Genomic DNA, 192,795 nt, shown 5'->3' on the forward strand with positions numbered 1-192,795 from the left:
GACTATATTTTTATTCAAAATTTTTTTTGCTAGTGTTAACGGCTTGGAGGTTTTTTTAAGGGTAAAGGGGGAAAAATTCCCCCGCCCCTTATTTACCCCCCCCCCCAAAACAAAAAAGCCCACAATTTTTTTTTCACCCCCACATTGGCCCCCCCCCTTGAATTTTTGATTTTTGGGCCCATTGGGGAACAATTTTTTTCCCCCCCCCCCCCCCCCCCCGAGATGGAGCGCGATGAGTTTTTGTCCAAAATTACTGAGTTTTAGGAATTTTTCTTTACTATCGCTAAAGGGGATCTTTGGAAAATCCATTTTAAGAAAATCCAAATACTTCTCTCTGTAATCCTTGTGAAACAATATCGCATAAATATAACCCAATATCACTTCAGGGGTAAAATTCTCTCCATATTTTTCATCTATAAAAGCGCGAAAATCAGAGGTAAAATTCTCTATCCTCTCCTTACCATCAAAAGGATCGGATTCAAAACAAACATCATCTTCAAACAGATGTTTTTTGTTATTATTTAAATTTGAAAAAGCTTTATTTTTATCTTGTAAAAAATGCTCCATAACCTCTTTTCTGGGTCTGCCAATTTTAGAAAAATCATAATAAATTTTTCTTATATCAAACGGTCTATAGGCAATATCTTTAACTAAATCAGAATCAAATTCTTTATAAGATCCTCTTACTTGGGCTTCTAGAGTCCGGCTATTCAAACCAATAAAAACGGAATCCTTACTTGTTACAATCCCAACGCTTGAAAGTCTAAAAATATCCTTAACACTCCAACCTTTATTGTATTCTTCTCTCAATTGATTATTCTGAGGGATAAAAAGATAAAAAGGATCTTGGGGAACAAGGCTTTGCCAATGTATCGATCTCAAATGATTAGTCAGAAGAAAATCATATTTGCTTTTGCGATCTCCAAATAAATCATAATGATAAACCTCACATTTTAAACCATCGGTTTCTTTTTTGTGAGTTTTGACAAAAATACTGATAGACACCCCTTGTTGGATATCAAATACATTTTGATCTTTGCTGCCATCGGGAGATTTTTCTTTTTTCTTAGTGTTGCCATGAAGATCTAATAAATACATTTTGTTAAAACTGCTTAAAAGATGTTTTCTCATTGCTCTAAAAGTGGGATTATCTAAAAAGCTATGATTGGTAATGATGCCAATTATCCCATTTTCTTGGTTTTCAATTTTGCTCTCAGCAAAGCGAATAAATTTTACATAATCATCTTGAAGTGGTTTTGAATTTTTTTCTTTAATAGGTTTGCCATTTTTATCTTTTCCAAAATCATAATAAACAGAAATTCCTTCGTATGTATTCTTACTTGATCCGTTATAAGGAGGATTGCCTGTAATAATCAAAATATCTTCATTTTTATTAGACTGGGCTAAAGATGATTCTTTGGCTAATTCATATTCTTTATATTGAAGCTTTTCCAATTCAGCTTTATCAAAATTTACAAGAGTATTGGTAAGGAATATTTTAAGTCTTTCGTAATCTTCTTTCTCTTCTTTGTCAATAATTTTATTTTTTCCCACTTCATATCCAAATTCTTCTTTGAGTGTTTGAGAAAGCTTAAGATGAGCTACAGTATAAGGAGCTACTAAAAATTCAAAACCCATAAATCTATCAATCAATCTGGAGATATTATTAAGATCGGTAGAGTTTTTATCTATGTCGTTGAGCGCTTTTCTAAATGCTTCAAGCAAAAATGTGCCCGTTCCTGTGGCAAAATCCAAAAGCGTAATAGCAGAATCTTTTTTCAACGCATCGCTCAACCCATCAAGTTTGTTAAAATCATTTTTCAAAACATCATCAATAGCATTGATAATAAAATCAACTACCGCAGCAGGAGTATAATAAACGCCTTTTAATTTTCTAAGATCAGGATCATATTGTTTTAAAAAAGTTTCATAAAAATGCAAATAAGGATCTTTATGCAAGAAATTCCCAAAAATATCTTTTTGACTAATTTTATTCAACTCTTTGATAATAGAAACTATGTCAATATGATTGACAATACCAATAATTTCACCAAGCGCCCAACGAATATCTGCCAAATCATCAAGATTATCTAAAAATCCACTCATAGAACGAATCAGAGGAAAAGAATAAGGTATAAATTTCTTTACATTATACAAATCCATATTTTGTGAATCTTTATTATTGAGTTTTGCTAAAAAAAGACTAAAAGTAAGGGTTTGGGCAAAGCTATCACAAAATTCTTCAAATTCTAATTCCTTATAAAGAGATTCTTTAAAAGCATTATAAATATTTGATATATTATTATTTTTTTCTTTTTCTTTTAGTTTATCTCTAACGATTCGCGTTCTAACAGTCAAATGATTTGCAAATTCTATAGCTCTCACAATGGGTTTCAGAGGATAAGAAAAAAATAATTTAAATAATTCTTGCACATTTTTTGCATTTTCTTCCAAGGTTGGCACTATCAAAGATTTTTCAAGATTTTTACCTATCAAAGCAAGTTGTTTCAAATCACAGAGTCCAGCTTCCCTAACAATAGATGCATTACCTCTTTCATCGGGGCGTATCAAACAAAATCGCAAATAATCTGTCAATAAAATGTTTTTACTCAATATGAAGTATTTAGCTATTTGCTTACCGGTTGCTACGCGATCTAAATCAGCGCCTACTCGTTTATTCTCCACATACCCTAAACTCAATGAATTTTGTAAAATCCAAAAATCAGGTGCACCTGCTTTTTCCTCGCTTTTATCACGATTTGGTTCATGTTTAACCTCAACGCCATTAGGAGCAAAAGCCCTAAGTAGATTCTCTAAAGCCCTTCGTTTTTCGTATTCGCCGGATTGGGGTGAAATATCCCTGATATCCTCCAAATATTCTTTGATAGACTCTATCATTGCTTTACTTCAAAAGAGACCGGGCTTTGGCAACTACATTTTGAGGATAAAATCCATATTTTTCAAACAGCTCCTCTCCCTTGCCTGAACTTCCAAAACTATCCATGCCTATGACCTCATGAGCAAATCTATACCATTCAATCCCTCTTGAAGCCTCAATAGCAAGGACTTTTGTCTCTGCAAACAAAGAATGAATATAATCTCTATCCTGATCTATAAGCAAATCATAGCAAGGCACGCTCACAACCCTAACACCAACCCCTTGATTTTCTAAAATTTTTGCGCTCATCAATGCCAAAGATACTTCACTCCCGCTTGCTAAAAGTGTTATGCGTGGCATTGGAGAGTCTTTCAAAATATATCCCCCTTTTGAAACTTTTTCAGCGCTTATGGGGGATAAAACAGGGAGATTTTGTCTTGAAAGCACAAATGCGCAAGGGGCATTCAAGTCTAGGGCGACCTGCCAACAAGCGATATTTTCATAGGCATCTGCAGGGCGAAAGACATACAAATTAGGCATAGCCCTAAAATGGCTAAGTTGCTCAATAGGTTGGTGTGTCGCCCCATCTTCACCCACACCGATACTATCATGTGTCCAAATATAAAATACTTTTGTTTTCATAATCGAAGCTACACGAACACTCGCACACATATAATCGCTAAAAACAAAAAAGGTGGCACAAAAAGGCAGGAACAAACCATAATTAGCGATGCCATTGCTAATAGCGCCCATTGCATGTTCGCGAATTCCAAAATGGATATTCTTCCCATTTGGAAAATCCCCTGAAGCTTCTAAAAATGTATTATTAGAAGGTCCAAGATCGGCACTCCCGCCCAAAAATCCCCCCAAACTCTTTGAGATTGCATTGAGAATCTTCCCGTTACTCACTCTTGTAGCAACACTTTGAGATTGGGTGAAATCCGGATAAATAATTTGTTTAAAATCAGGGTGCTGCATATCAAAGATAAATTTTTCTATTTCACTCCCTGCTATTTTGTCATTCCAAAGTTTTTCTTCTAATGCCCCTCTTTGGGCTACATTTCTAAATCGCAATCCAACATCTTCAGGGATAACAAAACTTTGTGTCTCATCAAAGCCCAAAGCCTTTTTAGAAGCCCTAATAACTTCTTCTCCCAGAGGACTTCCATGCGACTTATGACTCCCTTCAAGACCTAGAGCATTCTTGGCAATGATAGTCTTAGCAATAATCAAAGTAGGTTTAGTAGAATTTTGTGCATCTAAGAAAGCATTATTGATAGAAATAAAATCATGCCCATTGCATTTCAAAACTCTCCAATTTTGGGACTCAAATCTCAGGGCAATATCTTCACTCATGGCTATTTGCGTGTTTCCTTCAATTGTAATGGCATTGCTATCATAAATCACAATCAAATCACTTAGTTTATGATGCCCTGCAATAGAAGCTGCTTCATACCCGATGCCTTCTTGTAAGTCTCCATCTCCACACAAACAATAGACTTTGTGATTGATAGTTTGTTTTCCTAGCAAATTTTGCCCATATTTTGCTCCCATAGCAAACCCCACTGCATTAGCCAACCCCTGACCTAGCGGACCTGTTGTGATCTCTACGCCATCAGTATGGTTAAATTCAGGATGTCCGGGCGTTTTGGAATCAAGTTTTCTAAATGCCTTTAAATCTTCCAGACTCACATCAAATCCCCATAAATGAAGCAAACTATAAACCAAAGCACTTGCATGCCCACCGCTAAAAACCAATCGATCTCGATTGATCCATTTTGGATTAGCAGGGTTTATCTTCAGATATAAGCCTAGCACAACAGCAACATCAGCCAATCCCATGGGAGCTCCGGGATGACCGCTATTTGCAGCTTGCACCATATCTGCACAAAGGAAACCAAGAGTATGAGACATTTTTTCAAGCATAACAATATCAGCAGGTTGTATGGATTGGGGATACATTTTTTCCTCTATATAAAATGAATTTTATGAGTGTAATTTTGCCTTGTAAAGTTTTAGTCTTCTATTAAATTTTATATTTTTTAAAAAATTAAACGCTGTCCAAATACAAATGTTTATATCATTTTGGAGTAAAAAATCTATTTGGAGTAGAAGTAAAAAATCTAAATTAATATAACAATAATTATTTTTATTTTATTAAAAAGGTTTATTTATATCAAAAGTTCAAAAATTAATCTTACTGATGGTTCCATAAGCATAGTCAATGAAAAAAATTGTAAGATTTACAAATTCATGATGACCGGGATCTTTCTAAAATATTGCCCGGATTTATGCTCAAAACTACTTCAAGTGCAGCTTATAGTTCCGGGAGTATTCGAGGTATTAGCAGCGCAGATTTTTATAACCCTTCATTTGTTGTGTATGTTGATGGCATTCCCCAAGATCCTGCCTTTATCACCCAAGAACTTCTCAATGTCAAACAAGTAGAATTATTAAGGGGTCCGCAAGGGACTATCCGGGGACAAAATGCACAAGGTGGGATTGGGATTTTATTTAAACAAAAAATTCAATCATCAAAAAATTCTTAGAGTCTCCATTTTTATTGAAATATTAATGATTTTGGATTTTATTTATCAAAGTTCTTATAAAAGCAGCACAAACAGTTTGATTGCTATTTTTCTCATCAGTGTTTTTCAAATTCGTATCTCTACATTCCTTTGGTATGTCTTATGCCAAGGGAAGTCAAGTGGGGTAGATTTTTCTATTCTCCGGTCCGCTGATAGTGTTTTTGGGATTTTTTCCCCTTATTGGGGTATTTTTGATTTCTTATGGAGGGTATAGTGTCTTTTTTGGTATTTGTTTATTTTTCTCATTTTTAGGATTTTTGGCTTTTATATTTACAAAAAATCAGTGAATATCCTCAAGTATTTTTTGAGCACTTTGAATATCCAGACTGATTTGAGTTTTGAGTTTAGAAAGGGAATCAAAATGTTTATTATCCCTGATTTTTTGAATAAATTCAATGGAAATAACTTTTTTATCCAAAATAATTTCTTTATTTAAAATATGACTCTCAATAGCAAAACTCCTGTCTGTACTCAAACGATTCCCCACAAAACAAACTGAAGGAAAAACTTTTGATTCAATATACGTAAAACCGGCATAAACCCCATTTCCGGGTAATACAAATGCATGTGTTTTGATATTGATAGTTGGATAGAGTTCTGTAGAACCAAGATTTTGCCCAAGAACTACTCTGCCCTCAAGCCTATAATTTCTTCCCAATAAGGTATTTGCAAGTCTTATATCACCAAAACTAACAAGTTCTTTGATGATACTTGAATGCAAAGGAATATTTTGGATCTTAATTTCAGGTACAATCACCACATCCCCATTAAAGAGACTTTTCAAATCATCTGCCCCATAATTTTTATCTTTACCAAAACGAAAATCATAACCAACTACTATTTTTTTGAGATGGGGAAGTTTTTTGCATAAAAATGCTACGAATTCTTTGCCACTCCAATGATATATATCTTTAAGAGGAAGCAAATAAGAAGCATGAGGGATCAAAGTTTCACGAAATTTTAAGGGGGTGAGACATTCTTGAGTATTCTTATCAATCACAAGAACACAACTTTTTTTATCCAAGCATTCAAAAAGCTTTTGATGAGCCACATGTACCCCATCAAATTTACCAATAGCAACAGAAGTAATATTAGGATTTTGCGATATAGAAAAAAAATTCTTCATTCCCTTCTTTTCCTTTTAAGGTGGATTCTCTCATATCATAAATCGCAAGATTTTTGCTTTGGAGTTCATTGGCAAATTCTTTTATTTTTGTTTTTATGGCTTCTTTGTCTTGGATCACCCCTTTTTTATTCCGTTTTACCCTTCTGCCAACTTCAAATTGAGGTTTAAATAACAAAATAAATTTATCACCCAAACGACATAAATAATCCAAAATTTTACTTAATGAAATAAAACTCACATCACACACTATTAAATCAAATTTTTTATCTGAAACAAACTCTCGAATATCGCATTGTTCAAACAGGCAAATTCTAGGGTCTTTTTTTAAATCAATATCCATTTGATTGTACCCTACATCTACGCATGTTACCTCTAAGGCTCCCTTATGCAAAAGCACTTGTGCAAACCCTCCTGTACTTGATCCAACATCTAAAATACTTTTATTTTCGCAAGAAATTTTTGTCTCTAAAAGATAGTTTAAGAGTTTTTGTCCTGCACGACTTACAAACATATTTTTTGAATTTATTTCAATCATATTATCCAAAGACTCTAAAATCTCAAAAGAAGTCTTGGTAATAATATTGCCATTTATACTTACTTTCCCTGTTCTGATTAACTCTTTTGCTTTTTCTCTGCTTTTACAATAAGCGTTTTGTGCCAAATAACTATCTAATCTCATCAATCAAACTCTCTTTAAAGTTGCATTGGAATAGCTTGATAAGCAAAATCAAAGGTGATCTTGCCCAAATTATAAACTTCCATAACAAGCTTTGCGCTACGGGAAGAAAGTGGATCTAACTTCTCAAAGGCAATTAAAAAACTTTTACTCCATTTGTTGGAGGGATGAAGAATTGCATCAAATTCATCTTTTTTGATTTCTCTACTCCAAATAGGAGGTTTATTAAATAATCTAAAACTGATAACACCATTTAAAAATATCCCTTGTTCTTCGCTAAAAATCTCAACAAAAAAATATTCCCTTCCTCCATAAATAACGTCATCAACCTCATTAAGATGAGTAGCTACTGCCACTACAACAGGTTTTTGATTGACAATAATCTCGCCCTTACGGCTTGCTTGAATCTTTTTTTCTACAATAATATCGGGCTTATAAGTATCAGCATAATAACTACTACACCCTAAAAAGATAAATATACTTAAAAAAAATACTCTTATTTCATGCATTAATGATCCAAAATTATTTATATACAAGAGTGTTTTATGCTTACTTGCGATAAAATCATAGCAAATTATCACAAAGATTGGAGTGAGTGATGAAACACTTGATACAAACTACTGATTTGAATACTCAAGAAATCAATCAGATTTTAAATCATGCAAAAAAATATCTACATAATGAAGTCTCCCATACTCTAAAAGGAAAAATGGCTGTTACAATATTTTTTGAAAATTCTACAAGAACTCTTAGCAGCTTTGAAATTGCACTCAAGAGATTAGGGGCAAGTGTCGTGAGACTTGATGTAAGCAAAAGCTCTACTTCAAAAGGTGAGTCTATTTCAGATACAGCAGCAAATCTCAATGCCATGAAACCTCATGCCATTATTATTCGACATAAAAATGCCGGAGCAGGAGATCATCTTGCCAAATATGTTTCTTGCCCGATTATCAATGGTGGAGATGGTGCCCATGCCCACCCTACGCAGGCTTTGCTTGATCTCTTTACAATGCAAAATTATTTTAAAGATTCCCTGGAAGGCAAAAGAATTGCCATTGTTGGAGATATCAAAAACTCAAGAGTTGCCAATAGCAATATTGAACTCCTCAGGCGCTATGGAATGCAAATTACACTTGTTGCCCCACCGCATTTTTTGCCTCAAACTGATCTTGATAGCACTTCTAATCTATCCTCTATAATTGACTCTATTGATGTGTTGATGAGCCTAAGAACACAGACAGAAAGGCATGATACTCAAACATATGGATCTCTTAAAGACTATGCTTATAATTTTTGTATCACTAAAGAACTCATTAAAAATAAAAATATCATTATATTACACCCCGGTCCTGTAAATAGAAATATAGATATTGAAGATGAAGTATTAAAAGATCCCAGATGTAAAGTTTTAGAACAAGTTACAAATGGAGTAGCTGTTAGAATGGCTGTTATGGAGCATTTTATACTTAACCAATAAAACCAAAAATACAAAAAATATAATAATATGCGTGTAAAAAATTCACAAAATAAAAAAACTGATCCGCCCCTTTTATAGCAAAAAGAGAAATATTATGTTACAATGAACTAAGATTTAAAGTTTGCTAAACCTACAAAATCCATTGCAAGATGTAAGAGTTTACCTCTAAATCAAATCTACATTTTTTGGGAGAGTAATTGTGAAAAAATCATACTTCAGTTTTATAACATTAGCTTTGCTTGGCATTGCATCGCTTCATGCTTTTGACTACAAAGTAAGCGGAAAAGCCGAATCTTTTTCAAAATTCGGTTTTAATAATACGCCTATAAATTCAATAAAAGGTAAATATCCCACAGAAAGTTTTGTAACGATGGTAGGCGCTTTACAAATTGACATGAATTTATTGCCCCAATCATTAACATCTCAAACACTCAAAACAGGAATTGGTGGTCTGGTAGGTGGTCTTGCTTTTGATTCCGGAAGAAACCTTATTGACCATGCTACCGGTGCCCCTTTTGGTTCTCCAATCTTCAATTACTTTGGCTATTATGCACAATATGAGGGCAATGCCCCATGGCAAACACCCAATTACAACATCGGGATGTCAAAAAATTCAAGAGATTATGTTATTTATAATGCCTATTTGGATTATGATTATGCAGGCATATTTGGTATTAAGGGAGGCCGCTATGAATCAGGTGCAGATTTTTATAGTGGTTTTACTCAAGGATTTGAAGTTTATACGAAATTTTCTGAATTCAAACTTTGGTGGTTTAGTTCTTATGGAAGGGCATTTGCCTATGATGAATGGCTTTATGATTTTTACGCTCCCAAAACCTACACAACCCCTAAGGGAAAAACTATCAATCTGGGTATCCATGCCTTCAAAGCTACTTGGGCTCATCATGGGGTTACTATAGCTCCATTTATTTATTTCTCACCCAAAACCTATACAGCCCCTAGTATTGAAGTTGGTTATGATAGTAATCCTGAATTTGACGGAAAAGAAGGTTTTCGATCTCAAACCACGGTTATTGCACTCTTTGTCAGTCATGATAAACGTGTCAGAAATGTGAATCGATATGGAAATCCGGCAGGTACCGGAGGACAAACACTTCTTATCAAACAAAGATTTGATATTGACAATTACAACATAGGTGGGGGGATTTACAAAAACTTCGGAAATGCCAATGCTGAAGTTGGAACTTATGGAAACCCCATGGGAATAGATTTTTGGACAGCAAGCGTTTATGATATTGGCGCATCTGTTAGCGATATGATAGGCGAAGATGCTTTGAGCGGGTGGATATATGGAGGTGGAGTACATGGAGACTTCATGTGGGGAGTGCTGGGAAGACTCACAACAAGCAAACGTAGCAATGAACAAAGTATTGCGATCAATGTTGCTTATAACTTTCCCTTCAATATTTCTGCAGGTCTTAAACTTGAATATTTTAATGACATTACAAAAACCGGATATAAAGTTGGAGATACCGGAAGAGTCCCGGGTCAACCGCAAGATATTTCAGACAGAAGTCATATGATGGCTTTTATCCGACATAGCTTCTAAAAGCTTAAGGCTAGTTTTTACCAACTAGTCTCAAATCTTCATTTACAAAATACTCACTTTCTTATTATTTATTTAATTATTTTAAATACTAAATTTTATTTTATGATTTATAGTTAAAAATATTTTTATTATAATTATTATTAAATTATCAATAAATCATGAAGAAATTATGGATATTTACTTATTTTGGACTAAAATCTCAGCTTCAATCAAAAGTCAAGGAGATTCCAATGCTGCACAAAAATCTAAAATTTCTATTTATATCCACACTCATGATAAATGGCGCTTATAGTTTCGATTATAAAGTAAGCGGGAGCGCTATTAATTTTTCAAAATTTGGTTTCAATAATAGTAGAGTAGATGTCAATAAAGGAGAATACCCCACAGAGAGTTTTGTCAATCTTACAGGAACCCTTCAAGTAGATGCCAAACTAGGCTCAGGCTTTAGCGCCGGGCTAGGTGGAGCAATAGGGGGACAAGTTTATGATTCTACAAAATTTGTTAAAGACACCAATGGGAATCTTGTTACTCCATATGGTTTAGGTTATGAATATATGGGAGAATGGAACGGTTGGTTTCCAAATTATTATACAAATGCTACAAGTCGTAACGCAAAAAACTATGTTATTTATAATGCTTATATAGACTATCAATATGAAGATATTTTTCATATTATTGTTGGGCGTTACAAATCGGATATGGATTGGTTTTATCAATACACAGAGGGGGCAAAAGCAACTCTTAAATTGGGAGATTTTAAATTTTATGCTTTTACTTCTTGGGGAAGAGGCATTGCAGATGGACAATGGCTTTATAATTTTTATCGCGAAAAATACTATGGTGTGCATGCCTTAGGAGTAACCTATAATCATAATGGTATCAGTGCCGAACCTTTCGTGTGGTTTTCTCCTCAAACTTTTAGCGCTCCGGGTGTTAAGCTTATCTATGATACAAATCCAAATTTTCAAGGGAGTGGTTTTAGATCTAAAACCACTTTTATTGGAATGTATGTCTATCAAGCTCAAAACAATAAATATGGTCGGTATGCTCCGGCCAGATATAACACTTGGGATCCCTATTTAGATGGGGGAAAATGGCGAGGCTTGCAAGGACCGGGTGGAGCAACTATTCTCATCAAACAACAATTTGATATTAATAATTATAATGCAGGCGGGGGTGTATATATCAATATTGGTAACCCCAATCAAAATATCGGAACTTTTGGAAATCCCATCGGCATCGAACAATGGACAACAAGTATTTATAATATTGGTTTTGCCGGTATCAACAATATTACTGCAGCCAATGCTGTTACAGTGTTTTTAAAAGGCGGGGGAAATTATGGAAAATTTAGTTGGGATCTTGTCGGCAGAGTAACTACTGCTCCAAGAGCCAATGAGCAAAGTTTGGCCCTGTATCTGGATTATCAATTTACACCTCATATCCAAGCAGGTCTCAAGCTTGAAGGATTCCAAGAAACTACAAAAGCAGGTTACAATCCCGGCGCCGGTCTTCTTAATACAGACGGAAGTGTGGCAAATCCAAACTTTGGACTCTCCAAAGCCAGATCGCAAGATAGAAGCCATGTTATGACACACATTAGCTACAGCTTTTAATATTTTTTCGTAATATATTTAAAAATATATTACGAAAATAAACATTTTCTATTCTCAAAAATACTTATTCTTGATTCTAAGCTGCTTTTTAATTTTTTCTAGATTTAATGGCATTGAACTAAAAGTTTATTTAGTTTACATTTTTTCTAGGAGAGTAATTATGAAAAAATTGGTAAAAATTCTACTCATAAGTGCAATTTGCAGTTTTCCTTTGTGTGCCTTTGACTATAATGTCAATGGGTCAGTTTCAAATACTTCTAAATTTGGGTTTAATAATGGCAAAATAAACACAACAGAAGGTAAATATCCAACCGACTCATTTTCGGTTGTTCTAGCATCACTGGGGATCAATCTCGATCTTGGCGCAGGCTTTAGCGCCGGACTTGCCGGAGCAGTTGGGGGAATCGTTTTTGATAATACCAGATTCCAAAAAACAACAACAGGAGATCCTTATGTCTCAGCCGGATTAGCATGGAATTATTTTGGTTATTGGGCCGGACCTGATTATCGTTCTGAAGCCTCTGCACGCACAGTTAAAGATTATGTCATTTATAATGGATTCATAGCTTATAAATATGACAAATATATTGAAGCAAAAATCGGAAGATTTAGCATTCCCGGAGATTGGTTTAATGGAATCATACAAGGAGCACAACTCCAATCTTGGGCAATTCCTTACACAAGACTTTGGGCTGCAACAACCAATAAACGTGCTTCTTATGGAGGTAAATGGCTTAAAGATTTTAAATATATCAACCAAAATATAGCTGTTGATAATGGGAGAGGATTTTATGTATATGCAGGAGGAGCTGATATTAATTATAAAAATTTCAATATCCAACCTTATCTTTATGCGCAAGATTCCAGATTTATCGCTCCAGGCTTTCATCTGGGTTATGATAGCAACCCTGATTTTAAATCTGAGGGTTTTCGTTCAAAAACTGAAGTGATATTTTTATATATGCGTTATGTAGGTCCTGCTTTAACAAAAACCACTATTTATAATAATTTTGATCAACTCATCGAACCTGATCCCAAAAAACTTGTTCTTGGAAAACAAGGAGAAAGTTTGATGATCAGACAACGTTTTGATATTGACAATTACAACTTTGGGTTTATTATTTATAAAAACTTTGGCAACCCCAATGAATTCTTAACTCCTTATGGAGACCCCACAGGATTTGATAACTATGAAAACTCAGTCTATGATAGTGGGGCTTGGAATAATATGTTTCGTAGAGAAGCTATTTCAGGATTATTATTTGCCGGAGGCAATTATACTCGTTTGAGTTGGGGAATGCTCACTCGTTTTACTCATAGTCCAAGGGCAGATGAGCAAACTTTTTCTGTAAGTCTTAATTATAAATTTCCTCTTAATATTGCTGCCGGAATCACACTTGAATATTACAACAACACTACTTTCAAAGGATATAGTTTAGGTTATGGCAGCGCAGTATATGGTACAAGCGTAAAGATGTTGGAAAAAACCATTTCTCAAGATAGAAGTTTTGCATCTACTTATATTTCTTATAGCTTTTAATATTTAATTGATATTGCTATAATTGCGTCTTTTAAAAAGTGCAACAAGAGGTATTTTATGAATATTAAACAAGCGTTGTTTTTGACTTGTGTTTTCTCTGAAACAATGCTTGGTTTGAATTATAATTTTTCTTCTGATATTATCAGCTATTCTAAGTTTGGCTTCAACCACTCTCTTGTCAATGAAGCCAAAGGACAATACCCCACAGATAGTTTTTCGGTTTTATATTCTAACTCAGATTTTCATATGAAATTTAATAATCATTTGGATGTTGGGATTGGGTTTGCTTTTGGCGGGTTAGTCTATGATTCTACCAAATATGATAAAGATATTAATGGTAAATATATAAACTCAAATGGACTTGCTTATAAATATTTTGGTTATTATGTGGGTTATGATGGAAAACAAAAAGCTTCGCCAACCAATACAAAAGATTATTTTTTGTCTAATTTATATCTTGGATATGATAATGAATTCTTCAGTTTCAAAATCGGACGTTTTCTTTTTCAAAATACTGATTGGCTCACCGGCAATCAAGAGGGAGCAGAAATTCATTTCAAAACTCATCATACAGATGTCTGGGGGGTCGTAACAGAAAAAAAGGCTTCACTAGGGGGTAAATGGCTTAAAGATTTCAGATTTCTCAATAGTTCTCCAATGCCCACATTCGCGGCAGGAATTAAAATCAACACCCAACACATAAGTATCAATCCCTATATACAATCCCAACTCAAACTTTATGTCATGCCTGCTATTAATTTTAGGTATAAAGCTACCTTTAGCCTATGGGGTATTCCTATTGACTCCCAAACAGATCTTTTAGCGCTCTATATTTATCATACACTTGCAGCACAACACCGACTTTCTGTTTATGATAATGGAAATACAATTGTTTTTGGACCTGTAAATATCCCTACTCTAAATGGTTATCAAGGTCGATTCGTGGGGAAAGGGGGAGAGAGTTTCTTGCTTAAACAAATTTTTAGAATTTCACAAAACAATCTCAAACACCATTTTGGATTTCAATTTTATAAAAATTTTGGTAATTCCAATGAGTTTGTTGGCGGATGGGGAAATCCCTTGGGAATAGATTTGAATGATAGCACGGTTTATGATAGAGGGACAGCCAATAATGCAATTTTTGCTGCGAATGCTTTTAATAATATTATATTTTACGGGCTTAAATACCAAAAATTCAATATTAATATCGTTAATCGCTATACTATAAGCCCTCGCAGCGATGAAGAAAGTTTATCTGTAAATATGGATTATCTTCTTCCCAATAAAGTTAGTTTGGGTATTAATCTTACCTACTTTGAGGATACAACCGGAAAAAACTATCAAGTCTATCATACATTTTTAAATCACAATATCCATGAAGACAGGAGTTATCTTTCTACTTATATTAAACATAGTTTTTGAAAATTTAATTTATTAAAATTTAGGATACTTTATGAATAAACCTTTGAAATATGCTTATTTATTGCTTGTGTTTATTTCATCTCTTTTTAGTTTTGATTTTCATATTAGCGGGGAAGCGAGCACATTTTCAAAATTTGGATTTGATACTCGAAAATACAATCCAAATAAAGGCATTTACCCTACAGAAAGCTATACAACCATAATGGGAGAACTCAATGCGCAACTCAATCTGGCAGAAGGATTAGATGTTGCAATAGGAGGCATGCTCAATGCTCTTGTATATGATTCTACTATTTGGCAAGGTGATGGTCCATTGGGAACAAACTATATTGGATATTGGGCAGGGCATAGTGGGCAAACCCTACAATCTCCAAAATTTTACATGATCCATAATGCTTATATTCATTATGAATATAAAGATATATTTGGAATCAAAGCAGGAAGGTATGAAACCACAGGTCTTGATTGGTTTAGTGCTTTTAATCAAGGAGTAGAATTTTATGCTAAATATAATGGTATAAAAATTTGGGGAATTTTTTCAGATGCGCGCGCATCTGCTTATAATGATTGGTTTTGGTCTTATGGGAGATACTATACAGAGGGGAAACCTTTATTTGCGGGAGGAATTAACTACTCTAAAAATGGACTAAGCATATCTCCTTATTTATACTATATTCCTAAAAGTCTTCAAGCGCCCGGATTTAATATTGCTTATGATACAAATCCGGATTTTCAAGGAAATGGTTTTAGATCCAAAACTACAATCATCGCCCTATTCCCCATATATAAAAATACGAATGCCAACTCAAGAGATACAACCGTATTTAGCCAACTACTTGGAAAAAATGCTCAAAGTATCTTTATCAAACAACATTTTGATATAAATCAATATAACTTTGGAATTATCTTTTATAAAAATTTTGGAAATGCTAATGGGAGGATTGGCATTTATGGAGATCCTATTACATATAATATATGGACAGGAAGTGTTTATGATAGCGGACCTTCCCTCTCAAATATGATTGGAAAAGATGCCCTCAGCGGATTTTTGTATTTTGGTTCTAAAATACAAAATCTTAAGTGGAAAATACTCGGAAGACTTACTGATAGTCCAAGAAGTGATGAGCAAAGTTTGGCGCTCTATTTAGCTTATACCTTTAACCCTCACTTAAATGCAGGGATCAAGTTAGAATATTTTAGAGATACAACACACAAAGGCTATGAAATTGGAAATGCCCCTGCCCTTCAAAAAGACAACACTTCAGACAGAAGCCATGCAATGGCGCATATCACTTATATATTTTAGCAATAAAAATACTAAAAATAAGATAATTTTAAAAATAATAGTATAATATTGCAATCTAAGTTATTGCATCAAAAGAAAAATAACTATTACGAGGAAATAAAATGCAAAAACCAAATATATTATTATTGGGCGCGGGTTATGGATGTCTAAGCTTTTTAAAAAATCTTCATGCAGAAGCTTTAGGACAAGCTCATTTTACATTAATTAACAACAATGATTACCATTACCATACAATTTTGTTGCATGAAGTTGCATCAGGATCTAAAAATCAAAGTGTCCAATACAAACTACAAGAAATCCTACCCAAAGAAATAGACCTTATCATTGATGAAGTAGTCAAAATAGAAGGGAATGAAGTCTTAACAAAAAAAGGGTGTTACAATTATGATTATCTTATCATTGGACTAGGTTTTGAATCTGACTCATTTGGAATTAAAGGAATAGAAGAATATTCTTTAAATATCACCTCTTTTAAAAGCGCTCAAAATATCAAAAACCATATTGATGATAAACTCCATGCATATCTCAAAACTCAAGATATTAATGATTTAAAATTTATTGTTTGTGGAGGTGGCTTCACAGGGATTGAATTTAGCGGTTCTCTAGCACAAGAACTTCATAAAAAAGCCAAATCTTTAAATATTGATCCAAATAAAATTGAAATTTCTTGCATTGAAGCTATGGCTCATATTTTACCGATGTTTGATCAAACCATTAGCGCTCATGCACGTCAAAAACTTGAGTCTTTGGGGGTAAAAGTATGGGAAAATTCTAAGATTTTAGAATGTTTTGAAGATGGAGTGATGATACAAAATGGAGAAGAAACTAAAAAAATTATTGCCAATACTATTGTTTGGAGTGCCGGTGTAAAAGGTAATCAGGTAATTGCAAATTCAAATTATTTCCAAAGTGGGCGCAATAAAATTAAAATTGATGCTTTTTTGCATCCCATACAAGAATTACCCAATAGAGACAAAATATTTGTACTGGGAGATTGTGGGGCATTAGAAGATCCAATAACTAAACGTTTCTACCCGCCAACTGCACAAATAGCTACAAGAGAAGGGGTTTATTTAAGTCAAATATTTAATACAACAATTTTAAACACCCATGCAACCCAAAATAATCATGACAAAAAACCTTTTGTATTCCAGGCAGGAGATAGCATTTGCTCCATAGGTAAGGGTTATGCGCTTGGTGTTGTAAAAGGTAAAAGTATTTTTGGTTTCAAAGCTTATCTCCTTAAACGTATGATAGAAAATATATGGAATCTAAAAATCAAAGGGTTGTCTAGTCTTTTTAAACAAGACTAAGCCCAATTATATAAAATTTATATAAAAATTTATTAGAATATAAAATATTTTATATTCTAATAATAATTATAATTATGAAAATTTTAAAATTGTTTCAAAAAGAAAAGATATAAAATTTTAAACTATACATTTATTGACTTGCAGAGTCAAATGGTGCTAGTGTATTAAAAAGTAAAAATTTTCTATAAGGAGTTTCATAATGAAAGAAGTTGTAATAGTGGCAGCAAAAAGATCGGCTATCGGAAGTTTTGGAGGAGGATTGAAAGATGTTAATGCCATCAATCTGGCCTCACAAGTTCTCAAAGGCACCCTCAAAGACATTCAACTATCTCCTGATCAAGTAGATGAAGTAATTTTAGGACAAGTTCTTCAGGCCGGCAATGGTCAAAATACAGCCAGACAAGTAACTATTCAATCACAACTTAATATAACTACCCCTGCTTATACAATCAATAAAGTTTGTGGATCCGGTCTCAAAGCAGTAAGTCTTGCTTATGAATCTATTGTGTTAGGAAATAATGATTTAGTAATTGCCGGAGGAGTTGAAAACATGAGTCAATCTCCCTATCTCCTCAAAAAAGCAAGATTTGGTTACAAAATGGGAAATTCAGAGCTTATAGATTCGATGATTATTGATGGTCTTTGGTGTGCAATCAATAATTACCACATGGGACAAACAGCTGAAAATTTATGTACAAAATATCACATCAGCAGAGAAGAACAAGATCAATTTGCGCTCCAATCTCAAAAAAAAGCTTCAAAAGCAAGACAATCAGGAAGATTTAAAGATGAAATTATTCCTATTGAAATTCCTGATAAAAAGGGTATGAAAATTTTTGATAGTGATGAATTTATCAGAGAAGATAGCACATTGGAATCTCTACAAAAACTTAAGCCTGCCTTTATCAAAGACGGAAGCGTAACTGCCGGCAACTCTTCAGGAATTAATGATGGAGCTGCAATACTTATTTTATGCAGCAAAGAAAAAGCAAAAGAACTCAATTTGAAACCTTTAGTCAGTATAGAAAGTTTTGGAGTAAGTGGAGTTGATCCAAGTATAATGGGGATTGGACCTGTTGAAGCCACTAGAAAGGCGCTTCAAAAAGCTAAATTAAGTCTTGATCAAATGGATCTCATTGAGGCAAATGAAGCTTTTGGAGCTCAAAGCATTGCCGTAGATAGAGAATTAAAATTTAATCCCGACAAACTTAATGTCAATGGGGGGGCTATTGCATTAGGACATCCTATAGGCGCAAGTGGGGCTAGAATCTTAGTAACTCTTATCCACGAAATGCTTAAACGTAAATCCACTTATGGACTTGCCACTCTTTGTATCGGTGGAGGACAAGGTATTGCAAATATTGTCAAAGCCTGTTAAAACAGTGCAATTATAAGGATTAAAATGATTTCAAGAATCTCATCTTTCATGACTATGGTTGTCAATAGATTTTTGCCGGATCCTTTAATTTTTGCCATATTGCTTACAATTTTAGTATTTGGATTGGGAGTTTTTTTCACACCCAGCACCCCATTAGATATGATAAAGATGTGGGGAGATGGTTTTTGGAATTTATTGGCATTTGGTATGCAGATGGCTCTTGTTCTTGTAGCAGGTAGCGCATTAGCAAGCGCTCCTTTAATTAAAGGTTTTTTGAAATCCATATCTATGATTGCTAAAACACCCACACAAGGAGTGATGTTAGTAACTTTTGTAGCCTCTATTGCTTGCTCTATCAATTGGGGATTTGGATTGGTTGTAGGAGCAATGTTTGCCAAAGAAGTGGCAAAAAATGTCAAAGGATCTCATTATCCCCTTTTGATTGCAAGTGCTTATATAGGATTCCTCACATGGGGAGGAGGACTTTCCGGATCTATTCCATTAATGGCAGCTACCCCAGGAAACCCTATTGAAAATACTTTGGGGCTTATCTCACTAAAAGATACTATTTTTAGCCACTACAATATTTTTGTAATCACAGCTTTAATTATTATTATGCCTTTTGCAACCCGTCTCATGTCCCCCAAAAATCCAAAAGATGCCCATTGTATCAATCCCTCTCTCATCACAGAAGAATCAAACTTCCAAAAGGAAGTCTCCCCTAATGACCCTCCTGCCTTAAGACTGGAGGAAAGTAAAATCTTAAATTTTATCATTGTCATTATAGGTTTTATTTATCTTGTTTCTTATCTTTATTCTACTCATTTTAATATTACAATTAATACAGTAAATATGATTTTGATTTTGGCTGGTTTATTTCTTCACAAAACGCCTATGGCTTATATGCGTGCAATTTCATATGCAACAAAAAGTTGTGCAAGTATTTTAATTCAATTTCCGTTTTATGCTTCAATCCAACTAATGATAGAACATTCCGGACTTGGACTGATGATTACACAATTCTTTATTGAAGTATCAAACAAGCATACTTTTGCTATCATGACTTTTTTTAGCTCAGCTTTAGTGAATTTCGCTGTACCTTCAGGAGGAGGGCATTGGATTATTCAAGCTCCTTTTGTAATGCCTGCTGCCCAAACAATTGGAGCAGATTTAGGAAAAGCAGTGATGGCAATATCTTATGGGGAACAATGGATGAATATGGCACAACCATTTTGGGCATTACCGGCACTTGCTATTGCCGGGCTTGGTGTCAGAGATATTATGGGTTATTGCATTACCGCCCTACTGATTTCTTGTCCAATTTTTATCATTGGACTTATCTTATAAATTAAGGAGTAAAAATGAAACAAATTTATATCCAAAGGAATAAACAATGAGTAAAGTAGTTCATTCTCTAACAGATGCATTACAAACACTAAAAGATGGTGATACACTTTTAGTTGGTGGTTTTGGGCTATGTGGCATACCTGAGAAATGTATTGAAGAAATCAAACGTAAAAATGTCAAAAATCTTACAATTGTAAGTAATAATTGTGGGATTGATGATTGCGGATTAGGTATTTTATTAGCAAACAGACAAATTAAAAAGATTGTTGCTTCTTATGTGGGTGAAAATAAAACTTTTGAACAACAATTCCTTAATGGTGAAATTGAAGTCATACTCACCCCTCAAGGCACATTGGCTGAACAATTAAGAGCAGGTGGGGCCGGAATACCGGCATTTTATACCCCTGCCGGTGTAGGCACACTTGTAGCCCAAGGTAAAGAAACCAGAGAATTTAATGGCAAAAAATATCTACTTGAGCATGCAATTACAGGTGATTTTGGAATTATCAAAGCACAAAAAGCAGATACTTATGGCAATCTCATATTCAACAAAACAGCTAGAAATTTCAATCCCTTGTGTGCAGCTGCCGGAAAAATCACTATTGCTGAAGTTGAAGAAATTGTAGAAGTTGGAGAACTTCAACCCGATGAAATTCATTTACCCGGAATTTATGTGCAATACATTTATCAAGGGAAAAATTATGAAAAAAGAATTGAAAAAATCACCACAAGGGAGTCCTAAAAATGTCAAGTAGAGAACTTATTATTAACCGTGCTGCAAAAGAAGTTAAAAGCAATATGAATATCAATCTTGGGATAGGAATGCCAACTCTTGTGGCAAATAATTTGCCCAAAGGCGTGGAAAACGTTATGTTTCAATCAGAAAACGGTTTATTAGGTATTGGACCTTATCCGTTACAAAATCAAGTGGATCCTGATCTTATCAATGCCGGAAAAGAAACAGTTACTTTTCAAAAAGGCGCAAGTTTCTTTGATAGCGCCCAATCTTTTGCAATGATTCGTGGAGGACATATTGATCTAGCAATTTTAGGGGGTATGGAAGTCTCTCAAAGTGGAGATTTAGCAAATTGGATGATACCCAAAAAGCTTGTCAAAGGGATGGGTGGAGCTATGGATCTCGTTCATGGAGCCAAAAAAGTCATTGTTATTATGGATCATGCTAATAAAAATGGAGAAAGTAAGGTAAAATCTAAATGCGATCTCCCCTTAACAGGTGTGGGGGTCGTTAATCTTTTAATTACCGATCTTGGAGTTTTTGATTTTGTTGGAGGCAAAATGAGGTTGATTGAGCTTCAACCCGGAGTTACTCTGGAAGAGTTAAAGGCGAAAACTTTAGCTTCTTTTGAAATACATCTTTAAACAAAGGATTTAAAATGGTAAAAAATAAAATAACAATTATTACCGGAGCAGCAAGTGGTATTGGATTGCAAATTGCACAAGCTTATCTCAAAGAAGGGGCTAAAGTAGTCCTTTCTGATATCAATGAAGAAGGACTCAATCAAGCAGTGCAAAATGAAAAAAATAAAGGAGGAGATTGCATTGGAATTAAATGTGATGTTACAAAAGAAGAGGATATTAAAAATCTTATTTCTCAAGCTCATTCCCATTATGGAAGAATAGATATTCTGATTAACAATGCAGGTCTCCAACATGTGGCTAATATTGAAGATTTTCCTACAGATAAATTTGAATTTATGATCAAAGTAATGCTTACAGCAGCTTTTATTTCCACAAAATATGTATTCCCGATTATGAAAAAACAAAAATTTGGAAGAATTATCAATATGGCTTCTATTAATGGTATTATTGGTTTTGCAGGAAAATCTGCTTACAATAGTGCCAAACATGGACTTATCGGACTCACAAAAGTAACAGCCCTTGAAGGCGCACTACATGGGATTACTGTAAATGCAATTTGTCCCGGTTATGTTGATACCCCGCTTGTGCGTGGTCAAATGGAAGATTTAGGAAAAACAAGAGGCGTAAGTGGCCAAAAAGCTCTTGAAGAAGTTCTTTTCCCGCTTATTCCTCAAAAAACGCTTGTTGATATTCATGATATTGCTTATCTTGCCTTATTCTTAAGCTCTGAGCATGCCAAAAATATTACAGGTCAAAATATGGTTATTGATGGAGGCTATACAGTTCAATAAAAAATTATTTTAAAGGATAGGGAAATGTTAGGGATTCTTTTAGGACTTATTATTATTATGGGATTAGCATATTTGGGATGGTCTATTATTTGGGTTGCCCCAATTGCTGCAGGTGTTGTTGCCCTAACCGGTGGGCTTGATTTGCTCTCAAGTTATACAGGGCCATATATGAGTGGTTTTGTTGGATTTGCAAAAAGTTGGTTTCCGGTCTTTATGCTTGGAGCGATTTTTGGAAAATTAATGGAATCTACAAAAATGGCAAACTCTGTAGCCTTGATGATAAGCAAAATTGTAGGAAAAAAACAAGCTATATTGGGCATATGGCTTGCAGCTGCTATCCTCACTTATGGTGGAGTAAGTCTTTTTGTTGTTGTATTTACAATCTATCCATTAGCGCTATCTCTTTTTAGAGAAGCAAATATTCCCAGAAGGCTTATTCCGGGTTGTATTGCATTGGGCGCTTTTACTTTTACGATGGTAGCCCTTCCCGGAAGCCCACAAATTCAAAATCTTATTCCTATGAAGTATTTTCATACTACCCCAACAGCAGCCCCTGTAATGGGTATTATCGCTGCTATTATTATGGCAGTTGGAGGACATTTTTACTTAATTTATAGAGAAAAACGATTAAGAGCAAGGGGAGAAGTTTTTGATGAACCTCAAATCAAAGCAAAACTAACAAATGAAACAGAGGAAAAAGCACCTCATTTTGTTTTTTCTATCCTGCCCTTAATAGCTGTTGTTTTAGCACTTAATCTCGCTAAAATACCTATTGTTCCTTCATTGCTTTTGGGTATTATTTTAATTATGATTTTAAGCTTCAAAAATTTTAAACATTTTATTGGTTCTATCAATGATGGGGCTAACAGTTCTTTGATTGCTATTATCAATACAAGTGCGGCTGTTGGATTTGGAAGTGTAATCAAAATAGTGCCCGGCTTTGAAACACTCACTCATTTATTAATGGGCATCAAAGGAAGTCCATTAATATCAGAAGCAATTGCAATCAATATTCTGGCAGGAGCTACCGGATCGGCAAGTGGAGGGATGGGCATAGCCTTAGAAGCATTAGGAGATAAATACTATCAAATTGCAGAGCAACAGCATTTAAGTTTGGAACTTTTTCACAGAGTGGCCTCCATTTCTTCAGGAGGATTAGATGTTTTACCTCATAATGGAGCAGTTTTAACACTTTTGGCTGTTACAAGCATGACACATAAAAAAAGTTATTTAGATATTGCGGTAGTGGCTATTGTATTGCCTATTATTGCCCTAATAGTTGTGATATTTTTAAGCTCATTGGGCTTCCAATAAAATTTTAATAAAATCTCTCTTTTTGGAGAGATTTTTATTTTTACTCCAAGAGCTATTTAATTCCACAATATATTGAAATTTTATAAGTATAAATTTCTTTTAGTATTTTTTGATTTTATACCCCACGTAATTTTTTGATTGCCTTTTTCAAGCTATCTAAAAGATATTCAACATCTTCCAGAGAATGCGTATAATGCAGGCTAATACGTAACCATCCGGGTTTTAGCTTAAGCGCTTCAAAACTAGAATCTTCCATTCCAAGCAAATCATGTCCGTAAGGTCCCGCACAACTACACCCTGCACGAGTTTCTATATGATAAATATTGCTCAGGATATAGGCTAAATCATAAGGAGAAATACCCCCTACATTTAAGGAAACAATACCAATTCTATGGGCTTTAAGATTTCCATAAATTTTAAGCGCAGGGATTGAAGAAAGCCCATGCAGAAGACTCTGAGTTAAAATATTTTCTCTGCGTCTGATAGCTTCTAAAGAATATTCATCCCGTAGCATATAAGCCAAAGCACAACGATACATCTGCAATAATCCCGGAGTACCTGCTTCTTCGCGGATTTCTATGTCATCAAAATATTCTTGAGATTCTCTATTGGCATATTTGATAACACCCCCGCCTGCAAAGCTTGGAGAAATATCTGTTGGTATCCATTGTTTTCTCATAGCAAGTACACCATTAGTACCCACCCCACCTAATAATTTATGGGGAGAAAGAAAACAAGCATCATATAAATTCGAATCTATATTCGTATGGGCCGAAGAGCTTGCCATATCAAAAGCACAAAAAGCATTATATTTTTTTGATAAAGCTGAGATTTCTTCATAAGGAGAAAAGATTCCCGTAACATTTGAAGCCAGATTAAATGAATTGATTTTAAAATCTGTTTTCTTAAGAGACTTTAAAGAGTTTTCCAAAGATTTTAAATCAAACAATCCCTCTGAACTCAAAGGCAATCTAGTAACCTCACAAAGTCCCTCACGCCAGCTAATTTCATTAGAATGATGTTCATAAGGACCTATCAGTACTTTTGGAAAATTTAAATCTTTAAGTTTTTTGGTAAGGATATTTTTTGTCTTTGAAGGGATATATATCCCTAAAATTTCTTGAAATTTTTTAATCGCTCCAGTAGCGCCATAACCTGCGCATAAAAGCACAAAATCATCACTCAAACCCAAACTTTTTTTGAGTGCTTTTTTACTTCTTTCATAAACCCCACCCATTAATTGAGCATGACTGGAAGCATCCGAATGTGTATTTGCATAATAAGGCAAAAGTTTTTTGATACGTTTTTCTACAAGGGTATGCGCTAAGCCTGAAGCTGTCCAATCAAAATACCTTGTATCTTTTTTAAGAATAACCCCCTCTCTAACTTGGGCAAGTTTATCCTCATTTGGATCAAGCAATGGATCAAAAAGATTATCCAGAATTTTATTTTTATCTAACATACATAGCCTTTTTTATCATTCTAGATAAGACTATTCCATTTTAATTTCGCCCCTCCAAGAATATGAAAATGCAAATGCGGGACTTCTTGACCTCCATCACTACCAACATTGGTAATCAAACGATAGCCTTTGTCTTTAATGCCAAGTTCTTCAACTGCTTCTAAAATAAAATCACTCATTTCCGCCATGAGATCCGGGGTGATCTCATTAAAATCCTTGATATGTTTTTTGGGTATAGCAAGAACATGAATAGGAGCTTTTGGAGCAATATCATGAAAGGCTAAAAATTTGGAATTCTCTAAAACCTTTTTGCATGGTATCTCACCTGCAACAATTTTTTCAAATAGATTCAAATTATCTCCTTCTGAAAATTTTTAGAAATTATATCTCTTTATAAAGTTATTTTGATTAAAATCTCAATACTTCATCAGTTAAATAAAACTTTAGGATTGTATTTTGAACACATTATTACAAAAACTGCAAGATGCGCAAAATTCTCAAGAATTAGAGGCATTCCGTATAGAAGGATTAGGAAAAAAAGGTATCATTACGCAAAAATTTTCTGAACTCAAATCCCTTGAAGGTGAGGAGAAAAAAAATCTTGCTAAAGAGCTTAATGAAATCAAGCAAAAGTTTGAAGCCATTTATTGGGCTAAGAAATCTCAATTTCAGATCAATGAACTTAAGACTGCTTTGTTGGAAGAAAAAATTGATGTAAGCTTGTTTCAATCTATTTCACATCGCAGCATAGGTCACCCTATTAGCTATACCAAAGATAGAATTATTGATTATTTTATGCATCTTGATTATGAACTCTGTGTAGGACCTTTGGTTGAAGATGATTTTCATAATTTTTCTGCACTCAATCTCCCGGATTTCCACCCTGCCAGAGATATGCAAGATACATTTTATTTCAAAGATTCTATGCTTTTACGCACACATACCTCCCCTGTCCAAATTCGCACAATGGAAACCCAAACTCCTCCAATCAAAATGATTTGTCCCGGCGCAACTTTTAGACGAGATTATGATCTTACCCATACCCCTATGTTTCATCAAGTTGAAGGTCTTGTTGTTGATAAAGGCGACAAAGCTAGTTTTGCCAATCTAAAATACACACTGGAAGATTTTTTAAAATATATTTTTGGAAATGTTAAAATCAGATTTCGATCCAGTTTTTTTCCCTTCACAGAACCAAGTGCAGAAGTAGATATTAGCTGTGTTTTTTGTCAAGGGAATGGGTGTCGCATCTGCTCACATACAGGTTGGCTTGAAGTTTTAGGCTGTGGCGTGGTTGATGAATATGTATTTGAGGCTGTAGGTTACAAAAATGTGAGTGGCTATGCCTTTGGTATGGGTATTGAAAGGCTTGCTATGCTTACTTGTGGCGTTAATGATTTAAGAAGTTTTTTTGAAACAGATTTAAGAGTATTGGAGCAGTTTTAATGATAGTTACCAGCCATTTATTATCCAAATTTATCAACATATCTCAAATTGATATTCACCAACTTTGTGATAATCTCAATAATATCGGATTAGAAGTAGAATCTTGTTCTCAAATTCACTTACCCAATCAAGTTGTTGTAGGTAAAATAATTGAAAAATACCCTCACCCCAATGCAGACAAACTCAATATCTGTCAAGTAGATGTTGGATCTCAAGTGCTTCAAATTGTTTGTGGAGCAAAAAATGTCGCCAAAGATCAATATGTTCCTGTTGCTCTTATTGGATCTGTTTTGCCACATGGCAAAAATGGAGATTTGCATATTAGTCAAACGAAGCTTAGAGGGGTAGATAGTTGCGGGATGATTTGTTCAAGCACCGAACTTGGATTGCCAAAAATCAATGATGGCATCATGATATTAGATGAAAGCATAGGCAAACTGGAACCCGGGAAAGAGTTAAAATCCTACCCTATATTTAATACTTTTGTTATTGAGATTTCACTCACTCCCAATAGAGGAGATTGCCTTTGTGTGTTAGGAATAGCCAGAGAAATTAGTTGCATTTTTGATTTGCCAATTAGTGATTACAAAGAAATAGATTCCGGGGTTGCTTTAGGAGTGGGCAGAATATTGCAAATTTTTACCGAAGGAAAAATTCAATCCTCTTTACTCTATAAAGTTATTGAAATTAAACAAATAAATACTCCCTTAGAAATTCAGTTGTCTTTAGGACTAAATAATACTTTGCAAAAAAATCCTATTGAAGACATCATTGAATATAGCACTTATATGACTGGGGTGATTCTTAATGCCTATGGCATACAAAATCCCGAAATCATCTCTGTGAATAAAAATAATATAGAGGTTTCTTTATGTATCAAAAAAGATGAAAATGGCTTTGAGGCTGTTTTTTTAGATAAGAAACTTTCTATTATCGGGGTGGGCAATCAAATAGAACAAGATTTTAGTATCTCTCCAAAAATATTCATCATTGAAGCAAGTTATATTGATCCAATCACAATATCTAAACGCCTTCATCAATACAAAATCAAGGAAAACAAAGCTCTCACATACCGATCTACAAGAGGCAGTAACCCGCAACTAGAAACCGGCATTAATTGTTTGTGTAAAATGTTTTCAGATTTCACAAAATGTCTCATCTACTCAGGTACACAAGAAGTCAAACAAGATTATGAAGACACTATTATCAATACAACTTTTAACGCTATTTCCAATATTGTGGGAAAAAAGATTGAAAAAGAAGAAATTGCCAAAATTCTGAAAAGTCTTAATTTTACAATCAAAGCAACTTGCGATGATAATTTTTTCACCATTATTCCGCCAAGCTATCGTCATGACATCAAGACAAAACAAGACGCAGCCGAAGAATTTTTGCGTATTTATGGGATTGAGAATATCCCCCCTATTCCTCATAGTTGTTATGAAACATCCAAACAAAATCCGGGTTATATCCAATATAAAAACCAAAGAAATATAGCAAATCGTGCTTTGGGAATGGGTTTTATTGAGACTATTCATTATTTGTTTTATCAAAAAGATAGACTCATCAATCTGGGGTTTCCTACTTTAAAAGACGAGCTTGATTTGAAAAACCCTATTACCTCTGAACTCAATACTCTAAGAACTTCATTAATTCCTGCAATGCTTGATTCTATTGCAAGAAATAAAAATTTTGGTTACAAAAGCATGAAAATATTTGAAATTGGCAGTATTTATGATGCCAATAGACAAGAACATTCCAGCATTGCTTTTATGGTAAATGGCTTAAAACAAACAGAAATTTATCCTTATCCAAAGGGTGTTATTTGGGATTTTTATGATTTTGCACGAAGTATTTCTTCTATTATTGGTGCCTTTGAACTTAAATCTCTTGACAAAAACCAAATGAACCAAACAATCCACCCTTATCAAAGTGGGACGATCTTTATTGATAATCAACAAGTAGGCATTATCAGCAAACTTAATCCTATTCTTGCAAAAGAAATGGATATTTATGAAGGCTTTTTTTGTGAAATAAATCTGGATGCCCTTATTCAAAAACATATCCTTGCAAAGGAATTTTCAAAGTATCCCTCAAGTCAAAGAGATATGACTGTAATTATTGATGAAAAAATTTCTTTTGAAGAAATACGTGCAAGCATTCTAAATGCTAAAATTAAAAATCTTAAAAATATTTATCCTCTGGATATTTATAAAGATGCCGCTTTAAAATGTCAAATTGCGCTCAGCATTCGCCTTGTTATCCAAGCAATGGAAACAACACTCAAAGAAGAAGATTTAATACAAGTCTTTAAAGAAACATTAGAAATATTACAAGTGCAATTCAATGCCACACTCAAGGAATAATTGTGAGAACAACGCATATCTCTCCGGCTAAACCCTTTGAAATACAACTTGATCATATCGCTGCAGACAAATCCATTTCACATCGATGTGCTATTTTAAGTCTATTAAGCGACAAACCTTCTTATATCCAAAACTACCTTTTAGGGGAAGATACTCTTCACACCCTGGACATTGCTAAACAACTTGGTTTAGAAGTAGAAACTCTAGCCAACAATCAAATGAAATTCACCCCTCCAAAAAAAGGATTACAAGAACCTGATAATATCCTTGATTGTGGCAATTCCGGAACAGCAATCCGATTATATACAGGATTGCTTTCAGGTCAAAAAGGTTATTTTGTCTTAAGCGGAGATATTTATCTGAGATCACGTCCCATGCAGCGAGTTATCAATCCCCTGGAAGATATTGGAGCAAAAATCTATGCAAGAAAAGAAAATTCCCTAGCTCCCATTACAATCATAGGGAAAAAACTCAAACATTTTTCTTATAAAAGTCCCATTTCATCTGCCCAAGTCAAAAGTGCAATGATTTTGGCTGCATTAAATACCAATGAAATTTCAGATTATACAGAACCTGCCTTAAGTCGTGATCATACAGAAAATATGCTCAAGGGCATGGGAGCAAATATTATAAGCGCTGAAGAGAAAATTCAAATTTCTCCTCTTATACATCCGCTTACTCCCCTAAACCTTTGCATTCCGGCAGATCCTTCAAGCGCTTTTTTCTTTGCCTTAGCCGGGGCTATTATCCCAAATAGCAAAATATTATTAAAAAATGTCCTTCTTAACAAAACAAGAATTGAAGCTTTTGAGATACTCAAAAAAATGGGGACACACATTGAATACACTACAACTAACCAAGATTATGAGAGCATAGGAGATATTTATGTAGAACAAAGACCACTTCAAAGTATTGTGATAGAAAAAAATATCTCTTGGCTTATTGATGAACTCCCTGCTTTGAGTATTGCAATGGCAATGGCAAAAGGAAGAAGTGAAGTCAAAAATGCACAAGAACTTCGCGTAAAAGAATCAGACAGAATCAAAGCAGTCATTCACAACCTCATCCAAATGGGTATTGAATGTCAAGAATATGAAGATGGCTATACCATACAAGGAGGAGAACTTAAACCTGCTTTGATAGAAAGTTTTGGGGATCATCGTATTGCCATGAGTTTTGCAATTGCAGGGCTTATATGTGGAGCAAAAATCAAAGATTCCGGATGCATTGATGTTTCATTTCCGAATTTTCTAAAACTTCTCGAAAAACTTACAAAAATCCACAATACATGAAGGATGAGAACAAGTAAATGAAAATAAAATTAGCTAAAAATTATGGATTTTGTTTTGGAGTAAAACGCGCCATTCAAATTGCCGAAAAAACCAAAGATAGCATCACATTAGGTCCCCTCATCCACAACCCCAAAGAGATTTCCAGACTTGAATTAAAATTTGGTGTTAAGGTTGAAGAAAATACACAAGAAATTACCAATGGACAAAATGTAATTATCAGAACCCATGGCATACCCAAAGGCGATCTTGAGTATCTCAAAACCAAAGATATTCAAATTACAGATGCAACTTGCCCTTATGTAACTAAGCCTCAAAAAATTGTAGAATCCATGAGTAAAGAAGGTTATCAAATTATTATTTTTGGGGATAAAACCCATCCTGAAGTCAAAGGAGTGATGAGTTACTCTATCACGCAGCCTCTTGTAATCAGCTCATTAGAAGAACTCAAAGAGATAAAAATCAAAAAAAAAGTAGCCCTCGTATCTCAAACCACCAAGCAAGCAGACAATTTACTCCAAATTGCTTCTCACTTAATCACACATTGCTATGAAGCAAGAATATTTAATACTATTTGTAACGCGACTTTCGACAACCAAGAATCAGCCAGAGAACTTAGCAAAGAAGTCGATATAATGGTTATTGTTGGAGGAAAAAGCTCCTCAAACACAAAACAACTTTTAAACATTGCGCTTCAAAATTGCCCTGATAGCTATTTGGTCGAAGATGAAAATGACTTGCAGACACAATGGTTTGAAGGAAAAAATATCTGTGGGATTACTGCCGGAGCCTCTACACCGGATTGGATTATAGACAAGGTAAAAGAAAAAATTTTATCCTTATAAAAAATTTCAAATTCTCATCCTAAATTTATGCCTTTAAAAGGAAACAGAAGCTAAAATACAAAAAAATCAAAATTTTAAAGGCAGCAGATGAAAGTGGTTTTAGAAAATTTGGAAGACTTCGAAGAAGGCGAAGACTTTGCAAAACTTTTGGAAGAGAGTGAAAAATCCTATGATAGTGGCACAATCAAAGAAGGTGTAATTGTTTCTATAAATGATGAATATGCAATGATAGATGTAGGAGAAAAAATTGAAGGCAGGCTTAATATTTCTGAAATTAAAGATGCTAAAGACAATTTTTTATTTAACCAAGGGGATAAAATACTTATCCATGTATCACAAGGTAGAGGAGAAAGACCCAACATTTCCCATAAAAAAGCCATCCGAAATCAAAAAATAAAAGAAAAAATTCAAGAATTAGGCCAAGATTATAAAGATAAAGTTATTGAAGGAAAAATTATCAAAAAAAATAAAGGTGGTTATGTTGTAGAGTCAGAAGGAATTGAGTATTTTATGCCTAAATTCAACTCTTCTTTAAAAGATGATGCAAAAAACATTGATAAAAAAATCAAAGCTTGTATCGTTAATATTCGTCCTGAAGACGACTCTATTATCATATCTCGAAAAAGATTTTTTGAACTTGATGACAAAAATCAATCTGAAGGGGCAAAAAAACTTGTACAATCCAATCAAATCCACAATGGAATAGTAAAAAATATTACCGCATTTGGCATGTTTATTGAAATTGGGGGAGTCGAAGGATTGGTTCATTATACAGAAATCAGTCATAGAGGACCTATAAATCCTGCTAAATATTACAAAGAAGGCGATCATGTCCAAGTCAAGGCAATAGCTTATGATGAAGCAAAAAAACGACTTTCCTTATCCATCAAGGCTATTGGTGAAGATCCATGGAAAGAAATTCAAAAAGAATTAAAAACAGGTTATGCAATCAAAGTAGTTGTTAGCAATATAGAGCCCTATGGTGCATTTGTAGATATAGGCAATGACATAGAAGGTTTTTTACATATTTCTGAAATTTCATGGAACAAAGATATCAAACATCCGGGAGATTACCTCAAAATTGGTCAAGAAATTGATGTAGAAGTTATTGAGATTGATTCGCAAAATAGGCGTCTGCGTGTTTCTCTAAAAAAATTACTTCCAAAACCCTTCAATGATTTTGTCAAAAACTATCAACCCGGAGATCTCATCAATGGAAAAGTTGCAACACTAACTGACTTTGGCGCATTTATAAATTTTGGCGGGGTTGATGGTCTGCTCCATAACGAAGATGCTTTTTGGGACAAAACCAAAAGATGTAAAGATATTTATAAGATAGGTCAAGAAATTGAAGTAAGAATCATAAAAATTGACAAGCAAAATGAAAGAATTTCCTTAAATACAAAATCTTTTACACAATCACCTACAGATGAATTTGGAGAAAAATACGATATAGATGATATTGTAGAGGGAGAAGTTATTGATATTAAAGATTTTGGTGTGTTTATCAAAGTAGATAAAATGGATGCCCTCATCAAAAATGAAGATTTATTCCCTCTCAAAAAAGAAGATATTAAAATTGGAGATAAAATTCAAGGTGTTGTAAGTCTTATTGACAAAAACAACAACAAAGTGCGAGTTTCTGTTAAACGACTTGAAAGAAAAAAAGAAAAAGATAATCTCAAAGCCTTCAATTCTGATGATGATAAAATGACTTTAGGTGATTTAATTAAAAATAGGATTTAATTGATTTTGAAAAAAGCAAAATTACTATTGGGGATTTTATTAATAGCTATTTTTGCTTTATTATTTTATATACTTTTTTTGTATTATCGCTCTCTTCCAAAAAACACTTATCAAATTGCCCGCACAACCCATATCCCCCAAAAACAAAATATAAAAAAAGATCATTCTTGGCTAGAGTCTTTATTGAAAAAACCTCAATCATATTCCTATCCTGCCACAGAAATCAAAATAGGTGTCCATTTCAAATCACCTAATGAAAAAGCCAACTTAACAAGATTGATCGTCAATCATCTTGATGATTACAAATTTTTCTGTCTCAATGAAGTGCTTAAAGAAGAAAATATAGACTTTGCTTACTACCAATCAAATGACTCGATAAATATTGTGATTTTTCTACCTAATGATTCCAGAAAAAAACAAATCATGCAAGATCTTAAATATTATGAGATACAATATAAAGTCCAATAGCTTATAGGAGAACTTAAAATGTATAAAATAATCGTTTGTGATCATATCCATCAAAAAGGTCTTGATTTATTAGCTAATCAAAATGATATTGACATGCAAAATTTAGCAGACTTACCCAAAGATGAATTGCTTAAAAATCTCAAAGATGCTGATGTTGTTATCACAAGAAGCTCAACAAGCGTGGATGAGAAATTTTTAAGTTCCATTGGCAAATTAAAAGCAATTGTAAGGGCAGGAGTGGGAGTAGATAATATTGACATACAAAATTGTTCCCGAAAAGGCATTGTAGTGATGAATGTCCCTACAGCAAATACCATTGCTGCAGTAGAGCTTACAATAACCCATATTCTCAATGCCATCAGAAATTTTCCAAGCGCAGATTCTCAACTCAGAATACAACGAAAATGGAAACGTGAAGATTGGTATGGCACAGAGTTAAAAGGGAAGAAAATAGGCATTATTGGTTTTGGAAATATTGGTTCGCGAGTAGGCAGCAGACTCAAAGCATTTGAAATGGAAGTGCTTGCTTATGATCCTTATATCCTTCCATCAAAAGCTACAGATATGGGTGTTATTTATACGAAAAATTTTGAGGATATTTTACATTGTGATATTATCACAATCCATACACCTAAAAATGAAGAGACCAAAAATATCATCACTGCTACCCAAATTGCAAAAATGAAAGATGGTGTTATTCTTATTAATTGCGCAAGAGGGGGATTGTATAATGAAGAAGACCTTTGTAATGCCCTTAAAAATAAAAAAATCCGATGGGCAGGGATTGATGTTTTCAATAAAGAACCTGCGATAGATAACAAATTACTAGACTTAGATAATATCTATGTAACTCCCCATATTGGAGCTAATACGCTTGAATCTCAAGAAAAAATAGCCCAAGAAGCTGCTCAATCAGCGCTAGAAGCTGCCAGAGGGGCAAACTATCCCAATGCCCTCAATCTTCCCATCAAAGAAACAGAAATACCCAAAAATATTCGATGTTATTTAGAACTCACTCAAAAATTAGGATTTTTCTGCGCTCAATCCAATAAAGGCGCTATCACCTCTATTCATATTAGCGCTGAAGGCGAAATTAGCAAATACAGCAATTCTTTGATAACTTTTGCCTTAGTAGGAGCATTCAAATCCAGTTTGGAAGAGGGGATTAATTACGTCAATGCGCAATTTTTAGCCAAAGAAAGAGGAGTTGATGTTCGTGTCCATACAAAAGAAGTTTCTAATTCTTATAAAAACCTTGTTACGATTACTCTCACAACTGCCCAAGAATCTTTAAGCGCAAGCGGGACTGTTTTTGATGAAAATATCATCAAACTAACCAATATCAATGGCTTTACTGTTGATATTGAGCCAAAAGGAAAAATGATACTGTTTAAAAATACTGATGTCCCTGGAGTTATAGGAAGTGTAGGCAATATATTGGCAAAACACGATATCAATATCGCTGATTTTAGACTTGGTAGAAATACAAACAAAGAAGCTTTGGCTATTATACTCATTGATAATCAAATTCCCCAACAAGTCATTGAAGAACTCAAAAATATCCCGGCTTGCTTAAGCATTAGAAGTGTTACAATTTAAAAGAAGGGGATTATCTCCTTCGATATTCTACGCTCATGACACTATTTTTTACCCCGCTATAAGTAATATCAAAATGTTCCGGCAAAGCCTTAAAAATATCCCCCCAACTATCTCTTCCATAAGAAGAGGCAGATTTTAAATAATTACCCTTAATCCAAAGCCCTACCCTTGAGACCAATGATTTTCCGTTATCTCCGGAAGTTGATTCTACTGCTTCTTTAAGCAACCTGATTAGATATTTATCTTTTGAAAGTTGCGGATCTCCCGGCTGCCCTACTCCCAACTCCTCAAAATTTGTAAATGCCTTGCGAAAATCTTCTCTTGCCTTTTTCTCTCCAAATCCAATTGCAGGGATTCCTTTTTTCCTAATTTCTTGAGCTAAGGGTGCAAAATCGCTATCACTCGTAGCTAATGCAATACATTCCATAACCCCTGAATGAAGAGTATTGATAACATCAATAGTGATTTTAATATCTGAAGAATTTTTTCCACTTTTCCCACCATCACCATTTCGATTACCCGTAATAATGTGAATAGGCTCAATAGAATATTGAATCAAAGCCTCTTCCCAATTTTTTATCCCATTATTTCTCCAATCCGCATATGCTTTTTTAACACATACTTCTCCTACTTCAGCCAATCTCTCCATAATATCACCGATCAATTTATAACTTACATTTTCACAATCTATAAATAAAGCAACTTTCTTTCTTTCTTTTTCATTAATATTCATTTATTTCTCCATTTCTAATGCTTGATATTTGATAATATAGCCAGATAAAGTTGATTTTGTAATACAAAAATATCGTCAATTATCATACTAAATCTTTCTTCGGTTGCCAAAAATCTCCCATCTTTTTCTTCTTTAAAATAATATGGCATTCCATCTATAAGTTTTGTAAGCATTTCATATCTGGTAATAAGAAGTTTGATATCATTATCAAAAAGCTCTTGATGGGTATTGAGATATTCTTTAGGGAGATTTAAAAGATAATCATACAATTTATTAATGTTTTGATTTAAGGCATCAAGATATTTTATCGCCTTAAGGGCATTTTGAATGTCTTCTTGAGAATAGAACTTATTTTCTTTTCTTGCATCATTGATAGAGACATTTAACAAATTATATTGTTCAAAAAACTTATTTTCAATACTTAAAAATTGTCTTCTTTTAGCATCCAGATATCTTAAATCACCATAAATCATTCCTGCAAGCTTATCTAAAAGCAAAATACTATTTTTTATATTGGGCATAATATCATCGCTGCTATATTTTGGCCATATCAACCAAAAAGCCCCAAACACCACTCCAAATGCAATCAACACATCTAAAAGCCTATTAAAGATCAATTCCAGAAAATCCTCTTTAAGCATTGCAAACATCATTATAAATGCTATCATCATCATAGCAGACCATATTGAATAAGGATAAACCCTTAAATAAATAAACAAAAAAATTACAATTGCAAATAGAGGATAAAAGACTACCGTTTTTCCAAACAAAACAACAAACAATATCCCTGCAACAAACCCTAAAAATGTTCCCAAAAAATATTCTTTACTTGCATCTTTGATAGATCCCAAATTAGGCTTTACAATTGCCATTGCACCCATCGTAATCCATATACCATGATCGATATTTAAAAACCTTGCAATAAAAATCGTTGCCCCTAAAGCGATAGCATATTTAATCGAATATCTAAAAGTAGGATTTTTATATCTAAATGCCCTAAAAACTTCTTGAAAATTTTTATGCGTAATTGGCTGGGTAAGATAAGCTTCTTCTTCACCTCCTCTACGAAAAGACTCTATTTTATTATAAATAATTTTTATGGAGCTTACAAAAACCTGATTGGTATCTGAAGTGAGCACTTCTTCCAAAATATTTTTAGATAAATGGGGGCGATGCCCTTCAAACATCCTGCTTAATTCTTTAAGGTTATTAATAATTTCACCTTGTACACGATAAAACAATAAATCATTCTTCCCGGAACTAAAATAATGATGGATAGAATTAATTGAATGGCAAATTTCCTCAATGCGATAAAGATAAAATAAGGTTCTTTTAGTGTTTTTAATCAAATAGGGATCTTTAATTTTTCCGGCTTTTGAATTCAAAATATATTTAATTGTTTCAATTTGTGTAAGAGTTTGATTACGAATTTTGATATAATCAATAGAATTATCAATATTTTTAATCATTAATTCCAAATCAAATAATAAAGTTGGAAAATTTTTCTTGGTAAATTTGCCATATTTCCCAAAAGAGATAAAAAAATGCATAGAAATGCCAATCATTCCTCCAATAAAAATGGTCAAAATTTCATCTCTCAAACTAATAGGCATGTTAGAATTTATATAAATACAAGCCACCAGCCCATTAATCAAAACCATACTCAAGACTTTTTGCAAATCAGTATTATAAACACTTGACATCCCAACAACAAATGTCAAAACAACAACCGGTATAAAAAGCCAAAGTCCCAATCCGGCAAAAATACTAAAAATAAAAACTGCCAAGCAACTCAACAAAACAAATAAAATTAAATATTTTAGTTTTGTTTGTTTGTCTCCTATGAGAGTATTTAAAAAATAAATATAAATAGGCAACAAACCTGCCCAAATAATAATGGTAAAGCCAAATAAAAAATAATTGATTAAAATGCTTAAAAACACAGCAATCAGAGTCTTGATAGCATAGATCAGACTAAAATAACCCGGATCATAAATATAAATATATCTCAAAAAATAATTTTTTATCCATGTCTTTGAAAAAAATTTTATCATTTAATCTATCCTGAAATGAGCGCCCAAGCTTTCTTCTCTTCTGAGGGCTTGTTGAAAAATCTCTTGAGCGCTTAATAAATTAAGATAAAACATCCTTCCTATGTCTTTTTGGAGTATTGATTGGACATCTTTAAGCCCTTCAGACAAGCCGGCTTTATCTCGAATAATTCCGGCTTTATTCCACATTATATTTTGTAATTGTATTTTCAGTTTCTCATCGCAAGATTTTTGTAATATCATAGACATTTTAGAAAAAACCTTCTCGGGTGTATTAAAGGTATTTTTAAGGATATCTTGAGCAACAATTTTTCCAAATACCATTCCCTCCAGTAATGAATTGCTTGCCAAACGATTAGCCCCATGCACCCCTGTTTTTGCACACTCTCCAAGGGCATAAAGATTCTTCATCCCACTAACTTTCCCATCAAGCCCTACTTCAATGCCTCCCATTGCATAATGAAAAGCAGGAAAAATAGGAACTTTTTGATGAGGAATATCAAGCCCGCAATCTTTTAGCGAACGATAAATATTGGGGAATCTAGCCTCAAATTTCTTTTGAGTGAAATTTTTCAAATCAAGATAAATTTTTGAATGATTTTTACGAGCATGTTCAAAAATAGCTCGCGAAACAATATCTCTAGGGGCAAGCTCACCCCTTTGATCGTAATCAAATAAAAATCTCTCACCCCTGTCATTAACAATGATACCACCCTCCCCTCTAACAGCTTCAGAAATAAGAATTTTTTTATCTTCTTTTGGAGTCACATAAACACTTGGATGGAATTGTAACATTTCCATATCTGCTAATGTAAGGTTGTGTTCTAAAATAATTCCATGCAAATCTGCATCAATCCCTTTAGCATTAGTATGACGCGCATACAATCCCCCTAACCCTCCGCTGGCTATTACAACATTATGAGCATAGATTTCTAAAATCTCACTTCCATTCCCTGCCCTCACACCATAACATTGTCCCTCTTGTATTAAAAGATCCGCCACACTCATATTCCGAAAAAAACTAACATGGGAAAGATGCTTCAAACAATGCATATGAAGTTCCCTTCCTGTAGCATCTCCTCCGGAATGAATAATACGTGCTAAACTATGCCCGCCTTCTTGTGTATATAAGATATTGTTTTGTTCATCTTTATCAATTTTAAACCCATCCAAAATCAATTCTCGTAAAATTTCAAAAGCTTCATGAGTTAATAATTTTAAAGCTTCAAAATTATTATGCCCGCCCCCTGCATTTAAAGAGTCTTGAATGTGTGTGTGTTTATCTCCATCATCTTTTGGAAAAGAAATGCCTCCTTGGGCATAAAATGTATTACATTCCCAAATTTTTTCTTTGTGCAAAATCAATACATTTAAATTTTTTGGCAAATGTTTCGCGCAATAAAGCCCCCCAATGCCTGCACCAACAATAATAACATCATATTTCATAAATTTTTGCTGCAATCTCTAGCCCGGAAGTTTTGTAAAAAGGATTTGCTTTATAACCACAACCAAACAATATAAACAGCAAATATGTTAAAATTAAGACATGAAAAGTTCTCAAAATATCATCTCCATTATTAGAAATAAAACGCAATTCAAAAAACTTCAAACCTTTAATGAGCTTAACAAGCTTAAGCTTTTTTTACCCTTAGAAATGCGAAAGGCGGTAGCTTCCATTACTTGTAAGAACAATAAACTCTTGTTTGCTTTTACACAACCGGGGTTTGTTAATGAATTCAATCATTATAATTCTAAGGATATAAAAGAGAGTTTAAAAATATATCAAGATTTATTTCCATCCATAAAAGAAATCCATCAAATCCAAGCCTATGTCCCCAAGAATATTCTCAGTCTCTACACGCAGCCTATCTGCATAAATACTCAAGTTTATCATGAGCACTCCAGGGCTCATTTTAAAAATCTGGCCATGGATGATCGTCTGAAAGAACAATTTGAATCCATTCGAGAAATCATTCTCAAAAATTTAAACCAACCAAATCAAATAGATTAAAATGAACACAATACTTATTAACGAAATAAAAAATATCTCTGTAAAAAGTGGTGTCTATCAATATTATGATAAACAAAACAGACTTCTTTATATTGGAAAAGCAAAAAATCTAAAAAATCGCATTAGAAGCTACTTCAAAATTCAAGAAAATAAAATTCTCCCAAACCCTGCGAACTCTCAAAGAATCCAAATGATGGTTTCTCAAATTGATTCTATCCAAACTCTTTTGGCAAAAAGCGAACAAGATGCCTTAATCCTTGAAAATTCTCTTATCAAACAACTTAAACCTAAATATAATATTCTTTTACGAGATGATAAAACCTATCCTTATATTTATATTGATATGTCTGAAGATTTTCCAACACCTGAGATTACGAGAAAAATCATCAAAAAAAAATCTATCAAATATTTTGGACCCTATACGCGTGGCTCTAGAGAAATACTTGAAAGCCTTTATGAATTCCTTCCCCTGATCCGGAAAAAAAATTGTGTCAAAGGAAAAAAAGCTTGCCTTTTTTATCAAATCAAACGTTGCCTTGCACCTTGTGAAGGAAAAATAAACCAACAACAATACCAAGTCATTATTCATGAAGCTATCTATTTGATTCAAAACAAAAATAAACTTCTCTCCAAATTAGAATCTAAAATGATCTCTCTCTCAGAGGCGTTGAGATATGAAGAAGCCATGAAATATCGAGACAGAATTAAAACGCTCAAAGATATAGAAAGTTTTTCTAAAATTGATTTAACTAAATTTTATGATTTTGATATTTTTGCACTCTGTTCGGAAGGAAAAAATGCCATTCTTATCAAGCTTTTTATGCGTGAGGGCAAAATTGTATCCTCAAGCTTTGAACATCTTAAATCAGAATGTGGCTTTGATGAAAATTCTATCTATAAACAAGCCATTATTAATCACTACCAAGAAGAAGTGCCTCTCCCCCCCAGTCAAATCCTTCTCCCATCATTATCTACACAAGAAGATATAAAAGAATTAGAAATATTTTTACAACATCATTGCAATAAAAAAATTTCAATTAATATTCCCCAAAAAGGAGACAAAAAAGAATTAGTTACCTTGGCTTTTAAAAATGCCAGCGAGATTTTAAGACTCCAAAGCACCAGAAGCTATGATGAAGATAAGCTTCTTGGTGAATTAAAAGATTTGCTTCATCTCTCCGAGATTCCCTTTAGAATTGAAATTTTTGATACAAGCCATCATAGTGGCGATCATGCAGTTGGAGGTATGGTAGTTTATGATAATATGCAATTTGACAAAGATAACTATAGACACTATATTCTTAAGGGGAAAGATGAATATTCTCAAATGGAAGAAATGCTTACGCGTAGAGCAAATAACTTTTCTAGCACTCCCCCACCTAATCTTTGGGTTATTGATGGAGGAAAAGCTCAAATCAATCTTGCCAAAGATATTTTACAAAGCAGTGTAGCCAATGTTGATGTAATTGGTATTGCCAAAGAAAAAATTGATGCCAAAGCCCATAGAGCCAAAGGAAGTGCAAAAGATACACTTTATACACTCTTGAGTTCTATTTCCCTAAAACCCTCAGACAAAAGGCTTCAATTCCTTCAAAAACTTCGCGATGAAGCTCATCGCTATGCAATCACTTATCACAGACAAAAAAAACAAAAAGATATGCAAAAAATATCTCTTTTGGAACAAAAAGGCATAGGCAAAGCAAGTATTAAAAAATTATTGAATTTTTTTGGTAGCTTTGAAGCAATCCAAAATGCAACTCCTGAAGAAATCAAGCAAGTTTTAAATAAAAAAATTTCATAAAATCAACTCAAGAAACTTAAGATCAAAAATCTAAATAACGAATTTTTAATACTTCTTTAGATAATATCAAAGTTCATAAATTCATAAAAATACTAAATGAGGTTAGAATTTAAAATGAGAAATATCAATATTGGCATCATTGGCGTGGGAACAGTCGGACGTAGCGTTATTAAAATCCTTGAAGAAAATAAAGAAATCATCTCAGCCAGAGCCGGAGCGCATCTGGTTGTGAAAAAAGGAGTGGTTAAAAATCTATCCAAAATAAGAAATATAAGCATTCCCCTAAGCACAAATATTCAAGACATATTAGATGATGAAGAGATTGATATTGTTATAGAGTTAATCGGAGGGGTTAAAGAAGCTTATGAAATTGCTAAGTCTGCCTTGAAAAACAAAAAAGCCCTAGTCACTGCCAATAAAGCAATGCTTGCTTATCACCGCTATGATCTCCAGAAAATAGCTCATGATATTCCCATAGGATTTGAAGCAAGTGTATGCGGCGGTATCCCCATTATCAAAGCGCTTAAAGATGGCTTAAGCGCAAATCATATCCTTGCTTTAAGAGGAATTCTCAATGGAACAAGCAATTATATCCTCACTCAAATGATTCAAAATAATCAAGACTTTCAAACATCTCTTAAGCAAGCTCAAGAATTAGGTTATGCCGAAGCTGATCCGAGTTTGGATATTAATGGGGGAGATGCCGGTCATAAACTATTGATTTTAGCTTCATTGGCTTATGGAATTGATGCCAAACCAAAAGATATTATTATTGAAGGAATACAATCTATCAATGCTGATGATATTGAATTTGCCGATGAGTTTGGGTATGCTATCAAATTACTGGGGATTGCCAAAAAACAAAAAGATGAGATTGAGCTTCGTGTCCATCCTGCAATGATTGATAAAAATAAAATGATTAGCAAAGTTGAAGGAGTGATGAATGGAATTAGCGTTATTGGCGATCGGGTAGGCGAGACTCTTTATTATGGAGCAGGTGCAGGAGGAGATCCAACAGCAAGTGCTGTTATTAGCGATATTATAGAAATCATTAGAGGCAAAAGTTCTTTAATGCTTGGTTTTGAACAAACTTCTCAAATAAGCTTCAAACTAAAACCTAAAGAAAAAATACAAAGTCGCTATTACATCAGACTCAGCGTGGATGACAAATCAGGAGTATTAGCACAAATTGCATCCATACTTACTCAAAACAATATTTCTATTAGCACTTTCTTACAAAAAGAAGTCAAACAAAAAAATACTGCCAAAATGCTCTTAGCAACCCATATGACCACTGAACTTGCAATTAAAAATGCTATTGATGAACTTAAAAATCTGGAATCTATTCTTCAAGACCCCTATATTATAAGAATTGAAGATGAGTAGAAAAAAAGGGTTTGAAGCAGAAGAGTTTGCTTGCGCTTACTTAAAAAATACAGGTTTTGAAATTATTGAAAGGAATTTTTTTTCCAAATATGGAGAAATTGATATTATTGCACTCAAAAACAAAATTCTCCATTTTATTGAAGTTAAGAGTGGGCAAAATTTCGAACCCATTTATGCTATTACCCCTAAAAAAATACTCAAAATTACCAAAACAATCCGGTATTTTTTACTTCAATATGATCCACAAACAAGCTATTGTATTGATGCGCTCATTATCAAGGGAGACGAAATTGATTTGATAGAAAATATTACTTTATAAATTTTGGATAATCATTAATGATATTTATTATTACCTAAAGGTTTAGATTTTTTAGTGTATAATCAATGTATCTATATTTTAAAATTTTAGGAGAAACATTATGGGTAAATATATAGAATTAACTAAAGAAAATTTTGATTCTACAACAAAAAATGGAGTGGCTGTAGTTGATTTTTGGGCGCCTTGGTGCGGACCTTGTCGAATGTTAGCGCCTATTATTGATGAACTTGCAGAAGAATATGCGGGCAAAGTAGCTATTTGCAAAGTAAATACAGATGAGCAAGATGAGCTTTCAGCAAAATATGGAATCAGAAGTATCCCTACAATTATTTTTATGAAAAATGGTCAAGTTGTCGATCAGGTTATTGGCGCTACTTCCAAACAAGCTCTTAAAGATAAAATTGACTCTCTTTCTTAATTTCCGTGATCTCTATCACGGAGTAAATACTTATTATTTGCTATTACATACTATTATTTATCAAACGAAAAAAATTATTGGAGGACTATAATGATTGATTTAGCAATTATTGGTGGAGGACCGGCTGGATTATCCGCAGGACTTTATGCCACAAGAGGTGGGGTCAAAGATGTTGTTTTATTTGAAAAAGGAATGCCTGGAGGACAAATCACAGGAAGCAGTGAAATAGAAAATTATCCGGGAGTAAAAGAGATTCTAAGCGGTCTTGATTTTATGCAACCTTGGCAAGAGCAATGTTTTCGATTTGGTCTCAAACATGAAATGACTGAAGTTACCCAAATTACTAAAGAAAACAAAATTTTTAAAATCTATCAAAATGATGGCAAAATTACAGATGCAAGAAGTGTTATTATTTGCACCGGAGGACGTCCAAAAAAAACGGGTATTAAAGGCGAAAATGAATTTTGGGGAAGAGGTGTTAGCACTTGTGCAACTTGTGATGGATTTTTTTATAAAAATAAAGAGGTTGCAGTTCTTGGAGGAGGAGATACAGCCCTTGAAGAAGCAATATTTTTGACAAAAATGTGTAAAAAAGTCTATGTTATCCACAGAAGAGATGAATTCCGTGCTGCGCCAATCACTGTTGAACATGCTAAATCAAATGATAAAATTGAATTCCTTACTCCAAGTATTGTTGAAGAAATTAAGGGTGATAATCACGGAGTAACCTCTATTGTTATCAAAAATACTCAAAATGATCAAATCAGAGAGCTTGAATTACCCGGAATTTTCATTTTTGTAGGTTATGAAGTCAATAATAATGTTTTAAAACAAAATGACAATAATATGTTATGCGCATGCGATCAATATGGATCTGTCATTGTTGATCTTTCGATGAAGACAAATATAGAGGGCTTATTTGCAGCCGGAGATATCCGGATCAAAGCGCCAAAACAAGTAGTTTGTGCAGCTGGAGATGGAGCAAACGCTGCCCTGGAAGCGATTGCTTACTTAGATTCTCACCATAAGTAAAACCAAAATGTTAAAATTAGGTATATTTGGCGCCACAGGAAGAATAGGCAAACTTCTTTTAGAAGAAATTTCTATGGATAAAGAAACTTCACTTGGGAGTGTATTTATTCGAAAAGAACTTGATATTCACAATTTGGAGGGAGTTTTTGTTACTAACGATCTTGAAGCTTTCATACAAAATTGCGATCTTGTAATTGATTTTTCGCTCCCACAAGCCACACATGCCCTTCTGCAAACTCTTTGGCATATACCCAAACCCATAGTGTGTGGGACAACAGGTTTAGAACAAAAAACTCTGGATTTAATCCATAAACTTTCTGAATTGATGCCTATCTTATATGCAACTAATATGTCTAGAGGCATAGCAATGCTAAACAAAATAGTAACTCTCCTTTCTCAAAGTTTATCAGATGCTGATATTGAGATATGCGAAATTCATCACCGCCATAAAAAAGACGCCCCCAGTGGGACAGCGCTCACTCTTGGAGAAAGCTGTGCAAAAGCCAGAGGACTTGAACTTTCAAAAATTAAAGTATGCAATAGAGAGGGCAATATCGGTGAAAGAAAAAAAGATGAAATTGCTATTATGAGTCTTAGAGGGGGAGATGTAGCCGGAAGACATACAGTTGGGTTGTATATGGATGGAGAATATTTAGAACTAACCCATAATGCAACCTCACGATTAACTTTTGCAAAAGGCGCATTAAATGCAGCTAAATGGCTCATAAAACAACCTGCAGGTCTTTATAATATTGAAAATATATTTTAATAAAATTTATTTTGTCTCTTGTGATTTCTTATCCAAATCACTCAAAAGGTTCTCTCCTTTGGCAAAACTATCTCTATTGAATTCTGTAAAACTAACATAAACAGTTGCTCTTGGCTTTCCTGCTACTTTTTCCAATGATTTGGAAATATCTTGGGCAATCTCACGTTTTTGATTCGGGCTTAATTCACCCCCTAGTTTTATATCGACGTAAGGCATTTATTTTCCTCCCTTTTTATTTTACCAGCTAAATCCCCCGCCAAGTTTAATACTCAAATAACCGGGCATTTTAACATTATTTACTTGGCTTAATTTTGTGCTTGATTGAATAGCTAAATCCAAAAATCCTAAAATGTTAATACCCCCTGTTAGAATAATCCCTTCACCTTCAGCACTTCTAAGATCATACATAGAACCCAATCTAAAATCTACATATTTAAGATCAATCATCACCCCACCCCCAACCATTTGGTTTAATGGAGAAAGATAAGAGAGTGTATGGTTTGGTTTGAGATCGGCATCCAATGCAAGGGATATTATCTTCCATTCATAAGAAATACCCGCACGGTATTGAGAATTAAGAACAAGCTTTTGGTCATTATTCATTTCTATAGTTGGGCTATTGAGATTTTTGCCAACAACACCCAAATTAAATCCCTTATAATTATAAAGCAAGCCAAAATCTATTCCGAAAGTCTGCTCTTTTGGGGCATTTTTGAAATCCATCGTATTAAAACTATTACCAATAGATTTAAAAGAACCACTTTTATTTATCTCATAACCCATAGCAAAAATATACTTGGCTGTGAAACCAACACTGAAATTACCAATCAAAGTAGAAAAAGCTTGACCATAACCTATAGGAATTTCACTTAAGAAAACTGCATTTCCATGAACTTGATGATTGGCATCAGGACTAAACAATGAATGAGCTTCAAAACTTGCCTTATCAGAAGCATTTAAAGAAATAGAATTATCCCCTACATCTACTTTTGTATATTGATTACTACCTGCATCAATGATAATCTGATTGTGATTGGAATCAAATGTAGCACTTCCGGAGGCAAAAACATTTGCAAATAATCCAAATGCCACTGCCCCGACTCCATCAGCTCCATTCCCACCAACCTGAAAAACAAGTCCGTTTTGAGAATTTACATTAAAATTATTTTTACGAAGTGTCTTTTGAATAAGAAAAATATCTTGAATAAAAGTATTGATTTGGGCATCATTCCCCTTAGAAATACTCACTCCGCCTAGTGTCTTTAAGAGATCATCTAAGCCAATTGAAGAAGCAGAACTGTCTGTTTTTGCAAGCAAATCAGCAATACCACCTAATTGTTCGGGTTGGATATTCTCAATTACATTTTTCAATAATCCGCCCGCATTGCCTCCTGTTTTATCAACAGCACTCAAAAGACTGTTTTTTACTTCACCAAAAGCCTTGAAACCATCTGAATTTAATTTGCCATTAGAATCTGTCAAGGCAGTCTTAAAGGCACTAGCTGCTTGTGTAAGAGTTGTAGCACTTTCTACATTGGTCTTATCGGCGGAGGTGCTTTCAAGAATTTTTACCATGAAATTTTGCACATCAGTAGTATTATTGAGTCCGGATACACCACCAAAGCTAATATTTTTCAAAATATCACCAAAACTCCCTCCTAATTGAACTGTGCTTGAACTAACCGCGCCACTTACAATACCACCAACAGGCACCGATCCTTTAGCAATCCCTTGAACTTTATTGGGTATATTTTTTAATTCATTATAATCAATCCCTGCTAAAGATAAAAGATTTTTTTCTTTTACACTTATTCCAAAACTATAGGCAATTCTTGATTTTTTATCCATTCCAAGTAGCGCAGGGTTATAATATAATGCCCATTGAGAATTTCTCAAAGCCACTCCGGCGCCTCCCATACTTGCAGAAATATTTCCCATACTTCCAAATTCCAGAGCATCTACTCCACCCCCTAAAAGTGTGCCTGCAAAAATAATTTTAAAAATTTTATTCATCACTTACTCCCTATCTTTATTCAACTATAACCACTTCTTCTTCAAGCAAAATACCATATTCTTCAAAAACTCTTTTTTTGCCAATTTCAATCAAATCAAAAGCTTGTTCAAAGCTGCCCCCTCCCAGATTAATCAGAAAATTTGCATGTTCTTTAGAAAAACCAATGTTACCATTGCTATACCCCCTCAAACCTACAGATTCAAGCAATTTTCCGGCAAAATTTCCTTTAGGATTTTTAAAGCAACTCCCACAGCTAGGCTTTTTTGGATGCCAAAACCGCATTGTCTCAAATATTTCAAGCAGCTCATTCCTAAAACCTTTTATTTTCTTAAACCTTGCTGCAAAAATTATCCCATCTATTTTGGTGCTTCGATATTCCATGCCAAGATCATCGGCTTCTATCCATGCGCCATCTATACATGCGGAATCTAAAATATCTTTTATCTCATATTCTTTCATGCCCGCATTCATTTTTATCAAACCGCCTAAACTTCCGGGCAATGCACGTAAAAATTCCAGACCACAAAAATTAGATTCTTTAAAATAACGATAAATTTTGTGGCTACTTGTTGCCCCACCTACTTCAACATAATCTTTAGACTCCTGAATATAATCATAACAATTATCCAAAACAGCCAAAGATCTTGCATGAGGAGAAACCAGCAAGTTATTTGCATAACCGATAATCTTTAGCCCATCCTCTATATCCTCAAAATCTTTAATCACCTTGATGGGCAATTTTGCACCAACTTTGATAGAAGAATATTTTGAAAAATCAATATTTATTGTCATACTACAAACTTTGGAATTAGATTGATCAGTGTTCTTGTATAATCCAACAACATGTTCAACATCCAAGGCATTGTGAGAATAATCACAGCAATTACAGCTAAAATCTTTGGCACAAATGAGAGAGTCATTTCATTGATTTGAGTAGTAGCCTGAAAAATACTCACCAACAACCCCACAATCAAACCTGCTAAAAGGATAGGCAAAGAAATAATAAGAGTGATTTTATAAGTCTCTATAGCCAAACCCATAAGCTGTGATTCCACCTTGGCTCCTTAATTCTTTGTATCTTTATCAATTCGTTTCTATTATATCTCATTTTTATGTAAAAAAACTTTATATTTTAGCTTTTTATGTGTATCATTTGAAAAAAATAATTATCATATTAAAAATTTTTGACAAGGGATATTGGTTATGATAGAAGTTTTGGAAAAAATCGCCCAAAAAAGAAAACATAAAATTCAAGAATTTGGATTTGGATTTGGTCATCAAATCCCCTCTAAAAGGCAAGTTCCCCTATGTCCTCCTCAGTTTGATACAACTGCGCCATTGATGATTGCAGAGATCAAGCGTTCTTCTCCATCAGCCGGAATAATTGGATCAATCCCCAATCCGGTTTCATTAGCCGGCAAATACCTCAACAATGGGGCAAAAGTAATCAGTGTATTAACAGAAGAAGACCACTTCAATGGAAGTCTCAAAGATTTGATGCATGTTAAAAATACTTTTAAAAATGCAACGATTTTAAGAAAAGACTTTATCCAATATGCCCAAGAAATTAGCATATCCTATCAAGCAGGAGCGGATATGGTCCTCCTTATCATTGCAATGTTTATTGGGGATTCACAAAAACAAGCCCAACTTGAGGAAATTTTATCTGCTTGCAACCAATATTCTCTCACACCCCTTATTGAAATCCATACTCAGGAAGAATGCGAATTTGCTCTCAAACTCAATCCTAAAATTTTAGGTATCAATTCAAGAAACTTGCATACTTTTGAAATTGATAAAAATAAAGCTCTTTATCTCAAATCTCTTATCCCTCCTTATGTAAAAACTATTTTTGAATCAGGGATTGAATCTTCTTTTGATGGCTATTTGGCAGGAACTTGTGATTTTGATGGCATGCTTTGTGGGAGTTATTTGGTTAAAACTGAAGAAAAAAACCAAAACCTTCCCCATCTCATCAAAGCCTATACAAAAGCCAAAAAACAAAAAAATTCTTTTTATCCCTATATTTTCAAAACAATTGCAAATCAAACTGATCCGCTTATCAAAATTTGTGGTATTACCAACATAGATGATGCTATTGAAGCTGCGCAAGCAGGAGCAGATATGATTGGTTTTATTCTCACAAAACAGAGTCCTCGATATGTAGATGAGAGGTCTATCAAACAAATTTCTAAAGCCCTCAATAAACTCTATCCGCATGTATTTAAAATTGGGGTTATTACAGAAGATAAACAACTCTTCTCAAAAGGGAGAGAATTATTCAAAGAAGGCATCTTGGACTGCTTGCAACTTCATGGGATTAATCCTCTTTTACCCAATGAGTTTGCTTGCTTTGATCTTACTCAAGCAGATTTTAATTTTTATATTTGTGTTAATTTTGAAAATATTTTAGATTATCCCAAAAATTCAATATCTCCTTTTGTTCTTCTTGATTCCAAAACTAATCTTAAAGGTGGAAGCGGCAAAAGCATACCCCTTGAGCAACTTCAAAAACTAAAAAATATCCGAAAAAACTTATTTATTGCCGGGGGAATTGGAGTTGAAAATATTCAAGATATTTTATCCTTACAACCAAAAATGATTGACATTAACTCAAAAATTGAACTATCCCCGGGTAAAAAAGATAAAACAAAATTACAAGCAATCCTCAAAAAAATCAAATTAAACACGCAAACAGAAGGTTTTTAATGAAAAAAATACCCATCAAATCTTGCCATAAATTTTTTGGTAATTCCAATGAAGATCGTTTTGGAGGGCAATATATTCCTGAAATATTACGTCCTGCCCTTGTAGAACTCGAAAATGCTTATAAAAATATTTTTCCCTCCAAATCCTATCAACTTGAACTCAAAGATTTATTAAAACATTTTGTAGGTCGCCCTACACCCCTTATATATGCACAAAATGTTTCAAAAATCCTTCAAAATGAGATTTATTTAAAATTTGAAGGTTTAGCCAATACAGGAGCGCATAAAATTAATAATGCTATCGGACAAGTTTTGCTTGCGGCAAAAATGGGGAAAAAACACATTATAGCCGAAACCGGAGCGGGGCAACATGGATTAGCAACAGCTGCAGCATGCGCAAAGCTTGGTTTAGAATGTGAAATTTACATGGGCGAGATTGATATTGCAAGACAAAGACCTAATGTTTTCAACATGGAACTCTTTGGGGCAAAAGTAATCAGTGTCCATTCAGGGACAAAAACACTCAAAGATGCAGTCAATGAGACTCTAAGGGCATGGAGCAAAAGAAGTCAAGATACTTTTTATGTTTTAGGAAGTGCTTTAGGACCTTATCCTTATCCTGATCTCGTTAGAGATCTTCAAAGCATTATTGGCAAAGAAGTTAAAAAACAATGCAAAGATTATTTTGAAGGCTTGCCGGATATTATGATAGCTTGTGTAGGCGGTGGGAGCAACTCCATTGGTTTTTTTACAGAATTTTTAAATGAAAAAAGCGTTTCTCTTATTGGTGTAGAAGCTGGGGGAAAGGGTGAAAAAATCGGTCAAAATGCTGCAAGAATGGATAAAAATAGTATCGCAGCAGTAGGGATTGCGCAAGGTTACAAAAGTATTTTTCTCCAAAATCAACAAGGACAACTCTCCCCTACCCACTCTATTAGTGCAGGTCTTGATTATGCAGGCATTGGACCCCAGCTTGCTTATTTGGGAAAAATCCAAAGAGTCAAATTTGTATCTGCCGGAGATGAGGAAGCCTTAAGGGCTCTTGAATTTTTTGCTTCACATGAGGGCATTATTCCGGCTTTAGAATCTTCTCACGCCCTGGCAGGAGCAATAAAAATATGCAAAAAAGTAAAAAATAAAAAAATTATTATCAATATTTCCGGAAGAGGCGATAAGGATATATTCATCACAGCCAAAACTCTCAAACCTTTAGAATGGATAGAGTTTTTAGAAGAAGAAATCAAACGCATCAAAGGAATATCATGAAAAATATGCAATTAATGGGGCATATTGTCGCGGGTTATCCTGACAAAAAAACAAGCATTCAAGCAGGAATTGGGATTTCTCAAGGAGGGGCGAAATTTCTAGAGGTGCAATTTCCATTTTCTGATCCTAACGCGGATGGTCCTATTATTGAAAATGCTTGCAATACTGCATTGCAAAATGGATTTGTAACCGAAGATGGATTTAAAATTGCCAAAACACTCGCCCATGAAACCCTTAGCACTATTTTAATCATGACCTATGCTAATATTGTATTTGCCTATGGTATCCAAGCATTTCTCCAAAAAGCCAAAGAATGTGGTGTCAAAGCACTTATTATCCCTGATTTACCTTTTGAAAGTGATGAAAATTTAAGAAAAATTGCTAAAGTTTATGGGCTGGATATTGTTGAACTTATTGCTCCGGGAGTGAATAGCCAACGTATCCAAAAACTCTCTAAAACTCCAAGTGAATTTGTTTATGTTGTAGCTAGAAGTGGGATTACAGGTTCAAAAACTCAAATTCAAAAATCTTTATTTGACTGGATTAGTTTTGTTAAAAAAAATTGTAATAAAAAAATTGCATTAGGCTTTGGAATACGATCCAATCAACAAATTAAAGCATTGCAGGATGAAGTAAATATTATTGTTGCAGGGAGTTATTTTGTCGAAAAAATAAGCACTCTTAGACCATCAGAAAATCCAAGAGAATCCCTCAAAAAATATACACTGGAATTGCTATGTTAGCCCAAAATATTATGAATACTAAAAATATCAAGACTAAGCAAAAGATGAATTTATCATGAATAAAAATTTATTTATTTTTATCGCCCATAAAGTCGCTCTAAATACAAATCCAAAATGTATAATAAATTTTTCCGGATCCTAAATCATTACTTCAGACTTTATAAAATAATATCCAAAAGACAGAGATAAAAAGTTTAAAAATGGCTAAAATTACTGCAATATGGAATCATTTTTGCTTGCATTGAGTATATATTTTTCAAGGAAATTCTATGATAGAAAATATCCTCAATAACGTCAATGCAGCTCAAACTCAAGAAATGTCAAAAACTAAAAAAGAAACTAAAAAAACTTCAGAAACCTCACAAGATGGAGATAGCTTTACAAATCTCCTCCATAAAAATACTATGACCAAAATTGAGAAGGATAATAAAACGCCCTCTACCCAAAACCAAAAAAATGAGAAAAAAACCTTAGAAAATACCTCAAAAAATACCCCTACTCCCATGCAAAACACTTCAAGCAAAGAATCTCTTCCTCTTGAGATGCTTCACACAAAAGACATCAATGAAAAAAAACCTCTCTCACAACCTCTAAAAGATATGCTCTCTTCAAAATCTATGGACAAAGACTCAGATATAAAGACTCCAAAGAAAAATATTTCAGACATCAAAACACTTGCTGATGAGAAAAATACCCCTACTCCCATGCAAAACACTTCAAGCAAAGAATCTCTTCCTCTTGAGATGCTTCACACAAAAGACATCAATGAAAAAAAACCTCTCTCACAACCTCTAAAAAATATGCTCTCTTCAAAATCTATGGACAAAGACTCAGATATAAAGACTCCAAAGAAAAATATTTCAGACATCAAAACACTTGCTGATGAGAAAAATATTCAAATCAAAAATATAAAACTTTCCAATGCTTCTGATGTAATCGATAAATCTGATATGCCTGCATCCAAAAATGAAATCAATTCATCTTCCAAAGAAGCCCAAAATCTTACTAAACCCCTTACTCAAAATGTTTTAGACCAAAAACTCAAAACTCAAAACTCAAAATCTACCTCAACAAAACAAGATAAAACTTTATCTTCTGTGCTTGCAAAGATTGATGAAAAAGAACTCAAAGCGAGGAAAAAATTTAATCAAAATCATAAAATTAAGTATAAAACTGAAGATAAAACAGAGAAAATAGCTATTATTGAACGCGGGAGTCATTTGCCAAAAAATATTGTCGATCCTAAAATTTACCAAGAAAAAAGAGAAGCAAATCTGGAAAAACTTCAATCAAAAAATACTTCATTCCAAGAAGGCATTTCTCAAGACTTTATCAAAGATATCAAGCTTGCAAATCTTTTAAAAGATGAAGAAAAAACTACTGACACAAAAGATTCTACACAAAAAAAAACTAAAAAATCAGGGAATATTTTAAAACCTTCTAAACTCTCCGGTTCTATGATAGATTCTTCAAACACGCCTACAAAACTTCAAGATCAAAACAAGCAAATTGAAAATCAAATTGCCATGGAAAAAAATAATATACAAATTTCTTCATTAGAAAAAAAACAAAAAAAACAAAATGATAAAGAAGTCCAAGAGTTCAAAGAAAAACCTAAAGAAAATATTTCCCAAACAAAAGATATGCCCATAACTTCAGGAAATATTCCTAAAAATGATTTACTCTATAAAAGCGCTCAAGCCAAACAGACTATCAAAAACTTTGCTCAGAATTTCAATGAAGAAATCAAAAAATACAAACCTCCAATGAGTAAAATCTCACTTGAACTTCATCCGGAAAAACTTGGAAAATTGGAGCTTACCATCAAACAAATGGGAAATAATCTCCATGTTAGTGTCATCTCAAACAATCAAGCTATCGCTCTTTTTATTCAAAATCAAGCCGAACTTAGACAAAACTTAGCCATGATTGGATTTGGCGGGGTAGATTTAAATTTTTCTTCTCAAGAAAATTCTCAAAAAGATCAGCAAAATTTCAGTGATCAAAAAAGGAACAAAAATAGCTTGAAGCAATATAAAGAAATTAAAAATGTATCTGAAATTCCTTATGATACGATGGAAATCATCTTACCAAAATATGCTTAGGAGGTAAAATGCCAATTGATTTAGCAGAAATAACCGGCTCAAAAGCAGCAGCAGCTAAAAAAAGTGAACAACCCAAAATCGCCAATGGACTTGATAAAGATGCTTTTATGAAATTATTTTTAGAACAACTTAAAAATCAAGATCCCACTGCTCCTATGGAAACAGATAAAATTATTACGCAAACTGCTCAACTTACACAAGTAGAGATGCAAGAAGAAAATAAAAAAACCATGAAAGAAGTGGCTGAGGCGATGAAATCCACCAAAGAAACCAATGAGTCTCTCAAGGACTTTCAAACCTCACTAAAACAAACACTTGAAAATCTGGACAAAGGAATGAGTACTAGTGTAGATTCCAATTCTCATATGGCACAAATTACAGCACTCAACACCGTATCTATGATAGGCAAAATTGCTGAAACAGATATTAATGGGGTGAATATAAAAGGAGCAGGGGAAATCAAATTTTCTCTTTATTTTGATTCTCCTATTGATACTTCAAGAGGCAATCCCATGATTGAAATATTCAACAAAGATAAACAATTAATCGCTACTCTTCCTATCAAAGATAAAAATGGACAACAAGGTTATATTGATTTTACTTGGAACGGGCTCGATGATAAGGGTGTGCAAGTGCCCGATGGCAGTTATGAAATACGTGCCCAATATAATCTTGATTCCAGGACCAATCAATACCATCAAACACGTGTAGGCAGAGGCGAAGTCCAAAGTGTGCTTTTTAACAAAGGGGAACCGATGTTGCGCATGGGAGAAATGATTTTGCCTATTGATAGCGCTATAGAATTTTATGATAAGGAAAAAAATCTATGAATGATACGATTTTAAATTCTTATAGTGGCATCAAGACCCATCAATTCGGTCTGGATAGTATTTCAAATAATATTGCTAATGTCAATACTACAGGTTATAAAGAAAATATTCCTGAGTTTAAGAGTCTCTTTGCAACACATCTAGACTCACTCAATGCCTCCTCGGCCCTCAGCAACGATAGAAATTTTGGATCTACAGGCGCAAGTAATGCTATCTCTACAAAAAATGGCAACTATCATCAAAGTGATGGAGAATTTGATATGGCCTATCAAGGTAAAGGATGGTTTATCGTAGGTCCCAACAAAAAAGGCAATTTCACAATCAAAGAAGATGGCTATGAACAAGACCAAGCAAATTATTTTACCAGAGATGGAAGTTTTAGTCGTGACAGTGATGGATATTTGGTAAATTCTGAGGGATATTATGTCTATGGAGTTAATTTGGACAAGATTAAAAATGGGGTATTTACCTCAAGCAATAATCCCGATAATGATATAGAAAAATTAGCAAAAAATGATCTCACACCCATCAATATTCCTCAAGAATTAAAATTTCAACCTGTCCTCACATCAAAAGTGGATATTAGTATTAATTTAAATCCAAAAAATCATTTCAAAAATGCTCAAGAACTCTTTTTGGATGCTAAAGGGAATTTTATAGAAGACAAATTCAAGCATCAAGATATCAATGCTTTGGCAAACAACGATGAAGAACCCCTTGATGCTGCAATCTATAATAATATTACATTGGATATTACACAAAATAACCAAACCCAAACTTTTGAATTTAAATATGGCAACAAAGGAGAAGCAAACAACGAATTCCGAACAATTGAGGATTTGCAAAAGATCATCAAAGACAAAACCGGACTTGATCTGGATGTTGCTAGAGACAAAAATAAAAAACCCAAAATTCCTTTGTCCCTAAGTATTATCAATAATAAAAACGATATGAATATTTCTATTGGAGGTAAAATTGCTCAAAAATTAGGGCTTAATGTAGCAAATTTGGCATTCAAAAAAGGAGCTTCTCAAGACTCTGACCCCATAAAAATTCCATCATATAGCACCTCAACAGAAATTTTTGATAAAGATGGTAAAAAATTCTTACTCAAAAGTGATTATTTTATGACTGATAATGGAGATAGTAAAACTACCCCTCCTATCAATCAAAAATGGGAAGTCAAAACCGGAATTTATGATTTCAAAGCCCAAGTGCTTGTGAGCAAAAATCCTATTATTCAGACAATCCAATTTGATGAAAATGGAAAAATTATCGCTAAACCTGTAGATATTGATTTTAAAGAAAATAAAATCCACTATTCTCTTAGTGGCAGCAAAGATTATCAATCCACCAATCTCCCCTATGAAGAATCTAAGCTTACCCAAGTTACACAAGATGGCAAACCGGAGGGATCACTCAAACAGGTTCGGGTAGATGAGAATGGAATTATTTACCTTGCTTTTAGCAATGGAGTTACAGAATCTATGGGTAGAGTGGGGATTGCAGCTTTTATCAATGACCAAGGGCTTAGAAAAGTTGGAGGTAATTTATTTGAAATGGCTTCCGGCACACTCAATGGAGAGAATAAACTTCTTAGCGGTAATCCAATCTTGGGTTGGAATACAGATGGCATATTAAAATTTGGAAAAGTCATGTATAAATACCTTGAAACCAGCAATGTGGATGTTGGCAATGCACTCACAAATCTTATTTTGATGCAAAGAGGCTATTCAATGAATGCTAAAGCTTTTAGCACTGGGGATGACCTCATTAAAGAAGCAATTAATTTGAAAAAATAAAAAACTTTTATTTTATTTTTGATAGAATCAATTTCTCCCCAAGCAAAGCAAGAGTCATTATAGCTTATTAGAAAATCTAAGTCCTTTAGCTAAATCAAAAATTCAAATAGATTAGACTATAATTACCTGTCAAAATCATGTCGCTATCTATCAAGCACGCACATACCAAACATGTTGTTATTATCAATAAATCTATAGGACTAACACGCAAGAATAAATGGAAAACCTTAACGCCGAACAAAAATCTGCTGCTACTGCCCCAATGGGCTATAATCTGGTCATTGCATCTGCCGGAACCGGCAAAACTTCAACAATCGTAGGGAGGATTGCACACTTACTTCATTCCGGAATATCTCCAAAACAAATTCTCCTGCTCACCTTCACCAATAAAGCAAGCGCAGAAATGATTGAAAGAGTTGCTAAAATGTTTGGCGAAAAAATCGCCAAACAAATTGAAGCAGGCACATTTCATGCCGTTGCCTACCGTTATCTCAAAGAGCATTTTAAAATATCACTCAAACAACCTAGAGAATTAAAAATTCTTTTTAAAAGCATCGCTGAACGTAGAATTTATACAAATAAAAGTTCTACCCCTCCTTACTCTCCACAATATCTTTATGATACTTACTCACTTTATCTCAATGCCCAAAAAAACCAAACTTTTGAGCAATGGCTAACACAAAAATCTCCCGAACAAGCCATATATCTGCCAATTTATGAAGGGATTTTTGATGAGTTTATTGCCCTAAAACATTCCTATGGTTATGCTGATTATAATGATTTGCTTTTAATGTATAAAGAAGAAATGACAAAACAAGCAAGTCCTTATGTAGAAATTTTATGCGATGAATACCAAGATACAAACCCCCTGCAAGACTCTCTTATTAATGCCATCAATGCACCAAGCTTATTTTGTGTAGGGGACTATGATCAAAGTATTTATGCTTTCAATGGTGCTGATATTAGCATCATCAGTAATTTTACACAAAAATATTCACAAGCAAAGGTTTTTACACTCAAAAAAAATTATCGCTCTTCTTACCCCATCCTTGATCTTGCCAACAAAGTAATTCAAAAAAATGAACGCATCTACAACAAATCTTTAGAAGTCGTAAAAACAGGCAATTATCCCTTGCCAAAACTGCTGATTTATGATGAGTTATTCCTCCAATACCAAGAAATTGCAAAAAAAATTGCTACAAGCAATTATAACCCGGATGATATTGCTGTGATTTTTAGAAATAATTCCAGTGCAGATGGCTGTGAAGCATCACTACGCGAGATGGGCATCCCCTCAAAACGCAGAGGAGGGATTAGTTTTTTTGACACTAAAGAAGTTGCTTTAATGCTGGATATTTGCTCGCTTGTTTATAATCCAAAAGACATGATGGCACATATTCATACCCTTAGCTATGGCAATGGAATTGGCAATTCTATTGCAAAAGACATTTATGAAGCCCTTAATATTTTAGGTGAAAATAATGCTAAAAACGGACTCCTCAAACCCAACCATACAATCAAACCTTATACTTCAAGAAGTCAAAATACACAATTAGGACTTTTTGATGATTTTTTTTCTCTCCAATCAAGCGCAAGATTTGATGAATATCTTCCAAAAGATTTCACCTCTCATCCCATACTCTCTCATCCCAAACTCACCAAAGATGGAGCTATATTTTTAGGAAAATTTTATCAAATGTATTCTCAAATTCATCTTATCAATACTCCTATCAAGCTGCTATGGAGTATTTTTAAATCAGAATTTTTTACCTACATTGCTGAGATTTTATGCAAAGAGCGATCAAAAAATAAAGATGGCACAATCAACGAAACAAAAAGAGTAGAAGCAATGGAAAAAATTGAACGCAAAATAACTCTGCTTGATAACCTAGCCAAAAATTATGACAACATCGGTCGATTTTTGAATGCAATGATTTTGGGTTCCAATGAAGCTAGCCAAGGAAATGGTGTGAATCTTTTGAGTGTGCATGCAAGCAAAGGTTTAGAATTCCGAGATGTTTATATTGTTGATTTGATGGATGGCAGATTCCCTAATCGCAAACTTATCAGCAAGGGTGGGAGTCTTGAGGAAGAAAGAAGACTTTTTTATGTCGCCATTACACGGGCAAAAGAAAACCTCTATCTCTCTTATGCAAAAAAAGACGCTCTTAAAAATATAGACTACCAAGCTTCAATATTTCTTTATGAAGCAGAGATGATAAAAAATCAATGAATCCTGCATTCATAAATTGATAATCTTAAATAAATCTTTAACCGAGTCATTCAATAATATGACTTACAAATTTTGAATAATTATCCAAAATCAACCCACCCTTTCTAAACCCTAATCCACAAGCTTCATAAGCAAAAAATACATTGGGTTGATAATAAGATTGCCCTATATTATTAAGCTCAAAAAATTCTTGATAAACCGGCTTATGATTTTGATAAATCCCTTCATTACGCATGATAGTTTTCAAAGAAGCATCCAGAATCTCAACATTTGCTCCCTCCCTGCCAAAGGCTGTTTTTTTGACTTGTTTTTTATTTTTCAAAGGCTCATAGCTTGTCTCTAAAAGCAATGGGTGATGCGGGAACAAGTCCCACAAAATTTTCAAAAAACGTTTGCTTTGAAACATAATCGTATATGCAGGATTTAAAAAAATTGTATTTTTATTTTCCATCATTGATTGCATAATGAGGGCAAGCTCAGGTTCATCAATGGCGATATTTTCCCATGGAACTAACTTAAAAAGAAACTCGTATTGTTTTCCATTACTAAACACACCCTCTTGTGGCGAAAATTCAATTTCATCAAAAAAACAAAAATCTGTCCGGAACCCTGCACTCTTAGCAATACTTTGCAAAAATCTGGTTGTTCTCTCTTCTTCGATATTCCCTTTAATACTTGAAAATAAAATTTTCCAACCTTCATACATTTCTTCAAAATTATCAGTATTTTCGCCCAAAGTAATCATACGTTTAAAATTTTCACCAATAGCCTCATAAAGATTGTTGAATTGTAAAATATGATCATAGCCGTTATATTTAAGCATTGCCCACTGGACAACAGAAGTCTCATACAGCATTGTAGGGGTATCGGCATTAAATTCCAGAAGCTTAATAGGTTTCCCATCTATCCCGCCTGCCAAATCAAATCGACCATATAAATGCCAATGAATATCTTCTTCCCAACTCTGTCTAATTATAGGTATAAGGGTATTGGGAATATCCAATTCAAAAAATAAATCTTTTTCTATCACATATTGCCCTGCTTGGACATACATATCATAGAGTTCATTACTTGCCTGATAATAGGCATCTGCTTGGGCTTGAGTAATTTTTAACATTTCATTTTCTATATAAGAAGTGTTATCAGGGTCTGTATGCCAATCAAGCCCAATTTCTTCAAGCGTATCTGCATCAAGTGGTTTTAAAGACACAATATCCATCACATTCCTTTTAAAAAATTATGATCCAAATGAATTAGGGCTCTTCATGCCGGAATTGGAATTACCTCCAAAAAACCCACTTTTAGCGCCACTAGGGGATCGATTAGCAGAGGTCGGAGTATTTTTAAAACTATTCTTACTTCTTTCATAAGCTTGTGGAGATTTATAATTTCTTTGTTGATTTTGTTGGTAAGTGGGATTATTAAACAATTTATTCCCTATATAGCTTCCCAAAATTGCTCCTGCAGCACTTGCAAGTAATGCACCACCAAGCCCTAATCCACCACTTGAATTGGGATTTGTCAATTGACTTGTGCCATTGTCAATTTTGGTTTCTTCTTGTTTGATAAGTTTATCAATTTCTTCTTGAGTAAGCACTCGTTCATTGCCATTGATATCACGAACAATTACATGAGTTTTTGTGCTTGGATATTCTTCAGCAATTTTATAGCTTCCATTGTTTTGCTCTTCCAAAATAACAAATGCGCCTTTTTGAGAAGCCTGTGTTACTCCACTTGAGAGAGTATTTTTGTTGTTTGAAGAATCATTCCCACAAGCCCCAAGAGCAACAAGCACAACCGCACTCAGTCCCCCAACTATTGCATAATCAGATATTTTTCTAAAATGTTTCATTCCCATTCCTTGATGCTTCTAAGAATTATCAAATCCCTTAAATAAATATTATTTTTTGTATTCATAAATATAAGGGACATAATTGATAATCTCTGTATCAGATACTTTTTTTGTAATATTTTCTACCCTCTTCATATCTTTTTGACTCGCATCTTTTGCCTCATAAGCAGGTGAATAAACTTGTTTCAAAATTGTAATTTTTTCACCGGGTGTTTTAGCCGATTTTATTTTTTCCAAAATCAAAGCAGATTTGATAATTGAATTTTTGCCTAAAAATCCTACGACAACCATTTTAACATTAGCATCTTTGAGCCTTGAATCAATCTCTCTAAGTTCTTGTTGGCAATGCGGACACATCGGATCTGAAACAATATAAACAATTTTTTTATTTCCTTTTACACTTGAAGGCAGAGAAATAACATAATCATCAGGAATAGATTCAAACATACGATTTAATTTAGCGCTATTTTGTTGTTGTGTATTGAAATCTTGAGTTTTTTTATAGATTTCATTAACCAATGTGGCATCTTTTTGGTTATCACTAAAAAAGACATTGCTAAGCCCAATCACGATATTTCCATCCTTGCTTACAAACACAGGTATTTTATATTGGGTATCTAAATCTTGTATAATCGCGATTTTAAATTCAGGATTAGATTGAAGAGAATCAACTTTTAAAACAGAGATTTTTTTACCTGTTTGTTGTTGTATTATTTTAATGATATTTTGCTCAACATTAGCTTGCAAGCCACTTAGAACCAAAATGCTTGCAACAAAAAAGCCAAATAGTGTTTTTTTCATTTTTTCTCCTTGTTAAATAAAAATACATTTTATATAAAATTAGTCAATCAACAAATCATAGGAGTGTATAATTGAAACATGTCATTCTTTTTTTGGGAAATATTTTAGGGATATGTCCGGTCATTTATCTTGTTTGGAACATTCTCCATAATGTTTATGGAGCAGAACCCTCTAAGGCTATTTTGCACTTTATGGGAGATTGGAGTATTTATTTCCTTTTGAGTATATTATTAGCGCAATGGTGTTTCAAATCACTAAAAATTTCATGGAAATATTTGCCCTTAATAATAAAAATTTTTGGACTCTACGCATTTTTGTATGCGCTTGGGCATATTCTTTTTTATGGCATCATGGAGCAAGATAGCAATATAGAAACAATTTTGCGAGAAATTAGATTAAGGATATACCTTTTTATAGGCGCTTTTGGATTTTTGATTTTATTGATTTTAGCCATTTTTTCATTGTTTGCCCATCATATTTTTACTCGTATTTCTTCTTTGGTCTATTTGGCAGGACTTCTAAGCGCTATTCATTATTTATTAGGACAAAAAATCGCCATCCCTTCATCTTATATTATTTTTCTCTTATTTTTTATCTTGCTTTGTGCTAAGCTTTTATCAAAAAATAAGGATTCAAGATGATTATTATCCCTGCACGGTTAGAATCTACAAGATTTCCTCAAAAAATCTTGGCAGATATTTATGGTCTCCCTATGATTGTAGCTACCGCACGCAATGCTCAAAAAACAGATGAGGTAGTAGTAGCTTGTGATAGCCATAGCGTATTGGAAATATGTACAACTCATAAAATTAAAGCCGTTCTTACAAGTCCTCATCACACAAGTGGCACAGATAGATGTGCAGAAGCTTCCAGGATATTAGGACTAAAAAGTGATGAAATCATTATCAACGTTCAAGCTGATGAACCTTTTTTGGAAACCCAAGTTATTTTATCCTTGCAAGAAGCAATGAAAAATGCTCCGTTTATGGGAACCTGTGCCAAAATTATTGAGAAGAATCAAATTCATGATACCAATCTTGTAAAAGTAGTTTGCAATAAATTTCAAGAAGCTGTTTATTTCTCAAGATTGCCTATCCCCTATAGTCGCGAAGGACTAGAGAATCCCTTATTGCAAACATCTCCTTATTATGGACATTTGGGTATTTATGGATTTCATGCACAATCTTTGGAAGAATTCTGTCAATTACCTAAAACTTCTTTAGAAGACATAGAAAAACTTGAACAACTCCGCGCGATCTATCATAAAAAATCCATTTTTATACAAATTGTTACTAGCAAAAGTATCGGGATTGATACCCCCATTGATCTCCAAAAAGCCCTAAATTCTATTTCGCAAACTCAATGGCTCGCATCTCTCGAATCACACTGACTTTTATTTCTCCGGGATACTGCAAGGAAGCCTCAATTTCTTTGGCGATATCTCTTGCAAGCACAACACTTTGGGCATCATCAACCAAATCTGCACGTACAATTACCCTCACTTCTCTACCGGCATTGATTGCATAAGCTTGTTTAACCCCTACTTTTTCTACTGCAATACGTTCTAAATCCTGCATGCGATTCAAGAAACTCTCCAATACTTCTCTTCTAGCGCCCGGTCTCCCTGCAGAAAGAGCATCTGCAGTGCAAACAGCAGCTGCTTCAATACTTTGAATTTCTTCATCACCATGATGAGCCATAATGGCATTAATCACCACAGGATGTTCCTTATAGCGCTTGCAAATTTCACTTCCCAAACTCACATGATTTCCCCCTGATTCTTGTGTGAGAGCTTTACCTATATCATGCAATAACCCTGCCCTTCTGGCCAATTTTTCATCCCCACCCAATTCTCCTGCTATCACACCGGCAAGATTAGCAACCTCAATTGAATGCCCCAAGGCATTCTGACCAAAGCTTGCGCGGTATTTCATCTTGCCAATAAGTTTTTTAAGTTCAGGATGCATATAGCCTAGTCCCATATCCAAAACAATATTTTCACCATCTTGGAGAATTTGTTCTTCTATTTCAGCACTTACTTTGTGATAAACATCTTCAATTCTTGAGGGTTGTATCCTTCCATCTTCAACCAAAAGTTCGATTGTCTTGGTAGCAATAGCACGCCTATAAAGGTTGAAACTGCTTAAAATAATTGTTCCGGGAGTATCATCAATAATTACATCTACCCCGCTAATCATTTCAAGCGCCTTAATATTGCGACCTTCTTTGCCTATAATCCTACCCTTTAGCTCATCATTGGGTAGATTCACGACATTAATCAAACGTTCTGTAGCAAATTCTCCTGCAAATCTTGTGGTCGCTTGGGCAATAATATAATTAGCTCGTTTGTTTGCCTCTTCTCTAGCCTCATGCTCATACCGACGGATCATAATTGATTTTTGCATTGCAAGTTCGTCTTCCAGATAAGATAAAAGCATTGATTTTGCTTCTTCTTTTGTATAACTTGTATATTCTACAAGAGTATTGAGTGCTTTTTCTTTGGCTTCTTTATATTGTTTGATAAGCTTATTTTGAAAATTTTGTTCAAGCAAAAGCTTATTTTTAAGATCAGAAACTTTTTGTTTTTCTTCTTCAATAAATCCAATTTCACGCTCAAATTTTTGATTTAATTTGTTTTCTCTGCTTTGCAAATTAGAGAGTTTATCTTGATATTCTTTGATAATCCTTGAGGTATTTTCCTCATATTTTCTTTTTAATTCAAGTTCAAGCTCTTTAGCTTTAAGCTGTTCATTTTTTAATAAGGTTTGGGCTTCATATTCAATAGCTTGAGCTTTTGCCTTCGCTTGCTCAATTATAAAATTCACATCAGAGCAAAATATCTTTTTGCAAATAAAAAAAACACTACCCCCCACAATCAAACCAAATATTATAAACCCTATCAACAAGTATTCTATCATTAATTCCTCTTTTTATCACACAATCATTACTAATAAATTTATCAGCATTAATATCATAATCATCAGTAATAGCCTTTCTGGAAACAATAGCTTTTCTACTGACAAAAATAATTTTCGGACAATAAGGAAGGGTTTGAAAAAATCTATCATACATACCTTTTCCAAACCCTATTCGCTTAAATTGTTTATCAATTCCTAAAACAGGAACTATAGCTGTATCTATTTTTATTAAACTAAATAAAGATTTTTTGGACTCAAATATACCATATTGATTCTTATATAAAGGCATACGAAATGGTATCATTTTAAAACTAACTCCCTCTATATGAGGAATAAAAATCCTCATATTTTTTTGTTTTTTGATCCAATAAATCAGGGGATAAATATTCATTTCTATTCCTATAGGACAATACAGCAAAATATTTTTGCTTTTCAAGCAGAGTAACTCTTTTTTAAGGACACAAAGAGTTTTTTTATCTCCAAAATTAATTTTTTTACTCAAAACTTGCAAATTGCTTTTGCAAAAATTACGAAATTTTGTCTTTATCATTTCTCCTTTTAATTCTGCATTTATGTATAATATTAAATTCTAAATATTTAGAACTTCAAAAAAGGGATTTCATGAAATATTTTTATACTCTCTTGATAAGCTTAATATTCTTGGCAGGTTGTGAGACACAAAATCATCATAAAAATCAAATTACTTATCGTTTTAATGATCAAAATCAAAATTCCATCCGAATCCAAACGAACTTTGATACTCTTAATATCGACACAAAAGCCTCTAGAGAAAATCAAGATATGGATAAAATCACACTCATTATGTTTCTGGATCTCAATTCCCAAAATGCCAAAGATTACATCTTCAATATCAATCATTTAAGGCTTACCTTTCCTAAGGCTTATATTGTCGGTATTTTGACCAACCCTGTTCCACAAGAACAAGTCGATGAGTATATCCAAAAAAATCAAGTCAATTTCCCTATTCTCAATCCTGGCGATAATAAAAATTTATTTTTTGATTTTGCAAAAAAAATCAATACTATAGACAATCCCCCTCAAACCCAAGCTACAGATGCACAAATTCCCACATTAGAAATTCCTTACTTTGTCCTTTATGATAAACATGCAAACAAATATCAAACTTACAGCGGGTTTATTCCTGAGGAAATGTTTGCTTATGATATTGGTGTATTATCCAAAAAATATTAATTCTAAGGGTTATTTAAATGCTAAATATATTCAAAAAAACTGCTCAAAATATTTCCTCACTTTTAGGATCAAAAACCATCGCTATCCAAAAAGAACAACTTGAAAATATTCTTATAGAAGCAGATATTCAATATGATATTGTTGATTCTATTTTAGAACATCTTCCCCAAAGTATCCGTAAAAATCAACTTGAAATTGCGCTCCAAAGATTTTTCAGAGGGGAGAGTTATTATGATAAGGTCTCCCTGAAACCTATCACTACAAAACCCTTAGTAGAGCTTATTATTGGAGTAAATGGCGCAGGCAAAACCACAACTATCGCCAAACTTGCTAAATCCTATAAAAATCAAGGCAAAAAAGTTCTTTTAGGAGCCGGAGATACTTTTAGGGCTGCAGCAATAGAACAACTCAAACTATGGAGTGAAAAAATTGGTGTGGATATTATTAGCACACAAAATGGTAGCGATCCAAGCGCCCTGGCTTATGATACAATCCAAGCAGGTATTGCAAGAGGAGTAGATAATATCATTATTGATACGGCCGGAAGACTTCACAACCAAACCAATCTCAAAAATGAGCTGGCAAAAATTACACGAGTTTGTTCCAAAGCCCTCAACAATCAGGATTTTCGAAAAATTTTGATCCTGGATGGCACACAAGGGAGTTCTGCTATCACTCAAGCAAAAATATTTCATGAAATGCTGGCACTAGATGGCATTATCATTACCAAACTTGATGGCACCGGTAAGGGCGGGGCAATTTTAAGTATCGTTTATGAACTTAAACTCCCCATTATGTTTTTGGGTATAGGAGAAAAAGAAGACGATTTAATTGCCTTTGATGAAAAAGCTTATATTCAAAATATTCTTGAGTGGATTTTTGAATAAATTATGGCAAAAAAATCACTAAGCATTTTTGAATGCCAACATTGCGGATTCCAAAGTACCAAATGGATGGGCAAATGCAGTAACTGTGGTGCTTGGGAAAGTTTTATAGAATTATCAACTTCCCAAATTCAAGCGCTCAAGGAAACAAAAGTTCTGCTTTCAAATGCTTCTGCCATACCTATTACCTCCATAGAATATGAACACATAAGCAAATTTTCTTCCTCAGAAGAAGAGCTTGATATTGTGCTTGGAGGAGGCATTGTTCCGGGTGGACTTTATCTGGTTGGCGGGAGTCCGGGCGTAGGTAAATCAACTTTATTATTAAAAGTTGGCGGAGGGCTTGCCAAAACAGGAAAAAAAATTCTTTATGTCAGTGGCGAAGAAAGCGCCGGACAAATCAAGTTAAGGGCACAAAGACTTAAATGTATTCATGAAAATCTTTTTTTGCTCAATGAAATAGATTTGAATTCTATAAAATCCAACTTGATTACAAAACAATATTGCATATGCATTATTGATTCAATCCAAACAATTTACTCCCCTCAAGTTACCTCTACTCCGGGATCTATTAGCCAAGTCAGAGAAATCACATTTGAATTGATGCGCCTTGCCAAAGAATATAATATTGCAATTTTCATCATCGGGCATATCACCAAAGAAGGCTCTATTGCAGGACCTAGAGTTCTTGAACACATGGTTGATACGGTTTTATATTTTGAAGGGGATCCCAGCAGAGAGCTTCGTATGCTTCGAGGATTTAAGAATAGATTTGGCACAACAAGCGAAATAGGAATTTTTGAAATGCGTGATGATGGGCTTGTGAGTGCAAAAAATGCCTCTAAAATGTTTTTTTCTACAAAACAATCAATGCCTGGAAGTGCTATTACAGTGGTCTTAGAAGGATCTAGAGCATTGGTGCTTGAAATTCAAGCCCTTGTAAGTGAAAGTAGTTTTGGAGCACCCAAACGATCGGCTACAGGTTTTGACACCAATCGTTTAAGCATGCTTTTGGCTCTTTTAGAAAAAAAGCTTGAAATCCCACTCAACCATTATGATGTTTTTATCAACGTAACCGGAGGCATTAAGATTACAGAGACAAGCGCCGATCTCGCAGTGATTGCAAGTATTTTATCAAGTTTTAGAAATCGTCCATTAAGCAATACAACAGCCTTTATTGGAGAAGTAAGCTTAACAGGAGATATTAGAGAAATAGGCAATATTGATATGAGACTTAAAGAAATGGAAAATTATGGATTTACCAAAGCCATTATCCCTAAAAAACCAAATACTCATACAAAAATCAAATGTTTTGAAGTAACCGAAGTAACAAAGCTTCTGGATTGGATGTAAAATTTTAAAACCTAAAATTTAACTTGACTCCAAAAAAACTAAATCTTGAATCTAAAAATAAAATCTTTTTATTGCCAAATTTTATTTTTTTTTAGGAACAAATACCTTACAATTCCTCGTTTTTATTTCTTAAGTAAAATCTTTCAATCCTGATTGAATGCTTATAAATGGAGGATATAATGGGCTTTTTAGATAGATATTTTCAACTCACTCAAAATAATACAAATATAAAAACAGAAGCCCTGGCAGGTTTTACAATATTTTTAACAATGCTTTATATCATCCCGGTAGGCTCACAAATTCTCTCTGAAGCCGGTATGCCAAAAAACGAACTTATCACTGCAATCTCTTTGGTAACCGCATTGGCAACTCTTCTTACAGGTTTATGGGCAAATACCCCTGTTGCCATGAGTGTTGGAATGGGATTAAACGCGTATTTTACTTATGGGCTTGTTCAAGGGATGGGAATTACTTGGCAACAGGCATTAGGAGCAGTTTTTCTCTCAGGAGTGATATTTTTGGTTATTTCTTTTACAAAACTGAGAATTTGGATCATGCGAAGTATCCCCAAAGATTTGAGATTTGCTTTGTGCGCAGGGCTTGGGGCATTTATTGCAACCATTGGATTTAAGTCATTGGGTTTTGTGAGTATCAACTCTTCGGGTCTTTTGGTTTTGGGCCATATTTCCTCTCCTGAAGTACTTATAGGAATATTTGGTGTGGTGGTGATGCTTTTGCTCCATACACTTAAAATTCAAGGGGCTTTTATTATTGGTATGCTCTTATGCACAGGAGTTTCATGGATTTTTGGTCTTTCTGCAACTCCTTCAGGGATATTTTCAACCCCCTCTTCGATATCAGATATTGCAATGAAATTTGATATAACAAGTATTCTAAATATTGCCCTCCTCCCTGCTATTATTACGCTTCTTATAGCAGATTTATTTGATTCTTTAGGTACATTAGCCGGCATAGGGGCAAAAGCAAAAATGTTTCAAGATACTAGCGGCAAAGATAAAAAACTTGAAAAAACACTTCAAGCAGATGCTATTGCCACTACCGGAGGAGCTATATTTGGAGTATCAACAACTACGGCTTTTTTAGAGAGTTCAGCAGGGGTAGCATCCGGAGGAAGGACAGGGTTGAGTGCCATTTTTACAGCATTATTTTTTGGTCTTACTTTGTTTTTATTTCCTGTTTTTAACTCTATTCCGAGCTTCGCAATATATCCAACCTTGATTGTTGTAGGGGCATTAATGTTTGCTGAGATCAAAAATATTGATTTTAAGGATTTAGCCGGAGCTTTGGCAAGTTTTTTTACAATTATTCTTATGCCACTGACTTCTTCAATTACTACAGGCTTAGCTTGTGGCTTTATAATATATGTTCTTGTATGTGCATTTCAAAGAAAATGGCACAAAATTAATTTGGGGGTAATGATTTTATTCTTAATCAGCCTTATATCCTTTATATTTCAAGCATAGCTAGTTTTTTGTCGTATAAAATTCAAGATTAGCAACCTTTCTGATAAAAAGCTTGTTTTGCGCACAAAGCTTATTTATCAAATCCAAGGTAGCTTCATCAAAAATATTTTTAGACTCATGAAGGCTTACAGGTCTCCTGGCTATGAAATCTATAAGATTTTCTCTTGAATAATGCAAATTCATAGAAAAAGAATTTTCTTTTCTGGATGGCAAAGAGACATACATCCCCTCAAACTCTTTGGCTATTTGGGCAAGTTGTTCGAAGCTCAAAGCCTCAATATTGTAAGCAGGAGGTCTATCAACACTCCCTAAGTCAATTCTATCAACATGAATTGATTTAAGAAAATCTACAATTGAACGGATGTCTTGACTTCTATCATTAATACCTCCAACCAACAATACCTCAGCGACTAACTCCCCTTTGTAGATAGAAGAAAAACTCCTAATCCCCTCCAACAATTCACTCAATAAAATATTTTTATAAGGTCTGTCTATACGTTTAAAACTATCTTCATTAGCGCTATCAAGAGAAAATTTTACAATATCAAACAATAACAATGCCTTTTGAATATTTTCTTTGCCAAATAAGGACCCATTGCTTAAGATTAAAGTACAAACCCCCTTGGGAATAAAAGGTTTAATGGCAATCATAAATTCATACAAATAAGGATAAAGCGTGGGTTCGCCATTAGCAGTAATCGTTAAGACATCAATATTTGGATATTTTAAAAGTCCATAACGCACACTTTCAATCAACTTGTCTAAATCAAGCACTTCTTGCATTTGCATTTGAGCTTTTTTCCCTATTAATTCACAATACAAGCAATCAAAATTACACTGCTTACCGCCGGGAGACAAGTCAATCCCTAGAGAAATCCCAAATCTCCTTGAAATAATAGGTCCAAATACAATATCTTGCATCACTCTACTTCAACCCTATGTTTGCATTTAATACATTCATGAATATGTTTGCCCCTATAAGTGCGATCACTCATCATATAGCCACATTCGGGACATTTTTCATTAATGGGTTGGTGGTTGGAAATAAAATTACATTTAGGATAATTCCCACACCCGTAAAACATTCCTCGACGACTTCTTCTAAGCAATATTTCTCCTCCACACTCAGGACATTTGACCCCTTCTAGAATTTGGGGATGATTAGAAGCACTCTTTAAAGATTTGGTATTTTTACAATCAGGATACCCGCTACAAGCCAAAAATTCTCCATTTTTACCATGCTTTTTAACCATTGGTTTTCCACATTTTTCACAAATCTCAGATGTTTGCTCTGTATTTTCTTCTTTATTTTCTTGAGGCTGAATGTATTTACACTTAGGATACCCGCTACAAGCGACAAATTCCCCATACCTGCCATTTCTTCTTACAAGCTCCTTGCCACATTTTGGACATAACTCCCCTGTAGGGATAACAATTTTTTGTGAAGCAATATTTTGCTTACCCTCAGAAATCTTTTTCATAAAAGGATCATAAAAATCCCATAAAACCTTCTGCCAATCCTCTTTATTTTGTGCAATATTATCCAGCTTGTCTTCCATGCTTGCGCTAAACTTAGAATCTACAATCTCATTAAAATAAGCTTCTAACATTTCAACAACCTTAAAGGCGCTTTCTTGGGGAAGAATTTGCTTTTTTTCTATTACAATATATTCACGATTTTGCAAAAGCGAAACTGTTGGGGCATAAGTACTGGGTCTGCCAATACCCAATCCTTCAAGATTTTTGATCAATGATGCCTCTGAATATCTTGGTGGAGGCTCTGTTGTATGCTTATTGTTTTGAATAGATTTTAAAGCAATAGGAGAATGAGATTTTAAATCCGGCAATAATTTATCTTTGTCTTCAACGCCCAAAATTTTATAATACCCATCAAATACTAATTTTCTGCCATTGGCTTTAAATTCTCCTTTATCGCATACAAAAGTAATACTTTGACTCTCAAAAACCGCATCTTCAATTTGAGAGGCTAAAAAACGATTATAAATTAGGGTATAAACTTTATACTCATCGGGCTTTAAATAATTTTTAGCAATTTGAGGGGTAAAATCAATATTAGTAGGCCTGATAGCCTCATGAGCTTCTTGGGCGCTTTTATTTTTTGTTGCATAATTTTTAGGCTTGGGGGGGAGATAGTTTTTACCCAATTCTTTGAGAATCTTATCTCTAGCCATATCTTGGGCTTCTTTAGCAATATTTAAGCTATCAGTCCTCATATAAGTAATAACACCCATTACACCATTATTCGTGCCTACTCCTTCATAAAGTCTTTGGGCAATTCCCATTGTTTTTGTTGGAGAATATCCCAAGAAACCGGAAGAACTCTGCTGCAATGTAGAGGTCATAAAAGGTGGAGGGGAAGGTGATTTTTTAGACTTTTTGCTAATTTCTCCTACTTGATAAGAACATTCTTTTAAAACATGGAGCATTTCTTCTGCCATATATTTATCCGTAATGCCTTGTTTTTTAATTTTATTACCCTCATAAACACTCAATTCTGCCTGAATGTTTCCTTCAAATACCCCATCAATTGTATAATAATCAATAGGTATAAATGCTTTAATCTCCCTCTCTCTATCAATAATAATTTTGAGTGCAGCGCTTTGGACTCTACCGGCGCTCAAACCTCTACTGATTTTACTTGCAATCAACCCACTAAGCTTAAACCCTACAATTCTATCCAAAAGTCTCCTTGCTTGTTGGGCATTCACTTTGTCCATATCAATATTTTTGGGATATTTTAAAGCATGCTCAATAGCAGTCTTTGTAATCTCATGAAACACAATACGCGGGAAAGTTTCCACATCTTTTCCAATAGCTTGAGTGATATGAAATCCTATTGCTTCTCCCTCTCTATCTTCATCGGTTGCGATATATGTAGTCTTAGCTTTTTTTGCCAAAGTTTTAATTTTTTCTACTATCTCTTTGTGATCTTTATCAATCTTATAATCAGGAATAAAATTTCCCTCTTCAATTTTAATCCCAAAACTTGATTTTGGCAGATCTCTAATATGCCCTTTGGAGGCAATCACTTCAAAATCATTATCCAAAAAATTTTTAATTGTTTTTGCTTTAGCAGGAGATTCTACAATAATTAGATCTTTCATTTTTTTTCTTTATAGTTGAAATTTTTAGAAATTCTAACACATTTTTGTTTTTTTACTAGAAATATTTTTGGAACACCTATTGCTTATTAAACATCAAAAAACAAAATAGCAAAGGATGCGATTATGAGTTTTAGGATTAACACCAATATAGCAGCCCTTACAGCTCATGCTGTAGGCATACAAAACAACAGAGACCTTGCAAGCTCATTAGAAAAACTAAGTTCAGGACTTCGGATCAACAAAGCTGCCGATGATGCTTCCGGCATGGCAATTGCAGATAGTTTGAGAAGCCAGAGTGAGAGTTTAGGTCAAGCAGTCAAAAATGCCAATGATGCCATCGGTATGATACAAGTTGCAGATAAGGCTATGGATGAACAAATCAAGATTCTTGATACTATCAAAACCAAGGCTATCCAAGCCGCACAAGATGGACAAACACTTGAATCCAGAAAGGCACTTCAAAGCGATATTCAAAGACTACTTGAAGAGCTGGATAATATTGCCAATACAACAAGTTTCAATGGGCAACAAATGCTATCCGGAAGTTTCTCCAACAAAGAATTTCAAATCGGTGCTTATTCAAATACCACTGTAAAAGCTTCTATTGGTCCTACAAGCTCAGATAAAATTGGTCATATCAGAATGGAAACTGCCTCTTTTGATGGCACCGGCATGTTAGCTTCCGGGGCTGGAGAGAATCTCACAGAAGTAGCCCTCAACTTTAGACAAGTAGATGGAGTCAATGATTATCAAATTGAAACAGCCAAAATATCAACTTCAGCAGGCACAGGAATTGGCGCTTTGAGTGAAATTATTAATCGTTTTTCAAACAAATTAGGTATTCGCGCTTCTTATAACGTTATGGCTACAGGAGGGGTGCCTGTCCAATCAGGAACCATCAGAGGTCTTGTTATCAATAATGTTACCATTGGGACAATTAATGATATCCATAAAAACGACTCTGATGGCAGGCTTGTCAATGCAATCAATTCTGTCAAAGATCAAACAGGAGTAGAAGCATTTTTAGATATTACAGGAAGAATTAACTTAAATTCAAATGATGGTAGAGCTATCTCTGTGCATGCCAATAGCGCTAGTGGTAGAATATTTGGTGGGGGTAATTTTGCAGGGATATCAGGTTATAACCACGCTATTGTTGGAAGACTTACGCTTACAAGAACAGATGCCAGAGATATTATTGTAAGTGGGGTTAATTTTAGTCACATTGGCTTGCATTCTGCACAAGGTGTTTCTGAATATACAGTCAATCTACGATCGATTCGAGGGGTATTTGATGCCAATATTGCCTCCGCATCAGGGGCAAATGCCAATGTCGCTCAAGCTGATCTCAATTGGCAAGGATTGGGAGCCGGTGTAACAAGTCTTAAGGGAGCAATGGTCGTAATGGATATGGCTGATTCAGCCAGAACCCAACTGGACAAAGTGCGTGCGGATATAGGATCTGTGCAGATTCAATTAGTGGCTACCATCAACAATGTTTCTGTCACACAAGTCAATGTCAAAGCTGCTGAATCCCAAATCAGAGATGTCGATTTTGCTGCTGAATCTGCAAGTTTCTCTAAATACAATATCCTGGCTCAAAGTGGAAGTTTCGCAATGGCACAAGCCAATGCTATCCAACAAAACGTTCTCAGATTACTCCAATAACTTTCTGACCACATAGGGTTTCCTATGTTGGCATCTATAAAATGCTAAAAACTTTCAACAAAAAGTTATGGGGAAAATTGATTAGCACGTATCCATTTTAAAATCAAAGTATTTGATTAAAATATTATAAAAACCATAAAATTAAATTCCTAAAATATAAGGAAACTGATGCAAAATATTTATCAAAAAAATCTTCAAGCCTTAAAAATTAAAGATCCCCTTTTAGCAATCGCCCTTAGCCAGCTTAAGCCTAATACAAAATTTGAGGTTTTCATGGATAGCGATCCTGCTAATTTTAATATTATTGATAAAAGCTCTAATACTCCTTTATTTATAGGAAAACCCCTAGAAGAAACCATGCAAAAAATTACAGATTTTGCTCCTTATACTTATTACCCTTATCTTTATTTTTATGGTGGGGGCAATGGTGTATTTTATAGCCTACTTTTAGGAAACTCACAACATCATCGTATTGTTGTGATTGAACCTGAACTTGAAATTTTATTTATTATCTTTAATTTAATAGATTTTTCTGAAGCAATTTTAAGTGACAGAATCATCTTTTTGTATTCTAAATTCTGTTCTTATCATATGATTGGCTCACTTTTTGAGATGGACAAAAAAGCACGCATTTACTCTAAAATCTATGATTTGCATATTTTCAATAGCTATTATGAACGTTTTCAAGCTGAAATTATTCAGTTGAATCAATATTTTATTAAAGCTATTGAACATAGCGTTATTAGTATAGGTAATGATACTAAAGATGCTATTATTGGCATCAAACAGCATATTCAAAATTTACCCGATGTACTCCATTCTCCAACACTCATTAACCTTGTAGAAAATCTCAAAAATCGTGATACTGCCATAATAATATCCACAGGTCCCAGTCTCAATAAACAACTGGATTTACTCAAAGATATAGCTCCTTTTGCAACTTTATTTTGTATTGATGCTTCTTTTCCTATTTTATATAAACACAATATCAAACCCGATATTGTGTTTTCGCTTGAACGAGTTGAAGAAACCGCACGATTTTATTATGATACCCCAAAAGAAGCTCAAGAAGATGTAGTTTTTGCTATTACTTCTATCGTCCATCCAAAACTTAAATCCTCTATTACTAAAGGTATCAAACAATTTAGTTTTCGTCCTTTTGGTTATACCAATCTCTTTGGTTTCCATGAATATGGTTACCTGGGAATTGGGATGAGTGCAGCAAATATGGCTTATGAACTTGTTGTGCATTCGCGTTTCAAAAATTGCATTCTTATTGGTCAAGACCTTGCTTTTGGTGATGATGGCAGCAGTCATGCTAAAAATGCCCTTTATGGAAGCGATGAAATCAAACCTAAAACTCAAAATGAAAAGATTTTTATTGAAAAATATGGGGGAAAAGGAGATGTCCAAACCACTAAAGTATGGAAATTATTTTTAGAATTTTTTGAAAAAGATATCGCCCAAACACCCTATAATCTTAAAGTAATCAATGCTACAGAAGGAGGGGCCAGAATTCATGGAAGTATAGAAATGAGTTTTCAAGAAGCCATTAAGCTTATTGATACTTCTATTCTAAAAGATCCTATCAGACTTACTTATCCGGATACATCCCTAAGTAAGAATAATATTTTAATTGCCGGAAAAAAAGCTCAAGATATCATCCAATATGGGATGAATCAAAAAGCCCGCATTGAAAAATTATTTTTAAAAGTAGCCAAATATACAGAAGAACTTGAAGCACTTAACAATCAAAATAATCTTGAAAAAATTAATTTTAAAAAATTATCTAAGCTCACTGATGAAATTGATACAATTAAAAAATTATTTGAAGATAAAAAATTCAATGATTATTTTGTCGATGCTATCCAATCTTATATCTTTCATCAAGAACTTGATATCGCTAGAATCGTAGTCAAATATACCAAAGATGAACTTGATTCTCAAGTGAAACAAGTTGAATGGATCTATGCGCATAAATATTGGCTTTTCAGTCTTGCAGGAGGAATTAATTGTGTGATTGATGTTGTCAAAGAAGCCTTAGAAAATTGGGATAATGCTTAAATTTATTGACTAAAATAAATCCAAAAACCATCAAATAAATTTATAAAATTATTTTAAATTTTTGAATTCAATACCTTTTTTTCATGATTTAAAAGCCACTCTTTTAAAGCCAATCCCCCAGCATACCCCACAAGTTTTCCATTATTTCCAATCACCCGATGACAAGGCACAATAATGGGAATAGGATTTTTTGAATTTGCGCCCCCAACAGCACGAGAATAATTAATAGAACCTATCTCAATGGCTAAATGTTTATAACTCCATATTTCACCAAATTTAATTTCACATAATTTTTTCCAAACCTTTTTTTGAAAAGCACTTCCTTCCATATCCAAAGGCAAATCAAAAGAAAAAAGCAAGCCTTGAAAATATCTATTTAACGCGCCGGCACAAGCCAGAGCAATAGAATTAGGATTTTGTGACAACTTTGTATCTGCAAAAAATACGCCCCTTATCCCAAGATCGCTACAATGAATATGGATATATTTCACCCCAAATCCATCAGGGGCGTCTATAAAATAATGATACATTCTATGGCTCCATTCAATCATTTTTATTATAAATTTTTGTCATTGTATCATCTTTCTCGCTGACTAATACCATGATATATTTTATTTTGAATCAAAATCTTATTATTTATAAACCCTAAAATACAAAATTCTAAAATCCATATGGATTATCCATCTAACAATCAAGCCCCTTGTAAATTTTCATAAAAATAAAATTATCTTTAATAAAATTCTTTCATTATAAAATAATAGATATAAATATTTCTATAGACTATTTTTATATTTATATCTATTTTTGATATTAACTATTTTTGATATACTTTTTTGTACCTCTATGTCACAGAAACAACTCACAATACAAAAGGAACGATAATGCAATATTTTAAAAATGGCAAAATTTTCAAAGAAGAAGGCAAATTTTATGAGGCAATGGGTATTGAAGATGGCAAAATTTCATGGTTGGGAAAAAATGAAACAATAAAAGACAAGAATGCTATTGATTTGGAACACGCTATTGTCATCCCTACTTTTATTGATTCACATACACATCCTGATATGGTCGCTAAAAATATAGATAGTATCCCATGCCTACCTCCTGAAATCAACTCTATCGAAGAAATTATTGATGCGCTCAAACAATCCCCTTATCACAATGGAGACTCCAATCAATGGATTGATGGATTTGGCTGGGATGAAAATGTTCTCAAAGAAAAAAGAGCCCCTACTTGTTGCGATCTTGATAAGGTCTCAACGATCCAACCAATAATGATTTATCATTCTTCCTATCACATCATTGCTTGTAACACCAAAGCCTTGGAAATCGCTCATATCAACAAACAAACCAAAGATCCAAAAAAAGGTAAAATAGGAAGATTTGAAAATGGAGAACCCAATGGCATCTTTTATGAACCAGAAGCCCTTGATCTTATCAGAAATAAACGAAAACCTACAAGTTTTGAAGAAACTGTAGAACAAATATTAAAGCTTGGCAAAAAATATAATCAACTGGGAATCAGCGTAGTGAGTGATATGTTTAGTCTTTATGAACCTGTTGATAGAATTAAAATCTATGAAGAAGCAAAGAAGCGAGGATTTAGGCAAAAAGTAGCTCTTTATTACGAGTGGAACAGTGTCAAAAGAAATGGGAAAAAACCTATCACAAAAAAAACCGGTGATATTTATGTTGCAGGTATCAAATTATTTATTGATGGTAGTATCGCCGGAAGAACTGCTTTTATGAAAGAAAATTATCCCAATGACAATCAAAGGGGAATGAAATTAATGGACGAAGATGAGCTGATGGAGGCACTTGAGTATGCTAGAGATAACGAACTGCAAATTGCAATCCATGTTATGGGCGATGGAGCCATTAAATTTCTTGTAGATACACTCAAAGATATCCAACCATGGATAAAAAATGCTCCCACAATACGACTTGAGCATGCTTCAATTATGTCAGTTTCACAACTTGAAGATATAAAAAAGGCTAAAATGTCTTTTGCCCTAGCCCCACAACCAATATTTTTATTTGCTGAATATGAAGCTTATGAACATAACCTTACTCCTGATCTACTCAAAATTGCCTATAGCATGAAAACTGATGATGCTTATGTCCTTACTACATTATCTAGCGATGCCCCTGCAACCCTTTGGGCAAATCCTGAGAATTTATATGTCACTCTTCAAGCAAGCACCAATCGCATCAGCGCAAACCATAAAGACATGAACAAAACAGAAGCCCTTAATGTTTGCCAAGCTATTAGGATGCTCTCCATCAATGGAGCCAAAATCTTAGGACTTGAAAATATTGGAAAATTAGATATTGGCTATGAAGCAAGTTTTCAAATTCTAAATGATGATATTTTCACAATGCCTGCCAATCAATTAGCTAATGTCTTACCAAAAGAAGTTTATTTGCATGGAAATAAGATCTGAAATTAAAGAAATTAAAGGTTATTTAAAACTCTTTAAAAAGAGTTTTAAATTTCTGGCAGCTTGGCGGATTCGATTTTCGTTTTCTATCAATGCAATCCTTACATACCCTTCTCCATGTTCACCAAATCCAACACCGGGACTCAAAGCAATTTTGGCTTCTTTTAATAAACGTTTAGAGAATTCTAAGCTACCCAAATGCTCTACACAAGGAGGGATTTTTGCCCAAATAAACATGCTGGCTTTGGGCTTTTTCATTTCCCAACCTGCCTCTTTAAAACTCTTAATCAAAACCTCCATTCGTTTTTCATATTTTTCTTTAATATCTTCAACGCATTCTTGAGGTCCATCAAGAGCTATTGTTGCAGCAATTTGCATTGGAGTATAAATACCATAATCTATCCAACTTTTAATTTTTTGGAGAGCTTCTATCATCTTTTTATTGCCCAGGACAAAACCAATGCGCCAGCCTGCCATGTTATAACTTTTACTCAAAGTATAAGTCTCAACAGCAACATCTTTAGCACCTTCTACCTCCAAAATACTAGGGGTTTGATATCCGTCATAACACAAATCCGCATAAGCAATATCACTAATAATATAAAATCTTTCTTTTTTAGCCATAGCTACAAGTCTCTCATAAAAACTTTTATATACGATGACCGTAGTGGGGTTATGTGGAAAATTAACGACAACAAATTTAGGCTTAGGCATTGCTTCTTTCAAAACTCTTGAGAGATTCTGAAAAAAACTATCTTCATGAAGCTCCATTTGTTCATTCCAACTAATCCCAAATCTGGCAACGTTAGCACCATTCAAAATAAAAGCATAATAATGGATTGGATAAGCAGGTTCTGCAACTACCGCATTATCTCCGGGATTTGTGATTGCTTGGATGAGATGGACATACCCTTCTTTACTTCCCATACTTACACACACTTCTGTATTTGGATCAAGATCAACATTGTATTTACGTTTATACCAATTACAAATTCCTAATCGCAGTTTATAAATACCTTTGCTAGCTGAGTAGCCATGATTTTTAGGTTTGCAAGCTGCTTCACAAAGTTTATCAATAATATGCGAAGGCGTCTTACCATCAGGATTTCCCATGCTAAAATCAATCACATCTTCATTATGACGTCTCATGTCAAGTTTAATTTCATTAATAGCTGCAAAAACATATTTTGGTAATCGCTTGATTTTTTCAAATTCTATTTCATCAAACATGCAACAACCTTTAGTTATCAAAATTTTCAAATTTTATTTGGATACCGCTCTTTATTATAGCAGGATTCTGCAGGTCTGTTACCATCATAAAACTTATCCCATTCAAAAGACTAAAAGTAATTTTATTAGTTGTTGTTGCTTGAGAAATAAGATTAATAATCTGCAAGTTTTTATCATAAAGCACAATTCTGGGACGCCAATAAGGCGTTTTTGACGTGATTGTAATGTTTCCTTGCCCTTGTGTGCTAAACCAATATTCCCCACTTACTTCTGTAATATCTAAAATATCTGAAGGCGCAATATCTCTGGCATTAGCAAGCTTAGGTTCATTTAATTCAACATCATATTCCCAATTTGTGATAGAGTTTCTTTTAATATCCATAAAAAGATACCCGCGCTTACTTAATTCAGCAATAATAATTGAAGGATCTAGGGCATGTTCAGTAGAAAAGCTAAAAGTTATCTTCGCAATTCCATCAAGATATTCTGCTTGAGAGACAGCAAAATATGAATAACCCATGGAAGAAAGAGCGCTATTGATACTCCTAGCCAAAAAAATAGGGGTTGTTTGAGATACAAAGGTGATATTCAAATCACTTGGCTTATCAAATTTTAAAATCAACAATCCATTATCTTTAAGTGTGCTAACAAGCTTGTTGATATTGATTCTCCCATCAGAATAAAAACTATCCTTATCTTTAAAAATTCGTTTAATAAAATTTTCATTGATACTATAAGCTTGAGTGCCAATAAGATTGCGTACTTTATCATCTAAAGCATCGCCATATAAAAAACTTATCCACAAAACAAAACAAAAAAATATTTTTTTAATCATTGATTTCTTGACCTGTCAATTTTAAGTATTGAGAATATTTAATCTGCTTTATCCCGTCTTTTGAAGTATATAAAAATCTCATTGGATAGGAGTTGTGATATGCTGTTGTTTTATCATCAAGTTGCATCGAAAATTCTCCATGCCCAAAAGATATAACCAATTTATCACTTGTAATTTTAATGCCATAAGTGCCCTCAATAATTTTTTGATATTTTTGATTATTTTGTAGATCGATTACCTCAATCCAAAGACTTTTATCAGAACCAATAATAATCTCATCGCCCATAGAAGATTCTTGTGATTTCAAATCAGAAGCTTCAGGAGGTATAGAAATTTCTGAAGAGGGCACCTTTTGCGCTGATTTTTCCGATTCATGATCACTTGCTTGTTGGGTTTGCTCTGATTGTGCTTGTGTCAAAGCTTCTTCTTGCTGATTATTCTGAAGATTTGGAGGGCTTGAGGGAGTTATATTTGTAGTTTTTTGATGAATGCTTGTATTCCCGGGAGAATTTGAAAATATATTTTTATAAACAAAATACCCTCCCAGAATAATTACCACAATAATCAAAGAAATATAAAATCTTTTTTTAGAAATTAATTGTTTCTTTCTTTCTGCAATCAAATCATCTATTGGCTTTTGAGTATCCAAATCAAGATTATTAAGGGGGTGTTCAACAGGGTGTGGTATCCCAATATTTTGACGCTCTTCTAATTGAGTAAATACATTCTCATCATATTCTTTAAGCCACTCACTCAAATCTACTTTATATTCCCTCTCCAAAATCTTTAAAAATCCCACAACCCTAACTCGTTGGAGATTTGAAAATCTCTTTTGAAGTATATCTTCTAATTTGCTTGCAGAAATTTTTGTTGTTTTTTGAATTTCTTTAATGCCAATTTTTTTAAGTATTTCTATTGCTTCTTCCATATCAACACATCCTATTTATTAAAATACCCGCTGCAACACTTACATTTAGTGAATTAAAATCTGTTTTTATTTTAATAGATATTATTTTATCAAGTTTTGACAAAATTTTCTTACTCAATCCTTCTGCCTCACTTCCCAAAAATAATGCCCACCTCTGTTTTGTAGAAATATTTTTTACATCTTCACCATCTACACAAGCGCCATAGCAATAGATGCCTTCATTTTTGAACTCATGAACAATATCTAAAGTGTTTTTGTGAATACAAAAAGGCACATCCAACATTGCACCCACACTTGATCGTAAAATTCCCTCATAAGAAATATTTCCCAAAACGCTCAAAACAATGCCCTCTATTCCCAAACAATACGCGCTTCTAAAAATTGCTCCTATATTGCCTACATCACTAACTCCACAAAGCACCAAAAGTTTATTATATTTTTTTATATCTTTAAACAATATAGGTTCAGGAGGAGTGATTTTTGCCAAAAAACCTTGGTGATTCCCCCCTCTTGCCATTGCTTGAGCTTTTTTAAAATCAAGACGTAATATAGGATGTTTTTTAGCCAATAAAGAAAAAAGTTTGGAGTCAATTTCTTTAGGAAGATAAATTTCTTCAATCTTTTGAGGATGATGCTGTGCAAGATATAAAATTACTTGCTTGCCATAAACAATCATTAGAGATACTCTCCATGACAGATTTTTTCATAAATTGTTTTTGCATCTGTATTTTGCAATTTTGAAAGAAGTTTGGCTTTGATTTTAGGGGGCAAATCCATTTGCAAGATCTGATTTGAAGACAAAGTAGCCTCTTTTGTCTTCCCACCTTCCAAAACCAGTACCCATTCCCCATTGGTATTAGATTGCCTGATTTGAGATAACACCTCAGAACTTTTGCCAACAAAAAATTTTTGATGTATTTTTGTCATTTCTTTAATAGCAAAAAGCTTAATTTCAGGGGCAAGCAATACAATATCTTCCAGAGATTCCAGAATTCTATGGGGACTCTCATAGACGACAATAGAAATATTTTGCTCAAAACTCCCTATAGTCTGCAAAAAATTATCAATCCTTTGTTGCCTATCTTTTTGTTTGTGAGGCAAAAATCCTGCAAATAAAAATCCATCGCTCACAAACCCGCAAAAACAATAGGCATTTACACCTGCACTGCAACCGGGCAAAACATCATAATCTATGCCATTTTTTAAAGCATAAGCAACCAAAATCGCTCCAGGATCGCTCACACAAGGCATTCCGGCATCACTCATAAAAGCAATGTGGTGTTCATGAAAAAAATCTACCTCAATAGAATTTAAAAAATCTTCTTGATTGTGGGAATGAAAGGAAATAAATTGCTTCTGATTAAAAATACCATGAAAATATTGTTGTGCGATTGGATTTTTACCCAAAAGCTTAATGAGTTTCTTAGAAACCCTGACATCTTCACACATCACTACATCTGCATTAGCCAATACTTCCAAACTTCTCAGAGTTATATCGGCTAAATTACCAATAGGAGTGGGCAAAAAAGTCAGCACGGCATTATTTTAAATTATATTTTTGTTTAAATTTCTCAACTCTACCGGCTGCATCAGCTATCTTATCGCTACCGGTATAAAATGGATGACAAAAGCTTGATATATCAATTCTTAATTCACTCTTTGTACTCAAAACCTCAATTTCTTTCCCGCTTGTAACACAAGTAACCTTACAAGGGACATATTCCGGATGAATGCCTTTTTTCATAGTATTCCTTATATCTTAAGATGATAACCTATAATTATAGCCCCAATATACTTAGAATTTATTAAAAATCACAAATCGATCTTGCTTTTGCCTATTGCACACAATTTATCCTTGAATGCAACAACTCTTGGGTATAATGATTTTTAGGTTTCTTAAAAATAGCTTTTACATCTCCATACTCCACTGCCTTTCCTTCTTTTAATACCATTACCTTATCACACATTGCTTCAATAACATCCAAATCATGGCTGATAAATAGATAACTTAATCCAAATTCCTTCTGTAAATTTAAAAGCAGATCAATCACTATTTTTTGCATACTTTTATCTAACGCAGAAGTAGGTTCATCTAAAATAATTACTTTTGGTTTTAAAGCAATAGCCCTGGCAATAGCTACTCTTTGTCTTTGTCCGCCGCTGAGCTGATGGGGATAACTATAGATATATTCATACCCAAGCCCTACTGACTCTAAGATTTGTGTTATGATTTGAATATAGTTTTGATTTTTTTGATAATCCAATCTTAAAGCCTCAAAAATGATATCATAAGTCCTCATTCTGGGATTAAGCGAAGCATAGGGATCTTGAAAAACAATTTGTAAATTTTTTCTATACGTTCTTAAGGTTTTTTTATTCAAATTGTCAATACGCTTATTTAAGAGATATTCCTCGCCTCTACTTTTTATCAATCTCAAAATACCCATTGCCAAGCTGCTTTTGCCACTTCCTGACTCTCCTACTATCCCCAAAGTCTCTCTTTGATAAAGGCTAAAGTTAATATTTGAGAGGATTTGGTTTTGAGTTTGTTTGAAAAGAAACTTTTTTTGTGCGTAACTGATAGCAAAATTCCTAATCTCAAGCACTTTTTCATTTGTGGGTAAAATCAATTTTTTAGGTAATTTTAAAGCATCTAAAAGATTTTTTGTATAAGGATTTTTGGGATTAGAAAAAACTTCTTCCACACTCCCTTCTTCGCAAATCATTCCCTCTTTGGCTACATAAATTCTATCAACAAACCTTTTTATCACCCCCAAATCATGACTAATCAATAAAATTGCCATATTATTTTGAATACTCAATTGATATAAAAGTTCTAAAATTTGTTTTTGAATCCTAGCATCAAGGGCAGTTGTAGGCTCATCACAAATCAACAACTTAGGTTTATTAATCACACCCATTCCAATAGCTACTCTTTGTCTTTGTCCGCCGCTGAGTTCATAAGGATATCGATTTTTAAGTTCAGGATGAAGCCCTACTTGAAAAAATATATCATCAAGTTTTTTATACATTTCTTTTTTGCTCAAATACCGGCAATGTAAGATCAAGGATTCTAAGATTTGTTTCCCTACTTTTTGTAAAGGATTCAGACTGGATAAAGGCTCTTGGGCAACATAAGCGATTTCTTTACCTCTGATTTTTCTCATGGATTTTTCACTATAAGAAAATAGATTTTTTTGATTAAACTCGATGCTACCTTTTTGAGGAACTACTTGAGGATAAAGTCTTAAAATCATATTCGAAATCAAGCTTTTGCCACTCCCTGACTCTCCTACTAACCCCACTCTTTGTCCTTCATAAATTCTCAAACTAACCCCACTGAGTTTGAAGCCTCCTTCAAATCCACACTCAAGGTTTTTGATATGAAGCAAACATTCTTTATGCGTTGGATGAATCAAAGGCATCTCGCACTCCCTCTCCTATAAAAACAAGCACTGAAAGTAGCACAGCTATAGCTACAAATCCTACAATAGCCAAATGAGGAGAAGTAAGGTTGTTTTTCCCCTGACTTAAAAGCTCACCCAAAGAAGCACTCCCTACAGGCATTCCAAACCCTAAAAAATCAAGACTTACAAGCGTGGCAATGCTACCGGCCATGATAAAGGGAATATAAGTAATAGTCGCTACAAGCCCATTAGGCAAAATATGATAAAAAATAATTCTCCCATCACTCACCCCCAATGCCCTGGAAGCCTTTACATAATCCATGTTCCTTCCCCTCAAAAATTCTGCACGCACCACCCCCACTAGTCCCATCCAGCTAAATGCCAATGTCAAAGCCAAAATCCACCAAAAATTTGGCGCCAAAAAGCTTGAGATAATAATAATCAAGAAAAGCACAGGTATCCCACTCCAAATCTCTACAAATCTTTGTCCCAATAAATCCAATATCCCCCCATAATACCCTTGTAAAGCCCCTACACTTACACCAATAACCACACTAAAAATACTTAAAATAAGCCCAAATATAATCGAAATACGGTAGCCATAGATTAATCTTGCCCCTACATCTCTAGCTTGATCATCCGTGCCTAACCAATGTTTGCCGGAAGGGCTTGTTGGAGCAGGAGAACCTAAATCCATCACAATCGTATCATAGCTATAGGGGATAGGAGGATAGATTACAAAAGCATTTTTGAGAAGTATATTTTTTACATAAGGATCGTTATAATTTGCCTCTGTGTCAAAATCTCCTCCAAAAACCTTTTCCGGATAACTTAGAAATATCGGAAAATATGCTTTTGAATCTTTGTAAATAAACAAAGGTTTATCATTGGCAATAAATTCTGCACCCATTGAGACGACAAATAAAATAACAAAAATCCACAAAGAATAAAATGCTCTTTTGTTAGAACAAAACACCCTCCAGCGCAAAGACATTAATGAAGAATCTAAAGACAAAAAAGACATTCAATCCCTTCTTTTATCCCTAATTTGATTACCTTATGACTTTCAAATATCAAGGGAAGTTTTTCCTAAAATTCTACAAAAAAATAATAAATTCTACCTCCCTGTATGCTTTTTTGGAATTTCCCCTCCTTTTTGCAGACAAATTTCAGATCAAGGATTTAAAATCTCGTTGCCAACGTAATAAAATAACGTCTACCCTCAAATGTATTGCTATATAAATTAATGAGGGAATCTTTATCTTTCTTTGAAAAAGAACGGTAATCAACAAAATTTTGATTCAGCAAGTTTTGGATACCAAAGGCAATACGAAAGTTTTTATTGATGGCATAATTCACCCCCAGATTGAAGACATAATAGGGCTTATACCAATTAGCAATATAACTTCCCCAATACTTGGTAATACCTGCTTCATCGCTTCTGGGATTGCGGTATCGCTCGGATTTATATACCCCTTGCAAATATATGTCTGCTTTGCTCAATATATTATAACCCAATGTCAGATTGACCTGGTGGCTTGGAGTGTTAGTAACCGGTTTGCCTTTTTCTTTGCCGGTAAGTTGTTTGCTATCGGTGAAAGTATAATTTGCATTGAAGTGAAACCCATAAATAGGCTTGATTTCAAAAGTTACCTCTACCCCTTGTGTGTAAGCCTTATCAACATTAGTAAGCGTGCTACAAGTGGTTTTATCGCCTTTATCATGACCAACAACAAAGGGATTGACACAATTAAGTTCATTTAAATTAACTGATTCGCGATTGATTTTTTCTTTGTAATCATTTCTAAAATAAGTTCCTGAAAGCCCTATATAATCAAAATCAAATACCAATCCCCCCTCATAACCCCAAGAAGTCTCCGGCTTCAAATCAGGATTCCCGATAAAAGGTGCCCCACCTTGCGCGCCAAATCCATAAGCTGAATTGGTTATTTCACTCACATAAGGTTGTCTATAAGATCCCGAAATCCCCCCTCGAATTTGTAGCCAAGAGAGTGGGTTGATCATCAAATACCCCCTCGGAGAAAAATCTGATCCAAACTGACTGTCATAAGTATATCTTCCTCCAAAGGTTAGTGTTACCATATCTGCAAAGATCGCCTCATCTTCTGCATAAATAGCGACTTGATGTTTGAGTGTATTGATACCTTTTGGATTGTCGGCATAAATAATATGATTAGTATCCACAAGAGTAGTATCGGCTTTGTCTTTCTTTGAACCATCATGGCTCCAAGGATAAGGATTAGTTCCATAAGGGGCATCATGAAAGGTTTGTAGCCAATATTGCGCCCCAATAGTCAAAGTATCAGCAAACCAACTATTTGTATAAGCCGGGATAGAAGCTTGAGATTGCAAAATCATATCATTCCCTTTGATATCCCTATTTTGGTGATTTGGATTTGTAGGTGAAATGACATAAGGCACAACACGCCCTAAATTGGTCGTATTGTTGTATTGTAAGGTTGTTTTAGTTTTTCCCCAACTATAGCTTCCTAAGTGTGCAAGCACAGAATTAGTGCGCCAATTGATATAGAATTTTGGCGAAGAAGTAAAATCACCAAGTTGTTTCTTGCGATTATCATAATTCTGATAACCATTAGCAATATCAAGATAAAAATAATTTGCTTCATCCATCTCATAAGCTACCCTTAGTCCAATATTATAAATATTACCTTCTGTGGGATTGCCAATATACCCGGGCTCAGCTGTATGAACTTGGTTATCAATACCGGTGTATTTAAAATTTATTCTTGATGGAGTCCGATAAGTATAGTTCCCTCGAAGCGCAATGGCAAGCTTATTTTTTATGATAGGTCCTGAAGTATAAAAATTCACTCCATAATAATCACTAAATTCAGTGCGCTCATTCACAGTGCCTTGAAATTCCAAAGCACTCTCCCATTCACTCATGTTAGGTTTTTTTAAAATGACATTGACTACCCCTCCAATAGCATCACTCCCATAAAGCGTGCTCATAGGTCCTCGGATTACTTCAATGCGATCAATTGCAACCCTGGGAGCCATAAATACATTCAATGCTTGCGCCCACCCATAATTTTGTGTCCCTACATCTCCGGCAACATTTTGACGCAAGCCATCTTGCAAAATCAATGTATAAATTGCAGGCAAACCGCGTATAGAAATTTCATACCCTCCGGTTTTACCCCGTGTACTCCCAATATCTACACCGGGCATATTAAAAACTGCTTGGGCCAGATCATGATAATCTACTTCTTGAAGGCTTTTTTCATCAACTACCGATATAGAGGCAGGGGCTTCTTTAATATCTTGAGCAAAACCTGTAGCAGATACAACTGATCTCTCAAGCGTATAGCTTTTTTCTGAACTTTCTTCTTTTATATCATCACCCAACATGAGCAAAGGAGATAAAATTATAGAACTTAAACAAAATGCTTTCTTAATCATCTTATGCCTTTCATATATTTATTTTTAAAATGATATATTATGACAATCATTATTAATTTTTAATAAAATATTTTTTTAGCTATATTAATGATTATTTCTATAAGAAATATTTTTAATTTTTATTTAATGCTATAAAATTATTTTTTGATGAAAGCAATAGGGATTTATAGTAGGATTTATAGATTTATAAGAATGGGTTTTATTATTTTGTTTGAGATAAAGTCTAATTTACCAAATACCAAACAAAAGGCATATTCAAGGTTATAAATACGATTTAATGATTTTTATAAATTTTTATCATTCTCCTATTTTAGAACTTCAAAATCACTCAGACAACCTATTATCAGATAAAGCAACAAGGTAAAGCTAATATTGAAACTCTTACTCTTTTTGATGGTGTCAAACTTCTTTGTGCCCAATATCATGGTCAATATGAGGATAATCCTATTATAAAAATAAGTGATAATTTTCTTTATATTATTTTTTGCTGTGAGGGGATTCATGATATTTCATTGGCAAAAGATAAGATGCCCAAAACCTTTCATCAAAATTCTTTGGGAACTTTGGGAATAGCAAATTTAAATATGAAAATTCTAAACTCTCAAATGCCTTTGAGATTTCTTGAGAGTATTTCATTTTTAATTGAGCTTGATAGTGCCCATAAAGAAATCATCAAAATCCTCAAAAATATCAATCTTTATGCTTTGAACGAAAAATCTTGCAGAAAATTCTCCATATCTTCAGACCAAAAATCTTGTATAAAGATTTTTCAAGAAATACGCACTCAAAAATCTCCGGGAGTGGATTATTTGAGGATAAAATTTCTTGAGCTTATCTTGCAAATTGATCAATCTTCTTCAAACCTAACCCCATCTGATACAAAGCTGTCCGGAGTAATTAAGACAAAATCTTGTCTTAATTTTATGGCAATTTTATACAAAATGCTGTTTTTAGCCAAATTTTGCATGGAATCTAATTTTTATTCTACGTCGTATTTTGCAGATTAAATATTTTATACAATATAATTCAAAACTCACTAATAATCCAAGAATAAAATTTTTCAGCTTCATTACTTTATAATAAATTTTTTATTTATCAAATTTTACCCTTAAGGATTTTTATGTTGTTTGCACCATGGATTTTGTTAGCTATCTCATTAGTTTTTTTATCATTTAAAAATATTATTTCATTTATTTTTCTGATAGGTGCAATTATTATTGCATGGATACAAGGTATCCTCACGCCTCTATCGATTACATTTTTATGTATCATTTTTGGCATTACACTTGTGCATCAATATTATAAAACAAAAACTACCTTATTCATCATCACCGAAATTATTTTAGCAGGCTTTGGAGTTTTGTTATTTTTGCATGATATCCCCGGTTTTAACAACCCTAAAATACTGGATAAAATCCTAGTAGGACCCCATAGCGCTCCTTATTCAATGTATTTTAATTTTGATAAAGCCCTTTTGGTATTTGTTCTCTTAGGCGCGCTCCCCACTTTATTTTATGTACCCTCTTCTTCTAATCACACATGGAAAAGTTGGCTTATTTTAATATTTTGTATGCCTGTATTGTTGCTTATAGCTACAGCTTTAGGCGGGTTAAAAATTGAACCTCACCTTCCCCCATGGCTATGGCAATTTGCTTTGGCTAATTTATTTTTTGTTTCGCTTGCCGAAGAAGCGCTCTTTAGAGGCTATATCCAAAGACGCTTAAGTGGGTGGCTTGGAAAATCTTTAGGCTTATGGATTAGCGCGATTTTATTTGGCTTGGCTCATTACACAGGAGGGGCATTACTAATCATATTTGCTACTCTGGCAGGGTTCATTTATGGTATGGCATGGATGTGGAGCGGGAGATTATGGGTAAGCACTCTTTTTCATTTTAGTTTTAATCTGATTCATTTATTGTTTTTTACATATCCGATATATAAAGGATAATATTATTTTAATTTTTATATCTATTTTTAGATATAAAAATTTATAAATACTCATTCAAAACCATCTGTTTGGATTTTATCTTATTTTAATTTTTTAATATATATAATAATAACTATTTTTATAATTTAATTATATAATGAAAAGCATTTTAATTTTATCTATAAATAATGCTTTTTTATAAATTTTAGATAAATCTCTATTTATCATAATATAAAAATAATGATAAATAAAATGCAAAAATTAGTCCTCTAAAATGATATTTTTTAGCATTGCAAAAAGCTATTAGAATAAAAACTATATTTAGGAATAAATTATGAAAAAATTTTCTCATACCCTGCATTTGTTTTCAAGTATATTTTTCTTACCTTTAGCTTTTGTATATGCTTTTAGTGGGATTTTATTTTTGGTGGGTTATTATGGAAATATAGAAAGTAAAACTTATGAAATCCAACACGATGCCCTACTTGATCCTGAGGAAATGAAAGATTTTTTGCTTCATTTTCTGCAAACCAATCATCTCAAAATTCCTCATGACAAAAACCTCAAACCCACACGAGATAAACAAGGAGTTCAGATAGGGATTATGAGTTATATAGCCCAAATCAGACAAAAAGAAAATATTCTCACCATCAAAACCCTTCAAAGAGATCCTATCAGCAATCTTCTAGCCCTTCATTTTGCACAAGGAAGATGGTATTTTGACGTACTTGGTGTGGCATTTGGCAGCGCTTTGGTGATTTTTTATTTTACAGGAATCTTAATGATACGCCGCTCCAAGCACAAAAAAGCTCTTTGGATTACTTTTTTTGCAGGGCTATGTATCACTATTTTAACAGGTTATTTCAGTGGAAAATAATCCAATTTAAAAAAAATTCAAAAAACATCGTAAAAAAATATTTCCCCGGAAAAACAATAAACAAAGACTACGAATATTATCATCACGACCTCATTGCCAAATATTTTGTCCAATAATCAAGGCCGGGTTGATTTTATAAGACTTGCAAAATATCTCCTAAAATTCTTTGATATAGATAATTTTTCAATATTTTTATATCGAAATTAGAAGAGTTTTGGAAATTAAAAAAATCAGATACAATTTTAAAATATTATTAAAATATTCTCAAAACCTATCAATAAGGAGTTTATAAAGTGCGAATCAGAATTTACTACGAAGATACTGATTGCGGAGGTATTGTATATCATGCTAATTATATCAAATATTGCGAACGCGCAAGGAGTGAAAAATTTTTTTCACTAGGACTCAGTCCTACTCAAGCAACAAATGGTTTTGTCGTCAAGGCTTTAAATGCTAATTTTATTGGGAGCGCCATGCTGGGAGATGAGATTGAAGTCTTAACAAAAGTTATAAAAATCAAGCATGTCTCTGTATTGCTTAAACAAGAAATTTTTAAAATTTTTGAAAATACTGCTCAAAAAAATTGCAGAGACAAAATATTTGAAATGGAAATTAAAATTGGCTATATTGATTTTAAAACAACCACACCTGCTCTTATCCCCGAAAATTTTATAAAAATTTTAAATGAAAACTAAGAATTGTAAGTATCTTGTAATCAAAGCTTAATATTTATCACTTAAGTTAGGTTTATCCCTAAAATTCTATAACCAAGCTTTCTTTTTTCTCCTATGGAGCTTCAAAACTGGTAACACAAAAGAGAACTATCCTTATTGAATGTAGAAATAGCGGTAAATGAATACATGGTTTGATTATTTTAGGCAAAGTTAATGCAACTTTTTATAAATATCTAAATATTTTTAACTATTTTTTATCTATATATAAAAAAGTATTTTTTATTACCTTACTTCTATATTCCATAGCTATCTTTAATTCGCTTCTAAAGGTCATTTTACCCCATTTTACATGTATCTGACTTTTATACACAATGGAAATATAAACTGATTAATCAGAAATTCTTAAATAATTTAAAGGCTTAAGTTAAATAAATTCTTCTATTGTTGGAACGCAAAATGTGCTGTCAGACTTTTTAACAGTTTCTAATAATGTTCGTGCCTTTAATTTAAATTCTGATGCGGATAACGAAAGGATTAAATTGCCTTTTCCATCAACAATATTTATATTTACATCATCTTTTATATAATGTTTTTCCTATCCGTTTTCTTTTCGTAAAATTTCTATTAAAGGATAGTATAAATCTTCTTTTTTATTTAAATCTGCATCTGCGGCATACAGAATACCATCTCCTAATAATTTTAGAAAAACGTATAGCTCACTCCACTCACCCTTATTTTGTGTAATCATTTTACTCCTCTATAATTTTTTCAATCAGATTCTTGGCAGTTGCTTGTATTGCAGGAATGGCGACAGAGTTTCCAAATTGTTTATATGCACTGACATCAGCAACCTCTATTTTAAAAAAATCAGGAAAACCTTGTAAGCGTGCCCATTCTCTGGGGGTCATTCTACGAATACCTTTTCTATTCACTTCACCTTTTATATGCGTAACAGGTGTAAAATCTTTTAATCTTGAATCAATTATAAGATTTCTTTCTCTGCCCATGCCACCTGTAACAATTGTATTGGAGATTCCGTCTAAATCTTTAATTTCATAGCCGAAACCGTTGCCCCTTGCCTCATTTCTTTTTTTATGCTTTTGAAGACACTCAATATATTGAGTTGATAAATAATATTTTGCAGAGACAGGAACTTTCTCCATAATATCTCTAATTGTTTTTGTAGTATCAGTCGGTTCAGGATAAGAGAAGTCTTCTTCTTTTATTCCCAAATCACATCTGAAACCTACAATAAATATTCTTTCTCTATTTTGAGGAACTCCGAAATTTTTTGCATTCATTATTTTGGGTTCCGGAACAACATATCCAAGTCCATTCCTTAAAACATTCAATATTGTAGCCAGTGTCTTACCGCCTCTATGATTAATCAAACCTTTTACATTTTCTAAAAAAAATGCTTTTGGCTGTTTTGCTTTAATGATTCTTGCAACATCAAAGAAAAGGGTTCCTCTTGTATCATCAAACCCGCCTCGTTTGCCTGCAATCGAAAAAGCTTGGCAAGGAAATCCTCCAACCAAAATATCATGGTCAGGAATTTTATTCTCGTTTATTTTGGTAATATCTCCATCGGGGACTTCCCCAAAATTCAAAGTATAAGTTTTTTGAGTTTTTTCATCTATTTCGGAACTAAATACACATTTCCCACCTAAATTTTGGAATGCTATTCTCATCCCACCAATACCCGCAAATAAATCTATAAAAGTGAATTTAGAGTTTTTCGGAGCAGGAAAAGGAATATCTCCGGTTAATATCATCTTATCAATCAAATGGATTTGTCCTTTACTGAAGGTCTTTTTCACGCCATCTTCTTTAATTACGACATTTGCATTCATTGAATACCTATCTCTTTTTCAATTTTATTAATACATGCTTCTAAGTTTTTTTGAATATCTTTACCCCAAAATCTTATTACTTTCCATCCTTGTTCTTCCAGTATTCTATTAACATCTTCATCTCTTTTTATATTTCCTTCAATTTTTTTTATCCAGAAATCTTGATGAGATTTTATATCATTTTTTCTTGTTTTCCAATTATAGCCATGCCAAAATTCGCTGTCACAGAATATTGCTATTTTATACTTTGAAAGAACAATATCAGGTTTCCCTTCAATATTTGAACAATTCTTACGATACCTATATCCCCTATTCCACAAAGCTTTTCTGAGCAAAAGCTCAATTTTACTGTCCTTATTCTTGACAGCTTGCATGTTTTTTCTTCTTTGTTCTTTGGTAAGTCTATCCATGTATCAATTATATATTAAACATTGTATTTATATCCTATTTTGAAGTTTTGTTATAAATGGTATATGTAAAATTCTAAAATATGTCCAAATATAACTTATTTCTTGTATTTTTTGTCTTCTTTAACCGGTTATGTGATACATTCCTTGTGCGACATAAAAACAAGGAGGAATATTGATATGACTGAGATTAAGACATTTAAATCAGAACAAACTTTTAAAAATATTAATGACTTATGTAAAATTTTGATGCAAGACATTGAATTTGTTGGCAAATATTATGGGATTAGAATTGAAAAATAAACCGGAAAGAAAATTATTTTTCAAAAAAGAGATATTGCCGGAGAATATTGGAGAATTAGTTTTATTGGCAGTGGCTTCCGGAGCAGAGATTGTAGTGTTTTTGGTTAGCAAAATAAATATAACTTTATTAGAACCGATGAATTAGCTTCATAATACCTGTAATGACAATACTAAAATAATACTTGGCGAAGTCAGCTTTAAATACTGTTCATAAATATAAAAAAGTTAAGTCGGAAAAATGTTCAAAACGGACTTGCCCAAAATAATCGTACCATCTGTGACAATCAAATCACTCATTAAAATACAATAGCGCTATTTAAAATATTTGTATAAAAAATATCATGCATGGACGGACTGATGGGTATGAGTGAGATATAATATATAAGCGAAGATGAAATAGAATATCGTATATGGTTGCGGGAGGCGGATTTGAACCACCGACCTTTGGGTTATGAGCCCAACGAGCTACCGGACTGCTCTATCCCGCGACAAAAAATTAAAATCTTAAAAAAACAAAAATTTTAAGAAATTAAGAAAGAAGTGGCTGGGGTAAAAGGATTCGAACCTCTGAATGGCTGGACCAAAACCAGCTGCCTTACCACTTGGCGATACCCCAATTGAAATTCAATAAAAATTCTATTGAGGGCAGAATTATAGTAGTTTTATAAAATATTGTCAATAAAAACAATCTTAAGCTATAATTACATCTTCAAAACATAAGGAAACTTAAAAATGTATATTGATCGAGTAAAAGAAGCTATCAAAGCTATAAAAAATGGTGAGATGATTATTATCATGGATGATGAAGACAGAGAAAATGAAGGCGATTTGGTTATGGCAGGGATTTTTTCCACACCCGAAAAAATCAACTTTATGGCCCAAGAAGCAAGGGGATTAATTTGCGTCTCTGTGAGTAAAGAAATTGCTCAAAAACTTGATCTCCCCCCTATGGTAGGACATAATAGTTCCAATCATGAAACTGCATTTACCGTTTCTATTGATGCCAAAGAAGCAAAAACAGGTATTTCTGCTTTTGAGCGCGATCTCACTATCCAACTCATGTGCAATGATAATACTTCTCCCAAAGATTTTGTTCGTCCCGGGCATATATTTCCCCTTATTGCCAAAGATGGGGGAGTTTTGGTTAGGACCGGACATACAGAAGCAAGTATTGATATATGCAAACTCGCGGGTCTCAAGCCTATTGGTGTGATTTGTGAAATTATGAAAGAAGATGGTTCTATGGCAAGAAGAGGAGATAAATTTCTCCTTGATTTTTCTCAAAAGCATGATTTAAAAATCCTTTATGTCTCTGATCTCATCAGCTATCGACTTCAAAATGAAAATTTATTAACAATTATTTCAAGAAATAAAACAAATTTCTTAGAAACACAATGTGAAAAAATCACGCTTATTGACCATCTCCAAAGAGAACATTTTGCCTTCAAATTTCAAAATAACCCTATACCTATTGTCAGATTTCATACGATCAAAACTGATTATGAACTCCTCAATGATGCACAAAATTATGAATTTTTAATGAAATCTATTGCCAAAATCAAGCAAGATGGAGGGTATTTAGTATTTATTAATGACAATGCCAATAATGGCGATGTTATCAAAAGTTTTGGGATTGGAGCACAGATTTTAAAACTCTTAAATATTCAAGATTTTAAACTCATTACTTCAAATAATACTCGAGAATATAGCGCATTAAGCGGATTTGATTTGCGATTATTAGAATATATTGAAGTTTAGATTTTTCTTGCTATCAAGGTCGCGAAATTTACCCATTTAAAAAGGACTTCTACACTCTGAAATCCAACCTCTTTAAGCATCTTAAAATTTTCTTCTAACGTATAGGGTATCAAGACATTTTCTAATGCCTCTCGTTTTGTATTGATCTCATTTTGTGTGTATCCTTGTTCTTTTTTATAGAGATAATATCTATCAATCATTTGCCTATCTAAGACTTTATCTTGACTTGTCATTTTTTCACTCATAATCAAAATCCCGCCCTCACAAAGCCCTTCAAAAATTTTATGCGCTAATATATGCCTTTGCATAGGTCTTACAAACTGCATTGTATAGTTTGTTACCACCACGCAAGCATTGTGAATATCTATGTCCAGAAAATCCTTACAAATAAATTCAATTTCTTTCCCGTAAGTTTTTGCTTTGAGTTTGGCTCTTTCTATCATGGCTTTAGAGCTATCAACACCTATCAAATCTATTTGCATCCCTTTTATTTTTTGGGCAAGTTCAATCAAAAAACTTCCTGTTGAGCATCCCAAGTCATAAACAATTCCTTGCTCTCCCAAAGCATTCAAAGCAAAATCAACACTTAACTTCAAAGATTCACAATAATAAGGGATTGAACGGAGCGCCATATCATCAAATACACTTGCAACCCCTTCATCAAATTCAAATTGCTTAGAATAAATCTTAGTAAATATTTTATCTTTCATTAAAGCCTTGCCATTCCAAAAATAGGAGAACTTGGACTTGCATAAGACTTTTTTTCTATCCTGCCACTTAAAAAACTTTTTCTCCCTGCAATGACTGCATATTTCATCGCCTCTGCCATCATAACAGGATCTTTAGCCATTGCTATGGCAGTATTACTCAAAACCCCATCTGCACCCAGCTCCATTGCTATGGCAGCATCTGAAGCGCACCCCACACCCGCATCTACAATTACAGGTACGCTAATAGCTTCTTTGATAAACCCTATATTGTAAGGATTTTGGATACCCAAACCACTTCCAATAGGTGCAGCCAAAGGCATCACTGCGCTTGCTCCGGCATTTTCAAGTTTTTTAGCCATAATAGGATCATCGTTACTATAGGCAAGCACACAAAATCCTTCCTTTGCCAAAATTTCACATGCTTTAAGAGTTTCTAAAACATCAGGATAAAGTGTTTTTTGCGTATCACCAATAATTTCAAGCTTAATAAACTCAATACCTATGGCTTCTTTGATAAGTCTAAACAAAGTAATAGCCTCTTGCGCATTGGTACAACCCGCAGAATTTGGCAAAAATTCAATCTCTGTATCCTTAAAGTAATCTAATAAATTTTCTTCATTTTTATTTATAATATTCACCCTTCTGACCGCAACAGTTATCATCTGTGATCCTGAAGCCAGGGTAGCTTGTTTTGTAGTATCAAAATCCTTGTATTTTCCACTCCCTACTATTAATCTTGATCGAAAGGTTTTATTGCCTATTTTTAATAAATCTGTTGCCATAATTTTACCTTTTAAGTCTTTAAAATATTTTTGATTATAGCAAATCTTTATAGATGTTTTTTGGCAAATAAAAAAACTAAAGCAACCATATAAACAACCCCTCCAAAGATACAAAACATGCTATTGAGCCCAAAATATTCTACCACCGGCTGAGTGATAAAAGGAGAAATAAATTGCCCCATAAAAAGAGAGGCAGCCAAGAATCCATAAGCTTTGGCACGTTGATTATCCTTGGCTAATTTAAAAAGCCAAGAGCTATTATTGACCATCATAATTCCAAGCCCCGCCCCCATCAGCACAAAAGAAATCAAAACCGTTGTATAATTATGAAAAACTCCTACAATAGTAAATGATGTCCCTATCAAAAATAATGCTAAAAAATAGATTCTAAAAATATCCAAATAAGAACGCAAGCGGCTATAAAATAAAGAAAAAATCGCCATAGAAACAGAAGCTACTGCCATTGAAATCCCTACATAAGAGCTTTTTAATCCTAATGTATGAGAAATAAAAAATGGCAACTGAGTAGGCGCAATATAAAACATAGCCATACAAAAAATGCCCAGCAAATAAACAGGGATAAATTTCATAAAACAAAATTTTGTATTAGATGACGTATTATTACTATCAATATTGCGATGATTGGCAGGCTCAAATAACATAAAAAATGCAAAAATCAGAATTACAATTCCAAGTAAATAGGCTAAAAAAGGATATCTCCAATCTAAATTAGACAAATAGCCTCCCAAAATTAAAAATATCGCGCCCCCAAAAGCCATGAAAAACCCTTGCAAACTCAAAGCTTTTTCTCTTTTGATACCTGTATAATAATCACTCAAAAGTACACTAACACCTGTCATTAAAAATGCTGTAGCCACACCAAAAATAGCTCTTGAAACAAGCAATAAGTAAAGGTTATCCAAAAAGAACCCGCTTGTCCCTGAGATACTCCAAATTATCATCGAAGGATAAATAAGTTTCAATCTCCCAAACCTATCAAGCATAAACCCGCTAACAGGAGAAAAAATCATGATAAAAAGTGCCGGAAGTGTTAAAATAAGTTTAGATAAAAAAGCAATATTTTCAACATCTGAAAAATGTTCTTGGAGTGCGGGCAAAGAGGGGGCAATAATCGTGCTTCCCAAAACGGTGGTAGCAGCAATAGCGAAAAGAGCTGTTTTGAAAATAAAGCTATCTGTATTTTTGAGTTGTAATTCTTGTGTATTCATCCCTTAATCCTCTGTATGATAAAATAATGTTGCATATACAACTATTTGATAAAAGCATAAAAAAACCCGCAAAAAGCGGGTATTAAAGAAGAAATTTTTAAGATTTTTTGTGAATATCATTCATGTAAAATCTTACTGAATTTATCCCTTCTTTCTTCGCCCATTCATAAGCCTGTGAAACAAAGTTCCAATTAATATGATTGTAAAATTTTTCCAAATAAACAGCCCGGGCATTTTTGTGATCAATATAATAAGCATGTTCCCATACATCTACTACCAATACAGGAATCTTTCCTTCTGTTGGAGGAGTAGCTGCATTACTTGTTTGGATAATCTCAAGCTTTTGTGAAGTACTATCATAAACAAGCCAACACCAACCTGAGCCAAATAAACTTGTGGCAGATTTCAAATAAATATCCTTAAAGGCTTCTAAAGAACCAAAATCTTTATGAATCTGCTCTTGAAGCTCCAAACCCGCTTCTGAAGCAACAGGGGCAATACAATCCCAATAAAAATCGTGATTATAGACCTGGGCAGCATTATTAAACAAACCTCCTTTTGCTTTTGTTATTATATCAAATAACTCACTACCGGCAAATTCAGTATTTTCAATCAAACCGTTAAGATTTGTTACATAAGCCTGATGGTGTTTTCCATAGTGAAAATCAAATGTAACCGGGCTCAAAAAATCACCCATAGTATCTTTTCCATAAGGTAGTTTTCTTAATTCAAACATAATTGTCTCCTTAATAAATTAATCATTTAGTTGTGAATGCCTTTAATTATAGTCATTTTCATTCGATTTTTGATAAATGAGAAATAAAATCTATTGTTTATTTTTTAAGGTTTGAAGCCACTCTAAGTTCAACTCTATTTCTTTCCCACACTTGCTTAAAAGACTATCTCTAATAGAATTTAAAGAATGAATATCTAAAGATTTCATTAAAGCAGAATTCAAATTAGTTTGTTCTGTGGAATCTTCCAAACGATTAAGCAAAGATTGAATTTCTTCAATCAATCCATCTTTGGTTATTATCTCTCCATAAGCATTGATTGTGGATTCTTCATCGTGCATTTTCAAGCTCCTTTTTGATAGCATGAGTAAAGACCTCGCTATAACCTTGATTTTGTGGGATTTTATTGCAAAATTCATCTAAAATATTTAAATAATCTTCCAAATTTATCTCTCCCTTTAAAAGCTCATATTTTAAATATAGCCAATAAGTATTTAAAACATCACTTTGGCAATATTCATCAATTTTGGTAAGACTGTCTAATTTGTTTATTTTCTCATCATAATAAATTCTATATACTTCATCACCGCTCATATCGTATTTACCGGGCATACCTAACATCAAAGAAATATCATTAAGCTTCAAACTGCGCGCCATCCCAAAATGTCCCAAACTATCAAGCAAATCAGTATGGAATCGCTCGCTAAATCTTTGGCGATAATTTTCCCATTTGCTTTTATTAAATGCCGGGTTATCTTGCTCATAATAAGCATTCGCGCATAAATTATACCGCATAGCCCTTAGCATGATTACAGGCAAATCAAATCCCCTACCATTAAAACTTACGAGTTTTGGTTGGGATTTGTTGAAAAATTTTAAAAAATCTGCAATGAGATTTTTTTCTATCAAATCAACATCAAAACTTCCTTCATCAAAATTTATTTTGCCAAAATTTCCCACTTTGATAAAATGCCCATATTCATCAACAATAACACTAGCTATAGAAATAATTCTATGCAGATAAATAGGTAAAAAATTACTGCCACTTTTTTGTTTTTGATCTTCCATCGCCATCTCGCATATTTCAATAGGTCCGATAGTTTGAGTATCTGGAATTCCTTTTTTGATAAGTTCGATATCAGGAACAGTTTCAATATCAAATACACAAATCATTTGTTTTCCTTAATTGATAACATTATTTTATTTTTGTTTATCTTCATAGATAAAAACAGGGAGTCCTATTTTATAATAAATTGCCAAAAGTCTCAAAATAATCCCACAAACTAAAGTTATGATGCTTGCAATAAGAATTTCAATATTAAAATATTCAATCAAAACATAATACAAACTTGCTGTAATCATCGCTACACCCGCATAAAGTTCTTTTTGAAATATCAAAGGGATTTGATTGCAAAAAATATCTCTTAAGATACCACCAAACACCCCTGTAATGACTGCACTTGTAATAATAAGCACAAAACCATAGTCCATTTTTCTTGCTACTTCTGCCCCAATAATACTAAAAAGCACCAATCCCAAAGAATCCAACAATAAAAACAAAGACTCAAGCTTGCTTATTACCGAAGAAATCCGTGTTGTTAAAATAGCAGCTACACAAATGATGAGAATATAATAAGGATTGGCTACCCAAGTAAGAGGATAATGCCCAAAAAGCACATCTCTTATAGAACCCCCTCCAATAGCAGTTACAAGAGCAATAAACATCACGCCAAAAAGATCCATTCTATGTCTCCCTGCTGCTAGTGCCCCACTCATCCCCTCTGCAGTGATCCCGATTACATAAAGTATTGTCAATAACATTCTATCCTTGTCTCCTCAAAAATTCACCTTAATATATCGAAAATTTTAGTAAAATCCCATTGCAAATATTAGCAACAATCAAATAAAATCTTTAGGAGATTTCATGAGTGAAATAATAACAAGATTTGCCCCCTCCCCCACCGGTTATTTACATATTGGTGGTTTGCGAACAGCTTTATTTAATTATCTTTTTGCCAGATCAAACAAAGGTAAATTTTTTTTAAGAATTGAAGACACAGATTTGGCCAGAAACTCTAAAGAGGCTGCTGATGAAATTATTGATGCCTTCAAATGGGTAGGAATGGATTTTGATGGTGAAATTCTTTATCAATCTAAGCGTTTTGATCTTTATCAAACCTATATTAACAAACTTATTGCCCAAGACAAAGCCTATTATTGCTACATGAGTAAAGAAGAGCTGGATACTTTAAGAGAAAATCAAAGAATCAATGGACAAACACCAAGATACGACAATCGTTATCGAGATTTCAAAGGCACTCCTCCAACAGGCATATCCCCTGTAGTCAGGATCAAAGCCCCACTTAGCGGAGCAATAGAGTTTCATGATGGGGTAAAAGGCAATATCAAAGTAGAAGCCAAAGAAATTGATGATTTTATCATTGCCCGCAGTGATGGTGTCCCCACTTATAATTTTGTAGTCAGTATCGATGATGCCCTTAGTGGGATTACTGATGTTATTAGAGGTGATGATCACTTGTCCAATACGCCCAAACAAATTGTTATTTACAATGCCCTTGATTTTAAAATCCCCAGATTTTATCATGTACCTATGATACTTAATCCACAAGGACACAAGCTTAGCAAGCGTGATGGGGCTATGGGAGTTATGGAATACAAAAAAGAGGGTTATCTTCCTGAAGCGATTTTAAATTTTTTAGCTCGATTAGGTTGGAGTTATGGGGATAAAGAAATTTTTAGCCTTCAAGAAATGCTTGCTTATTTTAATCCCAACGATCTAAATTCCTCACCCAGTAGCTATAATCAAGAAAAATTTTTGTGGCTTAATGCCCACTACATCAAACAAACTCCCAATGAGATACTCCAAAAACTGCTTGAAGACTTTCAGTGTCCTACACCGGAATCTTCCAAAAGAGATGTTCTTTATGAGGCTATTAAAGAAAGAAGTCATACATTAAAAGAATTTTCTCAGATGATACAAGATATCCTTATATCTCCACTCTTTTATGATGAGAAATCACAAGAAAAAATCGATAAACAAGCCTATGATATGCTTAATCTTTTCAAAACTACGCTCAAAACTCTATCTTTGAATACCGAAGAAGAATTTCATAATTATGTGCATTCTTTTATACAAGATCACTCATTAAAAACAGGCAAATTTATGCAACCCTTACGGATTGCTCTTCTTGGGAAGCCCGGAGGAATAGGGTTAGTAGAAACAATGTATATCATTGGACAAGAAGAGAGCATCAAACGGATCGAAAAGTTCTGCCTTACTTAATCATTCCTTGACTTTTCTCCAGTAGAATAATTGAACAAATTTAAACTGTACAATAAGGAAACACAATGAAAAAATTCTTATCAATAGCTGCTATTATTGGTTTATCACTCACTCCAATGATGGCGAAAAATTTCAATATTGATATGGCGCATTCTTCGGTAGGATTTGAGGTTGAACACATGCTTATTAGCAAGGTAAATGGCGAATTTAATACCTTTAGTGGTGTTTTAGACATTGATCCTGCTACTAAAAAAATTAATAAACTTGAGGGAAAAATTAATGTTGCTTCAATTGACACTAAAAGTAAAAAAAGAGATGCTCACCTCAATGCAGATGATTTTTTTGATTCTCAAAAATTTCAAAATGCAACCTTTAAAATGACAAAACAAGAAGGTGATAAAATTTATGGAGATCTCACTTTGAAAGGCATTACTAAACCTGTAATATGGGAAGTAGAAGTCAATGGTCCTGTTAATAATCCAATGACAAAAAAACAATTAATGGCTCTGGATATTGAAGGTAAAATCAATAGAAATGATTTTAAAATTGGCGTAGGGACTCCAAATGCAATTGTAAGCGATGAGGTAAAAGTAAAAATTCAAATTGAAGCTTCAGAATAATCCAACATTAACTCTCCAAAATTTTAGGAGAGTTTTCTCAGCAATAATAAAATTATATTCTTATACAATGGCTCGAAAAATATAAAGGAAAAAAATGTTTCGAGGACTTTGTCTTCTGCTTGCTTTAATTGGATTTGGCTATACATATGAATGGAAATATGATTTAGGTTTTAATTTTTATCTTGATAATCTTGAGGATTCTGTGCCTTATTGGGATACGCGAACAATTTATGGTGTGAGGTTAGCTCCTGAAGTTGGAATTGCTTTTGATGAACATCAGTCTTTGATGTTTGGGGGCTATGTTATCCAAAACATGGGCGAACAACATTTTCCCACAAAAGCCAATGTATCCATATACTATAGCGCTATAGGAGAAAATTTACGGGGATATTTTGGTATTTTTCCACGCAAGCATTCTATCGCTCATTATCCCTTAAGTTTTTTTCGCAATGATTTTTATTTTTTTAATCCTAATATCAATGGCGTCATGTTCGAGTATAAGCCTGAAAAATCAAATGACGGCATCAATGGATATGCTGAATTTATATTTGATTGGTATGGAGGAAATCTATCTAAACGCCTGGATGAATTCATGGTATTAGCCTCAAGTCAATTCAATTTTTTCCAAGATTATCTCTTTGTAGGGGGAAATTTCTTGATGTATCATTTTAAAAATGATGAATATCTGGCAAAAGATGGCTCTAATGGAGATACTTATTTGCTTGATAGAATCTATTACAATCTCTATATGGGCACTTCTTTTAAAGCCCTTATGCCTTATATGCAAAAAGCTTCCATTCAATTTGGCACACTCTCGACTTTGGAGAGAAAACGCCATCTAAGCACAGGCATAGATCCTTTTTATAATGGACTTGGCTGGCAACTGGACTTAGAAGCTCAATACAAAGGATTTGGATTTAAAGATAGCTATTATTTTGGAAAACCACAAATGGAGTATTACACACAATATGGAGAAGATTTTTATAGTGGGCTACCTTTTTATAGAGGTACAAATTATAATCGAGCGGACTTTTATTATGAATACAAAAATGATATTTTAAAAGCACGTTTTAGTATTATTTTACACTTCATCAACCGGACTTTTGCCAATCAAGAAATGCTAACTATCTCACTGGACACACACAAACTATTTAAAAAACTAAAGCAAAAATTCTAAGCTTAAATCTAGCCTCGAAGTTGTTCTAATCTCTCTCTTTTGGTGCCAATATCTGTAATTTGGACGCCAAAATTTCCATCAACAATTACAACTTCTCCTTTGGCAATCACTTTATCATCTACAAGAATTTCTAAAGGATCGTTGGCTAATTGATTGAGTTCTACAACACTTCCAATATCCATTGAAATAACATCTTTTAACAACATTTTTTTTTGTCCAATCCTTACTTTTATATTCAATTTTACATCAAGAAGCATGCCAATATTTTTAACCTCATCTTGATTAAGTAGATGGCTTTGAATAACATCAGTGGGAGTATTTACCGGCAAAGCATCAATCTTGTCAAAAATTTTAGTAAATTGACCGGTAGTTAGAAATATAAAATTTGACTTAATTGTATTGAATGAAAATGAAAATGAATATCCCTTATCATACGCAGAAAGATCTATTGGATTGATGATAAATTCTATACTCTGACAAGAAAAATTAAGCTTAGGAAGATTTTTTTGCGATCCTAATGCTGTCGAAATAGCTCCAAATATATTTGAATTGATTTCTTTAACAGCGTCTAAATCATCGCTATTCATTTCCATTTTCTCTGTCCCTTCTCCTCCGATCATCAAATCAGCCAAAGAAGTTGCAAGCCCCACAGGGATAACCAAAGCTACATTCGTGCTCAAATCCCCTGAAACATTAATATAAGTAATAGCATAAGGAATAGGCAAGGAAACAGCACTAACAATATCCGTTTTGTTATTTACAATATCCGGGGAACTTCCTGTTAAACCTTCTATTGTTGCAATCGCCTCTTGGGTAAAAATCTTTATAAAATCATTCATGTTCTTCCTCTTCTATATCATTAGCTTTACTTTTTCTTTGAGCTTCTAACATTTCTAATATTTCTTTGACCTTATCTTTTTCAGTTTTTATCATTTCTTGAATTTTGATTGTTTTACGATACCTTTGAAGCCCTACACTTGCTAAATATTTTTCCCTGCCATCAATATTAACCACCACAGTATCATCTGCAGCTCGATCTAAACGAATAATATCTCCAACCATCAAATCTAAAACTTCTTTTAAAGTAATTTTCACTCCTCCTAAAAAAACCGAAACATTTACCCCTGCCCCTCCTACCAAAGCTTGAAGTTCCTTGTTGCGACTTTTCTTTGAGCTAGTCTCTGAGAGCATCAAATCTCTACCTCCAAGTCTGGATAATATTGTCTCAAGTAAAATGACAGGATAGCATAAATTCATCATTCCGCTGCTATGTCCTATGATAATTTCCATTACAACCATAATAACAATTTCATTTTGAGCAACGATTTGAACCACATTCGCGCTTGATTCTTTGGCATCTACTGTGGGAAATATTTCTATAATTGGCGACCATGCATCTTTTAAGGTTTGCATGATCTGCCTTAAAATTGTATCTAATAAATTTAATTCAATATCACTAAATTCTCTTGAACTATCATAAGGATCACCCTTGCCACCCAAAAGTCTATCAATCATAGAAAATGCTATACTTGGATTAATCTCTAAAACGCCCATACCATCCATAGGTTTCATAGAAAAAACATTGAAACTTGTAGGGCTGGGCAGACTCATCAAAAATTCACCATAAGTCATCTGATCGACACTATGGAGTTGGATTTCAACAATACTCCTCATGATCGCAGAAATCTGACTTGAAAGACTTCTGGCCATTTTATCATGGATACTTCTAAAGGCTCTCAATTGTTCTTTGCTAACACGATTGGGGCGTTTAAAATCATAAAGAGTAACCTGTTTTTGATGGATAATGTCGCGCTTTTGTAATGCCTCAGCATCATTGCCTTCATCAACAACCTCAAGGAGGGCATCAATTTCTTCTTGACTTAATATATCAGCCATTTCTTTCTCCTAAAGATTTTCTTATTTTTTTGATAACTTCTTTAGTGATTTGAGAAATTCTTGATTCTGTGATATTTAAAATATCTTTAATCTCACTCAAATTTAATTCTTCGAAAAAATACAACTGTATAATCAATTGCTCTCTCTCTGAAAGACCTTTTAAAATCCTTTGAATAATCTCCATAAGCTCTTCTTGTTCAAGCTTTTCTAAAATATTTTCTTGCTCAATAATATTATATTGTTCATCAATAGGCACAAGAGAATAAATATCAGAAGCAATCTTTGCTTCTCTAATTTTATCGACATCTTCTCCCAAAACTTTTGATAAATATTCATTTGTAGGTTCTTCTTGAAATTCATTAAAATATTTTGAAACTTCATAATCAATGGATTTTATTAATTTTCTAGATGCCCTTGAGACAATATCAAGCGAACGTAAATAATCAAGCATTGCCCCATTTACACGAGTTTTGGCATAACCCCAAAAAGAATCGTTGATTTTATGATCATATCTTCTGGCAAGTTTAATAAGCTCTTCTGTACCGATAGATATAAGATCATTAAGATCAACAGAACTTGGCACGCGTTCTTTAACGCGATATGCCATCGATCTGACTGCGGGTAAATATTGCATTGCAAGCTCATCTTGAGAATATCGAATCGTTTGATTGTAGCCATATAAATTTTTGGAATTCATCTAATCTGCCGATGCTAGAGATTTGCTGTCTAAAAAATCTGAGTTACTAATATACTGTCGGATATTAGCAACTTCTTTTTCTCGAATATCAAATTCATGATCAAAGTAATCTAATTTCTTCTCGAGATTATTTTTATTAAAAAGCGTTTTATCAAAATCAATAAACCATATATACGCCGAAGCAGAAAAAAGAATAATCAAATAAAATCCTGCTGTAGAAACAATGGTCCAAAATAAAATAATTTCAGGATCATCAAATTTGGCTATTCCAAAAGCTAAGCCTAAAAAAAACCCAAAAACAACAGAAAGATTAACATAATTTGTTGGCTTCATTTCCTTCCTTACAAATAGCCCAATATCCTTTTAAAAAAGCCTATAAAATTTTCTTTTGATGAATAAAGCACATTTTGTTCCATTTTTGCTGAAATTGCCTTAGCAATATGACGCATATCAGATGAAAAATTATTCAAAGGTTCAACTTTGCACAAAAGCTCTCTGTATTTTGTGGATTTTTTTACAGAATTGCTTCCATACAAACAACCCAAAAGTTCAAGATCCAGAGTAGGTAAGTTCTTCTGTGCAACATTTTTGATTTTGTTAAAAACTCCCATTGCTTCTTTTTGAGAATTAACCATATTGATAATCATAAAAAGCTCTTGTTTAATTTTTGAATTAATTTTGATGGTTGCATAGGCATCTGTGATGGCTGCAGGATCGGGAATCGTAACAACTACCACATAATCACTTGCGCTCAAAAAAGCTTGAGTTACATCTCCAATCCCAGCCCCTGTATCAATAATCATATAATCTAATTCATCAAGAATACCACTATCTTGGGCAAACTCATTTAAGATATCTTGATTGGCATATTTTAATATTTCATCCCCACTATCACCCGGAATTAAATACAGACCTTCTTCAATGGGATAGACCACTTCATCAAATCTAACTTCTCCTTTGAGCGCATGTAAGATATTTTTTCCCGTTCTAATTCCAAAAATTAAATCCAAATTAGCCAATCCAATATCTGCATCAAAAACTCCCACCTTATACCCCATTTTAAAAAGAGTATAAGAAAGATTTGCACTAATAGTTGATTTTCCTACGCCACCTTTTCCACTTGTAATAGCAATAAATTTTGTATTTCCTTTTTTGACCATTGGAAAGGGTTTCATCAAGGTATCTAAATTGCTGGCTTGATTCATTTAGACGCTCGATTAGAATTACTAAAACCATCTAACATACAATCTACAAGATAATCATTAGTTGCAACCACCAAATCCATTGGTACTTCTTGACCTACTGAGAGATAACTTACAGGTTTTTTGCTTTCATATACCAATGAAAATAAATTTCCCAATCCTCTACTTTCATCAAGTTTGCTAAAAATCAAAGTATCAATATCCAGCTCCCCAAAAGATTGATAAATATCTTTTAAATCCTCATATTTCGTAGTAGCTGAAAGTACCAGAGTAATATCAATTTTATAATCATTGTGAATAAATTTTTTAAGCATATTGATTTTTTGCTTATCATGTTGGGAATGCCCGGCAGTATCAACCAAAATATAATCACAATATCGCAAGGTGTCGATCTCTTTGAGAAAATCCTCAGGCTCAATAACGGTCTCGATGCTAATTTTCATTTTCCTGGCATACCAGGTTAATTGCTCAAGAGCTCCAATTCTGTAAGTATCTAATGTGATAATACCAACTTTGTATTTTTTATCCAACATTTTAGAGTAACGTGCTGCCAGCTTTGCTAATGTAGTTGTTTTTCCTACTCCTGTAGGACCTACAAGCATAATAATTTTTTTATTCCCCATATCCAAATGCTCACTGCGACAATAAATCATTTTTCGTAACACCTCACGAAAATACCGCTTAATAGTCAAAGAATTCTCTCTCATTTTTAGGGGCATTAATTCCAAGCTCAATTTCATAATTTCATCCAAATGCGCTCGGTTCATACCGCTATTTTTGGCAATACGATAAATTTCTGCAAATTCTTGGGGAATTTGTAGCCCCTCATTTTTAGGTCCTTTTTCATCCCAAAACATATTTTGAATAAGTTTGATTTTATCATTAATTTTATCAAGTTCGGTTTTAATATGTTTCAACTCTTTGGTATCATTTTGTTGGCTAAGGGCACGATCTTCTTGTTTTTGGAAAATTTTATTTTCTAATCTCAAATCTAGAGTTTTTGGAGTCTCCGGAATAATGACAGATTCTTTTTTGGGTGGAGATTTTGGACGCTCCATGCCTGCAATTTTACTAATCTCTCTTACAGCATCAGAAAGCTGGATAGTTACATCTTCATAAGGATTTTTAGAATCCTTTTTCTTTTTTTCCATGTTTTTTGCCAAAATATCATCTAAACGCTTTTGAACACTATTTTTAGGTTTTATTTCCTCTTCCGGTTGTAATTCAAAAGTGTTCCCTTCCAACTCATCTGTCTCAACCGCCACAACAATCTCATAGAGTCCCGGTTGAGTCATTGTTTTTTTTCGTATTTCTTTAGTCTTAACCACCAAAGCATCTTCTCCATGTTTGCTTTGAGCCGTTTTTAAGGCTTGTGCGGCTGTTTCGCCGCCATAAGTATAAAGTTTCATTTTCGTCCCTTTGGGATTAGATATTGCAAAAATAAAGGAATCAAAACAGATTCTCTTTGTGTCCATTTTGGATGAGGTATTTTAAGATAAGGATGCTTTAAAATCAAATCATTAAAAAAAATTATATCAATATCTAATGTTCTTGGAGAATTTTTAAACTCTCTTTTTTTAGCCCTTCCAAATCTACGCTCCAAATAAAAAATAAGACCAAATAATTCAACTACAGAAAAATTTGTAGAAATTGTAATTGTAGCATTACAAAAATCTTCTTGATTGAGATAGCCAAAAGGAGGATTAATATAAATTGGCGATGAAGAGATGATAATAAAATTTTTATTATTACCAAGCCATCTATAAAAATGCTCAAAACTCTTTATGGGATTTTTAATATTACCGCCCAATCCCAGAGTAACAGTATTAGGAAAAATCCTTGAAGGAGAAATTTTTCTAGGAAATAAACGGGAAAAAACCAGGGATCTCATTTTTGACCACAATGTGAATATCAAAGAATTTGTGCTTTGCCATTTTTTACCACCACCAAATCTTCAATACGCACTCCATAATGACCGGGAATATAAATACCCGGTTCTATAGAAAATACCATACCATCTTCAACAATCACCTCACTTCTTTTAGAAATAAAAGGCAATTCATGAATATCAAGTCCGATACCATGTCCTGTGCTATGAATAAAATATTCTCCATAACCGGATTCTTCTATAACCCCTCTTGCAATCCCATCAATCTCTTTGCCACTCATCCCACTTCTGAGAAGCTCTATTGTTTTTTCTTGAGCACTCAAAACCGTGTCATAAATCTTCTGTAGCTTTTTATCTTTAAATTTTTGATGTTTTTTAAAATCAATACCCTCTTTGGTGAAATAAGCTGTTCTTGTCCTGTCTGAGCAATACCGTTTATATTTAATACCTGCATCAAAAAGCAAAAGATCTCCATATTTGAGCCTATCTTTTGGACTAGGAAGAGCATGAGGTTTAGCCGCATTACCATTAATACCCAAAATTGGATAAAAACTAAGCTCATATTTACCTTGATAACTTAAAAAATTCTTAGCATGATAAAACATTATCTCTTCACTCATTAAATGCCCATATCCATACAAATATTTAGAAAAATGCTCATAAGCTTGTTCATTAAGCTTTTGTGATTTTTTAATCCACTTGATCTCTTCATCTGTTTTAATGATTCTTTTGAATTGATGGAAGTTAGCAACTCCCATAAGATTTATTGAAGATTTTAGCAAGCTTTTTAATTTCTCATAATGAGCGAAAGTCATCTGATTAGGATCAAATAAAATATTTTGTATTGAATTTTTATTAAAAATACCACAAGCACAAGCAAGCAAGTCATCAGCTTGTATGACTTGAGTATTCTTGGTGTTTTGTTGTGCTTCAAGCGTATAGCGAGAATCTGTGATAAAAAATTTATCCCCTTGTATATTTAAGACTACAGCATTATCACAACTATAGCCACATTCAAAATATTGGGCATTTTCATCTAAAGTAAGATAAGTTTCATTATTTATCTTTTTTTTCATGTTTAACTTCAGTTTTTGCTTCAGTTTTTATATCTTTTGTTTCAGCCTTTGCTTGCGTAGCCTGAGCTTCTCGGATAGAACGTATTTCAGACAAAATCTGCATCATTGCAATGATAGCCATATGATATCCAAATGCGCCAAAACCTGTAATCACACCTGCACAAACAGCGCCTGTATAGGTATGTTTTCTATAATCTTCTCGAGCATGAATATTGCTTAAATGTACTTCAATTACAGGAACACCCGCAGCCATAATTGCATCTGCAATAGCAATAGAAGTATGAGAATAAGCTCCCGAATTGATAATAATCCCTGCATAATCGCTACCTACGCACTCTTGAATTTTGTCAATAATTTCTCCCTCAAAATTGCTTTGAAAAAAATCAAGAAGAAGATTATTTTGTTGTGCAAATACTTTCATATTTTGATGAATTTGTTCCAAAGTCATATTTCCATAAATTCTAGGATCTCTATGACCAAGCATATTTAAATTGGGACCCTGTATGACTAAAACTTTCATTTTTTCTCCTTTTTAAGTAAAAAAATTTTTTTTATCAATATAGCATAAATATCATTAAGATACAATGGAAGGCTATATAGATGAGTTATTTTTATTTATATCTTGATCGTGAGTGATTTCTTTTTGTTCTTGATTTTTATTTTGTTGTGAGATCTGTTCGGGTATGCTTGATTCAAAAGGAGGTCCTTTTTTTAAAATCTCTGTAAGTTCTGCAGCTTTTTTAGGATCCATTTTTGACAAAATTTTTCCCATATCTTGAGCACTCAAAGCAAACAATATACTCGCAGCTTCATCTTGAGGAAGATTTTCTATAATAGGGGCTGCTTTAGAATCTTTCATTTTAGCATAAGTTAATGCTAATTTATTGTTCTTAGCTCCATTGATTGCTTTGAGTATTTCTTCATTTTTTGTAATAAGATTTTTTATTTTTGTTTCTTTTTCATCATTTATTTGTTTTGCTTTATTTTCTTGTTCTTGAATTTCTTTGAGTTTCAAACTCAATGCTTTTTCTCTTTCTTTGAGTTTGGCTTCACGTTGATTGAGTATATTTTGTGATGCATTTTGAAGAGCTTCGATAGCTTGTTTTTTTTCATCAAGCTGCCTTACTTGATCAATTATTTCATCTTTTCGTGATTCAAAAATCGCATTGCATTCCAAAAGTTGTTTTGAAGATTGTACTCCATCAGAAACAGAAGAAGAGTCTTCACTAATCCCTTCACCAACAATTAATCCCAATAAAAATAAACTCATCAAAAGATTTTTCTTCATACGTTTTCCTTATGAAATCCAAAAAGCACGACACCGGCTTCATCAAGATTTTTTTCTTCTATTTTTTTCAAAGAATAAAGCTGTTTTTTAATCTCATTTTCTTGTAAATATTTAATTTTTTCATATTCAATAGAAGCTATTTTATAAAATTCTTGTAATTTTTTACCCGTATTTTTAAGTTCAGATATTTCTGCTTGAATCAAATCAATTTGTCCCATAGCTAATTTTTTCATTTCATAGACTCTTTTGAACTTTACATAATCTCCATTTTGCGGTATGTTTATATTAGCAAGATCTTGGATTGTTTCATTGAGTTCATGGTATTTGGAAGCAATAAAAATATTGTTTTTAATAATATCGCTTTCTTTTTTGTCCAGATCCTGTTTTTTAACTCTAAGGAGCGCATCAAATTTTGTATTCATAAGATAATTGTATCTTCTCTTTCAGGACCTGTAGAAATAATAGATATTTTGGTATCAGTTAGCTTTTGCAAATCCAAAATATAATCTTTTGCCTCTTTGGGAAGTTCATCAAAATTTCTTATGCCGGCAGTTTTGTTCCAACCTTTATAGCTTTTGTAAATAGGCTCTAAATCTTTCATATTGCTTGGAACATATTCAATAATTTCATTTCCTCTGCGATAACCAACGCATACTTTTATTTCATCTAATCCATCCAAAACATCTAATTTCATCAAACTCAAACTATCGCAGCCATTAATTCTGCAAGCATATTTCACACTCAAAGCATCAAACCACCCGCATCGTCTTGGTCTGCCTGTAGTTGTGCCAAACTCACATCCTTTCTGACGTAAAAATTCTCCTACCTTTCCAAAATCTTCTGTTGGAAAAGGACCATTGCCTACTCGCGTGCAATATGCCTTTGAAATACCAATAATTTTTTGAAGTTCTTTAGGATTCAATCCACTACCACTACAAGCTCCTGAAGCAGTAGTAGTAGAGCTTGTTACAAAAGGATAAGTTCCATGATCGATATCAAGCATACTCCCTTGCGCACCTTCTAATAATATCTTTTTTTTTGCATCACCGGCATCCCAAAGCATTTGTGTCGTATCTGTTATAAAGGGGAGTATTTTTGAAGCATATTCTTGAATGTATTTCATAATTTCTTCATAAGAAGGCAATTTGATGGCATATAAATCTTGTATATAAGCGATTTGATCCAGATGAAAACGAACTTTTTCCTCTAATATTTTCATTTCCTTAAGCTCACCTATACGAAACCCGCTCCTTGCAATTTTATCCCCATAACTAGGCCCTATTCCCTTGCAAGTTGTGCCAATAGCATCTTTGAGTGATTTTTCTCGTGCTCTATCAATGATTTGATGGTAGGGCATAATAATATGGGCTTTATCACTAATAAAAAAACGATTATCAAGATTTGGAAATTGCTTCATTTCATCATAAAGGGCATCTAATGCGATCACAACACCATTACCGATAATATTCTTGCATTTTTCATACAATACGCCTGAGGGCATTAAATGCAAGGCATATTTTTTACCATTTACGACAATTGTATGCCCTGCATTATGTCCCCCTTGATACCTCACCACATAATCATAATTTTTAGCCAGCATATCTACAATCTTGCCCTTCCCTTCATCTCCCCATTGTATCCCCACTACCAAATCAGCCATCTCTTATCCTTCCTTCATTTTATTTGCATCAAATAATCTACAATATCATCTGTATAAATACCAAATCCACAAGATTGTGTATCTTCAATTTTATATTTTCCTCCCAGCAAAAATGTATGATTTCCCTCAAACATTCTAAAAACCAAATCGTTATAATACTCAATAGGCGCAAAATCAAGTGGTGAAAAAATTGTTTTTGCATCACTGCAATAACTGGCGCTTTCCAGAAGTGCTTCCAGTTCGGGTTTTAAGAAATCCGGGGCAATCTTAAGAAAATTTTTCAAATCCTCTTGGGTTTGGATTTTTAATAAATCTCCAAGATATCCTCCATGTTTTAGAATATCTTCAACTTGCATTTTTTGAAATACTCCTATATTTATCCCCAAATCTTTGGCACATAATTTTAAAATCTTGACATTAGAAACTTGCAAAATAGGGCTAATGCCTAATTTTTTCATAATTTCTACGCTCAAGCACAATATTTTTGGCATTTCTTCCACATCCAGACATTCAGCCCCTATCTGGTGTATCTCATTGGTAGGATAACTAAAAACAGGTTGGATATAAAACCATTTTTTTTGATTCGTACTCCTGCCTAAACGCTTTGTAATAATTCTAATAGCATCAATTGTTGTATCATACCTTAAAGATATTTGATGATTATTTTGAGAACTCAACCGAATAATATTGCGGTTAGAAAAATTTTTTTGATGTTCAAGGTACACAAATGATGGCGTCAAAATTTCTTCAAAGTTATTGTGATAAAAAATTTCACAAACCATATTTTCAATTTGACGTTTAAGTTTAGCCGAAGCACCAAAATGAAGTTTCGTTCCTTGAGGAATTTCGTGTTCTAAAATCATATTTTTCCTAAATAAAAAGTGAATTAACGCTTTCGTTGTGATAAATTCTTCTAATCACTTCTGCAAACAATGGAGCCACACTCAATACTGTAATTTTAGGGCATTGCTGTCTCAAGGGAATAGAATTACTCACCACTACTTCATCAAGAGAACTTTTTTGAATCCTCTCAATCGCAGGACCACTCAAAACCGGATGTGTCCCCAATGCCATCACAGAATTAGCTCCTTTGGCTTTCAAAACATCTGCAGCTTTACACATCGTACCGGCTGTATCAATCATATCATCTACAAGAATAACATCTTTGTCCTTAACATTTCCAATAATATTCATTACTTCACTGATATTCGCCTTTTCACGTTTTTTATCTACAATTACCAAATCCAATCCCAGTTGATCGGCAAAATATCTTGCTCTTGAAACACCCCCAATATCCGGACTGGCAATAATGGGATTTTTAAATTTTTTGGCACGAATATAATCCCTAAAAATAATCGAACCATATAAATTATCCACAGGAACATCAAAAAAACCTTGAATTTGTCCTGCATGTAAATCCATGGTAATCACACGATCAATCCCGGCGCTTTGCATCAAATTAGCAACAAGTTTAGCTGTTATGGGGACTCTTGGAGCAGCCTTACGATCTTGTCTTGCATAACCAAAATAAGGAATTACGGCATTAATTGAACTTGCAGAACTCCGTTTAAATGCATCAGTCATAATCAAAAGCTCCATAAGATTATCATTGGTCGGTGCACAAGTGGGTTGTACAATAAACACATCTTTGCCTCGCACTGATTCGCTAATTTGAACATTAATTTCTCCATCACTAAAACGATTGACCGTTGCTTTTGAAATTACTGCATCAAGATGTTTAGCCAGCTCTTTAGTAAAAATTGGGTGAGCACTCCCTGTAAAAATCTTAAATCCTCGCATATAAAACCAACCCTACAATATATTTTATAAAATTATACAAAGATAACACTTAAAGCCTTGCTTAGAGATTTGAAAAAATTTAATTAATAATTTTTATCGTTTATTTATTTTTATTGATTATACTTACTCTGTTTAACAACTACATTCTAACAAAAGGATACACAATGAAAAATGTTACACTGACAAATGCCACGGGGACACCAATTGGCAACAACCAAAATTCTCTTACTATGGGACCTAGAGGTCCTATGTTGTTACAAAATACTTGGTTTTTAGAAAAATTAGCTCACTTTGATCGTGAAAGAATTCCGGAAAGAGTTGTTCATGCTAAAGGCAGCGGTGCTTATGGAGTATTGAGGATAACTAATGATATTACCAAATACACGAAAGCAAAAATATTTAATAAAATAGGCAAAGAAACTCCTTGTTTTTTTAGATTCTCAACCGTTGCAGGAGAGCGTGGCGCAGCAGATGCAGAAAGAGATCCCAGAGGGTTTGCCATGAAATATTATACAGAAGAAGGAAATTGGGATTTGGTAGGAAATAATACACCTGTATTTTTTGTGCGCGATCCTCTTAAATTTCCTGATTTTATCCATACTCAAAAACGAGATCCCAAGACAAATCTAAGAAATGCCACTTATGCTTGGGATTTCTGGAGCCTGCATCCTGAATCTCTCCATCAAGTAACCATCACAATGAGCGACCGTGGTATCCCAAAAAGCTATCGTCATATGCACGGATTTGGAAGCCATACTTTTAGTTTTATCAATGATAAAAATGAAAGATTTTGGGTAAAATTTCATTTCAAAACTATGCAAGGGATTGAAAATCTTACCAATCAAGAAGCAGGGGCACTCATAGCTAATGATAGAGAATCTCATCAAAAAGATTTGTATGAAAGCATTCAAAAAGGTGATTTTCCAAAATGGAGAATGTGTGTGCAAATCATGAGTGAAGCAGAAGCAAAAACTTATCGATTCCATCCGTTTGATCTCACAAAAACCTGGAGTCAAAAAGATTATCCCCTCATTGAAGTAGGTATTGTAGAGCTTAATAAAAATCCTGAAAATTATTTTGCAGAAGTAGAACAAGCTGCTTTTAACCCTGCAAATATAGTCCCCGGAATTGGCTATAGTCCTGATAGAATGCTTCAAGGAAGATTATTTTCTTATGGAGATACCCAAAGATACCGATTGGGCATCAACCACACACAACTTCCTGTAAATGCCCCAAAATGTCCATTCCATACAACCTCTCGTGATGGATACATGCAAAATGGAAATCATGGCGATATGATTAATTACAATCCCGGCTCTCTTCCCGGTTATCAAGAAGATCCCAATGCAAGAGAACCAAAACTTGATCTAAGCAAACTGGAACAAGAAACAACTATTTATGACTACGATTACAGAGAAGAAGACGATGACTACTACACACAACCCGGAGATCTGTATCGTCTCATGAGTGCAGAAGAAAAAGAAAGGCTTTGCCAAAACATCAAAGCAGCCATGGAAGGAGTGCCCACAGAAATCAAAAAACGTCAAATTGAACATTTCAAAAAAGCTGACCCTGCCTATGGCAAAAGAATTGCAGAACTCGTCCTCTAATTTTTTACACTTTCAATAAAAATCCTCACAAAAATACTCTTAGAAATATTTTTTCTAAGAGTATCAAAAATTTTCTCTATATTTAAAATAAATTTTTTAATTTGATAATTTTTATTAATAAATTATTTATATTTTTATATTATATTTTTTAATAATTTTTATTAAAGGATAAATTAATGAAACGTAGAGATTTTATAAAAACCGGCATTCTGGGAACAGGTATTTTTATAAATGCAAATATAATACAGGCAAATGATTCCAAATCAAAAAAATTCTCTTTAAAATTTTCATATGAGGTCAATTTTGATTCTGCTAAAGAAATCAAACTTTATATTCCTATGCCGCTAACTACAGATTTTCAACAGCCAAGCAATATGAAAATATGGGGTAATTATGACTTTTATAAAACTTACCGCCAAAACAATGTTCCTATTATTTATGCCCAATATAGCTTCAAGCCAAAACCAAAAATTATTTCGATACAAACAGATATTTTACTTTCTCCAAGGGCATCCCAAGAGAATCTGGAGAATCCTGAAAAATTTCTTCAATCTAGTCGATATATTCGCACAGATGGCATAATCAAACAGCTTGCCTCAAAATTTCAAGACAAAAATGAAGAAAAAACAATCCACAATATCTATGGATACTTAAAGCATCACCTCCATTACCAACAAGCAAAAAATATTGAAGGTATCCGAAATATCCACACCAAAAATGCAGCCATCATTTTTCCGGGTGAAAATGTCAGCGCAACAACCCTGTTTGTTTCTTTGTGCAGAGCTTGTAAAATACCTGCCAGAGAAGCACTGGGGATTGAGTTAGGCAATCCTTCAGCCTCTATTGTCACCAAAGCAGAAGTTTTCTTCAAACAAAATGGTTGGATACCCTATGACATTATTGCCTCTATAAAAAACCCTCATTATGATGGCAGAGGGAAATGGGAAGAAAATTTTGTTCTTCTAAATTACCAAAAAGATATTCAAATTGAAAAGTATATTATTAGTTCTTTTGGAAGTGCTTTTGGACTTGTAGATGGAGATAACCTGAATTATTATGAGAATAAAAAATTTATTAAAAATATTTCTTTTAAACATTTAAGTTAATTTTTATATTTTTATTATTAACTATATGGGAGAAGGGGATGATAAAAAATAATTTATCAAACAATAACCCCCCCGCCCAAGACTCTATCATCTTGATACACGACCAAAGCCTGTCCTTTTGCTACTCCATAGACAGGTTCTTTAAGCTCTGCAATAATTTTATCTCCTATTATTAAGATTTTAGCCTCTGAAGGTGTGCTGCGATAACGAATCTTTACTTTATATTCACCCCCATTAAAACTCTCTAATAAAGATTTATTAATGGCTTCTACATAAGAAGTGGCAAGATCTTCTTTCTTGCCTACAATGATTTCGTTCTCTTTAGGATTGATTTTAACAACAAAATGGGGTTCATGAGCACCTTTAACGCTAAATCCTTTTCGTTTTCCAATGGTATATTGCATATAACCTTTATGCTTCCCTACGATATTTCCGCCAATATCTTTTACAATCCCTTCTTGATCTACTTGTGTGTGTTTTTTGAGAATATCAATATAATCTGTTTCTACAAAACAAATTTCTTGAGATTCCTTATAAGTTTCCAAACTTCCTAACCATGGCATCACTTCAAATGCTTTGGGCTTTATTTCTTCTTTTAGCATATCCCCTAATGGAAAAATCAATCGATTGATAGCTTCTTGAGATATTGCGTATAAAAAATAACTTTGATCTTTGCTCTTATCTCTTGCCTCTTGAATTCTTTTAATACCTTCTACTTCTTTTATTCTTGCATAATGACCTGTGGCAATTTTTTCACAACCTGATTGGAGAGCGAAATCTAAAGCCAACCCAAACTTCATTAATGGATTACACAAAGCACATGGATTTGGTGTCTCTCCACGTTTATAAGAAGCGATAAATTCATTATAAACTACATCTTTAAACTCTTCTTGAGCATCTATAACTCTAAATTCAAAACCAAGATTTTCAGAAACTCTATGACAATTTCTCAAAAACATCTCATGTTTGATTTCTTTATTATGAAGTTTTAAATAAATCCCCAAAATTTCATAACCTTGAGATTTTAATAAATAAGCCGAATAGGAACTATCGACACCACCACTCATCAAAAGTGCAACTTTCATAAAATATCCTCTAAAAATTTAAATTTAATTTGTTTTTAAAATTAGCTAATGTATGATTCTTACGCCTATTTTATCTATATTTATTTTAATAGGAGTTGAAAATGAAGAAAAATATTTTTTCAGCCTTTTTGTTGGGTTGCATTTCAAGCTTCTTAGTAGCTCAGACCCCTACTCTTCCGGAGAATGAGACAAATCCAAGTCCAACATCCAATCCATCTAAGGGCAACAACATTACCGGTGGATTATTCTTTGGAGCAGCATTTGGTTTTAACAAAATTTACAACGACTTTACAATGCCGGCCGGTTTCCAAACCTATGAATTCAAAGACAGCAAAACAAATAGCGAAAATTTAGTCAGTTCTGATGGTTTTGCCTTTGAAGCAAAAATAGGCTTGATGAAAACTTTCAAAAATGTAGGGATTCGAGTCTATGGCTATTATGGAAAAGCGTATAACGCTTATGCCACTTTGGGCAATTCTCCAAAGGCTTATAATAGCGATAATTATATCCATTATGGGTATATTGATTCAGACTATTACGGAGGAATGTTCGATTTGATGATTGGCTCTTTTCAGTCCGATGATTTTGCGCCTTATTTTATGTTAGGCGGAGGGTATCAATTTACTCATTACGGACTTGCCGGAAGTATCTCATTAGGAGATATGAATGGAAATGATATAGATATATATCATACCGGAAATTCTGCTGAGTTAAGGACAAAATCTCCAGTTATTCATGTTGGATTTGGCGCCATGTCAGGCAAACATCACATAATTGAAATGGATTTGCGTCTTTTGTTTGATGCTCCAAAAATAGATTCTACGAGCAGTATTGGTTATGATACCAGTTATGTGCCTTTTGCCTCAACAAATTCGCCACTTCGCCACAAAGATGGCGATCTTATAAATATCACAAATCAATTCCTAAATGCGGCTTTATTGATGTCTTATTCTTATCTTTTCTAAAAAATATCCTAGAGTTTCTAAATTTTTATCAAAAACTGAAACTCTCTAAAATTTTATATTTACGATTTTTATGTTATCCATCACACATATGAATTTCTCATTTTATTCTTAGAATACTCTTAGAATTTAATAAATTAATTTATATTTATTATAATAATTTTGATAATATTTGATTTGATTATAAAGATTTTAAAATGAAATATATTTTTTATATAATTATTGTATTTTCAATTTCATTCTTTGACCTAAAAGCACAGGCACTTCAAGTCTCTTGTAAGCAAGAAAATAATCCCAATAAATATATTTCCAAGCAAACTACTACAAATGCCCCTCCTTCAGATAAAGTATTTGGAGAAAAAACATTAGGAGAATTTTATACAGGCACTTTGATGAGGATTTATGTTCTCAATGAAAATAAATCTAATCTGCCTGATAATTTTAGAATTACCCAACCTTCATTTGAGGCTAGAGTTAATGGAAAAAATAGATCTAAAACTTATAATCTATATGAAAACTTTTCCCCTGATAATAAAACCGACAATAATATTTATCATAACATGGATATATCCAATACAAAGACTTACCAAAGTAAGCCCGCTGATTTAGGCGTAGGGTTTATATGGCCACCCAATGTCAATTATCTCAATTCAGTGCCTGTTATTCTGCTAAAGCCAATCCGAAATTTCTAATATTTTTTTTATCACAATTTGGCATTCAAAAATGCTATCCTCAAGTTTCCAAATCCTTACTTAGCAATCTTATTTTATTGATGACCAAAAACTCTTTGAAATATTTTATCTGTATTCTTTGTATAATAAGCATAATCAAAGCATTCTTTAATTGCTTGCTCGCCTAATGCTTCCAGCAATTCATTATCTTGAAGTAAATATTGCAAATATAAACTTTCCCCTTTTTGATTAAAAACGCTTTTTCCGCACGCAAGATCATCCCAAACTTTCATAGCATTTCTTTGGACAATCTTATAGCTATCTTCTCTGCTGATGCCTTTTTTAGGCAGTTCAAGTAAAATTCTTTGAGAAAAAACCAAACCGCCTGTAAGATTAAGATTTTTCATCATATTTTCAGGATACACCACGAGTTTTTCAATCACTTCTTTTAGACGATAAAGCATGAAATCTGTCGTGATAAACCCATCAGGCAAAATAAATCTCTCAACAGAACTATGGCTAATATCACGCTCATGCCAAAGCGCTACATTTTCCATTGCAGGCAAAGCAAAGCTCCTGATCATCCGGCAAAGTCCTGTGATATTTTCACTCAAAACAGGATTACGTTTATGGGGCATTGCTGAACTACCCTTTTGACCAACAGAAAAAAATTCTTCTGCTTCATAAACCTCTGTGCGCTGATAATGCCTGATTGCCACAGCTATTTTTTCACAACTGCTTGCCAATAAAGCCAAATCACTCATCAACCTGGCATGCCGATCTCTTTGAATAATCTGATTGCTTATGGGCGCAGGTTTGAGTCCCAGATCTGCACATACTAACTCCTCTAATTCCATCGGAGTATGCGCCATATTGCCCATAGCCCCACTAATAGATCCTATAGAAATAACTTGCATTGTGCTATTTAAAGCTTCCAGATGCCTATTCATCTCATCATACCAAATAGCCAAAACCAATCCAAAAGTAATAGGCTCTCCATGAATGCCATGACTACGCCCCACCATTAAGGTATCTTTGTGTTCAAAAGCCCTCTTTTTTATCACCTCTGTGAGTGCCTTTATGTCTTCTAAAATAATTTTTAAGCTATCCCTCATTTGCAAAGCTAAAGCTGTATCAATGCAATCACTTGATGTAATTCCATAATGTACAAAACGAGATTCTTCCCCCAAACTTTCTGCTACAGAGGTAGTAAAAGCTATCAAATCATGTTTAGTAACTGCTTCAATAGTATTAATGCGTTCCACGTCAAATTTTGCATTTTTGCAAATTTTTTCACAATCTTCATCGCCAATAAGCCCCAACTTATTCCAACCTTTTACGACTGCTTTTTCGACCTCAAGCCATGAGGAATATTTTGCTTGCATGCTCCAGATATTCTTCATACATTCACGCCCGTATCTTTCAACCATAACTAATTCCTCAAAATATTTTTATATATTATAGATAATGAAGTCAAAAAATAGAATAAAAAAAAAGCCTGTAGAAAATTTAAATAAAAGCAATGAAGTCAAAGATTAAACTTTGGCTTCTTCTCTTCTTTGGAGATACTCCCATCGATCATTGACATTTTTTTGAAACTGCTCAAGAATATATTCATTTTCAGGTTTGAAAAGATGTTTAAATCTGCCTTGTGCTCCAAGATAATCTCTAACCGGAATAATATTTTTAGGACGATAAGTGATCCTAACCTCCACTCCGTTAATAATCTCAAACAATGGAAATACAAGACTATCTACGGCTAAATCACTCACTTCTACAGTTTGATTAGAATCAAACTTCCATTCAGTTGTGCAAGCACTCATAGCATTAATAAAAGTAGGTCCTTCTGTTTCAATGGCTTGTTTAATTTTTTTATTCATATCTTTCCATTTATTAGGTGCAACTTGTGCTACATAAGGAGAACCATGCGCTGCCATTACAAATAAAATATCTTTTTTTCTTTCTTTCTTTCCATAGCTAACTTTACCTGCCGGGGTTGTTGATGTACTTGCACCAATGGGGGTAGAACTGCTTCTTTGTCCTCCGGTGTTGGCATATACCTCATTATCCAAGCAAATATATGTCATATCATGTCCTCTCTCAAAACAACCACTTATCCATTGAAAACCGATATCATAGGTAGATCCGTCGCCTCCAAAAGCAACAAATTTAGGTCTTTGCCCATTATATTTACCCTTTTTAGCCAAAGCTCTATACATAGCCTCTACACCTGCAACAGCAGTCGAACCATTTTCAAATCCAATATGGATCCAAGGCACATCCCATGAAGTATAAGGATATACGGCTGTAGAAACCTCTACACACCCGGTCGAATTTCCCAAAACCAATGGTCCATCTACTACATTTAAAACTTCTCGAATAATCATTCCATGGGCACAGCCCGGACACAGAAGATGTGCTCCTTCAAATTTCTCTGCTGATTTGCTAAATTGTTTTAGATTTTTGACTTCATTTACCATTATTTTCTCCTTAGCAAAAGCTTAGTTTAGGACCTCTAAGCCCTATAAATTGTTGAGTTGGATGCGTGAGTTTAGCTGCCTTTGCATTTGCATCAAGCTCTTGATAGATTTTGACCAAATCTACTTGAGTCAAATCCCTCTCTCCTAAACCATAAATATAATTAGAAAGAACAGGATGCTTTGAATCTTGAACCTGATAAAGCGAGGCAGCCACTTCATTAAACAATGCTCCCATCGCCCCTGCAGGCAAACTTTTATCCATAATAGCAACAGCTTTAAAATCTTTAAGAATTTCTCCAAGTTTTACATAGGGAAAAGGACGAAACACTCGAATCGTAACAACACCTGCTTTGATTCCTAATTCTCTAACATTCTTAGCTGCCACACGTGCAGATTCAACCGTTGTCCCCAATGCAAAAATAACTACTTCAGCATCTTTGGTATCATAGGTTTCTACAATGTTATATCTTCTAGCGGTAAGATCAAAAAATTCATCAAAAACCTTCTGTATTGCTATGTCTGAATGCATAAGAGTATTGTGAAGTTGCGCTTTATGCTCAAAATGCCAGTCTTCCTCAGCTTGCGCTCCATAAGTTGCAGGCTTATCAAAATCAAGCAATGGATTTTTGCTCTGATAATCACCAATAAAATTATAAGCCACTTCATCACTCAATGGACGGACATTTTGAGCAGTATGCGAACATAAAAAACCATCTTGATTTACAATTGTAGGAATCCTTACTGCCATATCTTCGGCAATCCTGAATGCCATCAAATTAAAATCATAAGCCTCTTGGGGATTGCAAGTATTCAGATTAATCCAGCCTGCGTCACGTCCTAAATACATATCTGAATGATCTCCGTGGATATTCAAAGGAGAAGCCAAGGCACGATTAACGAGATTAAGCACAATAGGAAGTCTCATCCCTGAAGCTTGATAAAGAACTTCTATCATCAAGGCAAAACCTTGAGAACTTGTTGCTGTAGCTACCCTTCCTCCTGCAGCTGCAGCTCCTACGCACCCACTCATTGCAGCATGTTCTGACTCAACCAAAACAAACTCACCATCTATATAACCATTACTCACAAAACTTCCATAATTTTGAACAATTGGCGTTGATGGGGTAATTGGATAGGCTGCTACCACATCAATTTGCGCTTGTCTAAGAGCATGAGATGCTGCCATATTTCCATCCCATACCTCTACCTCCTGCAATTCCATAACATTTGGCATAATATTCTCCTTTTTGATCTTTTTAGTTGTATTTAGTCTCGTTTTTTCTCTTCTTTTTTTGGCCAATTTTTTAAGGCAGTTTGATTATCTTCATGATCGCTAAACATTAACAATGATTTTGGATTGGTTGGGCAAACATCTACACACACACCACAACCCTTACAATGGACATAATCCACTCCCCTAAGTTTCTCATCTCTAGCAAGTATAGCCCCATCCGGGCAATAAACCCAACAATTAAAACAATTGATACAAACTTCACTATTATGAACAGGTTTATCTACTCTCCAATGAGCAACACTGCTATTAAATGAACTCTCTTGAGTATAATCTCGCTCATTATTGTGAGATGCTAGGGCTTCTTGTCCTTGATGTTTGAATGGAAATAACACCGCTCCAATTTCAAAATCATTCCAACCTTTCATGATGAACTCCTTATTTGACTTCATTATATGCACGCTCAATGGCAAGCATATTTGCGTCAATAATTTTTTGAGGAAGTTTTTTCCCCAAAACTTTTTTGAAAGCAGCCTTAAAAAATTCAATTTCAAGCATGCCTGAAACTTTTATCAATGCGCCCAACATTGGAGCATTTGGAATAGGCTTGCCTAGAGCTTCAATCGATATCTTGATACAATCCAGCGTATAAAGCTTCTTACCTTCCAGATCGGGTTTTTTCTTCAAAAGTTCCTCTTTACCTAAATGTGTTGTAATAATATATTGAGTGCCGGGTTTTTCATTAGCACAAATATTAGTAATAAATGTAAGACCCGGATCTATAACAAGAATATAATCAGGATTCATAAATTTTTCATGATTGAGAATAGGAGAAGAGTCAATACGATTATAAGCTGTCATAGCAGCACCTCTTTTTGCAGAACCATACAAAGCAAAAGCTTGGACTTCCTTTCCTGTTCCTGCCACCACATCAGCCAAACCTTTTGCACCCGTTATAGCTCCTTGTCCGGCTCTTGAATGCCATCTGATTTCTAGCATACTTCTTCCTTTTTCTAGTTAATGTTGTTAGTTGTCCTTAGAAATATGAATCATTTATATCTTGGTATGCAACATTCAAATTCAAATGATTAATTACCCTAAACGATACAATTCTAAACTTTTTATTTGTGAATTATACTAAATTTAACACAATATGTAAAATATAAGAAAGCCCATATTTAAAACTATCATTTACCTTGAGTAAAAACGTAGCAATCAAAAGGTTTTGATGAAATTGACAGCCTCAAGTGCGTCCTCAAAAACATTTTGGCATATTCTCAATAAATCCTCATTCTTACCATACCCGCTTTTGAGGGCTATTGGATTAACACCGGCATTAATGGCAGAATAAATATCTAAAGGCGTATCCCCTACCATAAAAATATTCTGCGAAGATATGCCCGCATTGAATTGTTCTATAGCTCTTAAAATAGGTTCTTGATGTGGTTTTGGAAATTTCACATCTTCAATACCAATCACCACATCAAAATAATTCAAAATTTCAAAATGCTCTAAAATCTCTTTTGAGTATTTTGCCGTTTTAGTTGTAACCACCCCTAATTTTGCAAATTTTTTAGCTATTTGGAGAGATTGTGTAGCATTTGGTAACAATTTTGTTTTTTGCAGACAAATAAGATGATAATATTTCCGATAAGAATCAACCAAAAAAGATATATTTTGTCTATCTGCTCCAAAACTCACAAACATATCCTCTAGCGGATAACCAATGGTTTCTCTAACGCTTTGAAAATCAGGAATTTTGAGTTTATTTTGCTCACAAGCTACACAACAACTCTCATAAATAGCTTGGGCAGAATCAATAAGTGTGCCATCCAAATCAAATAAGATTATTTTTTTCTTTGCCACAATAAATTTCCCCCTGCAATTTTTCCTGAGAAAATACCCAATCTCATCTCATACCAAACTATACCCATCACAACCAAAAATGCTAAAAATTGCGAAATAGGATAAGTAATCCACACACCATCCATTCCATATTTTTTACTCAAAATAGGCAATAAAATCACTAAAAAAACTAATGTATAACAAATTGTAATGATAAACGAACTTTTAGTTCGTTGCACAGATTGAAAAAAAATTGCGCAGACAATATTAACACCCAATAAAATATACCCAAGATAATAAACACTCATTGCTTTAATTGTGTCGCTTAAAAAATAAGGATCTCTACTGAAAACATCTTCTTTTAAAAATAATTGGACAAGGTATTTATCAAATCCATAAAATATACAATAAACAAAAATTCCTATCCCGAAAGAAATACTAATCCCAAAAATAAAAATGCTTTTTACACGCTTTAAATTTCCTGCTCCATAACTAAAACTTGCAATTGGTTGGATACCTTGTGCGATTGAAAGCAAAATGGTAAAAAATATAACCCCGCTGTACATGATAATTCCGTAGATTGACACTCCTCGTTCCCCGGCTATAGCAATAATAGTTGTATTAAACATTAACATCACAATAGCCGCACTCAATTCAGAAATAGATTGGGGAATCCCACTTTTTGCTGAAGAAAGCACAGCAGCGAAACTAAAACGCCTGATAAAAAATAGCTTACCTCTTTTGAATAAAAAATGCTGCAAAAGCACCAAAAATCCTATCCCATGCCCTATTACTGTCGCCAAAGCACTCCCATAAATCCCGGTCTCAAGAACAAACAAAAATAAATAATTCAAAACAATATTCATAGCCGAACCAATAATCATCGCAATCATTGCCAAAATAGGCTGTTTATCATTGATAGCAAAAACATCACTCAATGGATGAAGCACCATAATCACACTGCCACAAAAAATAATTCGTAAATATTCAACCACTAGAGGTTTCAATACCTCAGAACTCCCAAGCAATAAGGCAATTTGTTCAACAAACAAATATAAAATCACTCCAATAATAAGCATGCTAATAACAACAAAATAAAATACCGAACTAAAAATCAAGCGTGCACGATGGACTTCATTTTTTCCCAAAAAATAAGAAGTAATTGAAGCTGCTCCCAGTCCAAAAAGTAACTCAAAAGCAATCAATACCGGAAATACAGGCCAACAAATACTGACAGCTGCCAGGGCATCTTCGCCTAATTTTTTGCCTACAAAAATCCCATCAACAGTCGAATAAGTAGAGAGGGCAATCATTGCACACAAAGAAGGAATAAAATAATAAAAAAACAATTTTTTTACAGAATCATTCCTTAGGTCTATTGAAAACATAAAATCACCTAATAATTACAAATTTTATAATTATATTCAAACATTTATCAAACCTATATTAAGTTATCATATAATCATCTAATCATTAAAATTTAAGAGGAGCAATCATGCTAAAAAAAGCTTTTATTATTACATGTATTCTTTCACAAATTCTACTGGCAAAGGATATTTCTATGATAAATAATAGAGATGTTGTTATCAAACAAAGCGCACTAAGTTTTCAAGAAACACTATCAAATCTTAAAAATGTTTTGCATCAAAAAAATATTACTATTTTTGCAATTTTTGATCACACAAAAAATGCTCACGGAGTAAATCTGGAACTCAATCCCACCACTGTTGTAGTATTTGGAACTCCTGAAGTAGGGACTAAATTGATGCAAAAAAATCAAAAAATTGCTATAGAACTCCCCGTAAAAATTCTAATTTGGCAAGATGAAAAAGGTGTATTTGTAGAATTTCTAAATTTTGAAACAATCGCAAAGAATTATGGATTTAAAGATAATGTAACCATAAAAAATGTAGAAAAATTATTATCTGATATTACAGATACTATTACAAAGAAACATTAAAATCACTCATTCATTAGATTTTAGAAACTAAAATTCAAGATTGAGAATAAACAAAAAAGCATAAAGATTAACTTTATGCTTAAAAATATTATCTTTTTGAGAATTGTGGGCTTCTTCTTGCTTTTTTCTTACCGTATTTCTTTCTTTCAACAACTCTGGAATCTCTTGTTAATAAACCTTTTGGTTTCAAAATACTTCTAAATGTTAAATCATAAGCATTTAAAGCTTTGGATATGCCATGCCTCAAAGCCTCTGCTTGAGCAGAATAACCCCCTCCCAAAGTAACAGCTACAATATCTACAGATTTTTCTTGTTTGGTGAGAAGCAAAGGTTGCATGACTTTCATTTTAATTGCTTCATGCCCCCCTAACCATTCATTCAAATTCTGTTGATTGATAGTCATTTTGCCGGTTCCGGCGTTTAGCCAAACTTTTGCTATTGCTGTTTTTCTTTTTCCTGTTGCATAAACTTTCGCCATTTAAATTCCTTTATTTGCTTTTGTAATCTGAGCTGTATGAGGGTGCTCACTGCTTTTATACACTTTAAGTTTCTTGATCATCACTCTACCCAGTTTAGTTTTAGGTAACATGCCTCTTACTGCAAGATGATAAAGTTTTTCAGGAGTTTTTTCTAACATTTCTTTGAGAGTCTTGCTTTTTGTGCTTCCAAAATAACCTGAATGTGTAAAATATTCCTTATCTTCAAGCTTCATGCCGGAAAACTTCACCAATGTAGCATTAATAATCACTACAAAATCACCACAATCTACATTGGGTGTATAGCAAGGTTTATGCTTTCCTCTTAAAATAGTAGCTACTTCTGTAATCAAACGACCAAATGTCTTATCTTTCGCATCTAAAACAACCCAATCGCGTTTTATTTCAGCTTCTTTCGCAGTCTTAGTTATATTCATTATTATTGCCTTTTGGTTTTGGACTAAATTTAAAACCCGGATTTTATAGAAAAAAAGCTTTCAATTAACTTAAATTAAGCAAAATTTTATTTAAAAGCATGTTCTTGATATTCTAAAATACGTTTATTTTCCTTGCTAATAACATATTCTTCATCATATGCCTTTTGGACTACAGATCGAATAATATCCCTTTGAGTCTCATAGCTGCTATCCTTTAGCATATCAAGCACGATAGAATAGTATTGAATATCTTGGACAATAATTTCAAATGACTTATCTCTATCTTGCATATAAAGTTTTTCATCTTTGGCATATTCAGATACGCAAATAACAACCCTATCAAATACTTTAGCAGCTAAATTTGAGGGTTTGATATTTTTATTGATAATTATTTTGGCTTGTTTGAGTTGATTTTCTAAATGAGGCCTGCCCATATAAACAAGCACAGGAAGCATAATCATTAAAGTATCAACTTTTGAACCCAAAGAACGAGTTTGCCACTTAATAAGAAATTTTTGCAAATAAGTAAAATTGGTTTTATCCGGCATCATCATAGAACTATCTCTGTTCCAATTCCTGCGCTTGTAAAAAGCTCCAAAAGCAAGGAATGTTCAACTCTACCATCAATAATATGAACTTTTTGGACACCATTTTGGACACAACTAATACAAGCATCGATCTTTGGCAACATACCCCCTGTAATCACTCCATCTTTTTTTAGTTTTTCAATTTTTTCTATATTGAGTGTGGAGAATAATTGATTATTTTTATCCAGGACACCTTTTGTGTCGGTAAGAAAAATTACTTTAAAAGCATTCAAAGCTTTGGCAATTTCACAAGCTACGCTATCAGCGTTAATATTGTATCCGAGATGGTGTGCTTGAGAACTCCCTGCAATTGGAGCGATCACAGGGACAAAACCATTTTGCAACAACGTAGCTAATAAGGTAGTATCTACTTGGGTGATTTCTCCTGTGTAACCCAGCTTACCCCCATCTTTTTGTGCCGCTTCAAAACTCCCGGCATCTTTGCCGCTTATCCCCACTGCTTTCACGCCATGATAATTCAAAAAAGCGCTTAATTCTTTATTGATATTCCCACATAAAACCATCTCAATAATAGGCATACTTTCTGCTGAACTCACACGATGTCCATTAACAAATTCACTCTCCAAACCCAAATCATCAAGCATTTTAGAAATATTCCTACCTCCTCCATGCACGATAATAGGCTTAATACCTAACATATACATCATTACAATATCTTTAGCAAATTGCTCTTTGAGTTTGGGGTTTATTTGGGCAGCCCCACCATATTTAATAACGACTACCTTTTTTCTAAAAGCCCTAATAAAAGGCAATGAATCAAGCAAAATATCCGCAATTTTGATTTTTGTTTCCACGTAACCTCTCTATACAATATCAAATAAAGATGTATTATTATATAAAAAAAGATGTATTATTACATAAAATCCAACTCCCAAAAGGACATAATGATGAAAATAGTATTATTAGATGCCAAAACACTCGGTGTATGCGATTTAAGTCCAATAAAAAAATTTGGTGAATTTATCTCCTATCAAACTACTTCTCCTCAAGAAACGCTTCAAAAATGTCAAGATGCAAATATTGTTTTAACCAATAAGGTTGTTTTAGATACTCCTATACTCAATCAATTACCCCACCTCAAATTCATCGGCATTACTGCCACAGGAACCAATATTATTGATATGCAAAGAGCACAAGAGTTAGGTATTGTAGTCAAAAATGTCGCCGGATATTCCACAGATAGTGTGGCGCAACATACCTTAACCCTAGCTCTTAATCTGCTTTCACAATTAAACTATTATGATCATTATTGCAAAAGCGCTCAATGGTGTCAGAGTGATGTTTTTATGCATATTAATGGTGGGCTAAATGAACTTAGCGGAAAAGAATGGGGAATTATAGGTTTTGGCAATATTGGAAAAAAGGTAGCCAATCTGGCAAGCGCATTTGGCGCTAAAGTCAGCTATACATCTACTAGTGGCAAAAATTCCGATAATGCTTATCCTAAAAAATCTCTTAAAAATTTACTTCAAGAAAGTGATATTATCTCTATCCATGCCCCATTAAATGAACATACAAATAATCTCATTACACAAAATGAACTTTCGATTTTAAAACAAGGGGCTATTCTCATTAACGTAGGGCGTGGAGGTATTGTCAATGAAGAAGATATGGCAAAAGCATTACAGACAAAAAATATTTTCTTTGCCACGGATGTTTTGGCAAAAGAACCCATGTCAAACAATCACCCCTTTCTCAATCCCAAGATTCAAGATAAAATGATTCTAACCCCACATATTGCTTGGGCTTATGGCAATGCCAGAAAAACGCTTCTCAAAATGGTGATTCAAAATATACAAGATTTTATAGATCAAAAATAATTGATTGTGTTATCTCAATCACTAAAATGGATATCATCCCCAAACTCTATTCCTAAAAATGATGGAAACAGATATTGTGTTTAAGCGATTCTCATAACTATAAAATATGGCATATATTTCCCAAGAATCACTAAGTTTAAGATATTTTCCATAATCCGGATAATGGAAATTAAAAACCCCCTTATGATTGGAAAAATGATTTATTCTCATATAGGGTTTGGTTGTCTTTTATTCTAAATCCAATCAGCTAAATAAAATATATAGTTTATGATTTATCCACTAATTGAATTAGAATATTTTATTAAACTTAAAAAATATATCATTTGTGTGCAGCCAAAGCAAATACTCTCCTTAAAAACCAAAAACTCACTTGAAACTTTACCTCATCAAATTTTTGAGCTTTACTTAGATATAATATCGAATTATTTCTGCCTTCATACAAGGATGCTTATGGAAATTGGAAAAATACAAATCCTTCAAATCAAACGTTTTACCCAACACGGAGCTTATTTAAAAGATACCTCCTGTGATCAGGAAGTTTTATTGCCCAATAAGTTTATCTTAAAAGATTTTAAGGTTGAAGATTCCATCAAAGTATTTATCTATACAGATTCCCTGGATAGACCTGTTGCTACAACTCAAACCCCTTATGGGACACTTGAAGACATACTTTTTTTGAAAATTCTCTCTATACAAGCTAATGGTTGCTTTTTAGATTTAGGCATTGATAAAGATATTTTTATGCCCTCAAAAGCTCCTTATAGATTCCACATAGGGCAATCTGTTGGGGTAAGAATAACAAAAGATAAACAAAATAGATTGATTGCCGGGCTTGGGATTAAAGAACATTTAATTCCCTACCCGCACAAAACAAAATATATTCAAATAGAAATTCTTCCTTTTGAAAAAACCCCCTTAGGAATAGGTTGTGTAGTGAATAAAAAATACTATGGACTTCTGTATCAAAATCAAATTTTCTCTCCTGTTGCATTAGGCAAAAAAACACCGGCATATATCACAAATATACGATCTGATGGCAAGCTGGATTTATCTCTCAAACCTATCAATAACACAACTGAAGATAAATCGCGATTGCTGGAGCTTATTGCCAAAAATAAAATTTTAGAATTAGATTTTAATTCTTCTCCTGAAATAATCAAACAAACTTGCCAAATGAGCAAAAAAAGTTTCAAAACCCTTATCAATGCTTTGCTTAAGGAATCAAAAATCAAGATTCTTGAAAGCTCGAAGCACCCCGGTCAAAAATCAATTCATCTTATCTAAATCTCTTTTAAGCTTGCGCACAAATCATTGATTGCCTCACTCATTGAAGGGTGAGTAAAAATCATATCTTTAAGACTTTGGTATTTTAACTGCCCATTAAGTGCTAGTGAAAAAATATTAATGACCTCCGGAGAATCAACACAATATAGCGTAGCTCCTAATATCAAATCATTCTTGGCATCTACAACAAGCTTCAACATTCCTGTAGTATTTTCTAAAATCCTTGCCCTTGGAACCGCTGCACTTAGTAATTTGCCCACTTTAATGGTATAGCCTTGAGCTTGCGCTTCTTTTTCTCTTAAGCCAACATGAGAGAGGGGAGTATCCAAAAACAATACTTCAGGAATAACGGTTCTGTTGTTGCTGCTTCTTTTTTCTCCTCCATAAAGAGAATCAAAAACAATTCTAAAATCATCCAAAGAAACATAAGTAAAAAATTTCCCTCCTTTTACATCTCCTAAGGCATAAATATTATTAGCATGAGTGCGTAAAAATTCATCTGTAATAATTTCTCCTCTAGCATTGAGTTTAACTCCGGCTTTATCAAGATTCAATCCCCTGGTATAGGGTTTTCTTCCAATAGCTATCAAAACACTATCCCCAAAAATTTCAAAATCTTGATTGTCCTTTTTATAAAAAATACAAGCCTTTTCTTCTGTATCTTTGATAGCCTCTACTTGAGCGTTAAAAATAATTTCTATACCCATTTTTTTGAATGAATCTTGCACAAGTTTTGCTATGTCCCCATCTTCTTTAGGCATAAAAGAATTCTCACGTATTAAAATAGTTACTTTTGAACCAAAGTTTGCATACATGCCGGCAAATTCTAGCCCAATATACCCTGCTCCAATAATTATAAGTTCTTTAGGCAAAACCTCCATATCTAATATTGTTGTGCTTGTATAAACCCTCTGAGAATCAATATCTATATCAGGAATTACACTTTCAGAACCCGTGTTGATAAATATTTTTTCTCCCTTAATGGCTATGTTATTTTTTCCTGAAATTTCAATCGTTTGATTATCCAAGAAAGAAGCTTGTCCATCAAAAATAGTAATATTTTGATTTTGTGCTAAATTTTCATAATTTTTTTCTCTCAAAAATTCAATGAGTTCGTTTTTTTTCTGAATACTTTTTTGATAATTTTCTTGAGTAGATCTGCCACACTGACAGGTTAAATGGGATTGAAAAATCAATGATTTTGTTGGGATGCAACCAACATTAATACAAGTCCCACCATACATTTTTTTGGATCGTTCTATCAAAGCCACTTTTTTACCCATCAATGCGCTTTTAAGCGCCAATGTTTTGCCTGCCTTCCCAAATCCAATAACAACAATGTCGAATTTTTGCATTTTTATTCCTTAATTTTTTATATAATCATTACAATATATTGCAATCATACATTATTAATAATAATTTTCAAAGGATAACAAATGGTAGTTTTAATCAGTGGGGCTTCTGCAGGATTTGGAAAGGCCATTGCACAAAAGTTTATCAAAGAAGGTCATCAAGTTATTGCCTTAGCCAGAAGAGAACACGAACTCAAAGAGCTCCAAAACAAATTAGGAGAAAAATGTCAAATTATTGTATCTGACGTCAATGACACAGATTATATTGCACAAGCAATCCAAAATCTTCCTAAAAACTTTCAAAATATTGATGTGCTTGTCAATAATGCCGGATTAGCGCTTGGATTAGAACCTGCTAATAAAGCCAATATTAAAGACTGGGAAATGATGATTATGACTAATATTTATGCCCTTGCAAAACTTACCCATCTATTACTACCCCAAATGGTAGCACGCAAAAAAGGGCACATCATCAATCTGGGCTCTATTGCAGGGACTTATCCTTATCCGGGAGGGAATGTCTATGGAGCCACCAAAGCATTTGTAAAGCAATTTAGCCTCAATCTGCGTGCTGATCTTTATGATAAAAATATTCGTGTTAGCAATATTGAACCCGGACTTTGTGGAGGGAGTGAATTTTCGCTTGTTAGATTCAAAGGAGACAAAACAAAAGCGAATGAAGTCTATAAAAATACCCAACCTCTATTGCCTCAAGATATTGCCCAAGCAGTTTGGTGGGTTGTGAGTCTTCCTGAACATGTCAATATCAATCGTCTGGAAATAATGCCTACCACGCAAGCGCCTGCTGCACTCAATGTGGCGAAGACAAAAAAATAAATAATGATTAAGAGATAGTACTCATCCTCACTTCACCATGAATTGATAATTTGTGAAAATAAAATTATTACAATTACCAAAGGGGCTATGTAGCGGAGAATAAAAAACCATATTCCAAACATTTTTTTAGAAAGAAAGTGTTTGCTAAACTGATAAACTCGATTCTTGCCAATTACCCACCCTACAAACACCACAGACAATAACCCTCCTAAAGGCATTATGATTGATGAAGTAACAAAATCTATCCAATCAAAAATATTTCTCTGCCAAAAAGTCAGTATTGTTGCATAGTTTTTACTCAAAGAAAAAATAACTAAAAGACCTATCATATACACTGCTATTGTTACCAAACAAGTTGCCCCAACCCTTCCAAAATTAAAACGCTCAATCAAATAAAATACAAAAGGTTCTAACAAGGAAACCGTCGATGTAATTCCGGCAAATATTAAGGCTACCAAAAATAATATAGAAACTACATTCCCCACTAGCCCCATTTTGGCAAAAACCAGAGGCAAAGAAACAAATACAAGCCCTGCGCCTTCTTGTGGTTGTCCTCCATATTCAAACATAAATGTAAATATCATCAACCCTGCTACCAAAGAAATAAGTATGCCGGGGATAACCACCCATAATGCACTTTTTAAAAGATTTTCATTTTTCCTTGTAAAAGCTGCATATGTAACAATTGTTCCCACTCCAAGACTAAGCGAGAAAAATACCTGTCCTAATGATGCGACAATAATTTTCAAGGTAATTTTTTCAGGTTCAAAAGCAAACATAAAATTAAACGCCCTACCAAAAGAAGGCATACTCATTGCATAAATCAAAAGCCCAATGAAAATCACAAATAACAAAGGCATCAAAACCAAATTAAGTTTCTCAATCCCATTTTTAATACCAAAACAAATAATATAAGCGCTCAAAAACAAGCAAATGCTAAATCCGGAAATTTGCCACCCTATACTTTGACTTGAAAGTTCTAAAAATTGCCCTTGTGCTTCTTGAAGTGTACCGGGTAATTCAAAGCTCACCACTAACAAATAATACAATACCCATCCAAGCACTACAGCATAAAAAGATAAAATTAAAGGTCCTCCTATCAGGCAAATACCACTTATTCTCCAAGGTTTCTTTGGCGTAGGGTCCAGTTCTTCATAACAAGAAACCATGTCTTTTTTGCCTTGATTGCCAATCACCATATCTGCGACCAACATTGAAATCCCAATAGTTAATGTCAAAAACAAATAAAGCGCCACAAAAGCACTGCCTCCACTTGCCCCAACCATGTAAGGGAATCTCCAAATATGCCCCAACCCGATAGAACTCCCTAAAGTTGCTAATATAAAACCAAATTTTGAAAAATGACTCAAAATAAATCCTTATGAAAATGATTCTATAATCTTAGCAACCCAAATGACAATCACGACTAAAGGGGCGATGTAACGAATAATAAAAAACCATACCTCAAACATTTCCCTAGAGAGAAAATGTTTGCTAAACTCATAAACTCGATTCTTGCCAATTACCCACCCTACAAAAATAACTGATAAAAATCCGCCCAAAGGCATTACAATTGCAGAAGAAGAAAAATCTACCCAATCAAACAAACTTTTATGGAAAAAAGTTAAATCGCTTTGATAGTGCTTATTTGAAGACAAAATTAAAAGTAACCCAACCATATAAATTCCCAAAACAAGTAACCATGTTACATATGATCTTCTCAAGCGAAATCTATCAATGATATACATTACTGAAGGCTCTAGCAACGAAATTGTTGAAGTAATACCGGCAAATGCCAATGCTACCAAAAATAATATAGAAACTACATTCCCCACCAACCCCATTTTGGCAAAAACCAGAGGCAAAGAAACAAACACAAGCCCTGCGCCTTGGGCAACCTTGCCTTCATATTGAAAAACAAATGTAAATATCATCAACCCTGCTACCAAAGAAATAAGAACTCCGGGGATAACCACCCAAAATGCACTTTTTAAAAGATTTTGTTTTTTATGTGTTGAGGCTGAATAAGTAATAATAATCCCTACTCCCAAACTCAAAGAAAAAAACATCTGCCCTAAAGCTGCAATTAAAACATTTGTCGTAATATCTTCAAATCGAAAAGCAAACATAAAATTAAACGCCCTACCAAAAGAAGGCATACTCATTGCATAAATCAAAAGCCCAATGAAAATCACAAATAACAAAGGCATCAAAACCAAATTAAGTTTCTCAATCCCATTTTTAATACCTCTGGAAACTACCCATCCTGTAATCCCAAGCACAACGCTTAATCCTAATATTTGCCACCAAATAGAGTTCGCCAATAAATCATCAAATTCTGCCTCTGAAGTGCCAATATCTTGAGGGAGTCCGAAACTCACTACAAATAAATAATACAACACCCATCCAAGCACAATTGAATAAAATGTCAAAATAAAAGGACCCCCAATAAGTGTAATCCCGGCATAACCCCATCTTTTTTTAGGATTAGGATCAAGCTCTTTGAATGAATCAGTTGTGTTTTTTCCTGCAGTATGCCCAATCACCATCTCTGCAACCAACATTGAAATCCCAATAGTAAGTGAAAGAAACAAAAACAAAACAACAAACCCTCCACCTCCCATAACTCCAGCCATGTAAGGGAATCTCCAAATATGCCCTAATCCGATAGAACTCCCTAAAGTTGCTAATATAAAACCAAATTTTGAAAAATGACTCATTGGTATTGCCTCAAAAAATAAATTGAAATGATTAATATACTCAATTATAAATTAAAAATCATAGTGATTTTTCTAAAAACTAAAATTTTTAGAAAAATAATAAAGAATTTTGAGTATTAGGAATCAAAAATACAATACTAAAGTATTTAAAATATTCATAAAATCAGAATTTTATCTGAGTATCTTTTGAGGAGACAAAATTAACATTCAATATAGATTCTAATAAAATATAAAATCCCAAAATTCCTTACAAGCCTAGAAAAATCTCATATTTTTAACGTTTTTCAAAATCAATCCTTGGATCAACCAAAGTATAAGTAATATCACTAATAAGACTTACAATAAGCCCTAAAAGAGTAAAAATATAAAGTGTACCAAAAACAACAGGGTAATCTCGATTGACAATACTTTCATATCCCAAAAACCCTAATCCATCTAAACTAAATATAATCTCAATCAATAAACTTCCGCTAAAAAACATCCCCAAAAATGCTCCGGGAAAACTTGAGATTACAAGCAACATTCCATTACGAAAAATATGTCTATATAAAATTCTTTCTTCGCTAGCGCCTTTTGCCCTTGCAGTGGTTACATAAAGTTTATGAATTTCATCTAAAAACGAATTTTTTACAAGCAGTGTAAGTGTTGCAAACCCTCCTATAGATAAGCATATAACAGGCAAAGTGATATGCCATAAATAATCTTTTATTTTTCCCCAAAAGCTAAGCATGCCAAAATTATCACTCACCAATCCTCGAAGTGGAAATATATCCCAATAGCTTCCTCCTGCTAACAAAACAATAAGCAATATTGCAAATAAAAATGCAGGAACAGCATTACCAATCACAATAATAAGGCTACTTGCAACATCAATCCTCGATCCATTGTGACGAGCTTTGAAAATACCTAGAGGAATGGAAATAAGATAAATTAAAAGCGTGCTAAAAACACCTAAGGAAATAGAAACCGGAAGTTTTTCTTTAATAAGATCAATGACGCTAATTTGACGATAAAAACTTTCTCCAAAATCAAAACTCAAATAATGTTTTATCATCAAAAGATATCTCTCCCAAAGAGGTTTATCAAAACCATAAAGCTTTTCTAAAGAAACAAGCAAATCTTTATCCATACCTTCTGCCCCGCGATATGCTTTGTTTCCAATACTTCCCATACTGGATTCATTACTTGCATTAATATTTTGCATCTTTGCCATCATCTGCTCTACCGGTCCCCCAGGAGCCATTTGGATGATAAAAAAATTAATCGTAATAATCCCAAAAAGCGTAGGGATAATCAATAAAAAACGTTTGAGTATATAATGTAACATTCTTAGGGCTCTTTTTGAGAATTAGATTCAAGACTTTTATCCCACCATAAATATTGTGAAAAACCATATTTTGGATTTATCCTCGGCATGGCAATTTTATCCCAATAAGCAATACGAAAGTTAGGCAAGTAATAATGAGGGATCACATAAAATCCCCACAATAAAACTCTATCAAGTGCGCGTGTAATAGCAATTTGATCTTTTCTATCTTTTGATTTTATGAGTAAATTTATCAAATTATCCACCACCCCATCATGTATCCCTGCATAATTTCTACTTCCTTTGGTGAGCGCGCTTTGGCTTCCCCAAAAATATCTCTGTTCATTCCCGGGAAATAAAGACTGCCCAATTACAGCCACAATCATATCATAATCAAAATCACGCAAACGATTGATATACTGACTTAAATCCACACGTTGAATTTTCATCTCTATACCCAAAACCTTTAAATTTTGCGCATATGAAAGAGCTAAACGCTCAAAAGCAGGATTATCTAAAAGCAACGTAAAAGAAAAAGGCTTATGAGTTTTAGCATAAATCAATTGGTTGTTTTTTATGATCCAGCCTGCTTGTTTGAGAAGTTTCTGAGAAAATTTTAAATTCTCTCTTCTATTCTCACCTAAAACTCTTGCTCCATCTGTTCCGGGAATCATATAGGGCGAATCAAAAATTTGTGGAGCAGTTTTTTCTAACTGCTTTTTATAGCGCTCTAAAATATGCAATTCTTCTCCTTTGGGCAATCCTGAAGAAGCAAAAATAGAATTATCAAAATAACTCTTTGTGCGCTTATATTGAGAAAAAAACAAATTTTTATTACTCCATTCAAAATCAAAAGCATAAAATAATGCTTCTCTTACCCTAATATCCTTAAAAATATCCCTTCTTGTATTGAAAAAAAACCCTTGCATGCCACTAGGCAAATAATGTCTGATAGAAACTTTGTGGATTTCCCCGGAATCAATCCCCTTGCCTACATAACCCCTAGCCCAAACTTTTGCACTTGTTTCAATACGCCAATCATACTCTCCACTTAAAAATGCCCTTAATGCAACAGTATCATCTTTGTAATATTCATAAATAGAAGTGTCAAAATTAAACTGCCCTATTCTGGAAGGCAGATCTTTTGCCCAATAATTCTTATCCCTCTCATAAATAATTTTCTTTCCTACTTCATAAGATTTGACTTTATAAGGACCACTTCCTATAGGAATAAGCAAGGGATTTTTGCCAAAAGGATTTTTTTCATAATAATGCTTGGGTAGAATTTGAAGTTGTCCAAGTATCAAAGGGAGTTCGCGATTTTTGGTTGTTTTAAAAATAAATTTAATACGTTGTTTGTCTAAAACTTCTGCTTTTTGCACATCAGCATAATATTGTTTAAAAATTGGAGAACCTTTTTGCATCAATATATCAAAGCTAAACTTGACATCACTGGGGCTTACACTCACGCCATCACTAAATTTAGCATGTTTATTGATATGAAAAATTACATAAGAATTATCTTTAGCAACCTCAATATCATCAGCAATAAGAGCATATTGCGCATAAGGTTCATCCATGCTTTGTGCTAAAAGTGTATCATAAATCAAATCAAGCCCTTCAGCAGGAGTTCCTTTGATAACAAAAGGGTTGAGACTATCAAATGTGCCTAAAGAATAATTTCTAATACTTCCTCCTTTGGGCGCATGAGGATTAGCATAATCAAAATACTTCAGATGAGGATATTTTACCTTCTCACCAAGACTGATATAAGATTCCCCCTCCAAAGACAAAAATCCAAAAATAAAACAAAACCATATAATTCTTAACAATTTTACCTTCCCAAATCACACTAAGCCAACAAATTCTTTGGCTTTTTTATAAGTAGCCTTTGCTATAGGGCGAACTTTATTTGCTCCTTCATTTAATACTTCTTCAATATATCCCTTTTGAGATCTTAATTTTTCATATTTTTCTCTAATAGGTCTTAATGCTTCAATAACAACTTCTGCTACCATAGTCTTAAATACACCATAGCCCTTGCCTTCAAACTCATCTTCAATTTTTCTTCTATCTTTGTGTGTAAAAATTTCATAAATATTAAGCAAATTATATAAACCTGCACGCTTTTGATCAAACACAATAGAATTTTGAGAATCTGTAGTGGCTTTTTTAAATTTTCTCATAATTTCATCCGGAGTATCCAACAAAAATATCGCGTGATTAGCTCCATTAAAAGATTTGCTCATTTTATTCGCAGGTTCATCCAATCCCATTACTCTTGCGCCTATTTTTGGAATCATAGGCTCAGGAATTTTAAAACATTCTCCAAAATCACGATTAAATCTTTGTGCAATATTTCTGGCAAGCTCTAAATGTTGTTTTTGATCCTCGCCTACAGGCACACCATCTGCTTGATAAAGCAAAATATCAGCTGCCATCAAAACAGGATAATTAAAAAGTCCCACATTTACATTTTTAGGATTTTTAAGAGATTTGTCTTTAAACTGTGTCATGCGACTCATTTCGCCCATTGAAATATTACAATCAAATACCCAAGCAAGCGCCGGATGCTCATCAATTTCACTTTGTATAAAAAGATTGGATTTTTTCATATCTATCCCGCAAGCCAGAAGCATGCCTGCAAGTTCATAAGTTTTTTCTCTAAGTTCTTTGGGGTTTTGTGTAGTGGTAATAGCATGAGAATTCACAACACAAAATATATTTTCATACTCATCTTGAGAATCTACCCAATTTTTGACTGCACCCAAATAGTTCCCCAAATGAATTTGTCCTGTAGGTTGGATACCCGAAAATACTCTTTTTTTCTCCATTGCTAACCTCTTGCTAATTCAAATTTTAAAAGCATTTATTATACATAAATAATAGACTCGATTGAAATTAAAACTTTATAGTTTATACTTTATGTTATTTTAATCAATACTCCATTACAATAATAAGAATTTCATAAAATTAGAATGAAAATTTTAAAAAATTTGAAGAAAAAAGGAATTAGAGATGAAAAGAAGTTATCTAATTGGCGCGTTAATTGCTGTTGGTATTTTGGCAGGTTGCAGTTCAAAAGCCCGGCTTGGAAATGTGGATGCTTACGGATTGAAAAATGCTCCGCAATGGGTCCTTGGTGGGGATAAAAACCTCTTAAGTGCTACAGGAAGTGCAAAGATTAAAAACAATAACATTGGCTTTGCAACCACACAAGCGACTAATACCGCACGAGCAGAGATCGCAAGTCAAATTGCTACAAAAATAGAAAGCAAATACAAAGAACTCTCCAGCAGCACAGAAGATGATGTCTCTACTGAAGCTGTGCAAGCTATCAGAAATAGTGTTGATACAACTCTTGCAGGTTCTAAACGAGTTCAAACTTGGATTAGTGATGATGGCACATTGTGGGTACTTGTAAAAGTGGATCATCTTGATACAAAATTATTACAAGAAAATCTTGCCAAAAACAAAGCCCTTGATAAAGCTGCAGCAAAAGCATTGTCTCAAGCTGTTGATGATATTATCGATGGGGAAAAATCTACCCACTAATCAAACACATCAAAGAATAATGAAGTCTAAACTTTATATTAATTTTAAATCATTCAAAAACAGGTATTTTTGAATGATTTAAAGAATTTAGAATTAGAATATTTTCAATAAACTTCATTTCATAAACTATGATAAATGATACCATTACCTGACTGAAAGAACTTAAAAACTACCAAGACACCATAAAATAACCCATAATCAATAACAAATATTTGCTAAAATCAAATTATTATCAAAAGTAAAAAGTTATAAAAATTTAAAAAATATTTTAAATTTGATAACTTTGAATTCAATGTATATTCTTTCATGACCGCCTGCAATAAAGTTTTTTACAAAAACTTCTAAGATTCTAAGTTTGATTTAGTTAAGACTTCGGTAAAATGCTAAAATCACATTTATTAGATTAATTTAAAAATTGCAGCAAGAAAGGAAACAAATGGCAATAGATGAAAAAAAGCAAAAAGCAATTGATTTGGCACTCAAGCAGATTGACAAAGCATTTGGTAAAGGAGCGCTTGTCCGATTGGGAGACAAACAAATAGAAAAGATAGATTCTATCTCTACGGGTTCTCTAGGTCTAGATATGGCGCTAGGAATTGGAGGTATTCCTAAAGGCAGGATTGTGGAAATCTATGGTCCTGAATCTAGCGGTAAAACAACCTTGAGCTTGCAAATTATTGCAGAATGCCAAAAAAATGGAGGAATTTGCGCTTTTATTGATGCAGAACATGCCCTTGATGTCTATTATGCTAAAAAATTAGGCGTCGATACTGAAAACCTCCTTGTTTCCCAACCGGATAATGGAGAGCAGGCTTTGGAGATTTTAGAGACACTCACGCGAAGTGGCGCGATTGATCTTGTTGTTATTGATTCAGTCGCCGCCCTCACACCAAAAGCAGAAATAGAAGGAGATATGGGCGATCCCCATGTAGGACTTCAAGCAAGACTTATGAGTCAAGCTTTGCGAAAAATTACAGCTATCTTACATAAAATGAATACAACATTAATTTTCATTAATCAAATCCGCATGAAAATAGGACAAATGGGTTATGGTAGTCCGGAAACCACTACAGGAGGCAATGCTTTAAAATTCTATGCAAGTGTGCGGATTGATATTAGACGTATTGCAACTCTCAAACAAAACGAACAACAAATTGGTAATCGCGCCAAAGCAAAAGTTGTTAAAAACAAAGTTGCCCCACCTTTCAGAGAGGCTGAATTTGATATTATGTTTGGAGAGGGCATTAGTCGTGAAGGCGAAATCATTGATTATGGAATCAAACTTGATATTATTGACAAAAGTGGCGCATGGTTAAGTTATGGGGATAAAAAACTTGGTCAGGGACGAGAAAATGCAAAAATCCTTCTCAAAGAAGACAAAACTCTAGCGCAAGAACTTTCAAACAAAATCAAAGAACAAATCGGTGCAACAGAAGAAATTATGCCCCTACCTGATGAACCTCTTGATGAAATGACTGAAGTCAAATAGGAGAAATCATGATTTACATAGAAAATATTTATGCTCAAGAAGTCCTTGACAGCAGGGGAAATCCAACGATAAAAGCAACAGTGATTTTAAGTGATGGCACGATAGAATCTGCAATTGTTCCTAGTGGTGCAAGCACGGGCAAAAGAGAGGCGCTTGAACTTAGGGATGGGGATAAATCACGCTATTTGGGAAAGGGAGTTTTGAAGGCATGCGAAAATATTGATACAACAATCTCTCAAGCCCTCATTGGCGCAACACCATTTGATCAAAATCACATTGACTCACTACTCAAAAGCCTTGATGGCACAGATAATTATTCAAATCTTGGGGCAAACGCTGTATTGGGCGTCTCAATGGCAATAGCTCGTAGCGGGGCAAGCTCCTTGAATATCCCTCTTTATCGTTATATAGGTGGTGCAAATGCCCTCACTATCCCTGTTCCGATGCTCAATATCATCAATGGTGGATCTCATGCTGATAATACTGTTGATTTCCAAGAATATATGATTATGCCCTTAGGATTTGATACCTTCAAAGATGCCCTGCGAGCTAGCGCAGAAGTCTATCAACATCTCAAAAAAATTCTAAATGAATCCTCACACATCACCAGTATCGGAGATGAAGGAGGGTTCGCCCCTAATCTCAAAAATAATGTCGAACCCATTGAGCTTATTCTCAAAGCTATCCAAAAAGCCGGATATAAACCCGGCACTGATATTTCTTTGGCTTTAGATGTAGCTAGTAGTGAGTTTTCGGAAGAAAATGGTATATATCATCTTAAGGGAGAAAATAGAAAGCTTACATCTCATGAACTTGTATCCTATTATGAAGATATGGTGAGACAATATCCAATCGTCTCTATTGAAGATGGACTAAGTGAAGATGATTGGGAAGGCTGGAAATACCTCACAGAGAAATTAGGAAACAAAATCCAACTTGTAGGAGATGATTTGTTTGTAACCAATAAAACTATCCTTAAACATGGCATTGAACAAAATATCGCCAACGCAGTGCTTATCAAACCTAATCAAATTGGAACAGTAAGTGAAAGTATGCAAACTGTAAGCTTGGCTCAAAGAAATAATTATAAATGTGTGATGAGTCATCGAAGCGGTGAGAGCGAAGATTCTTTTATTGCTGATTTTGCTGTTGCCCTCAATACAGGGGAGATCAAAACCGGATCAACAGCCAGAAGCGAGAGAATTGCCAAATATAACCGATTACTTCAAATTGAAAGCGAAATAGCCCATACACAATATTTAGGTAGAGAGCTTTTTAAGAACAACTCATGAAAGAAAATTTATTTCCTCAAGGATATGCACGATTGTGGCGTAAAATTTATGTCAATCGTGTTTTGATTATTATTTTTCTTGTGCTTATGGCAACAGGAGCATATATGGGTTATTTGCTTTTTGGCACTAATTCTATTGAAGTGCTTATTTCAGTCAAAGATAAAAAAGCAGCACTTCAAGAAAGCGTCCAAAGACTCCAATATAATAATGCTAAATTACAAAAACAACTTTTTGAGCTAAAAGGATTAGAACCATGAAAAAAATTTTTATTTTCCTATGCTTGTTTCTGTATATATCAGTGGGTAGAGAAAATCCATTTGAACCCTTACTGACTCCAAAAGAAAGTTCTCATGACTCCTCTAAAAATAGTAAAAATTATTTTGAAAATTTTGACTTCAAACTCCCTACTACAGCTAGAATTTTAAAAAGTATCACCGTTACTTATGAAAATATTGATGGATCAATCAATCAAAAAACTTTAGACATTGATGAAAGCATTGATTGGCATTATCCTTTGAGATTGAGTCAAAAAAGTGCTATCGTTTCTGAAACAACCAGTTATTACACTATCTCACCTTTTGAATTTTTTATCAAAGGAAATAAACTTTATATCCATACTGCTGCCAAAATTCAAAGAAATTTTCTTCTTCCAAATCCTTATCGCATTGTTATTGATGTAGACAGAAAAGATCCTAGCATTAATAAGAATATTGAAATAAACAAAAAATATTTTACAAAAATATCTATAGGCACACACAATGCTTTTTATCGTATTGTTATCACACTTGATGGGCAATACCGGTATGAAGTAAATCGCGAAAATCAATATTATGTCCTAAGCGTGCAATAATGCAAAATAATATTGTTTTGATTGGGTTTATGGGATGTGGCAAAACAACTATAGGCACGCATTTAGCGAAACATACAGATAAATATCTGATAGATACAGATTCTCTTATTAATCTAAAAGTTTCTTGCAGTATTAAAGAAATTTTTGATTCCTATGGAGAAAAATATTTTCGCACTCTAGAAGCAGACTTTATCAAATGGGCACAAAAAAGTATTTGCAATGCTATCATCTCTACAGGTGGGGGTATGCCTATTTTCAATCCAGTCAATGCAATGGGAAAGGTATTTTATCTCAAGATTGATTTTGAAGCAATATGCAGGCGTTTAAATTCTTCAGAAATTGCTTCCAGGCCTCTTTTTTCGGATTTAAATAAAGCCTATGAACTCTATATCCAACGTGAGAGTATTTATGGAAAATCTGCTGATGTTATTATTGATGCAAAAGCACCCATCAATCAAATTCTTACCCAAATTCTTAAAAATACACTCTAATAAAATCCTATCTGATACACATATTACTTAGTTTTAGGCAGTTTTTAAATTCTTCTATGCTAAAATTTTGAAAATTAGTTACTAACCACCCAATCGTTTTAGGCAGTTTTTAAATTCTTCTATGCTAAAATATCGATATTGCCCTGAGTGATGAGAAAATTGTTTTAGGCAGTTTTTAAATTCTTCTATGCTAAAATCAAATGTTTCTATACTCTTTTGAATGTCTGTTTTAGGCAGTTTTTAAATTCTTCTATGCTAAAATAAACCCCACGTTAAAAGTAGAACTTTTTTGGGTTTTAGGCAGTTTTTAAATTCTTCTATGCTAAAATAATGTGATTATAAATAATGCCTCCAATGATGTTTTAGGCAGTTTTTAAATTCTTCTATGCTAAAATAATCAAAAAGCAATTTTATAATCAAGTGTGGTTTTAGGCAGTTTTTAAATTCTTCTATGCTAAAATGAAAAATTAAATCAATGCCTACAGAAGAGCGTTTTAGGCAGTTTTTAAATTCTTCTATGCTAAAATAGACCTTGTTTTTATTCCCTAAATTTGGGAGAAAAAAGGTCAAAAAGCATAGAAAATATGCTATAATACCAATCTTTAGAAGAAGAATTTAAAAACTGCCTAGAATAAATGGTTATAGGGTTCCATGTGGAGTTACAATCTCCGAAAAACCCTAAAATAATAAATATTTTTCATTATCTTCAAGCCTTTTAAAACAACTTTCAAAAATAAATCAATATTTTTAGCAAATTTTTCTCTAACAAATATCCGGTAAATATCCACATTTAGTCTAATAACCCACAATGCAAAAAATTAGGGCTATCAAAAACTAAAATTTGAATAAATAGTAGTTTTTATAAAAACATAAAAAAATTCCTAAGCCTAGCCAATCCAATTAAGCAATACATAGAGAGAAAGGAGGGGATCATGTCAAGAGTAAAAATATAAAAAATAACAATTACTTCTAAAAATTATGATAATAATGCCTTATTGATGATTGATAAAATCAAGTTTATTTTAGATAGATATGAAGAAAATAAAGAAAAATTAATCTTCAAAAAATTATAAAAATTATGTTATAAATTTATATATTTTGGTATATAAATTATGAAAATATTAAAAAATTATAGTATATTTTAAAAAATAAAAAATTTAATAGGGAATTTCAAATATTTTTAGAAAAAATTTTTCGTTGATTTAATGCATAAAGAGACAAATAAAACAATATTCATATTTTTCAAATTTCAATAAATTAAGACAACTCAAATAATTTTCTTCTTTTCACCCCTATTTCACCCCAAGATTAAAATAAAATTCTCATAAATTCACAAACTATAGGAGGAGATAATGGATTCAAACAACAGCAGACGAAGTTTCCTGACAACCATGTCTTTGGGACTTGTTGCTACAGGGATTGGGGCTGGTAATGCCCAAGCATTTACCCTTAAAAATCCCGGCAGAGATAAGCAAGATCCCAGATACATAGGGCAGAAGGGAAAACGTTTTGGAATGGTCATCGACTTACGTAAGTGTGTAGGATGTCAGGCATGCACAGCCTCATGCAAATGCGAAAACAATGTCCCTACAGGGCAATACCGCACTTATGTTTCTGAATATGAAATAGGCGTATTTCCAAATGTAAGAAAGGCTTTTTTACCCCAACTGTGCAATCATTGCGAAAATCCATCTTGCGTGAGCGTATGCCCAACAGGAGCAACCTTTAAGCGTGAGGATGGGATTGTAGTGGTTGATGATACAGTATGTTGGGGTTGTGGTTATTGCATCAATGCTTGCCCTTATGATAAAAGATTTTTCAATAAACTCACCAAAGTAGCCGATAAATGCACATTTTGTGCCCATCGAGTGGATAAGGGATTGCTACCTGCATGTGTGGAAACTTGTGTAGGGGGTGCAAGAGTATTTGGAGATCTCAATAATCCAAACTCTGAAATTTCAAAGCTTTTAAATATGTTCCCAACCAATGTAATGAAAAAAGACCAAGGTACAAATCCTAGAGTTTTTTATATAGGATTGAATGATGAAATTTCAGATATTCCTGTGAGTGAAGCAATCTTAGATGATTTGGCTAAAAAAATAGACAAAACTCCTTTAGCACAATGGAGTGTCGCTTATGAAGGAGGAAAATAACATGTATGATTTAGTTTTAAATACAATTGATACTATCACCCCTGCAAGACCTTGGGGGATTGATATACCTAATTATTTTTGGTTTACCGGGGTATCTGTGGCAGCTTTTATCATTTCAAGTTTTGGGAATGTTTTTGGCATGAAGTCATATAAACCTATTGCGGGATTTTCTTTATTAGTAGCTTTTGTACTTTTAGTAGCAGCGCCCTTAAATCTCATTGATGACCTCAAACAACCCGGAAGAATTTCGAATTTCTTTACCCATGGATGGGAAAATTTCCCTACATCGCCAATGAAATGGGGCGTATTGATATTGGTATCTTACTTTTTTTTATTACTTTTTAATGTTTTGATATTTTATCGAGAATATTTTGTTCATGCCTATCATTGCACAAATAACAAGTTTTTAAAGACAATTTTTAAAATTGCAAGTTTATGGAGAATAAAATTAGGAGAAGCACAAGAACAAAAAAATCATAAAATAGGCTTAATTTTAAGTGTGATAGGAATCTTTTTTGCATTAAGCGTAGAAGGATACACAGGCTATATTTTAGGTGCTACACATGGAGTGGCACTTTGGCATACCCCTTTGATGCCTATATTATTTTTGGCTTCAGCAATGGTGGGAGGAACGGGGCTTTTAGTTGTGATTTTATGTATTTTTCAAAGGTTTTTTGCCGATTTCAAAAAAATTGATTATGATATGGTTGATAGATTGATGAAACTTTTGGCATGGTTTATTGTGATTGATTTGACGATTCGATTTTTTTGGCTTACTTTTGCTATCCCCTTTAATGGCGAGGAAAAATATGCCTTAATGAGATTTTTTAAGGCTAATTTAACTGAGACTATCTTGATTGAATATATTTTGTGTTTGTTGATACCTATGGTGATTGGATTTGTTTCTAAACTTCGCAAGAATTTATTTATATCATTGTTTGGAGCAGCGATTTGTTCGATTGGAGTTTGGGATTTTCGTTGGAATATTGTTATTGGCGGACAGAGTATCGGCAGAACAACCCCGGGTCTCCTAAACTATATACCTGATTTTTGGGGACAAGATAGCATTATTTCAGCGCTTTCTAATTGGGGAATATTTATTGCGCTTTTGTGTTTAGTGATGGCAATATTCCCATGGGATAAAGAAATGAGTAAATATTATAAACAATGAATAAAAGGTAGAGATAATGGAAAAAAACAGAAGAAAATTTCTCATTGGCACTGGTATAGTTACCGGTGTAGCAGGTCTTGGCGGGTATCATGAAATGTTGGGTTCTGCAGTACTTCTAAAGGACAATGGTGAGCGAGCAAAAGATCCCATTTACGGATCTCCCGGTGGAGTAGAAGCAAAAGTTGATGATTTTGGAAAAATAACTTTTAACAAAAACTATAAAATTTCACCTTCTGTTTGCAATGGCTGTGTGACTTTTTGCGGTATTCGAGTCAAGATTAACAAAACAACCAATAAGGTTGAACGTGTGTTTGGAAATCCTTATAGCCTTTTGTCATCAGATCCATGGCTGGATTATCATACCCCTATTCAAGAGAGTATTTTATTAACCTCAGGCTTCAAAGATCAAGGTATGCAAAATCGATCCACAGTGTGCGCAAGAGGAAATATTGTATTTGACAAAATAGATAGCGAGTTTAGAATCACAAAACCCTTAAAACGAGTGGGTAAGCGAGGAGAAAACAAATGGATAGAAATTTCCCCGCAAGATTTGATTCGCGAAATTACTGAAGGCGGGAATCTTTTTGGAGAAGGTGAAATCAAGGGATTGAGAGCAGTTAGAGATTTACAAACCCCTATTGATCCAAACAACCCTGAATATGGGACAATGGTCAATAAACTTTGTGTATTAGGCACAACTGATGAGGGCAGACAAAAAGCGATGATCCAGCGATTTACCAAAAGCTTTGGCACGATCAATTTTATGGGACATACAGCCACTTGCGGATTATCAATGCGTTCAGGAGAAGCGGCTTATTTGGGAGATTTTAAGGGTTATCCTCATTTGAAACCTGATTTTGAAAATACAAAATTTTTACTCAATATTGCTGCTGCTCCTGCACAAGCAGGAAATCCTTTCAAAAGACAAGCCAAACTTTTAGTAAAAGCGCGCACAAAAGGAGAATGCAAATATGTTACGGTTACACCAATTTTAACTAATAGTGATAGCATTGCTGTAGGGGATAAATCCGGTTGGTTACCCATAAAACCCGGTGGAGATTTGGCATTTGTAATGGGTCTATTAAGGGTTATTATCGAAAACAAACTCTATAATCAAGCCTATCTCTGTATTCCAAGCGAAGAATCCAGAAAGGCTTTGGGGGATATGAGCTATACCAATGCCTCTCATTTGGTGATCACAAAAGGAGAAAAAGAAGGACACATCTTAGGCAATAAAGATGGTTTTTATGTGATTGATAAAAAAGATGGTAAACTCAAAAATGCAAAAAATGTGCCGGAAGCAGATATTGATTTTGCAGGCGAGGTTGTCTTTGAGGGATCAAAATTGCAGGTTAAGAGTGCTTTTAATATGCTAAAAGAAAGTGCTTTATCATATTCACTGCAACAATATAGCGATTTTAGCGGGATAGGAGTCCAAGATATAGAAAAAATTGCAAAAGAATGGACAAGTTATGGCAGGGAAGTAGCCCTGGATTGCCATGGGGGGACAATGCAAACTACAGGATTTTACAGCGCTTATGCGATTATGATGTTAGGAGCTATGGTAGGCAATCTCAATCACAAAGGCGGCATGAGCATGGGTGGGGGAAGATATGAGGATTTTGATGGAGTCAAATATAATCTTTTTGCCATCAAAGATAAACCCAAAGGGGGTGGTGTGCGAATTGATCGTGCAAAAATGAGATATGAAGATACAAGCGAATATAAAAACAAACTCAAAAATGCACAAAACCCCTATCCGGCAAAATATATGTGGTATCCCCTTACAAATGCTCTTGAAAATGAGATCATCACAAATAGCGCCTTAGGTTATCCTTATAAGCTTGATATACTCATTACTTGGGCATGCAATGTTGTTTATGAACAACCTGGCGCTCCTTTTATTGAAGAACTTCTAAAAGATCCAAAAAAATCCATCCCACTTTTTATAGCCATTGATCCTTTTATTAATGATACTAGCAAATATGCCGATTATATTGTGCCTGATAGCGTGATGTATGAGACTTGGGGAATCACCTCCCCATGGGCCGGTTTCCAAACCAAAGCCAATCATTTGCGTTTCCCTATTATTAAAAATAAAAATGCAACTTTTGAAAATGGAGAACCTATCTCTATGGATAGTTTCATTATTGAGCTTGGAAAGGCACTTTCTTTGCCGGGATTTGGCAAGGGAGCATTGATGGGAAAAGATGGGAATAGTTTTGATTTAGATAAACCTAGCGATTTGTATTTGCGTGCTTTTGAAAATCTCGCCTTAATTGATGAAGATACCCCTGAAGCTAGCGATGCAGATATGATAATTTGTGGTATTGATGCATTTGAAGATGAATTAAAAAGAGTGTGCGGAGAAAATTGGAAAAAAGTTGCTTATGTAATGTGTCGTGGAGGAAAATTTGCCTCAAAAAAAGATTCTTATCAAGGAGAACAGATAAAAAGATCTTATCAAAAACCTATTATGGTCTATAACGAACAAGTAGGTACTTCAAGGCATTCTATTACCGGAGAGAAGCTCAGTGGTGTCCCAAAATATTATCCACAACGTTTTAATAATGGCAAAGAACTTTATGATCAAGAAGAAATCAAAGTTTATCCACTTTTGGCTTTTGGTTATAAATCAAATGTCTTATCCCCTCTTAGTGGGGCAAGTGCAGCTATCAGAGACATTCGTTATAGCACTTATTTTGATATGAATTCCAAAACTGCTCAAGCATATGGACTTAAACACGGCGATAAAATACGTGTTAGCTCAAGAGATGGCGAGGCAATAGGGTTATGTAGAGTAAAAGAGGGTATTATTCCCTTTGGTATTGGTATTGAACATGGTGGAGGCAGGATGGGAGAAGGCGCTATGAGTATTATGATAGGAGACAAGAAGATTATAGGCAATCCTGCGATTAAAACAGGGATCAATATCAACCATCTTGGAATGGTCGATAAAGATCGGGGGGGAACATTGGGTGATTTTGTTATCGGGTCTTGTGCCAGGAATGCTTTGCCTGTAAAAATTGAAAAAATAGGTATATCTGAAGGGTAAATTGAGTGAATTCCAAACTCCAAATTTTTAAAACCAAAACTGTTTTGTATGCCGAAGATGAAAGAGGTGTGCAAAACAATATTGGAGAAATTTTGGGTTTATATTTTGAAAAAGTGCTTTTAGCTAGCGATGGAGAAGAAGCAATAAGGCTTTTTGACAACAATCATACAGATTTGTTAATGTTAGATATTTGTATGCCTAAAGTAGATGGTTTAGAAGTGCTTAGACGGATTCGAGAAGAAAATAAAAAAATCCCCGTAATTATCTTGACTGCTCATAATGAACAAGAATATCTTCAAAGGGCAGTTGAGCTTAATATTACACGTTATCTCTCTAAACCATTTTCTAAAAATTCCCTTCAAGATGCCCTGATCTCTTGTGTAGATTGGATGGCCTGTATGTTTGGGGGATTGGTTGTTAATATTCATCAAGGTTTATCTTATGATGTCCTGAGTAAAGCTTTGATTATCCAAGGAGAAAAAATTTATTTGAGTAAAAAAGAATACCAACTTTTAGAATTTTTTTTAATCAATCGTTCCAGAATGCTTGAGTTTGATAGCATTATCAATGAAGTATGGGAAGAAGATGTAGGCAAGGAAGCTTTGAAATCTATCATCAAGTCTTTGCGAAAAAAAGCCCCAAGTCTTGAAATTCAAAACGTATTTGGCAATGGGTATATTCTCCAATAAAACAAGTTTGGGCATATCTACCAAAACCAAAACAATGATTTTAGTTTTGGGACTTTTTATTTTTATTCTTCTGACTTTTAGTTATTTTCGCTATCAAGACATGAGTAAAGAAAATAAAAAAATCCAACTTTTTTATGGACAACAAATCCAAAATATATTTGAAATTTCTATTGAAAATATTACTTCTTTTTTCATTAATAGGGCATTTAGCAATATCCATTCTTATGGCGTTATAAAAGCTATCAAACAAAAAAACCCCTCTCTTCTTAAGAGTCTTTCAATCCAAAGATTTGAAGTTTTAAAACATGAAAGCAGTTATTTAAAAAATATGATTTTTTATGATAACCATCTCAATCATCTTGTTTCAATCGGAGATTATAAGTTTGTCAATCAAAAAATTAAAATGCTGGATTTTAGTAATCTCAAGCCAAAATATGGGTTTTTTACTCATGATAATCAAATGACTTATAATGTGCTCGTACCTATTTTTCAAGATAAATTTTTGGGAGTTTTGGAGTTTGTATTCTCTCCTGAGTTTTTTTCTAAAAAGATTATGCAATATGGTTATGGAAAAGGCTTCATTTTTATATCCAAAGATAAAATTTCACCCCAAAAAAATGGGATCAAAAATGGGCATTATTTTCTCTATTCTCAAGAAAAATTTAAACCCATAGAAAAAGTTTTTTTACAAACAGCCCCCTTAGATCAGGGAAAAAAGTATTTTTTTGATGGCAATATGTATATTTCACATGCTTTTGATTTGTATTCTTATCAAGATAAAGTAATTGGGAAATTTGTCTTATATCAAGATATAAATTCCTGGCAACAAAAATTCAAATATACACTTTATCAGACGTTGTTTTTTGCCCTTATTACATTTGTTTTATTGTTTTTTATTCTTAATTATGGTTTTGATGTACTCATCAAACGTCTTGAAGTGTCTAATTCTGATTTGAAATCCAAACAACAAGAACTTCAAGTCTTGAATGCAACATTAGAAACAAAAGTATCTCAAGAAATTAAACGTCGTATGCATAAAGAAGAAGAGGCAAAATTCAAAGAAAGGATTTTACTCCATCAAAGCAAAATGGCTTCTATGGGTGAAATGATAGGCAACATTGCCCACCAATGGCGACAGCCCCTATCTGAATTAGGAGCTATTTTTGCCAATATGGGTGTGCTGGAAGAGATGGGCAAACTTGATCCTGAAAAATTTAATCAAAAAATTTCTGAGGGAGAAAATCTCATTTTGCATATGAGCAATACAATTGATGACTTTAGGAGCTTTTTTAGCACTGATAAACAAAAGAGTGTTTATAGCATTAATAAAATGTGTTTGAATACTATTGCCCTGATTGACTCTGCCTTTAAAAACCATCATATTGTTTTGGAAACAAAAGAGTATGAAGAAGTTTTTGTTGATGGCTATCCGCGCGAATTTTCACAAGCGCTTTTGAATATATTAGGAAATGCTAAAGATGTTTTACTGGAAAGAAAAATAAAAAATCCAAAAATCACACTTAAAATTGCTACTTTGGGCAATAGGGTTGTTGTATCTATCAAAGACAATGGTGAGGGAATAAAACTAAATCCTATTGAAAAGATTTTTGAACCTTATGTATCCACCAAAGAAGGAATGAATGGGACAGGTATCGGGCTTTATATGAGCAAAATTATTATAGAAAAAAACACTAACGGGGAACTTCTTGCTTACAATGATACATCAGGGGCAATATTTGAAATATGGTTGGAAAGACTGATGGGGACTTAATTGCTAAATAGGTTTTTGGGCTAAAGACAGATCAATATGACAATACCCTTGAGGATTCTTTTTGAGATAGTTTTGATGATAATCTTCAGCCAAATAGTAGTTTTTAAGTTTATCAACCTGAGTAAGAATGGGTTTGTCATAACGAGATTGTATATTTTGAACAAATTGTTTTATATATTTTAATATTTTTGCATCTTGAGTATAAATCCCACTTTTATATTGGGATCCTATATCATTCCCTTGCCGATTGTATGAAGTTGGATCGATAATAGAAAAAAATCGAGTCAGAATTTCATCTAATTTAATTTTTTCTCCATCATAAATAAGCTCAAGAGTTTCAATAGCCCCACTTGTTTGACTACATACAACTTCATAGCTAGGATAGGGTATGTTTGAATTGCTATAACCTACACTTGTTTTGACAACGCCCTTAAGAAGATCAAAATAACCTTGCATACCCCAAAAACAACCTCCGGCAAGATAAATGGTGTGAAGCATTTTATTTCCTTATTTTTTGCTTATTTTTATTGTATCTGTTTTGATATAGAAATTGGATAAAACTTAAGATTATCTGCATTATAATTAGTTTTTAACTTTAAGGAGACACCATGATTAAAGTAGCCCATAGCCCTGATGCTGATGATTTATTTATGTATTATGCCATCGTATTTGGTTGGGTAGATAGTCCTTTGGGGCAAAAATTTAGTCATACAGCTTTAGATATACAAACACTCAATGAAGCTACGATAAAGGGTATTTATGATGTAAGTGCTATTTCATTTGGAGCTTATCCTTTTGTGAAAGAAGATTTTGCACTTTTAAAAACGGGAGTAAGTTTCGGGCAAGGTTATGGCCCTAAACTCATCAAAAAAAAATCAACCCATCTTAAGAAAAACTTCAAAGTTGCTTTAAGTGGAGCACATACTACCAATGCTATTATTTTTAGATTGGCTTACCCTGAAGCAAAGATTATTTATAAGAATTTTCTTGATATTGAAGAAAGCGTTTTAAGTGGAGAAGTAGATGGTGGCGTATTAATACATGAATCAATTTTGAATTTTGATTCTTCTCTTGAAGTAGAGAGAGAAATTTGGGATATATGGTGCGAACAAACAAAAGAAGAATTGCCCTTGCCCCTTGGAGGAATGGCCCTAAGACGTTCTATCCCCTTAAACAAAGCTATTGATATAGAGTCCGTGCTTACTGGGGCTGTAGAAGTAGCACTTAAAAATAAAAAAACTCTTTCTAAAATGCTCATGGAACGTAACATTATCCGCGTGAATGAAAAAGAATTAGATACTTATTTAAATCTCTATGCCAATGATAATTCTGTGAGTTTAAATGAGATTCAAAAACAAGGTATTGATAAATTATTTGAGTTAGGTTTTCAAGCAGGGATTTATGACAGGCTGATAAAATGTGAGGATTATTTTATCCCCACACTTTATCAAAATCTAAGACATACTTAATCTATTTTTCAAGCAAGGCTTTTTTATAAGATTCAATGGCTTGAGTAAGTAATTCATCTGTCATTCCCATTGTATTATAAGTGCAGTGTATAGGAGCAACTTTCATTCCCAGATATTTTGCGCAAAGGCTAAAAGGAAGCAAAATCTCTTCTAAGGTTTTCTGATTCCTACCATCAGATTGATATTTTTCTATAGGACTTCCTGTAGAAGTGATTACTTGGAATATTTTATTTGCAAGCATTTTAGGATTAGGACCAAAAGAAACTCCACTTAAAGCGCAATCTTCCCATTCTTTCAGAAGGCTTGGGCAACTAAACCAATAAAGCGGGAATTGGAAGATAACTTTATCATGAGACCCTAGAAGCGCTACTTCTTTATCTCTATCAATTTTACCTTGGGGGTAAATTTTATAAATATCACGCACAGTAATATCTGCATCTATAATGCTTTGGGTTAAGGCTTTATTGACAACAGATTCTTCCAGATTTGGATGAGCCAAAATAATGAGTGTTTTCATTGAATTTCCTTTAAATTTAAGATTTCATATAATATCATAATTATCTTAAAAGTAACTTACTTTATTAAAAGTAAGTTACTTTATTTTTACTGAGTCTCTAAAATGTGTTATAATAAACACATGAAACAAAATAAAAAATATGCAATTGATAATCTCTGTCCGGTATCATATTTTGGAAAGATTTTTAACGATCGCTGGAAGCTTTATATTGCTTATAAGCTTTTAGATGGAAAAAAACGATTCAAAGATCTCAGGGATTTTTTCGAACCTTACATGACCCAAAAAACTCTTTGCATAAAATTAAAAGAACTTGAAGAAGAACAAATTATTCAACGAGAAGTATTTAGTGAAATTCCCCCACGCGTAGAATATCATTTAACAAATAAGGGCAAAGAGTTAGCTAGCGTTTTAGAATGTATTTATCAATGGGGAGATTCTTATGTTTGCCTAAAAAACTAAATTATGTGGCAAAAAATATCTTATAGAACCAAAACCTCTTAAATGAAAAGATTTTATAGCATTGATTTGTTCTTCAGTAATGATCCCTCCTAATGCAAATAAATGAGGTTTGATATGAGAGTTAAGATGGCTGCAGTAGTCTATCCCCAAAGGTTTTGGCTTATTGGGGGTTGGAAATATTGGGCTAATAGTAACAAAATGAGCTCCCAAATCTAGAGCTTGCAGAATTTCATTGCTTTGATGAGCGCTATAAAAAATACTTTTTTTTTCACTGATAGCTATTTTAATAGTGTGAAGTTGGTTACTTTTGATATGTATGCCATCTATATTGCATTGATTGGCAATTTTCAAACTCAAAGAAGTGTTTGATAAATTCAAAAAACTTTTGATATGATGAGATTGACACCATTGCGCAAATACTTTGATTAAATCTATAGGAATTATGTTTACATTATCTCTAAAACAGGCTTTGTCAATACTATGATGTAAAGAAATATTCCGGAGATGATGATAAAAAATTTCAACAGAATTTTGAGGATAAAGAAGAGGCGAAGTGATAAAATAGCTTTCAAACATGTTTGGATTCATCGGCTTTGAGAAGGATACTTAAAGCCTTGGCTACAATACCAAAAAAACTAAAAATAGCAAAAAAAATCAGAGATAATACAAGAGCGATAAGAGGACTAAAATCTTTGAATGCCAAAAAACAAGCAATACTTCCAAACACACTCATCCCGGAGAACAAACCCACAAAAAACTCTAAAAGTTTGACAATGGTAATTTTTTTCATTTTGTTTAGAGTTGATCTTGATCTTGTACTACCACAGCTCCGGCAAGATATACATAAGTAAGTATCATAAAAACAAAAGCTTGTAATGCTCCCATAAAAACAAGTATTCCAAAAGGCGCAATAGGAATAATCCAAGGCACAAGCATCAGCATTACCAACAAAAACATATCATCACCTTTAATATTACCAAAGAGACGAAAAGAAAGCGAAATAATACGCGAAAAATGTGAAATGATTTCAATAGGAAACATTAAAGGTGAAAGCCATTTAACGGGTCCCATAAAATGGGCAATATAATGAAAAAACCCATGCGCTTTTAATCCTTCATAATGATAATAAAAGAAGACTATCAAAGCCAACACAAGAGTAAAACTCCAATTTGCAGTAGGAGCTTCAAACCCCGGAATAATACCAAGCATATTGCAGAAAAAAACTAATATTCCAATTGTTCCGGCAAGAGGAAAATATTTCCTGGCTAATTTTTCTCCAATAATATCTTTTGCCATAAACAACATGCCACTCAAAGCACTTTCATAGATATTTTGGATTCCTGAGGGAATAACTTGCATTTTATTTGTTGCAATTTTTGCCGTAATTACAGCAACTAATGCACATATAACAGTATAAAAACCGATAATAAAATCATGATCCGGATTGATTAAACTTGCAAAAGTAAAAAGTCTATGTTCCATGAAAAACCTTTTTCCAGTCGTTGTATATTTAGGATTTTAGCTAAAAAATTTTTAAGTATCTATTAAAGCGTTGGAAACACAGAAAAATTGGATTTAAGATTTTGTCTTTGATATTTTTTGGACAAGAGTCGTATTGCAAATAATATCATGAAGGCATTTTTTATCTTTGCGAAAAAATGGTGTAATAAGTCCTAGAAGTATGGCTACCCCGAATATCCATATAAAAAACCTTATGAGCGCTTTGAAAAATCCTATTTTTTTACCATTTGGCGCGCTAATAGCTAATTCCATATATCGCAATCCCGGTGTTTGAGAGGAAATAGCAATAAAAATGGCAGAGATAATGCCATAAAGCAACAAACAAATAAAAATACTTACTTGATCATGGCGAAATTTTTCAGCACTTCCCAAAATAAGATAAGTAACAACATAAAGAATAGGGGTATAAATCATAAATAAATCTGTGATAAAAGCTTTGATTCTTCTAAAGGCATAAATTTCTTGCAATGTCTGCATGATGGTAGATTTTTTAGGGGTTGGGATAGAGTGGGGATTTTTTGGTTTTTTGGTATTTCTCCATCTGTGTTTGGGTTGATTTTTCAAATAAAATCCTAATTCCCTCTACTGCCGGGCTTAATGGCTTTATCTTTACCTGCTTTACAAAGAGGACAATCTTTAGGATCATACATATTAAAAATAAAATCTTCAAGAGCAAACAATGGCACCTCATCAGGAAGTCTGCATTCAGGTTTTTTTTCTAATACAGATCCCATTCTTTGGCAAAATCCACGATTAGCAAGCCCGGCATAAGCAACAACCTTCCCCCCTTGGAATTCTACACATCTTGCAGCCTCAAGCGCAGATCCTCCGGTTGTGATAATATCCTCACAAATCAGGACTTTTTCATTTGTTTTGATACTAAAACCTCTTCTTAAACTCATCTGCCCTTCTACACGTTCAGTAAAAATAAACCTCACACCTAATGCCCTGGCAAGTTCATACCCTGCCAAAATCCCTCCAAGTGCCGGAGAACAAACACAATCAACACTTATTTTTGCTTCTTGAATTTGTCGGGCTAATGCTTGAGCTAAAATTTCTGCAGTTTTTGGATTTTCCAAAACTTTAGCAGACTGGAGGTAATAATCAGAATGATTGCCGCTACTTAACAAAAAATGTCCCTCTAGCAAAGCATTGGCTTGTATATAATATTTTTTAATATCTAATCCCATGTTTTCCTTCTTTTTTGTTAAGGTTTTAAAATCAAGAGTTTTAAAACCCTAGACTTTCATAGTTTCTTCTTCTTTGCTTCTAGTCATTTCTTCAATTTTTTTTACATACTCATCTGTGTATTTTTGGATTTCTTCTAATCCCTTTTTGCTTTCATCTTCAGTGATTTCTTTATCTTTCTCAAGTTTTTTGACCTGATTATTAGAATCCTGTCTAATGTTGCGGATAGCTATTTTTGCTTTTTCTCCCATACCTTTAGCCTCTTTGGCAATTTCTTTTCTTTGTTCTTGAGTCATTGGGGGAAAAAATAATTTAATACAATCACTGTCAGAATTTGGATTGACACCAATATTAGCTTCTTGGATGGCACGTTCAATATCTTTGAGAAGATTTTTTTCCCATGGGGTGATGACAATAGTTGTTGCATCTTGAGCAATGACAGAACCAACCTGATTTAAAGGTGTAGGCGTATCATAATAATGAATACGGATATTATCCAGTATGCTAATGGAGACTTTACCGCTTCTAAGAGTGCTAAAATCCCTACGCAGAGATTCCAATGTTTTATCCATATGATTTTTAGTGTAGCTATAAATTTCTCCCAGCATTATTTTTCCTTTTTGGTTTCCTGATTTTGAGGGGCAAGTGGCGCTAATGGCTTGACAGGTTCAAGTGTATTTTGCAATGGTGCAGCAGGAACAAGTACTTTTTTGGAGGTTTCAGAGGTATTATCAAGGAGACTTTTATTGTGCTCTTTGTTGTAAATAAAACCCAAAGAAATTGTATTGACTAAAAATAAAAAGCCTAATAACATTGTTAGTTTTGCCATAAATCCTGCCGGACCTTTTGCGCCAAAAACAGATTCATTACTCCCACTATAGACACCAAGACCAATGCTTGAGCTTTTTTGTAGCAAAACTACAATGACGATTAAAATTGCTAAAATGATTTGAATCACAAGGAGTGTATTGATCATTATTCTCTCCATAAAATATTTAAGATAAGATTTTACCAAAACTTTATTGATCAGAAGATAAAATTCACAAATGCAAACTATTAAAAATAATCAAAATTCATTTGCAAGACAAGCTCATGTTTATCAGAAATCTGCCTTGATTCAAACTCGTATTGCTCACCTATTGTTAAATAAACTGCAATATAAATATTTTTATCATGTCCTTGATATAGGGTGTGGGAGTGGGAGCGTGGCAATAGAGATAGAAAAATTAAAAATAAAAGTAAAAAATTTTATCGGGATTGATATAGCCAAAGAAATGCTTTTCTATCACCCCAAGCAATTAAATCATATTCAAAATATTAACCTTATATGTGAGGATTTTGAAAAAATCTCTCTTCCTAAAAGCGATTTGATTATAGCTGCATCTTCTTTGCAATGGGCAAAGAATCTCGAATATATATTGTCTAAAATTGCACAAAATTGCTCAGAAGTTGCATTTGGAATTTACACAAACAAAAGTTTAAAAAGTGTGCATAATTTTTTAAACACCTCTTCCCCGCTGCGATCTAAAGAAGCCCTCAAAGATATGCTTGGGAAATATTTTAGAGGCAAAAGTTATATAGCGCATTTTGAAGAATCCTTTCAAAATCGGCAAGATTTCCTCCGGCATCTAAAAAATTCAGGACTATTAGGAGGAGGCAATTTAAGCTATCAAGAAGCAAAATATTTTAGAAATCATATCCCTTACGAAAAAGCAGAATACGAAGTTTTGATATTTATAGGAACCCCCAAGCAAATTACTTCATAGCCTAAGAATGCATCACAATATTAAGTTTAAAAATTTTGATGCAATCACTAAGGATACAAATAAAACACAATCTCTTTATCTCCATACTTATAGAAAATTTTATAATATTTAACCGGCTTATTTAAGGGCATATTTTGCTGATTAAAATTCTGATCATAATTCTCTTAAGCAACATTTATCAAAACATATTTTTATTTGAACAATCATCTATCCATGCCATTCATGAGTTTGATAGGCACTCATTCCCCGCACTACTTCGCCAATACATTCAAGGTTTAATCGACATTTTTGAGCCAAAATTTTTGTTTTTATATAATCTTTTGGAGCAATGCAAAAAAGCATTTCATACTCTTCCCCGCTTTGATAAATTCGTTTTCTTGGGCAATAAAGTTTAAAGTGAAGCTTGTTGATTTTGGAGAGACGATTAAGTTCAGTGGCTATTCCATCAGAAATATCTATTCCCAAATGTGCAAAACCTGCTATTTTTTTGATAAATTCCCCACGCAACAAGGGATAAAAAAAACGTGATTTTTTATTTCCCCTCCCTCCTCTCAAGAGTTTTATAAGCTCTTGATAACTTTCTCCAATTTTTCCGGTATGGACGATTAAGTCCCCTATTTGTGCCTTTTTTCTAAAAAGTATTTTGGGGCATCCTTCTCCTATCATACTAATAGCAAACCCCAATTGACTCCCCCCAATGGTATCTCCTCCAATAATTTTAATTTTAAATTTTTTGCAAATTTTTTGTATTCCCAATACCAATTCATCTATAAAGAAATTTGAAATATCTTTTGGTAAAGATATGCCTAAAATAACATATTTAGGAACTGCATTCATAGCTAAAATATCTGAAATATTAACTAAAAATGCCTTTTGTGCAACCTCACTTGGAGAAAACCATCCCCTCTTAAAATGCACCCCCTCCCAAAACATATCCATTGCATAAACAGGCATAGAAATATCATTAAAAAGACAAAATTCCTCGGATGGAAATAAAATAGATTTTTTGTTACAAAAAACGACTCCATCATCTCCGATCCCCTTGGTGATATTACTTTGAATCAATCTCCGAATAAAATAAGATTCTTTGTCCAACTTACACCATTTTCATACTCATATCAATCCATACGCTTTGATGGATCAGCGCCCCAATACTGATAGCATCTACACCACTTTTGGCATATTCAAGCATAGTTTCTTTTGAGATTTTTCCACTACCCTCAAGCAAGACAGAAGGACAATAAAGATTTCTAAAAGCTACGACTTCTTTGATAGCCTCAGGCTTCATATTATCGCACATTACAATATCAGCTCCGGATTCCATAGCAATTTTGGCAAATTCTAATCCCTCGCATTCTACTTCAATTTTTGCCGTCCATGGAATATGTTTCCTAGCCTCATGTATTAAAGATTTTAAATCACCTTCTTTGATATGCTTAAGATGTGTATCTTTGAGCATTAACGTATCATCTAATCCCATCCGATGATTTTTTGCACCTCCATTGCGCACTGAGTATTTTTCAAAATCTCTCAAAAGGGGTCGCGTCTTTCTTGTATCTAAAATCGCTATATCAATCCCTCTAAGACCTGCAACATAACCGGCTGTATTGGTTGCAATACCACTAGAATGTTGGAGAATATTCAAAAGTGTGCGTTCGATCTTTAGCAATAGCGTATAAGAAGCCTCTAATTCAAGCAAAATATCTCCGGAAGAAAAACTCTCTTTATCTCCGACTCTCCATTCACAAGCTATATTACAAAGACCAAAAAGCTCACAAGCATATGCCTGTCCTGAAAAAATCCCATCATCTTTGGCGACAACCCTAGCTTTTGTTAAAAAATCATTTTTTACCAAACGTTCAAACAAATCTCCGCGTCCCAAATCCTCACTCAATGCACTCTCAACAAAGCGTCTTTTACTTTCTATCATTAAGATAACTCCATCATCCTATCCAAAGCTTGCTTGGCAAGTTTAGATATTTTTGAATCAATCACAATTTCATTATAAATCTGCCTTTTTTTGTATGCTTGCAATACCTCCACAATATCATTTAAAGTTGTCTCATTCATGGTCGGGCATTCAGGTATTGTCCCGGAAAGGACAAAAGTATTGTTGCTACCTTCATAAGGAGGTCGCAAGCGATTGACAAGATTAAATTCAGTGCCTACAACAACTTTTTGAAAAGGAGGGAGAGCATGCACATATTTGATAATCTGGCTTGTAGAGCCAACAAAATCAGCCATTTCTACGACATCAGGACGACATTCAGGATGCACGACGACCAAAATATCAGGATATTTTTCTCTAAAAAATTCTACATCAGAGGGCATAAACAATTGGTGTACCGAACAAAAACCGTTATAACAAACTACATCTGCCTTTAGTACTTTTTCTTTAGAATCTACGCCCAAAATAGCAGATTCCAACCCATCTGCCCTTGCAAGATTTTCACCCAAACATTTATCAGGTAAAAAGAATATTTTTTTATTTTTAGCTTTGGCAAAATCAAAAATTTTTTTAGCATTGCTACTTGTGCAAACAAGTCCTTCCATTTCACCCACTTTTGCTTTGACTTCAGCATTAGAATTAATATAAGTAATGGGCAAAATTCTATCTTTAATGATCCCATACTCTTCAAAAAGCGCTATACTTTCATCAAAGTAATCGCTACTGACCATCCTTGCCATAGAACAACAAGCGATTTTTGGCATAATCACACTTTTTTGAGGAGCCAAAATTTTGACACTTTGACCCATAAACCCTACCCCACAAAATACAATTAAATTTTTTTCACTCCGAGAAGCCTTTTTAGCCAATTCCAAACTATCACCCGTTAAATCTGCGATTTCTACAATATCATCTTTTTGATAAAAATGAGCTACCAATAAGCCATCTAACTCTATCAAAAGCTCTCTAATTTGTTTTTTAATTTCTTGCATATACTTCCTTTAGGACTTTCTTATATCCTTTCTCTAAACAAATATCCCTATTGTATCGCCAAATTTTACACTATTTTCTTTTAAAGCAGTTATTTTTATATCTTTCATAAATAAAACAATCGTGGAACCCATTTTAAATAATCCCAACTCCTCGCCCTTTGAAATTAAAATAGGATTGGAATAAACATAAACTATATTTTGATTGGCTATTTTATTTGTCTGTATTTTTGGTTCAAAATGCAACACCATCTGCCCTACATTTAAAGCTCCTACAGCCACATAATACATCATTTCTCCTTTTTTGTCTCGCCCAACCACTACAACGCGTTCATTTTGTATAAACAAATCAGTGTTTTTTTTCAAAGAAGGTTGATTGACACTAAGAAGTTTCCCGGCAAAATAACGCACTTCAAGAATTTCCATATCACAAGGAGCATGATAGTGATGATAATCTTTTGGGGAAAGATAAAAATTTAAATAACTATACCCCTCTTGTAAATCCTGTTTCAACCCCAACAATGCCGCAACACTATAAGCCATACCCTTAATTTGAAGCGCCCTATTCTCTTGAACTTGGGCATATTGCGTGATCAAACAATCACAAGGAGAAATCAGACATTCTTCAGAAGTATCAAACTTCCTGGAAACCTTTAAAGATCTGGTAAAAAGCGCATTCAAACTTTTATAAGACTGCAATGAATCAAACTCATTCAAATCAATATCAAAAATTTTGACATAAATACTATTGATCACTTTTTGAATCGCCCGAGGAAATTCATAATTAGCAAATCTCCCAAAATATCTCGAAACACTATTTGTAATGCCCATTATTCTTCCTTTTGATAAATTTGCCAAAAAGGCACATCAAACAAATCCGGTGCATTCAAAAGCATTTCAAAAGGCTTGAAACGCTCTTTATAACCCATACAATAATGATTTTTAATCCAATATCCCGGATAAAAATATTTGAATCTTTTTTCTTTGGCAACCCTTATTTGAGATAGAATATTAAAAGTACCAAGACTCAGATGACTCTCATGATGATCATAAAAAAAATAAATTGCAGACATGCTATCTAAAAACATATCTACAAGCCCTACACCCACAAGTTTATCATCTAAATAATATGCAAATTCATAACCAAAATCCATAAATCCTGCAACAAACATATCCTGATAACTCATTGCATCAATTCCCTTATACTCCCAACCCTTTTTTGTAACCATATGTCGGTGGTATTTATCATACAGAATAAGACGTTCATTATCGACAATGGGTTTTGAAATCACAAGTTTGATAAATTTATTTTTATTCAAAACACGTTTATGATTTTTGCTATATTCAAAAACATCTACTAATTGACGAATCGAAATGCAATCATTGCAATAGGGGCATACAGGGACAAAAAAATATCTTCCAAATCGCCTCCAACCCCGTTCAAGCAAACCTCTATAAAAATAAGGACGACATTCTTCAATATACAAATAATAAAATTGGCTTATTTTTGTTTTGATATAACTGCAAGTTTTTTGTTCTGAATAAAATTCAACAATTCGCATTCTATAAAAAACTTTTATTTAATATCTGCAAGTTTCAAAGTAAATTCTACTTCACCTCGTCCAACCCTAAGCTCTTTGGCGATAGAATCAATGCTCCAACCATCTTGAAACATTGCAACAATACGTTTCTCATCCACATCATTCCCGCTTGAAGAAAAATGCCCAAATTCTCTCACCTTACCCTCAAGTGAAATAATCTTTTCTTCAAAATAGTCCCTATCTTTATCTAGTGTTTGTTGCATATTTTGTATATGAGAATACAAGTTTGATAAACTTGAATTTAAATTGCTTTTTACTTCGTCTTTAATATTATTTCCCAATGTAGAATTTGCAAACTCTGCTTGCATCTCATTTTCTTGAATCCACTTTCTTGTTTTGTAAATTTCCTTACTCAATGCCTCAATTGCCTTCTCAAGTCGTTGCGTTTTTTTGAGTGATTCTCTATCTTTGATATAATTATACAAAACCAAAAATACCAATACTAATAAAACTAACCCCGATATGGCTAATAATAACTCATCAGAACTAAACTCCATTTATATATCCTTTCTTTTATGTTGAATTCTCAGATTTTCTATTTCTTTATTTGCAATATAAGTATCAAAATCTTGAATATCTCTTTGGTGCATTTGAGTAATTTTGAGTATTTCCTTATCAAATGCCTCTACGAATATGCCTATATAACGTTGTGGAAATACCGGAAGCTCAAACCTCATATAATACTTTTGCCCTCTTTTGAAATCTGCATTTTCTAAACAAACCACCCCATGCCCTAAAGCACAAATAATCCCCTCTTGTTTTAGGGGAAGGAAAGTTTCTTCGTGATGTTGGATTAGATTTTCTAAATGAACAAGTTTTTGATAAATCCTTGTCAAAATTTCTATGACTATTCCATCTCCATCTTGAATTTTATTTTTTAGTTTCAAATGCTCCAAATAATGATTGAAACCATCATTTCCCATATCAGCTAACTTTAAATATTCCTGCTCACATGACTTTGATACCTCATCATACCAAACATTCAAGCAACAAGAAACAATACGGGTATAAATGCCATTTTCTTTACAAATCTTTCCATAATCACATCCCATGAGTTTTGCCTATGCCATCAATTAAAATAAAAATAAAAAATACAAAACCCAAATAGCCATTTGTTACAAAAAAAGCCTTAGGAATATTTTTAAAATCCAAACTTACTAAATACTGCTCATACACAAGCATTATTATTGAAGCCAAAAGTCCTATATAAGCAAAAATCCAACCTTGAGAAAATCCTATAAATAATGCCCAAAAAATAACAGCCAAAACATGAAACACTCTGGAAATAATGAGTGTTTTTCGCTCTCCAAAAATAGCAGGGATAGAATATAACCCTTCTTTTTTATCAAATTCAATATCTTGAATCGAATACAGTAAATCAAACCCTCCCACCCAAAACACCACCCCCATAGCTAAAAACACACTCCATAGAGTTATCTCTCCTGTAACTGCAATAACCCCTGCAATAGGAGCTAATCCCAAAGAAATACCCAAAACCAAATGTGCTAAATAACTAAATCTTTTTGTGTAAGAATATCCCCCCAGAATAATCAAAAAAGGGATAGACAAATAAAAAGCCAATTCATTGATATAATAACTCACCCCTATAAAAATCATTGCATTAAAAATACAAAATAACAAAACTGAAAATGGAGATATTCTACCATCTACACTAGGTCTTTTGTCTGTTCTGGAATTTTTTATATCAATATCACGATCGCAATAACGATTAAAACCCATTGCAAAATTTCTCGCACTTACCAAAGCCAAAATACACAAAAACAAAATTCTAAAACCAAACCATATGCTATTGTTTATCTCTACAGAAGCCACAATCATCGCAATCAAAATAAATGCACCCGAAAAAATTGTATGCTCAAAAGCAACTAACTCGCTAAATTCTTTAAACTTTTTAAACACTCTTTATTCCCCTATAATCACTTAATACCCAATGAGACAACTTTTTTTAGACCCTCAGAAACACTCATATCTGATCTTTGTAATTGATCATTTTTTACTCGAAGCAAAATACCTGATGTAGGGTTGGGAGTTGTAGGGACAAAAACCCAATAATACCCTTCTTCTTCTTTTGTGATGAAACCTATCACACTATTTCCGGCCAAATCAACATAAGCCACACCCAAATAATTGTCCCCACCTTTTCCTGAAAACATTTTAATCACATCTTTTAGAACTGCATAAATCGTAGCTACTCCGGGAATCTTGCTAATAATAAATTCAGAAACTTTAATTAATAAAAATTCTTTATTTTTTTCAAACAAAAACCCTGCATAAATAAGCAAGAGCACCATAACAATCAAAATACTAATTGTCGCGCTTATGCTATTAGCAGTAGTATTAAAAATAATTTCAACAAAGCCTTTAATAAAACCAAAAATAAAAGATAAAAACCAAAGCAGGATAATAATAGGCAATAAAACCAAAATTCCCTTGCCTATAAGCCTAAAAATTGTATTCATTGCTTTCCTTAATATTTTGATATATTTTACAATTTTTTGACTATAAAAAACTATAAATATTTTAAAAGCAAGAAAATAAAAAATCCTACACTCAAAGCATTTAAAAACCAATAGGCAATTTTTGATTTGAATGCATACAAAGAAATACCCACATAAAAAATTACCCACCAAATAGAAGTATAGTATTCAATAACAGGGGGTTTTACCAACAAAGCTTTTAATAAAAAATAATCCAAAAAATCTCCCAATCTCAAAAAATGTGATACTAAACTTAATGGGAAAAAAATAATAAATAAAATACTCACCGGAATCGAAATAAACTGATAAGGAGAAAAATAAGGGAAAAAATAATGCACAATAGAAGTAATATTTAGAAAAATGGCTATATCAAAACAAATCCAATAAGGAATTTTGGAAATTTTAGGAAAATGCTTTATAAATAAAAATATATAAAATACTCCCGCAACAGACAAAATAAACCCTGCATTCAAAACCAATGCCGGAAAAAAAGCGATACAAAATAAGCATACAAAAAACAATAAAGAAAAACTGAAAATTCTAATCCCGCTAAAATAAACAAAAAATCCAACTATTGCCATTATAAAAGATCGAAAAAAGGAAGGTTGATAATCCAGAAGCAACAAATATCCAAACATAAAAATCAAAACCAATCCCCCCAAATCATAAGCTTCATTTCGATAAGAAAAATAACGCCTTTGAAAATAACGATAAAATGGACGGAATAAAACATATAAAAAAGTGCTCAAAATCCCCAAATGAAATCCGCTAATGGCAATAATATGGGCTAAACCCAAAGCATTTGATATTTCTCTCCAAGATTTATCCAAAGGATCAGCAATAAATAAGGCGCGATAAAGATTCCCTATGAGATTGTGTGCATTTCCATCGTTTTGATGTTGTGTATCAATATAGGAGCGTATCTTGTCCCTAAAGTCCCGCTTGTGAAGCAGCGAAATACTATAGGCATTAATATAACAACTCTTTAAAAATTGCATAAAACTACATTCCCTAATTTGTCCATACACTCGCACATAACGATTAGCAATCATTTTAATATCTTCTTTGGAAATTGTATAAAAAATATTTCTTTCTAAATCCATGAGTTTCAATACAAAATAATGATCTGTTGCATTTTGATTGTATTTTGAAGTTTTTTTCTTAAATTTTTCATATTGTAATAAAACTTGTGCATGAATCTCTTGAGGAGAGGAAAAATCGATTTTTGAGAATTCATAATATTTATGCCCCAAACTATAAACAAACACAACAACTAAAATTCCAATCACCCAAGACCACTCCCTTAGACCACTGATTAACTCAATATTATAAGGAGAGGCGCTAAATTTATTCACTACTTAAATATTAACAGCATAAACAGAAGAATCATTGTCTATTTTGGTAGGAGTATAAGCAATTTCACTCTCATGCGCAATATCTTCAAAACGAGTAAAGGCTTTATTAAATTGAATTTTAATTGTGTTTGTTTCTCCATTCCTGTTCTTTGCCACAATAATTTCAGCAGGCTCAATTCCCCCACCCCTATATTCATCTCTAGCTTTTTTAAGTTCATCCTCATAAGCTTTGAGTGCCTTATCATTGCCTTCTTTTTTCAGTTTGGCCAGTTTTTCTTTTTCGCTTCGTTTTTTATAGACTTCATCGCGATACAAAAATAAAATAATATCGGCATCTTGCTCAATCGCTCCAGACTCCCTCAGATCTGACAAAATAGGACGTTTATCCTCTCTACTTTCTAAAGATCGATTCAGTTGGGAGAGAGCAACAATAGGGATTGCTAACTCTCTTGCTAAGGTTTTAAGCCCTCGACTGATTTCACTAATTTCCTCTTGTCTTGCCATGTCCCCTCTTCTGCTACTTCCATTACCCATTAATTGCAAATAATCAACAATAGCAACTTCAATATCCGGATTTTTACTTTTAAGCTTGCGGAGTTTGGATCGCAGTTGATTAATACTCAAAATACTCCCATCATCAATAAATAAATTTTTTGAACTCATCACTTCTGAACACCTGGAAAGTTCCTGCCATTGCATATCATCAAGATTACCAACTTTTAATTCTTGCAAAGGAATAGAACTCATAGACGAAAGCATTCTAAGCATCAAGTGTTCTGCAGGCATTTCCAGACTAAAAACAGCTACTCCCTTATTTTGATTAAGAATCGCTTGAGCCATATTCAAAAATAAGGTCGTCTTTCCCATTGAGGGTCTTGCGCCAATGATAATCAACTCTCCCTTATTGAATCCTGTTGTAATCTTATTGAGTTCTTTAAATCCGGTATTTAAGCCTGTAAGGACACTATTGCCTCTTGCTTTCATCTCTTTTATAAACTCAACCGTGCTATAAACAACCTCCTTGCTTGCTTTAAAATCGCTCTGAATACTCTTGATAGAAATATTATAAATCAACCTCTCAATATCATCTAGTATTTCCTCGCTATTTTCCCCTGTATCAAGAGATTTTTCCCGAAGGACATTGGCTAAAGTATGAAGCTCTCTTTTAATAGAGATATTTTTAAGCTCTCTAATATAAGCCTCAATATTGGCAATTGGATTAGTAGAGATAATAAACAAGAACTCTTCATCGCTAATTTTTCTATTTTCGGGAATTTTGGAACGTATAAATTCTTCATCCAGGGGCAAATCTTGTCTAAAAAGTTCCAAGCAAACTTCAAAAATACTTCTATGGGGAATATGAGAAAAATCTTTGGGCTCTAATAAATCTGCAATTTCATCAAACTTACTTGGATCAAAAATAATTGAAGAAATAACGACACGTTCAATATTAATAGAATGGCTATTTGGAATTTCAGGCATTTCTTACTGCTTTATTTCTAAGATTTTAAATTCTATCATTTTCATTCATTTTCACTGCTTAATTTTTGGACTTTCTTTTAATAAAAAATCCTAGCGCACAAGCATAAATCACAAGAGCAAAAATTAAAAATAAATTTAAAAGCCCTACTTCATTAACAATGGGCTGGGTAATAAAAGGAGAGGCAAATTGTCCAAAAAAGATAGCGCTTGCCAAAAATCCCAATGCCCTTGCACGTTGAGATTCAGGAGCTATAGACATCAAATAAGAACTGTTATTGACAATAATCATCCCCCCTCCGGCTCCTAAAAACATCAAAGAGATAATGACAATAATATAATTATGAAAAATAAACAAAAGTAAAAAACAACTCCCCATTAAGAATAAACACAAAGCATAAACTTTGTTAATACTCAAAATATTTCTCAAACGATTATAAAATAAAGAAAATACTCCATAGGCAATAGCTGATGCTGACATAGAAATCCCGACAATATCGCTGCTTTTATGGAGATAATGCACAATAAAAAAAGGAATTTGAGTAGGAGAAATATAATAAACTACAAGACAAAAAAAAGCCAATAAATACACAGGAAGAAATCTGAAAAAATTGAATTTTTGCGTCTCTTCAATGACAATGTTTTCTATATGAAATTTTAATTTCCTAGGTTCAAAAAGCTTCATAGAAGCAAAAATAACAATCACAATACCCAAAAGATATACCAAAAATGGATACCGCCAATCAATACTGGAAAGATAACCTCCAAGACTAATAAAAATAGCACTCCCTACCGAAGTTGCAAAACCTTGCAAGCCAAGTGCCTTTTGTCTATCAATCCCACTATAATAATCCCCCACCAAAGCGCTAGCGCTTGTCATTACAAAAGCTGTGGCGATGCCAAAAATTGCCCTGGATACTAAAATCAAATAAATATTATCCAGAAAAAATCCACTCCCACCTGCAACACTCCAAAGTATCATCGCAGGAAATAAAAATTTCAATCTCCCAAATCTATCCAACAATGCCCCACTTAATGGAGAAAAAAACATAACAAAAAGGGCCGGCAGGGTCAAAATAAGTTTGGACAAAAAATCAATACCGGAAATCATTTTAAAATGATCTTCAAGAGCAGGCAAAGAAGGTGCAATTACCACACTACCTAATACCGTCATTGAGGTAGTCGAAAAAAGGGCTATTTTAAAAAATGGTTTTTGGACAATCATTTTAAGTTTATTTTCAAATTTAGTAGGTATTTTTGTCCAATCACCTTGATCTTTTATGCCACTTTGCATCTATTCTCTCTTTGTATTTTATGTAGATAATCCTTTGAAATTTTATCTCATAAAAACAAATTTTACAAATAATTAAATTATATTTTTAATATTTTCTATTAATTTTAATGGAGTAAGCCCATAAGTTGATTTTTCTAATCTCGCAGCAAATGAATGTGCTAAAGAAGCGCTGATAGCTGCCTCCGGCAAATCATAACCTTGAGCTACCAAAGCCCCAATCATTCCTGCAAGCACATCTCCACTCCCACCCTTAGATAAATTAGGAGTTCCAAAAGTATTGATATAAATTTTATTATTTTGTGCAATCAAAGTATTTGCACCTTTTAGCAAACAAACAATATGGGGATATTTTGCACTAAATTCTCTAAGAATTTCTATTTTGTTTTTAAGAAGTTCTTCCACACTCATTTCTCCAAATTTACATATTTTCAAAAGTGAAACAAATTCTTTAGGGTGTGGGGTAAGTATCAAACGCTCATAATGATCTAAAATCTTAGCCATATCTTGGAGATAAAACACATCAGCATCTAAAACGCAAGGAGATGTTTCTAACATTTGATACAAAATTTCCCCCACCTCCCCCATACCCATCCCAATCACACATGCACTCGTATTTTCGGGAAGTATTTGAGTATGCATCAACTCAAGGGGGGCGATAAAATCTTTACCCATGACACTCACAAGCCCCGCTCCAAAATACAATCCCGCCATTGCACTTAAAAGACCTGCCCCACTTTTTTGACCGACATAAACACAAAGATGTCCAAAATTTCCTTTATGCACATTCAATACTTTACGATCCGGCAATTTCATGTCTGTTTTTTCAAGCATTTGAGTATTAGAGCTAATTTCATATAACTTTTTGCTCACTCCCAAATCCCCAACTACCACATTTCCAACATAATCTTTAGCCGCATCACTAAAAAGAGAACTTTTCAAGGCTCCCATACTCACAGTCCAATCAGCCCTAAAAGCGACATTGCTTATATTGCCATCTAAATCAATCCCACTAGGGACATCACAAGCAATTTTTATCCTTCCCACCTTATTCATATCCGAAATGAGCTTGCACATATCGGGTAAAAGTTCTCCGGCCAAACCACTTCCAAACAAACAATCTACAACCACATCACAAAATAATATTTTTTTTATCTTCTCAACACCTGCCTCCATAGCACGATCATATTGAAGTTGGCACATTTTTGTCTTGGGTTCTTTGGCTACAAAAACTCTCACACAATAATCTCCCATCAAACGTCTTGCAAGCCCATAGCCATCTCCTCCATTGTTCCCCCCTCCACAAACAATATTCACTACACTCCCTTGATGAGTAAGTTTTGAGATTAATTGATGGATGGAATTTGCTGCATTTTCCATCAAAATATCTTCATTTAAAAGATATTTATCTACCGCACGTTTGTCCAAAACCTCTAAGCTTCTATAAATATTTTGCATCTTATATCTTTAATCTTTTTTAGAAATTTGGGGAATAAATTCAAGAGACAATGAATTCACACAATGCCTTATATTTTTATCTGTATAACCCTCACCCACGAATACATGCCCTAAATGCCCCTCACATCGAGCGCAAATAATTTCCACTCTCCTGCCATCCTCATCAATTTGGTATTTGATCGCCCCTGCTATCTCATCATCAAAACTAGCCCACCCACAATTTGACTTGAATTTAGTCTCTGAGGTATAAAGCTTTAAGCCACATTGTTTGCACGCATAAATACCCTCTTGAAAAAAGTCATTATATTTACCGCTAAAAGGGGGTTCTGTTGCTTTTTGAATTATAATTGCATATTCTTGGGGATTTAATGGATTCATCAGAATTCCTTGCTTTATTTATAAGAATAAATATACCATAAAAGCAAGAATAAAATATATTTTTATAGATACAATAAAAAAAGATAAAGATATTTTAAAAGTATCCTAAGCAATTCAGGAAAAAATCCTGAATCAAACAAATTCTATAGTAGCCATCAAAGAAGCATCGCCTCTTCTTAGACGTGTTCTTTGAATCCTTGTATAGCCACCTTTTCTATCAGCATAGCCGGGAGCAATTTCTGCAATCAACTTCTTCGTAGCTGATTTATCCTGCAAATAGCTAAAAATAAATCGATGGGAATTAAAATCGCCCACTCTTGCTATGGTTACTAATTTTTCAATATAAGACTGAAGTTCTTTTGCTTTAAAAACCCCTGTTTCAATTTTTTTATGTTCAATCAGAGCAATAGCCAAATTCTTCAACAAAGCTTTTCTATGGGAAGAAGTTCTGCCAAGTTTTCTATATCCGTGATTATGCCTCATAATTTCTCCTTAGCTTTTCATTTTAACAATTTTCTTATTCAAAGACAACACCAACTCATCAGACAATTCATAACCTACAGGATAGCCCAATTCTTGAAGCTTCTCAGCAATTTCATCATAAGATTTTTTACCCATATTTTTGATGTTTTTCAAATCATTTTCACTCATTAAAACTAATTCTCCAATATATCGAATGCCTGTCCTATCCAAACAATTAAAACATCTGGCGCTGAGATTTAATGTATCAATTTTTACCATCAAATCTTTCAATTCAGCTACGTCTTCTGAGGAATTTTTTGCCATCAAAGGAGCTGCACTCATATCAGCATCAAAAATACTCATTTGTGAATGCATAATTGCAATGGCTTCTTTAAAAGCATCATGAGGGTTGATTTGTCCATCTGTTTCAATATCAAAAACAATCTTTTCATAAGTTGGATTATCTTCTACCAATACATTTTCTATTTCATAAACTGCTTTTTTTACAGGGGTAAAATAAGCATCAAGAGGGATATAATCCTCAGGAATGATACCTCTTATATTTTCGCTTGGAACATAACCAATGCCTTTTTGAACAATGATAGAAAAATTAAGAACTGCATCTTCATTAATAGTAGCTAAATAAGTATTTTTATTCACAACGTCCAAAACATCATTAATCAAATCCGCACCGGATAAACTCATAGGTCCTTTAAAAGAATAATTCACTGTTATAGGACCATTATCCTCTTGAGTTTTATGAACAAATCGGATATTTTTCAAATTTACGATAAAAGGTGAAACATCTTCAGTAATACCACGAACAGAATCAAATTCGTGAGCAACCCCTTCAATTTTCAATCCTATAGGCGCATAACCTACAGAGCTTGAAAGCAATAATCTTCTGATAGGATGAGCCAAAGTAATAGCATAGCCGGACTCAAAAGGATATACAGATATTTTAATTCTATTCGTATTTATCTCTTCTATATTGATATCTGTAGGAATATAGGGAGCTGTTTTAATAGTTTTCATTTTTTCACCGCCTAATTATTTGGAATACAACTCGACAATGAGCCTTTCCTCTACCGGGATTACGACTTCTTCTCTCTGAGGATATCTTGTAAAAATACCAAACTTTTTATCTTTATCAACATCTACCCAAGGAGATATGCCGGTTTGAGAAGTTAATTCAATAGCTCTAGTTACTTGAGGATTATTTTTTGTTTTCTCTGTAAGTTCAATTTTTTGTCCGGGATAAACAAAATAAGAAGGAATATCAATCTTTTTGCCATCTACCAAAATATGCCCATGAGTTACTAATTGACGAGCAAATCTTCTTGTAGTAGCAAACCCCATTCTATAAACGACATTATCAAGTCTTCTTTCAATCAAGCCAATAAGATTTTCACCTGTATTTCCATCCAGTCGGTTTGCTTCTACGAAAATCGATCTAAATTGTTTTTCCGAAATTCCATACATGGCTTTGGCTTTTTGTTTTTCACGCAATTGCAAGCCATATTCAGAAATCTTACCTCTTCTTTGTCCATGTTGCCCCGGTCCATAAGGTCTTTTATCCAAAGCACTTTTACCTGCCAATCTTCTCTCGCCCTTTAAAGCCAAAGACACTCCAAATCGTCTCTCTAATTTTTCAACCGGTCCTCTATATCTTGCCATTATATAACTCCCTTATACTCTTCTTCTTTTAGGTGGTCTGCAACCATTATGGGGCAATGGGGTTACATCTTTTATCCAAAGAACTTTAATTCCCTCTATTGTGCCGACACTTTTTACTGCAGTCTCTCTGCCGCTACCCGGTCCTTGAACTTTGATACCTACTTCTTTGATACCATGTTCTTTTGCTTTTGTCATCGCACTCTCTACTGCTTGTTGGGCTGCATAAGGAGTTGATTTTTTTGATCCCTTAAAGCCAAGCCCACCGGCTGTAGCCCAACAAATAACATTACCCATTTCATCAGTAATGGTTACATTTGTATTGTTAAATGAAGCAGATATACAAACAATTCCTTTGGCAATATTTTTCTTAATAACTCTTTTTTTAGTTGCCGTATTTCTTTTAGCCATGACTTAGTCTCCTTATTTGCTACCTACTGTTTTTTTCTTGCCTTTTCTTGTGCGTGCATTATTTTTGGTTGTTTGACCTCGCACAGGCAAGCCTTTTCTATGCCGAAGACCACGATAATTTCCTAAATCCATCAATGATTTAATATCCATTTGTGTCTTTTTTCTCAAATCACCCTCGACCATGTAGCCTTCTTGAATTTTTTTAGCAATTGCAGAGACTTCATCTTCGCTGAGATCATGAACTCGCTTATCAAAAGATATATTTATAGCATTCAAAATATCTCTTGAGCTTTTAAGCCCAATACCATAAATATAAGTAAGAGCATACTCGACTCTTTTCTTTTTTGGCAAATCTACACCAGCTATTCTAGCCATATTTTATCCTTGTCTTTGTTTATGTTTTGGAGTTGAGCAAATCACTCGAACTACACCTTTTCTCTTGATAACTTTACATTTATCACACATCTTTTTAACCGAAGGTCGAACTTTCATTTTGTTTCTCCTTGTTTTATGCCAAAGCATAAAATATTTTTAAACCCATTGTATTTTTTAAAGACTAAAAAGCTATTATTATAGCTAAGAAAAGTTTAAAAGCTTCTTAGTTGCTTCAGGCTTTACTATTTATATCTAAATGTAATGCGTCCCTTATCTAAGCTATAAGGCGTAAGTTCAAGCTTTACTTTGTCTCCGGGAAGTATCTTAATATAATGCATTCTCATTTTTCCTGCAATATGACACAATACAACATGCTTGTTTTCTAATTCCACCTTAAACGTGGCATTAGGCAATGCCTCAATCACTTTACCATCAATTTCTATCACATCATCTTTTGCCATTTATATCTCCGTGAGTATCTTAGCTTTGCCTTCAATAATTGCAATCGTATGTTCATAATGACTGCCATTTAACCCATCTGCTGAAGTTACCCCCCAATTATCAGATAAAATTTTTGGCTCACCACTATTTTGGCAAATCATTGGTTCCAGACAAAAAACCATTCCTTCTTTGATTTTGGGTCCTGAATGGGTTGTAGGGCTTTCTAAATAATTAGGGATCTCAGGTTCTTCATGAGGTTTTCTCCCAATACCATGCCCGCAAAAACCTCTCAAAGGTACAAAACCTTTTTCTAAAATACAATCCTCAATCATCTTAGTTAATTCTTTAAAACGAAGTCCGACTTTAATCTTATCAATAGCTTCATACAAAGTATCTTTTGCACAAGCTATGAGTTGTTTATCTTTTGGAGATATTTCCCCTATTCCAATTGTAACTGCCCCATCTCCATACCAACCATCAAACGCAACCCCTACATCAAAACCTACAATATCTCCGGACTTTAATGGAGTTTTATCAGGTATGCCATGTATAATAACAGAATTTACCGAAATACACACCGCATTAGGAAAACCATACAACCCCTTAAACGCAGGTATCCCTCCATTTGATAAGATAAAATCCTCTGCAATTTTATCAAGTTCTAAAGTAGTCATACCCTCTTGAGCATGTTTAGATAAAAGATCCAGAGTCTGAGCAACTATTTTATTAGGCTTTTTTAAAAATTCTATTTCTTTTTTATTTCTAATATTAATAGACACTAAAAACCTACTGCGCTTAATGTTTTATATTTATTCATATAAATTTGAGCCTCAATTTTCCTCATCGTATCAATGGCAACCTGCACAACAATAAGCACTGCTGTCCCGCCAAAATAAAAAGGAACTCCCATGCCCTTTACAAGAATCCAAGGCAATGTAGAAATCACTGCCAAATATAAAGATCCCCAAAATGTCAAATTACCGGCAACTGCATTTAAAAACGATGACGTCCCCTCTCCGGGTCTCATTCCGGGTATATAGCCACCCTGTCGTTTCAGATTATCAGCTATATCTTTAGAATTAAACACTATTGAAGAATAAAAATAAGCAAAAAATATAACTAATACAAACATCAAAACATTATAAGCATAACCATTAGGACTTAAAAAATCTGCTATAGCCTGGATAGTTGTATTTGATGATGCTTGCAAAATCGTAGAAGGAAAAACCAACAAAGCAGAAGCAAAAATTGGAGGAATAACGCCACTAAGATTTAGCTTGATAGGGATATAATTCATGATACGCTTATTTTGATTTTGCATGATGACTTTTCGTGCATAAGAAACAGGCACTCTACGCTCTGCTAACTCTACATAAATAATAACAAACACTGTCGCTAAAATAATGACAAAAATACCAATCAAAACCAAGAAATTAATTTCACCCGTATTGGCAAGATTAAATGTTCCTGCAATCGCAGATGGTATGCCCGAAACAATACCCGCAAAAATAATCAAACTAATCCCATTCCCAACTCCTCTTTGGGTAATCTGTTCCCCTATCCACATTAAAAGCATTGTGCCTGTCAGCATAGAAAATACAGAAATAATCAAAAAGGTTTGCATATCAATCATAATAGCACCATTAACACCATCTCCAATGCTTCTCAATCCAAAAGATACACTCACTGCTTGTATAACGGTGATAAAGATAGTTGCATAACGGACAATTTGCATATATTTTTGCATCCCATCACGTTCTTTTTTCATTTTTGCCAGATTAGGAAAAGTCGCAGCAAGTAACTCCATGACGATAGAAGCCGTAATATAAGGCATGATACCAAGAGAAATAATACTCAACCTGGAAACAGCATTCCCACTAAACATATTAAAAAGCCCTAATGCATTGCCGGAATTATGATCAAAAAATGCTTTAATCGCGGCTAAATCTACTCCCGGAATTGGCACGTAAGCCAAAATTCTATACAAAAATAAAAAACCAAGAGTGATTAAAATCTTGCCAATGATTGCTTTATTCATTATTTTTGCCTACTGGTTCTAATGCGTTCATCTTTGATTTTACAGAGTAATTCATGTGCATTTATCCCAATTATTTTAACTTTTTCGATATAAGTTGGAAATTTATGAATACTCCTGATTGTTTCAAAGGTAATTTCAGATAAGGCAGCGATATTTTTAAATTTATCAATATTAATTACATAAGGTTTTTGGATTTTTGTTCTAAAGCCAACTTTTGGCAATCTTCTTTGAAGAGGTTGTTGCCCACCTTCAAAACCACGTTTAGCCTTGTAGCCACTTCTGGCAGTTTGCCCTTTTCCACCTCTTGTAGAAGTTTTGCCCATACCACTACCTTGACCTCTACCTACCCTTTTAATATCTTTGATACTTCCATGAGCGGGTTTTATTTTTTCTAATGCCATAAAAACTCCTTATGCCTTAATTCTAGCAAGTGCATTTACAGTTGCTCTCACAACATTATAAGGGTTATTTGACCCTAAAGATTTGGTTAAAATATCTTTAATACCTGCCAGTTCAATTACAGGTCTTGCCGATCCGCCTGCAATAACACCGGTTCCTTCACTTGCAGGTTTGAGCAAAATCTTACTTGCATTATATTTATGTTCAATATCATGAGCAATCGTAGTGCCTTTAATTTTAACTTCAATAATATTTTTAAAAGCATCATCAACGGCTTTTTTGATCGCATCGGGAACTTCTTTTGCTTTACCCAAACCAAAACCAACAAGCCCATTTTTATTGCCCACAACAACAAGGGCATTAAACCGAAATCTTCTACCCCCCTTCACAACCTTTGTAACCCTTCCGATATTCACAACTACTTCATTAAATTCTTCTCTATTGATTTCCATATTTTTCCTTTAAAGCACGATGCCATTTTCTCTCAAAGACTCTGCAAAAGCAGCAACTACACCATGATATAAATAACCATTTCTATCATAAATGACCTCATGAATGCCTAATCCTTTAAGATTTTGTGCAAATGCTTTTGCTATGTTTTTAGCATCTTCTTTATTATTGCCCAAAGCCAATTTTTTTCCATCAACACAAGCAAGCGTTTTATGATTGACATCATCAATAGCTTGTGCATATAAATACTTATTCGATCTAAAAATACTTACTCTTGGTTTTGCATCTGTCCCAAACAAAGAACCTTTAACTCTTAATTTTCGCTTGAGTCTTAATCTTTTTTTTCTTTCTAATGTTGTGCTTGTCATATTCCACCCTTAATTATTTCTTAGCAGTTTTACCGGCTTTGCGAATGATGATCTCATCGCTATATTTAATACCTTTGCCCTTATAGGGTTCAGGAGGTCTAAACTCTCTAATTTCTGCAGCAATTTGTCCAATTTGCTGCTTATCGCTCCCCTTGATGGTGATTGTATTTTTATCAACGACTATTTCAACACCTTCCGGTATAGGGTATTTAACAGGATGACTAAAACCCAGTGCTAATTCCAAATTTTTGCCTGCAACAGCTGCTTTGTAACCAACTCCATTGATTTCTAATACTTTGTTAAAACCTGTGGTCATGCCTACGACAATATTACTTGCCAGGGCTCTATAAGTTCCCCAATATGCACGAGATTGTGGCTCATTATCTACAGATTTAAATGCTAATTCATTTGCATTGAGTTCAATATGAACTCTACGGTATGTTTCTAACTCTTTTGTTATTTTACCACTTTTAAACACAATTTTGCTCCCTTCAACAGTTACTTGCACTGTATTTGGAATGCTAATAGGTCTTTTTCCAACTCTTGACATAATTTTCTCCTACCATATACTACAAAGTGCTTCGCCACCTACATTTTCTTTGTAAGCATCTTCATTGGCAACAACACCTTTACTGGTGCTTACCACGATCGTTCCATAACCATTTTTGAATTTTTTAAGTTCATTTCTTCCTTTATAAACTCTTCTTCCGGGCTTACTAATTCTTTTGACCTCATTAATAAGGGGAAACCCTCTTTCATCATAGGCGAGTTGAACCGAAATAGACTGTTTGCCTTCTTTATTATTTACATTATAATCTTTTACGAAACCTTTGGACTTAAATACTTCAAGAATAGATACAACAATCTTAGCATAATAAAGTGTTGTAACCTCTAATCTTCTCATAGAAGCATTTCTAAGTCGTGTCAATGAATCTGCAATTATATCATTTACCATATTTTTTCCTTACCAACTAGCTTTACGAAGTCCGGGAATTAACCCTTCATTACCCATTTTTCTCAAGCATACCCTACAAAGTCCAAAATCTCTATAAACTGAATGAGGTCTGCCGCATACTTGACACCTGCTATATTTTCTAGCGCTAAATTTAGCTTTTCTTTTTGCTTTTGCTATCATAGATTTTTTTGCCATTTTATTTTCCTTTTGCAAATGGCATGCCAAGCAATTCCAGCAACTTGAATGCCTCTTTATCTTTGTGTGTAGATGTAACAATAGTAATATTCATGCCATGGGTTACCATAATATCATCATAAATAACTTCAGGGAACATTAATTGTTCATTCAAGCCAAAACTATAATTTCCCCTTCCATCAAATCCATTTCGAGATACACCTCTGAAGTCTTTCACCCTAGGCAACGAAATAACAATGAGTTTTTCTAAAAAATTATACATTTGATTGCCTCTTAAAGTAACTTTTACCCCCATAGGCATTCCTTCTCGCATTTTAAACCCGGCAACAGATTTTTTTGCCAAAGTAATAATAGCTTTTTGCCCTGCTATTAGCGAAATAGTATCTGCAATATTTTGCATAATTTTTGAATCTTTTGCATGATCACCCGCACCTACGCTAATCACAATTTTTTCGAGTTTTGGCAAAAGCATAGGATTTTTGATCCCAAGCTCGCTGGCCAATTTTGTTTTCACTTCTTCTTGATAGATTTTTTTCAAACCAAACATATTATTTCTCCTGCGCTTTCTTCACATTAGAAATACTCATAGGCATTTCTTTATTAACAAATCCGCCCTTAGGTTCATTATCTGTTGGCTTGATTGATTTCTTGACAATTTTACAGCCCTCTATGATAACCTCTGCACTTTTGGGTAAAACAGCTATAACTTTGCCTACTTTGCCCTTATCATCACCGGCAATAATTTTAACCATATCGCCTTTTTTTATTTTAAACTTTGCCACTACAATACCTCCGGAGCTAACGATACTATTTTCATAAAATTCGCATACCGCACTTCTCTACTAACAGGACCAAAAATTCTTGTTCCCATAGGTTCTTTTTTTGCATCTAAAATAACAGCTGCATTGTCATCAAATCGAATCAAAGAACCATTTTCTCTATGAATTTCTTTTTTAGTGCGCACAATAACAGCCTTGATGACTTGTCCTTTTTTGACTTTTCCATTTGGAATGGCTTTTTTCACAGAAGCAACGATCACATCACCCACTGTTGCATATCTCCTATGACTGCCACCCAATACTTTTATACACATAATTTCTTTTGCACCGCTGTTATCAGCAACATTTAATCTACTAAAACTTTGTATCATATTACACCCCCACCAAAACAATATCTTTTAAGTTAAATGCTTTGGTTTTAGAAATTGGCTTACATTCAATAGCACTCACCACATCACCGACTTTAACGGAATTATTTTCATCATGAATGGTATATTTTTTGAATCTTTTTACAATTTTTCTATATTTGGGATGTACGACTTTTCTTTCGACCAAAATAACGACACTTTTATCTCCTGCCTTGCTGACTACCTTACCCTGGATGACTCTTTTATGGGGTTGTTTTTCACTCATTTTGAATCCTTCTTAGCAGATATTGCAGTATTTAAGCGTGCAATATCTTTTCTTACTGCCACAATTTGACTGGAGTTGGTCAATTGCATTGTTTTGAGTTTGAGTCTTAACTCAAAAAGTTCAGACTTTTTCTCTACTAACATTTTTTTCAATTCGCTTATTTCTTTATCTTTTAGTTCAATAAATTTCATTTTCACTCTCGCTAGTTATGATTTTTGTCTTAAATGGCAATTTACTTTGGGCTAAAGCCAAAGCCTCTCGAGCAGTAACTTCATCTATTCCTGTCATTTCATAAATAATTCTACCGGGTTTGATATTCATCACCCACTTTTCTACACTTCCCTTACCTTTACCCATTCTTGTTTCTAACGGTTTAGCTGTCAAGGGTTTGTCAGGAAATACTCGAATCCAAACTTTACCCGCTCTTTTGATATGTCGCGTCATGGCAATCCTTGCTGATTCGATTTGTCTGGAATCAATCCTGCCATGCTCAAGCGCCTTAATGGCAATATCACCATAAGCCAAAGAAGCTCCTCTAAAAGATTTACCTCTATTTCTGCCCTTCATTTGCTTTCTGTATTTTGTTCTTTTTGGCATTAACATAGTTGTTATCTCCCTCTTCTTTTGGTTCTGGTTTCTCTATTTTCTCTAGTGTCCTCTTTCTTTTCAGGTTGGATACCTTTTTGCAAAACTTCACCTTTAAAAATCCAAACTTTAATCCCAATGATTCCATAAGTTGTCATTGCTTCTGCAAACCCATAATCAATTTTTGCTCTGAGTGTATGGAGTGGCACTCTCCCTTCCATATACCATTCAGTCCTTGCCATCTCCGCACCTGCTAATCTGCCGGATACTTTGACTTTAATCCCTTTTGCGCCTGATTTAATCGCTGTTTGCATAACTTTTTTCATAGCTCTTCTAAAAGCAACTCTTTTTTCCAACTGAGTAGCTACATTTTCAGCTGCCAATTGAGCATTAGCTTGGGGTCTTTTAACTTCTTTAATATTGATGGAAACCTCTCTTTGAACAACATTTTTCAAAGACTGCTTTACTTTTTCAATATCTGCACCTTTTTTACCAATAATTAAGCCCGGTCTTGCTGCTACCACAGTAACACGAATTTTTTTGGCAGCTCTTTCAATAATAATCTCACTCACCCCCGCATAATAAAGCTCTTTTTTCAAAAATTTTCTAATTTTGTAATCTTCTGCGATATTTAATGGCGTACTTTGAGTGCTTGGAAACCATCTTGAAGCCCAATTTCTGTTAATGCCTAATCTTAAACCTATTGGATTAACTTTTTGTCCCATAATTATTTATCCTCACCTTTTATTTTTTTGCTTGTTGGGGGAGTCTTTTTCAAAGTTGTTTGTTTAACTTCTTTGAGCTCTTTTTTTGATGTTTGCTTTGGCGTTGTTTTTTCTGAAACAGAAGCACTTTTTGGGGCGCTTTTTTTATTTTTGGAATTCTCCAACCCCACTTCAACCAAAATATGAGAAGTTGGTTTTCTAATAGGTGTAGCCCGACCTTTTGCACGTGGCATAAATCTTCTCAACACAGGACCTGCATCCACTCTACAAGAAGTTATACAAACATTTTGTGCTTCATAACTTCCATTTGCAACCGCTGAAGCAATGACTTTAGAAATCACTCTGGCAGCTTTATTAGGTGTAAATTCCAAACTTGCAATTGCCAATTCAGCATTCATACCCTGAATTTCTCCGGCAATTAATCTGGCCTTGGTTGGAGAAAGTCTTATATATTTTAATAATGATGTGCTCATCTCTTCTCCTTATTTGCCTATTTTTTTCTGGACACTGCCTTTGTGTCCCTTAAAAGTTCTGGTAGGAGCAAATTCACCCAACTTATAACCTACATGATTTTCTGTAATATACACAGGAATGAAAATCCTACCGTTATGGACATTGTAAGTTATCCCTATCATTTCAGGAGAAATAGTGCTTCTTCTGGACCAAGTCTTAATAGGTTTATTGTCTTTAGCTTCTTTGGCTTTTATTGTTTTTTTCATCAAATGATCATCAATAAAAGGACCTTTTTTAATTGATCTTGCCATTTTTATATCCTTATTTTTTCTTTTTAGAAATAATCAAACGATCGCTAGCTTTTTTGCGTCTGGTTTTATAACCCTTAGCCGGAGTTCCCCAAGGCGATACAGGATGACCGCTTGATCCGGTTTTTCCTTCTCCACCTCCATGGGGGTGATCAACGGGATTCATAGCGCTACCTCTTGTTTGTGGTCGGATACCTCGATGACGATTTCTACCTGCTTTCCCGATTGAAATATTGATAAAATCCTCATTACCTACCACACCAATAGTTGCCATACATTCTTCAAGAATATATCGCATTTCTCCACTTGGCATTCTGATAATTGTATATTTCCCTTCTCTACCCATAATCTGAGCGCTTGTGCCGGCACTTCTGGCGAGTTGTCCCCCTGCGCCGGGGTGCATTTCAATATTGTGGATAATTGTCCCTACCGGGATACTCTTTAATTTCATTGCAAAGCCCGTTTTAATATCCAACCCTGCCTCTGCTGCAATCACTACATCTCCTACATGCAAACCATTTGGATGCAAAATATATCGTTTATCTCCATCAGGATAAGAAACCAAAGCAATCCTGCAGTTTCTATAAGGATCATATTCAATTCCAAGCACCTTGCCTTCAATATTATATTTATTTCGTTTGAAATCAATAATTCTATAAAGTTTTTTAGCCCCGCCTTCTTTGTGCCTGCTGGTAATTCTTCCGTTATTATTTCTACCTGCACTGACAGGAAGTTTGATTAATAATTTTCTCACACTTGGTTTAGAAGTAATGTCTGCTGAACTCAAACCGGACATAAATCTTCTACCGGGTGTATAGGGTTTATAAGTTTTTATTGCCATTTTCTACTCTCCTTATACAGCAAGCGAATCAATCTTCGCACCTTCCGGGACTTTTACATAAAACTTTTTAAAAGCATTTCTCTGTCCCAATCTCCCCTTAAAACGCTTGATTTTGCCATCTTGTTTCAAAGAATTCACACGCAAAGGAGTGAAACCAAAATAATCCTTGAAAACTTGTTTTAGCTGATTTTTGGTAACTTTGCTTGAAGTCTGAACAACCATAATACCACTCTCTTGAAGAGATAAAGACTTCTCTGTATAGAGCATTGCTTTAATATCAGTTATATCTGCCATTGTAACCTCCCTTATTTCGCGGACTGAATGATTTCATCAAAAACAGCCTTTTCTATCACTACAGAATTAAAAGCTGCAACCAAATAAGCATTCATTTCATTGGCATCTGCCAAATAACATTTTTTCAAATTTCTAAAAGCCAAAAAAGTAGCTTCATCACTCATTTGAGAGACAAATAATGTATTCCTCTCATTGATTGTCTTAAACATATGATAAGCATCTTTTGTTTTACCGCTGCCAATGGCTATAGAATCAATCACATACAACCTGCCTGTTTCTGCTTTTTGTTTGAGTGCATATTCAAGCGCAAGCTTTTTTTGTTTTTTGTTGATTTTGAGATCATAATTTCTATTGTTGCTAGGACCATGGGAAACACCACCCCCTACAAATATAGGAGAAGTGATACTCCCTGCTCTGGCTCTACCCCCACCTTTTTGGCTCCAAGGTTTTTTGCCCCCGCCACTTACTTCGCCGCGTTTTTTTGCATGAGCACTATTAGCACGGATAGAAGCAAGATAAGACTTTACATAAAGATACAAATTATGTTCATTGATTTGTTCATAGCTCTGTGGCAATTCAATTTCGCCGGATTTTTTCAGTTGGTTATCTAATACTACTGCCTTACTCATTTTTGACCCTTGTTTATTTCGTAATTAATATCTTGCCATAAGCACCGGAAAAACCTGCTACAGAACCTTTAACGACCAAAATCCCGCTTTCTTTATCAAAAGATACAATTTCATTTTGTCCTGTAACTTTTTCATTTCCATAATGCCCTGCCATTTTTTTGCCCGGTTGGACTCTTCCCGGCCACTCTCTATTACCAATAGAACCTAATCTTCTGTGAAATCTGCTCCCATGGGCAGCCGGACCACCTTGAAAATTCCATCTCTTCATAGCGCCTGTAAAACCGCGTCCTTTAGTGCTAAAGGTAGCTTTTAGTTTTTTAGCGTTCTCTAACCCATTCATATCCAGATCGCCAACTTCTTTATTAGCCACCATAAGAGTAGCAAAATGATTAAATTCCTTGCTAAGACTATATTTTTTTTGCTGTCCCTCAATAGCTTTGTTGAATTGCTTGCCTCTGGGATATGCAATCAAAGCTTTGCCATTCCCATATACTTGGCATACTTTGGCATTCACAACTTTTAGCAAAGTTACAGGCACACTTGGAGCTCCAACTGTTCTACTCATACCAATTTTTTCTACTAGAAATTCCATTTACTCTATCCTTTGCTTTATTTATTTTCCATTGAAGTTACTTCAACATCTACTTCAGGAGCTAAATCAAGCTTCATAAGACTATCCACAGTTTCCGGAGTTGCTGACATGATGTCAATCACCCTACTATGCACCCTAATTTCAAACTGCTCTCTGGAATCTTTATTGATATGTGGAGAACGCAAAACTGTATATCTTCTATTTTTTGTAGGGAGTGGGATGGGTCCTTTGATCTCTGAACCTGTTCTTTTTACTGCTTCTACAATAGAGGCAACTGATCTGTCCAAAACTCTGTGATCATAAGCTTTAAGCTTAAGTCTAATCTTTTCCATTTATTCATTTCCTTTGCAAAGAACTCATCAAAATCTTATAATGTATGATTGATGTAATTACCAAAATTTGGAAATGAGATTATAGAAAAAAACCATTCAAATAGCAAGCCTTTATCGTTTTTTTCGTAATTTTATGGTCAAATTATTTCCTTTTATAAAGGAAATAATTAAGCTATAATAACGATAAAAAAGAAAAACCATGCAAGATTTAGAAGAAAATTTTTTAGAAAAAACCCAAAATTTCAGTATCCTGCCTCGCAGATTCGGGCTCAAAAGAGGCAAAATCCACCTCTATGGCGCTCCAAAATGTGGCAAAACATCTATTGCGCTTGATTTTGCCAAACATTTTAAAAAGCCTATATATATTGATTGTAAAGATCCAAGAGTGGATATAGATTTGACAAAATCTTTATTGCTAAAGATTTATCTGGAAAAAAACATAGATATTCTCATTCTGGATAACTATATCTGCGATTTTCCTCTCCCGAATCTGGAAAATATTATCCTCATCACACCTTCCAAAAATACAAACAACATAACTCTCCCTCATGATTTTATTTCCAAGCAAATCCACCCCCTAAACTTCGAAGAATATGTAAGTTTTGACAAAAAAAATCTTTCTATCACGACACTTTTTAATCATTTTCTCAAAGATGGCAATCTCCCTGAAATCCAATATCTCTATGAATATCAAAAAATACCTCGAAAACAAGAAATCAATTCTTTAGCCTTTGAGCATAAAAAGTATCTTTTTGGCAATCTCCTTTCTTACCAAGCTCGCCAAGTTACTACCAATCAAATCTATACCCAACTCAAAAAGCAAATAAAAATTTCAAAAGACAAAATATACCAATATATACACGAATTCCAACAAGATCAAGTCATTTATTTTCTACCTCATATCCAAGATCCCTCCAAACCCAAAAAAATTTATTTTTACGACTTTTCACTTCCATATGCCTTTAGCGCCACCAAATCCTTTCAAAGTATTTTCGAAAATATGATTTTTTTAGAACTCTTATGTAAAAACAAAACTCTCTATTATGACCAAGGATGCGAATTTATCACTCAAGATAACCATGCTTACCTTGCTTTTGCCTTTCCCACCCCGCAGACTATCGAAGAAAAAATAAAGAAAATCCAAACTAAGTATTCAAAAATTACTCTCATCACTATCAACTATCAATCCGGTGGAAAAACGCCCTATTCCCAATGGCAAGCCATTAGTTTTATCAACTTTGCCCTAGATGCCTGAGTCCAACATAGTTCTACTTTTACCGGGAATTACACACAAAGTTACGGCAAAACAACATTGAAATTCAATAATGCAACTATGAACGGGACTATTAAATCCGGGGGTGCTAATCTCCTTAGCAATGATAACTCAACTATTTTGCATGTTATTGGAGATCAATTTAAATTTAACGGGAAATTGGATCTTTCAGCCAGTGCCTATAATAACACTCCAAACTACTCTACAGTAATATTTGACTTGAGCAATCAATCCGTCCTTACTCTTACTTCCGGACTCAACCAAGTTTATGGGACTACGATTTTGAATTTTAGCAAGGATTCTCAGTTGATAGGGGATACCAGTATCACCACGAGTTCTTACCGGTATAGTTCTTTAGAACAGACCTTTAATTTTAAAGATTCTTCTTGGACAGGGAATATCAATGCAACTGCTTGGGGGTTTAACCGCTATAGGAGTGCGACTTATAATTTCTCCGGGAATAGTGCTACAACAGGTTATGCTTATAAAGGGAATGTTACTTACCCTCAAAATCACCTCAATATCAATCTCTCCGATGGGGCGATTATGCAAGGGAGTGTTACGCAAGTATGGAGCGGTTATTCTCAAGTCCAATCTCCTGTGATCAATATCAGTGCTAAAAGCGGGGCAGATATTCAAAGTGCGATTACAATACAAGAACCGGTATTTCCCTATAATCAATACCAAC

At 33.8% G+C, this 192,795-nt stretch carries 201 protein-coding genes, 2 tRNA genes, 2 pseudogenes and 1 CRISPR repeat array; of the genes and pseudogenes, 78 read left to right on the plus strand and 127 right to left on the minus strand.

Going from position 1 to position 192,795, the window contains the following annotated elements:
- Both BKH45_RS03245 and tkt read right to left on the minus strand, forming a co-directional pair.
- The coding region (locus BKH45_RS03245) for a type ISP restriction/modification enzyme (protein ID WP_095274046.1) at positions 1-2,898 on the minus strand (2,898 nt) is incomplete at its 3' end.
- Between the two features lie 4 nt (positions 2,899-2,902).
- Complete coding sequence (gene tkt, locus BKH45_RS03250) at positions 2,903-4,840, minus strand: transketolase (protein WP_095274047.1); 1,938 nt, start codon at positions 4,838-4,840, stop codon at positions 2,903-2,905.
- Between the two features lie 317 nt (positions 4,841-5,157).
- Between tkt and BKH45_RS03255 the strand changes: the two genes are divergently transcribed.
- The gene (locus BKH45_RS03255) at positions 5,158-5,427 is read left to right on the plus strand and encodes a TonB-dependent receptor plug domain-containing protein (RefSeq protein ID WP_143428373.1); all 270 of its coding nucleotides are present in this window, start codon (positions 5,158-5,160) and stop codon (positions 5,425-5,427) included.
- Entirely contained in the window at positions 5,381-5,680 is a 300-nt protein-coding gene (locus tag BKH45_RS03260; protein WP_095274049.1) for a hypothetical protein, read from the plus strand. The genes BKH45_RS03255 and BKH45_RS03260 overlap by 47 nt, the downstream gene beginning before the upstream one ends.
- 66 nt (positions 5,681-5,746) lie before the next feature.
- Here the strand turns inward: BKH45_RS03260 and BKH45_RS03265 are convergent, their stop codons facing one another.
- The 3 genes from BKH45_RS03265 to BKH45_RS03275 are packed head-to-tail and all read right to left on the minus strand — an operon-like array spanning position 5,747 to position 7,777.
- On the minus strand, positions 5,747-6,592 hold the full coding sequence (locus BKH45_RS03265) for a bifunctional riboflavin kinase/FAD synthetase (RefSeq protein ID WP_095274050.1): 846 nt from the start codon (positions 6,590-6,592) through the stop codon (positions 5,747-5,749).
- A complete protein-coding gene (locus BKH45_RS03270; RefSeq protein ID WP_095274051.1) occupies positions 6,558-7,271 on the minus strand; it encodes a TlyA family RNA methyltransferase in 714 nt (237 codons plus the stop codon). Before BKH45_RS03270 ends, BKH45_RS03265 begins: the two co-directional genes overlap by 35 nt.
- 14 nt (positions 7,272-7,285) lie before the next feature.
- Positions 7,286-7,777 carry a hypothetical protein gene (locus tag BKH45_RS03275; RefSeq protein ID WP_095274052.1) on the minus strand — a complete coding sequence of 164 codons (492 nt, stop codon included), beginning with the start codon at positions 7,775-7,777 and terminating at the stop codon, positions 7,286-7,288.
- Positions 7,778-7,866: 89 nt separating this feature from the next.
- Between BKH45_RS03275 and BKH45_RS03280 the strand changes: the two genes are divergently transcribed.
- From BKH45_RS03280 to BKH45_RS03340, 13 genes are all read left to right on the plus strand, one after another.
- Positions 7,867-8,745: an aspartate carbamoyltransferase catalytic subunit gene (locus tag BKH45_RS03280; RefSeq protein ID WP_095274053.1), complete on the plus strand. Its 879-nt coding sequence runs from the start codon at positions 7,867-7,869 to the stop codon at positions 8,743-8,745.
- A 199-nt stretch (positions 8,746-8,944) separates the two neighbouring features.
- Entirely contained in the window at positions 8,945-10,315 is a 1,371-nt protein-coding gene (locus BKH45_RS03285; RefSeq protein WP_180675608.1) for an outer membrane family protein, read from the plus strand.
- A 230-nt stretch (positions 10,316-10,545) separates the two neighbouring features.
- Entirely contained in the window at positions 10,546-11,931 is a 1,386-nt protein-coding gene (locus BKH45_RS03290; protein WP_257874490.1) for an outer membrane family protein, read from the plus strand.
- Between the two features lie 160 nt (positions 11,932-12,091).
- A complete protein-coding gene (locus BKH45_RS03295) occupies positions 12,092-13,471 on the plus strand; it encodes an outer membrane family protein (protein ID WP_095274055.1) in 1,380 nt (459 codons plus the stop codon).
- A gap of 57 nt (positions 13,472-13,528) precedes the next feature.
- Positions 13,529-14,893: an outer membrane family protein gene (locus BKH45_RS03300; protein WP_095274056.1), complete on the plus strand. Its 1,365-nt coding sequence runs from the start codon at positions 13,529-13,531 to the stop codon at positions 14,891-14,893.
- 31 nt (positions 14,894-14,924) lie between these two features.
- A complete protein-coding gene (locus BKH45_RS03305) occupies positions 14,925-16,199 on the plus strand; it encodes an outer membrane family protein (protein ID WP_095274057.1) in 1,275 nt (424 codons plus the stop codon).
- A gap of 101 nt (positions 16,200-16,300) precedes the next feature.
- Positions 16,301-17,512 carry an NAD(P)/FAD-dependent oxidoreductase gene (locus tag BKH45_RS03310; protein ID WP_095274058.1) on the plus strand — a complete coding sequence of 404 codons (1,212 nt, stop codon included), beginning with the start codon at positions 16,301-16,303 and terminating at the stop codon, positions 17,510-17,512.
- 199 nt (positions 17,513-17,711) lie between these two features.
- Entirely contained in the window at positions 17,712-18,890 is a 1,179-nt protein-coding gene (locus BKH45_RS03315; RefSeq protein WP_095274059.1) for an acetyl-CoA C-acetyltransferase, read from the plus strand.
- A 24-nt stretch (positions 18,891-18,914) separates the two neighbouring features.
- Positions 18,915-20,237 carry a TIGR00366 family protein gene (locus BKH45_RS03320; RefSeq protein WP_095274060.1) on the plus strand — a complete coding sequence of 441 codons (1,323 nt, stop codon included), beginning with the start codon at positions 18,915-18,917 and terminating at the stop codon, positions 20,235-20,237.
- Between the two features lie 46 nt (positions 20,238-20,283).
- Positions 20,284-20,979 (plus strand): CoA transferase subunit A, encoded by a 696-nt coding sequence (locus BKH45_RS03325; RefSeq protein ID WP_095274061.1) that lies wholly within the window; start codon positions 20,284-20,286, stop codon positions 20,977-20,979.
- Between the two features lie 2 nt (positions 20,980-20,981).
- Positions 20,982-21,617 carry a 3-oxoacid CoA-transferase subunit B gene (locus tag BKH45_RS03330; RefSeq protein ID WP_095274062.1) on the plus strand — a complete coding sequence of 212 codons (636 nt, stop codon included), beginning with the start codon at positions 20,982-20,984 and terminating at the stop codon, positions 21,615-21,617.
- 14 nt (positions 21,618-21,631) lie between these two features.
- Positions 21,632-22,408, plus strand: a complete 777-nt coding sequence (locus BKH45_RS03335) for a 3-hydroxybutyrate dehydrogenase (protein ID WP_095274063.1) — start codon at positions 21,632-21,634, stop codon at positions 22,406-22,408.
- 24 nt (positions 22,409-22,432) lie between these two features.
- Positions 22,433-23,722, plus strand: a complete 1,290-nt coding sequence (locus tag BKH45_RS03340) for a GntP family permease (RefSeq protein WP_095274064.1) — start codon at positions 22,433-22,435, stop codon at positions 23,720-23,722.
- A 115-nt stretch (positions 23,723-23,837) separates the two neighbouring features.
- On the opposite strand, the gene BKH45_RS03345 is transcribed toward BKH45_RS03340, so the two are convergent.
- Together BKH45_RS03345 and BKH45_RS03350 are read right to left on the minus strand one after the other, a co-directional pair.
- Positions 23,838-25,184, minus strand: coding sequence for an aminotransferase class V-fold PLP-dependent enzyme (locus BKH45_RS03345; RefSeq protein WP_095274065.1), 1,347 nt, complete (start codon positions 25,182-25,184; stop codon positions 23,838-23,840).
- A 20-nt stretch (positions 25,185-25,204) separates the two neighbouring features.
- The gene (locus BKH45_RS03350) at positions 25,205-25,537 is read right to left on the minus strand and encodes a histidine triad nucleotide-binding protein (RefSeq protein ID WP_095274066.1); all 333 of its coding nucleotides are present in this window, start codon (positions 25,535-25,537) and stop codon (positions 25,205-25,207) included.
- 103 nt (positions 25,538-25,640) lie between these two features.
- Here BKH45_RS03350 and pheS point away from each other — a divergent pair, with 103 nt between their 5' ends.
- The 7 genes from pheS (at position 25,641) to serA (ending at position 34,943) form a co-directional block, all read left to right on the plus strand.
- Complete coding sequence (gene pheS / locus BKH45_RS03355) at positions 25,641-26,630, plus strand: phenylalanine--tRNA ligase subunit alpha (RefSeq protein WP_095274067.1); 990 nt, start codon at positions 25,641-25,643, stop codon at positions 26,628-26,630.
- The gene (gene pheT, locus BKH45_RS03360; RefSeq protein ID WP_095274068.1) at positions 26,630-28,996 is read left to right on the plus strand and encodes a phenylalanine--tRNA ligase subunit beta; all 2,367 of its coding nucleotides are present in this window, start codon (positions 26,630-26,632) and stop codon (positions 28,994-28,996) included. Before pheS ends, pheT begins: the two co-directional genes overlap by 1 nt.
- A gap of 2 nt (positions 28,997-28,998) precedes the next feature.
- On the plus strand, positions 28,999-30,288 hold the full coding sequence (aroA, locus tag BKH45_RS03365) for a 3-phosphoshikimate 1-carboxyvinyltransferase (protein ID WP_095274069.1): 1,290 nt from the start codon (positions 28,999-29,001) through the stop codon (positions 30,286-30,288).
- A 17-nt stretch (positions 30,289-30,305) separates the two neighbouring features.
- Positions 30,306-31,130, plus strand: coding sequence for a 4-hydroxy-3-methylbut-2-enyl diphosphate reductase (locus BKH45_RS03370; RefSeq protein ID WP_095274070.1), 825 nt, complete (start codon positions 30,306-30,308; stop codon positions 31,128-31,130).
- Between the two features lie 87 nt (positions 31,131-31,217).
- On the plus strand, positions 31,218-32,876 hold the full coding sequence (locus tag BKH45_RS03375; protein WP_095274071.1) for a 30S ribosomal protein S1: 1,659 nt from the start codon (positions 31,218-31,220) through the stop codon (positions 32,874-32,876).
- On the plus strand, positions 32,877-33,344 hold the full coding sequence (locus BKH45_RS03380) for a hypothetical protein (protein ID WP_095274072.1): 468 nt from the start codon (positions 32,877-32,879) through the stop codon (positions 33,342-33,344).
- 18 nt (positions 33,345-33,362) lie between these two features.
- Complete coding sequence (serA, locus tag BKH45_RS03385; protein ID WP_095274073.1) at positions 33,363-34,943, plus strand: phosphoglycerate dehydrogenase; 1,581 nt, start codon at positions 33,363-33,365, stop codon at positions 34,941-34,943.
- A gap of 10 nt (positions 34,944-34,953) precedes the next feature.
- On the opposite strand, the gene BKH45_RS03390 is transcribed toward serA, so the two are convergent.
- The 3 genes from BKH45_RS03390 to BKH45_RS03400 are packed head-to-tail and all read right to left on the minus strand — an operon-like array spanning position 34,954 to position 39,188.
- Positions 34,954-35,676 carry an NYN domain-containing protein gene (locus BKH45_RS03390; protein WP_095274074.1) on the minus strand — a complete coding sequence of 241 codons (723 nt, stop codon included), beginning with the start codon at positions 35,674-35,676 and terminating at the stop codon, positions 34,954-34,956.
- Positions 35,677-35,690: 14 nt separating this feature from the next.
- Entirely contained in the window at positions 35,691-37,730 is a 2,040-nt protein-coding gene (locus tag BKH45_RS03395; RefSeq protein ID WP_095274075.1) for an FUSC family protein, read from the minus strand.
- Positions 37,731-39,188 (minus strand): FAD-binding protein, encoded by a 1,458-nt coding sequence (locus BKH45_RS03400; protein ID WP_343286791.1) that lies wholly within the window; start codon positions 39,186-39,188, stop codon positions 37,731-37,733. It abuts the gene before it with no gap.
- Positions 39,189-39,273: 85 nt separating this feature from the next.
- Between BKH45_RS03400 and BKH45_RS03405 the strand changes: the two genes are divergently transcribed.
- From BKH45_RS03405 to dapB, 7 genes are all read left to right on the plus strand, one after another.
- Positions 39,274-39,738, plus strand: coding sequence for a hypothetical protein (locus tag BKH45_RS03405; RefSeq protein ID WP_095274077.1), 465 nt, complete (start codon positions 39,274-39,276; stop codon positions 39,736-39,738).
- Position 39,739: 1 nt separating this feature from the next.
- Positions 39,740-41,539, plus strand: a complete 1,800-nt coding sequence (uvrC, locus tag BKH45_RS03410) for an excinuclease ABC subunit UvrC (RefSeq protein ID WP_095274078.1) — start codon at positions 39,740-39,742, stop codon at positions 41,537-41,539.
- Between the two features lie 114 nt (positions 41,540-41,653).
- Entirely contained in the window at positions 41,654-42,925 is a 1,272-nt protein-coding gene (locus BKH45_RS03415) for a homoserine dehydrogenase (RefSeq protein ID WP_095274079.1), read from the plus strand.
- Positions 42,918-43,244 carry a YraN family protein gene (locus BKH45_RS03420; RefSeq protein ID WP_095274080.1) on the plus strand — a complete coding sequence of 109 codons (327 nt, stop codon included), beginning with the start codon at positions 42,918-42,920 and terminating at the stop codon, positions 43,242-43,244. The genes BKH45_RS03415 and BKH45_RS03420 overlap by 8 nt, the downstream gene beginning before the upstream one ends.
- 100 nt (positions 43,245-43,344) lie before the next feature.
- Positions 43,345-43,662 (plus strand): thioredoxin, encoded by a 318-nt coding sequence (gene trxA, locus BKH45_RS03425; protein WP_095274081.1) that lies wholly within the window; start codon positions 43,345-43,347, stop codon positions 43,660-43,662.
- A gap of 90 nt (positions 43,663-43,752) precedes the next feature.
- The gene (gene trxB / locus BKH45_RS03430; RefSeq protein WP_095274082.1) at positions 43,753-44,694 is read left to right on the plus strand and encodes a thioredoxin-disulfide reductase; all 942 of its coding nucleotides are present in this window, start codon (positions 43,753-43,755) and stop codon (positions 44,692-44,694) included.
- Positions 44,695-44,701: 7 nt separating this feature from the next.
- On the plus strand, positions 44,702-45,463 hold the full coding sequence (dapB, locus tag BKH45_RS03435; protein WP_095274083.1) for a 4-hydroxy-tetrahydrodipicolinate reductase: 762 nt from the start codon (positions 44,702-44,704) through the stop codon (positions 45,461-45,463).
- 6 nt (positions 45,464-45,469) lie between these two features.
- Here the strand turns inward: dapB and BKH45_RS03440 are convergent, their stop codons facing one another.
- Genes BKH45_RS03440 through fliQ form a run of 4 tightly spaced genes read right to left on the minus strand, consistent with a single transcriptional unit; the run spans position 45,470 to position 48,532 of the window.
- The gene (locus tag BKH45_RS03440; RefSeq protein WP_095274084.1) at positions 45,470-45,679 is read right to left on the minus strand and encodes a tautomerase family protein; all 210 of its coding nucleotides are present in this window, start codon (positions 45,677-45,679) and stop codon (positions 45,470-45,472) included.
- 21 nt (positions 45,680-45,700) lie between these two features.
- Positions 45,701-47,476 carry a conjugal transfer protein TraF gene (gene traF, locus BKH45_RS03445; protein WP_095274085.1) on the minus strand — a complete coding sequence of 592 codons (1,776 nt, stop codon included), beginning with the start codon at positions 47,474-47,476 and terminating at the stop codon, positions 45,701-45,703.
- A gap of 16 nt (positions 47,477-47,492) precedes the next feature.
- Positions 47,493-48,269 carry a UDP-N-acetylmuramate dehydrogenase gene (locus tag BKH45_RS03450; protein WP_095274086.1) on the minus strand — a complete coding sequence of 259 codons (777 nt, stop codon included), beginning with the start codon at positions 48,267-48,269 and terminating at the stop codon, positions 47,493-47,495.
- On the minus strand, positions 48,266-48,532 hold the full coding sequence (gene fliQ / locus BKH45_RS03455; RefSeq protein WP_095274087.1) for a flagellar biosynthesis protein FliQ: 267 nt from the start codon (positions 48,530-48,532) through the stop codon (positions 48,266-48,268). The genes BKH45_RS03450 and fliQ overlap by 4 nt, the downstream gene beginning before the upstream one ends.
- Before the next feature lie 148 nt (positions 48,533-48,680).
- On the opposite strand from fliQ, the gene BKH45_RS03460 reads away from it, so the two are divergent.
- The 7 genes and pseudogenes from BKH45_RS03460 to BKH45_RS03490 all read left to right on the plus strand — a co-directional run bounded on the left by BKH45_RS03460 (position 48,681) and on the right by BKH45_RS03490 (position 59,164).
- On the plus strand, positions 48,681-50,186 hold the full coding sequence (locus BKH45_RS03460; RefSeq protein ID WP_095274088.1) for a bifunctional indole-3-glycerol phosphate synthase/phosphoribosylanthranilate isomerase: 1,506 nt from the start codon (positions 48,681-48,683) through the stop codon (positions 50,184-50,186).
- On the plus strand, positions 50,186-51,451 hold the full coding sequence (gene trpB / locus BKH45_RS03465; RefSeq protein WP_095274089.1) for a tryptophan synthase subunit beta: 1,266 nt from the start codon (positions 50,186-50,188) through the stop codon (positions 51,449-51,451). The genes BKH45_RS03460 and trpB overlap by 1 nt, the downstream gene beginning before the upstream one ends.
- Entirely contained in the window at positions 51,448-52,194 is a 747-nt protein-coding gene (gene trpA, locus BKH45_RS03470) for a tryptophan synthase subunit alpha (protein ID WP_095274090.1), read from the plus strand. The genes trpB and trpA overlap by 4 nt, the downstream gene beginning before the upstream one ends.
- Positions 52,195-52,463: 269 nt before the next feature.
- Positions 52,464-54,299: a flagellar hook-length control protein FliK gene (locus BKH45_RS03475; protein ID WP_095274091.1), complete on the plus strand. Its 1,836-nt coding sequence runs from the start codon at positions 52,464-52,466 to the stop codon at positions 54,297-54,299.
- A gap of 8 nt (positions 54,300-54,307) precedes the next feature.
- A pseudogene (flgD, locus tag BKH45_RS03480) lies at positions 54,308-55,108 on the plus strand (flagellar hook assembly protein FlgD); the annotation flags it as partial.
- A 17-nt stretch (positions 55,109-55,125) separates the two neighbouring features.
- On the plus strand, positions 55,126-56,931 hold the full coding sequence (locus BKH45_RS03485; protein WP_095274093.1) for a flagellar hook-basal body complex protein: 1,806 nt from the start codon (positions 55,126-55,128) through the stop codon (positions 56,929-56,931).
- Between the two features lie 217 nt (positions 56,932-57,148).
- Positions 57,149-59,164, plus strand: coding sequence for an ATP-dependent helicase (locus BKH45_RS03490; protein WP_095274094.1), 2,016 nt, complete (start codon positions 57,149-57,151; stop codon positions 59,162-59,164).
- A gap of 46 nt (positions 59,165-59,210) precedes the next feature.
- Here the strand turns inward: BKH45_RS03490 and BKH45_RS03495 are convergent, their stop codons facing one another.
- Genes BKH45_RS03495 through BKH45_RS03505 form a run of 3 tightly spaced genes read right to left on the minus strand, consistent with a single transcriptional unit; the run spans position 59,211 to position 61,817 of the window.
- Positions 59,211-60,383, minus strand: coding sequence for a glutathionylspermidine synthase family protein (locus BKH45_RS03495; RefSeq protein ID WP_095274095.1), 1,173 nt, complete (start codon positions 60,381-60,383; stop codon positions 59,211-59,213).
- Positions 60,384-60,401: 18 nt separating this feature from the next.
- Complete coding sequence (locus BKH45_RS03500; protein WP_095274096.1) at positions 60,402-61,016, minus strand: UPF0323 family lipoprotein; 615 nt, start codon at positions 61,014-61,016, stop codon at positions 60,402-60,404.
- Positions 61,017-61,064: 48 nt separating this feature from the next.
- Positions 61,065-61,817 (minus strand): disulfide isomerase, encoded by a 753-nt coding sequence (locus tag BKH45_RS03505; protein WP_095274097.1) that lies wholly within the window; start codon positions 61,815-61,817, stop codon positions 61,065-61,067.
- 71 nt (positions 61,818-61,888) lie between these two features.
- On the opposite strand from BKH45_RS03505, the gene BKH45_RS03510 reads away from it, so the two are divergent.
- Positions 61,889-62,458, plus strand: a complete 570-nt coding sequence (locus BKH45_RS03510) for a hypothetical protein (RefSeq protein ID WP_095274098.1) — start codon at positions 61,889-61,891, stop codon at positions 62,456-62,458.
- Positions 62,455-63,207 (plus strand): 3-deoxy-manno-octulosonate cytidylyltransferase, encoded by a 753-nt coding sequence (gene kdsB / locus BKH45_RS03515; protein WP_095274099.1) that lies wholly within the window; start codon positions 62,455-62,457, stop codon positions 63,205-63,207. Before BKH45_RS03510 ends, kdsB begins: the two co-directional genes overlap by 4 nt.
- Here kdsB and rny read toward each other — a convergent pair.
- Positions 63,164-64,735, minus strand: a complete 1,572-nt coding sequence (rny, locus tag BKH45_RS03520) for a ribonuclease Y (RefSeq protein WP_095274100.1) — start codon at positions 64,733-64,735, stop codon at positions 63,164-63,166. The genes kdsB and rny overlap by 44 nt on opposite strands.
- A complete protein-coding gene (locus tag BKH45_RS03525; RefSeq protein ID WP_095274101.1) occupies positions 64,680-65,285 on the minus strand; it encodes a 5-formyltetrahydrofolate cyclo-ligase in 606 nt (201 codons plus the stop codon). Before BKH45_RS03525 ends, rny begins: the two co-directional genes overlap by 56 nt.
- 71 nt (positions 65,286-65,356) lie before the next feature.
- On the opposite strand from BKH45_RS03525, the gene BKH45_RS03530 reads away from it, so the two are divergent.
- From BKH45_RS03530 to BKH45_RS03545, 4 genes are all read left to right on the plus strand, one after another.
- The gene (locus BKH45_RS03530; RefSeq protein WP_095274102.1) at positions 65,357-65,947 is read left to right on the plus strand and encodes a hypothetical protein; all 591 of its coding nucleotides are present in this window, start codon (positions 65,357-65,359) and stop codon (positions 65,945-65,947) included.
- 17 nt (positions 65,948-65,964) lie between these two features.
- Complete coding sequence (gene ftsY, locus BKH45_RS03535; protein ID WP_095274103.1) at positions 65,965-66,834, plus strand: signal recognition particle-docking protein FtsY; 870 nt, start codon at positions 65,965-65,967, stop codon at positions 66,832-66,834.
- Between the two features lie 3 nt (positions 66,835-66,837).
- Positions 66,838-68,184 carry a DNA repair protein RadA gene (gene radA / locus BKH45_RS03540; RefSeq protein ID WP_095274104.1) on the plus strand — a complete coding sequence of 449 codons (1,347 nt, stop codon included), beginning with the start codon at positions 66,838-66,840 and terminating at the stop codon, positions 68,182-68,184.
- Positions 68,185-68,363: 179 nt separating this feature from the next.
- Entirely contained in the window at positions 68,364-69,668 is a 1,305-nt protein-coding gene (locus BKH45_RS03545) for an NCS2 family permease (RefSeq protein WP_095274105.1), read from the plus strand.
- On the opposite strand, the gene BKH45_RS03550 is transcribed toward BKH45_RS03545, so the two are convergent.
- Together BKH45_RS03550 and topA are read right to left on the minus strand one after the other, a co-directional pair.
- A complete protein-coding gene (locus tag BKH45_RS03550; protein ID WP_095274106.1) occupies positions 69,669-70,589 on the minus strand; it encodes a radical SAM protein in 921 nt (306 codons plus the stop codon).
- Positions 70,589-72,793 (minus strand): type I DNA topoisomerase, encoded by a 2,205-nt coding sequence (topA, locus tag BKH45_RS03555; protein WP_095274107.1) that lies wholly within the window; start codon positions 72,791-72,793, stop codon positions 70,589-70,591. The genes BKH45_RS03550 and topA overlap by 1 nt, the downstream gene beginning before the upstream one ends.
- 123 nt (positions 72,794-72,916) lie before the next feature.
- Here topA and BKH45_RS03560 point away from each other — a divergent pair, with 123 nt between their 5' ends.
- Positions 72,917-74,461 carry a flagellin B gene (locus BKH45_RS03560; protein WP_095274108.1) on the plus strand — a complete coding sequence of 515 codons (1,545 nt, stop codon included), beginning with the start codon at positions 72,917-72,919 and terminating at the stop codon, positions 74,459-74,461.
- A gap of 168 nt (positions 74,462-74,629) precedes the next feature.
- A complete protein-coding gene (locus BKH45_RS03565) occupies positions 74,630-76,525 on the plus strand; it encodes a motility associated factor glycosyltransferase family protein (RefSeq protein WP_095274109.1) in 1,896 nt (631 codons plus the stop codon).
- 53 nt (positions 76,526-76,578) lie between these two features.
- Here the strand turns inward: BKH45_RS03565 and BKH45_RS03570 are convergent, their stop codons facing one another.
- Positions 76,579-77,055: a methylated-DNA--[protein]-cysteine S-methyltransferase gene (locus BKH45_RS03570; protein ID WP_095274110.1), complete on the minus strand. Its 477-nt coding sequence runs from the start codon at positions 77,053-77,055 to the stop codon at positions 76,579-76,581.
- A 351-nt stretch (positions 77,056-77,406) separates the two neighbouring features.
- Between BKH45_RS03570 and BKH45_RS03575 the strand changes: the two genes are divergently transcribed.
- Complete coding sequence (locus tag BKH45_RS03575) at positions 77,407-78,969, plus strand: amidohydrolase (RefSeq protein ID WP_095274111.1); 1,563 nt, start codon at positions 77,407-77,409, stop codon at positions 78,967-78,969.
- An 18-nt stretch (positions 78,970-78,987) separates the two neighbouring features.
- Here the strand turns inward: BKH45_RS03575 and BKH45_RS03580 are convergent, their stop codons facing one another.
- The 9 genes from BKH45_RS03580 to BKH45_RS03620 all read right to left on the minus strand — a co-directional run bounded on the left by BKH45_RS03580 (position 78,988) and on the right by BKH45_RS03620 (position 88,810).
- Positions 78,988-80,196 (minus strand): LL-diaminopimelate aminotransferase, encoded by a 1,209-nt coding sequence (locus tag BKH45_RS03580; RefSeq protein ID WP_095274112.1) that lies wholly within the window; start codon positions 80,194-80,196, stop codon positions 78,988-78,990.
- Positions 80,197-80,206: 10 nt separating this feature from the next.
- Positions 80,207-81,031, minus strand: coding sequence for a hypothetical protein (locus tag BKH45_RS03585; RefSeq protein ID WP_095274113.1), 825 nt, complete (start codon positions 81,029-81,031; stop codon positions 80,207-80,209).
- A complete protein-coding gene (locus BKH45_RS03590) occupies positions 81,024-81,959 on the minus strand; it encodes a hypothetical protein (protein WP_095274114.1) in 936 nt (311 codons plus the stop codon). The genes BKH45_RS03585 and BKH45_RS03590 overlap by 8 nt, the downstream gene beginning before the upstream one ends.
- A 1-nt stretch (position 81,960) precedes the next feature.
- Positions 81,961-82,635: a 23S rRNA (guanosine(2251)-2'-O)-methyltransferase RlmB gene (gene rlmB, locus BKH45_RS03595; RefSeq protein ID WP_095274115.1), complete on the minus strand. Its 675-nt coding sequence runs from the start codon at positions 82,633-82,635 to the stop codon at positions 81,961-81,963.
- Positions 82,635-83,495 carry a 16S rRNA (cytidine(1402)-2'-O)-methyltransferase gene (rsmI, locus tag BKH45_RS03600; protein WP_095274116.1) on the minus strand — a complete coding sequence of 287 codons (861 nt, stop codon included), beginning with the start codon at positions 83,493-83,495 and terminating at the stop codon, positions 82,635-82,637. The genes rlmB and rsmI overlap by 1 nt, the downstream gene beginning before the upstream one ends.
- A 4-nt stretch (positions 83,496-83,499) precedes the next feature.
- Positions 83,500-83,703 carry a 50S ribosomal protein L31 gene (gene rpmE, locus BKH45_RS03605; protein ID WP_095274117.1) on the minus strand — a complete coding sequence of 68 codons (204 nt, stop codon included), beginning with the start codon at positions 83,701-83,703 and terminating at the stop codon, positions 83,500-83,502.
- Between the two features lie 91 nt (positions 83,704-83,794).
- Positions 83,795-85,384: an ABC transporter ATP-binding protein gene (locus BKH45_RS03610; RefSeq protein ID WP_095274118.1), complete on the minus strand. Its 1,590-nt coding sequence runs from the start codon at positions 85,382-85,384 to the stop codon at positions 83,795-83,797.
- On the minus strand, positions 85,359-86,381 hold the full coding sequence (locus BKH45_RS03615; protein ID WP_180675624.1) for an ABC transporter permease: 1,023 nt from the start codon (positions 86,379-86,381) through the stop codon (positions 85,359-85,361). The genes BKH45_RS03610 and BKH45_RS03615 overlap by 26 nt, the downstream gene beginning before the upstream one ends.
- A 167-nt stretch (positions 86,382-86,548) precedes the next feature.
- Positions 86,549-88,810 (minus strand): TonB-dependent receptor, encoded by a 2,262-nt coding sequence (locus tag BKH45_RS03620; protein WP_095274120.1) that lies wholly within the window; start codon positions 88,808-88,810, stop codon positions 86,549-86,551.
- A gap of 512 nt (positions 88,811-89,322) precedes the next feature.
- Here BKH45_RS03620 and BKH45_RS03630 point away from each other — a divergent pair.
- The 4 genes from BKH45_RS03630 (at position 89,323) to BKH45_RS03645 (ending at position 92,309) form a co-directional block, all read left to right on the plus strand.
- The gene (locus BKH45_RS03630) at positions 89,323-89,817 is read left to right on the plus strand and encodes a hypothetical protein (RefSeq protein WP_095274122.1); all 495 of its coding nucleotides are present in this window, start codon (positions 89,323-89,325) and stop codon (positions 89,815-89,817) included.
- A 113-nt stretch (positions 89,818-89,930) separates the two neighbouring features.
- Complete coding sequence (locus tag BKH45_RS03635) at positions 89,931-90,758, plus strand: CPBP family intramembrane glutamic endopeptidase (RefSeq protein ID WP_095274123.1); 828 nt, start codon at positions 89,931-89,933, stop codon at positions 90,756-90,758.
- A gap of 313 nt (positions 90,759-91,071) precedes the next feature.
- Positions 91,072-91,614, plus strand: a complete 543-nt coding sequence (locus tag BKH45_RS03640) for a hypothetical protein (protein WP_095274124.1) — start codon at positions 91,072-91,074, stop codon at positions 91,612-91,614.
- Positions 91,615-91,907: 293 nt separating this feature from the next.
- Positions 91,908-92,309, plus strand: a complete 402-nt coding sequence (locus BKH45_RS03645; protein ID WP_095274125.1) for a YbgC/FadM family acyl-CoA thioesterase — start codon at positions 91,908-91,910, stop codon at positions 92,307-92,309.
- A gap of 574 nt (positions 92,310-92,883) precedes the next feature.
- Here BKH45_RS03645 and BKH45_RS03650 read toward each other — a convergent pair.
- Genes BKH45_RS03650 through BKH45_RS03660 form a run of 3 tightly spaced genes read right to left on the minus strand, consistent with a single transcriptional unit; the run spans position 92,884 to position 94,551 of the window.
- Positions 92,884-93,036, minus strand: coding sequence for an HpaII family restriction endonuclease (locus tag BKH45_RS03650; RefSeq protein ID WP_095274126.1), 153 nt, complete (start codon positions 93,034-93,036; stop codon positions 92,884-92,886).
- 1 nt (position 93,037) lies between these two features.
- On the minus strand, positions 93,038-94,141 hold the full coding sequence (locus BKH45_RS03655; RefSeq protein WP_095274127.1) for a DNA cytosine methyltransferase: 1,104 nt from the start codon (positions 94,139-94,141) through the stop codon (positions 93,038-93,040).
- Positions 94,138-94,551: a very short patch repair endonuclease gene (locus BKH45_RS03660; RefSeq protein ID WP_095274128.1), complete on the minus strand. Its 414-nt coding sequence runs from the start codon at positions 94,549-94,551 to the stop codon at positions 94,138-94,140. Before BKH45_RS03660 ends, BKH45_RS03655 begins: the two co-directional genes overlap by 4 nt.
- Positions 94,552-94,728: 177 nt before the next feature.
- On the opposite strand from BKH45_RS03660, the gene BKH45_RS09050 reads away from it, so the two are divergent.
- Together BKH45_RS09050 and BKH45_RS08810 are read left to right on the plus strand one after the other, a co-directional pair.
- Positions 94,729-94,851, plus strand: a complete 123-nt coding sequence (locus tag BKH45_RS09050) for a hypothetical protein (RefSeq protein ID WP_257874491.1) — start codon at positions 94,729-94,731, stop codon at positions 94,849-94,851.
- On the plus strand, positions 94,841-94,996 hold the full coding sequence (locus BKH45_RS08810) for a hypothetical protein (protein ID WP_180675610.1): 156 nt from the start codon (positions 94,841-94,843) through the stop codon (positions 94,994-94,996). Before BKH45_RS09050 ends, BKH45_RS08810 begins: the two co-directional genes overlap by 11 nt.
- Positions 94,997-95,262: 266 nt before the next feature.
- Here the strand turns inward: BKH45_RS08810 and BKH45_RS03665 are convergent.
- Positions 95,263-95,339 (minus strand) — tRNA-Met (locus BKH45_RS03665).
- A gap of 53 nt (positions 95,340-95,392) precedes the next feature.
- A tRNA-Gln gene (locus tag BKH45_RS03670) sits at positions 95,393-95,467 on the minus strand.
- Between the two features lie 116 nt (positions 95,468-95,583).
- Between BKH45_RS03670 and BKH45_RS03675 the strand changes: the two genes are divergently transcribed.
- Positions 95,584-96,609: a bifunctional 3,4-dihydroxy-2-butanone 4-phosphate synthase/GTP cyclohydrolase II gene (locus BKH45_RS03675; protein WP_095274129.1), complete on the plus strand. Its 1,026-nt coding sequence runs from the start codon at positions 95,584-95,586 to the stop codon at positions 96,607-96,609.
- On the opposite strand, the gene cmoA is transcribed toward BKH45_RS03675, so the two are convergent.
- The 7 genes from cmoA to BKH45_RS03710 form a co-directional block, all read right to left on the minus strand.
- Positions 96,606-97,319 carry a carboxy-S-adenosyl-L-methionine synthase CmoA gene (gene cmoA, locus BKH45_RS03680; protein ID WP_095274130.1) on the minus strand — a complete coding sequence of 238 codons (714 nt, stop codon included), beginning with the start codon at positions 97,317-97,319 and terminating at the stop codon, positions 96,606-96,608. The genes BKH45_RS03675 and cmoA overlap by 4 nt on opposite strands.
- Entirely contained in the window at positions 97,319-98,101 is a 783-nt protein-coding gene (locus tag BKH45_RS03685; protein ID WP_095274131.1) for a thiazole synthase, read from the minus strand. The genes cmoA and BKH45_RS03685 overlap by 1 nt, the downstream gene beginning before the upstream one ends.
- 47 nt (positions 98,102-98,148) lie before the next feature.
- Positions 98,149-99,330 carry an MFS transporter gene (locus BKH45_RS03690; RefSeq protein WP_095274132.1) on the minus strand — a complete coding sequence of 394 codons (1,182 nt, stop codon included), beginning with the start codon at positions 99,328-99,330 and terminating at the stop codon, positions 98,149-98,151.
- Positions 99,331-99,427: 97 nt separating this feature from the next.
- On the minus strand, positions 99,428-100,066 hold the full coding sequence (locus BKH45_RS03695; protein WP_095274133.1) for a superoxide dismutase: 639 nt from the start codon (positions 100,064-100,066) through the stop codon (positions 99,428-99,430).
- Positions 100,067-100,156: 90 nt separating this feature from the next.
- Entirely contained in the window at positions 100,157-100,405 is a 249-nt protein-coding gene (locus BKH45_RS03700; protein ID WP_095274134.1) for a hypothetical protein, read from the minus strand.
- Positions 100,395-101,237, minus strand: a complete 843-nt coding sequence (locus BKH45_RS03705) for a 3'-5' exonuclease (RefSeq protein WP_095274135.1) — start codon at positions 101,235-101,237, stop codon at positions 100,395-100,397. The genes BKH45_RS03700 and BKH45_RS03705 overlap by 11 nt, the downstream gene beginning before the upstream one ends.
- Before the next feature lie 27 nt (positions 101,238-101,264).
- Positions 101,265-101,885 (minus strand): trimeric intracellular cation channel family protein, encoded by a 621-nt coding sequence (locus BKH45_RS03710; protein WP_095274136.1) that lies wholly within the window; start codon positions 101,883-101,885, stop codon positions 101,265-101,267.
- Between the two features lie 103 nt (positions 101,886-101,988).
- On the opposite strand from BKH45_RS03710, the gene gltX reads away from it, so the two are divergent.
- From gltX to BKH45_RS03725, 3 genes are all read left to right on the plus strand, one after another.
- The gene (gene gltX, locus BKH45_RS03715; RefSeq protein WP_095274137.1) at positions 101,989-103,368 is read left to right on the plus strand and encodes a glutamate--tRNA ligase; all 1,380 of its coding nucleotides are present in this window, start codon (positions 101,989-101,991) and stop codon (positions 103,366-103,368) included.
- 65 nt (positions 103,369-103,433) lie between these two features.
- Positions 103,434-103,988 (plus strand): YceI family protein, encoded by a 555-nt coding sequence (locus tag BKH45_RS03720; RefSeq protein WP_095274138.1) that lies wholly within the window; start codon positions 103,434-103,436, stop codon positions 103,986-103,988.
- Between the two features lie 94 nt (positions 103,989-104,082).
- Complete coding sequence (locus BKH45_RS03725) at positions 104,083-105,165, plus strand: hypothetical protein (protein ID WP_095274139.1); 1,083 nt, start codon at positions 104,083-104,085, stop codon at positions 105,163-105,165.
- Positions 105,166-105,173: 8 nt separating this feature from the next.
- Here BKH45_RS03725 and fliY read toward each other — a convergent pair whose 3' ends face one another.
- The 14 genes from fliY to BKH45_RS03795 form a co-directional block, all read right to left on the minus strand.
- Entirely contained in the window at positions 105,174-106,004 is an 831-nt protein-coding gene (gene fliY, locus BKH45_RS03730) for a flagellar motor switch protein FliY (RefSeq protein WP_095274140.1), read from the minus strand.
- Positions 105,997-107,061: a flagellar motor switch protein FliM gene (gene fliM, locus BKH45_RS03735; RefSeq protein WP_095274141.1), complete on the minus strand. Its 1,065-nt coding sequence runs from the start codon at positions 107,059-107,061 to the stop codon at positions 105,997-105,999. Before fliM ends, fliY begins: the two co-directional genes overlap by 8 nt.
- Entirely contained in the window at positions 107,054-107,758 is a 705-nt protein-coding gene (locus BKH45_RS03740; RefSeq protein ID WP_095274142.1) for an RNA polymerase sigma factor FliA, read from the minus strand. Before BKH45_RS03740 ends, fliM begins: the two co-directional genes overlap by 8 nt.
- Positions 107,759-108,091, minus strand: a complete 333-nt coding sequence (locus BKH45_RS03745; RefSeq protein WP_095274143.1) for a hypothetical protein — start codon at positions 108,089-108,091, stop codon at positions 107,759-107,761.
- Between the two features lie 8 nt (positions 108,092-108,099).
- A complete protein-coding gene (locus tag BKH45_RS03750; RefSeq protein WP_095274144.1) occupies positions 108,100-108,963 on the minus strand; it encodes a MinD/ParA family protein in 864 nt (287 codons plus the stop codon).
- Positions 108,960-110,369, minus strand: coding sequence for a flagellar biosynthesis protein FlhF (gene flhF / locus BKH45_RS03755; RefSeq protein WP_095274145.1), 1,410 nt, complete (start codon positions 110,367-110,369; stop codon positions 108,960-108,962). The genes BKH45_RS03750 and flhF overlap by 4 nt, the downstream gene beginning before the upstream one ends.
- Positions 110,366-110,851 carry a 2-amino-4-hydroxy-6-hydroxymethyldihydropteridine diphosphokinase gene (gene folK, locus BKH45_RS03760; protein ID WP_095274146.1) on the minus strand — a complete coding sequence of 162 codons (486 nt, stop codon included), beginning with the start codon at positions 110,849-110,851 and terminating at the stop codon, positions 110,366-110,368. Before folK ends, flhF begins: the two co-directional genes overlap by 4 nt.
- A 20-nt stretch (positions 110,852-110,871) precedes the next feature.
- On the minus strand, positions 110,872-111,924 hold the full coding sequence (locus BKH45_RS03765; RefSeq protein ID WP_095274147.1) for a M24 family metallopeptidase: 1,053 nt from the start codon (positions 111,922-111,924) through the stop codon (positions 110,872-110,874).
- Positions 111,905-112,444, minus strand: coding sequence for a type II 3-dehydroquinate dehydratase (gene aroQ / locus BKH45_RS03770; protein WP_095274148.1), 540 nt, complete (start codon positions 112,442-112,444; stop codon positions 111,905-111,907). Before aroQ ends, BKH45_RS03765 begins: the two co-directional genes overlap by 20 nt.
- 72 nt (positions 112,445-112,516) lie before the next feature.
- Positions 112,517-113,212 carry a MotE family protein gene (locus BKH45_RS03775; RefSeq protein ID WP_257874492.1) on the minus strand — a complete coding sequence of 232 codons (696 nt, stop codon included), beginning with the start codon at positions 113,210-113,212 and terminating at the stop codon, positions 112,517-112,519.
- Complete coding sequence (locus BKH45_RS03780; RefSeq protein WP_095274149.1) at positions 113,209-113,634, minus strand: flagellar export protein FliJ; 426 nt, start codon at positions 113,632-113,634, stop codon at positions 113,209-113,211. Before BKH45_RS03780 ends, BKH45_RS03775 begins: the two co-directional genes overlap by 4 nt.
- Positions 113,631-114,872 (minus strand): adenylosuccinate synthase, encoded by a 1,242-nt coding sequence (locus tag BKH45_RS03785; RefSeq protein WP_095274150.1) that lies wholly within the window; start codon positions 114,870-114,872, stop codon positions 113,631-113,633. Before BKH45_RS03785 ends, BKH45_RS03780 begins: the two co-directional genes overlap by 4 nt.
- A 14-nt stretch (positions 114,873-114,886) precedes the next feature.
- Positions 114,887-115,735 (minus strand): ATP phosphoribosyltransferase regulatory subunit, encoded by an 849-nt coding sequence (locus tag BKH45_RS03790; RefSeq protein WP_095274151.1) that lies wholly within the window; start codon positions 115,733-115,735, stop codon positions 114,887-114,889.
- A 7-nt stretch (positions 115,736-115,742) separates the two neighbouring features.
- Complete coding sequence (locus BKH45_RS03795; RefSeq protein WP_095274152.1) at positions 115,743-116,672, minus strand: ribose-phosphate pyrophosphokinase; 930 nt, start codon at positions 116,670-116,672, stop codon at positions 115,743-115,745.
- Between the two features lie 164 nt (positions 116,673-116,836).
- Between BKH45_RS03795 and BKH45_RS03800 the strand changes: the two genes are divergently transcribed.
- A complete protein-coding gene (locus tag BKH45_RS03800; protein ID WP_095274153.1) occupies positions 116,837-118,282 on the plus strand; it encodes a catalase in 1,446 nt (481 codons plus the stop codon).
- Positions 118,283-118,458: 176 nt separating this feature from the next.
- Entirely contained in the window at positions 118,459-119,388 is a 930-nt protein-coding gene (locus tag BKH45_RS03805; RefSeq protein WP_095274154.1) for a transglutaminase-like domain-containing protein, read from the plus strand.
- Between the two features lie 56 nt (positions 119,389-119,444).
- On the opposite strand, the gene mnmA is transcribed toward BKH45_RS03805, so the two are convergent.
- Positions 119,445-120,473 (minus strand): tRNA 2-thiouridine(34) synthase MnmA, encoded by a 1,029-nt coding sequence (gene mnmA, locus BKH45_RS03810; RefSeq protein ID WP_095274155.1) that lies wholly within the window; start codon positions 120,471-120,473, stop codon positions 119,445-119,447.
- Positions 120,474-120,574: 101 nt separating this feature from the next.
- Between mnmA and BKH45_RS03815 the strand changes: the two genes are divergently transcribed.
- Together BKH45_RS03815 and BKH45_RS03820 are read left to right on the plus strand one after the other, a co-directional pair.
- Positions 120,575-121,438: a hypothetical protein gene (locus BKH45_RS03815; RefSeq protein ID WP_095274156.1), complete on the plus strand. Its 864-nt coding sequence runs from the start codon at positions 120,575-120,577 to the stop codon at positions 121,436-121,438.
- 194 nt (positions 121,439-121,632) lie between these two features.
- On the plus strand, positions 121,633-122,127 hold the full coding sequence (locus BKH45_RS03820; protein ID WP_095274157.1) for a hypothetical protein: 495 nt from the start codon (positions 121,633-121,635) through the stop codon (positions 122,125-122,127).
- 74 nt (positions 122,128-122,201) lie between these two features.
- Here BKH45_RS03820 and purB read toward each other — a convergent pair whose 3' ends face one another.
- The 7 genes from purB to BKH45_RS03855 all read right to left on the minus strand — a co-directional run bounded on the left by purB (position 122,202) and on the right by BKH45_RS03855 (position 129,050).
- Entirely contained in the window at positions 122,202-123,536 is a 1,335-nt protein-coding gene (gene purB, locus BKH45_RS03825) for an adenylosuccinate lyase (protein ID WP_095274158.1), read from the minus strand.
- Between the two features lie 105 nt (positions 123,537-123,641).
- Positions 123,642-124,586, minus strand: a complete 945-nt coding sequence (locus BKH45_RS03830) for a thiamine pyrophosphate-dependent enzyme (RefSeq protein WP_095274159.1) — start codon at positions 124,584-124,586, stop codon at positions 123,642-123,644.
- A 10-nt stretch (positions 124,587-124,596) separates the two neighbouring features.
- A complete protein-coding gene (locus tag BKH45_RS03835; RefSeq protein ID WP_095274160.1) occupies positions 124,597-125,820 on the minus strand; it encodes a 2-oxoacid:ferredoxin oxidoreductase subunit alpha in 1,224 nt (407 codons plus the stop codon).
- A 32-nt stretch (positions 125,821-125,852) separates the two neighbouring features.
- On the minus strand, positions 125,853-126,245 hold the full coding sequence (locus BKH45_RS03840) for a 4Fe-4S dicluster-binding protein (protein ID WP_095274161.1): 393 nt from the start codon (positions 126,243-126,245) through the stop codon (positions 125,853-125,855).
- A gap of 10 nt (positions 126,246-126,255) precedes the next feature.
- Positions 126,256-126,816, minus strand: coding sequence for a pyruvate flavodoxin oxidoreductase subunit gamma (locus BKH45_RS03845; protein ID WP_095274162.1), 561 nt, complete (start codon positions 126,814-126,816; stop codon positions 126,256-126,258).
- A gap of 216 nt (positions 126,817-127,032) precedes the next feature.
- A complete protein-coding gene (locus BKH45_RS03850) occupies positions 127,033-127,683 on the minus strand; it encodes an HAD family hydrolase (RefSeq protein ID WP_180675612.1) in 651 nt (216 codons plus the stop codon).
- Positions 127,665-129,050 carry an MATE family efflux transporter gene (locus BKH45_RS03855; protein ID WP_095274164.1) on the minus strand — a complete coding sequence of 462 codons (1,386 nt, stop codon included), beginning with the start codon at positions 129,048-129,050 and terminating at the stop codon, positions 127,665-127,667. Before BKH45_RS03855 ends, BKH45_RS03850 begins: the two co-directional genes overlap by 19 nt.
- A gap of 107 nt (positions 129,051-129,157) precedes the next feature.
- Between BKH45_RS03855 and BKH45_RS03860 the strand changes: the two genes are divergently transcribed.
- Entirely contained in the window at positions 129,158-129,622 is a 465-nt protein-coding gene (locus BKH45_RS03860; RefSeq protein ID WP_095274165.1) for a DUF302 domain-containing protein, read from the plus strand.
- An 88-nt stretch (positions 129,623-129,710) separates the two neighbouring features.
- Here the strand turns inward: BKH45_RS03860 and rpsI are convergent, their stop codons facing one another.
- From rpsI to argB, 4 genes are all read right to left on the minus strand, one after another.
- Entirely contained in the window at positions 129,711-130,100 is a 390-nt protein-coding gene (rpsI, locus tag BKH45_RS03865) for a 30S ribosomal protein S9 (protein WP_095274166.1), read from the minus strand.
- A complete protein-coding gene (gene rplM / locus BKH45_RS03870; protein WP_095274167.1) occupies positions 130,101-130,535 on the minus strand; it encodes a 50S ribosomal protein L13 in 435 nt (144 codons plus the stop codon).
- An 86-nt stretch (positions 130,536-130,621) separates the two neighbouring features.
- Entirely contained in the window at positions 130,622-131,089 is a 468-nt protein-coding gene (locus BKH45_RS03875; protein WP_095274168.1) for a hypothetical protein, read from the minus strand.
- Complete coding sequence (argB, locus tag BKH45_RS03880; protein ID WP_095274169.1) at positions 131,086-131,937, minus strand: acetylglutamate kinase; 852 nt, start codon at positions 131,935-131,937, stop codon at positions 131,086-131,088. Before argB ends, BKH45_RS03875 begins: the two co-directional genes overlap by 4 nt.
- Before the next feature lie 93 nt (positions 131,938-132,030).
- Here argB and BKH45_RS03885 point away from each other — a divergent pair, with 93 nt between their 5' ends.
- Together BKH45_RS03885 and BKH45_RS03890 are read left to right on the plus strand one after the other, a co-directional pair.
- Entirely contained in the window at positions 132,031-132,963 is a 933-nt protein-coding gene (locus BKH45_RS03885; protein ID WP_095274170.1) for a D-2-hydroxyacid dehydrogenase, read from the plus strand.
- 450 nt (positions 132,964-133,413) lie between these two features.
- Complete coding sequence (locus tag BKH45_RS03890) at positions 133,414-134,247, plus strand: S1-like domain-containing RNA-binding protein (RefSeq protein WP_180675614.1); 834 nt, start codon at positions 133,414-133,416, stop codon at positions 134,245-134,247.
- Here BKH45_RS03890 and BKH45_RS03895 read toward each other — a convergent pair.
- Positions 134,244-135,602: an FAD-dependent oxidoreductase gene (locus tag BKH45_RS03895; protein ID WP_095274172.1), complete on the minus strand. Its 1,359-nt coding sequence runs from the start codon at positions 135,600-135,602 to the stop codon at positions 134,244-134,246. The genes BKH45_RS03890 and BKH45_RS03895 overlap by 4 nt on opposite strands.
- A gap of 81 nt (positions 135,603-135,683) precedes the next feature.
- On the opposite strand from BKH45_RS03895, the gene BKH45_RS03900 reads away from it, so the two are divergent.
- A complete protein-coding gene (locus BKH45_RS03900) occupies positions 135,684-136,436 on the plus strand; it encodes an SDR family NAD(P)-dependent oxidoreductase (RefSeq protein ID WP_095274173.1) in 753 nt (250 codons plus the stop codon).
- Positions 136,437-136,468: 32 nt separating this feature from the next.
- Here the strand turns inward: BKH45_RS03900 and BKH45_RS03905 are convergent, their stop codons facing one another.
- From BKH45_RS03905 to trpS, 5 genes are all read right to left on the minus strand, one after another.
- The gene (locus BKH45_RS03905; protein ID WP_095274174.1) at positions 136,469-137,806 is read right to left on the minus strand and encodes a sodium-dependent transporter; all 1,338 of its coding nucleotides are present in this window, start codon (positions 137,804-137,806) and stop codon (positions 136,469-136,471) included.
- Positions 137,807-137,815: 9 nt separating this feature from the next.
- Positions 137,816-139,156 carry a sodium-dependent transporter gene (locus BKH45_RS03910; protein WP_095274175.1) on the minus strand — a complete coding sequence of 447 codons (1,341 nt, stop codon included), beginning with the start codon at positions 139,154-139,156 and terminating at the stop codon, positions 137,816-137,818.
- 274 nt (positions 139,157-139,430) lie between these two features.
- A complete protein-coding gene (gene yejB / locus BKH45_RS03915) occupies positions 139,431-140,483 on the minus strand; it encodes a microcin C ABC transporter permease YejB (protein WP_095274176.1) in 1,053 nt (350 codons plus the stop codon).
- Positions 140,484-140,485: 2 nt separating this feature from the next.
- The gene (locus BKH45_RS03920) at positions 140,486-142,294 is read right to left on the minus strand and encodes an extracellular solute-binding protein (protein ID WP_180675616.1); all 1,809 of its coding nucleotides are present in this window, start codon (positions 142,292-142,294) and stop codon (positions 140,486-140,488) included.
- A 15-nt stretch (positions 142,295-142,309) separates the two neighbouring features.
- On the minus strand, positions 142,310-143,296 hold the full coding sequence (trpS, locus tag BKH45_RS03925) for a tryptophan--tRNA ligase (RefSeq protein ID WP_095274177.1): 987 nt from the start codon (positions 143,294-143,296) through the stop codon (positions 142,310-142,312).
- 184 nt (positions 143,297-143,480) lie between these two features.
- On the opposite strand from trpS, the gene BKH45_RS03930 reads away from it, so the two are divergent.
- From BKH45_RS03930 to BKH45_RS03980, 10 genes are all read left to right on the plus strand, one after another.
- Positions 143,481-144,017, plus strand: a complete 537-nt coding sequence (locus tag BKH45_RS03930) for an LPP20 family lipoprotein (protein ID WP_095274178.1) — start codon at positions 143,481-143,483, stop codon at positions 144,015-144,017.
- 436 nt (positions 144,018-144,453) lie between these two features.
- A complete protein-coding gene (gene recA, locus BKH45_RS03935; protein ID WP_095274179.1) occupies positions 144,454-145,506 on the plus strand; it encodes a recombinase RecA in 1,053 nt (350 codons plus the stop codon).
- Between the two features lie 8 nt (positions 145,507-145,514).
- The gene (gene eno, locus BKH45_RS03940; protein ID WP_095274180.1) at positions 145,515-146,798 is read left to right on the plus strand and encodes a phosphopyruvate hydratase; all 1,284 of its coding nucleotides are present in this window, start codon (positions 145,515-145,517) and stop codon (positions 146,796-146,798) included.
- Positions 146,795-147,055 (plus strand): hypothetical protein, encoded by a 261-nt coding sequence (locus BKH45_RS03945; RefSeq protein ID WP_095274181.1) that lies wholly within the window; start codon positions 146,795-146,797, stop codon positions 147,053-147,055. Before eno ends, BKH45_RS03945 begins: the two co-directional genes overlap by 4 nt.
- Positions 147,052-147,648, plus strand: a complete 597-nt coding sequence (locus BKH45_RS03950; protein WP_095274182.1) for an AMIN domain-containing protein — start codon at positions 147,052-147,054, stop codon at positions 147,646-147,648. Before BKH45_RS03945 ends, BKH45_RS03950 begins: the two co-directional genes overlap by 4 nt.
- A 452-nt stretch (positions 147,649-148,100) precedes the next feature.
- A CRISPR array of direct repeats spans positions 148,101-148,666; the repeat unit is 36 nt; unit sequence GTTTTAGGCAGTTTTTAAATTCTTCTATGCTAAAAT.
- Positions 148,667-149,491: 825 nt separating this feature from the next.
- A complete protein-coding gene (gene dsrO / locus BKH45_RS03960; protein ID WP_095274183.1) occupies positions 149,492-150,292 on the plus strand; it encodes a sulfate reduction electron transfer complex DsrMKJOP subunit DsrO in 801 nt (266 codons plus the stop codon).
- Position 150,293: 1 nt separating this feature from the next.
- Positions 150,294-151,463 carry an NrfD/PsrC family molybdoenzyme membrane anchor subunit gene (gene nrfD / locus BKH45_RS03965; RefSeq protein WP_095274184.1) on the plus strand — a complete coding sequence of 390 codons (1,170 nt, stop codon included), beginning with the start codon at positions 150,294-150,296 and terminating at the stop codon, positions 151,461-151,463.
- 16 nt (positions 151,464-151,479) lie between these two features.
- The gene (locus BKH45_RS03970) at positions 151,480-154,518 is read left to right on the plus strand and encodes a molybdopterin-dependent oxidoreductase (protein WP_095274185.1); all 3,039 of its coding nucleotides are present in this window, start codon (positions 151,480-151,482) and stop codon (positions 154,516-154,518) included.
- 5 nt (positions 154,519-154,523) lie between these two features.
- Positions 154,524-155,207: a response regulator transcription factor gene (locus BKH45_RS03975; RefSeq protein ID WP_095274186.1), complete on the plus strand. Its 684-nt coding sequence runs from the start codon at positions 154,524-154,526 to the stop codon at positions 155,205-155,207.
- On the plus strand, positions 155,164-156,978 hold the full coding sequence (locus BKH45_RS03980) for an ATP-binding protein (RefSeq protein WP_143428377.1): 1,815 nt from the start codon (positions 155,164-155,166) through the stop codon (positions 156,976-156,978). The genes BKH45_RS03975 and BKH45_RS03980 overlap by 44 nt, the downstream gene beginning before the upstream one ends.
- 3 nt (positions 156,979-156,981) lie before the next feature.
- Here BKH45_RS03980 and msrA read toward each other — a convergent pair whose 3' ends face one another.
- On the minus strand, positions 156,982-157,476 hold the full coding sequence (msrA, locus tag BKH45_RS03985; protein ID WP_095274188.1) for a peptide-methionine (S)-S-oxide reductase MsrA: 495 nt from the start codon (positions 157,474-157,476) through the stop codon (positions 156,982-156,984).
- A 110-nt stretch (positions 157,477-157,586) separates the two neighbouring features.
- Here msrA and BKH45_RS03990 point away from each other — a divergent pair, with 110 nt between their 5' ends.
- The gene (locus BKH45_RS03990) at positions 157,587-158,447 is read left to right on the plus strand and encodes a menaquinone biosynthesis family protein (protein WP_095274189.1); all 861 of its coding nucleotides are present in this window, start codon (positions 157,587-157,589) and stop codon (positions 158,445-158,447) included.
- Position 158,448: 1 nt separating this feature from the next.
- Here BKH45_RS03990 and BKH45_RS03995 read toward each other — a convergent pair whose 3' ends face one another.
- The gene (locus BKH45_RS03995; protein WP_095274190.1) at positions 158,449-158,964 is read right to left on the minus strand and encodes an NAD(P)H-dependent oxidoreductase; all 516 of its coding nucleotides are present in this window, start codon (positions 158,962-158,964) and stop codon (positions 158,449-158,451) included.
- A gap of 120 nt (positions 158,965-159,084) precedes the next feature.
- Here BKH45_RS03995 and BKH45_RS04000 point away from each other — a divergent pair, with 120 nt between their 5' ends.
- Positions 159,085-159,423, plus strand: coding sequence for a winged helix-turn-helix transcriptional regulator (locus BKH45_RS04000; protein WP_095274241.1), 339 nt, complete (start codon positions 159,085-159,087; stop codon positions 159,421-159,423).
- On the opposite strand, the gene BKH45_RS04005 is transcribed toward BKH45_RS04000, so the two are convergent.
- From BKH45_RS04005 to secG, 7 genes and pseudogenes are all read right to left on the minus strand, one after another.
- Positions 159,412-159,999 (minus strand): thiamine phosphate synthase, encoded by a 588-nt coding sequence (locus BKH45_RS04005; RefSeq protein ID WP_180675618.1) that lies wholly within the window; start codon positions 159,997-159,999, stop codon positions 159,412-159,414. The two genes, BKH45_RS04000 and BKH45_RS04005, sit on opposite strands and share 12 nt — an antisense overlap.
- Entirely contained in the window at positions 159,992-160,213 is a 222-nt protein-coding gene (locus tag BKH45_RS04010; protein ID WP_095274192.1) for a hypothetical protein, read from the minus strand. Before BKH45_RS04010 ends, BKH45_RS04005 begins: the two co-directional genes overlap by 8 nt.
- 5 nt (positions 160,214-160,218) lie before the next feature.
- Positions 160,219-160,905 carry a F0F1 ATP synthase subunit A gene (locus tag BKH45_RS04015; protein ID WP_095274193.1) on the minus strand — a complete coding sequence of 229 codons (687 nt, stop codon included), beginning with the start codon at positions 160,903-160,905 and terminating at the stop codon, positions 160,219-160,221.
- Positions 160,906-160,998: 93 nt separating this feature from the next.
- The gene (locus BKH45_RS04020) at positions 160,999-161,508 is read right to left on the minus strand and encodes an RDD family protein (protein ID WP_257874493.1); all 510 of its coding nucleotides are present in this window, start codon (positions 161,506-161,508) and stop codon (positions 160,999-161,001) included.
- A gap of 8 nt (positions 161,509-161,516) precedes the next feature.
- On the minus strand, positions 161,517-162,134 hold the full coding sequence (gene pyrE / locus BKH45_RS04025; protein WP_095274194.1) for an orotate phosphoribosyltransferase: 618 nt from the start codon (positions 162,132-162,134) through the stop codon (positions 161,517-161,519).
- A 48-nt stretch (positions 162,135-162,182) separates the two neighbouring features.
- Entirely contained in the window at positions 162,183-162,740 is a 558-nt protein-coding gene (gene frr, locus BKH45_RS04030; protein ID WP_095274195.1) for a ribosome recycling factor, read from the minus strand.
- Between the two features lie 83 nt (positions 162,741-162,823).
- Positions 162,824-163,108, minus strand: a pseudogene (gene secG, locus BKH45_RS04035) (preprotein translocase subunit SecG); the annotation flags it as partial.
- Between the two features lie 70 nt (positions 163,109-163,178).
- Here secG and BKH45_RS04040 point away from each other — a divergent pair.
- A complete protein-coding gene (locus BKH45_RS04040) occupies positions 163,179-163,898 on the plus strand; it encodes a methyltransferase domain-containing protein (RefSeq protein ID WP_095274197.1) in 720 nt (239 codons plus the stop codon).
- Positions 163,899-164,105: 207 nt separating this feature from the next.
- Here BKH45_RS04040 and BKH45_RS04045 read toward each other — a convergent pair whose 3' ends face one another.
- The 43 genes from BKH45_RS04045 to rpsJ form a co-directional block, all read right to left on the minus strand.
- The gene (locus BKH45_RS04045) at positions 164,106-164,993 is read right to left on the minus strand and encodes a thiamine-phosphate kinase (protein ID WP_095274198.1); all 888 of its coding nucleotides are present in this window, start codon (positions 164,991-164,993) and stop codon (positions 164,106-164,108) included.
- Between the two features lies 1 nt (position 164,994).
- On the minus strand, positions 164,995-165,828 hold the full coding sequence (gene nadC / locus BKH45_RS04050) for a carboxylating nicotinate-nucleotide diphosphorylase (protein WP_095274199.1): 834 nt from the start codon (positions 165,826-165,828) through the stop codon (positions 164,995-164,997).
- A complete protein-coding gene (nadA, locus tag BKH45_RS04055) occupies positions 165,828-166,838 on the minus strand; it encodes a quinolinate synthase NadA (protein WP_095274200.1) in 1,011 nt (336 codons plus the stop codon). Before nadA ends, nadC begins: the two co-directional genes overlap by 1 nt.
- A gap of 33 nt (positions 166,839-166,871) precedes the next feature.
- Positions 166,872-167,669, minus strand: coding sequence for a phosphatidylserine decarboxylase (locus BKH45_RS04060; protein WP_095274243.1), 798 nt, complete (start codon positions 167,667-167,669; stop codon positions 166,872-166,874).
- Positions 167,666-168,397, minus strand: a complete 732-nt coding sequence (locus tag BKH45_RS04065) for an arginyltransferase (protein ID WP_095274201.1) — start codon at positions 168,395-168,397, stop codon at positions 167,666-167,668. Before BKH45_RS04065 ends, BKH45_RS04060 begins: the two co-directional genes overlap by 4 nt.
- Positions 168,398-168,411: 14 nt before the next feature.
- A complete protein-coding gene (locus tag BKH45_RS04070) occupies positions 168,412-168,933 on the minus strand; it encodes a helix-turn-helix domain-containing protein (protein WP_095274202.1) in 522 nt (173 codons plus the stop codon).
- Entirely contained in the window at positions 168,934-169,488 is a 555-nt protein-coding gene (locus BKH45_RS04075) for a hypothetical protein (RefSeq protein ID WP_095274203.1), read from the minus strand.
- Positions 169,478-170,356 (minus strand): menaquinone biosynthesis prenyltransferase MqnP, encoded by an 879-nt coding sequence (gene mqnP / locus BKH45_RS04080; RefSeq protein ID WP_095274204.1) that lies wholly within the window; start codon positions 170,354-170,356, stop codon positions 169,478-169,480. The genes BKH45_RS04075 and mqnP overlap by 11 nt, the downstream gene beginning before the upstream one ends.
- Before the next feature lie 17 nt (positions 170,357-170,373).
- Positions 170,374-170,916 (minus strand): DUF502 domain-containing protein, encoded by a 543-nt coding sequence (locus tag BKH45_RS04085; RefSeq protein ID WP_095274205.1) that lies wholly within the window; start codon positions 170,914-170,916, stop codon positions 170,374-170,376.
- 50 nt (positions 170,917-170,966) lie between these two features.
- Positions 170,967-172,223, minus strand: coding sequence for a ComEC/Rec2 family competence protein (locus tag BKH45_RS04090; protein ID WP_095274206.1), 1,257 nt, complete (start codon positions 172,221-172,223; stop codon positions 170,967-170,969).
- A 69-nt stretch (positions 172,224-172,292) separates the two neighbouring features.
- Entirely contained in the window at positions 172,293-173,771 is a 1,479-nt protein-coding gene (locus BKH45_RS04095; protein ID WP_095274207.1) for a replicative DNA helicase, read from the minus strand.
- Positions 173,772-173,829: 58 nt separating this feature from the next.
- Entirely contained in the window at positions 173,830-175,062 is a 1,233-nt protein-coding gene (locus BKH45_RS04100) for an MFS transporter (RefSeq protein ID WP_095274208.1), read from the minus strand.
- 72 nt (positions 175,063-175,134) lie between these two features.
- Positions 175,135-176,517: an NAD(P)H-hydrate dehydratase gene (locus tag BKH45_RS04105; protein WP_095274209.1), complete on the minus strand. Its 1,383-nt coding sequence runs from the start codon at positions 176,515-176,517 to the stop codon at positions 175,135-175,137.
- Between the two features lie 9 nt (positions 176,518-176,526).
- A complete protein-coding gene (locus tag BKH45_RS04110) occupies positions 176,527-176,895 on the minus strand; it encodes a methionine-R-sulfoxide reductase (protein ID WP_095274210.1) in 369 nt (122 codons plus the stop codon).
- A gap of 132 nt (positions 176,896-177,027) precedes the next feature.
- Positions 177,028-177,378 carry a 50S ribosomal protein L17 gene (gene rplQ, locus BKH45_RS04115; protein WP_095274211.1) on the minus strand — a complete coding sequence of 117 codons (351 nt, stop codon included), beginning with the start codon at positions 177,376-177,378 and terminating at the stop codon, positions 177,028-177,030.
- 9 nt (positions 177,379-177,387) lie between these two features.
- Positions 177,388-178,392, minus strand: a complete 1,005-nt coding sequence (locus tag BKH45_RS04120) for a DNA-directed RNA polymerase subunit alpha (protein WP_095274212.1) — start codon at positions 178,390-178,392, stop codon at positions 177,388-177,390.
- A gap of 15 nt (positions 178,393-178,407) precedes the next feature.
- The gene (gene rpsD / locus BKH45_RS04125) at positions 178,408-179,034 is read right to left on the minus strand and encodes a 30S ribosomal protein S4 (RefSeq protein ID WP_095274213.1); all 627 of its coding nucleotides are present in this window, start codon (positions 179,032-179,034) and stop codon (positions 178,408-178,410) included.
- Positions 179,035-179,046: 12 nt separating this feature from the next.
- A complete protein-coding gene (rpsK, locus tag BKH45_RS04130; protein ID WP_095274214.1) occupies positions 179,047-179,442 on the minus strand; it encodes a 30S ribosomal protein S11 in 396 nt (131 codons plus the stop codon).
- 12 nt (positions 179,443-179,454) lie between these two features.
- Positions 179,455-179,817 carry a 30S ribosomal protein S13 gene (rpsM, locus tag BKH45_RS04135; RefSeq protein WP_095274215.1) on the minus strand — a complete coding sequence of 121 codons (363 nt, stop codon included), beginning with the start codon at positions 179,815-179,817 and terminating at the stop codon, positions 179,455-179,457.
- A 3-nt stretch (positions 179,818-179,820) separates the two neighbouring features.
- Positions 179,821-179,934 (minus strand): 50S ribosomal protein L36, encoded by a 114-nt coding sequence (rpmJ, locus tag BKH45_RS04140; RefSeq protein WP_002956266.1) that lies wholly within the window; start codon positions 179,932-179,934, stop codon positions 179,821-179,823.
- 125 nt (positions 179,935-180,059) lie between these two features.
- Entirely contained in the window at positions 180,060-180,278 is a 219-nt protein-coding gene (gene infA / locus BKH45_RS04145; protein WP_095274216.1) for a translation initiation factor IF-1, read from the minus strand.
- On the minus strand, positions 180,279-181,037 hold the full coding sequence (gene map, locus BKH45_RS04150) for a type I methionyl aminopeptidase (RefSeq protein WP_095274217.1): 759 nt from the start codon (positions 181,035-181,037) through the stop codon (positions 180,279-180,281). It abuts the gene before it with no gap.
- A complete protein-coding gene (secY, locus tag BKH45_RS04155) occupies positions 181,037-182,296 on the minus strand; it encodes a preprotein translocase subunit SecY (protein ID WP_095274218.1) in 1,260 nt (419 codons plus the stop codon). Before secY ends, map begins: the two co-directional genes overlap by 1 nt.
- Positions 182,296-182,697 carry a 50S ribosomal protein L15 gene (rplO, locus tag BKH45_RS04160; RefSeq protein ID WP_095274219.1) on the minus strand — a complete coding sequence of 134 codons (402 nt, stop codon included), beginning with the start codon at positions 182,695-182,697 and terminating at the stop codon, positions 182,296-182,298. The genes secY and rplO overlap by 1 nt, the downstream gene beginning before the upstream one ends.
- A 9-nt stretch (positions 182,698-182,706) precedes the next feature.
- On the minus strand, positions 182,707-183,147 hold the full coding sequence (rpsE, locus tag BKH45_RS08815; RefSeq protein WP_180675620.1) for a 30S ribosomal protein S5: 441 nt from the start codon (positions 183,145-183,147) through the stop codon (positions 182,707-182,709).
- Between the two features lie 9 nt (positions 183,148-183,156).
- Positions 183,157-183,513 (minus strand): 50S ribosomal protein L18, encoded by a 357-nt coding sequence (gene rplR, locus BKH45_RS08820; RefSeq protein ID WP_180675622.1) that lies wholly within the window; start codon positions 183,511-183,513, stop codon positions 183,157-183,159.
- A 13-nt stretch (positions 183,514-183,526) separates the two neighbouring features.
- The gene (rplF, locus tag BKH45_RS04170) at positions 183,527-184,063 is read right to left on the minus strand and encodes a 50S ribosomal protein L6 (RefSeq protein ID WP_095274220.1); all 537 of its coding nucleotides are present in this window, start codon (positions 184,061-184,063) and stop codon (positions 183,527-183,529) included.
- Positions 184,064-184,072: 9 nt separating this feature from the next.
- Entirely contained in the window at positions 184,073-184,468 is a 396-nt protein-coding gene (rpsH, locus tag BKH45_RS04175; RefSeq protein ID WP_095274221.1) for a 30S ribosomal protein S8, read from the minus strand.
- 9 nt (positions 184,469-184,477) lie between these two features.
- On the minus strand, positions 184,478-184,663 hold the full coding sequence (locus BKH45_RS04180; RefSeq protein ID WP_095274222.1) for a type Z 30S ribosomal protein S14: 186 nt from the start codon (positions 184,661-184,663) through the stop codon (positions 184,478-184,480).
- A gap of 1 nt (position 184,664) precedes the next feature.
- The gene (rplE, locus tag BKH45_RS04185) at positions 184,665-185,210 is read right to left on the minus strand and encodes a 50S ribosomal protein L5 (RefSeq protein WP_095274223.1); all 546 of its coding nucleotides are present in this window, start codon (positions 185,208-185,210) and stop codon (positions 184,665-184,667) included.
- A 1-nt stretch (position 185,211) separates the two neighbouring features.
- Positions 185,212-185,445, minus strand: coding sequence for a 50S ribosomal protein L24 (rplX, locus tag BKH45_RS04190; protein WP_095274224.1), 234 nt, complete (start codon positions 185,443-185,445; stop codon positions 185,212-185,214).
- Positions 185,445-185,813 (minus strand): 50S ribosomal protein L14, encoded by a 369-nt coding sequence (gene rplN / locus BKH45_RS04195; protein WP_095274225.1) that lies wholly within the window; start codon positions 185,811-185,813, stop codon positions 185,445-185,447. Before rplN ends, rplX begins: the two co-directional genes overlap by 1 nt.
- Before the next feature lies 1 nt (position 185,814).
- The gene (gene rpsQ, locus BKH45_RS04200) at positions 185,815-186,075 is read right to left on the minus strand and encodes a 30S ribosomal protein S17 (protein WP_095274226.1); all 261 of its coding nucleotides are present in this window, start codon (positions 186,073-186,075) and stop codon (positions 185,815-185,817) included.
- Positions 186,072-186,266, minus strand: a complete 195-nt coding sequence (rpmC, locus tag BKH45_RS04205; RefSeq protein WP_095274227.1) for a 50S ribosomal protein L29 — start codon at positions 186,264-186,266, stop codon at positions 186,072-186,074. The genes rpsQ and rpmC overlap by 4 nt, the downstream gene beginning before the upstream one ends.
- Positions 186,253-186,678, minus strand: a complete 426-nt coding sequence (gene rplP / locus BKH45_RS04210) for a 50S ribosomal protein L16 (RefSeq protein ID WP_095274228.1) — start codon at positions 186,676-186,678, stop codon at positions 186,253-186,255. The genes rpmC and rplP overlap by 14 nt, the downstream gene beginning before the upstream one ends.
- 5 nt (positions 186,679-186,683) lie before the next feature.
- On the minus strand, positions 186,684-187,385 hold the full coding sequence (gene rpsC, locus BKH45_RS04215; RefSeq protein ID WP_095274229.1) for a 30S ribosomal protein S3: 702 nt from the start codon (positions 187,383-187,385) through the stop codon (positions 186,684-186,686).
- A gap of 2 nt (positions 187,386-187,387) precedes the next feature.
- Positions 187,388-187,858, minus strand: coding sequence for a 50S ribosomal protein L22 (rplV, locus tag BKH45_RS04220; protein WP_095274230.1), 471 nt, complete (start codon positions 187,856-187,858; stop codon positions 187,388-187,390).
- A gap of 9 nt (positions 187,859-187,867) precedes the next feature.
- Positions 187,868-188,149 (minus strand): 30S ribosomal protein S19, encoded by a 282-nt coding sequence (gene rpsS, locus BKH45_RS04225; RefSeq protein WP_095274231.1) that lies wholly within the window; start codon positions 188,147-188,149, stop codon positions 187,868-187,870.
- A gap of 10 nt (positions 188,150-188,159) precedes the next feature.
- On the minus strand, positions 188,160-188,987 hold the full coding sequence (gene rplB, locus BKH45_RS04230) for a 50S ribosomal protein L2 (RefSeq protein WP_095274232.1): 828 nt from the start codon (positions 188,985-188,987) through the stop codon (positions 188,160-188,162).
- A 12-nt stretch (positions 188,988-188,999) separates the two neighbouring features.
- Positions 189,000-189,281 carry a 50S ribosomal protein L23 gene (locus BKH45_RS04235; protein ID WP_095274233.1) on the minus strand — a complete coding sequence of 94 codons (282 nt, stop codon included), beginning with the start codon at positions 189,279-189,281 and terminating at the stop codon, positions 189,000-189,002.
- A gap of 11 nt (positions 189,282-189,292) precedes the next feature.
- Positions 189,293-189,910: a 50S ribosomal protein L4 gene (gene rplD / locus BKH45_RS04240; protein WP_095274234.1), complete on the minus strand. Its 618-nt coding sequence runs from the start codon at positions 189,908-189,910 to the stop codon at positions 189,293-189,295.
- A 13-nt stretch (positions 189,911-189,923) separates the two neighbouring features.
- A complete protein-coding gene (rplC, locus tag BKH45_RS04245; protein WP_095274235.1) occupies positions 189,924-190,502 on the minus strand; it encodes a 50S ribosomal protein L3 in 579 nt (192 codons plus the stop codon).
- A gap of 17 nt (positions 190,503-190,519) precedes the next feature.
- Positions 190,520-190,834, minus strand: a complete 315-nt coding sequence (rpsJ, locus tag BKH45_RS04250; protein WP_095274236.1) for a 30S ribosomal protein S10 — start codon at positions 190,832-190,834, stop codon at positions 190,520-190,522.
- 199 nt (positions 190,835-191,033) lie between these two features.
- Between rpsJ and BKH45_RS04255 the strand changes: the two genes are divergently transcribed.
- Both BKH45_RS04255 and BKH45_RS04260 read left to right on the plus strand, forming a co-directional pair.
- Positions 191,034-192,089 carry an ATP-binding protein gene (locus tag BKH45_RS04255; RefSeq protein ID WP_095274237.1) on the plus strand — a complete coding sequence of 352 codons (1,056 nt, stop codon included), beginning with the start codon at positions 191,034-191,036 and terminating at the stop codon, positions 192,087-192,089.
- 78 nt (positions 192,090-192,167) lie between these two features.
- Positions 192,168-192,795: hypothetical protein (locus tag BKH45_RS04260; RefSeq protein WP_143428378.1), on the plus strand; the 628-nt coding region annotated here is incomplete at its 3' end.

Source organism: Helicobacter sp. 11S03491-1 (assembly GCF_002272835.1).
Taxonomy (GTDB): Bacteria; Campylobacterota; Campylobacteria; order Campylobacterales; family Helicobacteraceae; genus Helicobacter_J.

Bases quoted from the DNA above. Each gene is read 5' to 3' on its own strand.
- tkt (WP_095274047.1), bottom strand. From the start codon at position 4,840: ATGTATCCCCAATCCATACAACCTGCTGATATTGTTATGCTTGAAAAA.
- BKH45_RS03265 (WP_095274050.1), bottom strand. From the start codon at position 6,592: ATGAAGAATTTTTTTTCTATATCGCAAAATCCTAATATTACTTCTGTT.
- BKH45_RS03270 (WP_095274051.1), bottom strand. From the start codon at position 7,271: ATGAGATTAGATAGTTATTTGGCACAAAACGCTTATTGTAAAAGCAGA.
- BKH45_RS03275 (WP_095274052.1), bottom strand. From the start codon at position 7,777: ATGCATGAAATAAGAGTATTTTTTTTAAGTATATTTATCTTTTTAGGG.
- BKH45_RS03280 (WP_095274053.1), top strand. From the start codon at position 7,867: ATGAAACACTTGATACAAACTACTGATTTGAATACTCAAGAAATCAAT.
- BKH45_RS03290 (WP_257874490.1), top strand. From the start codon at position 10,546: ATGCTGCACAAAAATCTAAAATTTCTATTTATATCCACACTCATGATA.
- BKH45_RS03295 (WP_095274055.1), top strand. From the start codon at position 12,092: ATGAAAAAATTGGTAAAAATTCTACTCATAAGTGCAATTTGCAGTTTT.
- BKH45_RS03300 (WP_095274056.1), top strand. From the start codon at position 13,529: ATGAATATTAAACAAGCGTTGTTTTTGACTTGTGTTTTCTCTGAAACA.
- BKH45_RS03305 (WP_095274057.1), top strand. From the start codon at position 14,925: ATGAATAAACCTTTGAAATATGCTTATTTATTGCTTGTGTTTATTTCA.
- BKH45_RS03310 (WP_095274058.1), top strand. From the start codon at position 16,301: ATGCAAAAACCAAATATATTATTATTGGGCGCGGGTTATGGATGTCTA.
- BKH45_RS03315 (WP_095274059.1), top strand. From the start codon at position 17,712: ATGAAAGAAGTTGTAATAGTGGCAGCAAAAAGATCGGCTATCGGAAGT.
- BKH45_RS03320 (WP_095274060.1), top strand. From the start codon at position 18,915: ATGATTTCAAGAATCTCATCTTTCATGACTATGGTTGTCAATAGATTT.
- BKH45_RS03325 (WP_095274061.1), top strand. From the start codon at position 20,284: ATGAGTAAAGTAGTTCATTCTCTAACAGATGCATTACAAACACTAAAA.
- BKH45_RS03330 (WP_095274062.1), top strand. From the start codon at position 20,982: ATGTCAAGTAGAGAACTTATTATTAACCGTGCTGCAAAAGAAGTTAAA.
- BKH45_RS03335 (WP_095274063.1), top strand. From the start codon at position 21,632: ATGGTAAAAAATAAAATAACAATTATTACCGGAGCAGCAAGTGGTATT.
- BKH45_RS03340 (WP_095274064.1), top strand. From the start codon at position 22,433: ATGTTAGGGATTCTTTTAGGACTTATTATTATTATGGGATTAGCATAT.
- BKH45_RS03345 (WP_095274065.1), bottom strand. From the start codon at position 25,184: ATGTTAGATAAAAATAAAATTCTGGATAATCTTTTTGATCCATTGCTT.
- pheT (WP_095274068.1), top strand. From the start codon at position 26,630: ATGATAGTTACCAGCCATTTATTATCCAAATTTATCAACATATCTCAA.
- BKH45_RS03370 (WP_095274070.1), top strand. From the start codon at position 30,306: ATGAAAATAAAATTAGCTAAAAATTATGGATTTTGTTTTGGAGTAAAA.
- BKH45_RS03375 (WP_095274071.1), top strand. From the start codon at position 31,218: ATGAAAGTGGTTTTAGAAAATTTGGAAGACTTCGAAGAAGGCGAAGAC.
- serA (WP_095274073.1), top strand. From the start codon at position 33,363: ATGTATAAAATAATCGTTTGTGATCATATCCATCAAAAAGGTCTTGAT.
- BKH45_RS03390 (WP_095274074.1), bottom strand. From the start codon at position 35,676: ATGAATATTAATGAAAAAGAAAGAAAGAAAGTTGCTTTATTTATAGAT.
- BKH45_RS03395 (WP_095274075.1), bottom strand. From the start codon at position 37,730: ATGATAAAATTTTTTTCAAAGACATGGATAAAAAATTATTTTTTGAGA.
- BKH45_RS03405 (WP_095274077.1), top strand. From the start codon at position 39,274: ATGAAAAGTTCTCAAAATATCATCTCCATTATTAGAAATAAAACGCAA.
- uvrC (WP_095274078.1), top strand. From the start codon at position 39,740: ATGAACACAATACTTATTAACGAAATAAAAAATATCTCTGTAAAAAGT.
- BKH45_RS03415 (WP_095274079.1), top strand. From the start codon at position 41,654: ATGAGAAATATCAATATTGGCATCATTGGCGTGGGAACAGTCGGACGT.
- BKH45_RS03420 (WP_095274080.1), top strand. From the start codon at position 42,918: ATGAGTAGAAAAAAAGGGTTTGAAGCAGAAGAGTTTGCTTGCGCTTAC.
- trxA (WP_095274081.1), top strand. From the start codon at position 43,345: ATGGGTAAATATATAGAATTAACTAAAGAAAATTTTGATTCTACAACA.
- trxB (WP_095274082.1), top strand. From the start codon at position 43,753: ATGATTGATTTAGCAATTATTGGTGGAGGACCGGCTGGATTATCCGCA.
- dapB (WP_095274083.1), top strand. From the start codon at position 44,702: ATGTTAAAATTAGGTATATTTGGCGCCACAGGAAGAATAGGCAAACTT.
- BKH45_RS03440 (WP_095274084.1), bottom strand. From the start codon at position 45,679: ATGCCTTACGTCGATATAAAACTAGGGGGTGAATTAAGCCCGAATCAA.
- traF (WP_095274085.1), bottom strand. From the start codon at position 47,476: ATGAATAAAATTTTTAAAATTATTTTTGCAGGCACACTTTTAGGGGGT.
- BKH45_RS03450 (WP_095274086.1), bottom strand. From the start codon at position 48,269: ATGACAATAAATATTGATTTTTCAAAATATTCTTCTATCAAAGTTGGT.
- BKH45_RS03460 (WP_095274088.1), top strand. From the start codon at position 48,681: ATGATAGAAGTTTTGGAAAAAATCGCCCAAAAAAGAAAACATAAAATT.
- trpB (WP_095274089.1), top strand. From the start codon at position 50,186: ATGAAAAAAATACCCATCAAATCTTGCCATAAATTTTTTGGTAATTCC.
- trpA (WP_095274090.1), top strand. From the start codon at position 51,448: ATGAAAAATATGCAATTAATGGGGCATATTGTCGCGGGTTATCCTGAC.
- BKH45_RS03475 (WP_095274091.1), top strand. From the start codon at position 52,464: ATGATAGAAAATATCCTCAATAACGTCAATGCAGCTCAAACTCAAGAA.
- BKH45_RS03485 (WP_095274093.1), top strand. From the start codon at position 55,126: ATGAATGATACGATTTTAAATTCTTATAGTGGCATCAAGACCCATCAA.
- BKH45_RS03490 (WP_095274094.1), top strand. From the start codon at position 57,149: ATGGAAAACCTTAACGCCGAACAAAAATCTGCTGCTACTGCCCCAATG.
- BKH45_RS03495 (WP_095274095.1), bottom strand. From the start codon at position 60,383: ATGGATATTGTGTCTTTAAAACCACTTGATGCAGATACGCTTGAAGAA.
- BKH45_RS03500 (WP_095274096.1), bottom strand. From the start codon at position 61,016: ATGAAACATTTTAGAAAAATATCTGATTATGCAATAGTTGGGGGACTG.
- BKH45_RS03505 (WP_095274097.1), bottom strand. From the start codon at position 61,817: ATGAAAAAAACACTATTTGGCTTTTTTGTTGCAAGCATTTTGGTTCTA.
- kdsB (WP_095274099.1), top strand. From the start codon at position 62,455: ATGATTATTATCCCTGCACGGTTAGAATCTACAAGATTTCCTCAAAAA.
- rny (WP_095274100.1), bottom strand. From the start codon at position 64,735: ATGATAGAATACTTGTTGATAGGGTTTATAATATTTGGTTTGATTGTG.
- BKH45_RS03525 (WP_095274101.1), bottom strand. From the start codon at position 65,285: ATGATAAAGACAAAATTTCGTAATTTTTGCAAAAGCAATTTGCAAGTT.
- BKH45_RS03530 (WP_095274102.1), top strand. From the start codon at position 65,357: ATGAAATATTTTTATACTCTCTTGATAAGCTTAATATTCTTGGCAGGT.
- ftsY (WP_095274103.1), top strand. From the start codon at position 65,965: ATGCTAAATATATTCAAAAAAACTGCTCAAAATATTTCCTCACTTTTA.
- radA (WP_095274104.1), top strand. From the start codon at position 66,838: ATGGCAAAAAAATCACTAAGCATTTTTGAATGCCAACATTGCGGATTC.
- BKH45_RS03545 (WP_095274105.1), top strand. From the start codon at position 68,364: ATGGGCTTTTTAGATAGATATTTTCAACTCACTCAAAATAATACAAAT.
- BKH45_RS03550 (WP_095274106.1), bottom strand. From the start codon at position 70,589: ATGCAAGATATTGTATTTGGACCTATTATTTCAAGGAGATTTGGGATT.
- topA (WP_095274107.1), bottom strand. From the start codon at position 72,793: ATGAAAGATCTAATTATTGTAGAATCTCCTGCTAAAGCAAAAACAATT.
- BKH45_RS03560 (WP_095274108.1), top strand. From the start codon at position 72,917: ATGAGTTTTAGGATTAACACCAATATAGCAGCCCTTACAGCTCATGCT.
- BKH45_RS03565 (WP_095274109.1), top strand. From the start codon at position 74,630: ATGCAAAATATTTATCAAAAAAATCTTCAAGCCTTAAAAATTAAAGAT.
- BKH45_RS03570 (WP_095274110.1), bottom strand. From the start codon at position 77,055: ATGTATCATTATTTTATAGACGCCCCTGATGGATTTGGGGTGAAATAT.
- BKH45_RS03575 (WP_095274111.1), top strand. From the start codon at position 77,407: ATGCAATATTTTAAAAATGGCAAAATTTTCAAAGAAGAAGGCAAATTT.
- BKH45_RS03580 (WP_095274112.1), bottom strand. From the start codon at position 80,196: ATGTTTGATGAAATAGAATTTGAAAAAATCAAGCGATTACCAAAATAT.
- BKH45_RS03585 (WP_095274113.1), bottom strand. From the start codon at position 81,031: ATGATTAAAAAAATATTTTTTTGTTTTGTTTTGTGGATAAGTTTTTTA.
- BKH45_RS03590 (WP_095274114.1), bottom strand. From the start codon at position 81,959: ATGGAAGAAGCAATAGAAATACTTAAAAAAATTGGCATTAAAGAAATT.
- rlmB (WP_095274115.1), bottom strand. From the start codon at position 82,635: ATGATTGTTTATGGCAAGCAAGTAATTTTATATCTTGCACAGCATCAT.
- rpmE (WP_095274117.1), bottom strand. From the start codon at position 83,703: ATGAAAAAAGGCATTCATCCGGAATATGTCCCTTGTAAGGTTACTTGT.
- BKH45_RS03610 (WP_095274118.1), bottom strand. From the start codon at position 85,384: ATGCCTTTGATTCATCCAACGCATAAAGAATGTTTGCTTCATATCAAA.
- BKH45_RS03620 (WP_095274120.1), bottom strand. From the start codon at position 88,810: ATGATTAAGAAAGCATTTTGTTTAAGTTCTATAATTTTATCTCCTTTG.
- BKH45_RS03635 (WP_095274123.1), top strand. From the start codon at position 89,931: ATGTTGTTTGCACCATGGATTTTGTTAGCTATCTCATTAGTTTTTTTA.
- BKH45_RS03640 (WP_095274124.1), top strand. From the start codon at position 91,072: ATGAAAAAATTTTCTCATACCCTGCATTTGTTTTCAAGTATATTTTTC.
- BKH45_RS03650 (WP_095274126.1), bottom strand. From the start codon at position 93,036: ATGATTACACAAAATAAGGGTGAGTGGAGTGAGCTATACGTTTTTCTA.
- BKH45_RS03655 (WP_095274127.1), bottom strand. From the start codon at position 94,141: ATGAATGCAAATGTCGTAATTAAAGAAGATGGCGTGAAAAAGACCTTC.
- BKH45_RS03660 (WP_095274128.1), bottom strand. From the start codon at position 94,551: ATGGATAGACTTACCAAAGAACAAAGAAGAAAAAACATGCAAGCTGTC.
- BKH45_RS09050 (WP_257874491.1), top strand. From the start codon at position 94,729: ATGACTGAGATTAAGACATTTAAATCAGAACAAACTTTTAAAAATATT.
- BKH45_RS03675 (WP_095274129.1), top strand. From the start codon at position 95,584: ATGTATATTGATCGAGTAAAAGAAGCTATCAAAGCTATAAAAAATGGT.
- cmoA (WP_095274130.1), bottom strand. From the start codon at position 97,319: ATGAAAGATAAAATATTTACTAAGATTTATTCTAAGCAATTTGAATTT.
- BKH45_RS03685 (WP_095274131.1), bottom strand. From the start codon at position 98,101: ATGGCAACAGATTTATTAAAAATAGGCAATAAAACCTTTCGATCAAGA.
- BKH45_RS03690 (WP_095274132.1), bottom strand. From the start codon at position 99,330: ATGAATACACAAGAATTACAACTCAAAAATACAGATAGCTTTATTTTC.
- BKH45_RS03695 (WP_095274133.1), bottom strand. From the start codon at position 100,066: ATGTTTGAATTAAGAAAACTACCTTATGGAAAAGATACTATGGGTGAT.
- BKH45_RS03700 (WP_095274134.1), bottom strand. From the start codon at position 100,405: ATGCACGATGAAGAATCCACAATCAATGCTTATGGAGAGATAATAACC.
- BKH45_RS03705 (WP_095274135.1), bottom strand. From the start codon at position 101,237: ATGATTTGTGTATTTGATATTGAAACTGTTCCTGATATCGAACTTATC.
- BKH45_RS03710 (WP_095274136.1), bottom strand. From the start codon at position 101,885: ATGTTATTGACAATACTTTATGTAATCGGGATCACTGCAGAGGGGATG.
- gltX (WP_095274137.1), top strand. From the start codon at position 101,989: ATGAGTGAAATAATAACAAGATTTGCCCCCTCCCCCACCGGTTATTTA.
- BKH45_RS03720 (WP_095274138.1), top strand. From the start codon at position 103,434: ATGAAAAAATTCTTATCAATAGCTGCTATTATTGGTTTATCACTCACT.
- BKH45_RS03725 (WP_095274139.1), top strand. From the start codon at position 104,083: ATGTTTCGAGGACTTTGTCTTCTGCTTGCTTTAATTGGATTTGGCTAT.
- fliY (WP_095274140.1), bottom strand. From the start codon at position 106,004: ATGAATGATTTTATAAAGATTTTTACCCAAGAGGCGATTGCAACAATA.
- fliM (WP_095274141.1), bottom strand. From the start codon at position 107,061: ATGGCTGATATATTAAGTCAAGAAGAAATTGATGCCCTCCTTGAGGTT.
- BKH45_RS03740 (WP_095274142.1), bottom strand. From the start codon at position 107,758: ATGAATTCCAAAAATTTATATGGCTACAATCAAACGATTCGATATTCT.
- BKH45_RS03745 (WP_095274143.1), bottom strand. From the start codon at position 108,091: ATGAAGCCAACAAATTATGTTAATCTTTCTGTTGTTTTTGGGTTTTTT.
- BKH45_RS03750 (WP_095274144.1), bottom strand. From the start codon at position 108,963: ATGAATCAAGCCAGCAATTTAGATACCTTGATGAAACCCTTTCCAATG.
- flhF (WP_095274145.1), bottom strand. From the start codon at position 110,369: ATGAAACTTTATACTTATGGCGGCGAAACAGCCGCACAAGCCTTAAAA.
- folK (WP_095274146.1), bottom strand. From the start codon at position 110,851: ATGAGATCCCTGGTTTTTTCCCGTTTATTTCCTAGAAAAATTTCTCCT.
- BKH45_RS03765 (WP_095274147.1), bottom strand. From the start codon at position 111,924: ATGAAAAAAAAGATAAATAATGAAACTTATCTTACTTTAGATGAAAAT.
- aroQ (WP_095274148.1), bottom strand. From the start codon at position 112,444: ATGAAAGTTTTAGTCATACAGGGTCCCAATTTAAATATGCTTGGTCAT.
- BKH45_RS03775 (WP_257874492.1), bottom strand. From the start codon at position 113,212: ATGAAGAAAAATCTTTTGATGAGTTTATTTTTATTGGGATTAATTGTT.
- BKH45_RS03780 (WP_095274149.1), bottom strand. From the start codon at position 113,634: ATGAATACAAAATTTGATGCGCTCCTTAGAGTTAAAAAACAGGATCTG.
- BKH45_RS03785 (WP_095274150.1), bottom strand. From the start codon at position 114,872: ATGGCTGATTTGGTAGTGGGGATACAATGGGGAGATGAAGGGAAGGGC.
- BKH45_RS03790 (WP_095274151.1), bottom strand. From the start codon at position 115,735: ATGATTTTAGAACACGAAATTCCTCAAGGAACGAAACTTCATTTTGGT.
- BKH45_RS03795 (WP_095274152.1), bottom strand. From the start codon at position 116,672: ATGCGAGGATTTAAGATTTTTACAGGGAGTGCTCACCCAATTTTTACT.
- BKH45_RS03800 (WP_095274153.1), top strand. From the start codon at position 116,837: ATGAAAAATGTTACACTGACAAATGCCACGGGGACACCAATTGGCAAC.
- BKH45_RS03805 (WP_095274154.1), top strand. From the start codon at position 118,459: ATGAAACGTAGAGATTTTATAAAAACCGGCATTCTGGGAACAGGTATT.
- mnmA (WP_095274155.1), bottom strand. From the start codon at position 120,473: ATGAAAGTTGCACTTTTGATGAGTGGTGGTGTCGATAGTTCCTATTCG.
- BKH45_RS03815 (WP_095274156.1), top strand. From the start codon at position 120,575: ATGAAGAAAAATATTTTTTCAGCCTTTTTGTTGGGTTGCATTTCAAGC.
- BKH45_RS03820 (WP_095274157.1), top strand. From the start codon at position 121,633: ATGAAATATATTTTTTATATAATTATTGTATTTTCAATTTCATTCTTT.
- purB (WP_095274158.1), bottom strand. From the start codon at position 123,536: ATGGTTGAAAGATACGGGCGTGAATGTATGAAGAATATCTGGAGCATG.
- BKH45_RS03830 (WP_095274159.1), bottom strand. From the start codon at position 124,586: ATGGTAAATGAAGTCAAAAATCTAAAACAATTTAGCAAATCAGCAGAG.
- BKH45_RS03835 (WP_095274160.1), bottom strand. From the start codon at position 125,820: ATGCCAAATGTTATGGAATTGCAGGAGGTAGAGGTATGGGATGGAAAT.
- BKH45_RS03840 (WP_095274161.1), bottom strand. From the start codon at position 126,245: ATGAAAGGTTGGAATGATTTTGAAATTGGAGCGGTGTTATTTCCATTC.
- BKH45_RS03845 (WP_095274162.1), bottom strand. From the start codon at position 126,816: ATGCTAGAAATCAGATGGCATTCAAGAGCCGGACAAGGAGCTATAACG.
- BKH45_RS03855 (WP_095274164.1), bottom strand. From the start codon at position 129,050: ATGTTTTCAATAGACCTAAGGAATGATTCTGTAAAAAAATTGTTTTTT.
- BKH45_RS03860 (WP_095274165.1), top strand. From the start codon at position 129,158: ATGCTAAAAAAAGCTTTTATTATTACATGTATTCTTTCACAAATTCTA.
- rpsI (WP_095274166.1), bottom strand. From the start codon at position 130,100: ATGGCGAAAGTTTATGCAACAGGAAAAAGAAAAACAGCAATAGCAAAA.
- rplM (WP_095274167.1), bottom strand. From the start codon at position 130,535: ATGAATATAACTAAGACTGCGAAAGAAGCTGAAATAAAACGCGATTGG.
- BKH45_RS03875 (WP_095274168.1), bottom strand. From the start codon at position 131,089: ATGATGATGCCGGATAAAACCAATTTTACTTATTTGCAAAAATTTCTT.
- BKH45_RS03885 (WP_095274170.1), top strand. From the start codon at position 132,031: ATGAAAATAGTATTATTAGATGCCAAAACACTCGGTGTATGCGATTTA.
- BKH45_RS03890 (WP_180675614.1), top strand. From the start codon at position 133,414: ATGGAAATTGGAAAAATACAAATCCTTCAAATCAAACGTTTTACCCAA.
- BKH45_RS03895 (WP_095274172.1), bottom strand. From the start codon at position 135,602: ATGCAAAAATTCGACATTGTTGTTATTGGATTTGGGAAGGCAGGCAAA.
- BKH45_RS03900 (WP_095274173.1), top strand. From the start codon at position 135,684: ATGGTAGTTTTAATCAGTGGGGCTTCTGCAGGATTTGGAAAGGCCATT.
- BKH45_RS03910 (WP_095274175.1), bottom strand. From the start codon at position 139,156: ATGAGTCATTTTTCAAAATTTGGTTTTATATTAGCAACTTTAGGGAGT.
- yejB (WP_095274176.1), bottom strand. From the start codon at position 140,483: ATGTTACATTATATACTCAAACGTTTTTTATTGATTATCCCTACGCTT.
- trpS (WP_095274177.1), bottom strand. From the start codon at position 143,296: ATGGAGAAAAAAAGAGTATTTTCGGGTATCCAACCTACAGGACAAATT.
- BKH45_RS03930 (WP_095274178.1), top strand. From the start codon at position 143,481: ATGAAAAGAAGTTATCTAATTGGCGCGTTAATTGCTGTTGGTATTTTG.
- recA (WP_095274179.1), top strand. From the start codon at position 144,454: ATGGCAATAGATGAAAAAAAGCAAAAAGCAATTGATTTGGCACTCAAG.
- eno (WP_095274180.1), top strand. From the start codon at position 145,515: ATGATTTACATAGAAAATATTTATGCTCAAGAAGTCCTTGACAGCAGG.
- BKH45_RS03945 (WP_095274181.1), top strand. From the start codon at position 146,795: ATGAAAGAAAATTTATTTCCTCAAGGATATGCACGATTGTGGCGTAAA.
- BKH45_RS03950 (WP_095274182.1), top strand. From the start codon at position 147,052: ATGAAAAAAATTTTTATTTTCCTATGCTTGTTTCTGTATATATCAGTG.
- dsrO (WP_095274183.1), top strand. From the start codon at position 149,492: ATGGATTCAAACAACAGCAGACGAAGTTTCCTGACAACCATGTCTTTG.
- nrfD (WP_095274184.1), top strand. From the start codon at position 150,294: ATGTATGATTTAGTTTTAAATACAATTGATACTATCACCCCTGCAAGA.
- BKH45_RS03970 (WP_095274185.1), top strand. From the start codon at position 151,480: ATGGAAAAAAACAGAAGAAAATTTCTCATTGGCACTGGTATAGTTACC.
- msrA (WP_095274188.1), bottom strand. From the start codon at position 157,476: ATGCTTCACACCATTTATCTTGCCGGAGGTTGTTTTTGGGGTATGCAA.
- BKH45_RS03990 (WP_095274189.1), top strand. From the start codon at position 157,587: ATGATTAAAGTAGCCCATAGCCCTGATGCTGATGATTTATTTATGTAT.
- BKH45_RS03995 (WP_095274190.1), bottom strand. From the start codon at position 158,964: ATGAAAACACTCATTATTTTGGCTCATCCAAATCTGGAAGAATCTGTT.
- BKH45_RS04000 (WP_095274241.1), top strand. From the start codon at position 159,085: ATGAAACAAAATAAAAAATATGCAATTGATAATCTCTGTCCGGTATCA.
- BKH45_RS04005 (WP_180675618.1), bottom strand. From the start codon at position 159,999: ATGTTTGAAAGCTATTTTATCACTTCGCCTCTTCTTTATCCTCAAAAT.
- BKH45_RS04010 (WP_095274192.1), bottom strand. From the start codon at position 160,213: ATGAAAAAAATTACCATTGTCAAACTTTTAGAGTTTTTTGTGGGTTTG.
- BKH45_RS04015 (WP_095274193.1), bottom strand. From the start codon at position 160,905: ATGGAACATAGACTTTTTACTTTTGCAAGTTTAATCAATCCGGATCAT.
- pyrE (WP_095274194.1), bottom strand. From the start codon at position 162,134: ATGGGATTAGATATTAAAAAATATTATATACAAGCCAATGCTTTGCTA.
- frr (WP_095274195.1), bottom strand. From the start codon at position 162,740: ATGCTGGGAGAAATTTATAGCTACACTAAAAATCATATGGATAAAACA.
- BKH45_RS04040 (WP_095274197.1), top strand. From the start codon at position 163,179: ATGCAAACTATTAAAAATAATCAAAATTCATTTGCAAGACAAGCTCAT.
- nadC (WP_095274199.1), bottom strand. From the start codon at position 165,828: ATGATAGAAAGTAAAAGACGCTTTGTTGAGAGTGCATTGAGTGAGGAT.
- nadA (WP_095274200.1), bottom strand. From the start codon at position 166,838: ATGCAAGAAATTAAAAAACAAATTAGAGAGCTTTTGATAGAGTTAGAT.
- BKH45_RS04065 (WP_095274201.1), bottom strand. From the start codon at position 168,397: ATGCGAATTGTTGAATTTTATTCAGAACAAAAAACTTGCAGTTATATC.
- BKH45_RS04070 (WP_095274202.1), bottom strand. From the start codon at position 168,933: ATGGAGTTTAGTTCTGATGAGTTATTATTAGCCATATCGGGGTTAGTT.
- BKH45_RS04075 (WP_095274203.1), bottom strand. From the start codon at position 169,488: ATGGGATGTGATTATGGAAAGATTTGTAAAGAAAATGGCATTTATACC.
- BKH45_RS04085 (WP_095274205.1), bottom strand. From the start codon at position 170,916: ATGAATACAATTTTTAGGCTTATAGGCAAGGGAATTTTGGTTTTATTG.
- BKH45_RS04095 (WP_095274207.1), bottom strand. From the start codon at position 173,771: ATGCCTGAAATTCCAAATAGCCATTCTATTAATATTGAACGTGTCGTT.
- BKH45_RS04100 (WP_095274208.1), bottom strand. From the start codon at position 175,062: ATGCAAAGTGGCATAAAAGATCAAGGTGATTGGACAAAAATACCTACT.
- BKH45_RS04105 (WP_095274209.1), bottom strand. From the start codon at position 176,517: ATGCAAAATATTTATAGAAGCTTAGAGGTTTTGGACAAACGTGCGGTA.
- BKH45_RS04110 (WP_095274210.1), bottom strand. From the start codon at position 176,895: ATGAATCCATTAAATCCCCAAGAATATGCAATTATAATTCAAAAAGCA.
- rplQ (WP_095274211.1), bottom strand. From the start codon at position 177,378: ATGAGGCATAATCACGGATATAGAAAACTTGGCAGAACTTCTTCCCAT.
- BKH45_RS04120 (WP_095274212.1), bottom strand. From the start codon at position 178,392: ATGAAAACTATTAAAACAGCTCCCTATATTCCTACAGATATCAATATA.
- rpsD (WP_095274213.1), bottom strand. From the start codon at position 179,034: ATGGCAAGATATAGAGGACCGGTTGAAAAATTAGAGAGACGATTTGGA.
- rpsK (WP_095274214.1), bottom strand. From the start codon at position 179,442: ATGGCTAAAAGAAATACGGCAACTAAAAAAAGAGTTATTAAGAAAAAT.
- rpsM (WP_095274215.1), bottom strand. From the start codon at position 179,817: ATGGCTAGAATAGCTGGTGTAGATTTGCCAAAAAAGAAAAGAGTCGAG.
- rpmJ (WP_002956266.1), bottom strand. From the start codon at position 179,934: ATGAAAGTTCGACCTTCGGTTAAAAAGATGTGTGATAAATGTAAAGTT.
- infA (WP_095274216.1), bottom strand. From the start codon at position 180,278: ATGGCAAAAGATGATGTGATAGAAATTGATGGTAAAGTGATTGAGGCA.
- secY (WP_095274218.1), bottom strand. From the start codon at position 182,296: ATGAATAAAGCAATCATTGGCAAGATTTTAATCACTCTTGGTTTTTTA.
- rplO (WP_095274219.1), bottom strand. From the start codon at position 182,697: ATGGCATTAGAAAAAATAAAACCCGCTCATGGAAGTATCAAAGATATT.
- rpsE (WP_180675620.1), bottom strand. From the start codon at position 183,147: ATGGAAATCAATAGAGAAGAATTTAATGAAGTAGTTGTGAATATCGGA.
- rplR (WP_180675622.1), bottom strand. From the start codon at position 183,513: ATGACAAGCACAACATTAGAAAGAAAAAAAAGATTAAGACTCAAGCGA.
- rplF (WP_095274220.1), bottom strand. From the start codon at position 184,063: ATGTCAAGAGTTGGAAAAAGACCTATTAGCATTCCAAATACAGTGCAA.
- rpsH (WP_095274221.1), bottom strand. From the start codon at position 184,468: ATGGTAAATGATATAATTGCAGATTCATTGACACGACTTAGAAATGCT.
- BKH45_RS04180 (WP_095274222.1), bottom strand. From the start codon at position 184,663: ATGGCAAAAAAATCTATGATAGCAAAAGCAAAAAGAAAAGCTAAATTT.
- rplE (WP_095274223.1), bottom strand. From the start codon at position 185,210: ATGTTTGGTTTGAAAAAAATCTATCAAGAAGAAGTGAAAACAAAATTG.
- rplN (WP_095274225.1), bottom strand. From the start codon at position 185,813: ATGATACAAAGTTTTAGTAGATTAAATGTTGCTGATAACAGCGGTGCA.
- rpsQ (WP_095274226.1), bottom strand. From the start codon at position 186,075: ATGAGTGAAAAACAACCCCATAAAAGAGTCATCCAGGGTAAGGTAGTC.
- rpmC (WP_095274227.1), bottom strand. From the start codon at position 186,266: ATGAAATTTATTGAACTAAAAGATAAAGAAATAAGCGAATTGAAAAAA.
- rplP (WP_095274228.1), bottom strand. From the start codon at position 186,678: ATGTTAATGCCAAAAAGAACAAAATACAGAAAGCAAATGAAGGGCAGA.
- rpsC (WP_095274229.1), bottom strand. From the start codon at position 187,385: ATGGGACAAAAAGTTAATCCAATAGGTTTAAGATTAGGCATTAACAGA.
- rplV (WP_095274230.1), bottom strand. From the start codon at position 187,858: ATGAGCACATCATTATTAAAATATATAAGACTTTCTCCAACCAAGGCC.
- rpsS (WP_095274231.1), bottom strand. From the start codon at position 188,149: ATGGCAAGATCAATTAAAAAAGGTCCTTTTATTGATGATCATTTGATG.
- rplB (WP_095274232.1), bottom strand. From the start codon at position 188,987: ATGGCAATAAAAACTTATAAACCCTATACACCCGGTAGAAGATTTATG.
- BKH45_RS04235 (WP_095274233.1), bottom strand. From the start codon at position 189,281: ATGGCAGATATAACTGATATTAAAGCAATGCTCTATACAGAGAAGTCT.
- rplD (WP_095274234.1), bottom strand. From the start codon at position 189,910: ATGAGTAAGGCAGTAGTATTAGATAACCAACTGAAAAAATCCGGCGAA.
- rplC (WP_095274235.1), bottom strand. From the start codon at position 190,502: ATGGAATTTCTAGTAGAAAAAATTGGTATGAGTAGAACAGTTGGAGCT.
- rpsJ (WP_095274236.1), bottom strand. From the start codon at position 190,834: ATGGAAAAGATTAGACTTAAGCTTAAAGCTTATGATCACAGAGTTTTG.
- BKH45_RS04255 (WP_095274237.1), top strand. From the start codon at position 191,034: ATGCAAGATTTAGAAGAAAATTTTTTAGAAAAAACCCAAAATTTCAGT.